General features: G+C 70.0%; 160 protein-coding genes, 3 pseudogenes and 5 CRISPR repeat arrays. Of the genes and pseudogenes, 67 read left to right on the top strand and 96 right to left on the bottom strand.

Translation table 11 applies throughout. The features are described from left to right. The 3 genes and pseudogenes from TR33_RS26765 to TR33_RS22155 all read left to right on the top strand — a co-directional run. Nucleotides 1-565: pseudogene (locus TR33_RS26765) on the top strand (IS5 family transposase); the annotation flags it as partial. 1 nt (nucleotide 566) lies between these two features. Further along, a complete protein-coding gene (locus TR33_RS22150; protein WP_042285229.1) occupies nucleotides 567-1,298 on the top strand; it encodes a hypothetical protein in 732 nt (243 codons plus the stop codon). A 66-nt stretch (nucleotides 1,299-1,364) separates the two neighbouring features. Beyond that, on the top strand, nucleotides 1,365-1,757 hold the full coding sequence (locus TR33_RS22155; protein ID WP_042285231.1) for a hypothetical protein: 393 nt from the start codon (nucleotides 1,365-1,367) through the stop codon (nucleotides 1,755-1,757). A gap of 325 nt (nucleotides 1,758-2,082) precedes the next feature. On the opposite strand, the gene TR33_RS22160 is transcribed toward TR33_RS22155, so the two are convergent. Then, nucleotides 2,083-3,036: a CPBP family intramembrane glutamic endopeptidase gene (locus TR33_RS22160; RefSeq protein WP_042285234.1), complete on the bottom strand. Its 954-nt coding sequence runs from the start codon at nucleotides 3,034-3,036 to the stop codon at nucleotides 2,083-2,085. A 295-nt stretch (nucleotides 3,037-3,331) separates the two neighbouring features. Then, a CRISPR array of direct repeats spans nucleotides 3,332-4,704; the repeat unit is 29 nt; unit sequence GGGTCCATCCCCGCGTGCGCGGGGAGCAG. 295 nt (nucleotides 4,705-4,999) lie between these two features. Next, complete coding sequence (locus TR33_RS22165) at nucleotides 5,000-5,740, bottom strand: alpha/beta fold hydrolase (RefSeq protein WP_042285235.1); 741 nt, start codon at nucleotides 5,738-5,740, stop codon at nucleotides 5,000-5,002. Nucleotides 5,741-5,813: 73 nt separating this feature from the next. On the opposite strand from TR33_RS22165, the gene TR33_RS22170 reads away from it, so the two are divergent. After that, the gene (locus TR33_RS22170) at nucleotides 5,814-6,512 is read left to right on the top strand and encodes a helix-turn-helix transcriptional regulator (protein ID WP_042285239.1); all 699 of its coding nucleotides are present in this window, start codon (nucleotides 5,814-5,816) and stop codon (nucleotides 6,510-6,512) included. A gap of 150 nt (nucleotides 6,513-6,662) precedes the next feature. Here the strand turns inward: TR33_RS22170 and TR33_RS22175 are convergent, their stop codons facing one another. Then, entirely contained in the window at nucleotides 6,663-7,505 is an 843-nt protein-coding gene (locus TR33_RS22175) for an aminoglycoside 3'-phosphotransferase (protein WP_042285241.1), read from the bottom strand. Between the two features lie 237 nt (nucleotides 7,506-7,742). Between TR33_RS22175 and TR33_RS22180 the strand changes: the two genes are divergently transcribed. Next, complete coding sequence (locus TR33_RS22180; protein ID WP_042285243.1) at nucleotides 7,743-8,078, top strand: MazG nucleotide pyrophosphohydrolase domain-containing protein; 336 nt, start codon at nucleotides 7,743-7,745, stop codon at nucleotides 8,076-8,078. Between the two features lie 224 nt (nucleotides 8,079-8,302). After that, complete coding sequence (locus TR33_RS22185; protein ID WP_042285426.1) at nucleotides 8,303-8,671, top strand: ASCH domain-containing protein; 369 nt, start codon at nucleotides 8,303-8,305, stop codon at nucleotides 8,669-8,671. Between the two features lie 225 nt (nucleotides 8,672-8,896). Here TR33_RS22185 and TR33_RS22190 read toward each other — a convergent pair whose 3' ends face one another. Together TR33_RS22190 and TR33_RS22195 are read right to left on the bottom strand one after the other, a co-directional pair. Next, the gene (locus tag TR33_RS22190) at nucleotides 8,897-10,150 is read right to left on the bottom strand and encodes an outer membrane protein assembly factor BamB family protein (protein WP_042285244.1); all 1,254 of its coding nucleotides are present in this window, start codon (nucleotides 10,148-10,150) and stop codon (nucleotides 8,897-8,899) included. A 124-nt stretch (nucleotides 10,151-10,274) separates the two neighbouring features. Then, nucleotides 10,275-11,168, bottom strand: a complete 894-nt coding sequence (locus TR33_RS22195; RefSeq protein ID WP_042285246.1) for a LysR family transcriptional regulator — start codon at nucleotides 11,166-11,168, stop codon at nucleotides 10,275-10,277. A 101-nt stretch (nucleotides 11,169-11,269) separates the two neighbouring features. Between TR33_RS22195 and TR33_RS22200 the strand changes: the two genes are divergently transcribed. Next, entirely contained in the window at nucleotides 11,270-11,764 is a 495-nt protein-coding gene (locus TR33_RS22200; RefSeq protein ID WP_042285247.1) for a PACE efflux transporter, read from the top strand. A gap of 46 nt (nucleotides 11,765-11,810) precedes the next feature. Here TR33_RS22200 and TR33_RS22205 read toward each other — a convergent pair whose 3' ends face one another. The 12 genes from TR33_RS22205 to TR33_RS22260 all read right to left on the bottom strand — a co-directional run bounded on the left by TR33_RS22205 (nucleotide 11,811) and on the right by TR33_RS22260 (nucleotide 26,343). Continuing rightward, nucleotides 11,811-12,485, bottom strand: coding sequence for an AAA family ATPase (locus TR33_RS22205; protein ID WP_042285250.1), 675 nt, complete (start codon nucleotides 12,483-12,485; stop codon nucleotides 11,811-11,813). 532 nt (nucleotides 12,486-13,017) lie between these two features. Continuing rightward, a CRISPR array of direct repeats spans nucleotides 13,018-13,570; the repeat unit is 30 nt; unit sequence GTTGCCATGCCCTGTACGGGCTTTGAGGAC. Between the two features lie 292 nt (nucleotides 13,571-13,862). Beyond that, nucleotides 13,863-15,086 (bottom strand): type III-B CRISPR module RAMP protein Cmr1, encoded by a 1,224-nt coding sequence (gene cmr1, locus TR33_RS22210; RefSeq protein WP_042285251.1) that lies wholly within the window; start codon nucleotides 15,084-15,086, stop codon nucleotides 13,863-13,865. A 13-nt stretch (nucleotides 15,087-15,099) separates the two neighbouring features. Beyond that, nucleotides 15,100-16,824, bottom strand: a complete 1,725-nt coding sequence (locus TR33_RS22215) for a hypothetical protein (protein WP_042285254.1) — start codon at nucleotides 16,822-16,824, stop codon at nucleotides 15,100-15,102. Continuing rightward, nucleotides 16,821-17,828 carry a hypothetical protein gene (locus TR33_RS22220; RefSeq protein ID WP_042285257.1) on the bottom strand — a complete coding sequence of 336 codons (1,008 nt, stop codon included), beginning with the start codon at nucleotides 17,826-17,828 and terminating at the stop codon, nucleotides 16,821-16,823. The genes TR33_RS22215 and TR33_RS22220 overlap by 4 nt, the downstream gene beginning before the upstream one ends. Then, the gene (locus TR33_RS22225; protein WP_234305926.1) at nucleotides 17,825-18,868 is read right to left on the bottom strand and encodes an RAMP superfamily CRISPR-associated protein; all 1,044 of its coding nucleotides are present in this window, start codon (nucleotides 18,866-18,868) and stop codon (nucleotides 17,825-17,827) included. Before TR33_RS22225 ends, TR33_RS22220 begins: the two co-directional genes overlap by 4 nt. After that, entirely contained in the window at nucleotides 18,861-19,322 is a 462-nt protein-coding gene (locus TR33_RS22230) for a type III-B CRISPR module-associated protein Cmr5 (protein ID WP_042285260.1), read from the bottom strand. Before TR33_RS22230 ends, TR33_RS22225 begins: the two co-directional genes overlap by 8 nt. Next, entirely contained in the window at nucleotides 19,315-20,241 is a 927-nt protein-coding gene (gene cmr4 / locus TR33_RS22235) for a type III-B CRISPR module RAMP protein Cmr4 (protein WP_042285431.1), read from the bottom strand. Before cmr4 ends, TR33_RS22230 begins: the two co-directional genes overlap by 8 nt. Beyond that, entirely contained in the window at nucleotides 20,238-21,374 is a 1,137-nt protein-coding gene (locus TR33_RS22240; RefSeq protein ID WP_042285262.1) for a type III-B CRISPR module-associated Cmr3 family protein, read from the bottom strand. Before TR33_RS22240 ends, cmr4 begins: the two co-directional genes overlap by 4 nt. Further along, complete coding sequence (locus TR33_RS22245) at nucleotides 21,371-23,218, bottom strand: Cas10/Cmr2 second palm domain-containing protein (RefSeq protein ID WP_042285263.1); 1,848 nt, start codon at nucleotides 23,216-23,218, stop codon at nucleotides 21,371-21,373. The genes TR33_RS22240 and TR33_RS22245 overlap by 4 nt, the downstream gene beginning before the upstream one ends. Continuing rightward, nucleotides 23,187-24,002, bottom strand: a complete 816-nt coding sequence (gene cas6 / locus TR33_RS26210) for a CRISPR system precrRNA processing endoribonuclease RAMP protein Cas6 (protein WP_234305927.1) — start codon at nucleotides 24,000-24,002, stop codon at nucleotides 23,187-23,189. The genes TR33_RS22245 and cas6 overlap by 32 nt, the downstream gene beginning before the upstream one ends. A gap of 325 nt (nucleotides 24,003-24,327) precedes the next feature. Further along, nucleotides 24,328-25,150: a CRISPR direct-repeat array (repeat unit 29 nt; unit sequence CGGTCCATCCCCACGTGCGTGGGGCTCAG). Nucleotides 25,151-25,340: 190 nt separating this feature from the next. Then, a complete protein-coding gene (locus tag TR33_RS22255; RefSeq protein ID WP_042285265.1) occupies nucleotides 25,341-25,796 on the bottom strand; it encodes a GNAT family N-acetyltransferase in 456 nt (151 codons plus the stop codon). A gap of 100 nt (nucleotides 25,797-25,896) precedes the next feature. After that, on the bottom strand, nucleotides 25,897-26,343 hold the full coding sequence (locus tag TR33_RS22260; protein WP_084570312.1) for an NUDIX hydrolase: 447 nt from the start codon (nucleotides 26,341-26,343) through the stop codon (nucleotides 25,897-25,899). Between the two features lie 197 nt (nucleotides 26,344-26,540). Between TR33_RS22260 and TR33_RS22265 the strand changes: the two genes are divergently transcribed. Further along, a complete protein-coding gene (locus TR33_RS22265; RefSeq protein ID WP_042285267.1) occupies nucleotides 26,541-27,023 on the top strand; it encodes a hypothetical protein in 483 nt (160 codons plus the stop codon). 162 nt (nucleotides 27,024-27,185) lie between these two features. Here TR33_RS22265 and TR33_RS22270 read toward each other — a convergent pair whose 3' ends face one another. After that, nucleotides 27,186-27,800: a GNAT family N-acetyltransferase gene (locus tag TR33_RS22270; protein ID WP_042285269.1), complete on the bottom strand. Its 615-nt coding sequence runs from the start codon at nucleotides 27,798-27,800 to the stop codon at nucleotides 27,186-27,188. A 285-nt stretch (nucleotides 27,801-28,085) separates the two neighbouring features. On the opposite strand from TR33_RS22270, the gene TR33_RS25755 reads away from it, so the two are divergent. Beyond that, nucleotides 28,086-30,428: a tetratricopeptide repeat protein gene (locus TR33_RS25755; protein ID WP_084570313.1), complete on the top strand. Its 2,343-nt coding sequence runs from the start codon at nucleotides 28,086-28,088 to the stop codon at nucleotides 30,426-30,428. Nucleotides 30,429-30,506: 78 nt separating this feature from the next. Here TR33_RS25755 and TR33_RS22280 read toward each other — a convergent pair whose 3' ends face one another. Next, nucleotides 30,507-31,085, bottom strand: coding sequence for a TetR/AcrR family transcriptional regulator (locus TR33_RS22280; protein WP_042285270.1), 579 nt, complete (start codon nucleotides 31,083-31,085; stop codon nucleotides 30,507-30,509). A 210-nt stretch (nucleotides 31,086-31,295) separates the two neighbouring features. Between TR33_RS22280 and TR33_RS22285 the strand changes: the two genes are divergently transcribed. The 7 genes from TR33_RS22285 (at nucleotide 31,296) to TR33_RS22315 (ending at nucleotide 38,994) form a co-directional block, all read left to right on the top strand. Beyond that, complete coding sequence (locus TR33_RS22285) at nucleotides 31,296-32,165, top strand: alpha/beta hydrolase (protein ID WP_042285272.1); 870 nt, start codon at nucleotides 31,296-31,298, stop codon at nucleotides 32,163-32,165. A gap of 78 nt (nucleotides 32,166-32,243) precedes the next feature. Then, nucleotides 32,244-32,580: a CRISPR direct-repeat array (repeat unit 31 nt; unit sequence CCGGTCCATCCCCACGTGCGTGGGGCTCAGG). Nucleotides 32,581-32,848: 268 nt separating this feature from the next. Beyond that, nucleotides 32,849-33,070, top strand: coding sequence for a hypothetical protein (locus tag TR33_RS22290; RefSeq protein WP_014913341.1), 222 nt, complete (start codon nucleotides 32,849-32,851; stop codon nucleotides 33,068-33,070). Between the two features lie 375 nt (nucleotides 33,071-33,445). After that, nucleotides 33,446-33,720: direct repeats of the CRISPR family, unit length 31 nt. A gap of 1,164 nt (nucleotides 33,721-34,884) precedes the next feature. Then, on the top strand, nucleotides 34,885-35,814 hold the full coding sequence (locus tag TR33_RS22295) for a hypothetical protein (RefSeq protein WP_042285274.1): 930 nt from the start codon (nucleotides 34,885-34,887) through the stop codon (nucleotides 35,812-35,814). Continuing rightward, nucleotides 35,811-37,001, top strand: a complete 1,191-nt coding sequence (locus TR33_RS22300) for an FAD-dependent monooxygenase (RefSeq protein ID WP_042285276.1) — start codon at nucleotides 35,811-35,813, stop codon at nucleotides 36,999-37,001. The genes TR33_RS22295 and TR33_RS22300 overlap by 4 nt, the downstream gene beginning before the upstream one ends. Nucleotides 37,002-37,055: 54 nt before the next feature. Further along, the gene (locus TR33_RS22305; protein ID WP_042285279.1) at nucleotides 37,056-37,778 is read left to right on the top strand and encodes a class I SAM-dependent methyltransferase; all 723 of its coding nucleotides are present in this window, start codon (nucleotides 37,056-37,058) and stop codon (nucleotides 37,776-37,778) included. 65 nt (nucleotides 37,779-37,843) lie between these two features. Further along, nucleotides 37,844-38,089 carry an Imm49 family immunity protein gene (locus tag TR33_RS27455; protein WP_042285282.1) on the top strand — a complete coding sequence of 82 codons (246 nt, stop codon included), beginning with the start codon at nucleotides 37,844-37,846 and terminating at the stop codon, nucleotides 38,087-38,089. Between the two features lie 158 nt (nucleotides 38,090-38,247). Then, complete coding sequence (locus tag TR33_RS22315; RefSeq protein ID WP_042285283.1) at nucleotides 38,248-38,994, top strand: phosphotransferase family protein; 747 nt, start codon at nucleotides 38,248-38,250, stop codon at nucleotides 38,992-38,994. A 134-nt stretch (nucleotides 38,995-39,128) separates the two neighbouring features. Here TR33_RS22315 and TR33_RS22320 read toward each other — a convergent pair whose 3' ends face one another. Then, nucleotides 39,129-40,904 carry an SEL1-like repeat protein gene (locus TR33_RS22320; protein ID WP_159068817.1) on the bottom strand — a complete coding sequence of 592 codons (1,776 nt, stop codon included), beginning with the start codon at nucleotides 40,902-40,904 and terminating at the stop codon, nucleotides 39,129-39,131. Nucleotides 40,905-41,760: 856 nt separating this feature from the next. Then, nucleotides 41,761-42,300, bottom strand: coding sequence for a CGNR zinc finger domain-containing protein (locus TR33_RS22335; protein ID WP_234305929.1), 540 nt, complete (start codon nucleotides 42,298-42,300; stop codon nucleotides 41,761-41,763). Nucleotides 42,301-42,438: 138 nt separating this feature from the next. On the opposite strand from TR33_RS22335, the gene TR33_RS22340 reads away from it, so the two are divergent. The 6 genes and pseudogenes from TR33_RS22340 (at nucleotide 42,439) to TR33_RS22365 (ending at nucleotide 48,640) form a co-directional block, all read left to right on the top strand. Beyond that, entirely contained in the window at nucleotides 42,439-43,305 is an 867-nt protein-coding gene (locus TR33_RS22340; protein WP_042285442.1) for an epoxide hydrolase family protein, read from the top strand. A gap of 139 nt (nucleotides 43,306-43,444) precedes the next feature. Continuing rightward, entirely contained in the window at nucleotides 43,445-45,268 is a 1,824-nt protein-coding gene (locus TR33_RS22345) for a hypothetical protein (protein WP_042285291.1), read from the top strand. A 228-nt stretch (nucleotides 45,269-45,496) separates the two neighbouring features. Continuing rightward, complete coding sequence (locus TR33_RS22350; RefSeq protein ID WP_017536048.1) at nucleotides 45,497-45,922, top strand: (R)-mandelonitrile lyase; 426 nt, start codon at nucleotides 45,497-45,499, stop codon at nucleotides 45,920-45,922. A gap of 113 nt (nucleotides 45,923-46,035) precedes the next feature. Beyond that, entirely contained in the window at nucleotides 46,036-46,320 is a 285-nt protein-coding gene (locus tag TR33_RS22355) for a putative quinol monooxygenase (RefSeq protein ID WP_017536047.1), read from the top strand. A 238-nt stretch (nucleotides 46,321-46,558) separates the two neighbouring features. Further along, a pseudogene (locus TR33_RS22360) lies at nucleotides 46,559-47,853 on the top strand (MFS transporter). A 184-nt stretch (nucleotides 47,854-48,037) separates the two neighbouring features. Further along, on the top strand, nucleotides 48,038-48,640 hold the full coding sequence (locus TR33_RS22365; protein ID WP_042285292.1) for a dihydrofolate reductase family protein: 603 nt from the start codon (nucleotides 48,038-48,040) through the stop codon (nucleotides 48,638-48,640). Nucleotides 48,641-48,759: 119 nt separating this feature from the next. On the opposite strand, the gene TR33_RS22370 is transcribed toward TR33_RS22365, so the two are convergent. Together TR33_RS22370 and TR33_RS22375 are read right to left on the bottom strand one after the other, a co-directional pair. Further along, nucleotides 48,760-49,263: a GNAT family N-acetyltransferase gene (locus TR33_RS22370; protein ID WP_042285294.1), complete on the bottom strand. Its 504-nt coding sequence runs from the start codon at nucleotides 49,261-49,263 to the stop codon at nucleotides 48,760-48,762. 128 nt (nucleotides 49,264-49,391) lie between these two features. After that, nucleotides 49,392-49,919 carry a DapH/DapD/GlmU-related protein gene (locus tag TR33_RS22375; RefSeq protein ID WP_042285296.1) on the bottom strand — a complete coding sequence of 176 codons (528 nt, stop codon included), beginning with the start codon at nucleotides 49,917-49,919 and terminating at the stop codon, nucleotides 49,392-49,394. Nucleotides 49,920-50,036: 117 nt separating this feature from the next. On the opposite strand from TR33_RS22375, the gene TR33_RS22380 reads away from it, so the two are divergent. Then, nucleotides 50,037-51,002 carry a LysR family transcriptional regulator gene (locus TR33_RS22380; RefSeq protein ID WP_369386059.1) on the top strand — a complete coding sequence of 322 codons (966 nt, stop codon included), beginning with the start codon at nucleotides 50,037-50,039 and terminating at the stop codon, nucleotides 51,000-51,002. 35 nt (nucleotides 51,003-51,037) lie between these two features. Here the strand turns inward: TR33_RS22380 and TR33_RS22385 are convergent, their stop codons facing one another. After that, nucleotides 51,038-51,553 carry a hypothetical protein gene (locus TR33_RS22385; RefSeq protein WP_199806176.1) on the bottom strand — a complete coding sequence of 172 codons (516 nt, stop codon included), beginning with the start codon at nucleotides 51,551-51,553 and terminating at the stop codon, nucleotides 51,038-51,040. 161 nt (nucleotides 51,554-51,714) lie between these two features. Here TR33_RS22385 and TR33_RS22390 point away from each other — a divergent pair, with 161 nt between their 5' ends. Then, nucleotides 51,715-52,146 carry a VOC family protein gene (locus TR33_RS22390; RefSeq protein ID WP_017536041.1) on the top strand — a complete coding sequence of 144 codons (432 nt, stop codon included), beginning with the start codon at nucleotides 51,715-51,717 and terminating at the stop codon, nucleotides 52,144-52,146. Nucleotides 52,147-52,194: 48 nt separating this feature from the next. Here the strand turns inward: TR33_RS22390 and TR33_RS22395 are convergent, their stop codons facing one another. Next, on the bottom strand, nucleotides 52,195-53,106 hold the full coding sequence (locus tag TR33_RS22395; RefSeq protein ID WP_042285299.1) for a LysR family transcriptional regulator: 912 nt from the start codon (nucleotides 53,104-53,106) through the stop codon (nucleotides 52,195-52,197). 68 nt (nucleotides 53,107-53,174) lie between these two features. Between TR33_RS22395 and TR33_RS22400 the strand changes: the two genes are divergently transcribed. Next, a complete protein-coding gene (locus tag TR33_RS22400; protein WP_017536039.1) occupies nucleotides 53,175-54,092 on the top strand; it encodes an EamA family transporter in 918 nt (305 codons plus the stop codon). 386 nt (nucleotides 54,093-54,478) lie between these two features. Here the strand turns inward: TR33_RS22400 and TR33_RS22405 are convergent, their stop codons facing one another. Beyond that, the gene (locus TR33_RS22405; RefSeq protein WP_017536038.1) at nucleotides 54,479-54,673 is read right to left on the bottom strand and encodes a hypothetical protein; all 195 of its coding nucleotides are present in this window, start codon (nucleotides 54,671-54,673) and stop codon (nucleotides 54,479-54,481) included. Between the two features lie 400 nt (nucleotides 54,674-55,073). Then, a complete protein-coding gene (locus TR33_RS26995) occupies nucleotides 55,074-55,220 on the bottom strand; it encodes a hypothetical protein (RefSeq protein ID WP_199806177.1) in 147 nt (48 codons plus the stop codon). Nucleotides 55,221-55,477: 257 nt separating this feature from the next. Between TR33_RS26995 and TR33_RS22410 the strand changes: the two genes are divergently transcribed. From TR33_RS22410 to TR33_RS22420, 3 genes are read left to right on the top strand one after another with little or no spacing between them, the layout of a single operon-like run. Next, nucleotides 55,478-56,077 carry a copper resistance CopC family protein gene (locus TR33_RS22410; protein ID WP_042285302.1) on the top strand — a complete coding sequence of 200 codons (600 nt, stop codon included), beginning with the start codon at nucleotides 55,478-55,480 and terminating at the stop codon, nucleotides 56,075-56,077. Further along, nucleotides 56,074-56,655 carry a copper chaperone PCu(A)C gene (locus TR33_RS22415; protein ID WP_042285304.1) on the top strand — a complete coding sequence of 194 codons (582 nt, stop codon included), beginning with the start codon at nucleotides 56,074-56,076 and terminating at the stop codon, nucleotides 56,653-56,655. Before TR33_RS22410 ends, TR33_RS22415 begins: the two co-directional genes overlap by 4 nt. Continuing rightward, nucleotides 56,655-57,884, top strand: coding sequence for a Dyp-type peroxidase (locus tag TR33_RS22420; RefSeq protein WP_042285307.1), 1,230 nt, complete (start codon nucleotides 56,655-56,657; stop codon nucleotides 57,882-57,884). The genes TR33_RS22415 and TR33_RS22420 overlap by 1 nt, the downstream gene beginning before the upstream one ends. A 170-nt stretch (nucleotides 57,885-58,054) precedes the next feature. Here the strand turns inward: TR33_RS22420 and TR33_RS22425 are convergent, their stop codons facing one another. Continuing rightward, nucleotides 58,055-58,345 (bottom strand): hypothetical protein, encoded by a 291-nt coding sequence (locus TR33_RS22425; RefSeq protein ID WP_017536032.1) that lies wholly within the window; start codon nucleotides 58,343-58,345, stop codon nucleotides 58,055-58,057. Nucleotides 58,346-58,647: 302 nt separating this feature from the next. On the opposite strand from TR33_RS22425, the gene TR33_RS22430 reads away from it, so the two are divergent. After that, on the top strand, nucleotides 58,648-59,604 hold the full coding sequence (locus TR33_RS22430) for a helix-turn-helix domain-containing protein (RefSeq protein WP_234305931.1): 957 nt from the start codon (nucleotides 58,648-58,650) through the stop codon (nucleotides 59,602-59,604). Nucleotides 59,605-59,629: 25 nt separating this feature from the next. Here TR33_RS22430 and TR33_RS22435 read toward each other — a convergent pair whose 3' ends face one another. Together TR33_RS22435 and TR33_RS27000 are read right to left on the bottom strand one after the other, a co-directional pair. Next, a complete protein-coding gene (locus TR33_RS22435) occupies nucleotides 59,630-60,451 on the bottom strand; it encodes an AfsR/SARP family transcriptional regulator (RefSeq protein ID WP_152472970.1) in 822 nt (273 codons plus the stop codon). 90 nt (nucleotides 60,452-60,541) lie between these two features. After that, the gene (locus TR33_RS27000) at nucleotides 60,542-60,691 is read right to left on the bottom strand and encodes a hypothetical protein (RefSeq protein WP_014911133.1); all 150 of its coding nucleotides are present in this window, start codon (nucleotides 60,689-60,691) and stop codon (nucleotides 60,542-60,544) included. An 878-nt stretch (nucleotides 60,692-61,569) separates the two neighbouring features. Between TR33_RS27000 and TR33_RS22440 the strand changes: the two genes are divergently transcribed. The 9 genes from TR33_RS22440 to TR33_RS22480 are packed head-to-tail and all read left to right on the top strand — an operon-like array spanning nucleotide 61,570 to nucleotide 69,171. Beyond that, on the top strand, nucleotides 61,570-62,829 hold the full coding sequence (locus tag TR33_RS22440; protein ID WP_234305932.1) for an AMP-binding protein: 1,260 nt from the start codon (nucleotides 61,570-61,572) through the stop codon (nucleotides 62,827-62,829). Beyond that, nucleotides 62,826-63,086, top strand: a complete 261-nt coding sequence (locus TR33_RS22445; protein WP_017536028.1) for an acyl carrier protein — start codon at nucleotides 62,826-62,828, stop codon at nucleotides 63,084-63,086. The genes TR33_RS22440 and TR33_RS22445 overlap by 4 nt, the downstream gene beginning before the upstream one ends. A 46-nt stretch (nucleotides 63,087-63,132) precedes the next feature. Next, nucleotides 63,133-63,510, top strand: a complete 378-nt coding sequence (locus tag TR33_RS22450) for an ectoine synthase (protein WP_014911885.1) — start codon at nucleotides 63,133-63,135, stop codon at nucleotides 63,508-63,510. Between the two features lie 15 nt (nucleotides 63,511-63,525). Further along, nucleotides 63,526-64,689, top strand: coding sequence for an acyl-CoA dehydrogenase family protein (locus tag TR33_RS22455; protein ID WP_017536027.1), 1,164 nt, complete (start codon nucleotides 63,526-63,528; stop codon nucleotides 64,687-64,689). A gap of 13 nt (nucleotides 64,690-64,702) precedes the next feature. Then, on the top strand, nucleotides 64,703-65,383 hold the full coding sequence (locus TR33_RS22460) for a transglutaminase-like domain-containing protein (RefSeq protein ID WP_042285310.1): 681 nt from the start codon (nucleotides 64,703-64,705) through the stop codon (nucleotides 65,381-65,383). Nucleotides 65,384-65,394: 11 nt separating this feature from the next. Further along, entirely contained in the window at nucleotides 65,395-66,351 is a 957-nt protein-coding gene (locus TR33_RS22465) for a pseudouridine-5'-phosphate glycosidase (protein WP_234305933.1), read from the top strand. Further along, nucleotides 66,348-67,037 (top strand): HAD family hydrolase, encoded by a 690-nt coding sequence (locus TR33_RS22470; protein ID WP_014909460.1) that lies wholly within the window; start codon nucleotides 66,348-66,350, stop codon nucleotides 67,035-67,037. The genes TR33_RS22465 and TR33_RS22470 overlap by 4 nt, the downstream gene beginning before the upstream one ends. Then, nucleotides 67,034-68,431 (top strand): MFS transporter, encoded by a 1,398-nt coding sequence (locus TR33_RS22475; protein ID WP_014909513.1) that lies wholly within the window; start codon nucleotides 67,034-67,036, stop codon nucleotides 68,429-68,431. The genes TR33_RS22470 and TR33_RS22475 overlap by 4 nt, the downstream gene beginning before the upstream one ends. Continuing rightward, complete coding sequence (locus TR33_RS22480) at nucleotides 68,428-69,171, top strand: aspartate racemase/maleate isomerase family protein (protein WP_014913187.1); 744 nt, start codon at nucleotides 68,428-68,430, stop codon at nucleotides 69,169-69,171. Before TR33_RS22475 ends, TR33_RS22480 begins: the two co-directional genes overlap by 4 nt. Before the next feature lie 148 nt (nucleotides 69,172-69,319). On the opposite strand, the gene TR33_RS22485 is transcribed toward TR33_RS22480, so the two are convergent. Then, the gene (locus TR33_RS22485) at nucleotides 69,320-70,240 is read right to left on the bottom strand and encodes a S1 family peptidase (protein ID WP_042285313.1); all 921 of its coding nucleotides are present in this window, start codon (nucleotides 70,238-70,240) and stop codon (nucleotides 69,320-69,322) included. A gap of 761 nt (nucleotides 70,241-71,001) precedes the next feature. Here TR33_RS22485 and rpmG point away from each other — a divergent pair. From rpmG to TR33_RS22510, 4 genes are all read left to right on the top strand, one after another. Continuing rightward, nucleotides 71,002-71,166 (top strand): 50S ribosomal protein L33, encoded by a 165-nt coding sequence (rpmG, locus tag TR33_RS22495; RefSeq protein WP_014908751.1) that lies wholly within the window; start codon nucleotides 71,002-71,004, stop codon nucleotides 71,164-71,166. 31 nt (nucleotides 71,167-71,197) lie between these two features. After that, complete coding sequence (locus TR33_RS22500; RefSeq protein WP_014908653.1) at nucleotides 71,198-71,443, top strand: type B 50S ribosomal protein L31; 246 nt, start codon at nucleotides 71,198-71,200, stop codon at nucleotides 71,441-71,443. Nucleotides 71,444-71,516: 73 nt separating this feature from the next. Then, nucleotides 71,517-71,687 carry a 50S ribosomal protein L32 gene (gene rpmF / locus TR33_RS22505; RefSeq protein ID WP_017536024.1) on the top strand — a complete coding sequence of 57 codons (171 nt, stop codon included), beginning with the start codon at nucleotides 71,517-71,519 and terminating at the stop codon, nucleotides 71,685-71,687. A gap of 413 nt (nucleotides 71,688-72,100) precedes the next feature. Next, the gene (locus TR33_RS22510) at nucleotides 72,101-72,682 is read left to right on the top strand and encodes a hypothetical protein (RefSeq protein ID WP_017536023.1); all 582 of its coding nucleotides are present in this window, start codon (nucleotides 72,101-72,103) and stop codon (nucleotides 72,680-72,682) included. A gap of 1 nt (nucleotide 72,683) precedes the next feature. Here the strand turns inward: TR33_RS22510 and TR33_RS22515 are convergent, their stop codons facing one another. The 14 genes from TR33_RS22515 to TR33_RS22580 form a co-directional block, all read right to left on the bottom strand. Next, nucleotides 72,684-73,415 carry an ABC transporter permease gene (locus tag TR33_RS22515; RefSeq protein ID WP_017536022.1) on the bottom strand — a complete coding sequence of 244 codons (732 nt, stop codon included), beginning with the start codon at nucleotides 73,413-73,415 and terminating at the stop codon, nucleotides 72,684-72,686. Further along, nucleotides 73,412-74,158, bottom strand: coding sequence for an ABC transporter ATP-binding protein (locus TR33_RS22520; protein ID WP_042285319.1), 747 nt, complete (start codon nucleotides 74,156-74,158; stop codon nucleotides 73,412-73,414). Before TR33_RS22520 ends, TR33_RS22515 begins: the two co-directional genes overlap by 4 nt. 144 nt (nucleotides 74,159-74,302) lie before the next feature. Continuing rightward, nucleotides 74,303-75,109: a siderophore-interacting protein gene (locus TR33_RS22525; protein ID WP_017536020.1), complete on the bottom strand. Its 807-nt coding sequence runs from the start codon at nucleotides 75,107-75,109 to the stop codon at nucleotides 74,303-74,305. Next, the gene (gene entS, locus TR33_RS22530) at nucleotides 75,106-76,503 is read right to left on the bottom strand and encodes an enterobactin transporter EntS (RefSeq protein ID WP_042285320.1); all 1,398 of its coding nucleotides are present in this window, start codon (nucleotides 76,501-76,503) and stop codon (nucleotides 75,106-75,108) included. Before entS ends, TR33_RS22525 begins: the two co-directional genes overlap by 4 nt. 18 nt (nucleotides 76,504-76,521) lie before the next feature. Beyond that, nucleotides 76,522-76,728, bottom strand: coding sequence for an MbtH family protein (locus tag TR33_RS22535; RefSeq protein ID WP_014911161.1), 207 nt, complete (start codon nucleotides 76,726-76,728; stop codon nucleotides 76,522-76,524). A 27-nt stretch (nucleotides 76,729-76,755) separates the two neighbouring features. After that, on the bottom strand, nucleotides 76,756-77,733 hold the full coding sequence (locus TR33_RS22540) for an ABC transporter substrate-binding protein (RefSeq protein ID WP_234305935.1): 978 nt from the start codon (nucleotides 77,731-77,733) through the stop codon (nucleotides 76,756-76,758). Between the two features lie 176 nt (nucleotides 77,734-77,909). Continuing rightward, on the bottom strand, nucleotides 77,910-81,923 hold the full coding sequence (locus tag TR33_RS22545) for a non-ribosomal peptide synthetase (RefSeq protein ID WP_042285323.1): 4,014 nt from the start codon (nucleotides 81,921-81,923) through the stop codon (nucleotides 77,910-77,912). A 59-nt stretch (nucleotides 81,924-81,982) separates the two neighbouring features. Next, nucleotides 81,983-85,309, bottom strand: coding sequence for a non-ribosomal peptide synthetase (locus tag TR33_RS22550; protein ID WP_042285325.1), 3,327 nt, complete (start codon nucleotides 85,307-85,309; stop codon nucleotides 81,983-81,985). Then, nucleotides 85,306-96,219 (bottom strand): non-ribosomal peptide synthetase, encoded by a 10,914-nt coding sequence (locus TR33_RS22555; RefSeq protein WP_042285326.1) that lies wholly within the window; start codon nucleotides 96,217-96,219, stop codon nucleotides 85,306-85,308. The genes TR33_RS22550 and TR33_RS22555 overlap by 4 nt, the downstream gene beginning before the upstream one ends. 67 nt (nucleotides 96,220-96,286) lie before the next feature. Continuing rightward, the gene (locus tag TR33_RS22560) at nucleotides 96,287-97,846 is read right to left on the bottom strand and encodes a SidA/IucD/PvdA family monooxygenase (protein WP_435825284.1); all 1,560 of its coding nucleotides are present in this window, start codon (nucleotides 97,844-97,846) and stop codon (nucleotides 96,287-96,289) included. 23 nt (nucleotides 97,847-97,869) lie between these two features. After that, nucleotides 97,870-98,535: an isochorismatase family protein gene (locus TR33_RS22565; RefSeq protein ID WP_017536014.1), complete on the bottom strand. Its 666-nt coding sequence runs from the start codon at nucleotides 98,533-98,535 to the stop codon at nucleotides 97,870-97,872. Nucleotides 98,536-98,538: 3 nt separating this feature from the next. Continuing rightward, nucleotides 98,539-100,203 carry a (2,3-dihydroxybenzoyl)adenylate synthase gene (locus tag TR33_RS22570; protein WP_042285328.1) on the bottom strand — a complete coding sequence of 555 codons (1,665 nt, stop codon included), beginning with the start codon at nucleotides 100,201-100,203 and terminating at the stop codon, nucleotides 98,539-98,541. A 3-nt stretch (nucleotides 100,204-100,206) separates the two neighbouring features. Beyond that, the gene (locus TR33_RS22575; protein WP_042285330.1) at nucleotides 100,207-101,370 is read right to left on the bottom strand and encodes an isochorismate synthase; all 1,164 of its coding nucleotides are present in this window, start codon (nucleotides 101,368-101,370) and stop codon (nucleotides 100,207-100,209) included. A gap of 70 nt (nucleotides 101,371-101,440) precedes the next feature. Then, nucleotides 101,441-102,208 carry an SDR family oxidoreductase gene (locus TR33_RS22580; protein WP_084570314.1) on the bottom strand — a complete coding sequence of 256 codons (768 nt, stop codon included), beginning with the start codon at nucleotides 102,206-102,208 and terminating at the stop codon, nucleotides 101,441-101,443. A 450-nt stretch (nucleotides 102,209-102,658) separates the two neighbouring features. Here TR33_RS22580 and TR33_RS22585 point away from each other — a divergent pair, with 450 nt between their 5' ends. Beyond that, nucleotides 102,659-103,015, top strand: a complete 357-nt coding sequence (locus TR33_RS22585; protein ID WP_014909596.1) for a DUF3817 domain-containing protein — start codon at nucleotides 102,659-102,661, stop codon at nucleotides 103,013-103,015. Between the two features lie 272 nt (nucleotides 103,016-103,287). Continuing rightward, a complete protein-coding gene (locus TR33_RS22590) occupies nucleotides 103,288-104,091 on the top strand; it encodes a peptidoglycan recognition protein family protein (protein ID WP_014912403.1) in 804 nt (267 codons plus the stop codon). A gap of 88 nt (nucleotides 104,092-104,179) precedes the next feature. On the opposite strand, the gene TR33_RS22595 is transcribed toward TR33_RS22590, so the two are convergent. The 3 genes from TR33_RS22595 to TR33_RS26215 all read right to left on the bottom strand — a co-directional run bounded on the left by TR33_RS22595 (nucleotide 104,180) and on the right by TR33_RS26215 (nucleotide 107,727). Beyond that, nucleotides 104,180-105,469, bottom strand: coding sequence for an MFS transporter (locus TR33_RS22595; RefSeq protein ID WP_042285332.1), 1,290 nt, complete (start codon nucleotides 105,467-105,469; stop codon nucleotides 104,180-104,182). Nucleotides 105,470-105,745: 276 nt separating this feature from the next. Then, complete coding sequence (cyaB, locus tag TR33_RS22600; protein ID WP_234305936.1) at nucleotides 105,746-106,339, bottom strand: class IV adenylate cyclase; 594 nt, start codon at nucleotides 106,337-106,339, stop codon at nucleotides 105,746-105,748. Between the two features lie 8 nt (nucleotides 106,340-106,347). Continuing rightward, entirely contained in the window at nucleotides 106,348-107,727 is a 1,380-nt protein-coding gene (locus TR33_RS26215) for a hypothetical protein (RefSeq protein ID WP_234305937.1), read from the bottom strand. 150 nt (nucleotides 107,728-107,877) lie between these two features. Between TR33_RS26215 and TR33_RS22605 the strand changes: the two genes are divergently transcribed. The 3 genes from TR33_RS22605 (at nucleotide 107,878) to TR33_RS22615 (ending at nucleotide 111,269) form a co-directional block, all read left to right on the top strand. After that, complete coding sequence (locus tag TR33_RS22605) at nucleotides 107,878-109,359, top strand: peptide deformylase (RefSeq protein ID WP_042285334.1); 1,482 nt, start codon at nucleotides 107,878-107,880, stop codon at nucleotides 109,357-109,359. Between the two features lie 195 nt (nucleotides 109,360-109,554). After that, on the top strand, nucleotides 109,555-110,640 hold the full coding sequence (locus tag TR33_RS22610) for an S-(hydroxymethyl)mycothiol dehydrogenase (protein WP_017536007.1): 1,086 nt from the start codon (nucleotides 109,555-109,557) through the stop codon (nucleotides 110,638-110,640). Continuing rightward, nucleotides 110,637-111,269 carry an MBL fold metallo-hydrolase gene (locus TR33_RS22615; RefSeq protein WP_017536006.1) on the top strand — a complete coding sequence of 211 codons (633 nt, stop codon included), beginning with the start codon at nucleotides 110,637-110,639 and terminating at the stop codon, nucleotides 111,267-111,269. Before TR33_RS22610 ends, TR33_RS22615 begins: the two co-directional genes overlap by 4 nt. A 51-nt stretch (nucleotides 111,270-111,320) precedes the next feature. Here the strand turns inward: TR33_RS22615 and TR33_RS22620 are convergent, their stop codons facing one another. From TR33_RS22620 to TR33_RS22635, 4 genes are all read right to left on the bottom strand, one after another. Continuing rightward, nucleotides 111,321-113,816, bottom strand: coding sequence for an SEL1-like repeat protein (locus TR33_RS22620; RefSeq protein WP_042285337.1), 2,496 nt, complete (start codon nucleotides 113,814-113,816; stop codon nucleotides 111,321-111,323). A gap of 113 nt (nucleotides 113,817-113,929) precedes the next feature. Continuing rightward, the gene (locus TR33_RS22625) at nucleotides 113,930-114,409 is read right to left on the bottom strand and encodes a GNAT family N-acetyltransferase (protein WP_042285339.1); all 480 of its coding nucleotides are present in this window, start codon (nucleotides 114,407-114,409) and stop codon (nucleotides 113,930-113,932) included. A gap of 106 nt (nucleotides 114,410-114,515) precedes the next feature. Continuing rightward, a complete protein-coding gene (locus TR33_RS22630; protein WP_042285341.1) occupies nucleotides 114,516-117,086 on the bottom strand; it encodes a M14 family zinc carboxypeptidase in 2,571 nt (856 codons plus the stop codon). Nucleotides 117,087-117,187: 101 nt separating this feature from the next. Next, nucleotides 117,188-117,880 (bottom strand): haloacid dehalogenase-like hydrolase, encoded by a 693-nt coding sequence (locus tag TR33_RS22635; protein WP_042285343.1) that lies wholly within the window; start codon nucleotides 117,878-117,880, stop codon nucleotides 117,188-117,190. A 105-nt stretch (nucleotides 117,881-117,985) separates the two neighbouring features. Here TR33_RS22635 and TR33_RS22640 point away from each other — a divergent pair, with 105 nt between their 5' ends. Continuing rightward, nucleotides 117,986-118,381, top strand: coding sequence for a VOC family protein (locus TR33_RS22640; RefSeq protein ID WP_026125270.1), 396 nt, complete (start codon nucleotides 117,986-117,988; stop codon nucleotides 118,379-118,381). A 59-nt stretch (nucleotides 118,382-118,440) separates the two neighbouring features. On the opposite strand, the gene TR33_RS22645 is transcribed toward TR33_RS22640, so the two are convergent. Next, complete coding sequence (locus TR33_RS22645; protein ID WP_042285346.1) at nucleotides 118,441-119,475, bottom strand: medium chain dehydrogenase/reductase family protein; 1,035 nt, start codon at nucleotides 119,473-119,475, stop codon at nucleotides 118,441-118,443. 88 nt (nucleotides 119,476-119,563) lie between these two features. Next, on the bottom strand, nucleotides 119,564-120,133 hold the full coding sequence (locus TR33_RS22650) for a TetR/AcrR family transcriptional regulator (protein WP_042285350.1): 570 nt from the start codon (nucleotides 120,131-120,133) through the stop codon (nucleotides 119,564-119,566). A 105-nt stretch (nucleotides 120,134-120,238) separates the two neighbouring features. Here TR33_RS22650 and TR33_RS26770 point away from each other — a divergent pair, with 105 nt between their 5' ends. The 6 genes from TR33_RS26770 to TR33_RS22675 all read left to right on the top strand — a co-directional run bounded on the left by TR33_RS26770 (nucleotide 120,239) and on the right by TR33_RS22675 (nucleotide 124,095). Beyond that, on the top strand, nucleotides 120,239-120,409 hold the full coding sequence (locus TR33_RS26770) for a hypothetical protein (protein ID WP_159068818.1): 171 nt from the start codon (nucleotides 120,239-120,241) through the stop codon (nucleotides 120,407-120,409). Between the two features lie 213 nt (nucleotides 120,410-120,622). Beyond that, complete coding sequence (locus TR33_RS27005; RefSeq protein WP_199806179.1) at nucleotides 120,623-120,790, top strand: hypothetical protein; 168 nt, start codon at nucleotides 120,623-120,625, stop codon at nucleotides 120,788-120,790. Nucleotides 120,791-120,888: 98 nt separating this feature from the next. Further along, nucleotides 120,889-121,557 (top strand): DNA alkylation repair protein, encoded by a 669-nt coding sequence (locus TR33_RS22660; protein WP_042285448.1) that lies wholly within the window; start codon nucleotides 120,889-120,891, stop codon nucleotides 121,555-121,557. A 119-nt stretch (nucleotides 121,558-121,676) separates the two neighbouring features. Then, a complete protein-coding gene (locus TR33_RS22665) occupies nucleotides 121,677-122,381 on the top strand; it encodes a helix-turn-helix domain-containing protein (RefSeq protein ID WP_017535996.1) in 705 nt (234 codons plus the stop codon). 99 nt (nucleotides 122,382-122,480) lie between these two features. Next, on the top strand, nucleotides 122,481-123,152 hold the full coding sequence (locus tag TR33_RS22670; protein WP_042285354.1) for a response regulator transcription factor: 672 nt from the start codon (nucleotides 122,481-122,483) through the stop codon (nucleotides 123,150-123,152). 52 nt (nucleotides 123,153-123,204) lie between these two features. Continuing rightward, the gene (locus tag TR33_RS22675; RefSeq protein ID WP_042285356.1) at nucleotides 123,205-124,095 is read left to right on the top strand and encodes a universal stress protein; all 891 of its coding nucleotides are present in this window, start codon (nucleotides 123,205-123,207) and stop codon (nucleotides 124,093-124,095) included. A 15-nt stretch (nucleotides 124,096-124,110) separates the two neighbouring features. On the opposite strand, the gene TR33_RS22680 is transcribed toward TR33_RS22675, so the two are convergent. Further along, nucleotides 124,111-124,893: an HAD family hydrolase gene (locus TR33_RS22680; RefSeq protein WP_042285357.1), complete on the bottom strand. Its 783-nt coding sequence runs from the start codon at nucleotides 124,891-124,893 to the stop codon at nucleotides 124,111-124,113. A 3-nt stretch (nucleotides 124,894-124,896) separates the two neighbouring features. Continuing rightward, nucleotides 124,897-125,907: a zinc-dependent alcohol dehydrogenase family protein gene (locus TR33_RS22685; RefSeq protein ID WP_042285360.1), complete on the bottom strand. Its 1,011-nt coding sequence runs from the start codon at nucleotides 125,905-125,907 to the stop codon at nucleotides 124,897-124,899. A 159-nt stretch (nucleotides 125,908-126,066) separates the two neighbouring features. On the opposite strand from TR33_RS22685, the gene TR33_RS22690 reads away from it, so the two are divergent. From TR33_RS22690 to TR33_RS27560, 3 genes and pseudogenes are all read left to right on the top strand, one after another. Then, the gene (locus TR33_RS22690) at nucleotides 126,067-126,921 is read left to right on the top strand and encodes a universal stress protein (RefSeq protein ID WP_234305938.1); all 855 of its coding nucleotides are present in this window, start codon (nucleotides 126,067-126,069) and stop codon (nucleotides 126,919-126,921) included. 220 nt (nucleotides 126,922-127,141) lie between these two features. Continuing rightward, nucleotides 127,142-129,502, top strand: a pseudogene (locus tag TR33_RS22695) (glycoside hydrolase family 65 protein); the annotation flags it as partial. 105 nt (nucleotides 129,503-129,607) lie between these two features. Further along, complete coding sequence (locus TR33_RS27560; RefSeq protein WP_026125269.1) at nucleotides 129,608-130,615, top strand: MerR family transcriptional regulator; 1,008 nt, start codon at nucleotides 129,608-129,610, stop codon at nucleotides 130,613-130,615. A 53-nt stretch (nucleotides 130,616-130,668) separates the two neighbouring features. On the opposite strand, the gene TR33_RS22700 is transcribed toward TR33_RS27560, so the two are convergent. From TR33_RS22700 to TR33_RS22720, 5 genes are all read right to left on the bottom strand, one after another. Then, nucleotides 130,669-131,526 (bottom strand): Rieske (2Fe-2S) protein, encoded by an 858-nt coding sequence (locus tag TR33_RS22700; RefSeq protein WP_017535989.1) that lies wholly within the window; start codon nucleotides 131,524-131,526, stop codon nucleotides 130,669-130,671. A gap of 101 nt (nucleotides 131,527-131,627) precedes the next feature. Next, a complete protein-coding gene (locus tag TR33_RS22705) occupies nucleotides 131,628-132,371 on the bottom strand; it encodes a YqjF family protein (protein WP_042285363.1) in 744 nt (247 codons plus the stop codon). Nucleotides 132,372-132,577: 206 nt separating this feature from the next. Further along, nucleotides 132,578-133,255, bottom strand: coding sequence for a sulfotransferase family protein (locus TR33_RS22710; RefSeq protein WP_042285366.1), 678 nt, complete (start codon nucleotides 133,253-133,255; stop codon nucleotides 132,578-132,580). A gap of 102 nt (nucleotides 133,256-133,357) precedes the next feature. Beyond that, on the bottom strand, nucleotides 133,358-134,284 hold the full coding sequence (locus TR33_RS22715; RefSeq protein ID WP_041561942.1) for a cation diffusion facilitator family transporter: 927 nt from the start codon (nucleotides 134,282-134,284) through the stop codon (nucleotides 133,358-133,360). Nucleotides 134,285-134,396: 112 nt separating this feature from the next. Further along, nucleotides 134,397-135,923, bottom strand: a complete 1,527-nt coding sequence (locus TR33_RS22720) for an acyl-CoA synthetase (RefSeq protein WP_042285368.1) — start codon at nucleotides 135,921-135,923, stop codon at nucleotides 134,397-134,399. Between the two features lie 236 nt (nucleotides 135,924-136,159). Between TR33_RS22720 and TR33_RS22725 the strand changes: the two genes are divergently transcribed. Next, nucleotides 136,160-136,606, top strand: coding sequence for a carboxymuconolactone decarboxylase family protein (locus tag TR33_RS22725; protein WP_017535984.1), 447 nt, complete (start codon nucleotides 136,160-136,162; stop codon nucleotides 136,604-136,606). A gap of 58 nt (nucleotides 136,607-136,664) precedes the next feature. Here the strand turns inward: TR33_RS22725 and TR33_RS22730 are convergent, their stop codons facing one another. The 16 genes from TR33_RS22730 to TR33_RS22805 form a co-directional block, all read right to left on the bottom strand. Continuing rightward, nucleotides 136,665-137,465: a class I SAM-dependent methyltransferase gene (locus tag TR33_RS22730; RefSeq protein WP_014909436.1), complete on the bottom strand. Its 801-nt coding sequence runs from the start codon at nucleotides 137,463-137,465 to the stop codon at nucleotides 136,665-136,667. Continuing rightward, the gene (locus TR33_RS22735) at nucleotides 137,462-139,081 is read right to left on the bottom strand and encodes a class I adenylate-forming enzyme family protein (RefSeq protein ID WP_042285371.1); all 1,620 of its coding nucleotides are present in this window, start codon (nucleotides 139,079-139,081) and stop codon (nucleotides 137,462-137,464) included. Before TR33_RS22735 ends, TR33_RS22730 begins: the two co-directional genes overlap by 4 nt. Beyond that, nucleotides 139,078-140,724, bottom strand: coding sequence for a CoA transferase (locus TR33_RS22740; protein ID WP_052358234.1), 1,647 nt, complete (start codon nucleotides 140,722-140,724; stop codon nucleotides 139,078-139,080). The genes TR33_RS22735 and TR33_RS22740 overlap by 4 nt, the downstream gene beginning before the upstream one ends. After that, nucleotides 140,721-142,328, bottom strand: a complete 1,608-nt coding sequence (locus TR33_RS22745; protein WP_042285374.1) for a class I adenylate-forming enzyme family protein — start codon at nucleotides 142,326-142,328, stop codon at nucleotides 140,721-140,723. Before TR33_RS22745 ends, TR33_RS22740 begins: the two co-directional genes overlap by 4 nt. Continuing rightward, on the bottom strand, nucleotides 142,325-143,674 hold the full coding sequence (locus TR33_RS22750) for a protoporphyrinogen/coproporphyrinogen oxidase (protein ID WP_042285376.1): 1,350 nt from the start codon (nucleotides 143,672-143,674) through the stop codon (nucleotides 142,325-142,327). The genes TR33_RS22745 and TR33_RS22750 overlap by 4 nt, the downstream gene beginning before the upstream one ends. Further along, on the bottom strand, nucleotides 143,671-144,657 hold the full coding sequence (locus TR33_RS22755; protein WP_017535980.1) for a UbiA family prenyltransferase: 987 nt from the start codon (nucleotides 144,655-144,657) through the stop codon (nucleotides 143,671-143,673). The genes TR33_RS22750 and TR33_RS22755 overlap by 4 nt, the downstream gene beginning before the upstream one ends. Further along, the gene (locus TR33_RS22760) at nucleotides 144,654-145,799 is read right to left on the bottom strand and encodes a DegT/DnrJ/EryC1/StrS family aminotransferase (RefSeq protein WP_017535979.1); all 1,146 of its coding nucleotides are present in this window, start codon (nucleotides 145,797-145,799) and stop codon (nucleotides 144,654-144,656) included. The genes TR33_RS22755 and TR33_RS22760 overlap by 4 nt, the downstream gene beginning before the upstream one ends. After that, nucleotides 145,796-147,001, bottom strand: coding sequence for a DegT/DnrJ/EryC1/StrS family aminotransferase (locus TR33_RS22765; protein WP_042285379.1), 1,206 nt, complete (start codon nucleotides 146,999-147,001; stop codon nucleotides 145,796-145,798). Before TR33_RS22765 ends, TR33_RS22760 begins: the two co-directional genes overlap by 4 nt. A gap of 88 nt (nucleotides 147,002-147,089) precedes the next feature. Further along, the gene (locus TR33_RS22770) at nucleotides 147,090-147,617 is read right to left on the bottom strand and encodes an EF-hand domain-containing protein (RefSeq protein WP_042285381.1); all 528 of its coding nucleotides are present in this window, start codon (nucleotides 147,615-147,617) and stop codon (nucleotides 147,090-147,092) included. Between the two features lie 158 nt (nucleotides 147,618-147,775). After that, nucleotides 147,776-148,246 (bottom strand): DUF6917 domain-containing protein, encoded by a 471-nt coding sequence (locus TR33_RS22775; RefSeq protein WP_014911186.1) that lies wholly within the window; start codon nucleotides 148,244-148,246, stop codon nucleotides 147,776-147,778. Next, nucleotides 148,243-149,172: a Gfo/Idh/MocA family protein gene (locus tag TR33_RS22780; protein WP_042285384.1), complete on the bottom strand. Its 930-nt coding sequence runs from the start codon at nucleotides 149,170-149,172 to the stop codon at nucleotides 148,243-148,245. Before TR33_RS22780 ends, TR33_RS22775 begins: the two co-directional genes overlap by 4 nt. Continuing rightward, nucleotides 149,169-150,308: an Ldh family oxidoreductase gene (locus TR33_RS22785; protein WP_042285387.1), complete on the bottom strand. Its 1,140-nt coding sequence runs from the start codon at nucleotides 150,306-150,308 to the stop codon at nucleotides 149,169-149,171. The genes TR33_RS22780 and TR33_RS22785 overlap by 4 nt, the downstream gene beginning before the upstream one ends. Then, entirely contained in the window at nucleotides 150,305-151,591 is a 1,287-nt protein-coding gene (locus TR33_RS22790; RefSeq protein WP_042285390.1) for a M20/M25/M40 family metallo-hydrolase, read from the bottom strand. Before TR33_RS22790 ends, TR33_RS22785 begins: the two co-directional genes overlap by 4 nt. Then, entirely contained in the window at nucleotides 151,588-152,457 is an 870-nt protein-coding gene (locus tag TR33_RS22795) for a sugar phosphate isomerase/epimerase family protein (protein WP_234305940.1), read from the bottom strand. The genes TR33_RS22790 and TR33_RS22795 overlap by 4 nt, the downstream gene beginning before the upstream one ends. After that, entirely contained in the window at nucleotides 152,450-153,463 is a 1,014-nt protein-coding gene (locus tag TR33_RS22800; protein WP_042285397.1) for a Gfo/Idh/MocA family oxidoreductase, read from the bottom strand. Before TR33_RS22800 ends, TR33_RS22795 begins: the two co-directional genes overlap by 8 nt. 235 nt (nucleotides 153,464-153,698) lie before the next feature. Further along, complete coding sequence (locus TR33_RS22805) at nucleotides 153,699-154,007, bottom strand: hypothetical protein (protein WP_042285400.1); 309 nt, start codon at nucleotides 154,005-154,007, stop codon at nucleotides 153,699-153,701. 371 nt (nucleotides 154,008-154,378) lie between these two features. Here TR33_RS22805 and TR33_RS22810 point away from each other — a divergent pair, with 371 nt between their 5' ends. Then, complete coding sequence (locus TR33_RS22810) at nucleotides 154,379-155,329, top strand: ketopantoate reductase family protein (protein WP_202421724.1); 951 nt, start codon at nucleotides 154,379-154,381, stop codon at nucleotides 155,327-155,329. On the opposite strand, the gene TR33_RS22815 is transcribed toward TR33_RS22810, so the two are convergent. From TR33_RS22815 to TR33_RS22825, 3 genes are read right to left on the bottom strand one after another with little or no spacing between them, the layout of a single operon-like run. Continuing rightward, nucleotides 155,319-156,173 (bottom strand): carbohydrate ABC transporter permease, encoded by an 855-nt coding sequence (locus TR33_RS22815; protein WP_017535971.1) that lies wholly within the window; start codon nucleotides 156,171-156,173, stop codon nucleotides 155,319-155,321. The two genes, TR33_RS22810 and TR33_RS22815, sit on opposite strands and share 11 nt — an antisense overlap. Beyond that, entirely contained in the window at nucleotides 156,170-157,150 is a 981-nt protein-coding gene (locus tag TR33_RS22820) for a carbohydrate ABC transporter permease (RefSeq protein WP_014911754.1), read from the bottom strand. Before TR33_RS22820 ends, TR33_RS22815 begins: the two co-directional genes overlap by 4 nt. Continuing rightward, nucleotides 157,147-158,406, bottom strand: a complete 1,260-nt coding sequence (locus tag TR33_RS22825; RefSeq protein WP_014912097.1) for an ABC transporter substrate-binding protein — start codon at nucleotides 158,404-158,406, stop codon at nucleotides 157,147-157,149. The genes TR33_RS22820 and TR33_RS22825 overlap by 4 nt, the downstream gene beginning before the upstream one ends. Nucleotides 158,407-158,738: 332 nt before the next feature. Between TR33_RS22825 and TR33_RS22830 the strand changes: the two genes are divergently transcribed. Then, entirely contained in the window at nucleotides 158,739-159,290 is a 552-nt protein-coding gene (locus tag TR33_RS22830) for a hypothetical protein (RefSeq protein WP_042285402.1), read from the top strand. Between the two features lie 86 nt (nucleotides 159,291-159,376). On the opposite strand, the gene TR33_RS22835 is transcribed toward TR33_RS22830, so the two are convergent. The 5 genes from TR33_RS22835 to TR33_RS22855 form a co-directional block, all read right to left on the bottom strand. Further along, on the bottom strand, nucleotides 159,377-160,456 hold the full coding sequence (locus tag TR33_RS22835; protein WP_042285404.1) for a TIGR04222 domain-containing membrane protein: 1,080 nt from the start codon (nucleotides 160,454-160,456) through the stop codon (nucleotides 159,377-159,379). A 68-nt stretch (nucleotides 160,457-160,524) separates the two neighbouring features. Continuing rightward, nucleotides 160,525-161,796: an MFS transporter gene (locus TR33_RS22840; protein WP_042285406.1), complete on the bottom strand. Its 1,272-nt coding sequence runs from the start codon at nucleotides 161,794-161,796 to the stop codon at nucleotides 160,525-160,527. 89 nt (nucleotides 161,797-161,885) lie between these two features. Beyond that, nucleotides 161,886-162,569: a GntR family transcriptional regulator gene (locus TR33_RS22845; RefSeq protein ID WP_014908931.1), complete on the bottom strand. Its 684-nt coding sequence runs from the start codon at nucleotides 162,567-162,569 to the stop codon at nucleotides 161,886-161,888. Between the two features lie 326 nt (nucleotides 162,570-162,895). Beyond that, nucleotides 162,896-164,692, bottom strand: a complete 1,797-nt coding sequence (locus TR33_RS22850; RefSeq protein WP_042285408.1) for an ABC transporter ATP-binding protein — start codon at nucleotides 164,690-164,692, stop codon at nucleotides 162,896-162,898. After that, complete coding sequence (locus TR33_RS22855) at nucleotides 164,689-166,443, bottom strand: ABC transporter ATP-binding protein (protein ID WP_042285410.1); 1,755 nt, start codon at nucleotides 166,441-166,443, stop codon at nucleotides 164,689-164,691. The genes TR33_RS22850 and TR33_RS22855 overlap by 4 nt, the downstream gene beginning before the upstream one ends. Before the next feature lie 232 nt (nucleotides 166,444-166,675). Between TR33_RS22855 and TR33_RS22860 the strand changes: the two genes are divergently transcribed. Then, nucleotides 166,676-167,443, top strand: coding sequence for a siderophore-interacting protein (locus tag TR33_RS22860; protein WP_026125264.1), 768 nt, complete (start codon nucleotides 166,676-166,678; stop codon nucleotides 167,441-167,443). A 107-nt stretch (nucleotides 167,444-167,550) separates the two neighbouring features. After that, nucleotides 167,551-168,546: an ABC transporter substrate-binding protein gene (locus TR33_RS22865; protein ID WP_042285412.1), complete on the top strand. Its 996-nt coding sequence runs from the start codon at nucleotides 167,551-167,553 to the stop codon at nucleotides 168,544-168,546. Nucleotides 168,547-168,616: 70 nt separating this feature from the next. Here TR33_RS22865 and TR33_RS22870 read toward each other — a convergent pair whose 3' ends face one another. The 5 genes from TR33_RS22870 to TR33_RS22890 form a co-directional block, all read right to left on the bottom strand. After that, entirely contained in the window at nucleotides 168,617-169,429 is an 813-nt protein-coding gene (locus tag TR33_RS22870; protein WP_014911707.1) for an ABC transporter ATP-binding protein, read from the bottom strand. Further along, nucleotides 169,426-170,484: a FecCD family ABC transporter permease gene (locus TR33_RS22875; protein ID WP_017535960.1), complete on the bottom strand. Its 1,059-nt coding sequence runs from the start codon at nucleotides 170,482-170,484 to the stop codon at nucleotides 169,426-169,428. The genes TR33_RS22870 and TR33_RS22875 overlap by 4 nt, the downstream gene beginning before the upstream one ends. Next, nucleotides 170,481-171,530, bottom strand: a complete 1,050-nt coding sequence (locus tag TR33_RS22880) for a FecCD family ABC transporter permease (protein ID WP_042285414.1) — start codon at nucleotides 171,528-171,530, stop codon at nucleotides 170,481-170,483. The genes TR33_RS22875 and TR33_RS22880 overlap by 4 nt, the downstream gene beginning before the upstream one ends. Further along, nucleotides 171,527-172,552 carry an iron-siderophore ABC transporter substrate-binding protein gene (locus tag TR33_RS22885; protein ID WP_041561940.1) on the bottom strand — a complete coding sequence of 342 codons (1,026 nt, stop codon included), beginning with the start codon at nucleotides 172,550-172,552 and terminating at the stop codon, nucleotides 171,527-171,529. Before TR33_RS22885 ends, TR33_RS22880 begins: the two co-directional genes overlap by 4 nt. Nucleotides 172,553-172,859: 307 nt before the next feature. Next, nucleotides 172,860-173,714 (bottom strand): helix-turn-helix domain-containing protein, encoded by an 855-nt coding sequence (locus TR33_RS22890; protein ID WP_014909377.1) that lies wholly within the window; start codon nucleotides 173,712-173,714, stop codon nucleotides 172,860-172,862. A 47-nt stretch (nucleotides 173,715-173,761) separates the two neighbouring features. On the opposite strand from TR33_RS22890, the gene TR33_RS22895 reads away from it, so the two are divergent. The 4 genes from TR33_RS22895 (at nucleotide 173,762) to TR33_RS22910 (ending at nucleotide 178,191) form a co-directional block, all read left to right on the top strand. Beyond that, nucleotides 173,762-174,892: a FecCD family ABC transporter permease gene (locus tag TR33_RS22895; protein WP_042285417.1), complete on the top strand. Its 1,131-nt coding sequence runs from the start codon at nucleotides 173,762-173,764 to the stop codon at nucleotides 174,890-174,892. After that, nucleotides 174,892-175,674 (top strand): ABC transporter ATP-binding protein, encoded by a 783-nt coding sequence (locus tag TR33_RS22900; RefSeq protein WP_014910666.1) that lies wholly within the window; start codon nucleotides 174,892-174,894, stop codon nucleotides 175,672-175,674. The genes TR33_RS22895 and TR33_RS22900 overlap by 1 nt, the downstream gene beginning before the upstream one ends. After that, a complete protein-coding gene (locus tag TR33_RS22905) occupies nucleotides 175,674-176,699 on the top strand; it encodes an ABC transporter substrate-binding protein (protein ID WP_014913437.1) in 1,026 nt (341 codons plus the stop codon). The genes TR33_RS22900 and TR33_RS22905 overlap by 1 nt, the downstream gene beginning before the upstream one ends. A 172-nt stretch (nucleotides 176,700-176,871) precedes the next feature. After that, entirely contained in the window at nucleotides 176,872-178,191 is a 1,320-nt protein-coding gene (locus tag TR33_RS22910; RefSeq protein ID WP_017535957.1) for a YjiH family protein, read from the top strand. Nucleotides 178,192-178,739: 548 nt separating this feature from the next. Here the strand turns inward: TR33_RS22910 and TR33_RS22915 are convergent. From TR33_RS22915 to TR33_RS22940, 6 genes are all read right to left on the bottom strand, one after another. After that, on the bottom strand, nucleotides 178,740-178,907 hold the full coding sequence (locus tag TR33_RS22915) for a BldC family transcriptional regulator (RefSeq protein WP_014910824.1): 168 nt from the start codon (nucleotides 178,905-178,907) through the stop codon (nucleotides 178,740-178,742). Nucleotides 178,908-178,984: 77 nt separating this feature from the next. Next, nucleotides 178,985-179,506, bottom strand: coding sequence for a helix-turn-helix domain-containing protein (locus tag TR33_RS22920; RefSeq protein WP_026125261.1), 522 nt, complete (start codon nucleotides 179,504-179,506; stop codon nucleotides 178,985-178,987). A 193-nt stretch (nucleotides 179,507-179,699) separates the two neighbouring features. Beyond that, nucleotides 179,700-179,906, bottom strand: a complete 207-nt coding sequence (locus TR33_RS22925; protein WP_017535956.1) for a DUF397 domain-containing protein — start codon at nucleotides 179,904-179,906, stop codon at nucleotides 179,700-179,702. 136 nt (nucleotides 179,907-180,042) lie between these two features. Beyond that, nucleotides 180,043-181,077, bottom strand: a complete 1,035-nt coding sequence (locus tag TR33_RS22930) for a helix-turn-helix domain-containing protein (RefSeq protein ID WP_017535955.1) — start codon at nucleotides 181,075-181,077, stop codon at nucleotides 180,043-180,045. Further along, the gene (locus tag TR33_RS22935) at nucleotides 181,062-181,319 is read right to left on the bottom strand and encodes a hypothetical protein (RefSeq protein WP_026125260.1); all 258 of its coding nucleotides are present in this window, start codon (nucleotides 181,317-181,319) and stop codon (nucleotides 181,062-181,064) included. Before TR33_RS22935 ends, TR33_RS22930 begins: the two co-directional genes overlap by 16 nt. A gap of 377 nt (nucleotides 181,320-181,696) precedes the next feature. Further along, nucleotides 181,697-181,897 carry a hypothetical protein gene (locus tag TR33_RS22940; protein ID WP_234305941.1) on the bottom strand — a complete coding sequence of 67 codons (201 nt, stop codon included), beginning with the start codon at nucleotides 181,895-181,897 and terminating at the stop codon, nucleotides 181,697-181,699. Between the two features lie 677 nt (nucleotides 181,898-182,574). Between TR33_RS22940 and TR33_RS22945 the strand changes: the two genes are divergently transcribed. After that, the coding region (locus TR33_RS22945; protein WP_159068819.1) for a helix-turn-helix domain-containing protein at nucleotides 182,575-182,919 on the top strand (345 nt) is incomplete at its 3' end.

The raw sequence follows: 182,919 nt of genomic DNA on the forward strand, positions 1-182,919 counted from the left end.
CACCGCGCGGTTCTGGACGAGCTGGGCAGAAGGGCCCTGCTGGACTGGTCCCGCGCCACCGTCGACTCCCAGTCGATCCGCGCCAAGAGAGGGGGAGAAGACAGGGCCAAACCCCACCGACCGGGGTAAACCCGGTTCCAAGCTCCATCTGCTGTGCGACAACCAAGGGCTGCCGCTGACCTGCGCGATCTCCGCGGCCAACGTCAACGACGGCGAAGCGCTCAAACCCCTGGTGCGAGGCATCCCCGCGGTGCGCTCACGCCGAGGACCCCGCAGGCGACGCCCCGCCAAGCTGCACGGCGACAAGGCCTACCACTCCCGCGACCGGCGCCGCTGGCTGCGCGAACGCCAGATCGGCGTGCGCATCGCCCGCCCCGGCGTCGAGTCGTCCCAGCGACTGGGCAGGCACCGGTACAAGGTCGAGCGCTCCATCGCCTGGCTGGGCTCTTACCGCAGACTGAACGTGCGCTGGGAACGCAAGGCCTCCAACTTCCTGGCCATGCTCGGCATCGCCTGCATCCTCATCTGCTACAAGCATCTGGCCAAGCACAGCGAGGACTTTTGAGATGAGCTCTAAGCAGTACCAGGACGTCTTCAGTGGCCCCGGGGGAAACGTCACCGAACGCACATGGTCCCTGGGAACCGGCAAGCCCTACGCCATCGATTACATCACTGAGATCACCGGAGGCAACTTCGGCGGAGACGCCACCAACGGGAACAAGGCGTCGCTCCACATAGACAAACAGTCGAAGGATTACAATTTCGAGGAGCATTTCTCCACGGTAGACGGCGGCGGATTTCTGGAATTCATGGCCTTCGGCCTCGGCGCGAACAGGAAGGCTGAGAGCGCTTGGGGCTCAGATCTCGCCTGGTCCTTGGACATCGAGTTCCAAGACGCGCGGACGATCCCCATCAAGGCCGGTGGGTGGTACTCCGGGGTGAACGCGTTCAAGAACGGCCCCTACGCCGAAGGCTTCTCCAAGTACAAGAACGGCGATAAGAACTTCTTCTTCGGCCCCGGAGGATCCCTGAGCCGGATTTACACAGGGATGGTCGTCGCCTACCGACCGACGATCGTGTTCGAGGCCCATCAGTCGTACATCGACACCTACCACGAACAGTGGCAGGCCGAAGGGGGGATCGAGATCGGACCGTTCATCTTCGGTACGGAGACGAGCGGAGAGAGCACCTCAGCCAAGGTGGAGAAGAGCACGAACAAGCTCACCCTCACCTCTACCGCGAGCTGGCCGGTCATCCTGGGCATGGCCTCCTCCTGGACGGTCCCGCCCGGCGAGTGAACGAAGTACACCTTGGGGGCGCCCGCCGTCCATGGGCGCCCCCGTCTCCGGAAAGGAGGAACGGCCATGCCGATCCAGGCAGGCCCGTGGCAGGGCAGGAAGCCTTTCGCGAGGCCCAAGTTCAATGCCACGAAGGCCAACGATCTGTGTGCTCAGCTCCGAGGCCACTACGCGGACTTCTGGCGTACCGGTGGATCCACCACCATCATCAGCGACCGGACCTTCCGCATCGACAGGCAAGGACCGAACTCCAGCCCGCGAGGTATGCGACTGCATATCCAACAGGGTGGTGACAGCCTCGCCGCGATCCTCATCGACGAGAACCTGTCCGGCTATGCCGGCAATAAGGACGCGCAGGCGGCCATCGAGGCTCGCGTGATCGAGGCGTTCGCGGGCAGCGTCGGCAACGGCGCCGGCGGCCAGGCGTACTACTGGCGGGTCAGCGGCCAGTACCCCTAGGCACCGTTCCAGGAAGTCGGGGCGGCGCGGGGTCTGCACTGGCAGGCGTGGCGAAGGCGCCTGACCGTCCTGGGCCCGCCGGTGCGCGGTGGGCCCAGGGCACTCGCAGCGTCGCGCCGCCCCACCCCCACATACGTGGGGCTCCGGGAAAACGACCTGCGGAAACAGAGGCCGTCATCTCCCCCACAACCTTCGGCTGAAAGCGGCCTCCGCTCACCAATCATCCTTACCGCACCCACCCCGGGCCGCCCCGGGAGAGAACACCCCACCGAAGAAGAGATCGCCCTCCCCGGATGAGCGGGTCTTCGAGGAGCGTGGCTCCGTCTCACGCTCCGGCTCCGGAAACGCGCTTGCGCAGAAACAGCGTGACGACGAGCGCGGCCAGGGCCGTGACCGCCAGACCGATCAGGCCGCCGTTGCCACCTGGGTAGAGTCCGGGGTCGTTCGAACCATCCGCGTGCATCAGGGTGATGGGGATGACCATCAAGAAAGCGTTGTTGGCCGCGTGACCGACCACGGCGGGCCACACCGAACGGGAGACCAACCGTAGCCAGCCGAGGACGACCCCCAAAAGAACGACGGAAGCGAGGAAGGTCAGGACGTCCCCGGGACCGAAGCTTCCGGAGAGGCTGTGGATCAGAAGCTGAGGACCATGCCATAGACCATGGACCACCCCGCTCACCAACAGCGCCGGCCACACCCCCAACGGCAACAGCCTTGGGAGAAGATAACCCCGCCAACCGAGCTCCTCGCCGAAACACATCAACAGCGTCGGCACGAACGAGACCATGACCATGCCCAGGACCACGAGATAGGCCTCCAGAGGGAACCCGTCCCGAGGCATGGTCGCCGCGACCTCCGGAGCCAGCGCCGTCAGCTCCTCACGAAGTCCGGAGAAGTCCTCCAGGTCGAGCCGGACGACACCGAACACGACCGCGGCAAACAGGCTCACCGCAGGGAGAAGAACGAACACGGCGAAGGCGAGCAGCGTGTACCCGCCGACCCGGCGGACCGGACGCAACGGGGTCAGGCCCAAGGCCCGCCGCACGTTCCCCGGACGCCACAACAAGAACGTCACCAGCAGCGCCGCGACCGCCGGAGTGAACATGAAGAGCTGGGATGCGAGAGCGAACGCCGGGTCGCTCGGTGAAGCACCGTTCAAGAGCACCGGGGTGAAGACGAGCCAGGCCAGCCCGCAGACGACCAGCACGAAGACCGAGAGCTCACGGAGCGGGGTCCGGCCACGCACGGGACCGGCTTCAACGGAGGGGAAGTTCATGGTTCGACGCTAGAAACCCGGGCCGCCCGCCGGTATGCGGTCGGCCCTCCGGCTCCTCTGAGGCCGCCCTGCTTATGGTCCTGTGGACGGCCCCAGGGCCGTCGGTTGGTCTCGAGATGGGGCGGCCGGCTGATGGCTCCCGTCTGTCAAGGGTCCGCGACGTCCGGAACCACTCGCGCCCCTCCGCCGGATGGCCGTCCCTCGATCGCCGCTGACCCGGTACCGGTCGGGGCGAGGAGATCCCCGCAGGTGCGGGGAGCGGTGCCACCTGGATGCGCCGCCGCAAAGACGATCCCGGCCCATCCCCGCGTGCGCGGGGAGCAGGGAAGGCGTGTGGACATCCTCCAGGTGCGCCAGGGCCCATCCCCGCGTGCGCGGGGAGCAGGAGAAGGTCTACATCGACCCGTCCGCCGCGTCGGGTCCATCCCCGCGTGCGCGGGGAGCAGAGGTCAGCCCGCCGAGGATGACCGAACACAGCGGGTCCATCCCCGCGTGCGCGGGGAGCAGATCGGCCCACGTCTGTACCTGCTCCATGTCACGGGTCCATCCCCGCATGCGCGGGGAGCAGTCCCCTGTTCACCGGAGTCTGCTTCCGGGCGAGGGTCCATCCCCGCGTGCGCGGGGAGCAGCGTTCAGGGGCTTAGGCGGCCAGGTCCCAGTGGGGTCCATCCCCGCGTGCGCGGGGAGCAGCAGGGGCTCGCGTCCGGTTTGGTCGCCCATGGCGGTCCATCCCCGCGTGCGCGGGGAGCAGCCGTTTCCCGAGCGATCATGCGACCGAGCTCAGGGTCCATCCCCGCGTGCGCGGGGAGCAGTCGGCCAGCGTGTACGCGGGCCACAGGATCGCGGGTCCATCCCCGCGTGCGCGGGGAGCAGTCGGCCAGCGTGTACGCGGGCCACAGGATCGCGGGTCCATCCCCGCGTGCGCGGGGAGCAGCGAAACGGACGCCCAGGTCTGATGACCTGGGCGGGTCCATCCCCGCGTGCGCGGGGAGCAGGAGCTTGTCGTTCTGGGCGCGGGTCAGGAGTTGGGTCCATCCCCGCGTGCGCGGGGAGCAGGGTGGTGCGAGTGTGGGGTGCGCCTGCCCGGGGGGTCCATCCCCGCGTGCGCGGGGAGCAGGGTCCCGCTCAGGTGAGCGGAGCGGGGCCCCGGGGTCCATCCCCGCGTGCGCGGGGAGCAGCGAAGGTCGCGGTGTACACGTTGTTCCTTCTCCGGGTCCATCCCCGCGTGCGCGGGGAGCAGCCTCCGCGTAACCGTGTGCAGCCGCCATGACGGGGTCCATCCCCGCGTGCGCGGGGAGCAGCCGTCGTAGTCTTCGGTGCCGTGGGACTCGTCGGGTCCATCCCCGCGTGCGCGGGGAGCAGTCGCGCAGCCTGGAACACAGCTCCTGGGTTGAGGGTCCATCCCCGCGTGCGCGGGGAGCAGTGGGCCGGGGCTCGTCTGACGAGCCCCGGGTGGGGTCCATCCCCGCGTGCGCGGGGAGCAGCACCCGCCCACGGACCTCCCCGTCCGGGACCGGGGTCCATCCCCGCGTGCGCGGGGAGCAGACGCTGCTGGAGCACCTCATCACCGAGGCAGAGGGTCCATCCCCGCGTGCGCGGGGAGCAGCGGCACCGGGTCCGAGCGGTGTTCGGGGCCGCGGGGTCCATCCCCGCGTGCGCGGGGAGCAGTCTTCCTGACCTGCAACGCTATCCCGGCCCACCCCTCATTTCTGCAAGTTGTTGAGAAACAGACAAAACCGACACCCTTCGACCGCCCACTCGAACACCACTCCCCTACCAGCCTAGACACCCCCGAGAAAAGCAGAGAGGTTTCGGCGCCCCCGAACAGGACGGGGTCACCCCCACATGAACAGGAAACAGGCGAGACCCGGACCTTCTGCGGCAGGCCCCATGTGTGGAACTCAGTCGGCGGTGATCGACTCGCGCTCCACACCGACCGTCCCTTCCCTCTCGTATACGTGGTTCATCCGGCCCGTGACGCCTCCGACCGAATGACCTCGGCGAGGTCGCCGGGACGGCTCCACATCGGCCAATGGCCCGTAGGAAGGTCGACGACATCGAGGGTTTCGAGGTTCGCGACTTCGGCGAACATGGGATGCCCTCCTTGTGCCATCTCCAGGACCTGCTCACTCGAGATCGAGCAGCACACGAGGGTCGTCGGGACAGCGCGACGGGTGTCGTTCGTGAGATCGACGGTCTGGCGAAACACGGGGCCGGGCTCGGGGACCGCCCTGGAACGGAAACGCTCGAGAACCTCCGCGCTCAGACCGTCGAGGCTCGCCTGCTCCGCGAGGACGTCGAAGGGCGGCAGTGGAAGCTCCTCCACCCCCTCCGGGAAGTCCGGAGCGAAAGCACTCCCGTCCGCCATCGGGCCGGAGTCGACCCACACCACCCGCCGCACGAGTTCGGGACGCCGGTCGAGGACGAAGCTGACGGGACCGTTCGCCCCACTGTGAGCGACGAGCGTCGCGGGCCGCTCCTCGGAGACATCGAGCCGAGCGAGAAGATCTTCGATCGCTTCGACCTGGTCGTCGAGGGTCCTGGTCGAACGCGCGGGGTCGTCTCCGTCGAGGCCGGGCAGCGTGACCGCGACCGCGCGAGCGTGGTCGGTCTCCAGATGTTCGAGGACCTCGTCCCACGCCCAAGCGCCCAGCCAGTGGCCGGCGATGAGAACGATGGTCGGGCTGTTCGTCGTGGTCGTCATGACACAACTCTCGCAGGCCGACCGGACAAGGGTGTGTCACTATTCATGTCATGAAATCGCCGGGATCCGAACAGTGAAGCGAGCCGAACGGCTCCACGCCCTCTCCGAGACGCTGCGCCGTAGCGGCACACGAGGTGTCTCTGCCGAACGGCTGGCGAGAGAGTTCGAGGTCTCCGTACGCACCATCAAGCGAGACCTCGACGCGCTGAAGAACAGCGGCACGCCGATCTGGTCCCGTCCGGGCCCGGGCGGTGGATACGGATTGACCACGGGCGCGTCCCTGCCACCGATCAGCCTGTCCCCGGCGCAGGCCGTGGCGCTCATGGCCGCCGTGTCGGCCGCACCCGGCGCTCCCTACGCGGACCTGGCGGCGGCCGGTGTCCGGAAGATCATGGACGTCCTCGACCCCCGAACCCGAGCACGTGCCGACGAGCTGGCCCACCGTGTCTGGGTCGACGCGCCTCCCCCGTCCTCGCGCGCCACCAGGTCGGCGTTGGAGGAGGCGATGACCGAACAGCGGGTGATCCGCATTCGCTACACACCGCGGGAGGGCACCACGACCACCCGCGACGTCGAACCCGTACTGTTCGCCTCCACGAACGGCCGGTGGTACCTGATCGGGTGGTGCCGGCTGCGCGACGCGATGCGCTGGTTCACCGTGTCGCGCATCGAACAGGCCACTGTCACCAAGACGGTCTGTAGCGGCCACACCGTCCACGAGGTCGGAGAACCGCCGGCGAACGCCAGACCGGTGCACGGCCGGGGCGAGTGAGGCCCTCGAACACCACTGACCCGGGGCCGATCGGGCCGAGGGTCCCCACGGAGACGGGAAACAGTGCGCGGCGAATCGGATCATCGACTGCTCCGGCGGACGCGGCTCACCAGTAGGGGGAGACCGCATCGAGAGCCTCTGACCGCCGCTCTAGTCGCCGGGTGGACGCGCTTCGGGTACCGGCCAGAAGAAGCTCTCCAGCAGGTCGTGCAACCGCAGCCGCTCGGGGTCGATCCCGTCCCGGCCGTAGGCGTCGAGGAACCTGCGCGCCGAGGCCTCGCCGAACTGGGGGTTCATGTGGCTGCGCAGACTGCGTGTCATGTCAGCGAGGTCGGAGTGCGGATCGGCAAGGCCCGCGCGCCCCACGTCCACGAGCCCCGCCGTGCCGGTCTCGTCTATCAGCACATTGGGAAGACAGAAGTCCCCGTGGGAGATCACGAGTGCCCCGTCGCCGAGTTCACCGGCCAGGGACTCCAGTTCCTCCAGTACGACCGCGGCCGGGGGCACTTCCTTTCCGGCTATGGCCCAGGAACGGTCGACCAGACCGGACGCCACCCGCTCGCGTACCTCCACGAGCACCGACGACAGGGATCGGTCGAAGGGGGTGTCCTCCCAGGATGTGGCGTGCAACTCACGGGCGGCGTGGGCGAGCAGGTCCACGACTCGATCTCGTTCTCCGGCTGGCCACTCGTCCGAGGCGGGGCATCCGGGCAACGCGCGCATCGCGAGCCAGGGCTCGCCCTCATCCACACCCGAGCCCAGGACCTCGGGGACGGGAACGCCCAGGCGCCTCAACCAGGTGAGTCGGGCGGTCTCGGCTTCGAGATCGGAAACGAGGTGGCTCATTCGGTGGTCGACCGCCTTGACGACAGCGACAGGAACTCCCTGCGCGTCGACCATCCGCAGGACCCGCGCGCCCGAGAGCCCCAGGCTGATGCTCTCCTGCCGGACGGCGCCCAAAGCCTGTCCGATGACTTCCCACGCGTCCGTCATAGGGCTCATCGTAAGGACGACCCAGGCACCGCGACATGGATTTCCCCAGCGGTGAGGTCGGCCCGCCCCCGCGTGCGCGGGAGCAACTGTTCTCAGGTGCGCACGGCCGTACGGCGGATGGGCTCACTCCTCCGCGCCGGCCTGGATCGCACCTTGGCCGCGAGCCGACCCGTTCTTCCTCTCTCGCACACGTCTCGGTGTTAGCGTCCGTTCTCATACCCCCGAGAAGGGACCCGCATGGAGCCGCTGCCCGAACACCCGCTCACCCTGGCCCAGGTCCAGGAGTACGTGGCGAAAATGGAGGAGGAACGCGGATTCTCCGACAGCACTCTGGTCGAACAGACCCTGAAACTGGCAGAAGAGACCGGCGAGGTGTGCAAGGCCGTCCGTAAACGCGCCGCACTCGGCATGGACCCCACCAGCGCGGTCGGAAGCCTGGCCGAAGAACTGGCCGACGTGCTGATCTACCTCGCCGCGATCGCGAACCGGGAAAGCATCGACCTGAGCCAGGCACTGCGCGCCAAGGAGGCAGTGAACGAGAACCGCGTCTGGATCTCGACCGGCTCGGGGTGACGGAGAACGCCACCACCCGCCCGGCATGACGAAGGAGCCTCACCTCCGGAGGGGAGGCGGAGCTCCGTACCTCCGCCCTCGGGCGGATAGGTACAGGTCATGCCGCCTTCCTACACAGGAGAGCACCGCCCCCTACATCGACGCTGTTGTGGCTCCTCAGCGAACGGCTCACCGATCCGAAGCGCTTCCTTCGAAGCTTCACCGTCAAAGAACCAGGCCGCCTCATGAACGACCGACCCGCCGACCTCGATCAGCGCCCCCGCGCACACGAGATGAACCTCTACAAGCGCTACTTCGACCTGGTCGCCTCGGGCGAGAAGACGACCAAGATCAGGGTCAACGACGCTTCTCGCCAGCGGTTGAAGGAAGGCGACCTTCTCCGCTTCAAGTGCCGCGACGAGGAAGTGCTCACGCGGATCACCCGAATCGCGCGCTACCGGGACTTCGACGAGATGTTCGACCACGAACCCGTCTCATCGGTCGACCCGACCGCCTCCCGCGAAGACCAACTGCGCAACGTGCGGGAGATCTACCCACCCGAACGCGAAGCCTTGGGCGTCATGGCCATCGGGATCGAACTCGTCGAGACGTAACCACAAACAACGAAATACCCCTGCCCCTGAGAAACCCCAGGGGCAGGACATCATCACGTCAGGCCGAGGTCGAACCCGGCGCGTGCGAGAAGCAGACGCCGTACCTGGCCCACGCGGAGACGTCCGGAGGTCATCCCCCACCTGTATGGGACTCGGTCGCGGTCTCCTTGCGACCCTGGACCTCCTATGGCACTGGCGAGCACAGAGAACAGCGATTCGATCTCCTCAGCTCAGCCCCAGAACCCCTGATCGTCCGTCCCCGTCCACGTAGGGCACCGCGATGGCCCCTGGCGCCAGGATCGCCTCCTGAAACTCCCGGTCGGCCCCACCATCGAGAGCGATATCGACCGTTCCGCCAAAGCCCTCGAAGACACCCAGAAGATCCTCACCGGCCCCGGCATCCACCTGATCGACGAGGAACAACACCCCGTCCGCCACATAGGCGTCGGGGTCCGGACGCAGCGCATTGCCGATCATCTCCGCGCTACCCACCGGTCCCTCCCGCAGACTTCGTTCGACGTTTCCGTCCCTGTCCTGGATGCGGTAGTCCCGTTGCGCGGAGTCCCACACTCCGAAACGCTCTCCTGCGGAGTCGACCCAGCGCAGCCCACCGTCCTCGATCGTTCCGGACCGCCATGTGGAAGCGTCGACCCACTGGGTACTCTCGCCGACCTCGGTACGGGCCGCGACCAGATGCGACGAATACACGGTCAGGCTCCGCTCTATCGAGGCCGCGGGGAAGAGCCCGTACCGTCCTTCGTCACGCCACAGTTCCTCGCCGCTCTCGGCGTCCAGGGCGATGAGTCTTGAGCTGAAGTCCGCGCTCTCGACGTAGAGCTCGTCCTCGCCGCCATGACAGGTCGAGGAGACCACGACGGCCCCCTCGACGATCGCCATATCGCCCACCGAGCCTTGATCCTCACACTCTTCGCCTAGGGAGACGGACCACCGTTCATCGCCCTGTTCGAGGTCTCGCGCGTAGACCGTGTCCCCCTCACGAACGAACCACAGGTCTTCGGTCGAGCTGTTCAGGGCACCGCGGACGGGAGTCGACGAATCGCGAAGGTCGGCCGTGCTCTCCTCGTCCGGTTCGAAGAGTGCCTCGGTAAGAAGCTCGCCGGTGACGGCGTCCAAGAGCAGCATGCGGACCCTGCCCTCCTCGGAGTCCTCCACATGCAGCGAGAGACGATCACCATCGTCGGAGACCCGCCCGACCACCTCACCGCCGGGTTCGTGATGTTCCCAGAGCTCTTCTCCGGTCGTTCCCAACAGGGCGGTAACGCCCTCACCGTCCAGAACCGCTACCCCGACGGGGATCGGCAGAACCGTGATCTCCGTACCCTCGGGCGCCCGCCACTCCCACCCCACTCCGGACACCGCTTCGGGGTACTCAGGGATCTCCAGCTTCCCGGGCTCGCCCTCGGGGTCGGAGAGAGAGCAAGCGGAGATCGACAAGAGCACCACGGCCACCGCGGACATCACACTTCGACGGAGGATATTCATTCGCTTTTCTTCTACCTGGACACCCAAGGTGGAAGCTTCCCATGAAGTCGAAGGCCGTGTGTGCGGGGAACGGCCCGCCCGGGCCGCCCGGCATCCAGGATCACCCCCGGCGCCGGCCCCGACCCATCCGGTCGACCAACTCCCCCGCCGCCTTCCGGAGCGGGCTACCTCGCAACCACACGAGCTGCACCGGCATGGCCAGGCCGTTCTCGAGGTTCTCGAACTCCATCACGCGCACCGCCCCGGCCGCGACCCTTCTCCGCACGAGCGGCAAGGGCAGGTTGGCCCAACCGATCCCGCGCTCCACCAGGCCGAGCGCGGTCTCCGCCGAGTTCACCCGCCAGTAGGCGTCCGAGACGACGAGCCGCCGCTCCGTCAACTGTCGTTCCAGGCTGGACACCACGATCTGGCGGGCTCCGGCGAGATCCTCCAGACGGCGCAGGTCGGCTGGGATCCCGAAGGTCGCCACGGAGGCGGACGCCACCGCCAAGAACGTCTCCTCCGCCACGTTGAGGAACACCTCCTCCCGGTCGTTGCGGGTGCGGGCGAACATCAGCGCCAGGTCCACGGCCCCCGAGTGCAGTTGCTCCCGGACGTCGTCCTGTGGGGCGTCGGCGATCTCGACGGAGAGCAGGGGGTGGCGCGCCGCGATCTCCGCCACCGCGTCCAGCAGGGGCCGGTGGTCGACCCCCGCCGACACCCCGATCGTGAGCGTGCTCTCCAGGTCGTCGGAGAGCTCGACCGCGTGGGCCTGGAGCAGGCGCAACCTGCTCGCGACCAGCCGGGCGTGCGGCACGAGGGCCTGCGCCCGCGCCGTGGGGACGGGTTCACGGCGAGAGCGGTCGAACAACGGGTAGCCGAGTTCGGCCTCGATGTTGGCGATACCCATGCTCACCGCCGAGGGGACCCGATTCAGCGCGCGTGCGGCGGCGGAGAAGGAGCCGTGATCGACCACGGCGAGGAAGAGATCGATGTTGTCGCTGGAGAGACCCAAGTCCTGTCACCAGATCTGAAAGAAGCTGACTTTTTCCATCAGGCTAGCTGACGCTAACGTCGGCCCCTGTCACATCCGCAGGAACCCGAAGAGAGTGCGAAGTGCAAGGTCTGAAGCGCAAGCTGGTGTACGTGGGCGGCTACGAGGTCATCGGCTTCGTCGTGGGCACCGCCGTGATGACGGCCCTGACGGGAAGCGGCCCCGGGACGACGGCCCCGCTCGCGATCATGATCGCCACCGTGGCGGCGCTGTGGAACATGGCCTTCAACTACCTGTTCGAGGCGTGGGAGCGCCGACAGGTCAGTCGCGAGCGCACGGTGAAGCGCAGGGTCCTGCACGCGGTCGCGTTCCAGCTGACGCTGGTGTGCTACCTGATCCCGCTCATCGCCTGGTGGCTGGACATGAGCCTGCTCCAGGCGTTCCTGCTGGACCTGGTGTTCATCGTCTACATCCCGTTCTACACGTTCGGCTACAACTGGGCCTTCGACAAGATCTTCGGGCTACCGTCCTCCGCCATCGCCGATCCCGTTCCGGAGGTCGAGGACGGAGCCGCCGCTTCCGTCGAGGAGCCCGCGACCGCGGCCGAACGTTCCTGAGGCGGGCGGACCCTCCCGCACCGGACAGGGAGCGGTGGGGCTCTCGTTACGGAGAGGGCGACTCCATGACGGTGCGCAGAGGACCACGGGCGTCCGCGTCGGGACCGAAGCGGATCCAGGCCAGCTCCCGTGCCCGACGCCGATCGAGCGCCAGCAGACTGCGCGCTCCCCGCACGAACGCCGCCGGCCCGTGCAGGGCGGCCGCGCGCAGCCGCCGCCAGCGCCGCGAATGCGTCCGGTGGCTGCGCTCGGTCACCCGCCGCCCCCGGGAGTTCTGCCCCCTCCAGGCCTCCTGCGGGGTGGCGTCGATCATCAACACATGAAGCTCGTACCGGCGAAGACGACAGAGCAGGGCCAGCAGCACGCGGACCGAACGCCGGGTCCCGCACTCGTGCACCACAACCGGGCCACCGCGCAACGCCGCGACCACCCGGACCAGGTGCAGCACGTGCACCACCCACCGCCACAGCAGATAGGGGACCCGGGCGAGCATCGATCTCAGCCGATACCGCGACTGGAGAGAATCGATCACCCGCACGCCGTCCGCGGTGAGCACGGTCCGATCCTCGTCACCGCGCAGGCCGAACAGCCGCTTCAGCAGAGTGCTCTTCCCGGCCCCGGGCACCCCGGTGACCAGAACCAGAGACCGCCGAGGGTAGACCGCCCCGCGCGCCATCGCGTCGTTCACCATGGGGACATCCCGGGCCCGCCCCTGGACCATCTTCGGTAGCTCCTCAAAGCCGACCTTCGCGCCGGTGGGGCGCGGTTCTACAACGGCCACGACGTCACCGACGTCCCGGCTCTACCGGACACCGACGGCTCCTGGGTGCACCGCGCGTCGCCGCGCGGCCTGGGCGACGGCCGGTGCCTGAATCACGATCTGAACGGACGCGTCGGGCGTGTGTCGGTGGGTGGTGCGGGCGATGGTGAAGCCCACCGGGAGATCCCAGGTGATCATTTCCTTCTCGTCGGCTCGGGGGTATGGAGCTGCTCGAAAACGCGGTGCCCGGAGCTCTCACTCCACCCGAAGGCGGGATAGTCCGTGCACCATCTTTCACGGACCGTACAACTTGGGCAGGTATAGCCACGGTAAAGCGGCAAGTTCCCGGGACCGCGTGTCGTTGGTCGGGGGCCGTGCGGGGTGGTCTGGCTCTATCGGCCGTGATCTACGGCACGATCGACTTCGACGGGGTCGCCGACATCCTGTGCTCTCACCGGTGTATCGACCGGCTCCACTAGGTGCGTGACACCACGTTTCCATGCCCTGAACGGGCTTTGGGGACGCGGCTCAACGTGCGGGCCACGCGGTATCTGGTGACGTTTCCATGCCCTGTACGGGCTTTGGGGACCGTGTCGAGGGGTGGCAGCGGCACTGGGCCGAGCTGTTTCCATGCCCTGTACGGGCTTTGGGGACATCACCCCCCTCGGCGCCACCATCACCTTCCTGACGTTTCCATGCCCTGTACGGGCTTTGAGGACGTTCACGCCCACGTCTGGATCAACGGCAACCGCAGGTTGCCATGCCCTGTACGGGCTTTGAGGACTCGGGTAGTCGGCGCACAGACGGTCCACGGTCAGTGTTGCCATGCCCTGTACGGGCTTTGAGGACGTCTACACCGAGGACGACAGCGTCTTCATCAGCCAGTTGCCATGCCCTGTACGGGCTTTGAGGACTCCTCCAGTATTTCTCTGGGAGGTGATTTTCAGGGTGTTGCCATGCCCTGTACGGGCTTTGAGGACGCAAGGGCGAGATCGAGAAGGAGCGTCGCCTAGAGGGTTGCCATGCCCTGTACGGGCTTTGAGGACCCGAGGGTAAAGCCGCAGGTCAGTACCCTGGAATGCTGGTGGGTGAGCGTAATTCTTCAGTGATCCTCCAGTTCTGCTCGCCGCGCCGGTACGGCGCTGAAATCCACCTGCTCGGCTCCGGCTTCCCCGATGTCCTCGGAACCGTGGATCCTCGCGTGTGAACGTGTCACCACGGGCGAGCATATCGAGCCACTCTCGCACCAGGGCGTGTGCGTGTCCGGTGTTGACGGTCACCTCCTTGCCACGTTGACGGTTTCGAGTCCTTGGAGCGACGTGGTCGACCGATCGCGTATCAGGACGCCGGCCCTCGGATCGACTCCATCCACGCCCTGGTTCGTTCGTGGACGTCCTCGTCGGTGATGTACACGTTCTTGTTCTCGACTCGCTTGCCGGTCAGCCGGATGCTCAGGTCCTGATCGGCGGGCAGGAATGGGTTGTGGAAGGCGAAGGAGAACAACCCCCAGGTCCCCTCCTCGTCGTTCTCGACGAACCGGAACCACAGCGGTGAGGCACGACGCAGCTCGTCCCTCCCCTCTTTGTAGGCGGTCACCTTGGCTCCGCCCTTGTAGTTCACCGGAAGACCCAACGCTCCGAGTGGGAAGCGGTCCTCGGTACCGTGAATGACCGTTTCGTATTCGGGTGTCTTGATGGGCGGCTTGTAACCGGGGTTCGGTGACCTGTGCGCCACACTGGCACGGAACCTCCGGTACCGTTCCCCGGTCTCGGCGGCCACCGCCTCCCAGCTGTCCTCGGCGAAGTCGGCGAGGGTGGCGCTCGTGTTCCCCACGCCCAGGATCGGCTGCGGAGCGACCCTCGGACCATCGGCGCTCTCCGGGATCGGGACCAGGCCGGTGAGCAGGTCCGCGCAGATCTTCAACGGCCCGTTCACCGGTAGGTGGTCCAGTTCCTGGTAGTGATCGAACTCCGGAGTGTCGGGGACGTGTTCCCGCCAAGGACCTTCCGGCAAGGGACCGCCCTTGTACGTCAGGCGTACGTTGCCGAAGCCCTTGCGGGTGCGAGCACCGAATCCGCCATAGGCGCAGGCCAGCCACAGCGAGGCCAGGACGAGCGAGTCGACCGCCGGGTCTCCGCTGAAACCGACCTTCAACGTGAACCGGTGCCCGGGGCGGGTATGCGGTCGTATGGTGACCCAGCCCGGCCTTCTCTTGGCCGCGTGTCCCTGCCCCAGGAGATAGGCGACCCATTTCCCGGGTTCGTGGTCCTCCGCCGGGACACCCGCGAGGAAGGCGGCGGGTTCTCCCGCCTTGATCATGGCGCGGGCTGTGGGCTGGCCGGTCAGCCGCAACCGTACCGGGGACGCCCCTTCGGTGCTGCCGAACACCTTCTGCTCCGCGCGGGCGAGCGCGGGCACACTGGAGCCGTACACGGTTCCCGCCAAGGCCCGGAACCAGAACCGCATCGCGCCGCGTACGGAGGAGACCCGTAGCCCGACGGTCGGGTCGTCATCGTTGAACAGCGGTGTGGTCACCGTCAGTTGGAAGTCGGTCCAGGCCATGGGCGTTCCCGTCCTACCTTTCGTTACGCCAGCGCCGGTGGGTCAGCGGTGCGGTGATGGGCTGGTCATCCCACAGGATCTGGGAGAACACCCCGGCGGCCAGACACCAGAAGGTGGCGGCGGCCAGGATCGCCCAGGGAGCCCCGGGCTGACGTGGTGGTTCCTGGGGAGGGGTCACAGTGGGCTCGGGCCCGGGGGTATCAGCCGTTTCCGGGGCGGGCGTCCCCGTCTCCTGTTCTTCGCCGCTCCAGGCGATGGTGAGCCGGGGACCTTCTTCGGAGAAGACGGGGGCGATGACGGCCATGCCCAGCAGAGCGATGAGGAAGGCGTGGGCGATCCCGGTGATGGCCACCGATAGGGCACGTAGCCCGAGGAGCGTCAGGGGGCGGAACGCCGCTCTCAAACCCTCGGGAAACTGGCCCGAGTTGTGGTTGCGGACCTCGATGAGGAGGTAGCCGAACGAGGCTCCGCCCAGCAGGGCCAACAACGTGTACAGCCCGAGCCCGGGTCGGATGTTCGTCCACCAGTCGGGGTGCAGGGCCACCAGCACGATCAGCCCCACGGCCGCGGCGGCGGGCAGGCGCAACATGAGCGGCATGGCCCACAGTCGACCGAAACACAGGGTGCCCACCCCGATGAGGACATAGGTGAGTGCTGCGGGCACCAGGCCCACGGTAAGGGACGTCCCCTCGTTCATCAGGGCCCACACGGTGCCGGCGAACGCCCCGGCCGCGCACAAGGCGACCAGCGCGAAGAGCACTACTCGGCTTGTGGGTCGGTGAGCCCGGCGACACCCTAAGGCGATTCCCCAGGCACGGCCGGTGGCGAACCTGGGAAGCAGGTGGTGTTCCACGGCCTCTTCCAGCAGTGCCCGTTCGGCCGGAGGGATGCTCCGGGGTCCTTCCCGGGTGGGACCCTTTTTCTTCGCCGACTCGGATGTGTCCGTGGGAGGCCGGCGCGTGACCAGGATCAGGGGATCGCCGGAGAAACCGTTGGCGAGCATGAGCACCAGCGACCGCACCTCGCTCTCCACGGCCATGGGCGGGGCCTGGTCGAACAGAGGGATGGACTGGTACCCGTTGAGGTGGCCGCGCCAGATCTCCCGAGCCTCTTGTGCTCTGCGGGCGGGTTCCGGCCAGCTGTCATGGCCGAAGAGCCGGTACAGGTCACCGGTGGTCGCGTGCAGATCCGACCAGATCTGGTGCTCGGGGTGGCGAAAGGGTTCGGATAACGCCAGGAACCGGGTCCGGGCCGCCAGGGGTGTGAGGTGGCGGTGTTTGCGCGTGTAGGGAGTGTCCCTGCCGAGGTAGTTCCAGAGCAGGTCGGCGCAGGCGGCGAACACCCGCCATCCCTCCCCGTCCCCCAGTGCGGGGGCGGTGGCCGCCGCGTCGGGCCCGGTGCCCGCCAGCAGTGTGGGCAGCCGGTCCAGAAAGTCACCGGGGCGGTGCAGCAGGACCCGCACCACCTCCGGACGCTCATCCCAGCAGTCTCTGAGGGCGTTGTGGGCCTGGGTCAGGCCGGTGCCGTCGCTGTGAGCGTTGGTGAGCTTCAGTAGGGCCGCGGCCAGGTCGGGATCGGCTAGAGCGGGCTCGTCGTGGGTCTCGGCGAAATCCTCCCTACCCTGGTTGAGGACTGCCCCGAAGCCTTGGGCGAGCCTGCCGGAGAGCCCCTTGAGAAGGGGGGCCGGCTTCTGTTCGCTTTCCCCCTTCGCGGTCTCGATGGTCGCCGCTCCCGTCACGTTTCTTCCACACGGCGATCGCGGTGGAGCTCGCGCAGCGCCTCACCGAAGGGGGTCAACCGCCAGGTACGACCGTTCTCCACCCGGTCGTAGGCGAACCCGCGCAGCGGCGCCCCCTGGGGTGGCTCGCCGACGATGCCACTCCCTTCGAAGGGCTTCAGCTGGTCGTTCACCGGCTTCGGGGGGAGGGAGCGCAGGGGCAGTTCGATGGACCTCAGGCCCGGCGCGAGCTCATGCAGGGCGAACGCACGCACCTTGACCGGTCCGCGCAGTCCACGCAGGGCCTCGCCCAAGCCCAGGAGGAACGGCATCGCGGCTTTGAAGCCGCCCGAGAGGTGAAAGCGGGCTACATCGTTCTCCGGTTCCAGCAACCGGTCCACCCCGCGTCCGATACGGCCCAGGTCGCGCATCGACTCGGTGAACTCCTTCTCACCACCGACGTCCAGGTGTGGCAGGCGGGCGATGACGATGTTCCCACGCTCACGCACGATCTGTTCCTCGGCGGGCTCGTGCAGGTACCGCACTCGGTTCAGGTCGCCTCCGGCCAAGGCCACGGCGTTGAACAGGGACGCTCGCAGCCCTTTGCCGGTGTCGCTGGTGATGAGGATCGCCGTATCCCGGTCGGGGACCGCTACGTGCTTGGAGGGAAGGTTGTGCGCGGCCAGACTGCTGAGTTCGGCGCTGGCTTCGGCAGGCCACCGGGCGGGTTCGATCTGTGCCAGCAGGGCCTCCAGATCGGCTCGGACCGCCCCCGCTCTAGGAGCGGTCACCTCCGCCAACCACGCGGCCTGTGTTTCGCGCTCCAGGTCGGCGGTCTGCTCGCTCTCAGGGTCGTGCAATTTCCTGCGGGCGCCCCACACGCGTTTGGCCAGGAGCTTGTCATATTCCATCAGGCCCTTGCGGTCGCCAGCGCCGCCCCTGAGTCCGGTCAGACTGTGCTGAAGGTTATCGAACAGGCTCACCCCGACGGTGATGAGGTGGACCGTGCGGTGATCCGCGTTCACGATCGTTTCCCCTTTCCGGCTTTCTTGGCGGGCGCGGTTTTGCAGGTGAAGTAGCCGTATCCGGCGGTGGTCCGTCCACCACCGCCGACCTCTCCACCGGCCAGGTCCAGCCACTGTCCTACGGTGTCCAGGTCGGCGGGGTCGGTGCCGAGCAGATCCACGCACAGCCGTCCACTCACCGAGAGGAACGGCACCGGGACTGGGGCGTGGTGCTCGCCGGGGGGACGCGGTTCCTCGGCGGGGGCGGCACCGGGCATGGTGTCGGTGTAGTAGGGCTGCTGGTGGGGGGTGATGGTGTCGCTGTGCACTTTCAGCCCGGTCCGAGTGTCGGGCAGGGCGTCCAGGAAGACCACACCGCCCCGTCCACGCGGACCGGTCGGGGAGGGGGCCTTCTGGGGGCGCGGGTCCCCCAGAAGTTCCCGCACCCGCTCGGGAGCGGCTTTGTCCAGGCGCGCCCCTGTCGCGGCGAGACCCTTGAGGGTGGAGGCGGAGATGACGGGCCATCCGTAGGTGCCATGCAGGGCCATGCCGCTGTCGAGTACCCCGAACTGCAACCCGAGCCCGGTGACCAGCCGCCACTCACAGGTCAGGACCAGGCGGAGCACGCATCCACGAGGTGTGGGGGCCGCGCTGCCGGGGAAACGCCGTTGAACCGACCGTGGAATCGCGTGTGGGGCGCACCAGTGGTCCAGTAGGGCCTTACGGCGCTCCATGACCTGCTGGAGTAGGGCCTTGTCGTGCTGGCCCACCTGGGAGGCCGTCGCCCACTCGTGCAGCGGCCGGTGGGCCTGCCACTTCTTCTTGTGGCCGCCGGTCGCCTCGAAGGAGAGCCGCCGCAGGACCAGGAGGGCGTTGGCGTCGCCGCCCACGGTCTTCTTGCCCCTACGCAGGGTCGTGGTCGCCTGGGTGGCCCCTTTCTCCGGTGTCACCTCTTCGTGGCGCAGGTGCACCACACGGCCCAGCGGACCATGTGCGGGGCCCAGGGTGACGGTCTTCTCGGCGGCGTCCTCGTAACCCGTCCCCCGCTGTCGGTCAGCCATGAGACTCCTCCGCCGGGCTCGAAGCATTACCGGCGTCACCGGTGCCGTCCGCGACCTTCGGCGGTTCGTAGAGGGCGTCGGCCAGTCGGCTGAGCCAGGTCGCCAAGGCGTCGACCTCGGCCGAGGCACGAGCGTACTGGGCCGGGGTGGCCGAGGACAGAGCTTCCAGGAAGCGTTTCGGAGGCAGGACCGTACCGTTGCCGCCCAAGAGGCGGCGATGGCACACGTGCTCGGCGATCCTCATCGCGAGCTGGTGGTAGGCGTACCCGAGCTCCTTGGCCGGGTTCGGGTCGGCCTTGGAGAGCACGAACGCGTACGTGGCGGCCAGTCCCCCGCCTCGCAGCCGGGAGGGCAGCTGCCTCATCCGAGTGCGCAGGTCCTTGCTCACCCGCTCGCCCAGAATCTTCAGGGCCAGGCCGGACAGTTCCTGATCCAGGCGTTGGACGCTACTCACCCGGCACCGCCTTCACCAGGCGGGACCACACCAGCCCCTTGCCCAGGGTCTGGTCCCCACCGATCTGCAGGACCTGCCGGTCCAACATGCCTTCGAGGAGTTCACGGTGCTCCTCTCCGTTGGTGTGGTCGCGCAGGGTCAGCACCGCGGCCAGCACGGTCTCGGCGGGCAGGTACTCACTGGTGAACGGACCGTTCTTGACGGTCTTGGTGTCCGGGTCGAGCTGAACACGAACGGTCTGCTCGGTGCACTCGCGCAGCAGTTGGGCCATCACGTCGGCGCCGACCACGATGAGGTCCTGGCGGAACTTGTCCGCGAACGTCGCCAGGTGGGGCTCGTCACCGATCCCCTCACCGGCGATCAGGTCCGCCCAGGCCGAGGTGGGGTTGGCCGCTCCGTCGGGAGCGCGCCTGGTGGGTACCAGACACGGCCCCAGCACCTGCCCGGAGGTGTCCGCCCAGACGTCGGTGGAGCACACCCCTTCGGCAGGGCTGACCCGGGGGATGTCGGGCAGGGGTCGGCCGGTGCGGGCGTGGGTGTGTTTGCGGGCCAGACGGCTCAACGCTACGGAAGAGGTCGCCCACGCGAACCCACGCTGCAGGGCGGGCACCGGCAGGGCGACCAGTTGTGCGTCACCGACGGTCAGCAGCCCGGCGCTGGGGTTGACTCCAGGGTCCTTCTCACCTCGCACGGCTCGGCCGAACACCTGATCCAGGAAGGTGTCGTCTCCGTCTGCGTACGCACCCCATTCGGAGTCGTAGGCCGCCTGGCGCAGCGCACCCTTGAGGCTCTGGCCCCACACCAGGGGGTAACCGGTGGAGCCCTCGCGCTGGATCGGCAGGTCCACCGACCCTTCGGCCTCGGAGCCCCCCGCGTGCAGGGGGGACTCGGTGTACAGGTAGAGCAGATAACTGGTCACGACCACACTCCGGTCAGGACGACACCGAACCCGGCCGTGTCCCAGCGGGAGCGGGCGGGTGGCCCCAGGGCCAGCCCGTGCTGGGAGTGTGCCCAGGTCGCGGCGTCGTCGGGGTCGAGGAATTGCAACAGGTAAATCGACCCGGGCGGGACCGCCCAGGCCATGGTGCGGGTTCGTTGGAAGTTCTTGTGGTCGCGTACCGGAGACGCGGTGGCCACCGGTAGCGAATCACCGATCACGGCGGACACCAGCCGGGCACCATCGGGCAAGGGCGGCACCCATCCGGTGTGCCACGCCGCGGGTGTGGCGACGTAGAGCAGGACCTTGCCGTCGGGGAAGTCCTCGGGCGGATCCGGCCATCCGACGACCTGGGCCGGGACGATGTCGGCGAGCCGGGACAGCCCGCCGAAACGCACCGGATCCGACACCTCCTCCACCGAGCGGTGCCGCCCGGGGCGGGGGGTGAGGTGGACGGCGAACGCCCAGTCCTCCTCCAACCGCAGGTGGGTGGTCCGGTAGAGCAGGCCGCTCTTGACGGTGCGTGATTCGGGGTCCAGCGCCACGCCGATACGCGACTCGGCCGTCACCGGTTCGGCGACCCGATCCCACTCGTCCTGGGAGGCGACATCGCCCGCCTCGACCAGAGTGCCGTGCAGGTATGACTCCAGGACACCGCCGGGGACGAGGCCACTGAGCGGATCGGCTTCCTCCACCCCCTCGGGCAAGGAGAGCGACACCAGGTCCGGGTGACCGGAGGCCTGGAGGTCGGTCCTGATACGGGCGTCGTCCTCTCCACCGTCCTCATGGACCGCTCCACCGTCATCCGTCCGGGGGTGGCGTAGCCGCCACACGTCCACGGCGTCGGGTTCAGTGACCAGGTCCAGCGGGGCCGGAAAATAAGGGTTCCACTCCATACCGTCCCGGTGGGCGACGAAGGGCCCACGCAGGCTCTCAGGTTCACCGCCCAAGGCAGCGGCCAGGGCCCCGGCCACCGTGGAGGGCCAGGGGCGCACGCTGTGGGCGACCCCTCCGGCCCCGGCGGCGAAGGCGCGCCCGTCACGGACCTGCACCGTGTCGTGCGGGTCCAGTGTCACCCACACCCCTGAGGGACCCGGATTCTCGGTAGTGGTCATGACGCCTCCTGGCGTAGGAACAAGGCGATCCGCACGGCGTCCTCGTCCACCAGCCGCCCTTCGGGGGACAAGTGCTCCAGGTGGGCGGCGGCACGGCGCGCGAACCCCTCCCGGTCCGCTTCCACGGGTCGATTCTCGGCATCCGAGCCCAAGACGGTGTGACGCAGGATCAAGCGGCGGATCTCCGCCCGAGCCACCGCGGGTGGAAGCACGTCCTGGTCTCGGGTGCGCAGTTCCGCATCGCCACCGTCCAGGTGTGGAGCTTCGGCCGCCAGGTCGCCCAGCAACCTGGGGGAAAGCCGGATGCGGGCGTACTTCCCTCCGGGCAGGAACACGCGCAAGGCCTCATCGGGTGCGGGGTCCGCCGACCAGGGCAGGACGCAGTGGGCATGGGCCCCGCTATGGCGGACGAACCCCACCCCCAACGCGTACTTGCCCGGCCGTTCCTTGGCCAGGTCCAACAGATCCCTGGATCTGCCCAGGGCCTGGCCGAGGGAGGAGCCGTGGTGGAAGAACAGCAACCCGGTGCTGGCGGTCGGCAGGGACGGCGGAATGGTCTCCTGGCAGGCGCGTGCCGCCTCCAGTGCCGTCGCGGCCGGCACTAGGGCGAGAAGGTCGTCACCACCCGCGTAGACCACGACCCCACCCGCGGCGTCGATGGCGGCGCGCTGGTCGGCGGCCACCTGGGAGAGCAGCCGGGAGATATCGGAGTGGGACTCCTCATCGACCTCCAGCGGTTCCCGGTCCGGGTGGGTCCGCCGCCCCGACAGGTGACGGCCCATGGAGTCCAGGTCCTGGACCAGCACCGCCAGGTGCGGGGACAGGGGATCCACCTTGTGCCGGGCCATGATCTCCACCAACCGGCTGGCGGCCTCCCAACCCTCGTGGACGGTACGCGCGAATGCCGGATCGGCCCGGTCGCGTTCGAACTCGCGGGCCAGGGCATCCAGGTGCCAGGAGGCGGGAAAGACCCACCGGCTCCCGCGCCCACGCACCCAGTCGGCCTCCTCGGAATCGGCGACCCTCGGCAGACGCTCCAGCGGGAGTTCACTCACCGGATCGTCGCCCAACTCCTCCGCGCACAGCCGCAGATCCCCGACCGCGTCAGCGATGTCCGCGTCCTCCTCCCACAGGCGCAGAACCTCGGCCCGGTAGGGGGCGGAGGCCAAGGCGTTGGTGGAGGCGAAACCGGGCGAGCGACCCGTGCAGGTCTCGCGGTGCCACAGACGCTTGACCCAGTTGGCGACGGCCAGGTTCTCGCCCGCCATGTGCTTCCTGCGCTTTTCGACCGCGTCGGGGGGAGATACGGACCGCCACCGAGGGGAGAGGGTGCACAACTCCTCAGGCTCGTCCCAGGGCTGGGCGAAGTCACGCACCGTCTTGCGCTCGGCCAGCGCCCGCTGAGCCTCGCGCCACTGATCGGGGTAGGGACCGACGGCGGCAGGGACACTCACCCACTGCACCACCGGCCACCCCGGGACGGAGTGCATCGGCTGGCCGAAGACCTCGGCGACCCATCCCTCCCACACCTCTGTCAGGTGCTCTGAGGTGGCGGAGGCCGCGTCGGGCCCCTGCCCGGTGGGGACCAGGGCCACGATCCGATTCGGCATCCCGTCATCGGCACCGCGCACCCTGCCCTCGCTCAGGGAGGGGAAGACGATCCTCGCCTTGTGGGTGTCGTGCAGGTGCCGGACCGCCTTCACCGCGAGGTGGGCGACGATCTGGCTGGCCGAGCGCAGGTCGGCGGTAGTGCGGGACTCGGTGATGAACCGCTGTACGCCTGACAGGGCGACGACGACAAGGTCACGAGGATCACTGGGATCGCGGGGGGCATGTCCGCTCATCCGGCTCCGTTCCGTATTCGGTCGGTGGTGCTGCAGGGGTGTGGGGGCTCGCGTTCTCTTCTCGAGCAGCGTTACCGCCGGGGTCGGCGACGGAATGCTGAAGGCGGACGTGCACGTGACCGAACCCATGGGTGGTCTGGGCACCGACCCCGGCGAAGGAGGCGAAGGACCACAGGACGGCGAAGACGCGCCGTGTGGAGAGGAGAGGGCGGCCGCTCAACCCGAACGTGGCGCTGCCGACGAACCCGACCCGTTGGGCGGCCCCCCGCCCGAAGATCCGGGTTCGGGTGTCATGCCGGGCCAGGTGTGCTGACTCCAAGACCTCGGCGACCGCGGCGGCGGGCAGGGGCAGCGGACTCAGCAGTGCCCAGCGGCGGACCAGCCCGGCCAAGAGGAGTTCGGGGTCGGGCAGAGGGATCTGACGACCGGAGCGCTTCACGTAGGTGGGGGTGCGGAACTCCACGTGGGCCTTGACCGCGGGAGGGCAGGCCGCCAAGCGGGCGTAGGGCTCGGTGCGGTGACCGTCCGGTGAGCAACGGAAGGTGCGCGACCCCAGGCGCAGCGCCAGCCCGTCGAGAAGAGCGAGGTTCGTGAGGGGACGGGAATCGTCCAAAAGGCCCAGGACGAGTCGACGACCACTGAGGGCCGCAGTGAAGGGTTTCGTGGGGGCGCTGTGGTCGGTGGTGGGGGGTTCCAGCAGGTGGCAGGCGAGGGCGTGCAGGTGACGCGGGTCGACCGAAGTGGGGGGTGGGGGTGTGAGGGTGAGTGTCCACTGGGTGGGCACGCGAACTCCGGGGCAGGCGTGGAGGAACATCGGGCACGTTAGTGCGGTGCCGTCTTGCGAGCAACAAGGTAGCAGTGATGGTGGTGGTGCACCCGGGAAACGGAGAGTGTGACCGGTAGCGGCAAATGGGGTGGTTGACGGCCAGGGGTCTGGTATGGGAGACCGAGGTAGCCCCGACTCCAAAAATGTTACAGCCGACCATCACAGCGAGGCGCTCGATCATCGACGCAGCAACGATGGTCACCATTCGCGGCCGATTCGAGAACGACCTGCCCCACACGCATGGGGCTCGGTTGATCGCTTCCCAGACGCCGGAACCGATTTGCGGTCCATCCCCACGTGCGTGGGGCTCAGACCATCGTGGACATGACCCGCCACAAGCAGAACGGTCCATCCCCACGTGCGTGGGGCTCAGGTTCTCGAACCTCAGTCGCGAACGCACCGCGGCGGTCCATCCCCACGTGCGTGGGGCTCAGCGCCCTGATCAGGGCGTGGGGCTTCGTTGTGCCGGTCCATCCCCACGTGCGTGGGGCTCAGTCGTCTCCGGGCGGCGGGGCCTGGTCGGCGGCCGGTCCATCCCCACGTGCGTGGGGCTCAGGACCGGTTCCAGGGGTTCGCTGACAACTGGTGCGGTCCATCCCCACGTGCGTGGGGCTCAGCCTGACTGTGAGAAGATCTCATGGTCAGGGTCCGGTCCATCCCCACGTGCGTGGGGCTCAGGGCCTGGTGGGAGGCGGCCGGCTGGGGGAGACCGGTCCATCCCCACGTGCGTGGGGCTCAGAGCTCGTCGTCGATCCGGCCGTGCGATTCAGCCGGTCCATCCCCACGTGCGTGGGGCTCAGACGCATGCCAGACATGCCAGAATCGTCCCCGGCGGTCCATCCCCACGTGCGTGGGGCTCAGCTGCCCGTAGCTCCGGGCGGCGAACCCGAACCCGGTCCATCCCCACGTGCGTGGGGCTCAGGTGCATCCATGGTCGCCGTATCGACCGACGACCGGTCCATCCCCACGTGCGTGGGGCTCAGCCTGTGCCGGCGCCTGATCAAGAAGGCCAGGGCCGGTCCATCCCCACGTGCGTGGGGCTCAGGTGCCCTGCGGGATGACAAGGGTAATGCGATCCGGTCCATCCCCACGTGCGTGGGGCTCAGGGAAAATGACCTGCACAAACGCAAGCCGTTATCTTCCCGCAACCTCCGGATCGAAGCGACCTCCGCTCCTTACTCATCCCTACCACAGCCACCCCGAACCGGCCCGAGACAGAGCACTCCACCCCCGCCCCTCCCCCACCGGCAGGCACCACCCTCACTCCTCGCCATGGACACGAGGCACAGAAGACGCTCAGGGCCTCCAGAGGTAACGGATGTCGGGCTCTCGTTCCTCGTTCCGCGACCCGTCCATCCGTTCGACAGAGACGAAGCCGTGCCTCTCGTAGAAACGCCGCGCAGGCACGTTGACCTGGAAGGTCCACAAGGCCAGCCCGTCCGGACGTCGCCGTTTGGCCAGGGCGATGAACCGATCGCCGATCCCTCGTCCTCGCCACGCCGGGTCGAGGTAGAGCTGGTCCAACTCCTCACCGTCGAGCGCCAGGAGCCCGACCACCGAGCCTTCGGAAGTGGCCACCCAGGTCTCGTACCGCGGCACGACCACGTGCGAGAACCAGGAACGCACCTCGGCGTCATCGTGCGTTCGACGCACCGAGGGAAGAGCAGTCGCGAAGGAGCGCAGCCACACGTCGGCCACGGCGAGGGCATCGCTTTGTTCCGCCCGACGGAGTAGGACATCACCGGTGTTCACGGCAGGAGCATCACAGACGAGCGGGCGATCCGCATCCGATTTCAGAACCGCCATGATCCGAGGCCCTGCAAGGCGAACCTCGACCGAAACGGCGACGGTTTCAGGCGGCCGACCATCCATGCAGCACGAACCGGTCTCCCGAGACCCACGCCCGGATGCCCTCGGCCGGGTAGGGGATCGTGTTCGACGGCAGTGCGCGCGGGTCGGTCCAGAGGAGCTCACCGGCCTTGTCCGGCTCGGCGACGACCGGCTCCCCGGCCCACTTCTCGGCGAGGAAGAACATACCGACGCGGGCGAGGTCCTCGCGTTGCCGGTGGTGCACGACGGCGACCAGGCCCAGGTCGGCCGGATCGATGTCCACACCGACCTCTTCCCGGGCTTCCCTGGCCGCACCGTGCGGGATCGGCTCGCCCTCGTCGAGGTGGCCGGAGGGCAGGTGCAGCATCCCGTCACAGTAGCCGGTGTTCCGTCGTTCCAGCAGGAGGATCTCGTCTCCCCTCGGCAGGATCACGTGGACGTCGATGATGCTGCGGTAGCGCTCCGGCAAGGGTCCCCCATCAGGTGGTCTCTCGGTGTCGTTGCGACCTTAGGGCTCCGGTGGCGCCGGTGAGCCCGGAAAGCGGAGATCCGATCGCCTCTGGACCTTCACCGAGACTCCGCGTTCGATGAGCCCGCGGTGGCCGAGATCCGCGAGAGACTGTCGAACACCCTGCCGGCGGAACCCTCGACCTCCAAGGAGCAAGCATGACCCGGATCGGGATCACCGGTCACTCCAACCTGACGGCCGACAGCGTCCCCCTCGTACGCCGGGCCCTGGCCGAGGCGCTCGCTCCGTACAAGGACGGGGACCTGGTCGGGGTCTCGTGCCTGGCCCGTGGGGCCGACCAGATCTTCGCCGAGGTCGTCCTGGAAGCCGGTGGGAGACTCGAGGTCGTGCTCCCCTCGGTCGACTACCGCGAGGCGAAGGTCAAGCCGTACAACCTCGAACAGTTCGACGACCTGCTGATGCGCTCCACACTGGTCCGCTACATGCCGCATAGGACCGCCGGCCGCGAAGCCTACGAGGACGCCAACGAAGCCATCCTGGGCGGGATCGACCTCCTGGTCGCCGTCTGGGACGGCCAGCCCTCCGGCGGCAAGGGCGGCACCGGCGACGCCCTCGAGGCCGCACACGACCGGGGCGTTCCGGTCGAGGTCGTATGGCCCGACGGCGCCCACCGAGAATAAGACCGGCTCACCTCCGGGCAACCTGCTTAAAGCGCGGCCCCATCCCCACTTCGAGCCCGGCCCTCTCCCACTGCGGGAGGGGCCTCGTCACGACCGGGATGGGGCTTTTCCGAGCGCACCTCGAAAGCCAGGGGACCTCGCTCACTCCGGTGGGTATGAGACTCAGGGGAGACGACCTGAAAACCGAAACCACTGTTCGCCGGCCGGGTCGAGGAGAAGGCTCATGTACAGCGCTATCTCCCCCTCGGACTCGGTCCCGCTGTACAGGGAGGTGTCGAGGCCGCAGAAGGTGAACCCCATCCGCTGGTAGGCACGGATGGCCGGAGCGTTGACGTTCGTCACTTCCAACCAGACGTGCCCGGCACCGCGTTCCCGAGCCCGATCGATGGCGTGGTCCATCAGTGCGCGTCCGATCCCTCGCCCCTGGTACGCCCCGGCCACCTCGATATCGGCGATGACCAGCCGCCGGTTCCAGGGCTCGTACTCGGTGTCGACGTAGCCGCACACGTCCTCGCCGTCCAGGGCGACGAACCGATGTCCGTTCTCCGACGGCTCATCGTCCTCGGGCTCGTCGTCGGGGAAGACCTTGTGAATCGTCGCGTCCAGCCGAGTGGGTCGAATACCGAACCCGTCCTCGGAGACGACCACTTCGAAGACGGTGTCCGAGGTGAACTCGCCCCTGATGACGGCCGACCTGTCGCTCTCGCTCTCGGCCACGCGATAGGTGATCGCCCCCGCCGTCTCGCGCTGCGCTGATCTGCTGCCGGGTGGCGTCATGCCCTCACCGTAGCGGCCCGGTACACCGCGGCGGCCTCATCCAATGCGCCGACGGAACCGCCGGCCGCCCCTCATACGACCGGTCTACCCAGGTGCCGTCGCCTTCGAAGCACCGGTTCGGGCTCGTATGGCCAGAACCGTTGCGTAGAAGGCAGAATCGACCCATGCGACGAATACGGGAGTGGACGCACAGGGCCTCTTCGGCGATCCCGCCGACCGTACCGGGCCGCTCCCGGCTCGATCTGCTCCCGCCACATCCGCCCACCCCTGGTATCGGCGGCCCCGATGGTCGATAACCGCATGGGGGATGTCTACGGGACCGCGTTCCAGGCCGGCGTCATCCACTCGGTCACCGTGAACGCCCCGCCCACCGCGCCGATACCCGGGTGGGTCGGCATGGCCCTCCCCGTCCACCGATGCGACCCGGGAGAACTGGGCGTCCACAACACCCTGTCCGGGCCTGACGACGCCGGGATTCCTCCCTACGTGGCCCGGGACATGGACGGAGAACTCGACCGATGCCTGGCCTCGGTCGCGGCGGCCGCGCGCGGTGGTCTGGTGCTGGTGACCGGAGCCTCGACCGCGGGAAAGACCCGAGCGTTGACGGCCGCACTGAGCCGTACTCTGCCCGACCGGATGCTGGTGGCCCCGCCCGAGGACGCCGATCTGCGGACTCTTCCCACCTGGCTCGCGGAGCGGGCCGCACAGGCGCCACAGGGGTGGGTGATCTGGTTGGACGACCTCGACCGCCACCTCGGCTCTTCGGGGTTGACCCCGACGCTGGTCGCCGAACTCGGTCAGGCCGGCGCGATCGTGGCCGCCACCATCCGACGGAACCGTCTGGAAGCCCTCCGTCCGAGCACCACCGACCACGCCTCGGCCTCGGAAGGCGCGGGGTACGCGGTGCTCAAGACCCCACCGGTCGTCATCGAACGCCGCTGGAACCCGCAGGAGCGTGAGCGGGCGCGGTCCAGTGGGGACGAACGCCTGGTCGAGGCCGCGGACGACGAGCGGTTCGGGGTGGCCGAGCGGTTGACGGCGGGCCCCTTGCTGGAGTCGGTCTGGCTCGGCGGGCCCGACAGTGGGAACCCTCGTGGTCACGCACTGGTGGCCGCCGCCGTGGGCCTGGCCGCGGCCGGGGTGTCGAGCGCGCTGACCCGGGAACAGATCCAGGCCGCCCACGGCGCCTATCTGCCCGCCCCGCCTCCCCTACCGGAAGAGGACGACCAGGCCTGGGAGTGGGCCACCCGGCAGCGCAGTGGCCTGGCCGGGCTCCTGGTGCCCGTCGACCACGAAGGCCACCGGTGGCGGGCCTTCGACTACCTCACCGCTCAGGAGCCCTTGCCCGACGCCATGTGGCGATCGGCCTTGAAGACGGCCACCGTCCACGAGCGCTACGACGTCGGCGTCACGGCGAGCAGTGCCGACCGGGCCGACGTCGCCGAAGTCGCCTTTCTCCCGTTGGCCGAGAGGGGGCACCCCGGTGCGATGAACAGTCTCGGGATCCTGTTGCACGAGGAGGGTCGGAGCGAGGAGGCCGTGAGTTGGCTGCGCCGGGCCGCCGACCAGGGCGATACGAGTTCGATGTTCAACCTCGGGATCCTGCTGAACGAAGCGGGGCGAACGGAGGAGGCCGCGACCTGGTACCGCCGGGGCGCCGATCACGGCCACATCAACTCGATGTTCAACTTCGGCTCCCTGTTGAACGACGCCGGGCTGAAAGAAGAGGCCGAGGCCTGGTTCCACCGAGCGGCCGAACAAGGCCACACGGACGCGATGTTCAACTTCGCGTTCCTGCTGAACGAGGCGGGTCGGGATGGAGAAATCGAACGCTGGTTCCGCCGGGCCGCCGGCCAGGGCCATTCCAAAGCGATGAACAGCCTCGGGACCCTCCTGACGCAGGCGGGCCGAGCCGAGGAGGCCGAGGCCTGGTACCGCCGTGCCATCGACCGGGGCAACACCGGGACGATGTCCAACCTCGGGAACCTGCTGGCGGAGACGGGCCGAACGGAGGAGGCCGAGAGCTGGTACCGCCGGGGCGCTGAACTGGGACACGTCGAAGCGACGTACAACCTCGGGAGGCTCCTGCACGAGGCCGGCCGTCTGGAGGACGCGGTCACCTGGTACGTGCGGGCCGCCGACCAGGGTCTCCCCGAAGCTATGAACAGCCTCGGGACCCTCCTGACGGAGGCGGGTCTGGCGGAGGAGGCCGAAGCCTGGTACCTACGGGCCGCCGACCAGGGCCACGTCGGCGCGATGCACAGCCTCGGGGTCCTCCTGTCGCGGGCGGATCGTATGGAGGAGGCGGTGACCTGGTATCTACGAGCCGCCGAGCATGATCACGCCGGTTCGATGTACAACCTCGGGAACCTGCTGAAGGAGGCGGGCCTGGCGGAGGAGGCCGAGACCTGGTACCTACGAGCCGCGAGGCTGGGACACACCAACGCGATGGTCAACCTCGCGATCCTGTTGTACGAGGCAGGGCGGGATGGAGAATGCGAGGACTGGTTCCGTCGAGCCGCAGCCCAAGGCCACACCACGGCCATGGCCAACCTCGGGGCGTTCCTGACGGAAGCGGGTCGGACGAAGGAGGCCGAGTTCTGGCTCCACCGGGCCCGGATGGAGTGAACCTCGCCTTCAACGGAGGTCGCGGCCTGGTGGAACGCACGAGGGGCCCATTCCATACGGCCCCTGGGTCACCGTGGTCTACACCGGGCGGCCTTCGCCCTCGAACGCCGCCAACGAGGCGATGAAGCGTTCCGCCGCCGCGTCGACCTCGGCGGTCGGGGTCAGCATCCTTTGCAGAAGGAGTCCTCGCAGACCCGCGGTCGCTATGATGCTCCGCTGCCGGGCTTCGGCCTCCGTGGCCCCATCGCGAAGGGCCGCGGCTTCGAGAAGACGCGCCAGGTCGTCGATGTCGACGACGAGCTCTTGGAACGCGTCGCGTTCATAGACCGCGAGTCCGACCAGGTGGAAGAAGGCGTGGACGCGGTCTTCGTGCGCGGGGTCCGAGTAGAAGTCCCAGATGGCCCTGCACAGGGCGACGAAGCCGAGTTCGTCGCCGGTCGCGGCGATGACGACGTTGTCGCGGCGGCGAGCCTCCAACAGCACGGAGCGCAGCAGCCCCGGCCGCGATCCGAAGTGGTACGTCAGCAACGTGTGGTGCACACCGAGCCGTTCCGCCACTTGGCGCATCGACAGGTTCGGGCCGGGGCCGTTCTCGCCGAACTCATCGAACAGCGCCTCCAGGAGACGCTTCTTCCCTTCCCCCACGGGCGATCTCACGTTGCCTCCGTTGACAGTTTCACCACTGTTGAGTACGTTACCGCACATCCAATTCACCACTGTTGAGGACACCGTCGGGGCGGACCGCCTCAGGGCACGAAACCCCTGGTCGTTCGGTATCGAGATCCACTCCCCGACCCGAAGACGTCCGCTGATCCGGGCACGGCCGTCCCCCTCGTCGAGGGGCCACGTCATGAAGAGAGAAACGCGATGAGCGAGATACTGCACGGCTGCCTGCCGGACACGGAGTACCTGGAGGTGACCGCTCGGTCGGGGCGTCGCTACGGCGTCTGGGTGACCACTCCCCCCGGTTACGCGGACTCCACGGATCCCCTGCCGCTGATCTACGTGCTGGACGGCAACTGGTCCGTCGGACTCACCGCGCCCCTCATCGTCACCCAGGCCGACCCGTACCTGACGATCGCCCCGTACATCCAGGTCAGCGTCGGATACGCCGGTGAGGAGGCCGCGTCCTGGTCGTCGCTCCGCAATCGGGACCTCGTTCCGCCGGGAGAACCCATCGGGGAGGAGACGATGGCGACCCTCACCGCGGCTCGCGAGACGGGGAGGATGACCCAGGAGCAGGTGGACGCCTACCTCGCGGAGCTGGCCGAGACCCGGGCCGACGTCTTCCTCGACTTCCTGACCGACGAACTCCACCCGCACCTGCGGTCGAGGCTGCGGGTCGGCGAGTCCGGGCACGGCCTCTTCGGCTACTCCTACGGGGGACTCTTCGCCCTCTACGCATGGCTGTGTGAGGCGGCGCCCTTCTCGAGCTTCGGCGCGGGCAGCCCCGGCGTCGCAGGCTCGGACAGCCGGATCTTCACCCTCATCGACGCCCTACCGGAACCAGGTGAGGGCTCGGCCGGCTCACGGCTGCACATCACGTTGAACGAGGCCGAACTGCTCGGAGACATTCCGTTCTACCGCGGAATGTCCCGCAACGTTCTTACGGCGGTGGAACGACTGCACGCCAAGGGGTGGTCGGAGCACGTTTCGAAGGCCTTGTTGCGAGAAACGCACGTCACCGGCCTGCAAGCGTCGTTCCTCAGCTACTTGAAGACCTGCCACAGGCGCTGACCGGCAGTGGTCGCGCAGGGGGCTCCGGATCGGCGGGTTCTTGGTCGGCAGATACAGCCGTTGAAGGTGCACGTGGTGGAAGGCCATCCCCACGTGCGTGGGGCTCAGCGGGCAGCGGCCGAGAGGAAGGCGAGCCATTCCGGTCCATCCCCACGTGCGTGGGGCTCAGGGGAGCGTGCCCGCCGAGTAGCGGAAAGCTACCGGTCCATCCCCACGTGCGTGGGGCTCAGGCAAATTCTAGGGCAAGGGGGCTCGAAGCCCCCGGTCCATCCCCACGTGCGTGGGGCTCAGGGCTCGGGGCGTGGGTGCGCCGCGTACCACTCCGGTCCATCCCCACGTGCGTGGGGCTCAGGCCTCCTACTGCGCGTATATGCGCGTCGTGTACGGTCCATCCCCACGTGCGTGGGGCTCAGGGAAAATGACCTGCGGAAACAGAGACCGTTACCTTCCCGCAACTTTCACCGAGAGACGCCCTCTGCTCACTCTCATCCCTACCACAACGACCCCGAACCGCCCCAGGGAGAACATCTCACCGACCGCAGGCCTTCTTTCCGGAAACACCACCGACCGGACCGAGACCTACGGGACGAAATCACCGGTCACAGCATCACCACTCTCCTACCTTCCCCGGTCTAAGAGCGGGGTCGTTTTCTCTGAGTCCGAGAGCCGGTTACCCTCTTTTCATGTGGTCATCCACCGACACCGACGGGAAAATCCGCGAGGGGCTGATCTTCCTGCTCTCGCAGGGGATCATCGACGACTTCCAGGTCCGTGCCGGGGACGACTTCCCGTTCCGGATCCAGGTACCCGCCGGGGTCGTACCCATGAACGAGAAGCAGGTTCGGCACTTCATGCTCGGCGCGGTCGCCGCGCACTTCGGGCCCATTGCCCGCGCCCGTCGCTGAGGCTCGACGGTTCTCCTCCCCCACTCAAGGCGGGCCGGGATCCGACCGGAGCACTCCATACCGCGTTTTCGGATTCGAAGACGGAACACGGAATTCGAGCGTCCACGAAGCGCACGCCTTCACATGGTTTCCAGAATCGCTCCCCTACCCATGAAGCGATCCCCGCGAACCGATTTCCACCCTGGTCATACCCATAGAGGTAGGTGTCCGGAGCTTTATCCATTCAGGTGTGGGGAACGGCCCCTGTTCTCCCCCACTCTCCAACGGGGTGTTCCCGGTCATCGCCCCTCGGTGGCGCGAAGAGCAAGGTTCAGGATGCGCCACCCCACATGCTTGGGGCTCGGGACATGGGCACACCGAGCGCGGTCGCGATCGCCGGCCCATCCCCACATGCGTGGGGCTCGGCGCGTAACACTGCTCGGGAAGCTGTGCGGATGCGGTCCATCCCCACGTGCGTGGGGCTCGGGCGCTCACCATCACCGCCTGGCCCCTGGTCACCGGTCCATCCCCACGTGCGTGGGGCTCGGACGCCGTCGTCGGACAAACGGTCGTCGGTGAGCGGTCCATCCCCACGTGCGTGGGGCTCGGCTCAGAAACCACAGAGGAAGAGGAGGAGACGCCGGTCCATCCCCACGTGCGTGGGGCTCGGGGAAAACGACCTGCGGAAACAGAAGCCGTTATCTCCCCGCAACTTCAGGCTCGAAACGACCCTCTCTCATACCTACCACGCCCGCTCTGGTCCGCTCCGAGAGAGCATCTCACCGACACCGGCGTCCTCTCCTGGAACACCGACGGCCCGGCCCCGCCTGCACCGAGCCCGCGCACGGGGAGCGGCCCGTCCCAAGCCCGACCGTGAGCGTCGGCGAGGGGGCCACCTCCGCATACGGGGTCCGGCCTCTTCGACCGGACGAGGCGCCGGCGTGAACAGCCATTTCCCCGACCTCCCGAAAACCCGACAAAACAGGCACCCCATACCCACCAGACCGCCCCCCGGCGCGAACTCCCCGACTTTCCTCTCTCGGTGAACAAAGCCGCCAGGGTTCCCCACCGAGGTCGATGTCGAGTTACCCGAACACCCCGAGGATGAGAAAAAGAGGGCATCCGCACTGGTGGGGACCGCACGCCACAGAAAAAGCGGAGCTCAGAGCCCCTCCTTCCCATCACCATTCTCCGCCTACCGCCCCCGAGAAAAACACGGACAACGAACACCGCCGACCAGCACCCCGGGCCGATAAAAGCAGAGCTCAGCAGCCTTCTCCACCCCGCCGAAGGCAGAGCCCGCCCCCTTCTCCACCCCGACCCCTGAGCCCCACCCGCTCCTCCTTCGGAGACGCCAAGCCCTACCACACAAAGGATGCACGCCATCCCACTCCCCCTGTGGGGGACACCACATCCTCCCCAGAAGCCCCACCGACAACCGGCCGGGGGCGCCCACCAGAACCGCCGGCGGACCATTCGTCGGCATTATCCAAGGTCAAAGCAGCGGGCCCAGAAAAATCCGATCAGCCGAACCACATTCGGCCCGCAGATCGTGTTTCCGCGATACGCGAGAAGCTTCGTTCCCGATTATGCCTTCCGCGCACAGAACGTCCATTATGAGCTCATGGACGTGAGCCATCCCCCGATATGTACACCGGGCACACCGACGACCGTATGGGTTCCGAGCAGCGACTTCTCCGGGAGCCCGTCGTCGAAGACGCCATGACCTCCTCATAAGAGGTCATGCCATCGATACATGATTCGTCCGGAATACGCCCCACCCGCTGTTCAGCGTGGAGCATCCAGCCCTCACCTGCATTGAAAGGGAGCCTCTCATGCTCTCTCCCACCCCCCTTGCCCCGTACGCGCCGAAGAACGTGCTCCTGCCGCCCATCGGCGAACACACCCTCGTGCGGCCCCACGGCACCGACGGGTTCAGTGCCCAGGACGGGATCGACGAGCTCTGCCGCTCGATCCGGCTGCTCCTCCACGACCTGGAACAGGAGGGCCGGACGCCGATGACCGTCCTGGACATCGCCGTTCGCATGGGGCTCAGCCGCGGAGTGGTGATCCTGGTGGTCGCCGAACTACTACGCCGGAACCTCGTCCGCGTCAGCCGCCAGATCTCCACCCCGTCGGACCCCCGCACCGAGGTGCGCGACGCCTGGAGCGACCTCTCCCACTGCGACCCCGAACTGCGCTCGGCCAAGGTCCTGGTCATGGGCGACCCGGAACTGAGCCGCACGTTCATCGGTTCCTGCTCGGAGGTCGGCCCCATCAGCCACGGTGAGGTCATCTACGTCAGGAACGTGGGGATCCCCAGCAGCTCCCCGGACGCCTACTCCCCGCCGGTCACGACCCGGGTGTCGATGGGCCGGATCCCGCTGAAGGGCATGTCCCTGCACCTGCTCGGCGGGGTCGATGTCGCCGTCGACGTGTTCTCCACCCTGTGGTCCACCCTGGTCCGCGACGCCTGCGCCGCCCTGGTCGTCACCCACGCCGACGACCTCGAAGGGGCCGCGGTCGCCTTGGGGTTCCTGGCGAAGCACCGCGTACCGGCCCTGCTGGTTCTGCACCACGGCCACGAGACCCCCGACCTCGAGGCCGTCAGAACCCGCCTGGGGCTCGCCGAAGAGCGGACGGTCCTATGCGACGTGCGCTCCAGACCCGCCACACGAGCCGCCCTGGGCGACGTGATCGACCAAAGGACGCTCACCGTGTATGACGCTCACCCCATCTACCCCGAAACCGGAGAAACAGCATGAAGGTTCTGATCGTCGGCGCCGGCCTGACCGGGCTCGTACTCGCCCACCGCCTGCTCTCACAGGGAGCGGACGTCACTGTCGCCACGGCTCGAACCTCCGATGAGCTACGTCGAGGCTCCGCTCAGATGACACAACTGACGCTGCCCACCGCGCTGGGCATGGAGCGCACCCTCAAGCTGGACATGTGGGAGCAGGAACCCCACCTGTTCCAGACCGTGTCCATGAACGTGACCCGCGCCGGGCAGAGCTTCGGGTTCACCGGGAACCTCGGCGCCGCCGGAGCCGCGGTCGAGCCCCGGGTGAAGCTCCCCGACCTGCTGGAGTACTTCGAGGACCGGGGCGGCAAGGTCAGCATCCACGGCATCACCGTGAGCGACCTGAGCTACTTCACCCGCATGTTCGACGCCACGATCGTCACCGTCGGCGCCGGCGAACTCGGCCAGCTCTTCCACACCGACCCCTCCCGGCCGTTGGCGGCCGAACAGCAGGTGGTCTCCCAGGTCTACCTCCACCACCTCCCCGTCCCCGAGAGCGGCGCGGACGTCGAGGTGTACTCGATCGAGGGCGCCGAGATCTACGTGGTGCCGATCCTGACCTCCTACGGGATCGCGCACTCGGTGATGGTCGCCGCCCGCCCCGGCCGAGAGAACCCGCTGGACCTGAGCGGTGAACGCGCCCGCGACGTCCACGGGCTGCTCTCCACGCGCCTGCCCCACCTACTGCCCGAACTGGGCGAACGGTTCCGCGACGCCGAGATGGCCGACCCTCGCGACGCCCTGATCACCACGGTCTCCCCCGTCGTGCGCACGCCCGTCGCCCACCTGGGCGGAGGCATCGTCGTCGGAGCCGGCGACACCGTGGTCACCACCGAACCCCGCACCGGGCAGGGCTGGTCGCTGTCCACCAAGCTCGGCTTCGAGACGGCGGACCGCATGGTCGTCCACCACAAGAACGGCGGAGCGTTCGACGAGGCGTTCTTCAGCGGCATGTTCTCCGACCTGTGGGAGAGCCGGATCCGCCCCACGGCGGCCTTCTCTCAGCTCATCAACGCCGTCCACAGCGACAACACGCCTCCGGAGCTCCTCCAGGCGATGGAACAGGCCGCAGCCGACCCGGCCTTCGCCAACACCTGGGTCCGCGGCTTCGACGATCCCGCCGCCCTCGCCCAGATGCTCCCCATGACCTGACACAAGCCATCCCCATCCAGAACAAAGACGACGAATCCGAAGTAAGGCACTCTCATGTCTGAGAACACCATCCCCCACACCGACAAGACGCAGTGGGTGTCCTCCACAGACTCGAAGCTGTACAGCCTCAAGAACATGGGCCGCTACTCACAGCTGATCGGCAACCTCTCCCACCGCAAGGCCTGGCTTCTGGACAACGAGAAGCTCAAGGCCCTCTACAACGAGAACGTGTCGAGCCGGCACCTCGAGGTGGGCCCCGCCAACGCCGAGATGCTGTCGAACACCACTCCCCCCGCCTCCCCCGACGAGTGGCGCGTCCACCTCATGGACATCAACCACAACCCGCTCGTCTTCGCCAAGGAGGTACTGAGCGACCGGGCGATCGTGGAGGCCGTGCAGCACGACGTCCTCGTCGCCCCGTGGCCGAACCTGTCCCGCGCGTTCGACTCCATCGCGATGGGCAACGTCCTGCACTGCCTGCCCGGCAACGGTTTCCCCGGTAAGGACGGTGCCTTCGCGGGCATCGCCGACGCCCTCACCGACGACGGCGTCGCGTGGGGCTACACCGTGCTCGGTCTGGAGGACCCCGACGTCGAGCACAACTTCCTGGCCCGCACCCTGATCCGGGCCTACAACAAGCCCGACCGGAAGTTCTTCCAGAACGCCGGCGACCGTCTCGCCGACCTGGAGCCGCAGCTGAGGCAGCACTTCGACGACGTGACGGTGTGGTCGATGGGCAGCGCCGCGCTGTTCATCGTCAAGAAGCCCAAGCGGTAGAAGGACCGTCCGTTCGTCCCCACGTGGGTGAAAACGAGTGAAAGGGGAGCCCCCGCACCGGTCGAGTGCGGGGGCCTTCGAGTTTCCAGAAAGCGCCCCGTCCTCCCTTCGAACGGGCCCTGGTCGAACATCTGACCCGCCACCGCGAACTGATGGAAGTCGACGAGAACGCCACACCCGCGAGCCTGTTGCCCATCGGGGTGATCGCCTTGGCCGCGCTGGCCGTCCAGACACACGGATGGGAATTGAACATCACCTCGGACTACCTCCCCCAGGTGCTCCTGCACGCCCCGGAGGCCCCAGCCCTCTGACCCTCGCCCAGGCCGCGTGGCCTTGCCAGAGCAGGGCCACGCCGCGCGTTCCCCCCCGGGCCCGGGCCGAACAGCGCCCGGCCAGGCCGACCGAGCTTCCACGTCGCCCCGGGAGAAAACCCCGCGACATCGACGATCTCCCCCGGGATACTGCCTCCATGGATGAGGTCGAAGTCGTCGTCGCCCATTCGGAACGCGCGACCCTGCGCGTCGGCGACGTGTTCCTGAAGGTGGACGCCGATCGGGCGCGCATGGACGCCGAGGTCGAGGTGATGTCCCTGGCGCCGGTCCCGACCCCGGAGATCCTGTGGCGCGAGCCGCCCGCGCTCGCGATCGCCGCGCTTCCAGGAGCGACACTCGGACGCCTGGGCGGGCCCACGACCGGGTCGCCTGCGGCGTGGGCCGCGGCCGGAGCCACCATCCGCGAGCTGCATGAAGCGCCCCTGCCGTCCCGACAGGGCCGGGCAGGCCAGGACATCGTCGCGCTGAAGGCGGAGCTCGACCACGAGTGCGAGCTACTCGTGTCCAACGGGCTCCTGCCCGCCGATCTGGTGAACCGCAACCGCGAGGTCGCCGAGGCCGCGTTCCGGCCCTGGAACCCGGCCTTCACGCACGGCGACCTACAGATCGCGCACATCTTCCTCGAAGACGACGAGGTCACCGGCGTCATCGACTGGTCCGAGGCCGGCCGGGGCGACGCCCTGTACGACCTCGCCACCTTCACCCTCGGACACGAGGACCGCCTCGACGACCTCCTCGCCGGATACGGCACCGATGTCGACCGCGACGTGATCCGCGCGTGGTGGTCGGTACGAAGCCTGCTGGTGACCCGCTGGCTGGCCGAGCACGGCTTCGACCCCTTCGCCCCGGGCTGCGAGGTCGACGTGTTGAAGGCCCGGATGTGAGACCGAGTGGGCTCGATCCATCGGGAGCCCGCGCAGGTGAGCCGTTGGATGAGGGCGTCCCCGACGACCTCACCCCCGTCGGTGCCTGCCTTCGCCCTCCTTCTCCTCCCTTCTCGTTTCCTCCAGCATGGATCTCACTCGCTCGGCGTTCTCGTCGAAGACCCGCCGGCTCCAGACGTCGGCCTCCCTCGTCCCGCCCGTTCCGAGGAAAGCCCGGCCTCGTACATCGCTTCCTCGTTCCCCAGCTCGGCGGCCCGTCGCAGCCAGGCCTCGCCCTCCCTCGTCCGGCCCGTCTCCTTCAACAGGTTCCCGAGGTCGAACATCCCGGCGGGGTCGCCCTGGTCCACGGCCCGCCGGAACCAACCCTCGGCGTCGCCCTTCCTCCCTCTCTTCGAAGCCAGGATCCCGAGGACGACCATCGATCCGGTGTCGCCCCGGTCGGCGGCACGCCGGAACCAGACCTCGGACTCCTCTGCCCGCCCCGTCTCTCCCAAGAGCATCCCGAAGAGGGCCATCGCCCGAGCATCGTCCTGCGCCGCGGCTCGCCGGTACCAGGCTTCGGCCTTCCGCACCCGGCCCTCCCGCTTCAGCGATAGCCCGAGGGCGAGCATCGCGTCGATATGGCCGAGGTCCGCGGCCTTTCGATACCAACTCTTCGCCTTCCGTGCCCGTCCTGTCTCCTTCAGCAGGAACGCGAGGTGGAACATGGAGTCGGTGTCGCCCTGTTCGGCCGGAGATGTCCAGGCCGCTTCGGCGATGTCGTCCAGCCCGGCCCTATAGGCGGTGAGGCCGACCGTGAAGAGGTCCTGTTCGGTGGCCACCTTCAGGGCCGTGCGCCACACTGCCTCGGGCAAGGCGTCCTCGGTGGCGAGGTAGTCGAAGGCCCGCCACCGACCGTGGTGATCCGCGGGCACCAGCAATCCGGCCAGACCACCGCGCGGGCGGGTGACCCACCCCCAGGCCCGGTCGATCTCCTCCGGCAGAGGAGGAGGGTCTGACAGATAGACGGTGTGGAGGTCCTGGATCTGCTCTCGGGTCAGTGAGCCCGTCACACCGGCCTCGGCCAGACCCACGGCGGCGGCCACCAGCGCGTGACCACGGGGGTGGCCGTTGTCGGGGCCGCCGAGCCAGGTCATCTTCAGCAGAGGGGCCACCGCCAATTGTTCGGCCACCCCGAACCGCTCATCGTCGGCGGCCCGGACCAGGCGCTCATCGCCGCCGGCGCGTGCCCGCTCGCGCTCTTGGGGGTTCCATCGGCGTTCGACGACGATCGGTGGGGTCTTGAGCACCGCGTACCCCACACCCTCCGCCGCGGAGGTGTGATCGACGCTGGTCGGGCGCAGGGCCTCCAGCCGGTTCCATCGGATGGTGGCCGCCACCACCGCGCCCACCCGGCCGAGTTCGGCGATCAGGGCCGGGGTCGGACCCGAGGCGCTCAGGTGGCGCTCCAGGTCGTCCAACCACACCACCCACCCCTGAGGGGCGCGCTCGGCCCTTTCCCGCAACCAGGTGGGCAGGGATCGCAGGTCGGCCTCCTCGGGCGGGGCCACCAGCATCCGGTCGGGCATGGTGCGACGCAACGCCTGGGCCAGGGCCCGGGTCTTACCGGCGGCCGAGGGACCGGTCACCAACACCAGCCCGCCACGCGGCGCCTCCGCGACCACGACCAGGCGCCGGTCGAGTTCGCCGTCCACGTCGCGGGCCACGTAGGGCGGGAGACCCTCGCCGCCAGGCCCGGGGAGAGCGTTGTGCGTGCCCAACTCACGGACGTCGGATCGGTGGACGGGCAGCGCCGTGTCCACCCACCCCGGCGCCGAAGCGTCGGGACCGGAGTACACGGTGACCGATCCGTGGATGTCACGGGCCTGGATCGAGACCCCGTGGTTGTCGCGCATGCGGTTGTCGACCATCGCGGTCACCGACCCCGGGGGCGAAGGGGCACGGCGTGGCCGGGCCTTGCCGGGGACACCGGCGGCTCTCCCCTCGAGATCGCCGAAGAGACGGTGAGGGGCCACGCCTGTGTTCGTCGCATGCGACGATTCTGCCTTCCGCGCGAGCGTCGGGGCCATACCGGGCAGGGCGGGAAGGCTCGTGGGCAGGTCGAGGGAGCGGGCCTTCGGTGGCCCGTCTCCGTGTGCGCGGGGCTCTGCCGGAGGCGTCCCCGTTCGGGTTCGTGCTCGTAGAGGGCGGGCCGGACGAGAGGGTGGAGAACGGGCCGGTACGCTGCTGCTGGTCAGGGAAGGCCGCGGATTTCACGGCGATGGATTCCCTGCTCGATTACGCTCTCGCGGCCCGCGCCCGAGATCCCGGCGACTAGTGAGGTGGGCGGCCATGGACAAGCCGCAGGGGAAAGACTCGTTCTCATTGCTGTACAGGGCGGGGTTCCGTATCACTTACGTGCTCCTGCACGTCATGGGACCTGCGTCTCAGACCATCGACACCGACCCGCAGGTCCGCGCGAAGAGGGAATACGACCGTCGACGTGCCCTCCACCGGGAATGGAAGGCCTACCAGCGGTCCAAGTAGCGCGACCACAGGTGAGGGATTCACCGATGTAGGCGATAAAGAGATCGTTTCGAGGTGGCCCGCGGGCCCCGCGATCGCGGGGCCCGGCTCGTATCGAGCGCCATTCCTCCCCCGAACGGTCCACCCCCGCACGTGTGAACCTCAGGAAGACGACCTGCGCGAAAGCAAGCAGCCCTCTTCGCGACCTGAGTCACGAAGCGCGCCCCGCTCACCGAACGCCCCTGCCGCACCCACGCGGATTCACTCGGCCGCCCCGGATCTCCTGCTCCGGCCGGCGTTGAAACGCGCCTTCTTCTGACGGTTCCCGCACGTGTTCATATCGCACCATTTTCGGGTGCGGCTCTGGCTGGCATCGAAGAAGGCGGCCTGGCAGGTCGGTGACGCGCACAGGGCCATCTTTCCATCGCGCTCGCCGGAGATGATGTCGATCGCGTCGGCGGCGATCACACTGAGCGCGTCCTCCACCCGGGAGTCCACTCCCAGCCGCCATCGCCGTTCGCCCTCGGGTGTCAGAACGGCCGCGACCCGACCCTGGACGCTGCGCTCGTTGATGACCTCGACGGCGGCCTCCGGCAGAGCCTCCTGAAGCGCGGTCGCCGTGGCGGCGGCGTGGATCGCCTCTCTCAGTTCCCGCGCGAGCTCGAGCTGTTCGGCGGTGCAGGAGTCCACGGCGAGGCCGCTCACCTCCAGCCAGTCGAGGAGTCTTCGCGGCGTGGGGATGCGCTCTACGGCGTCACCACGGTGCTCCGTCAGCGTCGCCGTGAAGCTGGTCGCCAGCACGCTACCGAGGCGAAAGTCAGGGAATCCGACAGGCATGGAACCACCTTAGCCGGTTGTGCACCGCCACGGAGGCGTGTTAGAACCGGCTTAGCCGGTTCACCAAGACCATGACCGGCTCCACGACGGCCAGGAGGTCTCATGTCCCGTCCGGCCGACGACGTGGAAGTGTTCAAAGCCCACACGTCCGAATCCGATCTCGAAGACCTGCGCGCACGACTCGCCTCGGCACGCTTCCCGGAGGCCGAGACGGTCGCTAACGCGGGCCCCGGTCCTCACCGTTGGGAACAGGGCGTCCCTCTCGCCGATCTCGTCGAACTCGTGGACCACTGGCGCACCGGATACGACTGGCGGACGTTCGAAGAGCACCTCGACCGGATCGGCCAGTTCCGCACGACCATCGACGGTCTGGGGATCCACTTCCTGCACCGCAGGTCCACCCGCGCGGACGCCGCTCCCCTGGTCCTCACACACGGATGGCCGGGCAGCATCGCCGAGTTCATCGACGTGGTGGACGAGCTGACGGAGCCCGAAGATCCGAACGCTCCGGCGTTCCACGTCGTGATCCCCTCACTGCCGGGCTTCGGCTACAGCGACAAGCCGACCACCACCGGATGGGGCACCGAGAAGATCGCGGCCGCGTGGGTCGAACTGATGGGAAGGCTCGGCTACGACGGGTTCCTGGCCCACGGCGGAGACTGGGGAGGGAACATCACCACGATCCTCGGCGGCAGGTTCCCCGAGCACGTTCTCGGCATCCACACGACGTTCGCGCAGGGACCGCCCGGAACCACGATGGACGGGCTGACCACGGTCGAACGCGAATGGGCGGAGGGGACACACCACTTCTGGCGCCACCGCGCGGCGTACGCGAAACAGCAGGCGACCCGACCGCAGACCATCGGCTACTCGCTCGTCGACTCACCGGTCGGACTTCTCGCCTGGATCCTCGACAAGTACGCCGAATGGTCGGACACCGAGGACAGCCCTTTCGAGACGATCTCTTAGTCTCCCTCTTTCCGTCATTCGAAAAACCGGAAAGCACCATACGGGCCTTTACCGATATTCACCCCACCAAAGGATGATCAAGTCGACTCGCAGTAGGGTCGGGGCCGAACATCGTACGAATCGGGCGGGGAGGTCACGCTTGCGCGGCGTGCTGGTCACCATCAGGCGGTTCCGGATCATGCTGTTGGGCTGCGGGGTGGCCCTCTCCACCCTCGGGGCCGTCCTGGCCTGGGACCCCGGAACCACGATGTGGTCCTCTGCCGTGCGCTACGGCTACTGGGGCGCTCTGGCGCTCGTGGTGGTCTGCCTCCTCGGCCATCGGCGAGCGACGAAAAGGGACCTCCGTGCGGTGAGGAGCGCGACACCGGACGAAGCGGCGGACCCGGTCTCGCCCTCCGCCCCTCATGAACGCTGGAATACGGCCCTTCGTTGGTCCCTCGCGCTCTTGGCCGTCGTCGCGGTCGCCGATGGCTTCGACCGTTTCGGCGCTACGACACTGCCTCCCGCCACCGGCCCGGAAGCCTTCCCGGCCCTCCTCGGCTCGTTCGCGACCGCTCTGGCATCGAGCGGCCTGGCCTGGGCTCTTCCGACCCCGACACCGTCACGGGAGCCCCTCATTCGGATCGGCGCCACTCTCGCCGGCGCCATGGCGGCCGCTCTGGTGATCGTGCTCCTGGGGGCGACCATCACCACACTCCACCCTGTCCATCACACGGTGGCGGAGGTGGACGGTGAACCGAGCCCGGCCCCCGAATCGGTGAGCCGAGCGTGGACGTGGACCGCCCCCGACGACGAGACGATCTCCGACGTCTTCGCCACCGAAACCGGTGCTCTCGTCGCCCTGACCAACGGCGTCGTCGCACTGGACACCCGCTCAGGGAAGACGTCGTGGCACTACCTTCGCCCTGGAGGCGAGGTCTCCGCGACCGTCGACGAACAAGGTACGACGGTACTGATCACCTCCTGGGATGGCGCGAAGTTCGTCCGTGAGGCCACGGAGATCGTGCTCGACACCGCCACCGGCGAACCCCTCTCCGACCAGGACCGGAACCCCGGTCTTCCTTCGGCCGGGGCGACCGTGCCCCCAGGTGGGACCCTCACCCATGGCGGAGTGCTACTGCACCCCGGCCTGGACGACGATCTCTTGGACTTCCGAGACCCTTCCGGAAAGGATGTCCTCTGGGAGTACCCGAAGGCCGAATGTGCCTTCTCCCTCGACCACGGAGGCCATGCGAGTACGGGCCAATGGGAAATCGTCGGTGACCGCGTCGTCCTGTCCGTGTTGTGCGGCGCCGGCACGGATGCCCTCGCGGACAGCACGGACGACACGGACATCGATCTCACCGAAACCCTCATCGGGGTCGATGTCGCCACCGGCGAAGAGATCTGGCGTGTCGACGCTCACGGATCACCCGGTTTCGCGGAAGAACGGAGCGACGAGAGGTCCGTGAACGCGCCCCCGCTATCCGTCTCCGGAGACGGCGACGCCGTCAGCATCGACGGTTCTCTCGTCGTGGACCCCGAATCCGGCGAGATCCTGCACCAGGGCACCGTGCCACTGTGGACCGAGGACGGCGGCCCTTACGAGCCGGTCGATTTCACCGCCGACTCCTACATCCTCGAACAGTGCCCCGAGCGCGTCTCCGGCACGCACTCATGTGGACCGGGCGCGACCACCCACTTCGAAGAGAGGACATGGCGGGGAGAGCTGCTGCGCGAGACCACGCGGGCCGAGGAGGGCCCCGCCCCCGTCGTCGCGCTCGACGGCGCCGTGGTGATCGGTTCCACGGCACCCTCCTCCGAGAAGAGCGGGCACGCGGTTCAGGTACTGCCCTGGGGACAGGGACTGCCCGAGGTGATCGAACTCGATGACTTCGGAGGACCGTACGACGGTCTCCTGGTCCCCGGTGCGGTGATCCTCCGATCTCAGTATTCCGACACCACCATCGTCGGTCTCAACTGACCAAGGATCGCGTGGGGGTGGTGGCCGTATCCGTGAGAGTGGCCTTTTCCCACAGCGCCGAATCGGCTTTCCTCGGGGCGGCCGATGTTCCCCGGGGTCCGTCCGGCTCCGGGACAAAAACGCGGCAAAAGGCGACCGACCCGCCGTCGAACAACGGTTCGCCGGCGACGCGGTGACGATCATGGAACCGACCATCACGGAGCCGTATCACCGCGCGGGAGGATCGCCATGGAGCTCATCACCGGGACCGTGACCCTCGAGGGCCCGGCCGAACGTTTCACCGGCGAGGTCCACCTCGACATGATCGAGACCCCCGCCGAGCCGGCGCGTCTGGCGGTGGCGTTGGTGCGCTTCGCTCCCGGCGCCCGCACCAACTGGCATTCCCATGCCCTGGGCCAGGTCCTGCACGTCGTCGACGGTGTCGCTCTGGTCGGCACCCGGGACGGGAGCGTCGTGCGCGCCACGGCCGGTCAGACCATCAAGTGCCCGCCCGGCGAGGAGCACTGGCACGGCGCCACCGACGAGCGGTTCATGTCCCACCTCGCGATGGTGGTCGGTGACGGGCACGGAGACGGCACCACCTGGTCGGAGCCGGTGACCGACCGACAGTACGCCGCGGCCCTGGTCGCCGCCGCCCCGAAGACCAGAGGATGAGCGGACCACGACGGCGATGAGTTTCGTGGCCCCGGCCGGTCTACCTCCTCGGTACACGAGTCGATGGTCCCCCACCTCGACATCGGATGAACGAGCGAAGCACGAGGAGAAGCATGATCATCATCGCCGGGAAACTGTTGGTGGACGCCGCCACGCGTGACGCGTACCTGGCCGGATGCGTGAGCGTCGTGGAACAGGCCCGAACCGCCGAGGGCTGCCTCGACTTCTCCCTCACGGCCGACCTCGTCGAACCGGGCCGGATCAACGTGTACGAGCGTTGGGAGACCGTCGAGGACCTTCTGCGCTTCCGGAGCTCGGGGCCGGAGCCGGAACGAATGCCCCGGATCCTCGACGCCGAGGTGAGCCGCTACCTGATCTCCGGTGTAGAGGCCCCATAGCCGATACGCCTCGCCCTCGAGAACACGGTCGAACGATAACGCTCAAGCCCGTTCCCGCAGGTCGAAACCATCGATTCGGTTCAGAGACGAACACCTTCACTCCGAGCACGGACATACTCGAGTTCGTCTCGTTCGCAGGTGTGGCCCGGGTCCTTCCCACCTTGTCAGCCTGACACCGTGTCCCGGCCCCCCGCTCGGGAACCTCCCGGAGCACCGGTGCGCGAAAGGACGGTGCCCCATGTCCGACCCCACGATCCGAGCCTCGAGAACGCCACTCGGCGGACGGTTCTGGGCGTTCTGGTCGGCGTCATTGGCCTCGAATCTGAGTGACGGCGTGGCGATGATCGCCGTGCCCTGGCTGGCCTCCTCATCGGCACCCGATAACGCCGCCCTGGTGGCCGCCGTGGCCACCGCGGGGCGGCTGCCCTGGCTTCTTCTGGCGCTGCCGGTCGGGGTACTGGTGGATCGGGTCCCCCGTTTCACGTTGATGATCTCCGCCGATTCCCTGCGGGTACTCCTGTGGGCGTCACTGGCGCCGGCGGTGTTCTCCGGCCAGGCGTCGATCCCGCTGCTCGCGGCCTTCGCGTTCTGTTTCGGTGTCCTGGAGGTCTGTTACGACACCGCCGCCGAGACGACGGTGACCTCGCTGGTCCCGGAGGCGAACTGGAACGCGCCAACGGACACCTCCGTTCCGGAGCGATCGTGGCGCAGGAGTTCACCGGACGACCGTTGGGCGGTTTCGTCCTGACGCTGGGCCTGTTCGTACCGTTCCTGTTCAACATCGCCGCTCTGCTGGTATCGGTGGCGGCCCTCGTACGCGTCCGGGCGACCGCACCGGCCGGGGACGGTGGATCCGAGCCCGCCCTCGGCTCTTCGTCGAAAGCGCCACTCGGGCTCCGCGGTGTGGGCGAGGACGTGGTCGAGGGTGTCCGTGCCGTGTGGAATCAGCCTCTGCTGCGCAGCGTGGCGATCATCGCGATCTTCGTCAACACCGCCTACGCGACCCTGCTCTCCACCCAGGTCCTGTTCGTCCGCGACACCCTGGGGTTGGGCTCGGCGGGGTTCGGCCTGCTCATGGCCTTCGCCGCCATCGGTGGGATCGTCGGCGGCCAGATGGTCTCCTGGACGCGTTCCGTCCTGCCGCACGGGACCCTGCCGACGTTCTGCCTGGCCGGAAGCGGCCTGCTGTACCTGCTGGTGTCACTGTTCCCGATCACCCCGGTGGTGGCCGGGGTGTACCTCCTCTCCGGCGGCCTGGTGCTCGGCTACGCGGTCGCGATGACCTCGATCCGGCAGCGCGTCACGCCGAACCATCTGTTGGGCAGGGTGAACGCCGCCATGCGCACCGTCGGCTGGGGCATGAGCACCGTCGGTATGGCGCTCGGTGGGGTCCTGGTCTCGTCACTGACCCCCGTACTGGGGCAGGCCGACGCCCTCCGCGTCCCCTACGTACTGGTGAGCGCCGTGAGTCTGGTGGTGGTGCTGTTCTTCGGTCGCCGGCTCATCGGGCTGGTGCGCGAACACGATGTCTGAGCCGTGGCCGAGAGGGAAAGATCCTGGTCGGAGCGGTGAACAGGCCGGCCGGAGCGCACCACCGGGGCTCTGGTCCCCCTCTTTCGGGCGAGGGTCTGTCGATACCTTTCTCCGAACACCGATGATTCCCCTCCCGACACACCGTCCATATCCACAGAAAAGGACACATCGAAGGGATCGGGTCATGGGACGTCTGGTAGCGGTCGACTTCATGTCATTGGACGGGGTCGTGCAGTCGGTCCTGTCCGCGGACGAGGATCGAGAGGGCGGGTTCGACGAGGGCGGCTGGGTCCCGCCCTACGTCGACGATGCCGTGGGACGGTTCATGAGCGAGACCACGGCCGGCGCCGGAGCTCTTCTCCTCGGCCGCAAGACGTACGAGATCTTCGCGGGCACCTGGCCGTACGGCGACATGGACGACCCCGCGATCGCCGCGATGAACACGATGCCCAAATACGTGGCCTCTCGTACTCTCCGGGAGCTCCGGTGGGCCGGATCCGTCCTCCTCGGCGCCGACCTGGCGACGGAGGTCGATCGGATCAAGACCGAGGTGGAGGGGGAGATCGTGGTGCCGGGCAGCGGCGATCTCCTGCGGACACTCATCGAGCACGACCTGGTCGACGAGTACCGGATCCTGGTCCTTCCGCTCCTCCTCGGCGGCGGCAAGCGGCTCTTCGCCGAGGGCACGGCCCCTCGTCACCTGACCCTGGCCTCCGCACGGGCGACCCCGTCCGGGGTGCTGATCACCACCTACCGCCGCGCGACGGACGACACCGAGGTCTCCTAGACGCGTCGAACCTCCGTTCAGAAGGGGGCGCCTCGCATCAGCCCGAGTCACGGGAAGCGGGAGGCCCCGCCTCTCGCGAGCTGGAGGAACAGACGAGCGGACGGCGCCCTTCGGCCTGTTCAGAGCCCTCCGACGTCGACCGAGCCCGTCTCCTCCCGCACCACCGGCATACCGGTCTGCAACAGACGGGGAGAATATTCGAACCCGTAGCGGCGATAGGCCGGGATCGCCCGGTCACTGGAGTGCACCGTCACCCGATCCACCCCGATCTCGTGGGCGATCCGCAAGAGGGCCTCGATGAGCGATCCACCGTACCCACGGCTCCGTTCCTCCGGCACCACGTAGACGCACTGCACGTCACCGGAGTACCGCTCGACGGCGTACGGAGTGGGCACACGTGGCAAGAGAGCCAGCCACGCCATACCGGTGGGTTTCCCTCCGTGCAGCATGATCACCGGTCGATGCGTCGACTCGTTACGCGAAGCCCAATCCACGAAGTCGCGGACGAACCTCTCCCGTTCGACGGCGGGGGTGCCCCCTTGTTCGAGGACCCACCGCCATCGAAGCTCCGCCAGAGCGGGAAGCTCGTCCTTTTCCGGAGGGCGAATGGTGGGGGCGTCCATGGCTCGATGCTAGAGGTCCACACGCCGATGGACACCCCCTCATGAGGGTTCCCTTGAGCCCCCTGGCCCTCAGGTGATACCGGAGCACCTCGGACACCTTCGCGTACACCCCTCCGAACGGATCCGGGTCAGTCGATCTTCTTGATCACCCGGGCGGGGACCCCGGCGACCATGGTGTGGGGCGGAACGTCATGGGTGACCACCGCGCCCGCGGCGACGACCGCGCCGGTGCCGACGGTCACGCCCTGGGTGATCACGGCGGCCGTCCCGATCCAGACGTGGTCCTCGATGACGATCGGGGCGAAGGAGAGGTGTTCGCGGCGCTCGGCGAGGGGGAGGGGGTGGCCTCCGGTGATGAGGTCGACCTTCGGGGCGATCATGACGCCGTCGCCGATGTCGATACCGCCCTTGTCCATGAACGTGCATCCCTGGTTGACGAAGACGTTCTCGCCGAACGTGGTGTTCAGGCCGTGCTCGGTGTAGAAGGGCGGGTAGATCGTCACCGATTCCGGCAACGGGCCGCCGAACACAACCGAAAGTAGTTCGGCACGGCCTTCACTATCGCTGAACGGCAGCACGTTCAGACGGGAGGTCGCGTCGGTCACCTCCATGATCCGCTCCGCGTGCTCCTCGAAATCGGGGCTTCGGACGTACATGATCTGCTTCGTTCGAGTGGACATGCGCTGATTCCAGCACCCCGACGAGGGGGCGCTCAAACCACTCGGAGACCATCGACGCACAACCGTTCGTTGTGTCCATAGGATGCCGGTGTGATGATCGAAGCGCTGCGCACTTTCGTGGCCGTGGCCGAGACGGGCCATTTCCAGGCGGCCGCGGGCGACCTCGGGATCAGCCAGCAGGCGGTCTCCAAGCGAATCGCCGGCCTGGAGAAGCATCTGGGGGTCTCCCTCCTGGTGCGCGCCCCGCGAGGTTCACGGTTGAGCCTGGACGGACGGTTCTTCCTGCCCCACGCCCGGAAGGTCCTGGCCGCCGTCGAGCAGGCGGAGCAGGCCATGCGTCCGGGCCACCGTCCGTTGCGCGTGGACGTCCTCAACCAGCGCATCGCGCCGGCCCAGGCCGTCTACGGGTTCTACCGCGCCCGTCCCGGGACGGCCCTGGACACGGTCACCCTCGACGACAGAAACGCCGATCAGGCCGTCCAGGAGGTGCTGAACGGAACCGTCGACGCCTCCTTCCGCGCCCTGCCCGCCGATCGGATACCGGCCGGGCTCGACGCCGAACGGCTCTTGGACGCGCCGTTGGAGCTGCTGGTCGGCCCCGGCCATCCGCTGGCGGACGCACCCCGGGTCAGGCCCGCGGATCTGGCCGGGCACCGCATCTGGATCCCGGGGATCCGGCCGGGCACGGAGTGGGAGGCGTTCTATCGGGCGCTGTCCGAGACGTTCGGGCTGAGCATCGACGCGCTCGGCCCCCACTTCGGTGATGAGGCGCTGATGGACTCGCTGGCGGCGTCCTCCGCACTGGCCACCCTCATCACCGCAGGCGACCGTTACCTGTGGCCCCAGAGCCACGACCTGCGCCGTATCCCGCTGCGCGATCCGACCCCGGTCTACCCGCATCTGTTGTTGTCCCGAGCCGGAGATCGGCACCCCGTGCTGTCCGCGCTGCGCGACCATCTGCGTGCCTCCCGGCCGCGCCCGGAGGGCCGGCCGTGGGTCCCCTCCTGGGCCGATCGCCGGCTCAACGCTCCGGATCGACGGGCACGCCCCGGCGGGTGAGGGCGGCGAGCGCGTCGCCCCCACGTGCGCGGGGGTCAGCCGGTCTCCTCGGTTCTCTTGCCGCGACCCGCGTCCGAACGTAGTCCCAGAGCGCTCTGCAGGAGGAGCCCGGCGGAAACGTCGTCGGAACCCACCTGTCGATACTTCGATTCCACCAGCTTCGAACGGAGATCGACGACCGATTCACCGAGTACGACGAAGCGGAGCACCGTTTCGATCATGAGGCTGTCGTGATCGTCGTCCGTACCCCCGTACCACTCGGGATCGCGTTCGGCCACGGCGTGGACGATTCGGTGTCCGCCGCCCTCCACCGGGGCGAAGGTGGCGGCGAAGACTCCCATACCGGTCCAGCTTCGGTGCAGGAAGACGGTCTCGTCCTCCGTGAAGACGTTCCACTTCTCGTCCATGTTCGCCGACCTGTATCCGAGGCGGATGCTCTCCCAGTCGTCCTCCGACCAGAGGCGCTCGGGCACGCGCGGCAGTGTTCGAGGCACGGAGATCGGGTGGAGGTCGAAGAACATGGACCGGGTCACGCGTTCGGGTTCGGGCATGCGGGCAGCCTAGTCACGGGGTCGGACATCCCCGCGGTGGGAGGTGAACGGAGCTCGGCCGCGCCACTTCGTGTGTTCCTTCACCGTTCTGTCAGGGCACTCGTGTAACACGGGCACCACGAACGCTCTCGACGCACGGGGGCACCGAGGACGGAGGCGACATGAAACAGCGGGTCCACTTCATCACCCTGGCCACCGACGACCTCGACGCCGCCAGGGCGTTCTATCGGGACGGGCTCGGTTGGGAACCGCTCATGGACGTCCCCGGAGAGATCCTCTTCTTCCAGATCGCCCCGGGCCAGATGCTGGGGCTGTTCGACACCGAGAAGTTCTCCCAGGACCTGGGCGGCACCATCGAGGTCGGTGGGGTCTCCGGGCTGACCCTCGCGCACAACGTCGACAGTCCCTCGGAGGTGGAGCGCACCGTCGGGGAGATGGCCGAGGCCGGCGCCCGGATCCTCAAGGCTCCGCGGCAGGGTGATTTCGGCGGGGTCTTCCACGGTCTGGTTCAAGACCCCAACGGCGTCATCTGGGAGATCGCCCACAACCCCGGATGGCGGGTGGAGGACGACGGCACGGTCGTCTTCGGCTGAGCGTTCACACCTGGAACCCGGCGGTGGCCGCGCACCCGATCCGTCCTCTCAGGGACGCTCCTTCGTCTCGTCGCCGCCCTCCCGGTAGAGGGCGGCGGCCAGCGCGATCACCGTGTGGGTGGCGGGATGCGGGTCGTGGGGGCGCCAGATGAGGTGCACGGACACCGGGTCGGCGTCGCGCACCGGACGGTAGGTGACGCCGGGGCGCCGGTACTGGGAGACGGTCGCCTCGGGCGTGATGCCGACGAAGCGTCCCGTGGCGATGTCGGCGAGCCAGTCGTCGATGTCGTGGGTGTACTCCACGGCGGGCCGCTCGTGTTCGGGCCACAGGTCCGGCGCGGTCGTGCCGGTGCGGCGGTAGATGAGCAGGGTGCGCGCGGGAATCTCACCGAGACGGACGTGACGCCTGCGGGCCCAGGGGTCGTCTGAGGCGACGGCGACGTAGCGGCGTTCATGCCCGATCAACGCGTGCGACCAGGGAGCGAGCTCCTTGGGCGAGCGGACCACGGCGATGTCGCACAGTCCTTCGGCGAGCCCTCCCGTGGGGGAATCGTGGCGGATGAGACGCAGCTCGGTCTCGGGGTGCTCGGCGTGCCACCGTCGCTGGAACTCGGTGGTCCGGCGCCCGAAGGCCGACCAGGCGTGGCCGATGTGCAGACGGACGTGGCCGCTGGTCGCCTCCCGGACCAGCTCGTCGGCCCCGGACAACAGGATCCGCGCCCGGTTCAGGACCCGCACGCCCGCCGTGGTGGGGGCGACGCTGCGGCTGGTGCGGTGCAGCAGCCGCACGCCGAGGAGCCGTTCGAGCGCGGAGAGGGTGCGGGAGACGGCCGCCTGTGAGGTGCCGAGCCGGTGGGCGGCCTCGGTGAAGCTCCCGGTGTCGACGATGGCGACCAGGTAGCGCAGCTGCTTGAGCTCCAGGGCCTTCACGGTCGGTGAGTCGTCGCGGATCTCATCCATACGCCCATCGTATGGATCCCCCATCGAATGCATTTTGCGAATCCCGAGGTCGGCCCCATCGTGAGGGCATGCCCGACTCCTCCACCGGCCCGGCCCCCGCCGTCGACGCCTTCGAACCACAGACCTCCACCCCCGCCTCCTCGGCGCGCGACCGCCGGATCGGGGTGGCGATGATGTTGGGCAGTGGCCTGTCCAACCAGACCGGGGCGTCGATCGCCGCCCTGGCGTTCCCGGTCCTGGGCCCGGCCGGGGTGGTGGCGGTGCGCCAGTGGGTGGCCGCCATCGTCCTGGGCGCGGTGGGACGGCCCCGGTTCCGGAGCTTCACCGCGGCGCAGTGGCGGTCGGTGCTGGGGCTGGCGGTGGTGTTCGCGGGGATCAACCTGTCCCTGTACGCGGCGGTCGACCGGCTCGGACTCGGCCTTGCGGTCACGTTGGAGTTCCTGGGTCCGCTGGTGGTGGCACTGGCCGGATCCCGACGTCGCGTCGACTGGCTGTGCGCGGCGGCGGCCGCCGGGGCCGTGGCGGTCCTGATGCGCCCCACGCCCTCGACCGACTACGTGGGCATCGGTCTGGCCCTGCTCGCGGCGGTGTTCTGGGGCAGCTACATCCTGCTCAACCGGTCGGTCGGAAAGCGCCTGCCCGGTGTCCAGGGCTCGGCCGCCGCGGCGATGGTCTCCGGCGCGCTCTACCTTCCGGTGGGGCTGTGGGTGTTCTGGCACCACTCCCCCACCGTCCTCGCGGTGGCGTGCGCGATGGTGGCGGGGGTGCTGTGCTCGGTGCTGCCGTTCCTGTCCGACCTGCTGGTGCTGCGCCGGGTGCCCGCGCACTTCTTCGGGGTGTTCATGAGCGTGAATCCGGTGTTCGCGGCGCTGATCGGCATGGTGGTGCTGGGCCAGCACCTCGACGCCTGGGCGTGGGGGGCGATCGCGGTGATCGTCACGGCCAATACCGTCGCCGCCTCCTCCGGCGGACGGGGTCGGGGCTGAGGGACACCGGTCGGTTCAGGGGCCTTCCGAAGACGGACCCCATGCCTCGGTCACGGTGAGTGCTCCGGCCACCGCCGCCAGGACCGCCTGCCGGCCGTTACGCACCGAACCCCTCATACCGCCCTCACCGTGATCACGCGCCATCACTCGTCCTCGGGGTCCCGTGCATCGGAACGCTCGTTCTTGGATCGGATCGTCAGCCAGACGAACGAGATCACACCCACGACGGACCAGGAGGATAATAAGAATTTGAAATAGGATCCGTCATTACCGAAGAGCAGCACATCCACCAGGAGACCTATTCCATAGAGGATGATTCCGACAATACTTGAAGCGAGCGCGGACCGCAGCATGAGACCCCTGTAAAGAACACACCGAAAAGAAGACTACGGAGCGATATCTCGGTCATCTTCGGTGTCGGGTTCGAGAAAGAACGAAATCCCATGGCAGACCATGGCGATCACCCATACCACTGCGGCGTACTTCGTGAAGATGGAGACCTCGCCTTCGCTCCAGGCCTCGAACTTCGCTATACACCACAGAAACCCCAGGACGGCGGCCTGAAGACAGGCGATCAGCATCCATCTCTTCTTGTCCCTCATCACGGGGCCGCCATCGGAAGGGAGGCGAAGACGCTCCCGCCGTTCGACCGTGGATCCGGCGAGGGCCCGACCGCGCTCCGGGGGCCGACGCGATCCGGGAACGCGACGGCCGAAGCCGCCGTCGCGCTGTTCGAGAAACGACGCATGAGGATGCCGTTCGCCATGAGGGGGATGTGAGTATTCGTGGGAAGAAACTCCCCACGAATAAAAACGGACATCAGCGACAGTCGACCCCCTGTGCAAGTCCCACGGAAGCGTCACCCTGGACACGAGCCCGGTGAACATCCTTCCCGAGCCGCTCGAACCCACCGGGTGGGCGCTCTCGATACCGCACCGGGCGGGCCACGCACCTCTGTGGAGGGCCCGCCGGTCTCACGACTCAGGGCGGTTCCTCGGTCTCCGCGACCCAGGCGGTCTCCGAGATCACCGCGTAGTGGTTCGTCATGGGGAGCTCCTCGCCCTCCGCCTCTCCCGACTCCGTCTCGACCGTGACCACCAGGGGCGTACCGGTGTCGGGGGCGAACATGATCCGACGCTCCAGCGTCCCGGCCTCGTCTCCGGGTCGACCGGTGCCTCGGTGTACAGGGGCTGGAGGGCGCAGAAGAGGGTCGTCTCCGATGTTCCGTCGTCGTAGCACTCCCTGAAGAAGCGGGTGAAGACGGCCCCTTCGACCGGGGCCTCGGGACCCGCTCCGGGAAATCCTCGAATACCGCGGGAACCGGGGACGGGTGGTGGACGACTCTCCTTGTGCCGACCGAGTTGTCGCCCCGACGAGGAGGATTCATGCGGGTCCCCGCGACCGTGCTCTGCGCCGCCGTCACCGCCCTGTTGCTCTCACCGGCGCCGGCGCTGGCCCATGACGCTCTGATCGCCTCGTCCCCGGAGGACGAGCAGACGCTCGACTCCGCTCCGGAGGAGGTCCGGCTCACCTTCAGCGGCCGTCCGATGGACGTCTCCACCGCCGTGCTGGTCCTGGACTCCGAGTCCGAGGCCGTGGCCACGACGGAGCCGCTCGTCGAGGAGCACGACGTCAGTGTCGAACTTCCCCCCGAGATGGCCGATGGAGGGTACGCGGTCCGCTGGCGTGTGGTCTCCAGCGACGGACACCCGATCAGCGGCTCCTTCACCTTCCAGGTGGGTGAGGGCGGGCCTCCGCCTCCCGATCTGGAGGCCGCTCCGCCCATGAGCCCCGAGGAGGAGGACGACACCGACGCCGCCGCGGCCCCCGCCACCGCCGGGCTCCCCCGCGAGGCCGTCCTGTCCCTGGTCGGAGCCCTGATCGGGCTCCTCTTCTACACCGCCTACCTGCGCTTTCGCAACGCCGCCGGTCGTGTCCCTCGACCGGCCGGCCAGATCGCCCCGAACGAAACGGAGACCCGATGACCATGACCGCCCTCACCACGCGTTCCCTCCTGGCGCCGACCGCCCTGAGCGCGGCCCTGCTCCTGGGCGCCTGCGCCTCTCCCGCCCCGACCGAAGAGGAGGCCGCCGTTCAGGAGGGTTCCGCCCTCCAGGCCGAATCGGTCTCGATCACCGACCCGTGGATCAAGGCGGCCTCCGCCGACGACGGCATGACCGCGGCCTTCGGTGTCCTGTCCAACGAGGGCGAGGAGGACGCCGTCATCGTCGCCGCCACCGCCGAGGAGATCTCCGACATGGTCGAACTCCACGAGGTCGTCGACGGGGACGACGGCAACACGCTCATGCGGGAGAAGGACGGCGGTTTCTCCGTGTCCGCCGGATCCGAGCACGAACTCTCCCCCGGCGCCGACCACATCATGATCATGGACCTGACCCGGGACCTGGAGCCCGGGGCCGAGGTCGCCGTCACGCTCGAATTCGAGGACGGTTCCACTCAGGAGTTCACCGCCCCGGTCAAGGACTTCGAGGGCGCCAATGAGAACTACGACGGCGACCACGAGGGGCACGGGCACTCCGACGAGGACCACGGGGGTCACTGATGGAACGTCCGGCCGAGAACGGCCCCCGGCCCTCGCGCAGAAGGGTCCTGCTGGGCGGCGCGGCCGCCGCCGGGGTGGGCGCGATGACCCTCGGCGGTGGTGACGCCCTGATCCGCTCGCTGCGCGCGCCGGCGGAGACGGTCGCGAACGCGGAGCGGGTGCACGGCGGACGCACGTACCCCTTCCACGGCGCCCACCAGGCGGGGGTGGCGACCCCGCCCCAGGCCCACGCCCGATTCATCGGGGTCGATCTGAAGAAGGACGTGGACGCCGACGGGGTGCGGCGCCTGCTCACCCTGCTCTCCGATGACGCCTCCCGGCTCACCCGGGGCGAGTCCGCGTTGGCCGACACCGAACCCGAACTGGCGACGGCCCCGTCCGGGCTGACCGTGACCTTCGGTTTCGGGCCGGGGCTGGTGGAACGCGTCGACCCGAAGGCGGTCCCGGACTGGCTCGGCCCGTTGCCGGAGTTCGAGACCGACCGTCTGGAGGAACGCTGGTCCCATGGCGACCTCCTCCTCCAGGTGTGCTCCGACGACCCGTTGACGCTCTCGCACGCCGTGCGCATGCTTTTGAAGGACACCCGTGCCTTCGGTGAGGTCCGGTGGTCTCAAGAGGGCTTTCGCCGCGCGTACGGAGCCGAGCCCGACGGGACCACCATGCGCAACCTCTTCGGCCAGGTCGACGGCACGGTCAACCCCGGGCCGGAGGACGAGGATTTCGCCCCCCTCGTCTGGTGCGGAGCCGAGTCCCCCGGATGGCTGCGAGGTGGGACCGCCCTGGTCCTGCGGCGGATCTCCATGGACCTGGACGAGTGGGACCGGCTCGACCGGCCCGGCCGGGAGGACTCGGTGGGGCGTCGGCTGGACGATGGCGCGCCCCTCACCGGAGGGGGCGAGCACGACGAACCCGATCTGGAGGCGACGACGCCGCTCGGGTTCCCGGTGATCGCCGAGTACGCGCACATCCGCCGCGCCCGCTCGGAGGATCCGGACGAACGGATCCTTCGCCGGGCCTACAACTACGAATCGGCCACCGGAGAGGACGCCGGACTGCTGTTCGCCTGCTACCAGCGGGATCCGGACCGCCAGTTCGTCCCGATCCAACGCCGCCTGGACGAGCTCGACCTGCTCAACGAGTGGATCACCCACATCGGTTCGGCGGTCTTCGCCCTTCCGCCGGGTTGCTCCGAGGGCGGTTTCGTCGGACAGACCCTGTTCGAGGGCTGAGGGCGCGTCTCGCGGGGCCGGGTCTCCTCCCGGCCCCGCCGCTCCCCCGGCGCGGGTGGAACGGGGTGGATCCGTCGAGATCTTCACCGCGGGCCGTTCTCGTCTCGGGGGACGGTGTTCTCCGAGGATGGAATTCCAGAGCTAATAAAAGCTCCCCTGAAAAAATCGGCTCAGGCCTTCCCGGGGTCGATGTCTCGAATGGAACCGACTTCCAGAACGGACCACGTACGCCACGAAGGGTCACGGCTCGTCACTCTTCTCCACAGCCGCAGGACGGTCACCTCCGCGCTCCCCCTGATGTCCTCGTGGAGGAAGAAAACGAGTTCCGCCCGCCCCGCACACGTTTCGACATAAAGGTGTTCCAGCATGTCCTCGGGGTCGGAGCGTGCGTAGACCTCCTCCTTGATCTCCCCACAGGGAAACGGACCGCGAACGGACAACCTCAAGCGTACGATTCTCATGCTATTCTCCGCCCGTTCGCCAGGACATCGTTAACCCGACGGAAAGATACGAGCAAGCGATTTCTGTCCTGAAGAGGCCACGAACCACTCTTGCGAGCACCCCCCGAAGACTCCACAATTGGCACGCAAGTTTCACAGAGATCGTGTCGCCGTACCCATAAGTCGACAGGCTCGCCGTACCACGCGGCGCGGTGGGTCGATGCGGAAGAGGCGACCGGAGGAGAGTCGTGTTCGGATCGATCGGAATCGGTCAAGACGCGGTGAGCGTTTATCGAGCGATGTTCGCCGAGCCCCATGCCGGTGTGAGCGACCTCGGACGCATCCTGGACTGGCCGACGGAACGGGTACGGTCGGCGCTCGACGAACTGGCCCGACTGTCGTTGATCCGACGTTCGTGGGAGCAGTCCGAGAAGCTGGTCCTGGTGAGACCCGAGTTCGGCCTCCAGACGCTGCTGTGGCAGCAGGAGGCCGAGTTGTTGGAACGGCAGCGAGAGCTGGCCACCGCGCGCACGGCCATCACCCAACTGATCTCCGAGTTCGAGGAGAGCCCCGGCACCCGCGCGGTGATGGACATCGAACAGCTCCACGGCATCGACGCCATCCGCCTGCGGATCGAGGAGCTCGTGCACGACTGTCGTCACTCGCTCTGGACCTTCGCGGACGGAGGCGCCCAGACCCAGGACAACCTCGAGGCGAGCCTCCCGCTGGACCGGCTGTTGCTCGAACGAGGCGTCGAACTGCGGGACGTCTACCTCGACAGCGTGATGAACGACCCCAAGACGGTCCAGTACATCTCCCGGCTGACCGAGCTCGGAGCCCGGATCCGTACCGTGCCGACCCTGCCGACCAGGATGGTCCTCTTCGACCGCGCCATCGCGCTGATCCCCACCGATCCCGACGACACCTCCGCGAGCGCCCTGGTCCTGCGCGGTTCCGGCGCCGTCACCGCCCTGATGGCCCTGTACGAGTACGTGTGGGAGGAGGCCCGACCCCTGGGCTCCTCGGTCACTCCACGTGACCCTCATGGCCTCAGCACGCAGGAGCAGGCGGTGGTGAACCTGCTGGCGGAGGGCAACACCGACGAGACCATCGCCCGCAAACTCGGGGTGTCCGTGCGCACCGCGCGTCGGATCACCGCGGACCTCAGCCGCCGTCTGGGCGCTCGAAGCCGCTTCCAGGCCGGCGTCCTCGCGACCGCGCTGGGGTGGATCGACACACGTTCCCTCGGCGGGGTCACGGAAGGGCGGAAGGTGCGATGAACGCCGACCGGCCCGGCCGTGGAGGTCATCCCGTCGCCAGGGGAACGGAACCCTCCGGTCGACCTCGCGGCCGCCGTCGAGGCTCGGGGGGCGCCGGGCTCGCGCCGAGCACCTCCTGATGAAGGGTCTGTAGTTCAAGCGAAGGCTCCAGGCCGAGTTCCTCCGAGAGGGCCAGTCGCAGCCGCCGGTAGGCCGTCGACGCCTCGTCCCGACGCCCGGCCCGATGCAACGCGTGGATGAGCCGGCCATGGAACCACTCGTTCAGCGGATACTCCATCGCCAGAGAGCGCAGCTCTCCGATCGACTCCCGTTCACGCCCCAGGAGGAGCTCGGCGCGGATGCGCAGTTCCTGCGCGTGCAGCCGTTGTTCCTCCAGACGGACGGCGTGGGGTTCGATCAGCGGTCCGCGGGAGACGTGGGCCAGGCAGGGGCCGGACCACAGATCCAGCGCCTCACCGAGGCGCTTCGAGGCCGCGTCGGTGTGCCCCTCCTCGAGGAGGCGTCTCCCCTCGCCGAGCAGCCGTTGGAAGACCAGCGCGTCCACCTGTTCGGGAGAGACCCGCAGCAGATATCCGGAGGAGCGGGTGAGCAGGTACTCGGGTTCCTCCGTGGCCGTGTCCACCTCTTCGATGGCCTTGCGCAGCTGACACACGTAGGTCTGCACGGTCGTCACCGCGCTCTTCGGCGGGTGATCCCCCCAGAGCTCCCTGACCAGGACACTCATGGGTAAGGGATGGTTGGCTCTCAGAAGCAACAGGGCCAGGACCTGGAGGACCTTCGGAGCCTTGGGGGTGCACTCCCGATCGTCCTTCAGAATCTCCAACGCGCCCAGAATCGTAAAGTTCACCGACTCTTCTCTCTTTCGGACGAACGCTCCGGGAAAAAGGGGACGGGAGCCCCATAGGGACGCCCTCCCCTCTCCATCGACCCTTTCAGGTCACTGCCAACCGGCGCCGCACTCCTCGCAGGAATAACCCTCTCCGGCCAGGACCCCGGTGGAATTCCGCTCGACGATCGGTCCACCGTCCACGAGAACACAGGCGGCGGTGATACCGACGACACAGAAGAAGTTCGTGATCTTGCCCATGAAGGTCTCTTCCCTTTTTCGTGAGCCGAGGAGTCCACGGCATCGAAGATGATTCTGCGACTTCTGGGGTTCATCGCGCGGCTTCGGATCCGGTGAGGGCGCTCTCCGAACCGCCGATCTGATTTCCATCATCGACGTTCACGAGTCGACTGTCAGCACGATCGACTGGCCTACTCCTGCAATGGCACCAAGCTGCCATGTGAGGACCATGCCCCACCTGCCCGAAGGCCCGAGGACACGAGAGGACCCGCCTCGGAGGAGGCCGCCCGGCTCCAGGGGACACCCGGGCGAACACCTTCGGGACACCGGAGACGGGGAGGGACACCATCCACGTCCTCCCAGTTCAGAAGGGTCTTGTCCCCCTGAGGATCCACTTTCTCCCCTCTCTCACCATCCGTCTCCTCGGTGATGGAGAGCCCCTCCGGCGCCCCCGGGGACGGCGGCGCCCGGCCCCATGCGGGCACGCGCCGACCCCGCCCGCGCCGCGCTCGAGAATCACTGGAGCCCTCGTCCAGAATCGGTCGAAGAACGACCTTGGAAAACGAGAATCCCCTTGTCCGAGGTTCGCACCTCCCCTTTTTCCCGTTCCACACCGAGGGAATTTTCAGAAACGGTATTGCCAAGCCGTGACGACGTTACCTATGTTCTGCTCTGGCAGTCGAACGTTCTTCGGCATCTCCGCTCCGCCCAGGGGGAGACATCTCTCCCGTATCGGCCTGGAAAACCTCCCGTTCGACGTATGAGCCCATGCAGGAACATCCACCGTTCTCATGACCGAGGAGGCGATGACCATGGCCACTCCCACCCTTTGGGAATCGATTCGAGAACATGCCCGCCGACGACCGGAGGCAGTGGCGCTGAGGTTCGCCGAAGGAGAGATGACCTACCGGCGACTGGTCACGGCGGTGAACACCGCCGCCCCCGAGGTCCCTCCCCACGGCGTCCAGGTCGTACGGGCCGGCCGTGACGGACGGGCCGTGATCGAGACCCTCATCGCTCAGAGGTTCCGCCGTCCCGCCCTCCTCGTTCCGCACGACGCGGGCGCCGAATACGTCTCCCGGATCGACCGGGACCTGGCCGCCTTCGCCGACGCCCCCGGCGCGTGGCGGAACGTGTACGGCCTGTGGACCACCACCTCCGGTTCGACCGGCAGCCCCAAGATCGTCGCCCACGATCCCGAGGGCGTCGACCGCTTCGTCCGTTGGGCCCGCGATCACTTCGACCTGGGACCCGACACGGTCTCCCTGAGCCTCTCCCCGATCAACTTCGACATCGCCACCCTGGACGTGTGGGCGGTCCTGGCCGCCGGCGGCCAGGTCGTCTTCGCCCCTCAGGAGGACCTCACCAACGGTCCGGCTCTGGCCGCGATGGCCCGCACGTACGACGTCGACCTCCTTCAGGCCGTACCGGTCGTCCTCACCCTCATCGCCCGTGCGGGCGACCCCGTGCCCCGAGTCCGCCACGTGATCTCCACCGGCGACTTCTATCCCCTGGAGACGCTGCCCGCCCTGGACGCGACCTTTCCCCGTGCCGCGCTGTGGAGCGTCTACGGCAGCACCGAGATCAACGACGGTTTCCTCCTCGACCTGCGTCGGGCCACGCCCGGAGAACTGGGCCGCCCCATCGACGGGGTCCGCCACCGCGTCGACGGTTCCGATGGCGGCGAACTGCTCGTGTCCACCCCCTTCCAGGCGTTGGGATACGTCAACGCTCCGAACGACGTGTGGCGGACCTTCGAAGGTCGACGCGAGTTCCGTACGGGCGACCTGGTCACCGTCGACGCCGACGGCACTCTGCGCCTGACCGGACGGAGCGACCGTCAGGTCAAGGTCCGCGGTGTCCGCCTGTCCCTCGACGCGATCGAGACGGTGCTGCGTCGACAGGACGGCGTGGTCGACGCCGTGGTGACGGCCCACGCCAAGGGGTCCGGCGACCGGGAGCTCATCGCGGCCGTGCTCGTCGACCCGGGCGCCTCCGTGTCCAACCTCGCCCTGCGTTCGGCCGTCTCCTCGGCCCTGACCCCCACGGCCGTACCCGGACGGACCTTCCTGACCACGGAACCCTTTCCGGTGACCGGGACGGGAAAGACCGACCGGAACGGCACCATCAACAGATTCCTCGAAAGGCGAACGCCATGACCGACGATATCCGAGACCGTATTCGGGAACGCATCGTGACCGTCCACGCGCCGGACCTGGCCGGGGAGAACATCCCTCGCGACTACGACCTTCTCACCAGCGGCGTCATCGACAGCCTCTCCCTTCTGGCACTCGTGGAGTGGATCCAGTCCTCCTTCGACGTGCCCGTCACCGACGTGGAGATCTCCCCCTCGAATTTCCGCACCATCGACGCGATCGCGGATTTCATCGAAACCAATACCGGACAGCGGATCTGACCCGTCCCGAGAATTCATTTCAACAGATCGAGAAAGAGAAGAAGACATGTTCAAGCGTTCCAGAGAGAAGACCGAGACCATCGACTGGGGCAACGGCACCAGCGAACGGCTGTTGGTGGAGGAGGACGGCCTGGGGTTCACCGTCGCCCACACCGTGGTGCGCGCGGGGACCGTCTCCCGACTCCGATACGCGAACCACCTGGAAGCGTGTTACTGCATCGGGGGGAGCGGGTTCGTCGAGAGCAAGGACGGCGGTACCCGCATCGACCTCTCCCCCGGCGTCCTCTACGCCCTGGATCAGCACGACCCGCACCTGCTGATCGCCGGCGCCCACGAGGATCTGGAGCTCGTCAGCGTGTTCAACCCGCCGCTCCGCGGCGACGAGCGGCACGACCTCACGTCACCCGACTTCTCCTCCTACTGACCGGACGTGCCCGACATGGTGATCACCACAGCGGCACCGCCGCGAGACGAGGGCATCGCTCTCACCCGCCTACGCGAGCGCATCGAACGGGTCGCCCCCACCATCAACCGAGGTCATCTCGAACGGGACCGGCGGGCGGTCTTCTCCCGAGAGGTCTGGGAGGAGCTTGCGGGCACGGGCCTGTTCGGTTCCTTCCTCCCCGAGGAGGTCGGAGGTCAGGCCTGTTCCCTGACCGACCTCATGCACGTGGTCGAGCACCTCGGCTACACGGTCCGTGACGCGGGGCTGAACTTCAGCGCAGCCACGCACCTGGCCAGTACCGGGTTCGCGCTCAACGGGTTCGCGAGCCCCGAACTCCGCCGTCGCCACCTGCCGACGATCGCCACCGGAGCGGCCATCGGCTGCCACGCCATCACCGAGCCCGAAGCGGGGTCGGACGTGCTGGCCATGGCGACCACCGGCCGGACGGACGGCGACCACATCGAACTGAACGGGCTGAAGACCTACGTCACCAACGGCCCGGTCGCGGACCTGGCGGTCGTCTACGTTCGCACCTCCGACACCCCCGGCCCGCTCGGTCTGAGCGCGGTACTCGTCCCCCGAGGCACGCCCGGCGCGGACTTCGGTCCGGCGTTGGACAAGTCGACCCTGCGCACCTCCCCCTTCGGGCGGCTGCGTCTGACGGAATGCCGTGTCCCCCGGGCCAACGTCATCGGCGCGGCGGGGACCGGATTCCTGATCCTCGACCGAGTGATGACCTGGGAGATCCTGATCGCCTTCGTCATCAACGTGGGCGAGATGCGCCATCGTCTGGACCGGGTCGTGAAGCGGGTGGAGACCCGGCGCCAGTTCGGCCGACCGCTCGCCGAGTTCCAGAGCGTGCGCGACACCGTCGTGGAGATGCACATGGCGACCCAGAACGCCCGGCGGGCCCTGCACGCCGCCGGGGAGGCGGTCGCCGCCGGGCACAGGGCCACCGCGGAGACGGCGATGGCCAAGATCCTCACGAGCGAGGCCAATATCCGTACCGCTCAGGCCGCCGTCGAGCTGTTCGGCGGCGAGGGCGTGCTCACCGACACCGGCATGGAGATCGGGGTCCGTGACGCCCTCGGCGGACCCATCTATTCCGGATCCAACGCCGTGCAACGGCAGAAGATCGCCAAGGCTCTGGGCCTGTGACCGAAGGACAGACGTGACCGAGACCCGAACACCGACGGAACCGACCTACTTCCTCGACCACCAGAGCCCCGAAGTGCGGGAGTTCGTCGACCGGGCCCTCCCGGATCGGAACGCCTCGCCCCGTGAGATGGCCGTACGGCTGCACGACGCCGTACGCGACGGTATCCGCTACGAGGTCTACGACGCCGATCTCACCCGTGAGGGCGTCCGCGCCTCCGGCGTCCTCAAGCGCGGGCAGGGGTTCTGCGTCCACAAGTCCATCGTCTACGCCGCGGCCGCCCGCTCGGTGGGCATCCCCACCCGGCTGATCTACGGGGACGTGCGCAACCACCTGGCCTCCGAGCGTCTCCTCGAGCTCATGGGCGGCGACCTCTTCACCTTCCACGCCCTGGTGTCGGTGCGGATCGACGGCGCCTGGATCCGCGCGACCCCCGTCTTCAACACCCTGCTGTGCCGTCTCTACGGGATCCGGCCGTTGGAGTTCGACGGTCGCGACGACAGCTACTACCACCCCTTCGACGAACAGGGGCGTCGCCACATGGAGTTCGTCCGGTGGCGCGGCGAGTACGACGACTTCCCCTACGACACCGTGGTCGGCGGTATCGCCGCCAACCATCCGAAACTCGTCGGCCCGGAACTGGTGACCGCCCAAGGGTCGCTGGCCGATGACGCCCGCCGTGAGCGTGGAGAGTGAGAGGAGTGGACATGAACAGTCCCGACCGGTCGGCCGTCATCGTCTCCGACGAGGTCCGTGCCGCCGTGGAGAGCCGCGAGGCCGTCGTCGCCATGGAGACCTCCGTGGTCGCCGGAGGCACCTACCCGAACAACCTGGAGACCGCGCTGGCGGTCGACCGATGCGCTCGGGAGGAGGGGGCGGTCCCCGCCCGGGTCGCGGTGATCGACGGCGCCCTGCGTGTCGGGGTCTCGGACGAGGAACTGGAACGGCTGGCCAAGGCCTCCGACGACCAGAAGATCAGTACCCGGGACCTGGCGATGGCCCTGCACGGCGGACGCACCGGCGGAACCACGGTCTCCTCCGCTCTCATCGGCACGGTCGCCACGGGGATCAGGGTGTTCGCGGTCGCGGGCATCGGGGGCGTGCACCGAGGGGCCGAGGTCTCCTTCGACGTCTCCACGGACCTCACCGAGTTCACCCGTTCGCCCGTGGCGGTGGTCTGCGCCGGTGCCAAGTCCATGCTCGACCCCGCCCTGACCCTGGAGTACCTGGAGACCGTGGGCGTGCCCGTCATCGGATACCGGTCCGACGACTTCCCCGGCTACTACACGCGCAGCACGGGACGGCCCGTCCCCCATCGCCTCGACGATCTGGCGGAACTGGCGGGGGTCGCGCACCGGCACTGGGAGGCGGTATCCCCCTCCTCCGTGGTGGTCACCCACCCCATCGAGGAGGAATGGAGCATCGACGCCGACCTGCTCGACACGCTGGTGGAGGAGGCGCTGCGGGAGGCGCACGAGGCCGGGGCGACCGGGGCCGCGCTCACCCCGTTCGTTCTGTCGGCCATCGCCAAGGCCACGGACGGGCGCAGCGCGCGGGTCAACCGCGCGGTCCTGGAGTCCACGACCCGGCTGGCCGCCCGGCTCGCGGTCGCGGAGACCGCTGTCCGCGCCGAGGTGTCCACGAAGGCGACGGTGGGGTCGTGAAGCGCGCACGCGGTGTCCTCTTCGACCTGGACGGCACGCTGGTGGACTCGCCCTCGGTGATCATGGCCGCCTTCCACGACGCCTGCGCCCCTTACGGCGCGGTACCGCTGCCGGCCGACGCCCGAGGCCTCATCGGCAAGCCCCTCGACACGATCCTGCCCCTCCTCATCCCCCGAGGCGACGAGACGGTGTGGGAGGCGGCCAAGGCGCTCTTCCGCGAGTCCTTCGCCCGCCGCAGCCGGGCCGCCGCCTCGACCCTGGTCTTCCCCGGCGTCCGGGAGCTGTTGACGGACCTGTCCGAGGAGGGCGCCCGGATCGCGGTGGTCACCAGCAAGATCACGCGCAGCGCCCACGAACTCCTGGAGTCCACGGGGCTGGACCGCCACCCCGACCTGGTCATCGGACACGACCTGGCCGCCCGGGGAAAACCCGCCCCCGACCCGGCCCTCCTGGCCGCGGACTCCCTCGGACTCCGCCCCGAGGAGTGCGTGGTCGTGGGCGACTCCCCCGACGACGTCACCATGGCCGTCGACGCCGGCATGACGGCGATCGGGGTCGACTGGGGTGTCGCCGACGCCGAGGCCCTGTTCTCGGCGGGCGCCCTCCTCGTCGCCGGCTCCGTCCTCGAACTCGCCGGTCATCTGCACGATCCGGCCCTGCAAACCGCCACGAAAGCGACTCGATGAACACGGTCCTCAGATCCACGGCAAGTCCCCAGGCGATCGGTGCCCTCACCGTTCTCTGTCTGGCGCAGTTCCTCATCGCGCTGGACTACTCCATCATCTACGTCGCCATGCCCAGCGTCGGGCACGACCTCGGTCTCTCCTCCTCCGTCCTCCAATGGATCGTCAGCGCCTACGCCCTCCTGTTCGCCGGCCTCCTGCTGGTGGGAGGGCGCGTCTGCGACCGTGTCGGCGCCAAGCGGGTCTTCCTCGTCTCGGTCATCGCCTTCGGCGCGGCCAGCGCCCTGGGAGGCTTCGCCCAAGAGGGTATGGCGCTCCTGATCAGCCGAGGCGCGCAGGGGCTGTCGGCGGCCTTCCTCCAGCCGGCGACCATCGGCCTCATCAGCGCGACCTTCGCGGCCGGTCCGGCCCGCTCACGCGCCCTGTCCATCTGGGGCGCCATCGGCGCCTCCGGTCTCGCCGTGGGCGCCATCCTCGGTGGCGTCCTCACCGAGTTCTCCTGGCGATGGACCTTCCTCATCAACATCCCGCTGACCCTGCTGGCCGCCCTGGGCGGTCTGCTGTGGCTGACCGCCGCGTCCCGGCAGGACCGGGCGGGACGCGTGCCCCTGCCCGCCGCGATGATGGGCACCGGCGCGCTCCTCGCCCTGGTCATCGGTCTGACCCTGGTGGCGGATCCGGGTACCCCGGGCATGTACGCCGGAGTCGCCTGCCTGGTCGCCGTGGTCCTGGGCCTGGCCTTCCTCACCAACGAGGCGTGGTCCGACAACGTGATGGTGGACCGGTCCCTGCGGCGCACCCGCTCCCTCGGAGCCGGCGTGGTGGCCACCTACCTGTACATGGCCAGCGTGGGTTCGGAGTTCTACCTGGTCACACTCCTGCTCCAGAAACTGGAGGGCTTCACACCGCTCCAGGCGGGACTGGGCTTCCTCCCCCTGGCCGTCATGGTGACCTTCGGGAACATGGCCGCGGGCCGCGCGGTGGAACGCATCGGCGCTGGAACGACCATGACCGTGGGCTTCCTGATCAGCGTCGTCGGCCTGGCGTTGCTCGCCGCCATGCTCGGGTCGGGCACCTACACCACCCACCTGCTGCCCGGCCTGCTGCTGAGCGGCTTCGGACACGGGGTCATCTACACCTCCATGTTCGTCATCGGCACCAGGGACGTACCGGACCGGCACCAGGGCACGGCCGGAGCGCTCATGACCACCTCCCAGTACCTGTCGGCCGCGGTCACGGTGGCTCTGCTGACCATCATCCTGGGCACCGACCCGACGGGCGTGGAGTTCCGCTGGGCGTTCGGGCTCACGGCCGCCTTCGCCGCCGCGGGCATGCTCATCTCCCCGCTGATCCTGCGCCGTCCGGAGAAGAGGCCCGTGGAGGAGGTCCGGGTATGAGGACGAGACTCGGCCTCCTGGTCATCCACAACGACCCCGTCCCCGAGATGGAGATCTGGCGTTCGGTCGGGCCCGACACGAGCGTGCACACCGCGCGCTTTTGGACCCCGCGTCCCTTCGGAACCGAATTCACCGGCCTGGACGTGGAGGAGCTCCTCTCCGGCACCGGCATGGACGTCGCCGTACGCCAACTGGGCGACCTCGACGTCCACGCGCTGGGCTACTGCTTCGCCAGCAGCAGCGTGTTCGGCGGGACGGCGTTCGACACCGCCTTCGGCGCACACGTCGAGCGGCTGTCCGGTGGTGTTCCGACCGTCACCGCCGGCCAGGCGATCCGGGAGGAACTGGCCCGGAACCGGGCCGACGGGATCGCCGTGGTGGCCCCGCCCTGGTTCAGCGACGGCACGTTGGAGGCCATCCGCTCCTACCTGCCGGTGCGGGTACGCCAGATCATCCGATACGAGCTGCCCGCGGAGTGGGACGGCATCGAACGCCCCGACCTCTTCGACCGGGGGGCACGCTTCGCCGTGGACCAGGACGAACTCGAACGCCAGATCCTCCAGAGGCTGGAACCGGGCATCGACACCCTGCTCGTTCCCGGTGGTGGTTTCGCCAGCCTCACCGCCGCCGAACGGTTGCGCCGGTCACGGAGACTGAACGTCATCTCCTCGAACTCGGCCCTCCTGCGCGCCATGGAGAGACGCGCCGCCTCCGTCGCCCGGGCGGCCCCGGTCCCCTGATGGACCGAGGCCCGTGGAGGTTCGAAAGGTTCGGGGCGGCGGGCCCGCTGTGACCGGGCACGAGGACGGCCCCCGGTGGCGCAGGGATGCGTCACCGGGGGCCGTCCGTTCGGGGTTCACGCCGCCGGCCGTACCGGCGCCCCGGAGATCAACCCCGCTCGAAGTCGGAGGGCCGGTGGTCGTCGGCGCCGCGGACGTGACCGACCCCCTTCGCCGGCACCGGCTCGAGGGTCTTCGCCGAGGTCTCGTCCGCGATGGTGGAGGTGATCCAGTCCGCGTGCGCCACGGGGTCGGTGAAGACCATCGGCCCCACGCAGAGCGGACTCTCGTCGAAGTCGCCGTCACGGCTGACCACGCCGACCAGCTCCCGATCGCCCTCCTCACCACGGATCAGAGGACCGCCGGAGTCGGTGATGCAGGCCTGGGCCTCGTCGGTCGGGTGCTCCGAACACAGATCGCTCTCGGGATCCATCTCCGCGCACCGTTCCGGGTCGACGACCTCGGTGTCCAACTGCTGGAGCATGTCCGGCTTGTCCTTCTCACCGAACTCGTCGACCATCCCCCAACCGAGGACGCGCACCGCCGAGTCGGGGACGGACGACACCTCGCCGAGGTCGATCGGGGTCTGCTCGACCGGGGAGTCCAGCCTCACCAGCGCGAGATCGTTCCACAGCAGATACTCCGAGAGCTCGTAGTCGGGATCGTCGCTCACGTCCTCCACCTCGTAGTCGGGATGCTCGACCACCTCCACGACCTCGCGCTCGCTTCCCCCCTGGGTGTGGTCGGTGCTGCCCACGCGCACGGTGATCTCCTCGGGGAAGGTGCAATGCCCCGCGGTGAGCACCCACTCCTCGTCGACCAGAGCGCCCCCGCACATGTGAGCGCCCTTGTCGTCGAACAGGGCCGCCATGAACTCGTACTCCTCGGTGGCGTCGACACCACCGATGATCGCGCTCGCCGGGGCCGCCGCCACGATCGCCCCCAAGAGGGCGCCCGCCCCCACCACCGCCGCGAAGGCCGGTCCACGACTCCGGGACGACCCGGCCCTCTTCCCGCCGCCTTCGAACATGCGCTCCTCTTCCCTGGTGGAATGTTCCTTCTTTCTCCTACGCCTTCGAAACTAGGGATCGGAGCGGCACGGGGCATCGGCCGCGAGGACCAGACGACCCTCGACCAATGGAACTCCCCCTGGGAAATTCGGGAGATCGAAAGAGGGGGTGGAGGACGTACTTATGGTGGATGCGCCCGACATCGTTCCAGGTGGGAAGGGGCGATGGGGTTCGCCCCGTGGGGCGGGATGTTCAGTGAGGCGAGGGGCGAACATCGTTTCCCCGACCACCCCAATGGGGACCCTCTCGATATGAGGAGGCCTGGAATTCTCCATAAGAGAATGAACCGGTTCGATTACTCATCTTCTCCGAGAGCGCGGAGCCGCGTTCAGAGACTCACCCCCTCAGAAGGTCGGGACGCCGGCCTGGGAGTGAGCCTGGGCCTCCGATCGATCGCAGCCGTTCACGCCCCCGAAACGAGACCCTGATCGGGATCCTCCGACCAACAGGAGGCACTCCTTCTCCAGTGGCGCCCACCGAATCGCCTCACCGAGCCGACCGGTTCCCGGGACTCCGCCGATGGGGCGTCCTCGGGCGGCTCCGCCGAGGACCTTGGGCGGTGAACCGGTCGGACCCCACCAGGGGTCGGTCTTGATCGGCACGCACTCGCGGCGTGAGGCACTGAACACGGCTCCGTGCTCGACGTTCTCCGAGCCATGAACATAGCGCGAACGAAAACGGTTATCATTTTCTGGCAAGCTCCACCACGAGGAGGGACCCCATGGCTCGTAACGACGTTCGCCCCATCATCAAACTCCGCTCCACTGCGGGCACCGGAACCACCTACGTGACCAGGAAGAACCGTCGCAACACCCCCGATCGCCTGGTCCTGCGCAAGTACGACCCCAAGATCCGCCGCCACGTCGAGTTCCGCGAGGAACGCTGAGCGAACGCGCCCACACCCCACGGAGAACACCATGCAGAAGAACATCCACCCCAGGTACGAGCACGTCGTCTTCCGTGACAAGGCGGCCGACTTCGCCTTTCTCACCCGCTCCACCCGAAGCAGCGACAAGACCATCGAGTGGGAGGACGGCCGCACCTACCCGGTGATCGACGTCGAGATCTCCAGCGCGAGCCACCCCTTCTACACGGGCACCTCCCGTGTGGTGGACACCGCCGGCCGGGTGGAGCGCTTCCAGCGCCGATACCGACGCGGATGACCACGGCGCCCGACCCCGCCGACACCGGAGAAGGCGTCCACGAGACCACCCCGAATCGAAAGGAATCACCGGTATGGCAGTACCCAAACGCAAGATGTCCCGATCCAACACGCGTACGCGCCGTTCCCAGTGGAAGGCCACGACACCGGAACTGATCACCGTCCACATCCGAGGTCGTGAGTACCGCGTCCCCCGCAACCTCGTGCGCGCCTACCGGCGTGGTCTTCTCCCCCCGCCGGACTAGGCACCGTTCTTCGGGCCTTCCTCCCGTACCGTCACCCGTCCCCTCAACGGTCGCGCGGACGCCGGTGAGAGGAACGATCCACACGGCACCGCCCGAATCATCAGCGGGTGCGGGGTCCTGGTCGGTGTTCGACCGACACCGACCAGGACCGCGGCCGACCGGCGGCGTCCGCGGAGTTCCGATCGGGCCACCGACGATCGGTTCGGTACGAACTCCTCTGGTTCTCGCTCCGAAGATTCAGCAGGCCTCGGCCGGCATGCTCCTTCCCCGGAAGACCCGGGGAGACCTCAGGCAAAAACATCTGAAATGCCGAAGAGAAGGGTATCCTCCTTTTCCCGACACGAGCGAACACGGCGCTCCGGACTTTCCGGTCACCTCTTCGAAGAACCGACCAGGGATCGTAGGGTACTGCCATGCTCATCAAGAGACTACAGGCCGTGGCACTTTTTCTCGGCCCGGTCACCTTCGCCGCCTCCCCGTTCTTCTGGAACGATGGACACTACGGAGTGACCGGAGGAATGCTGATCGCGCTGTCCATGGTGCCCTGGGTCTACGGGTTTCTCGGGGAATACGATCGACTTCGTGTTCATATCCCCAATATTTCGGGAATCTGGCTGATCGTTCTTCTCGCAGGAATGTTCGGAACCATCTCCTTCGGCCTCCAGGGGTTCTTCGAGGAGGCCCTGGGGGTGGTGAATCGAATAGCATTGTCCAGCTTCTCCGAATACCCCCCTCAGAGCCTCCTCGTGCTCTGGCTTCCCGGGCCGGTCTTCCCTCTCGCCCTGTTCGTTTTCGGTCTGATGATCGGATGGACCCGGACCTCGCCCCGCTGGGCGGCCGTCTTCATCTGCGTCGCGGCCATCGCCTTCCCCGCGGGCAGGGTCCTACGCGTGGATTGGATCGCCTACCTCGCCGACCTGCTTCTGGTCCTGCCGTTCTCCTACCTCGCCTGGCAGGCCTGGCGTAGCGCGGGAACCCGCTCCGAGAACCTCTAGGTCACGGGGTGCGGCGGCGGAGGGTGAGGGAGGCGAGAAGGACGGCGCCCACGGTGAAGGCGGCGACGATCAGCAGGGGGCGGTACACCTCCCAGGCCTCGTCGCCCGCGGCGACGGCGTTGACCGCGTCGATGGCGTGGCTCAGGGGCAGCCAGTCCGAGATCGCGTAGAGCACGTCGGGCATCCGGTCGCGGGGCATGAAGAGGCCGCCGAGGATGATCTGCGGGAACACCAGCACCGGCATGAACTGCACCGCCTGGAACTCGGTGCGCGCGAACGCGCTGGCCAGCAGCCCGAGCGCGGTGCCCAGCAGGGCGTCGACGACCGCGACCACGCCCAGCTGCCAGAGCGGGCCCTGGACGTCGAGGCCGCACACGTACACGGCGAAGAGCACGGTGACGAAGGCCTGGACGACGGCGGCGAGACCGAAGGCGAACGCGTAGCCGAAGATCAGGTCGAATCTACCGATCGGGGTGGACAGCAGGCGTTCGAGGGTTCCGGAGCGGCGTTCGCGCAGGGTGGTGACGCTGGTGATCAGGAACATCACCACGAACGGGAAGAGGGCGAGGATCGCCGGGCCGATGCCATCGAACACGTCGGTGTCGGTGAAGAGCCAGGCGAAGAGGCCGACGAGCAGGCTCGGCGCAACGAGCAGCAGGACGATCGACCTGGGGTCGTGGCCGAGTTGGCGCAGGACGCGGCCGCTGGTGGCGAAGGTGCGGGTGACGTTCATCCGGCCTTCCTCTCGATCAGGGTCAGGAAGGCGCGGTCGGGGTCGGCGGCGCCGGTCTCGGAGAGCAGCCGCGCGGGTGTGGTGTCGGCGATGACGCGGCCGTCGCGCATCAGGAGCAACCGGTCGCAGCGCAGGGCCTCGTCCATGACGTGGCTGGAGACGATGAGGGTCGCCCCTTCGGCGACCAGGGTGTGGAAGACCTCCCACAGTTCCTCGCGCAGCAGGGGGTCGAGGCCGACGGTGGGTTCGTCGAGGACGATGAGTTCGGGGCGGCCGAGGATGGCGACGGCGAGCGAGACCCTGCTGGCCTGGCCCCCGCTGAGCGTGTCGACCCGGCGTCCGGCCTGGTCGCGTAGGTTCACCTGGTCGAGGACGCGTTCGATGTCGTGTCGGGAGGCGCCGATCAGGCGGGCGAAGTAGCGCAGGTTCTGTTCGACGGTGAGGTCGGTGTAGACCGACGCGGCCTGGGTGTCGTAGGCGACACGGCGGCGCAGTGTCGCGCTTCCGGCCTCCCGGTCGAGCACGGTGACGGTGCCCGAACGGATCCGTTGGGTCCCGACGATGGCGCGCATCAGGGTGGTCTTACCGCAGCCGGAGGGCCCCATCAGGCCGGTGATCCCGCCTCGGGCGATCTCCAGGTCGATACCGTCGAAGACCGTGGTGCCGCCGCGTCGTACCCGCAGGTCGCGGACGGTGACGGCGGGTGCGGGCGGATCTTGGGCGTGGTGGGCACCTTGGTTCATGGCGCAGCATCATCGGTGGCGGATCCGGCCCGGTCAAGGCGCCACTCGCGGGGTTCACGGTTCGCTTACCGGTCGCGCGGACGACGGCGGGCCCCGCGATCGGACTTCGATCGCGGGGCCCGTTCTCCGGGAGGATCGAGGAGACTAGTCCTCGTCCTCCTCGTGGTGGTCGAGGTTGCTGGTGCCGCGGCGCCAGTAGCCGTCGACCTCGCAGGTCTCGTTGCGCACGAAGCCGCGCTCCTTGAGCAGGCGACGGATGGGCTTGAGGGTGCCGGCCTCCCCCGCCGCGTACACGAAGCCGTCGCCTTCGGGAAGCTCCAGGGAACGGAAGGCCTCCAACAGCAGGTCGGTGGAGCCGGGCGCGGCCCCGTTCCGGTGCAGCCAGGTGATCCGGGCGTTCTTCGGGGCCTTGAGCTCCTGTTCCTCGGCGGCGTCGGCGACCTCGAAGAACGCGTGGACCTCGGCGTCCTCGGGAAGCTCCTCGATGTAGCGGGCGGCGGCCGGCAGGGCGGTCTCGTCGACCAGGAGCACGTGGTGGTCGAACTCGCCGGTGATCCAGGCGGTGCCGCGCGGGCCGAGCACCCCGAGCCGCTGTCCGGGTTCTGCGTCGATCGCCCAGCGGCCGGCGGGCCCGTGGTCGTGGGCGACGAAGTCGATGCTCAACCGCCCGGCGTCGGTGTCCAGGGCGCGGACGGTGTAGTCGCGAAAGACCACGCCCTCGGCGCGGAAGTTGAGGCAGCGGTCGTCCTCGACGATGGGCAGGACGTGGTCGCCGTCCTCGTTGGGGAACCAGAGCTTGACGTGGTCGGCGAAGTGGTCGCTGCGCAGGCCTTCCAGGTCGGGGCCCTCCAGATGGACGCGGATCATCCTCGGGGTGACGCGCTCGACCTCGGCGACCTCCAGGACCCGTCGCTTGAGCGGGTACATCTCGAGGAGGCGTTCGTGGGTCACTTCTTCTCCTTGTCGGTTCGGGTCGTACGGTCCGCGTCGGCGACGGGCGGGCCGTCGGACGCGAGGGTCTCGGGGTCCCGGAGGACCCGTGCGGTGCGCAGGCCGGCGAAGGCGACGGCCAGGGCACCGACGCTCACGATGGTGAGGGCGCCGCCGGCCATGAGGGCTCCGGCCGCGCCGATGAGGGGGGCCAGACCGCCGAGGGTGAGGGCGCCGGCCGAGCCGCCCACGGTGGACTGGGCGGTCCACACCGCGTTGACGCGGCCGCGGAGCCGGTCGGGGGTGTGCGACTGGAGGAGGGCGTAGCGCAGGATCTCCTCCACGACCTGGCCGAAGCCGAGGAAGGCCAGGAACACGAAGGCGAACGGCGCCCAGGTGCTCGCGCCCAGTCCGAGGACGGCCAGGCCGCACAGGGCGACGGCGGTGAGCAGAAGCGCTCCGGTCCGGTGGGCGCGTCCGGCCCAGCCGCTGGTGAGCGAGCCGAGGAGCGCGCCGACGGCGGGGGCGGTGTAGAGCAGTCCGACCAGGCCGGGGCCGCCGCCGAGGACCTTGTCGGTGAACTCGTTGATGAGCACCTGGGGCGCGGCGAAGAGCATCTGGACCAGGCCCAGCAGCAGGAGCGGTCCGACGACGCGGTGGCCGACGGCGAAGCGTCCGCCTTCGCGCAGGGCGGTGGCGATCGACTGCCGTCGGCCGTCCTCGGGGACGTCGAGTCGGGGCAGACGCCACACCAGGAGGGTGGTGAACAAGGAGAGCAGGGCGGTGATGACGAAGTTGGTTCCCATCCCCCACAGTGCGATGATGCCGCCGCCCAGGGCGGGGGCCAGTACGGAGCCGAGTTCGCCGTTGAGGGCGAGCAGGGCGCCGGCGGCGGGGAGTTTGTCGCGGGGGACGAAGCCGGGGGCGGCGGCCTGGAGGGCGACGGCGCTGAAGGAGCCGAAGAAGCCGTTGAAGGCGGCGGCCGCGTAGATCACCCACAGCCAGGGTTCGCCGGGGGTGAGGGTGTTGACGGCCAGCGCTCCGGAACCGATGACGGCGGAGGCGCGGCCGATGACGATGAGGCGGCGGCGGTCACCCCGGTCGGCGAGCATGCCGGCGACGATGGTGCCGGTGAGGACGCTGACGGCGGAGGTGGTGTGCACGGTCGCCACGGCGAGGGAGGACCCGGTGAGCTGGTAGACCTGCATCGGCAGCGCCACGGCGGCGAAGCCCAGCCCGAAGATGGACACGAGTCGGGCGACGAAGACGATCCTGAACTCGCGGCTCGTGCGCAGGGGGCCGATGTCGACCATCAGCGTGGAGAGTTTCACGGGGTCCTTCACGAAGACTGGTACGGGCGCGTGGGTGTCGGGCCCGGGGGCACGGTCGGTGGAGCCGAACGAGAGGGGCTCCACCGAGCCGTTCCGGTGGGGTCAGGCGAGGGACTCGCGCAGGCCGCGCGGGCGCAGGTCGGTCCAGTGGGTGTTGACGTAGTCCAGAGCCTCGTCCCGGGAGGAGGGCCCGTGGACGGGGGTCCAGCCGTCGGGGACGTGGGCGAAGACGGGCCAGAGCGAGTGCTGCTCCTCCTCGTTGACCAGGACGAGGAAGGTGCCCTCGGCGTCGTCGAAGGGGTTGGTCATGGTGACTCCTTCCGTCGGGTGCGGGTCCTACAGGTCCTGGAGGACTTCCTCCAGCTGGTCCAGGACGTCGTTGGCCTGGCCCCAGGTGCGCGAGAAGCTGTAGCGCAGGGGGTGGACGCGGTCGTTCTCCGCGGCGGGCAGGCTCGCCCAGAGGTTCTGGTCGAGGAGGTCGGCGGTGAAGGCGTCCGGTTCGAGGGAGACGTCGGTCTCGTAGAGGACGACGTCGGCGTCGTCGAGTTTGTCGATGTTCTCGTACGACTGGAAGGTGGCGAAGTCGCCGCCGGCCTCCTCGATGACGGAGGTGGTCTCGGCGCCGAGTTCGTCGAGGATGTAGGCGCCCCAGGCGTTGGTGTTGACGACGGCGAACTGGTCGTCGACGCCGAAGACCACGGCGAAGGTGTGGTCCTGGAGCTGTTCGGCGTAGGTGACGCGGAGCTCGGTGACGCGTTCCTCGTAGCGTTCGCGTTCGGCCTCGGCGCGTTCGGCGTCGCCGACGACCTCGGCGAGGTCGAGACTCATGTCGCGCAGTTCGGGCCCGGCGCCGTCGAAGTCGAACAGGACGGTGGGCGCGATCCGCGACAGGTTCTCGAAGTGCTCCTCGTAGTCGTCGTGGCTGACCTCGCGGACGCCGCCGATGATGAGGTCGGGTTCGGCGGCGGCGACGGCCTCGATGTTGATCTCCAGGCTGGACTCCTGGACCACGTCGGCCCCTTGGAGGATCTCCAGTTCCTCGGGGGTGTAGAGGCCGGGGTTGGGGTCGATGACGCCGACGGGGTCGATGCCGGCCTCGACGAGGATCTCGTTGCCGAATTCGAGGGCGACGATCCTCTGGGGGTCGGTGGGGATCTCGACGGGTCCGTAGTCGGTCTCGACGGTGGTGGTCTCGGTGGAGGCGTCGGCGGCGTCGGAGGGGTCGTCGGCGCCGCAGGAGGTGAGGGCGAGGGTCAGGGCCAGGGCGCCGGCGGCCATGCCGGTGCTTCGGGGGCGGGCGGTCGACACTGTCACGGGTTCGCTTTCGGGGTCGTCGGGGAGGGGTGCGTGGGGTGGGGTGGGCCGCCCGGGGCAGGGGGCGGTGTGGGACGGGGGAGGCCGATGGCCCGCCGAATCCCCCCGGCTTCCATTAGGTAAGCCTAACCTTAGCATCTGAAGATCGGTGGGGCGCCCCCGTCCCGAGGAGAGGGTCAGCCGTGCTCTCCTCGCAGCGCGCGGTCCAGGACCGGACCGATGACGGCCAGCGCCGCGGGGCCGGTGAGGTCGTCGTGGTGGTGGTCGACCGGGGTGTCGATCACCCGCCCGTCGACGTACTCCTTCCACAGTTCGGCGGTGATCCCCGAGCCCGGGTCCCGTCGCGCGACGGCGGAGAAGAAGTGCAGGTCACCGCGGAAGACGCGGTAGTCGGCCCGGTACATGACCTCGTTGGTGTACACGCGGGCGCGCACCACGCGTTCGATGGTCTCGGCGTCGAAGTCCGACCACACCCCGTCGCCGTCACGCAGGAACTCCACGACGTCCGCGCGCCGGTAGGGAGGGGTGAGCCACGAGGGGAGGTCGCGTCGGGAGCCGGAGAGCAGGAAGTCGAGCGCCTCCTGTTCGGCCTCGTCGTCGGTCATGGCCCCGCCCGCCCGGCGGACCGGTTCGGAGTCGGTGGGGTAGGTGTCGAGCATCCCCAGGAAGTCGACCCGCTCCCCCTCGGACTGGAGGAGGGTGGCCAGGCCGTGCGCGATCTGACCGCCGAAGGACCAGCCCACCAGGTGGTAGGGGCCGCTCGGCTGGACGGTGCGGATCAGCCGCGCGTACCGCTCCACCAGCGCGTCCATGGTGGGCGGAAGATCGTCCTCGCGCAGGCCGGGGAACTGCACGCCGACCAGGGGGCGTTCCCTGTCGACGTAGGGGGCCAGTCCCGCGTAGGACCAGCTCAGTCCGGCCGCCGGGTGGAGGCAGAACAGGGGCCGGCGGCGTCCGCCCTCGCGCAGGCGCAGGATCGGCGCGAGTAGGTCCTCACGACGCGGGGACTCCAGGTAGTCGCGCAGGCGGGCCACCGTGGGCGCCGCGATGAGGTCGCCCGCGCGCAGCCGCTGCCCGGTGCGCTTGCGGACCCTCCCCACCAGGCGCATCGCCAGGAGGGAGTGGCCGCCCAGGTCGAAGAAGTCGTCGTCGAGGGTGACGGGGTTGTCCGCCCCCTCCGGCAGGCCGAGGACGGCGGCGAAGTCGTCGGCCAGGGCGCGGTCGACGTCGTCCCGGGGCGGACGTCCCGCCGCCCCCTGGTGGGCGGGCGCGGGCAGGGCGGCGTGGTCGAGTTTGCCGTTGACGGTCAGGGGCAGCCGGTCCAGGGTGACCAGGACGGCGGGGACCATGGCGTCGGGCAGGGAGTCGCGCAGCTCCCGGCGCAGGGCGTCGGTGTCGATCCCCTTCCCGATTCCGGGGACCAGGTAGCCGATCAGCCGCTTGAGGCCGGGGGTGTCCTCCCGCACGGTCACGGCCGCCTGAACGACGTCGGGGTGCTCCTCCAAAGCGGAGACGACCTCGCCGGGTTCGATGCGCACCCCGCGGATCTTCACCTGGTCGTCGATCCGGCCCAGGTAGTCGATGAGCCCGTCCTCGTCCCACCGCACCAGGTCGCCGGTGCGGTACATCCGGGCCCCGGGCGCTCCGTAGGGGTCGGCGACGAACCGCTCGGCGGTCAGGTCGGGGCGCGCGGTGTAGCCGCGGGCCAGGCCGACCCCGGTCACGTACAGCTCTCCGGGGACGCCCGGGGCGACCGGCCGCAGAGAGGTGTCGAGGACGCGCACGTCGGTGTTGGCGATGGGGCGTCCCACCGTGGGGGTCGCGCTGTCGCCGGTGCCGCCGCCGAGGGTGTTGATCGTGTACTCGGTGGGCCCGTACAGGTTGTATCCGAGCACGCCGTCGGTGTCGCGGAGCCGATCCCAGACGGTGGGGGTGACCGCCTCGCCGCCCAACAGGACGAGTGGCGGGCGGTGCCGTTCCTCCCGCCCGGTCGTGTCGCCGAGCAGACCGTCGTCGAGGAGCTGACCGCAGTAGGAGGGGGTCACGTTGACGACGTCGATGTCGTGCTCGGCGCAGTAGGAGACCAGGGCGGCGGAGTCGCGACGCAGTTCCTCGTCCATCAGGTGCACCTCGTGGCCGTCGATCAGCCACAGGAGCTCCTCCCAGGACATGTCGAAGGAGAACGAGACGGTGTGCGCGACCCGCATGACGCGGCCGCCCTGTTCGGCCACCACCGGGTCGAAGATCTCGGCGCGGTGGTTGACCAGCATGTTCACCAGCCCCTGGTAGGGGGTCTCCACCCCCTTGGGGCGGCCGGTGGAGCCGGAGGTGAAGATGACGTAGGCCAGGTGGTCGGGCCGGTGCTCGACGGGCGGGCGGGGCACCGTGAGGTCCACCCACCTCAGATCCGCGCGGGTGGCCGGGTCGTCCAGGTACAACCGTCGGCCGTCGCCCTCGGCCTCGTCGGGCAGGTGTTCGGCGGCGCGGGCGGTGGTGACGGTGACCAGGGGCGCGGAGTCGGCGATCATGTGGCCGAGCCGCGCGGCCGGGTGCTCCAGGTCCAGGGGGACGTAGGCGGCGCCGAGCTTGAGGACGGCGAACAGCGTCACCACCCAGTCGGCGGAGCGGTGCAGGGCGATCGCGACCCGTGCCTCGGGCCCCACGCCCAGGTCGGCGAGCAGGCGGGCCAGGCGTTCGGCACGCTCGTCCAGTTCCGCGAAGGTGAGGCGCTCCTCCCTGGTCACCAGGGCGACGCGTTCGGGTGCGCGGGCCGCGGAGGCCTCGAAGAGCGCGGCCGGGGTGGTGTCGGGCAGGGCGAGCCGTCGCCCTTCGCCCAGGGCGAGGCAGGCCTCTCGGGTCCGGGTGTCGAGCGGGTCGAGGGCGGAGACCGGGGCGTCGGGGCGGTCGGCGATCCCTTCGAGCAGCCGCGTCACCCGGTCGTACAGTTCGCGGGCGGTCTCGGCGGAGACCACGTCGGTGCGGTGGGCGAGGCTGAGCCGGAGCTCGTCGCCGGGCTGGACGACGAAGGTCAGCGGATAGTGGGTGGCGTCGTTGCCGGTGACCGACTCCAGTCCGGTGCGTTCGCGCACGTCCCGGTAGCGTTCGTCGTCGCGCGGGATGTTGCGCTGGACGTAGAGGGTGTCGAAGAGACGCCGGCCGCCGACGGCGCCCTGGATGTCGGCCAGCCCCACGTGGTGGTGGGCCAGCAGGTCGGCCTGTTCCCCCTGGATCCGGACCAACAGGTCGCGGACGGTCTCGGCGGGTCGGACCCGGACCCGGACCGGCACGGTGTTGAAGAAGACGCCGACGATGGAGTCGACCCCGTCGATCTCGGGCGGGCGTCCCGAGACGGTGCTGCCGAAGACGATGTCGTCGCCGCCGGTGTGGGAGCGCAGGGCCAGCCCCCAGGCCGTGAGGAAGAGGGTGTTGGGGGTGACGCCGAGTTCCCGGGCCAGAGTGGTGAGCCGGTCGGCCAGGGCGGGATCGACGATCCCGTCGACGGTGCGCGGCATGATCGTGGTGTCGCCGCCCTCCCCCGCCGAGATCAGGGTGCCCTCGTCCACTCCGTCGAGGGCGGAGCGCCAGGCCTCCACCGAGCTCCGGCGGTCCTGACGGGAGAGCCACACCAGGTAGTCGCGGTAGGGGCGGGGGTCGGGCAGACCGCTGTCGTCCCCGCCGCGCAGGTACAGGTCCATCAGCTCGGCGTTGTAGAGCTCGCCCGACCAGCCGTCCATGACGATGTGGTGGAAGGTCAGCAGGAGGACGTCCCGCCCCTCGGGCAGGTGGACCAGCACGTGCCGGATCAGAGGCGGGCGTGCCAGGTCGAAGCGGCGTTCGCGCTGGGCGACCCGTAGGTGGTCCAGACGGCGGCGCGCCTCGACCACGGGCAGGTCGGACAGATCGGTCTCGTTCCAGGCCGCCGGGACCCGCTCGGGGACGAACTGGACCGGACGTTCGACCCCCTCGTGCATGAACCCGGCGCGCAGGGCCGGGTGGCGTCGCAGGAGGGCGTCGGCGGCGGCCCGCAGGGCGGTGGCGTCGACACGGCGGGTGAACTCGAAGACGTTCTGGACGGTGTAGACGTCCAGGTCCACCTCGTCCTTGACGGAGTGGAACAGCAGCCCCTCCTGGAGGGTGGCCAGCGGGAGCACGTCCTGGATCCGCCCCGGACCCTCGGCGCCGGTGTTCATGGGGTTCTCCTCGGTCGATGACGGTGGTGGATGGTGGGCCGGGCGCCCCTGGGGCGGGGTCATCCCTGCTCCCAGAGCCGCTGGAGGTCGTCCATCTCCCCGGCGTCCAGGAGCCCGGCGAACTCGTCGCCGGGTTCGGGGCCCGGTTCGGGCTCGGCCGGTTCGGAGACGGTGCCGGCGGCGTGCGCGGCGAGCCGTTCGGCGGTGCGATGGATGAACACGTCGCGGACGGTGAACTCCAGACCGCTTGCCCTGGCCCGGCCGACGAGCCGGATGGAGGTGACGCTGTCGCCGCCCAGGGCGAAGAAGTCGGCGTCGGCTCCGACGCTCTCGGGTTCCCTTCCCAGCAGGTCGGCGATGGCCGCGCACAGGAGACGTTCGGCGTCGGTGGCCGCGCCTCTGCCCCCGACCGGGAGGGGTTCGGGTTCGGAGAGGGCCCCGCGGTCGACCTTGCCGTTGACGCTCAACGGCATCCGGTCCAGGACGGTGAGGGTGGCGGGCACGGCGGCCGGCGGGAGCGCCGAGGCGAGTCGGCCCCTCAGGTCGTCGGTGTCCGGGCGCGTTCCCGGGACCGGGACCAGGTAGCCGGCGAGCGTCGCCGCGCCGGCGGCGTCGGTACGGACGGTGACGGCGGCCTCGGCCACCCCGGTCAGGGCCCGCAGTACCGCCTCGGTCTCGGCCGGTTCGATCCGTACCCCGTTGATCTTGACCTGGTCGTCCGAGCGGCCGAGGTGGACGAGGGAGCCGTCGTCCAGCCGTCGCACCAGGTCGCCGGTGCGATAGAGCCGGGAGCCGGGCGGGCCGTAGGGGTCGGCGACGAAGCGGGAGGCGGTCAGGTCGGGACGTCCGACGTAGCCGCGCGCCACCTGGACGCCGCCGAGGTAGAGCTCCCCCGGCGCTTCGGGGGGCACCGGGCGCAGGGAGTCGTCCAGGACGTGCGCGGTGGTGTTCCAGACCGGCCGGCCGATGGGCACCGTCCCCGACGGGTCGCCGAGGTCGAGGTCCGGCGCGCCCGGACCGGTGGCGCCGTGGGCGGTGACGTCGATGGCGGCCTCGGTCGGGCCGTAGAGGTTCTCCAGGCGCACGGAGGGCAGGGCCGCGCCGAGGTCCCGCGCCAGATCCAGGGTGAGGGCCTCCCCACTGGCGATGAGCAGCCGTAGATCGGGCAGACCGGTCGGCGCGGTGGCGAGTTCGTCGACGAACAGGCGCAGCACGGCCGGTACGAAGTGGCAGACCGTCACCCGTTCGCGGGCGAACAGGTCGATCAGTCGGGCGGGGTCGCGGTGGTCGTCGGGGCGGGCGACGACGATCGACGCCCCGGTGCTCAGCGGCCACAGGAACTCCCAGACCGACACGTCGAAGCCGACCGGGGTCTTGTGGGCGATCCGGTCCTCGGGGGTGAGCCGGTAGGCGCCCTGGGTCCACTCGATCCGGTTGGCGATGGCCCGGTGCGAGACCCCGACCCCCTTGGGGCGGCCGGTGGAACCGGAGGTGAACAGGACGTAGGCCAGGTGTTCGGGGTGGGGGGCGGCCCAGGGCAGAGGGTCGAGCGCGGCCGCGCGGGCCCGGGTGTCGGAGTCGTCCAGTTCGATCCGGACCACGGTGTCGGGCAGGTCGGCGAGCGCCCCACGCCGTTCGGAGGTGGTCAGGACCAGGGTCGCCCCGGCGCGCTCGGCCATGTCGGCCAGGCGGGCGGGCGGATGGTCCAGGTCCAGCGGCAGATAGGTGCCGCCGCAGCGCAGCGCCGCCACGATGGCGACGATCAGGTCGGCGCCTCGGGGCAGCGCGACGGCGACCACCGTCTCGGCGCCGGCGCCGTGTTCGGTGAGCAGTCGGGCCAGTCGTGCCGCCTCGGTGTGCAGTTCTCGGTAGGTGAGCGAGCGTTCGGCGGAGACGACCGCCGTCCGGTCGGGGTGGGCGCGTTCGGCCTCGGCGAGCGGGGCGAGGGCGTCGGTGTGCTCGGTGGTGTGCCGGGAGGTGTCGGGGCCGGGGAACGCGGCCCGCGCGCTCGGGGCGATCAGGTCGAGGGCGCGTACGGGGCGGTCCGGGTCGGCGAGGACCTGATCGAGCAGGTGGAGGACGAGGTCGAGGAGTCCGCGGGCGATCGTGGTCGGTACCGCCTCGTCCCGGTGGTCCAGGTACAGGAGGGCGTCGTCTCCCCCCTCCTCTCCCGGCGTCACCGTGAGCGTGACCGGATAGTGGGTGGCGTCGCGGACCCGGATCCGTCCGGCGCGCACACCCGCGTGGTCGCGTCCGGTGACGGCCTCGTCCAATGGGTAGTTCTCGACGACCAGGAGGGTGTCGAAGAGGGTGCCGTGTCCGGTGGCGCGCTGGATCTCGGCCAGGCCGGTCCACTGGTGGTCGAGCAGGTCGGCCCGGTCGAGGTGGACCCGGGTGAGCAGGTCGGAGAGCGACTCGGCCGGGTCGAGGGCGATCCGGACCGGGAGGGTGTTGGTGAACAGGCCGACGGTGTCCTGGGCTCCGGGGAGTTCGGAGCCGCGGCCGGAGACCGGTTGGCCGAAGACGACGTCGTGACGGCCGGTGTGGGTGGACAGGGCCAGCGCCCACACCGTCTGGAGGACGGTGTTGACGGTGACGCCCTTCTCGGCGGCCAGGGAGCGCAGCCTCCGATCGAGGTCCGCCCCCAACGGTGCCCGGATCCGGGTCGGGCGCGGGGGGACGGCGGCAGATCCCGGTTCCTCGGCCGGGTGGCCGTGGGCGGGGGCGATCAGGGTGGGTTCGGACAGCCCCTCCAGGGCGGTGGACCAGGCCCGACGTCCGGCCTCGTGGTCGCGTGAGCCGATCCAGGCCAGATGGTCCCGGTAACGGGGTGCTGATGGAAGAGCGTTACCGTCGCCGTCGGCCGCGTACAGTCCGAGCAGGTCGCGGGCCAGGATCGGCAACGACCAGCCGTCGAGCAGGACGTGGTGGGCGGTGATCACCAGCACGAGGCGTCCCGGGCCGGTGGTGAGGGCGTGGAAGCGCACCAGTGGCGGGGCGGCCAGGTCGAAACCGCGCCCGAACTCCTCCTCCGCCACCCCGTCCTCGGCCCGTGCGGGGTCCTCCTCCGTGCTCAGGTCGGTGTGCGTCCAGTCGAGTTCGGTGACGGCCGGGACGAACTGGACCGGCCGGTCGAGTTCCTCGTACAGGAACCCGGCCCGCAGGTTGGGGTGACGGGTCAGGAGCGCGGACGCCGCCGTGCGCAGCCGTTCCGGGTCGACCCGGCCCAGGAGTTCCATCCTGAGCTGGATCCCGTAGGCGTCCCCCGCTCCCCCGCTCAGGGCGTGGTGGAACAGCAGCCCCTCTTGGAGGGGGCCGAGCGGCAGGACGTCGGCGATCGCCCCCGGGGAGGGCGTGGTGGTGTCGGGGTCGGTGGGGCGGGTCATCGCCGCTTCCTCCACATCGATTCGATCTGGTCGAGCTGTCCGGGGGCGAGGGAGATCAGCGGTTCCTCGGCCGTCTCGGAGAGGGGCGTGGGCGCCTCGGGGGCCGCGGGCTCGGCGACGGCGGCCAGATCGGCGACCACCGGGTTACGGAAGACCTGCCGCCCGGTGACCACCCAGCCGGCCCGGCGGGCGCCGCCGACCAGGCGCAGGGTGAGGACGCTGTCGCCGCCCAGGGCGAAGAAGTCCTCGTCGGCGCCGACCTTGTCCAGCCCCAGGACCTCGGCGTAGACCTCGCAGAGCGCGCGTTCGGCTTCGGTGGCGGGGTCGCGTCCGGTGTCGCGGACCGTGGCGGTCTCGACGGTGGCCGGGTCGGGCAGGGCGTTGCGGTCGATCTTGCCGTTGGCGGTGAGCGGCAGGGCGTCCATGATCACGAAGGAGCTCGGCACCATGTAGCCGGGCAGACGGGTCGAGAGCTCGGCCCGCAGCGAGGAGACGTCCGCCTCTCCGCCGGCGGTCAGGTGGGCGACCAGGCGTGAGTGACCGTCGGCGTCCTCGCGGGCGGTGACCACGGCCTGGCCGACCCCGTCGACGGCGGCGAGCGCGGTCTCGATCTCGCCGAGCTCGATCCGGAAACCGCGTACCTTCACCTGGAAGTCGGCCCGGCCCAGGAAGTCCAGGGTTCCGTCGTGGTTCCATCGGGCCAGGTCTCCGGTGCGGTACATCCGCGCTCCGGGTTCGGCGGCGAACGGATCGGCCACGAACCGCTCCGCCGTCAGGTCGAAGCGGCCGAGGTAGCCCAGGCCCACACCGGCGCCGGCGATGTACAGGTCGCCGGGGACCCCGGGCGGGACCGGGCCGAGGTCGGCGTCGAGCACGTACACCCGGGTGTTGGCCATCGGACGGCCGATGGTGACCGGACGGTCCGCGTGGACCGGGGCGGCGGTGGACCAGATGGTGGTCTCGGTGGGCCCGTAGACGTTGACGACCTCCCGGGCCGCCTCGGTCAGGGTGTCGGCGAGCGCCGGCGGCAGGGCCTCGCCACCGACCAGGACCCGCAGGCCGGTCAGGGCTTCGGGGTCGGTCTCCGTCAGCATCCGCCACAGGGTGGGGGTGGCCTGCATGACGTCGATCCGGCCGTTCCGGAGGAGTTCGGCCAGGGCCGCCCCGTCGCGGACGGTGTCCCGGTCGGCCAGGACCACCGTGGCCCCGGACAGCAGCGGCAGGTACAGCTCCAGGGCGGAGATGTCGAAACCGACCGTGGTCACCGCGAGCCAACGGTCTCCCGACGCGAGGGGCACCCGGTGGGCCATGTCGGTGAGGAAGTTGGCCAGGTTGCGGTGGTCGATCAGCACCCCCTTGGGCCGTCCGGTCGACCCCGACGTGTACAGCACGTAGGCCGGGGCCGCCGGGTGGACGGCCGTCCCGGTGTCGTCCGCGCCGTCGTGGGGTACGGCCGCCGTCTCGGCCGGGACGGCGTCCAGGTCCAGGACCGGGGTGGTGACACCGGCGGGGGCCTCCACTCCCCCACCGGTGAGCAGAAGGACCGCTCCGGAGTCGTCCAGCATGTAGACGATCCGGTCGGCCGGGAACCCCGGATCCAACGGCAGGTACACACCGCCCACCCGCTGCACCGCGAGCAGGGCCGCGACCAGATCCACCGACCTCGGCAACGCCACCGCCACCACCCGCCCGGCGCGCACCCCACGGGCGCGCAACAGAGCGGCGATCCGATCGACCCGCGCGTGAAGGTCCGCGTAGGTGTGGGCGCCCTCGCCGTCCTCGACCGCCACCGCGTCGGGCTCGTCGGCGGCCCGATCGGCCACCGCGTCGCAGGGGCGCGGCGCGGTGATCGCGGTCGAGGTCCGGTTGAAGCCGTCCAACACCCGGGCGCGCTCCTCGGCGCCGAGCACGTCGAAGGCCCCCAGAGCTCGGTGCGGATCGGCCGCGACCTGCTCCAACAGGGCGACGAGTCGGGCCGCCAACCGATCGGCCGTGGCCGTCTCGAACAGGTCGGCGGAGTGGTTGAGCGCCACCCGCGTCCCACGCCTCGGATCCTCGATGTAGGCGAACTCCAGGTCGAAGCGGGCGGTGTCCAGCGGCGTCTCGACCAGGTGGGTGGTCGAACCGAACAGGGCGTCGACGCCCTCGGGCCTGCGCTGGTAGGACACCATCGTCTGGAACAGCGGGTGCCTGCTGACCGAGCGTTCCGGACGCAGCGCCTCGACCACCGTGTCGAAGGGGGCGTCGGCGTGGGCGAAGCCGGCCAGGTCCACCTCGCGCGTCCGGGCGAGGAGTTCGGCGAAGGTGGGCCGGCCGGACAGGTCCAGCCGCAGCACCAGGGTGTCGAGGAAGAAGCCGACCACGTCCTGGAGCCCCTCGTCCGCGCGATCGGCGACCGGGCTGCCCAACGGGATGTCCTCCCCCGCGCCCATCCGGTGCAGCAGGGTGGCCACGGCCGCCTGGACGACCATGAAGACCGTGACGCCGTGCTCGGTGGCGAGCGCGCGCAGGGACTCGTGCAGTTCGGGGGCGACCTCCACCTGAGAGAGTCCGCCGCTGTGCGAGGGGGTCGCCGGCCGGGGCCGATCGGTGGGCAGGGCGAGTTCGTCCGGGATCCCCTCCAGGTGCCGCCGCCAGTGGTCGAGGGCGCGGGAGAGCCGGCTGTCGGGGTCGGCGGCGTCGCCCAGGCGTTCGGCCCGGGCCGCCGCGTAGTCGGTGTAACGGAAGGGGAGGGGTGCCTGATCGGGCGCGACCCCTCGTGCCCTGGCCCGGTAGGCCAGGTCCAGGTCGGACAGCAGCGGACCGAAGGACCATTCGTCGGCGGCGATGTGGTGCAGGACGAGCAGCAGGACGCAGCCCTCTCCCACCCCGGGGCCGGTGAGCAGCCGGACCCGCAGAGGGGGGCGTGCGGCCAGGTCGAAGGGGAGGGCGGTGATCCGGGCCAGTTCCTCCTCGAAGGGACGGTCGACGTGCTCGGCGGCCACGTCGACGGCGTCGGCGGGCAGGAGGCGCGGCACGGGCGTGCCGGGGTCGTCCGGATCGACGTCGATCACCGTGCGCAGGACCTCGTGGCGCTCGGCCAGGTCGACGACGGCCGCGCGCAGCGCGTCGAGGTCCGGCCGATCGTGGACGCGCACCGCCAGGGGCACGTTATAGGCGCCGCCGGACTCGTGGACGCGGTCGATGAGCCAGAGCCGGTGTTGGGCGTGGGACAGGCGTCGGGGCTCGCCCTCCGGAAGTCGGACGATCGGGGCCCCGGCCCCGGAGGCCGTGTCGGTGACCCTTCGGGCCAGGGCCGCGGCGGTGGGCGCCTCGAACAGATCGCGCACCCCGACGTCGGCGCCGAGCAGCGAGCGGACGCGGGCGACCACCCGGGCGGCCAGGAGGGAGTGCCCGCCCAGGGCGAAGAAGTCCTCGTCGGGACCGACCCGGTCGCGGCCGAGCACCTCGGCGAGGACCCCGCAGAGGATCTCCTCGGCGGCTCCGGCCGGGGCGCGTCCGTGCCCGAAGACGTGGCCGGAGGCGGCGGGGTCGGGCAGGGCCTTGCGATCGACCTTGCCGTTGGCGGTGAGCGGGAGGGAGGAGAGGACGGCGATCGCGCCGGGCACCATGTAGTCGGGCAGGCGTTCGGCGAGGTGGGCGCGCAGGGCCACCGTGTCGAGGCTCGGGTCGGTGGGCCCGGCCGGGCCCGTGGGGACGACGTGGGCGACCAGGTGGGAGGAGCCGGAGGCGTCCTCGTGTGCGGTGACCACCGCTCGGGCGACGTCGGGTGACGCCTCCAGGGCGTTCTCGATCTCTCCGGGCTCGATCCGGAAACCGCGTACCTTCACCTGGAAGTCGGCCCGGCCCAGGAAGTCCAACGTGCCGTCCGTACGCCACCGGGCCAGGTCGCCGGTGCGGTACATCCGCGACCCGGGCCCGCCCGAGAAGGGATCGGCCACGAACCGCTCCGCCGTCAGGCCGAAGCGTCCGAGGTAGCCCAGGCCCACACCGGAGCCGGCGATGTACAGGTCGCCGACCACGCCCACGGGGGCGGGGCGCAGCGCGGCGTCGAGCACGTACACCCGGGTGTTGGCCATGGGTCGGCCGATGGTGACGGGGCCGTCGGTGTCCAAAGGTGTGGTGGTGGACCAGATGGTGGTCTCGGTGGGCCCGTAGACGTTGTGGGCTTCGATCGAGAGTTCGGCGAGCCGGGCGGCCAGGGGTTCGGGGACCGCCTCGCCGCCGACCAGGACCCGCAGCCCGGCGAGAGCGGACGGGTCGTGCTCGATCAGGGAGCGCCACAGCGACGGGGTGGCCTGCATGATCGTGGATCCCGAGCGGGTGATCAGTTCGGCGAGCGGCCGGGGGTCGCGGACGGTGTCCCGGTCGGCCAGGACCACCGTGGCCCCGGACAGCAGCGGCAGGTACAGCTCCAGGGCGGAGATGTCGAAGCCGACCGTGGTCACCGCGAGCCAACGGTCGCCGGCCTCCAAGGGGAGGCGCCGTCCCATGTCGGTGAGGAAGTTGGCCAGGTTGCGATGGTCGATCAGCACCCCCTTGGGCCGTCCGGTCGACCCCGACGTGTACAGCACGTAGGCGGGCGCGTCGGGGCGCGGAGTCTCGGCAGGGACGTAGGCGCCCTCGAACGTCCCGCCCTGGGAGGCGATCTCGTCCAGGTCCAGGACCGGGGTGGTGACACCGGCGGGGGCCTCCACTCCCCCACCGGTGAGCAACAGCACCGCCTCGGAGTCGTCCAGCATGTAGACGATCCGGTCGGCCGGGAACCCCGGATCCAACGGCAGGTAGACGGCGCCCACCCGCTGCACCGCGAGCAGGGCGGCCACCAGATCCACCGACCTCGGCAACGCCACCGCCACCACCTGTCCGGCGCGCACACCGCGGGCGTACAACAGAGCGGCGAGGTCGGAGGTCCAGGAGTCGAGTTCGGCGTAGTCGTGCTCGCCCTCGGCGTCGATCACGGCGATCGCGTCGGGGGTCCAGCCCGCCTGGTCGGCCACCGCGTCGCAGGGGCGCGGCGCGGTGATCGCGGTCGAGGTCCGGTTGAAGCCGTCCAACACCCGGGCGCGTTCGGCCGAGGTGAGGGTGTCGACCTCGGCGACACCGAGGCCGGGCCGCTCGACGATCCGGCCGAGGACGGTGCGCAGCCGTTCCAGGAGCGCGCCGGCCCGGCGGGCGTCCACGGCGTCGGGGCGGTGGCACAGCCTGAGGTCGAGGGTGCGGCCGGGCAGGACGTTGATCGAGATCGGATAGTGGGTGGCGTCCTCGACGCGGACGTCGGTGAGGCGGACGCCCGCGTAGTCGCGGTCGGCCAGCGCGTCGCGATCGGGGAAGTTCTCGAAGACCAGGAGCGTGTCGAAGAGCGTCCGATGACCGGACAGCTCCTGGGTCCGGGTCAGGCCGGTGTGGTGGTGTTCGGCCAGGGCCGCCTGCCGGCTCTGGAGTCCGGTGAGCAGGTCGGTCAGGGACAGGTCGGCGCGCGGGTGTACCCGGACGGGGATCGTGTTGATGAACAGGCCCAGGGCGTTCTCGGCTCCGGGCAGGTCGGTCGGGCGACCGGAGACGGTGGTGCCGAAGACGACGTCGTCGCGGCCGGTCTCCGAGCCCAGGACCAGCGCCCAGGCGGCCTGGACGACGGTGTTGGCGGTGACGCCCAGCGCGCGGGTCAGGCCGGTGAGCCGTTCGGTCTCGGCCGGGGTGAGCGAGGCGTACAGGATCCGCTGTTCCTCACCGCCGTGGGCCGAGGCGTCGGGGGCGACGAGGGTGGGTCCGTCCAGGTCGGCGAGCTCCTCGGCCCAGGCGCGGTCGGCGGCCTCGTAGTCGCGTTCGGCCAGGTGGGCGAGGTGGTCGCGGAAGCCGACGCGGGGTGCCGGGGTCTCCGGGTCGGCGTAGTGGGCGAACAGCTCCCGCAGGAACAGCGGGGTCGACCAGCCGTCGAGGAGGGTGTGGTGGTCGGTGACCACCAGGTGGTGCCGGTCGGAGCCCGCCTTGACCAGGGTGAAGCGCATCAGCGGCGGCCGGGACGGATCGAAGGGGGTGGCGATCTCCTCGGAGCGCAGCCGTTCCAGCGCGTTCTCGGGGTCGGTGGCCTCGGTCAGGTCGACCTCCCGCCAGAGGGGGTCGAGTTCGGCCGGGACGAACTGGACGAGTTCGCCGTCCTGGAGGTGGAAGCCGGCGCGCAGGTTCGGGTGCCGTTCCATGAGCAGGGCGGCGGCGCGGCGCAGGCGTCCGGGGTCCAGGTCGCCGTCGATCCGGGTGGTGGACTGCGCCGTGTAGGCGTCGTGTCCCGGACCGTGGAGGCTGTGGAAAACCAGACCGGCCTGGAGTTCGGTGGCGGGCCACAGGTCGGACAGCCGTGCCCGGGGATCGCCGTGGGTGTCGACCCAGGCGCGTTCGACCTGTTCGATGCGGGTCCGGTCGATCGATAGGAGCGGCACGTCGGAGGGGGTGAGCGTGTGCGGCCCGGGGTCGGCTGCGGCCTCGGCGAGGGCGGTCAGGGCGGCGGTGAGGTCGTCGGCGAGGCCGCGTACGTCCTCGAAGGTGTGGACGCCGGGCGCCCAGCGCAGGGTCAGGTGCAGGCGGGCGCCCTCGGGACCCTCCTGGGCGACGGCGCCGATCTCCAGGCCGTGGGTGAGCGGACGGTCGGGGTCCTCGCCGAGCATGACCCGGGTGGAGACGGGAGCGGACTCCCAGGGCTGTGCGGCGGGGGCACCGAAGCGGCCCAGGTAGTTGAAGAGGACGTCGGGTCGGGCCCGGTCGGCCAGGCGGGGCGCGGTCTCGGGGTTCAGGTGCCGCAGCAGGCCGTGGCCGAGGCCGTGCCCCGGGGTGGCGCGCAGGGTCTCCTTGACCCTCTTGAGGGTGCCGGCCGGATCGCCGTCGGGGGTCAGGGCCACCGGGTGGGAGGTGGTGAGCCAGCCGACGGTGCGGGACAGGTCGGTGGGCGCGGTGAGCAGGTCGCGCCGTCCATGCCCTTCCAGTTCGACCAGCAGTCGGCGGCCGACCGCGAGGGTCAGACCGGCGAGCAGGACCTCTTCGGGCCCGACCCGATAGACCGGGCCGATGCCGGTGAGCACCCGATGGGTGAGGTCGGGGTCGAGTTCCACGTCGAGGGAGCGCCGGGTGGCGACCCGGTCGACGTCGGGGTCCAGGTCGCGGGCGCCCAGGCGGCGGTGCCGGGCGGGGTCGGTCTGGTCGAGCCAGTGGTCGAGTTCGGCGAGCCGTTCGGGCCGGCGGGCCTCCTCGTGGAGCAGTCGGGTCCAACGGCGCAGCGAGGTGCCCGCCCCGGCGAGCCGGACGGGACGGCCGGCGCTGAGAGCGGCGACGGCCTCGGCCAGGTCGGGGCCGATCACCCGCCAGGACACCCCGTCGACGGCCAGGTGGTGGACCTGGACGAGCAGTCGTCCCATCCGGTCGGGTCCGGCGTCGAACCAGACGGCGGTCAACGGGTGCCCCTCGGAGAGGTCGATCCGGGTGTGGGCCTCGGCGGCCTGGGTGACGATCTCCTCGGTCACCTGGTCCTCGGACCGGTCGGCGACGTCCACCCGGGTGAGCGGACGGTGCTCGCGGGTGTCCTTGGCGGGCAGGACCTCCATCGCCTCGTCGCGGACCCTCAGGCGCAGGGCGCCGTGATGGGCGATGACGGCGCGCAAGGCCTCGGCGAGGATCTCCTCGGTCAGCCCGGCCGGGGTCCACAGCACCTGGGACTGGGTGAAGCGGGTGCCGGGGCCGCCCTGGGCGAGATGTTCGATGGTCACGGCGGTGGGCTCCACCGGACCGACCGGGTCGTCGGCGATCCGAGGCGCGAGGGGCGAGGTCGTGGCGCGGGCGGCCAGGCCCGCGGCGGTCGGCGCCTCGAACACGTCGCGCACGGTCAGGCCCAGTCCGGCCGCGCGGGCGCGGTTGACGACCTGGATGGCGAGGATGCTGTCGCCGCCCAGGCGGAAGAAGTCGTCGTGGGGGCCGGTGTCGGTGCCCAGGGTCTCGCGCAGCACGCCGAGCAGGGTGTGTTCGGCGGGGGTGGCGGGTTCGGCGGGGTCGCCGGTCGGGGCGGAGGGTTCGGGCAGGGCGGTGCGGTCGACCTTGCCACTGGAGTTGAGGGGCAGCCGGTCCAGGACCATCGCCCGGGAGGGGACCATGTGGTCGGGCAGGCGTTCGGCCAGGTGGGCGAGTAGTTCCTCTTCGAGGTCGCGGCCGGTTCGCTCCCCCTCGGTCGCCACCACGTAGGCGATCAGACGCGCGGTGCCGTTCGCGCTCTCGCGGACCACCGTGGCGCACTGCGCGACCCGGGGGTGGGCGGCGGCGACCGCGTCCACCTCGGCGGGTTCGACCCGGTATCCGCGCACCTGGACCTGGCCGTCGACCCGCCCCAGGTAGGCGACGGTGCCGTCCTCGCGGACGAGGGCGCGGTCGCCGGTGCGGTACATGCGGGTGCCGGGAGGGCCGTAGGGGTCGGCGAGGAAGCGTTCGGCGGTCAGGTCGGGACGGCCGACGTAGCCGCGGGCGAGCAGCTCGCCCGCCAGGTACAGGTCTCCGGGGACCCCGCGCGGTACGGGCCGCAGGGCCGCGTCCAGCAGGTGGGCGCGTACCCCGGCGACCGGTCGGCCGATCGCGGTGTCGGGGGTGTCGGCGACGTCGCAGACCAGGGCGTCGACGGTGTTCTCGGTGGGGCCGTAGAAGTTGAGGGCCCGCGTACCGGGCAGGGCGCGCAGCCGGTCCCACAGTCCCTGCGGGCAGGCCTCGCCGCCGAAGGTGAGCAGGGCGGGGGCCCGGTGGAGTTCGCCGGAGTCCAGCAGCCCCCGCAGGTAGCTCGGGGTCAGGTCCAGGTGCTCGATCCGGTGTTCGTCGACGTAGGCGCCGAGCCGGGCGTGGTCCAGAAGGACCTCGGTGTCGATCAGGTGGAGTTCGTGGCCGTGGACCAGGCCGAGGAGGCTGTCCCAGGAGGCGTCGAAGGTGAAGGAGCCGGTGTGGCCGACCCTCGCGCCCTCGGGCAGATGACGGTACAGGTGGTCCCGCTGGGTATCGGCCAGGGCTGACAGGGAGCGGTGTTCGACCACCACGCCCTTGGGCAGCCCGGTGGAGCCCGAGGTGTGGATGACGTAGGCGGCCGATCGGGGGTCGGGCGCCGGAAGCCGGCCGGTGCGCTGTTCGGCGAGCGCCTCGCGGACCTCGTCGGTGTCGAGTTCGAGGAGCCGCGCCTCGGCGTCCTCGGGGAGCCGGTGCGAGGTGGTGGAGTCCGCCAGGACCAGGGCGGGCCGGGCACTGTCCAGTACCCGGGCGATCCGGTCGACGGGGTGGTCGGGGTCCACGGGTGCGTAGGCGGCTCCGGCGCGCAGAACCGCGAAGAGGGCGATCACCAGGTCGACGGAGCGGGGCAGCGCCAGGGCGACGGTGTCGCCGGGGCCGATCCCGGAGTCGCGCAGCAGGTGGGCCAGGCGGTCGATCCGGTCGACGAGGTCGGCCCGGGTGAGTCGGAGATCCCCATGGACCAGGGCGGTGGCGTCGGGGGCGAGGTCGGCGGAGCGGAACAGGGTCTCGGTGACCGGGGCCCGCTCGCCCGGGGCCGGCGGCGTGGCCGGAAGGAGGTCGGTCGGGGCGACGGTGTCCAGCGCGGCCAGGAGGGTGGCGCCGTTCGCGCCGGCGAACCCCGCGAGGAAGTCGGCGAACCCGGCCAGGAGGGCGCGGGCCCCGGCCTCGTCGTAGCGGGCGTCGTTGGCGTTGGCCTCCAGGACCAGACCGCCCGCGGCCGGACGGTAGACGGACACGGCGATGTCGTCGACCGGCCCCTCGGACAGGTTGGTGGTGGCGGCGGCCGCCCCGTCGAAGGTGAGCGTGTAGTCGAAGAGCTTGACGTTGATCTCGGGTCCGTACAGGCCGAAGCGGTCGCCGACGGCGGCCAGGTCGCGGCGGAGCCGTTCGGACCGGTAGCGCCCGTGGGCGCGCAGGTCGCGCTGGGCGGCGGCGGTGCGCTCGACGACCTCGGCGACGGTGAGCGTCGAGTCCACGCGCAGGCGCAGCGGCAGCACGTTGACGACCATGGCGGGGGTGCGCAGCCCCACCGTTCCCACCCGACCCATCGTCGGGGAGCCGAGCAGTAGGTCGTCGGCCCCGGTGAGACGATGGGTGTAGGCGGCGAAGGCCCCCACGAGGGCGTCGGCCCAGGTCGCGCCGTGGGCGGCGGACAGCGAGTCCAGCGCCTCGGCGACGTCGGCTCCCACGGAGAGGCGCGCCCTCAGGAACGAGGCGTGCGGCGCGGGCGGAGCCGAGGACCACAGGGCCGGTTCGGGCCGGTCGGCCATCAGATCGACCCAGTGGGCCCGGTCCCGCTCGTGACGCTCGGAGGCCTCGTACCGCTCCTCGTCGGCCACGAGGTCGGCGAGCCTTCCGAAACGGGAGGCCGGGACCTCCTCCCCCCGCCCCAGCCGGGTGTAGAGGTCGGCGACGCGTCGGGCCATCATCGTGATGGCGTAGGCGTCCACCGCCAGGTGGTGGTAGCGCTGGACCCAGAACCAGCGCGCGTCCCCCACTCGCAGCAGCGCGAACCGGTGGAGCGGCCCGACCTCGGGGTCGACCGGCCGTTCCCGGTCGGCGCGCATCCACTCCAGGGCCCGCTCGCGCGCCGCCTCCTCCCCGTCGTCCTCGCGCAGGTCGAGGACGGCCGGGTCACGAGGGGGCCCGGACCCGATCACCTGCGCGGGCCGGTCCCCATCGACCACCACCCGCGCGCGCAGGGCGTCGCTCTCCTCGACCAGCGTCCGCAGCGCCTCGACGAAGCGGTCCACGTCCAGGTCGGTGGGGATGTCGGTGTACTGGCCGACGTTGAACACCGGGCTGTCCGGTGCCGTCCGCTGTGCGTACCAGACACCGGCCTGGGCGCCGGTCAGGCCCACGGGGGCATCGTGAAGGTCGGCCATGGGTCGGGCTCCTCGGAAGGGTACGGGGGTCGGGGCCGGTGGGGCGGGGTGAGAGGGGGCGGCCGGGTCAGCCGTTGAGCAGGTCGACCCAGGCGTGGACGGTGGGGTTCTCCGACAGGTCCGCGAAGTCGACCTCGGCCCCGTCCACGCGCCACCGCTCCATCAGGCTCATCACGCGGACCGAGTCCATGCCCCGGTCGAACAGGTTCTCGGCCGGGTCGACGCTCTCGACGGGCTCGGCGAGGGCACGGGCGGCGTCGGCGCGGACCCGTTCGACGGTGAATACGGGATCGGTGTCGTGGGACATGGGTCGTGCCCTCTCTTCGGTGGGGGCTCCGGCGCGCGCGGCGACGGAGTCGATGATCTCCGCGACCCGGGTCGCGATGTTGGACAGCAGCGACGCCGACACCCCGTGGGTGTGCTCGGTGCCGCCCTGGAGGTAGAGGCCGCAGGTGAGGGTGTCGTCGGTGGCCACGCGGTAGTCGCGTTCCACCACGGGCAGCCCCTCGGGGTCGGTGAGCACGGAGTCGACCAGGTCGCCCAGCAGCGGTCGCGGGTCGGCCGGGTGGTAGCCGGTGGCGAAGACGACGTAGTGGGCCGGGACCGGGGTCTGCTTACCGGTGACCAGGTCCTCGACGACCACCGCGACGCCCCGCGGGCTCTCGGTCAGTCCGGCGACGCGCGAGGTGTTGTGCAGGTGCAGGCGCTCTTCTCCGTGCACCTTCTCCTCGTAGTGACGGCGGTAGAGCTCGCCGATCAGGTCCGGGTCGACCACCGAGTAGTTGGTGTTGCCGTGATAGCCGGTGAGGCGACGTTTGACGTCGGCGGGGGCGGCGTGGAAGGCGTCCACGGCCTCGGGGTCGAAGATCCGGTTGGCGAAGGGGCTGTCGTCGGAGGGGCTGTAGCCGTAGCGGGACAGGACCGCGTGGATCCGCGCCTCGGGGAACCGCCGGTGGAGGTGGTCGGTGACCTCGGCGGCGCTCTGACCGGCCCCCACGACCACGAAGGACCGCGGGTCGGCCTGCGGCCCCAGCGCCTCCAACCGGGTGAGCAGGTACTCGTTGTGCCACACGCGGGCGGACTCCTCCACCCCCTCGGGCATACGCGGACGCAGACCGGGACCGAAGACGACGTTGCGGGCGCGCAGCACGGTGGTGGCGCCGTCCTGATCGCGGGCGACCACGTCCAGGTGGGTGACGCGCTCACCCGAGTACACGGGGCGGACCTCGGTGACCTCGTGGCCGTAACGGACCTGGTCGGCGACACGGTCGGCGCACCAGGACAGGTAGTCGTGGAACTCCCGCCGCAGGGGGAAGAGCGTCTTGTGGTTGATGAAGTCGTGCAGCCGGCCCGCCTGGTGCAGGAACGACAGGAAGCCGAAGTCGCTGGCGGGGTTGCGGGTGGTGACCAGGTCCTTGAGGAAGGACACCTGCATGGTGGCGCCGTCGATGAGCATGCCGCGATGCCAGCCGAAGGACTCCTGGCGTTCCAGGAACACCCCGCTCAGGGCGGGCTCGACGCCCTGATCACGGCGTTCGGCCAAGGCGATGGCCAGGCCCAGGTTGGAGGGGCCGAAACCCACCCCGACCAGGTCGTGGACGGTGGTCGGGTCTGCGTCGGGTGCCACGGTGGTCCCTTCGTGGAGGTCGGTCACGGGCGGGCTCCGGTCGAGTCCGCGCCCTGGTCCAGGAAGTCCAGGGCGTCCCGGGTGGACAGCACGGTCGCGCAGCGTCCGGCGGCGTAGCTCAGGGCGGAGCGGTGGTGGTCGGCGCTGAAGTCGGCCAGGGCGTCGGCGATCAGGAACGGGCGGATGTCGCGCATGAACGCGTCGGCGGCTGTGAGCTGGCAGCCGATGTGGGCGTAGACGCCGGTCACCACGATCTGGTCGCGTCCCTGGGCGGCCATGCGTTCGGCCAGGTCGGTCTGGGCGAAGGCGCTGTAACGCCATTTGGTGAGCAGGAGGTCCTCACCGTCGGGGGCCAGTTCGGGGACGATGTCGGTGTGCTCGGCGACGGCCTTCATGCCCGCGCCCCAGAAGTCGCGTTCCAGACCCCGCTGTTCGGAGGTCATGTCGCCGGGCTTGGCCGTGTAGACGACCGGGACCCCGGCGGCCCGGCAGGCCGAACGCAGGGCCGCGATATTGGCCACGGCCCCGGCGATGGGCTGGCTGCCCTCGGCGTAGGGGCGGACGAAGTAGCGCTGCATGTCGTGGACGAGCAGGAGCGCGCGTTCCGGTTCCAGGGGCCAGTGCGCCCGGTTCTCGGGCAGCTCCTCGGAGGTGGGCAGTGGGTAGGGGGCGATCGTGGGCAGGGACATCGATCAGTGGTCCGTTCCGGAGGTGGTGCCTGCCGCGCGCAGGTCGCGCTTGGAGGTCTTGCCGACGGCCGTGGCCGGGAAGGCGTCCACGAAGCTGACGCGGTCGGGGATCTTGTAGGCGGCCAGGCCCCGCTCGCGCAGGAAGGCGAGCAGTTCGCTCCGTGTGGGCGCCTCGCCCCGGGCGATGACGTAGGCGTGGGTGCGTTCGCCCAGGTAGGGGTCGGGGAGGGCGACGAGGGAGGCGTCGTGGACCGCCGGGTGGGCCAGGAGGTGGTTCTCGATCTCCTCGGCGCCGATCTTCTCCCCGCCCCGGTTGATCTGGTCCTTGGCGCGTCCGGCGACGACGAGGGCGCCGGAGGGGTGGCGGCGCACGATGTCGCCGGTGCGGTAGAAGCCGTCGTCGGTGAAGGCGACGGCGTTGTGCTCGGGCGCCCGGTAGTAGCCCCGGATCGTGTAGGGCCCCCGGGTCAGCAGATGGCCGGGTTCGCCGTCGGGGACCGGGTGGTCCCGGTCGTCGACGATGAGGATCTCGTCGTGGTCGCTGATCGGGCGGCCCTGGGTACCGGTGACGACCTCGTCCGGGTCGCCGTCCCTGGTGTAGTTGACCAGCCCCTCGGCCATCCCGAAGACCTGTTGGAGGGCGCAGCCCAGCACCGGGGCGACCCGGCGGGCCGCCTCCGGTGGGAAGGTGGCGCCGCCGACCTGGAGGACGCGCAGGTCGGACAGGTCGCGTTCGCCCTGGGAGCCGTGTTCGACCGCGTCCATCCACAGCATGGCCACGGGCGGGACGACCGCCGTGTGCGTGACGTGCTCGCGTTCGATCAGGGGCAGACAGGTCGCCGGGGAGGGGTCGGGCGCGGTGACCACGGTGCCGCCCGCGTGCAGCACGCCGAGGAACCCGGGTGAGCTCATCGGGAAGTTGTGGACGACCGGCAACGCGGTCAGGTAGACGGTGTCGGTGTCCAGGCCGCAGATGTCGGCGCTGGCCCGCACCGAGTACAGATAGTCGTCGTGGGTCCGGGGGATGAGCTTGGGCAGCCCGGTGGTACCGCCGGAGAGCTGGAAGAAGGCGACCGATCCGGGGTCGGGTTCGGCGAGGATCGCGGTGTCGGGTTCGGCGCGCAGCGCCTCCAGGGAGGTGAACCCCTCCTCGTCACCGGCCTCGCCCGCCACGACGACGTGTTCCAGCGAGGGGACCTCCGCGCGGACCCGCGCCGCCATGGGTCGGCAGTCGAAGGCGCCCTGGAGGTCGGTGGTGATCAGGGCGACGGCCTCGGCGGTGCCCGCCAGGTGCAGCAGTTCGCTGCGGCGATGGGCGGGCAGCGCGTAGACGGGCAGCGCGCCCAGCCTGAACAGCGCGAACACCACCTCGAACAGGGACGCGACGTTGGGCAGGTGCACCACGACCCGCTCCCCCGCGCGCACGCCCAGGCGGGACAGACCGGCGGCCAGGGCGTCGGCGCGCCGGTCCAGTTCGGCGTAGGTCCAGCGCAGGTCGCCGTCCACGACGGCGGTCCGCTCACCGAAACGGGCGGCGCGGTCCCTCAGGAAGGCGGGGAAGGTCTCGCCGGTCCAGAGACCGGCGGCCCGATAGGCGTCGGCGTACTCGCGGGGCCAGGGGGTCCAGTCGGCGGGGTCGACGGCGCGGGGGCCGGGGCGGTCGTTCATGGTTCAGGCGGCTCCGTCCACACCGAGGGCCAACAGGAGGGTGCGCAGCTTGGCCGAGGTCTCGGCCAGCTCCGCGTCGGGATCGGACTCGGGCATGACGCCGCCGCCCGCGTACAGATCGAGGGTGTCGCCCTCCACGTCGGCGCAGCGGATGGTGACCACCCACTCGCCGTCGCCGGAGGCATCGGTGTGGCCGACCGCGCCGGTGTAGAAACCGCGGTCGAAGGGCTCCAGGTCGACGATGGTGTCGAACGCCCGGCCCCGAGGGGTCCCGCACACCGCGGGGGTGGGGTGCAGGGCCATCGCCGGCACGTGAGCGGGCAGATCGGGGTCGATGGCCTCGCCGGTCACCCGGGTGGACAGATGCCACATGGTGGCGGTCTTGATCAGCTCGGGCTCGTCGGGGACCGCGAGCTTACGGCAGTAGGGGCGCAGGCCCTCGGCGACCGCCTCCACCACCACGGCGTGCTCGTGCCGATCCTTGGTCGAGGTGAGCAGGTCGACCGCGCGCTTCTGGTCCTTGGTCGGATCGGCGCTGCGCGGCGCGGACCCGGCCAGCGGGTTGGACAGGACCCGTCGTCCGCGTTTGGAGACCAGGAGCTCGGGGCTGGCCCCGATCAGGGTCCGGGGGCCGGGGCCGCGTGCGGGCAGGTCGGTGGCGAACACGAAGGCGGAAGGGTCGCGCCACAACAGGTTGGCCAGAACGGTGGCGACGTCGACCTCTCGATCGCCGTGGACGCGCAGGGTGCGGGCGAGAACCACCTTGCCCAGGTCGGCGTCCTCGGCCATGAGCTTGACGGCGCGTTCGACCGCGGCCACGTGCGCCTCCGGTTCCGGGACCGGGGTGATCCGCCACTCCCCGGACAGAGGGCTCCAGCGCCGCTCGGCCGGGGCGGTGTTCGCGGCCGGCGGCGACCAACGCACGGTCTCGGGGACCACCAGATGGGCGGGGCGGGCGACGTCGAAGGGGATGGCGCCCACGGCGACGGCGCCCTCGCCCGCCTCGGCCAGGACCGAGGTCAGGTCCTCGGCCCGGTCCAGGGTGGTCAGGGTCCCCGTTCCGTGCAGGGCGTGGGAGCCGGTGGAGAAGAACGCGTCCCCCGGCCGGTAGGCCGTCAGGAGCTCGCCCGCCGAGGCCGCGGGGGCGGCGGTGCGCTGTTCGGGCATGGGTGTGGCCTTTCTCGTGATCAGGCGCGCGGAACGGCCGGGGTGGGGCCGTGCGAGGGAGGGGCGGGGTTCAGCGGAGCGTGGCGCCGCCGTCCACGTAGAGCTCGTGCATGGTGATGTGGCGCGCGGCGTCGGAGAGCAGGAAGCGCACCGCCTCGGCCACGTCCTCGGGGCTGCCGATCCGGCCCAGGGGGATGCCGACCTTGAACCGTCCGAGGTCGCCGTGGACCAGGGCGTCGGGGTCGGGGGTCATGGCCCGGAGCATGGGGGTATCGGTCGATCCGGGCGAGACGACGTTGCAGCGCACGCCCAGCGGTGCCAGTTCCAGGCCGAGGGATTTGGTCAGGGCCACGGCGGCGGCCTTGGAGGCGGCGTAGGCGGCCATGCCGGAGCGGGGGATCCCGGCCGCGTTGGAGGCGACGGTGACCAGGGCGCCGTGTCCGCGCGGCCCCATGCGTCGGGCGACGGCCCGGCCGACGGCGAAGACCCCGGTGGCGTTGACCGCCATGACGCGGTGCCAGTCGCGTTCGTCGCAGTCGGCGACGGGGCCGGTGACCAGGGTTCCGGCGGCGTTGACGGCGAGGGTCACCGGGCCGAGGTCGGCCTCGATCTCATCGAAGAGTCCCTCGACGCGGGTCGTGTCGGTGACGTCGGCGATGAACGCACCCGCCCGGTGTCCCCGTTCCCGCAGGAGGCACAGGGTCCGGTCGAGCCCGTCGGCGTCGACGTCGACGGCCGCGACCCGGGCCCCGTGCCCGGCCAGGTCGAGGGCCACGGCCCGGCCCACACCACCGGCCGCTCCGGTGACCATGGCGACGGCACCGTCGATCCCGTTCACGTTCGTTGTCCCCTTCCGGACCCGCTGACCTGCAAGAAGTTAGGTAAAGCTAGCCTCAATTAGGTAATCCTTACCTAAGAAGTTCGCGGCAAGTCTCGGCCGGAAGCCGGCGCCGTGTCAACCGGAGAGCGAGTGAGACCTGGGTCACTCGATTTCACCCACACCCCCGGGGAGCGACCCGACCGAAAGCCGCGAAACGACCGCGTTCGCGCAGGTCGAAGCGGGCACGCGAGGAGCCTAGGAGACCCCACCGGAACAGGCCTCCGCCACCGAGGCGCACTTTCCAAACCCACCAAAGGTGAGGCGGTTGTCACGTCCGGTCACCTTCACGCCCGGAACGTCGATCGCGCCCACCCCGAAAAGGGACGACCGAAAGGGTGACCTAACCTGTTGGAGCCCCGAGAGGATCTTTCGAGGGCACCCCTTGCAGCGACGACCCGAGGAACCGCGTTGAGCCTGAACTCCCTGACCGCCCCGGCCTTCCGTGTGGTGGCCGTCTTCGAGGCCTTCACCTGGGCCGGACTCCTGGTCGGCATGTACTTCAAGTACCTCGGCAACGGCAGCGAACTGGGCGTGCAGATCTTCGGCCCGCTGCACGGCGGCGCGTTCATGGTCTACGTCGCGGTCACCCTGTTCGCCGCCGTCCGCCTGCGCTGGGGCGTGTGGCCGACCCTGGTCGCCCTGGCCGCGTCGATCCCGCCCCTGGGCACCCTTCCGGCCGACTGGTGGCTGCACCGGACCGGCCGACTCGCCCCCGGAGCGAACACGAAGAACGACCGGGACCGCAGCCCCGAACCGGTGTCCTGAGTACCTTCGGAAACCCTCTTTCGAACGGGTCGCACTCCTTTGTGCGACCCGTTTCCTTATGCCCGAGAACCCATCCGCCACATGAATCCCAAGGGCAACGAAAAGGGCGGAGAGTACCTGACTCGAGGGCGCCCTGAAAGGGGGGTAAATCGTTTTCGTCCTGACCGGTAACGAACAAAGAAAACTTTCGCTCGACCCTTTGCGTACGCGGACCGAGCCATGTTCAGTGGGGAACCGTAAACCGCCCGAACAACCCGAAAGGGACACCCCACATGGAGCAGAACCAGGGCCCCGACCGTCGCACCCTCCTGAGAGGAGCGGCCGTCGCCTCCGGCGCGGCCGTGATCGGCGCCTCCGCCGCCTCCCCCGCCGGCGCCTCCCCCACGACCTCGGCCGCCGAACCCCCGATGTCCTTCCGCGCCGACTGGAACGCCCGGCCCCCGTCGAGCCCCGTCCAGATCCTTCAGACCCCGCCGACCCACGTCGTGGTCCACCACACCGCGACCGCCAACAGCACCGACCACTCGCTCGACCACGCGCTGGCGCTGTCACGCTCCATCCAGAACTTCCACATGGACACCAACGGGTGGATCGACGTCGGCCAGCAGTTCACCATCAGCCGGGGCGGTCACCTCGTCGAGGGCCGCGACCGCGCCGTTCCCGCCGTACGCGAGGGTGTCCACTGCGTCGGCACGCACGTGGCGAACAACAACAACACGTGCGTGGGCATCGAGAACGAGGGCACCTATATGGAGGAGGGGCCCACCCAGGAGTTGGTCGACCGCCTGGTCGAGACCCTCGCCTGGCTGTGCGGCTCCTACGGACTCGACCCCCAGACCGCCATCCTGGGGCACCGCGACTTCAACGCCACCGCCTGCCCGGGCGACGTGCTGTACGCGATGCTGCCGGATCTGCGTAACGCGGTGAGCTCCCTGATGCTCGCCCAGGGGATGGAGATCGGCACGCGCACGGTGTCGGCCGAGGACCGGCCCACCTACCCCGAGGTCCCCGAGAACGAGCCCGAGGGCGAGTTCCTGCACGGCCCGGCGCGCGGCCCCGACGATTTCAGCCGCTGACCCGTTGAGGACGGTTCCCCGCTCATCGTCCTCCTACCGGTGACCATCGAGGCGGTGTCCCTTTCACCGAAAGGGACACCGCCTCCCCCTACGGAGTTCGCTCCGAAGGTGGCGGCCCGACCTCGTCACCCGCCTCGGGCACCGCCAGACGCATCGCGCACAACGACACGAAGAGCACCGCCGCCACCGCGAACCCGACCCGCAGATCGCCGGTGGACTCGCCCAGGACACCCGCCGTCAGACCGCCCAGCGCGGTACCGCCCATCATGATCAACCGATTGCCCGCCGAGACCCGGGACAGGTGACCGTCCGGTGTGCGGCGTTGCAGGGCGGTGATCGTCATGACCCCGAAGACCGCGGCGGCGGCCGCGCCCACCACCAGACCGGCGGAGATCGCCCAGACCCGGGTGGTCAGGGCCAGGACGACGCTGTCCACCGCCATGAGCAGGCACGAGAGCGTGAGGAGCCGCAACTCCCCCATCCTCGCGGCGAGCCGGCCCGCGTACGAGGCCCCGACGATACCGCCGACGCCCAACGAGGCCATGAGGAGACCGAACCCCCAGGTGTCCAGCCCCACCGGTCCGGGGGCGACCAGATACAGGGCCAGGACGGAGAAGGTGAGGCTCCCGGCGAAGTTCGCCCCCGCGCCCCAGAGGGCGAGGACGGCGATACGGCGCTCGCGGAACAGCAGGGCCGGGCCCCGCAGGATCTCACCCCACAGCGAGACACGCCGCTCCGCCGCCTCCGAGGGGGCCGGTCCCGGTTCGTAGCGCACACGCCAGAGCAGGATCGCCGACAACGCGTGGCAGACGGTCGATACCAGCAACGGCGCGGCCTTGGAGAACGCGAACAGGGTTCCGCCCGCCGCAGGCCCCACCAGATCGTCTCCCGCCATCGAGGCGGCGTGCCGACGGCCGTGCGCCCGGGAGAGCTCTCGCCGAGGCACCAGCCCGGGGACCATGGCCGGGGTGGAGGTGTCGAAGAAGGCCTCGCCGACCCCGAGGAGGAAGGCCGCGGCGAACAGCGCTCCCACGGTGAGGTGGTCGGTGAGCAGGAGAAGGCCGACACCTCCCAGGAGGACCGTTCGTGTCAGGGCCGCGCCCAGAGCGAGCACGCGCCGGTTCAGACGATCTCCGAGCGCTCCGGCGGGCAGCCCCACCAGGAGCCAGGCCAGGGTGCCGGTGACCGCGACCCCCGAGACCAGGATCGGGGACCGGGTCAGCTCGACCGCCACCAGCGGGAGCGCCACCCGGACCAGCCCGTCCGCCAGGTTCGCGCTCGCCGAGGCACCCCACAGCAGGGAGAAGTCACGGCCCAGAGGGGCGGCCCGCCGCCCGGAGTCGGACGGGGGCGAGGAAGTGGAGGACACCGCGCTCATATTCACATCGGGGAAGGGGGACCGGGTCGCCATCGGTACCGGGACCGGGCGAACCCCGATCCACCGTAGTGGCCTTCCCCGTCCCTTTCCAGGGAAAGGGACGACCGTGACCGGCCAGAGGAGAGCGCCCACGAGGAAGTGGGAACCCTTCACCACCACAAGGACATTCTCACCACGGTGGACATGAAAGACATAGCGGAGAATTCACGGAATACCGTTATCGAAACCGGATGAGCGCTCTCTCGACAACAGCCCGGAGCCTTTTCGGGAAATCCCTCACCCCGAGGCGTCGAGAGGAACGGAGGCCCCGCCCCCCATCACCAGATCCCGGTAGGGCGAGGTCACCACGGGGAGGGTGTCCACCCCCAAGAGTCGCTCGGCCTCCTCCAACCGTCGCACGGCCTCCTGGGAGGGACCCTCGGAGAGGATCTCGGTCTCGATGAACGAGCCCGCGCCCACGACCGTGTCCACCACCACCGACAACCCCGGTCGGCCGGAATCGCGATAGCAGACGCGCCTCTTCTCCACCCTGGCCAGACGGACCATGCCCAGCGCCTCCAGAAGATCATGGGCGCGCGCGGCCTGGTCGGCGTCCGCCAGCGCCACGTCGGTCTCCTTCTTGGCGATGACCCCCGCCGCGCTGCGGGTAGTGGCGTCGGAGGCGGGCTTGTAGGTGATCTCGCACCCGCCCTCCCGCTCACGGACCCGCAGGCACTCGACCGTCTCCATGAAATCGACGTCGGGCCTGCTGTAGTAGGTGTCGACCTCCACGATCGACCCCGCGGCGACGAGACCCGCCGTTTCGAGCCGCCGCTCCAAGGCCGCGCGATCCTCCAGCGCACGCTTGCGTTCGACCTCGATCGGTGCCATCGAGACGTTCATCCCCCTTCGTGGGCGAGAGCCGCGTACACGCGGGCAAGATTGTGGTTGCTGAATGATTCTCTAGTGCAGGCCAGGGCTTCGGAGAGCGCCAGAGAATCCGAAACCGGAATGTTACGAAATAGAACAAGCTGCTTAGCGTCCCACAGGGGATTAGAAAGCTTTCTTGTCAAGTACCGATTATAGTAATGGCGCTGCCTGACCACTATATCTTCACCCCCAGAAGGAATAAGAATAGTCGGACGAGTAGAAGACGATCGAGTCGAATGGACCGCAAACTCAGTGAGCAACTCGTCGACCGTCAGATAGGCATAAGTTTCACGCCCCTCTCGAGCACTCCACTCCTCCCACACTCGAGAGCATTCATCGTCCCCCTCCTCCACAGCGGCAAGGAAGGAGTTCAGCGCCAGGTCCGTACATGTATCAAAAACATCGCCATCGACAGTCCGATATTCGGAATTTGACTCACTGAGAGCATCCATCATGCCCTGAAACTTCTTGGGCAACCATTCTGTACTGGCGAGGACATAGTGCACCAACTTGTGTCCGGCACGCATGTCCAACCACTTCATCGATAGTTCACCATCCAGCACTGGAGTGAAGCCCAGAGCCCCAGAGCGCCAAACGTGGTCACGGAAAGTGATGTAATGACGCTGTATCTCGCGGAATAAACCGACAGGAGCACTGATCACAGCACATGTCCCCACCTGCAAGTCCGCCATGTCCACCTGACACGAGTTCTGGCGAACCATCACCTGGTCATGAATATTGTGGTAAGGATGCCTCCCACGCTCCAGATAGTTCGGAGTGAACATTCGAATGAATCGCAACCAAGAGGGCGCATCGTAAGTGTGCATAACTCGATCATGCAAATTTCTGCCCTGTACGGAGTACACATCCCTATAGACGAAGTATCCGTAGGGGACGATCACTGGTCCGAGCACGCGTATAAGTGATTGAAGCCCACTGTAACCACCACCGTAAGAGTAGATCTCATGCACTAGGGCCGAAGCACTGACCACGTCGGCCCGACGCGGCAGAAGCTTGTTCAGATCTTGAGCAAAACCATGAGCGAGTTCGCAGTTACCGACCTCGTTGAACTCGGACATGGCCCGGGACAAGGAACTCGATGCGACTCCGGGAACCTCGACCAGAGTCAGATCCACTGGAGCGATTCCGCGATGTTCTTCGCTCAGGCTGGAGGCCAGAAACTTCACCGCGGCCCCTCCGCCAGGACCTATCTCCACCACATGGGGGCGCCGAGCACGAGTCTGCTCCAGCGCCCTCAGCACAAAGAAACCTTTTTCTTCACCATGGGTGTTCGCTGCGATATCGAGATACTCAGGACAGGACTTGTGTTCGATAGCGAACGAGGACAATGAGCGCCTCCTGTTCAAGGCACCACCCTCTCTGCCGGTGGTGGCACTGCTCCCAGGAGAACCGATGACGTCCAGATGAAGCCATGATGAGACAGGTTCAGTCACGATTCACTCACACGATCACGCTTCATGTGGGCGATAATCAGCCGTATGGCTCCCTCTCCCCCTACCGACTTCCGGACAGCACTCACTCGCTGGCGCAAGCTGCGCCGCCTGACGAAGAAAGCCCTCGCGGAGGCGATGGGCTTCGATCCTTCCTACATCAGCCACGTGGAATCCGGACGTTACCCGGCCAGTGAAGAGTTCGCACGGCTGGCCGAACAGAAGCTGACCAGCTCTGGGGAGCTCTGGCGATCCTGGCAGAAAACATCCGAAACACGACCCGCTCCCGCCGGAAACGGGGAGTTGTTCGTCGACCTTGACCATGCCGAACTGCGCTACCACGAAGGCACTTACATCGCGTCCATGCGACGCCGTGTGGTCAACGGTGGCAACGAACCCGTCACTCGCTACCTGATACGTATCAGCGTCGACCGCCACCCAGGCCGGCCGGAACTGTCGAACGAGCTCTATCGCAAGCATCTGCTCACGTGGGAACGTTTGGAGCTGACCGCCACCTGTGATGGTGAGCCCATGACATGGGTGGCCAAGCACGACCGGGACTCCTTCAAGGAGATCTGGCTGAGCTTCGAGAACGAAGACTCGATGTTCCCCCTCTACCCGGGGCAGTCCGTCTTGCTCGAATACTCCTATGTCGTGGGGTCGGACCAGTGGGGGCAGTGGTTCCAACGCGCCATTCGACTACCGACTCGTGCTGTGAGTGTGGAGCTTCTCTTCCCCACCTCTCTGGAACCCGGGGTCTGGGGCACCGAGACCTCGACCACGACCGCGACCGTACCGCTGCGCTCAGCCGTACAGCGTCGAGAAGAAGAAGATCAGGTCTCCTTCACCTGGCACACGAACGACCCTCCGATCGGCGCCCGATACAGGTTGGAGTGGCGTTGGAGGAACAGTCCCGAGCGTGATACCGAAACAAGCCCGACGCTTCATACTGCTGGGGATCGGATGCGCGCCGCGGGGATCACACAAGAGGGGGAGGAGATCCTCGAACGGACCGCGAAGCCTTTCCAGCTACCTGAACAAGCGAAGCAGGCCGAAGATGTCGTTGATCAATTGCACCGAGCCATCCAGCGCGTACGCGACCACCACCATTTCGGGAAAGGCATGGGGCTGGCCGCACCTCAGATCGGTATCGACCAGGCCGCGGCCATAGTGATCCCTCCTGACCCTGACGCCGCTGTAGTGCTCTTGCTCAACCCTGTGATCATCAGTGAATCCGATGAGACCGACACCCAATACGAGGGATGCCTGAGCTTCTTCGATGTGCGTGGGCTCGTCCCTCGCTCACGCCGTATCGAGGTCGAACACACACAAGCAGACGGATCTACGAAGATCACGGTTTTCACGGATGCCTTGGCCCGTCTGGTCGCGCACGAGGTGGACCACCTACACGGTTTGACGTATAAGAACCGAATGACCGAAGGGGTCTCTCCCATCCCCGTAGAAGAGTATCGCGGGACCGGAAAATCTTGGAGTTACAGCTCTGACCCGGCACAGAGCAAGAGTAAATAGAGAACGTATAAAGACACATAGCATGATCTTCACAAAACCATCAGGTGTCCACAGGACCCCTTGTCGAAAACCGAACGCTCGACGATGAGTAGAACCTCCGCGGGCAGGCTCGGGGCGAGAGTTCGGGGTACGGAGGGGGCGGGTGGGGCATGTTCCTCCTCGAACGGCGTCCACGATCGTCAGGGAGGACTTCGCATGTCCCAACAGGTCCAGGGTGTGATCTCACGCGCCAAGGGCGCGCCGGTCGAACTCACCACCATCGTCGTCCCCGACCCCGGCCCGGGCGAGGCGGTGGTCCGGGTCCTGGCGTGCGGGGTCTGCCACACCGACCTGCACTATCGCGAGGGCGGCATCAACGACGAGTACCCGTTCCTGCTCGGCCACGAGGCGGCGGGCATCGTCGAATCCGTGGGCCCGAACGTCACCGAGATCGTCCCCGGCGACCACGTCGTCCTCAACTGGCGGGCGGTGTGCGGCCACTGTCGGGCCTGTAGGCGCGGCCGCCCCCAGTACTGTTTCGACACCCACAACGCCGAACAGAGCATGACCCTGGAGGACGGCACCGAACTGACCCCGGCCCTGGGCATCGGCGCCTTCGCCGAGAAGACCCTCGTGGCCGCCGGACAGTGCACCAAGGTCGACCCGACCGCCTCGCCCGCGGCGGCGGGCCTGCTCGGCTGCGGGATCATGGCCGGGATCGGCGCCGCCATCAACACCGGAGGGGTCACCCGCGGCGACTCGGTGGCCGTCATCGGCTGTGGCGGCGTGGGCAACGCGGCGGTGGCCGGGGCCCGCCTGGCCGGGGCGAACCGGATCATCGCCGTGGACCTGGAGGAGCGCAAGCTGGAGTGGGCGCGCGGCTTCGGCGCCACCCACACCGTCGACGCCCGCGTCTCCGACCCGGTCGAGGCGATCCGCGATCTGACCGACGGCTTCGGCGCGGACGTGGTCATCGACGCCGTCGGCCTACCGAAGACCTATGAGCAGGCGTTCTACGCCCGCGACCTGGCGGGCACCGTGGTGCTGGTGGGGGTGCCCACCCCGGAGATGCGGCTGGAGCTGCCCCTGCTGGACGTGTTCGGCCGGGGCGGCGCCCTGAAATCCTCTTGGTACGGCGACTGTCTGCCCTCACGCGACTTCCCGATGCTCATCGACCTGTACACCCAGGGCCGGCTGGACCTGGACGGGTTCGTCACCGAGACGATCGGGATCGGCGACGTCGAGGAGGCCTTCGGCCGGATGGAACGAGGCGAGGTTCTGCGATCGGTGGTGCTGCTGTGAGTAACGCGCGTGTGGAACACCTGACCACCTCCGGGGTCTTCTCCCTGGACGGAGGTTCCTGGAAGGTGGACAACAACGTCTGGCTGGTGGGCGACGACGAGGAGGTCGTCGTCATCGACGCCCCTCATGAGGCGCAGGCGATCATCGACGCGGTGAACGGTCGACGGGTCGTGGCGATCGTGTGCACCCACGGGCACAACGACCACGTCAACGCGGCCTTGGAGGTGTCCGACGCGGTCCACGGTCCGGTCCTGCTCCACCCCGACGACCGGGTGCTGTGGAACATGACCAACCCCGAGCGGGTGCCCGACGGCGCGCTGGCCGACGGGCAGGTCATCACGGTGGCCGGGATCGAGCTGCGGGTGATCCACACCCCGGGCCACGCGCCCGGGGCGGTGTGCCTGTACTCGCCCGAACTCGGCGCCCTGTTCAGCGGGGACACCCTGTTCCAGGGCGGTCCGGGGGCGACCGGAAGGTCCTACTCGGACTTCCCGACCATCATCGCCTCCATCAGGGACCGGTTGCTCACCCTTCCCGGGGACACCGTGGTGCGCACCGGGCACGGAGATCCCACCACGATCGGCGCCGAGGCGCCCCATCTCCAGGAGTGGATCGACCGGGGCCACTGAGGTCGGTCGTGGAGGTGCCCCGCGTCGAGGTCGGCGCGGGGCACCTTCGTGTCAGCGATCGTCATCGTCGTCGTAGGACGAAGAGCCTCCGTAGGAGGACGAGGAGGACGAAGAGCCTCCGTAGGAGGAAGAACCGTACGAGGAGGAGTCGTCATCGTCGTCGGAGGACGAGGAGTAGGAGGAGTAGGACGAACTGTACGAGGAGGAACCGGAGGAGGAACCGGAGGAGGAACCACCGGAGGACGATGAGGATCCGTACGAGGACGCCCTGTGTCGGCCGGGCTGATCATCGGAGTACGAGGAACTCTTCGGGGTCCAGGAGGTCCGCTCCGGCGGGAACCCGCTTTCACGGCTCGTGGTCTCGGACGACCGTTCCTCCGAGGCCGTCCTCGTCGTGCCGGCGGCCTCGTTCCCCTTCCCTTCGTCCTTGGATTCGTCCTTCTGCTGCTCACGGAGGAGACGCTCGGCCATCGCCCCCACACCGGCGATCGCCGCGCTCGTGGTGGAGATACGCCCGACGGCCTGTTTCCAGGCATAGGCGCGCCGACGTTGGTTCAGCGCCCTGTAGACGGAGGGCACGCGCCCGGCCGAGGCCAGGGAGCCCCGTGCCGTCGCCTCCTGGTGCTGGGTGAGCGCGTCCCGCCATCGGCCTCCGGCCTCCAGGGAGCGCCCCAGCAGATACTTGGCGTGCACGTTCTCCCCGGCGGCGGCCTTCCGGCCCCACAGGCTCTCCCTGAAGGCGGGGCGTCCCCGTGTCCGGTCGGCCCTGTAGTGGGGCAGGTCCTCGACGGTCCGGGAGACCCTCTCCGGGTCGACCTCCTTCTCCGGAACCGCCACCTCGTCGAACAGACGCCGGAGCCGGGCCTCACCGATCCCCCAGGTCTCCAGGCAGGCGTGCAGGAACATCGCCGCCTCATCGCCGTCGTCGGCCGCCACGGAGAGCCAGAACAGCGCGCCGTCCTCGTCCCCCGCCCGGTAGCGCAGGAGCCCGGCGAGGTGGGCCCCTCCCCTCTCACCACCGTCGTAGGCCCTACGGAGCCAGCGGCCGGCCTCGTCCGCCCCGGACGGGTCCTCCCCCGTCAACGCGGACAGGGCCAGCACCGATCCCAGGCGTTCCATGGCGCGGGGGTCCTCGTCCTCGACCGCGCGCCGGAGGAAGGGCAGGGCCCCCGAGCGGTCCTCGGCCCGCAGAAGGAGGAGCGCCGTACCCAGGTTGGCCCCCGGGTGCTCCGGGAAACGTTCGAGGAAGCGTGTCCAGGCGTGACCGGCGATGGTGAATCGGTCGGTCTCGTAGGCGGCGAAGCCGAAGGTCGGCAGGTACTCCACCGGGATCCGATGCGAGATCAGGTTCCACACCGCGTCGGGGACCTCGGACCCTTCCTCCTCTTGGAGCGCGTGGGAGACCAGGTGGTGGAAGGGCTCATAGGTCTCCTTCCCCACCGGGGACAGACAGCCGCTGGCCCCGCGTGCCGGGTCGGTGGCCCAACGGAGCGCCTCGTCGAAGGTCGACGCCCCCGGGTCGTGGTGGACGCTCGGTCCGAGGTAGTGCCGATGCAGATCCTCCAGCAGCCCCCGAGGCAGAGGGGCACGGTAACCGAGCCTGCGCGCGTCCACCGCCGCCGAGATGATCGCCCCCGCTCGGGGGTTGTGCCCGTGGACCGCGGAACGCCAGCGTCGCAGGGTCGTGTGGGAGTCCGCGATGTCCGCGGCGAATCCGCCCTTGTTCCGGTCGGCCAGAGCCTGGGAGATCCGCCAATCGTCCTCGAGTTCGAGCGCCGTCCTCAGTTCCGTCTCCTTCAGGCGGCGCTCGACGAAGAAGTGCTCCGCCCGATCCTCCAGGATCCTGCTGACGGTGGGCTCCGACTGTTTCGGCAGGTCGCCCCGTACTCGGGAGTCCAGGGTCCCGATGAGACAGACGTCCGTGCGGTCGGGTGGGCACAGTCGGTCCAGGACGCCCTCGTTCAGGGTCCCGGCGGCGAGGTACCGGTCGATCCCGTCGAGCCACACCACCGCGTTCCTCGGGGTGGTGGGAAGGTCCGCTATGGCCGTCAAAGACCGTTCGTCGCTGGGGACGATCAACCGGCGGCCGGGGACGGTCCGCCGGATCGCCTCATAGGCCGACCTCGTCTTCCCCGACACGGACTCGCCTTCGAGGACGACCAGTCCGCCCGCCAGGATCGCGCGGTCGAGCGCGTCGTCGAAGGCACGCGGAACGTAGACGGGGATCGGCGCGTCCTCTCCGTCCTCGGACCGTTTCGCCTTGCGCACCCCGAGTTCCCGGCCGTCCGTCCAGTCGCGGACACGGTCGCGTTCGGGGGCCCGTTCGGATTTGCGTTCGGCCTCGATCGCCTTGCGCCGGCGTTCCACCCACCCTTGGAACAGGCCGCTCAGGGGTTGGGTCAGCAGGGCGACGAGGAACGCCGCCCCGGCGATCACGTAGGGCCAGATCCCCGAGGGGTCCGGGATGAGGGAGATCCCCGACATGAGGGTTCCGAGGATCACGATGCCCAGGACGATGCCGGTGAAGTGCCGACGTCTTCTCGTCATGTGGATGTGGCTCCTTTCGGGGGAGGAGGAGGGGCCACGATCGTTCCGCGATCCCCCTTCCCCACCCGGCCGGAGTCATACCTCCCGAGCGTCCCGGGCTGTCGCGGGGTCGCTCAGGCCTCGGCCGCCTCCTGGTCCAGGAACAGTTCGGCGATGATCTCGCCGTCGTCCACACGGCCCGTCGTGCGAAAGCCCAGCCCCAGGTAGAAGCCCTCGGGGGAGCCCTCGCCGGGGACCCAGGAGACCGTGATCCGCTTGTCGCCCCGACGGCGGGCCTCGGCCAGGACCGTCTCGACGGCGAAGCGGCCGTACCCCTTGCCCTGCTCCCCCTCGGCGACGTTGAGGCGCCAGATCGCGCAGCGGAAGTCGACGTCCTTCTCATCGGGGTCGAAGGAGGCCATCACGAAGCCGACCGGTCGGTCGCCGTCCATGATCAGGCGGGGCCAGGCGGTGTTCCGGGAGGCGTAGGCCTCGGCGAGCGAGCGGTCGACGGGGGCGACGAAGGTGTTCTGGTCCTCGCGGACCTTCACCTTGAGGGCGGCGTCGATGTTGTCGGGGGAGATCTCCACGGCGTGGAGAGAGGGATGGTTCATCCGGCAGAGCCTAGACCGCCGTCTTCGGCGATGGCCAGGGGTTTTTCGGGCGCCCGCGTGTGACCGCCCCGAAGGGTCCGGGGCGGTCACACGCGGAGACGACGGGTCAGGCGTTCCCGCCGGAGATCGCGCTCCAGTGGACGGCCTGGGCCACCTGGCCGAACGACCCCTTGGGGTGGTTGCGGAAGAGCGGTTCGGTGCCGAAGAGCACCACCGCGGCTCCGCGTTCGGAGACCCCGCCGACCACGGAGGGCCGTCCGGCGGCCTCGTCCCGGCCGCCGGCGCCATCGGCGTCGGGGCGCCAGTGCCCGGCCACCAGCGGATCCCCGTCGGCGTAGGTCTGTTCCACGGTCACCTCCGGTCCCAGGTCGGTGAACCAGCCGGGCGAGTACACGAACCCGTACCCGCCGGGCCCGGCGAGCGCGCCGTCACCGTCCTCGACCCGGACCACGCCGTTGGCGTCGGACCGCCTCTCGCGGCGGGTGGCGTCCAACAGACCGGCCTGGGCGTTGAACCGGGCCCCGGCCGATCCGCGCGCCACGACCCCGCCCCGTTCGAGGAAGGCGTCCAGGTCCGCACGCGCCCGTTCTCCCAGGTCGTCGTAGACCAGGCCGCTGGACACGTACAGTACGTCGATCCCGGACCAGTCGAAGCCGTCGTCGAGTACCGCGGTGGAGACCGTCTCCACGTCGAATCCGAGTTCGCCCAGGGTGAGGACCTCGTCCGCGGCGGCGGCCGCGGCCAGCCGGACCCCGCCCACGACCGGGCCCTCGGCCTCGCGGTCGACGGTGGTGAAGACCGCTCCGCGCCGGTCGGCCGCCTCGGCGACCGCGTCGGCGTGGTCGGCGGAGATCAGCACCGAGCCCCGGTCCGCCCACGCGGGTTCGGCCCCGGCCTCGATGAGGTCGTGGAGCGCCGCCACGTCGGCGGCGTCGTCCAGGCGCAGGACCCAGTCCCCCTCCCCCCCGACCGCACCGGTGGGGGCGGCGATGTCGACCGGCGCTCCGTCCGGGGGCGTGGACTCGGTGGCCGTCACCGTGGCGCCCCACAGGCGTCCGTGGCTCCACCCGGAGATGTCGTACATGGCCTCGACGTCGTCGCTGATGTCCCGTCCGTCCTCCAACAGGACGTTGGCCATACCGCGTTTGGACTGATGCATGTCGACCAGGTAGGAGCCCGCGGGGTAGGAGGTGCCGTCGAGTTCGAAGGCCTCCTCCGCTCTGTTCACCCGCACGTCGTGGGCGACCAGCGTGTCCACCAGGCGCGCGGCGGCCGGGGCCGACCTCTGTTCCTCTCCGGCGGGGATCACGTAGGCGCGGGGGAAGTCGGTCGTGTACACGTCCTCGGGACCGAAGCCGGGCACCCACCCCTCCGGGGGCACGACCTGTTCCTCACCGGCCGATCCGCGCCGGAACACCTCGATCTGGTCGCCGATGAGCTTCTCCCGATGCTCCGAGGCGAACTCCAGGGTGGCCTCGATGGTGGCGGCGGAGATGTCGGTGTTGATGGCGGTGCGGCGGTGCAGCTCCTCCACGGGCAGGTCGTAGTCGGCCCGGTTCACCCGCAGCGGGAACTCGACGGTGGCCGAGGCGACCGCGCCCTGGTAGGGGGCGTACATCGGGGTGAAGATCGGCGGCCAGTCGTCCCAGCCGTCCTGCCAGTCGCGGAAGGGGATCTGCGGGGGCAGTACCCCGTCGTCCTCGGCCGTGTACCCCAGGTCGAGGACGGCCTGTTCCATCGCGAGACCGTTGGCGTAGGTGTTGGCGATGAACAGGTCGTACTCGTAGTTCTGGCCGTGCGGGGGCGTGGTCGGCTCGATCAGGGTGCCGTTGACGTAGCCGTGCTGGTCGACCATGACCAGCGGCTGGGTGTCGATCATGACCTGACGGATCGCCGCCGTCTCCGGCTGGGAGACCGTGACGAAGTCGCGGTTGAGGTCGAACCCGGCGCTGTTGACCCGGGTGCCCGCCACCCGCCCGTCGGGGTTGGCGGTCACGGTGAAGTACAGCCGCGAGGAGCCCAGCAGTTCCTCGGTCCACTCGTCCTCGGCGGTCGCCAGCTCCTCGATGATCCGCAGCGAGGCGTCGGTGCCCTCCCACTCGTCGCCGTGGATGTTGGCGTTGACGTGCACGGGGGTCTTGTAGCGCTCGGGCAGCGTGCTGTCCCGCGCGGCCCGTTCGGGGTCCTCCTCGATGAGCTCGCGCATGCGCCTCTGGTGTCCGGCCTCGGCGCGCGTCTCCGGCTCGGTGAGGGTGACCAGGTAGAGGTCGCGTCCCTCGACGGACTCGCCGACGATCTCCACACTGACCCGGTCGGAGGTCTCCTGAAGATCGTTGAGGGCGGGCGCGATGTCGTGGTAGGCGGTCAGACCCAGCCTGATCGAACGGTCGTCGGGGTTCTCGGGGGGAACCGGCAGCTCGGTCCGGCGCGGGTAGGCGGCGGACGGATCGACGCCCGTCGCGGAGGCCGCGGCCGTGGCGGCCGTCATGGACAGGGCCTCGGGTCCGGCCGCCGTCTCGTTGCGTTCGGGGCCGTTGGCCTCCTCCCTCGGCTCGGCGAGGGCGGGCGAGGGCAGGGCCGTCGCCCCGGCCATGACCAGCGCCGTGAGGGTTCCGACCAGGGCGATGGAGCGGCGGGCGCGACCGGCGGCCGGCCCGGAGGCGGGGGATGGTGGCACGGGGGTCTCCTCCTGTGGTCTCCGTCGTTCCTACCCTCCCGGGCCGATTCGGACAAGACGGCCGCGCGACACACCCTTCTTCCGTCGCTCGAAGGGCCCGCTCAGACGGGGTCGCCTCGGCCCCGCGACGGTTCCCCGCGAGCGGGCCAACGGACCGACAGCACCCGTTCGGGGCCCACGAGCCGTGCCCGCGCCTTCCTCTCGACGCTCTCGGAAAGACCGACCAGGACGGCGGTACGGGCCAGGTCCAGCATGGGAACGTCGGAGAGACCGTCCCCGTAGGCCGTCACGACGTCCTCGGCGAGTCCGGCCTCGACGAGCATCTCGACCTTGCCCCGCCCACGGCAGTGCCGCAGGGCGACCCACCCTCCGGCTCGGCGCCGAAGGGTGGAGCCGACCACGCGGATCCGGGGGTCGATCTCCCGGCAGAGGGGGACGGCCAGACGTTCGGCGCAGCCGGTCACGACCACGACCTCCTCGCCCGCGTCCAGATGCGCGGCCACGGCCCGCCCCGCGTCCGGTCTGATCCGCTCCCCCACTCGAAGGGCGGCCACGTGCTCTCGGACGAGTCGATCCAGGCCGGAGTCGGCCACACCGACCGTCCCCGTCCACAGCAGGATCGAGCCGGCGTGGACCCGCCACGAACTCCTGGAGAGCAGGACGAGGAGCGCCGGCACGGTCAGGACGGCGCCGATCATGCGCAGAGGCGAGCGCTTGAGCAGGGAGAACGTGAATCTCGTGAACGAGTCGTGGTCGATCAGGGTGTCGTCGAGGTCGAACAGCGCTCGGTTCACGTAGGATCCCTTCGGTCCCCGAGAGCGTAGTCGGCGTCTTCCGGGGGAGGGTCGAACGGGGCGCCGAGTGTGCCGTCGGGCCCGAGAGAGTGCAGGATGTCGGACATGGATGTTCTCAGTAGCCGTGTCCTGATACACCCGCGCGATCCGGTGCGCAGCCGTTCCTTCTACCGTGACGTCCTCGGGCTCGCCGTCCACCGTGAGTTCGGTCCGCCGGACGCCCCCGGCACCGTGTTCTTCCTCGGCAACGGGCTTTTGGAGGTCTCCGGCCACTCCGAGGAGCCCTCCGGGACGCCCTCGACCGCCCTGTGGTTGCAGGTGCGCGACGCCCGCGCCGAATACGCCCGTGTCACCGCGCTGGGCGGACGCGGTATCCGGCCGCCGCAGAAGGAGTTCTGGGGCCTGGTGGAGGCCTGGATCGCCGATCCGGACGGGGTGCGCATCGTACTGGTGGAGGTCCCCGCCGACCATCCGCTGCGCAAGGACCAGCGCGAGTTCTGACCGTCGCCCGGGTGCGGTTCACGACCGCACCCGTGCCGCCCCCCACGGCCTCGTGACACTCACCCTTCGGGTACGAGCACGACCTTGCCGACGACGGTCCCCGACTCGGCCAGGGCCATCGCCGCCCCGGCCTCGCCCAGGGGCATCCGGGCCGCGATCGTGGGGCGGATGTCCCCGTGGCCCAGCAGATCGAACACCTCGCCCAGGTCGCGGGCGAGTTCGCGCCGGTGACGTTCCCGGTTCCGGTGCCCCTTCCAGAGGTTGAAGAAGTACGCGCGCCGCCCGTCGGGCAGGGCGTTCCACCAGCCCAGTCGGGCGAACAGGAGCAGCACGGGGAGCATCGGGTTCCCCGGAACGTCGCGCGTGGCCGCCGTGCCGTAGGAGACCAGGGCGCCCCCGCGCACCACGTGGGAGAAGGTGTCGACGATGCCCGGCCCGCCCACGTGATCGAAGGCCGCCCGCACCCCGTTCGGGGCCGCCGCGCGGATCGCGGCGCGTAGATCGGGGGAACGGCGGTCGACGGGGATCGCGCCCATCTCACGGACGGCCTCCAGGTGGCGGGCCGACGCGGTGCCGACGACCTCGGCCCCGGCCCGTCGTGCCATCTGGACGAGCAGGGTACCGACGCCGCCGTTGGCGCCCAGTACCAGGACCGTGTCCCCCGCGCCGACCGGGCCCGCACCGCGCAGCATGCGCAGGGCGGTGACCCCGTTGACCACGACGGCCTCCGCCTCGGCCGGATCGAGCCCGGCGGGCACCGGGACCAGGTCGGCCGCCGGCAGGACGACCCGCTCGGCCCAGGCCCCGATCTTGGTGATCGCGGCCACGCGCCGTCCCACCAGCGCCGAGTCCGTGTCGGGGCCGACCTCCTCCACCGTTCCCACCAGGTCGTATCCCGGTACGAAGGGGAAGGGCGGCTGGTCGAAGTACTTGCCACGACGCATCTGCTGTTCGGAGAAGGAGACGCCCGTGGCCTCGGTCCGGACCAGGACCTCCCCCGGGCCGGGCGGGCCGATGGGGCGGCGACGGGTCAGCAGGCCCTCCGGTTCCACCTCGTCGGGCAGGACGATCTCCAGGGTGTGCCGCTCGGTCATGTCGAGACTCCTATGTTTGTGAGTGGTCACTTACAAAAATGGGCCGAGAAAAGCGCCGCGAACGGCGCGGGTCGAACTCCGGGGCCGACTACCCCCGAGGGGCGTGGGTCATCCCCTTGGTGAGCGTGCGCGTCCAGGGGGCGTCGACCTCCTCCAGGTCCAACGCGGTGACCAGGTGGCAGAGCAGCCCCATCGCCATGAAGCGCTGGACCTGGTCGCGATCGCCCCCCGAGAGCGCGTGGGCGAGGGTGACCACGTCGGCGTAGCCGCGCCGCAGGGCCTCGCGGATCTCGGGGACGGCGGAGGCGCTCTGGGCGTGGACCTGGATCATGAGCAGGTCGCGGTCGGCGATGAGTTCGGCGTAGGCGTCGCCCATCGCCTCCAGCACCTGGGGCGCCGGGGCCCCGTCCGCACCGAGCGCACCCTCGCGAAGGGCCTCCTCCACGCGTTCGAAGCACCGCTCCAGGGTCGCCGTGAACAGGCCCAGCTTGGTACCGAACAGGCGCAGGACGTAGGCCTGCGAGATGCCCGCCGCCTCGGCGACCTCCGTCACGGGGGTCGCGTGGTAGCCGGAACGGGCGAAGACGTGCAGCGCCTCGTTCAGGATGACGGCGCGACGGGCTTCGGCGGTGGACCGCGTGCTCTCTTCCCTGCTCATGTTTGTGAGTACACACTCACAAACCGGAGAAGTCAAGCCGAGCACCCCTCCCGCCCCGGCCCACGCCCCCGTTTCGATCGATGTCCTCGCAGGTAGGAAGCGTGTATGACGAACGCTTCGAAGAGGGTCTCCCCGCTCCACGTCTGGGCCGGGATCTGGATACTCTCCGTTCTCCTTTGGAGCGCCCTTCTCGCGGTCGAGTGGTACGCGAGCGACGCCTCGGGCTGTCCCCTGACCGGCGACTCCTCCGTCCAGGGCACCGGCACCTGGAACTAGGTCGTGCTTTTGTGGATCATTCCGCGCTCGCGTGGCCGGGCTTCCTCTCGCGGCGCCGACATCGCTCGGACAGCCAAACCCGGGCTGCCCCTCGCTCGTCGTCTGGCGAGAGATCGCCCGGCGGCCGCTCGCCACGGATCGGCTCCGCCGATGCCCGGCGAAAGCATCCACAAAAACACTCCCGGGAGCCCACCCGGCCGCACCTGCGTCTGGGTGATCGAATCCCGGGGCGAGACCTACACCATCACCGAGAACCCGCCCGCCTCCCGCTGGGGCATGGTCGCCCTCTTCCTGCTCTGGGGCGGCAGCCTGGCCACCCTCGCCCGGAACGGCCGGGGAGAGCCGAACGGATCGACGCCGGACCCCTCCCCCGACCGCTGAGGGCCGAGGGTCGTCACGGCCCCGGACGGTGACGTGAATCGTCGGAGGTCACGCGTACAGTGGGCGGCCGGATCGGTGGACGAGGCACGGGGGCGGAGATGGCCGAGACGGTCGAGGGGCTCAGGGCCGAACTGGCCGCGCTGGAGGACCCGAAGACGCGTCGGGTGAACGAGAGGCGCGGCGACGACCACGGGGTGAAGCTGTCCCGGCTGCGGGAGATCGCCGAAAGGGTCGGGAAACGGCAGGACCTGGCGCGCGAACTCTGGGCCGGCGGCGATACGGCGGCGCGGCTCCTGTCGCTCCTGATCTGTCGCCCCCGGGGGTTCGAGGCCGCGGAACTGGACGCCATGCTGCGCGAGGCGCGGGCACCCAAGGCGCACGCCTGGCTCGTCGGCTACGTGGTCGCGAAGGGACCGCACGCCGAGGAGCTGCGCCGGGCCTGGCTCGCCGACCCTGACCCGGTGGTGGCGAGCGCCGGATGGGCGTTGACCGCCGAACGGGTGGACCGTTCGCCCGAGGGCCTCGACCTTCCGGGGCTGTTGGACGTGATCGAGGCGCGGATGAAGGACGCTCCGGACCGTCTCCAGTGGGAGATGAACCACTGCCTGGCCCGGATCGGGATCCACCACCCCGAACACCGCGCCCGGGCGATGGAGATCGGCGAGCGGCTGGAGGTGCTCAAGGACTATCCGACACCCCCGAACTGCACCTCCCCGTTCGCGCCGATCTGGATCTCCGAGATCGTCCGCCGCCGCGAGAAGGCCTGAACTCCGGGACCTTCGGTCCTGTACCCGGGACCGAAGGTCCGATCCTCGGTCATGGGGAGCGGCAAGGGTGAGGGTTGGAGGGATTCCGTGAGCACTCGCCGTCACCGAGGAGCCGCTCGATGGGACATCAAGGAGCCGCGATCCCCGATGGGGGCGACCTCGGGCACCGGGCCGCCGCTCGTCGAAGGGAACTCGGCCTGACGAGGGAGCAGGTCGCGGAGCGGGCCGACATGGACCCCGGCTACGTGGCCTACCTGGAGGAGCACACCCCCAGGATGACCAGACCGGCGCTGTACCGTCTGGCCGAGGCGCTGAACACCACCCAGGACCATCTGCTGGGGACGGACACCGATCTGCCTCCGGGCGCGATGGCCACGGAGGTCCCCCTCCCCCGAACGACGGTGCTCTCGTCCCGCAGGTGCCTGGAACTGATCGAACCGGGTGGTGTGGGACGGGTCGGCCTGGTGACCGGGGAGTCCGCGCCCGTCATCCTTCCGGTGAACTACCTCTTCCACGAGGGGGCCATCGTGTTCCGGACCAAGGATGACGGCGTGATCGGCGAGCGGCTCCCCCAGGACATCGCCTTCGAGGTCGACCGGGTCGATGACGCGATGAGCCAGGGGTGGAGCGTCCTGGTCCGGGGCAGGGCCGAGGCCGTCACCGACCGGGCCCTGGAGGAGGAGCTCCGCGCCCATGCCCCGGTCCGACCCTGGGCCGGAGGGGAACGCGACCTCTTCGTCCGTGTCGTTCCCGAGGAGATCGGCGGCCGTGAGGTGAGCGGCCGTGTACCCCACGCGCGCGAGGTCGGTCCGCCCGAACGGTGACGGATACCGACGGCGCCCTGCCGGGTATGAACACCGTGCGACGTTCCGGGGGCGGAGGTCGTCGCGGAGCGCTCTCGTCCTGGGAGGGGATGACGGCCGATGTCGAAGGAGAACGGGGCGACCCGTGTCTTCCTGCTCGACGACCACGACGTGGTGCGACAGGGGATCATGGCCCTGCTCCAGGACGAGGAGGACATCGAGGTGGTCGGCGAGGCGGCCACCGCGTCCGAGGCCCTCGGCCGTATACCGGCCGCACGCCCCGACGTGGCGGTGCTCGACGTCCGCCTCCCCGATGGTAACGGGGTGGAGGTCTGTAGGGAGTTACAGAGCCGCCCCGACGCACCCGTCTGTCTGATGTTGACGTCCTACTCCGACGACGAGGCCCTCTACGCCTCCGTCATGGCGGGCGCGGCGGGCTACGTGCTCAAACAGATCCACGGCTCCGACCTGGTCGGCGCGATCCGCACGGTGGCGTCCGGGGAGTCGTTACTGGATCCGCACAGCACCGCGCGCATCCTGCGGCGGCTGCGCGAGGGTTCCGAGACCGAGGACCCGCTGCCGGGGTTCTCCGACAAGGAGCGGCTCGTCTTCGAGCTGATCGGAGAGGGGCTGACCAACCGGCAGATCGGCGAGCGGATCTTCCTCGCGGAGAAGACGGTGAAGAACCACGTCTCCAGCGTGTTGTCCAAGCTGGGTATGCGGCGCCGCTCCCAGGCGGCGGCGCACGCCGCCCGGCTCAGAGCCCGTTCCGAACGGGGAGGGACCGACTGAGGCGGCCTCTCGAAGGAGGGACGACGGACACGCTCCCGGGGAGGGGGAGACCATGATCGGAAACACCCGCGGACCCGTCGTGGCCGCGGTCGACGGATCACCCGCGAGCGATCGGGCCCTCGATTGGGCCGTCGACGAGGCACGGCGCCGAGGCCTCGACCTGCGCCTCGTCCACGCCTCGGGCCCACCGACCCACCGGCCGGCCCCGGACGGGGTCGGGCCCCGCGTCGTGGAGGAGGCCCGTCGTCGGGCGTCGGAGCGCGCCCCGGATCTCCCGGTGGAGGCGGTGAGCCTCACCGGGGACCGCGAACCGGTCCTCTCTCGGGAGAGCCGTTCGGCCCGCGCGCTGGTCCTGGGGGCACGTCGCATGTCGGCGACGGGCGAGATGGCGCCGGGGGCCACCACCCTGGCGTTGACGGCCTCCTCGTCCTGCCCCGTCGTGGTGGTCCCCGAGACCGGGCCGGCCCCTCGCACCGGCCGCGTCATGGTCGGGGTCGACGGGTCGGAGAGCGCCCGGAGCGCCGCCGAGTGGGCGTTCGCCGAGGCCGAGGCCCGGGGAGCCGATCTGCTCGTGGTGTCGGCGAGCGGAGGGGTCCCACGAGAGGACCTCGGTACGCCGGAGGGGGACGTCCCCGTCTCCGAGGGGTTCGAGCTTCCCGGCGACGACGCTCTGGTGGCGGCCTCGGTGGCCGAATCGCACCGCCTGCTGTCGGAGTCGATCGCGGGTGAACGCGAGCTCCGGCCGGACGTACGGGTCGAGGAGATCGTCGAGGTGGGGGACGCGGCCGGGGTGCTGCGCTCCCTGGCCGAAGGGTGCGATCTGACGGTGGTGGGCTCCCGCGGCAGAGGAGGCCTGGTCGGTACCCTGCTGGGCTCGGTGAGCCGAAGCGTCCTGTCCCACTCCCCTCGTCCGGTCGCGGTGGTACGCGCCGAGCGACGTTGAGGCGCGGGGCCCACGTCAGGGGACCGCACCCGCCGCCCCCGGCCAGGGGAGGAGTTCTGACAGGTCGGACACCACGACGTGGGCCCCGCGTTCGCGCATCCGCGCGCCGGTACCGACGCGGTCCATCCCGATCACCAGACCGAAGCCTCCGCGTCCTCCCGCCTCCACCCCGACCAGGGCGTCCTCGACCACGGCGGTCTCGGTCGGGTTCGTGTCCAGGCGCCGGGCCGCCTCCAGGAACAGCGCCGGGTCGGGTTTCCCGGGGAGTCCGAGACGGGCCGCGTCCCGACCGTCCACCCGGACGTCGAAGAGGTCGTCCACACCGGCGGCGCGCAGCACCATGGCGCAGTGCCGGCTCGCCGAGACCACGGCCACCGGCGCCCCGGCCGAACGCAGCGCGCGCACGAACGACACGGTTCCGGGGAAGGCCCGCACCCCGTCTCGGCGCACGAGGTCCAGGAAGCGGCGGTCCTTGCGGTCGGCGATCCACGCCACCGTCATCGCCTCCGGATCTCCCGGCACCGGCCCCTCCGGCAGGCGGATCCCTCGTGAGGCGAGGAACGCGTGCACGCCGTCCTCACGCGGCCGTCCGTCCACATGGCGCAGGTAGTCCTCACGCGGGTCGAAGGGGCGGAAACGGGCGCCCTCGGTGCGGGAGAGCCGGCGCGAAAGGTCGTCGAACGCGTACTTCCAGGCGGCCGCGTGCACGGAGGCCGTGTCGGTGACGACCCCGTCGGTGTCGAGGATCGCCGCCCGTACCCGGTCGCGGGCCGCTCCCCCGGTCGTCTCGGACACCATCGGTCAGGGGAGCAGGACGGCCGCGCCCCGTACCCTGTCGGCCACCAGGCCGGCCAGAGCGCGATCCGCGGCATCGAACGGATACGGGGTCACCGTCACGGTCAACGGGTGTTCGGCGGCGAAGTCGAGGAACGCGCGCGCGTCCTTTCGGGTATTGGCCGTCACGCTGCGCAGAGAACGTTCCTGGAAGAGGTCCCTCCGGTAGTCCAGGGAGGGGATGTCGGTCAGGTGGATGCCCGCCACAGCGAGCGTCCCGCCGCGGTCCAGGGCCCTGAGAGCCGTGGGGACCAGATCCCCGACGGGCGCGAAGAGGATGGCGGAGGAGAGCGGCTCGGGCGGTGGATCGTAGGCCCCGGTCGCCGAGTGGCAGCCCAGTTCCAGGGCCGGTTCCCGCGCCTCTCGGGAGCGCGTCATCACGTGGACGGTCGCGCCTCGGGCGAGTGCGACCTGGGCGGTCAGGTGGGCCGAGGCGCCGAACCCGTAGAGGCCGAGCACGCCCCGCTCCGGTGGCTCGGCGCGTTGGAGGGCCCGGTATCCGATGACGCCGGCGCACAGCAGCGGCGCCGTCGTCGTCACCGGCAGGGTCTCGGGGAGCGGGTGCACGTAGCGTTCGTCGGCGGTCAGCCGGCGGGCGAACCCGCCGTCGCGGTCCCAGCCGGTGTAGGTGGAGTACGGGCACAGGTTCTCGTCGCCGCGCCGACAGTAGGCGCAGACCCCGCAGGTGGAGACGAGCCAGGCCACGCCCACCCGGTCCCCCGGCGCGTACAGCTCCGCGTCCGGGCCTTGGGAGACGACCCGGCCCACCACCTCGTGGCCGGGCACGGTGCCCGGACGGCGGGGCGCCAGGGCCCCCTCGGCCAGGTGCAGGTCGGTGCGGCACACCGCGCAGGCCAGGACCTCGATCTCCACTTCGTGTCCCCGCGGCCGGGGAACCGGCCGGACCACCCGCTCCAGGGGGCCGGCCTCGATCGGCCCGGGGCGGGTGACCGCCCAGGCGTCCATCGTCGGTTCCATACACCGATCCCACCACCTCGGACGTCCGCCTCCCAGGGACCCACCGTCCCGGCCGGTCGGGGCCTTGTCCCCGCCCGCCCCGGACATTGGGCCGTGGCGGCCTCGCCTCCCTCGGGACGACACTCGAAGGTGAAGGGAGCGCGGATCGAGGGGGTCCTCATGAGCGAACACATCCTCGTCGGGACCGACGGGTCGAAGGTGGCCTTGTCCGCGGCCGAGTGGGCCGCTCTGGAGGCGGAGGATCGCGGTGTCGGGGTCACCGTCGTCGGCGTCTACGACGCGAACGCGTTCCACCGCCGGCTGGTGCGTCCCAAGGACCTCGCCGAACGCGAGGCGGAGCGGGCCGTGACCACCACGATCGCGCGCATGGCGGAGGTCGCGCCGGTGGTCGACGCCGTCGGAGAGGTGGTCGAGGGGCCCTCGCCCGCGCGGGAGCTGATACTCCGCTCCGAGTCCGCGACGTTGGTCGTGATCGGTTCGTACGGTACCGGTCTCCTCCACGGGACCCGGTTGGGCACCGTGGCCGATCAGGTGGCGGCCCACTCCCGGGTCCCGGTGGTCGTGGTGCCGCACGTGCCGACGGAGACGGACGCGCGCGACGTCGTGGTGGGCGTGGACGGCTCGCCCGGGGCCGAGGTCTCGGTGGAGGCGGCCCTGGAGTTCACCGCGGCGAGCGGCGGTCGTGTCCACGCCCTCTGGGCCTGGTCCGCTCCGGAGGCGATGGTGCCGATCGGCTCCCCGGAGGAGGAGCAGCTGCGAAGGTGGCGACGGGCGGATCTGGACAAGGCGCTGAGGCCGGTACTGAAGCGGCACCCGAACGCCGACATCGTCCACGAGGTCGTCCGCGATCCGCCGGCGCGCGCCCTGCTCACGGGGGTGCCCCGTGTCCGTCTGATCGTGGTCGGGGCACGAGGCGCGCAGGGGTTCTCCCCCTTGCCCTTGGGCGGGGTGGCCCGCGGGGTCCTGTACCACTCCGACATCCCCGTCATGGTGGTCCACCACCCCGACGTCTGAGGGACACGGCGTCCCGGTTCCCTCAGGCGGTGTCGTCGGGGAGCGGCACACTCCACCCGAGGACCGTCCCGGACCGCGCGCCCGGACCGAAGGTCCCCGCCTGAGGGCCCGGGGGCCCGGTACGGAACGGACCCGTCCCGGGCAGGCCCGGAGGAGGACGGAAGGGTCTGGTGGAGGCTTCCATGGGAGACGGAGCTCCGGTGCTCGGAGAGGCGATCGTATGAATCGCCGGACGCTGGTGTACGAGGCGACGGACCCGACCCCCATCGGCGTTCGCGAGACCCTGTGCACCCTGGGAAACGGCTACTTCGCCACCCGCGGCGCCCCTCCCGAGGCCCGTGCCGACGGGGTCCACTATCCGGGGACCTACGTCGCCGGCTGCTATGACCGCCTCGCCTCCCTGGTGGAGGGACACCGGGTGGAGAACGAGGACCTGGTCAACGTCCCCGACTGGACGCCCTTGACCTTCCGCCACGAGGACGGGCACTGGTTCGAGGCCCCCGCCCCCGATCCACCCGAGCGCGTGGAGCTGGACATGGGCGACGGCGTGCTGACCCGGACCTTCCACGTGGTGGACGAGGGCAGGAGGACCCGGGTGACCCAACGTCGCCTGGTGTCGATGGACGACCCCCATCTGGCCGTCCTGGAGACCGCCCTGACCCCCGAGAACTGGAGCGGGACCGTGATCGTCCGCTCGGCGCTGGACGGCGGGGTCGCCAACGCCGGTGTGCCCCGCTACCGCGATCTGAACGGACGTCACCTGCGCCCGGCCGGGGTCGGCGCCGACACCTCCGGTGTCACCTGGCTGCGCTCTCGTACCCTCACCTCGGGCGTCGAGATCGTCCTGGCCTCCCGGACCCGGGTCGCCTCGGGCCCCGGGCCCTCGTCGGTCAGGTCCCCCATGAGGGAGGACCACGTGGCCACCGACCTCACCCTGGAGCTGGGGCGCGGTGAGCGGAGCGTCGTGGAGAAGACCGTGGCCCTGTACACCTCACGCGACCGGGCCATCGGCGACGCCCTCGGGGCCGCCCGCGACGCCCTGGACGCCTGCGGTGGTCTCGACGGACTCCTGTCCCGGCATACCCGGGCCTGGCGTCGTCTGTGGGACGCCTGCGCCGTGAGGGTGGCGTACGAGGAGGAGCAGCGCCTCCTCGACCTGTGCCTCTTCCATCTCCTACAGACGTTGTCCCCGCACACCGCCGACCTCGACGTGGGGGTGCCCGCCCGGGGACTGCACGGTGAGGCCTACCGAGGTCACGTGTTCTGGGACGAGTTGTTCGTCCTGCCGTTCCTCGACGCCCGTCTGCCCGAGGTCTCCCGCGGCCTCCTGCGCTACCGGTGGCGGCGGCTGCCCCGGGCCCGTTCGGCCGCTCGCGCCGCCGGGCTCCGAGGCGCGCTCTTCCCCTGGCAGAGCGCGAGCGACGGCCGTGAGGAGTCCCAGAGCACACACCTGAACCCTCGATCCGGGGAGTGGCTCCCCGACCACTCCCACCTCCAACGTCACGTGGGTCTGGCGATCGCCCACAACGTCTGGCGGCACTATCGGACCACCCGGGACCTCGCGTTCCTGTGCGATTTCGGGGCCGAGCTCCTCCTGGAGATCGCCCGGGCCTTCTCCGACATGGCCGTGCACGACCGGGCCTCGGACCGCTACGGGATCCACGGCGTCATGGGGCCCGACGAGTACCACGACGCCTACCCGGGAGAGGACTCCCCCGGGCTGGACGACAACGCCTACACCAACGTCATGACCGCGTGGGTGCTCGCGCGCGCCCTGGACGTCCTGCGCGCGCTGCCCGGACCACGGCGTAGAGGGCTCCAGGAGGCCATCGGACTGGGCTCGGACGAGATCGAACGGTTCGAGACCGTCTCCCGTAAGCTGCGCGTCCCCTTCCACGAGGGGGTGATCTCCCAGTTCTCCGGCTACGAGAGACTCGCGGAACTCGACTGGGAGACCCGCCGCGGGGCCCGCCGTCTGGACCGGATCCTCCAGGCCGAGGGCGACAGCGTCAACCGGTACAAGGCCGCCAAGCAGGCCGACGTCCTCATGCTGTTCTTCCTCCTCTCGCCCGAAGAGGTCGCCGACGTCCTCCGACGGCTCGGCCTCACCGTCGATCCCGATCTCGTCCCCCGCACCGTGGAGTACTATCTGGCGCGCACCGCGCACGGGTCCACCCTCAGCGCGGTGGTGCACGCCCGGGTCCTGGCGCGGATCGACCGCAAGGCGTCGTGGGAGTTCTTCCGCGAGGCCCTGAAGGCGGACGCCGAGGACGTCCAGGGCGGTACCACCGCCGAGGGGATCCACCTGGGCGCCATGGCGGGCGCCCTCGACCTCCTCACCCGGTGCTACGGCGGCCTGTCCACCTACGACGACGTCCTGAGCCTGGACCCGGTGGTACCGGAGGAGCAGAGCGCCTTCTCCTACGACCTGCGTCTTCCCGGCCACTGGAAGGTGTGCGTGGAGGTGACGCACGACCACGTGCGCGTCACCCTGCCGCACGCGGAGGGGGCCGCGCTCCGGGTCCGGATCCAGGGGAGCGAGATCGAGGTCCCCCCGGGTTCGTCCCGTACCCTGCCGCTCCACGCCCCCCTCCCGACCGGACCTGAGCGGGTCTCGAAGACGGGGACAGCGGGAAGGCCACGGAGGGCTTGCGTCTCAAGTGGCTTGAGGCGCCACAGTGTCCCCATGGATCACCACGAGCCCTACCCCATCGGAGACGCCGCGCGCCGCAGCGGACTGAGCGTCAGCGCCGTCCGCTTCTACGCCGACGCCGGAATCGTCGAGCCCACGTGTCTGTCCGAGGCCGGCCACCGCCTGTACGACATCGACGCCATCGCCCGCCTGGAACTGGTCCGCACCCTGCGCGAACTGGACACCGACCTGGGCGAGATCCGCCGCCTGCTGGAAGGCGGTACGACCCTGCACGACCTGCTCACCACCCACCTGGAGGTCGTGGAACGCCGGGAGCGCACCCTTCGGGCCCGGAGGGCGGTGCTGCGGACCCTGATCAGGCAGGGTGCCACGGCCGAGCGGGTCGCCCTGATGCACCGACTCGTGTCGATGACCGACGAGGAACGCGAACGGGTCGTCGACGAGTTCTGGAACGACGTCGGCGCGGATCTCGACGTTCCCGACGGCTTCGTCGACCGGCTGCGCGAGATGCGCCCGGTCCTTCCCGCCGACCCCACCGCCGCCCAGCTGGAGGCGTGGATCGAACTGGCCGACCTGGTGCGGGACCCGGCCTTTCGCGACGCGGTCCGCGTATACCTGCGCGACACCTACTCGACGGATCCGGGTCGGAGCATCGCGAGCGCGCCGTTCCAGGAGTTCATCTACGGGAGCGGCACCGCGCTCATCAAGGAGCTCCTGGCCGTGCACCGCGCCGGTGAGTCTCCGCGGTCCCCTCGCGCGCAGGAGGTCGTGGTCCGCTTCATGGAGGCGGCCGTGGGCCTGTCCGACACCCCGCTCACCGACGAACTCCGCGACCGGATGTCCGAGGGCTACCGGGTGATCCCCGAACTCGAACGCGAGATGGCCGAGGAGGACGCCGCCTCCGAGGACCCCGTCCACGACGACACCCACGGCCGGTACCTGTCCCTGGTCGCGATCATCAACGGGACCGGGCCGGAGGAGGACACGATGCCCTACGAGTGGATCTCCGAGGCCATGCGTGCCCCGTCCGACCACGAGTGAAGGACGCGATCGGCCGGCCCGGGACGCGCCCCGGGCCGGCCGCCGATACCGGGTCAGCCTCCCGGGCGGAGCAGACGCACCATCAACCGTCCGTCCACGACGGAGGTCTCGAACGTCTCCAGGGCGGCGGTCGCCGGGCCGTGGACGACGGTCCCGCCGTCCACGCGGAACTCGCTCCCGTGCCAAGGGCAGCGCACGCATCCGTCCACCAGCTCCCCCTCGGCCAGGGGGGCGCCCATGTGCGGGCAGGCGCCCAACCCCGCGAACACCGAACCGCCCGTACGCGTCACCACGACGGGCACCCCTTCGATGTCGCCCTGACCGAGCCCCTCCTCGGGGAAGTCCTCCAGAGCACCGAGGTCGTGCCACCCGTCGGGCGTCAGGTCGATCAGCGCGTCGGCGCTGTTGGCCCCGCCCGCCCGGTAGTAGGCGATGTGACCGCCGAGCGCGCCGCCCAGACCGACCGCGCCCAGCCCCGCCAATGCGAAGGCCCTCCCCCAGCCATGACGTCCCGTTCGCCTGGCCGCGCAGGAGGCGCCGAACAACACGGTGCCCACCCCGTTGATCGACGCGTGCACCACCCCGACCCGCTGCTGTCGTTCGTGCTGACGGGACCAGTCCGCCAGTCCGCTGACCGCCGTGGGCAGGACACCGAGCAGTCCGAGGTCGACCAGCGCCGCGGCGCTGCGCCGATGGTCTCCGGGCAGGGTGTCGAGCACGACCGCGCCGACCCACGAGCCCAGGGGCAGGTGCACCATGATCGGGTGCAACGGATGCCCCGTCCAGACCCCGTACAGGAAGTCCCGCACCGGGCCCTCGGGGAGCCGTTCGGCGATCGCCTTCAGTCGGGAGACCGCCGGGTCGAGCCTTTCATCGTCTTCGATCGCGCGGATCCGTTCACCGAGTCTCATGTCTGCTCGGCTACCCCCGAACCGCGCGCGGCAGTCGTCCCGACGGCGCTCGCGCCGGGAACCTGGCCCGTCCTTGACCGGCCCATCACCGTCCCGTTCCGCTACGCGGGCGGAAGCGTCGGTGTCACCTCCGCCACCACGCCGGGCGACCACAGCGCCGAGATCGGAGCCCCAGACTGCGCTACGACCCCGGCCCTGGTCAGGAGGTCGCCCTCATAGGAGACGTCCGTCGCGCGGTGGAGCCCCCAGGGCTCGTGGGAGACGCGGATCCACCGGGTGGCCCCCGCCCATGGGGTGTGCAGTCCCCAGCGCGCGGTGAGGAAGTGCTCCAGCGGGGTCGGATCGGCCCGAGGCTCCTCCACCCGCAGACTCCAGCGCCCCCACGCCCCCCGTTGAGACCGACGACGCACGACGGTCCCCGCGCACCGCCCGAAGCCGCGTTGTCGCAGGGCGATGTCGGACCACATATAGGGCAACCCCGGCACGGCTCTGGTGGCCAGTACGGCGGGGAGGGAGTCGGCGTCCATGCTCAGGAACACCACGCCGCGACGTCCCCGCCCGTCGACGGAGTACAGGCGCACGTTCACCTCGTCGAACGCGCCGATCGGGCTCGGCCCCAGGACTCGGGTGAAGGGGATGGGGAAGGCCACGAGCCCCACGTAGGTCGTGCCGTCGAACAGGTCGGGGCGAGTCCCCGCGGGGAACAGGTGCGCCACCCGCTCGGGCTCGACCGGCCAGTGCAGGAACACCACCTCCGACCATCCTTGCCGCACCAGAGCGGGGCCGGGAAGCGGAGGCGCGATCACGGGAGGCGCCCGCGACCCGCGTTCCTCTTCTCCGTCCACGTCGGCCTCCCTTCCGACGGAGAACGGGCCCCCTCCTTCGGGCTCCGTCCAGGATCGTCCCTCTTCATCACGACTTCCCGTGGGCCCGGCCCACATGCGCCCACCCGCCGACGAAGGCCCCGCAGGACAGGCGTCCAGTGCAGGACCGGAGGCGCGTCCGGCGGGAGGACTGTGGGTACACGGTCCTGGGGGTCCTCGTCGGGCGGCTACGGTCGGCCGATGGAGGCGTCGCGCCGCCACTCCTCCTGCTTGGCGAGCATCGCCTCGGTGTCGTTGAGGCGGGGGAAGGGCTCGTCCGGGACGTCCACGCCCAGGAACGCGCACAGGGGCTCCCACCCCTGCCCCACCCGGTACACCAGCAGCCGGTCGGCGGGGACCTCGGCCCTCACCCGGGCCGTGTGCCGTTCGAAGGCCGCTACCGCGGTCGCCTCGTCCGGCACCTCGCCGGGGCCCACCCCGAAGTGCGCGTTCCACATGCGGTCCAGCAGGGGCAGGATCGTGGTCAGTTCCTCGGGTAGTACCCGGTCCTCGGGGGCGCGCACGCTCTCCCGGATCGCCTCGAAGATGGTCGCGTGCATGCTCGCGTACCACCGGTACGGATCACGGACGGTGAGCAGGATCCTCGCGTCGGGGAAGGCGTCGGCCAGCTCCCGCCAGAAGAACGACAGGGGCCAGTCCACCCCCGAGCGCCATCCCTCCATCAGACGGCCCCAGTCCACCTCGCCGGCGGGCGTACTCGCGATCGCGGCCCACCGGTCGGCGAGGGAGGAGGATTCGAGCACCTCGGACATGTGGTGGCAGGGGCCGAGGCCGAGCCGTTCCAGCGCCGCCTTCATCGACGTCGTCCCCGTACGCGGGAAACCCGCCCCGATCACGTCCACCATCGTCCTCCTTCATGTTCTCGGGGCCCGCACGCGGACGCGCGCCCCGCGCACCCTCCGTTGTAACACGGTCACGATGGGCGTTCGGGGCGAATCGTGAACGACTCAGTTCGCGGGCCGGGGGCGGAGCAGGTCGGGCTCGATGTAGATGACCTCGGCGATGGGCACCGCCGCGCGGATACGTCGTTCCGCCTCGTCGATGGCGGCGGTGACCCGGCGGGCGTCGTCCTCGGCGTCCACGGCCACCTTGACCGCGACCAGCAGCTCGTCGGGGCCCAGGTGCATCGTGCGCATGTGGATGATCGCGTCGATGTCCGCGCAGTCCAGGATGGCCGCGCGGATGAGACGGATGTTCTCCTCGGTGGCCGACTCCCCGATGAGCAGGCTCTTCATCTCCACGGCCAGGACCACCGCGAACACCACGAGCAGCAGGCCGATGGCCCCAGAGCCCAGGCCGTCCCAGACGCCGTTTCCGGTGATCAGGGTCATGCTCACGCCGATCAGGGCGAAGGCCAGGCCGATGAGGGCGCCGGTGTCCTCCAACAGGATCACCGGCAGTTCCGGGGCCTTGCTCCGACGGATGAACCCGAACCAGCCCACGCGGGAGCGCGCCGTCCTGGACTGGCGCAGCGCGGTGCGCAGCGCCGTCGCCTCCATGACGACGGCCACCAGCAGCACCGCGACGGGGACCCACTGCCAGGAGGTGATCGGGTGGGGGTCGCGGATCTTCTCCCACGCCTCGTACAGGGCGAACAGTCCACCGAGGGTGAACAGCACGATCGCCACCAGGAAGGCGTAGAAGTAGCGTTCGTGGCCGTAGCCGAAGGGGTGCTCCGGGGTGGCCGTGCGTCGCGACCGGCGCCCACCGAACAGGAGCAGGAGCTGGTTGCCGGAGTCGGCCACCGAGTGCACCGCCTCGGCGAGCATGGCCGACGAGGCGGTCAGGAGGTAGGCGACGAACTTGGTCACGGCGATCCCGAGGTTGGCCGCCAACGCCATGACCACGGCCTTCGTACTGTCCTCGCTGCTCATCGCCCCAGGTTGCGGGGCGCCCCGCGCCCGCGCAAGCACCCCGCCACCGTGTCGGGGTGCTATCGACGGCGGGACGGCCGGCGCCCTCGCGGGAGGGCGCCGGCGGAGCGGCTCAGGCGTCCCGTTCGCGGAGTTCGCGCTTGAGGATCTTGCCCGAGGCGTTGCGGGGCAGCTCCGTCACCAGGCGCACCTCCTTGGGCACCTTGAACGGGGCCAGACGCTCCTTGACGTGCGCGACCAGCCGGTCGGGGAGCGTGTCGGCGTCGGCCTCGGCGGTGGGGATCACGAACGCCGTCACCGCCTCGATCCACTTGGCGTCGGGCATCCCGACCACGGCGGCCTCGGCCACGTCGGGGTGGGCGAAGAGCACGTCCTCGATCTCGCGGGAGGCCACCAGCACGCCGCCGGTGTTGATGGCGTCCTTGATCCGGTCGACCACCTCGATGTAGCCCTCGGCGTCGGCGCGCACCAGGTCACCGGAGTGGAACCAGCCGTCCCTGAAGGCCTCGGCGGTCTCCTCGGGCTTGTCCCAGTAGCCCTCGCACAGCTGCGGGGAGCGGTAGACCACCTCGCCCGACTCACCGGGGGCGACCTCGCGTCCCTGGTCGTCCACCACGCGCATCTCCACGAACAGGACGGAGCGTCCGGCCGAGGAGGGGCGGTCGGCGTGCTCCTCGGGGCGCAGCACGGTGGCCAGCGGTCCGATCTCGCTTTGGCCGAAGCAGTTGTAGAACCCCAGTTCGGGCAGGGCGGTCCGGAGGCGCTCCAGGACCGGGCCGGGCATGATCGAGGCCCCGTAGTAGGCCTTGCGCAGGCTGGTCAGGTCGCGGTCGTCGAACTCGGGTCGGCCGGCCATGGCGACCCACAGGGTGGGGGCGGCGAAGAACGCCCCGTGCCGGTCGGCCTCGATCCGGCGCAGTACGTCGGCGGGGTCGGGGGTCTCCACCAGGGTGTTGGTGGCGCCCACCGCCAGCCACGGCATGAGGAAGACGTGCATCTGGGCCGAGTGGTAGAGCGGCATCGCGTGGAGCGGGTGGTCGTCGGCCTTCAGGTCCAGGGCGGCCAGGCACGACAGGTACTCGTGGACCAGGGCGCGGTGCGTCATCATGGCGCCCTTGGGCCGGGAGGTGGTCCCAGAGGTGTAGAGCAACTGGACCAGGTCGGTGTCGGCGACCTCCACGTCCAGTTCGGGGACGGGCCCCTCCAGCGCCTGGGCCAGGAGCGACCCGGGGCCCTCGCGCAGTTCCAGCACCTGCTCCACGCCGGTGCGCGAGCGCAGGGCGTCGACCGCCGACCTCAGGGCGGGGTCGACCAGCGCCATGGTGCTTCCGGACTGTTCGAGCAGGTAGGCCAGTTCCTCGCCTTGGAGGGCGAAGTTGACGGGCACGTGCACCAGTCCGGCGCGGGCGCAGGCCAGGTAGCCGATGAGGTAGGCGTCGGAGTTGCGGCCGTAGGCGGCGATCCGGTCGCCCTTGGTCGCGCCCAGGGAGAGCAGGCGTGCGGCGGCCCGGGTGACCGCGTCGTCCAGTTCGGCGTAGGTCCAGGAGCGCCCCTCGAAGATCAGCGCGGTGCGCTCCGGGGTGCGCGTCGCGCTGCGGTGCAGGACGCCGTCGACGGTGCTGGACGTGATGGGACTCAAAGGTCGCTCCCCCTACTCGCCGGTACGCCCCGACCACGGGGCGTCGAACACGCCCATCCTGCTGTGACCGCCCTCCACTGACAAGGCATTCGGCCTATATAAGGCGATCCAGGCGCAAAAGCAGGAAAACCGAAAACTCAACGTTATGGTCGACTCACCCCTGGTAGCTTTCGTGCTCTCGGAGGCCGTCACACCGTCGGCGGACCCTCAAGGACGAGTCGAGAGAGGACCGACCCATGGGCAGCGCTCGCGCACAGGTGGGAGAACACCTTCCCGAGGCCTACGCCGAACTGGCCGACCTGAGCGGGATCCTGGACGGGGTCCTCGACGCGAGGACCCACCTGCTGGTCAAGCTCCGCGCCTCGGTCCTGAACGGCTGTGCCTTCTGCCTCGACATGCACTCGCACGAGGCCCTCGCCGCCGGGGTCGACACGCGACGGCTCGCCCTCGTGGCGACCTGGCGCGAGGCCGGCGACCACTTCACCGAGGCCGAGCGCGCCGTCCTGGAGCTGGTGGACACCGTGACCGCGATCGGTGAACGCGGGGTCCCCGACCACGTCTACGCCGCGGTGGCCGCCCACTTCCCCGACCGGGAGGTGGTCGCCCTCATCACCGCCATCGGGCTGATCAACCTCTACAACCGGCTCGGGATCGCCACCGGCATGACCCCGCCCCTGCGCTGAACGGCGACGGCCGCGCCCCGAGCGGACCCCGGGGCGCGACCACGATCCCTCACGGCCCTCACTCGGGTCGACGGCCCTGGATCGAGTAGATCAGGCAGGAGCAGGACCGGAACGAGGGGTCGGCGAGCAGCTCGCGCACCCGCGCCAGGCCCTCGTCCGTCATCCCCTCACGCAGGAACGCCTCCCGCAGGTGGCGCGTGTGGTGGGAGATCAGGTGGACGCCCGGAGACTCCGAACTCCACCGCTCCACGTGCGGTCGCGGGTCGATGTCCACCAGACCGGCCCGGCGCATCGCCTCGGGCGCACGACTCCCCCAGGCCGGATCCGCGCCGGCCCGTTCCATCATCCTGATCTTGGCGTCCAGGAACCCCTCGTACACCTCGCGGGCCTCGGCGTCCGGCATGAGCAGGGACGGCCCGTAGGTGATGTCGAACTCGTCCAACTGGAGCACCCCGCCCGGTTTGAGGGCGCGCACCAGACGCTCCAGCACCCGCTCGCGCTCGGGCAGGTGCAGCAGGACCAGCCGGGAGTGGATCAGGTCGAAGGAGGCCTCCGGCAGCGGGTCGCGGGTGACGTCGTGCCGGATCACCTCCAGCCCTTCGACGGGGTCGATCCGCTCGGGCTTGATGTCGGTGGCGAGCACCCGCCCGCCGGGCGCCACCCGCCGTGCCAGCCAGTGGGCCACGGAGCCGCCCCCGGCCCCCACCTCCAGGCAGTTCCACCCCGGGCCGACGCCGGTCTCCTCCAGCCTGCGGGTGGTCAGCGGGTCGTAGGCCGCGGCCAGGAAGCTGTGCTGGTCGTGGGCGTGCTCGCTGTGGTTGTCGAAGAGGTAGCCGGGTTCGGTGGCGGTGTCGGTCATCGTGGATCTCCTGACAGGACGGTCGTTCGGGCTCGGACCGCTTCGGTCGCCATCCGGGTCAGGGTGCCGGCGCACACCTTCCCGGTCGGGCCGAGCGGCAGGGAGGGGAGGAACAGGACGTGTTCGGGCAGGGCCCGGGTGTCCATGCCGTGCCGATCGCGCAGGTGGGCGAGCAGTTCCTCCCCCGAGGGGGTGGTCCTCCCCGGCGTGGGCCGGACACAGGCGCACATGCGTTCTCCCAGGTCGGGGTCGGGCACCGGGACGCAGTGCACCTCGTCCACGCCCGGATGCGCGGACAGGGCGTGTTCGACCCGTGCGGGGTAGAGGGTGACCCCGCCCCGGATCACCGTCCGACGCAGCCGGTCGATCACCCACAGGACGCCGTCGCCGCCCAGGCGTCCGAGGTCTCCGGTGCGCACCCAGCCGCCCGCCGGTCGGCGTTCCCGGTCCAGTTCGGGCGCGGCCACGTGACACAGCGGCGTCATCGGGCCCAGTGCCCAGATCTCGCCGGTCTCGCCCGGGGGCAGGGGCCGCCCCTCGGGGTCGCGCACGCTGATCTCGGCCACCGCCGGGTCGGGGCGGCCGGCGCGGCCGGGCCCCCACTCCCCGGTGTCCCGCGCGGTGTGGCAGTTGACCCCGTCGGTGGAGCCGTAGACGTTGACGACCGGCCGCCGGAAACGACGGACGCACAGGTCGTACACCTCACGGTGCAGCGGCGCCCCGCTGGCGACGACGGTCGTCAGCGACGAGGTGTCGACCTCGCGCTCGTGCAACGCCATCCGCCGCAACATGGTGGGCACCCCCACCAGCAGGGTGGGCCGATGCCGTTCGATCGCCTCCAGCGCCTCGCCCGGGTCGAAGCGGCGCGTGGTCACCAGGGTGGCCCCGTGCCGGATCAGGGCGACGATGCCCAGGGATCCGAAGGAGGAGGCCGAGGAGACCAGGAGCAGCACGCGCGGGGGTCCCCCGCCCTCGTGCAGGGCGCCCACGTAGTTGCCCCGACCGCCGGCCATCGCGTTGTGGGAGTAGGCGACCATGGTCGGCTCCCCCTCCGACCCCGAGGAGAGGAGGACACGCGCCGGCGACTCCGGGTCGGGTCGACGCCGCTCGGGTACGTACGGCCTCGGCCGCCGGGCGCCCGGGCCGTCGATCGCCAGGACCGGGGCGGGCGCCCCCGACCTTTCGATCCTCTCGGCTCGAGAGGCGTCGGTGACCAGGAGCCCGGCGCGCGCCCGCTCCATCAGGCCGAGCACGTCGGCGTCGGAGCGGCCGGGCGGGACGGGCAGCGCGACGGCGCCCAGGGCGGCGATGGCCAGGTCGAGGGCGACGGTGTCCCGCCCGTCGGGGAGCAGGACCGCGACCACGTCGCGTTCGCGCACACCGTGTCCGGCCAGGAGCGCGGCGGTCCGGCGCGCCCGCTCGTCCAGGGCGGCGTAGTCGAGGGTGCCCTGGTCGTCGACGACCGCTTCCCGCGAGGGATGGGAGCGGACCCTCTCCTGGAAGAGCGTGTACAGGTCCTGGTCGGGGCACCATCCCCGCTCCACCCACCGGGCGCGCAGGGCGGCCGGTACACGGTCGGTCAGGACGAGCCCCGCCGCGGAGGTCCAGGTGGTCATCGTCGCCCCACCTCCACCGGGGTGGACGTCCAGGGCGATCGGGGGTGGGGCACCCCGTCGATCGTCGTGAAGGAGTCCGGGAAGAGGTCGACCACGCAGCGCGGATCCTCGACCGGGGCGAGCACGGAGGGCTCCTCGCGGCCGGTGGCGCGGCCGACCTCGCGCAGGAGCCGGGCCGCGTCGACCAGACCGGTCCGGGCGCCGACCCCGGTGCCCAGACGGGAGCGCAGCGCCAGGGCCGCCGTCACCGCCTCGGCCGCGATGATCCCGCCGAGGACGTCGGTGAGGGTGAGTAGGGACGGGGCGGGTCGCCCGCCCTCCGCGAGCAGGTGGGCGATCCCTCCATGGGCCTGGACGGGGAAGTCGGTGGCCGGCACCGGGTCCTCGGGACCCTCGTCCACCCACCCGTCGACGTGCACGTGCACCAGGCCGGGGGCCCTCTCGGCCAGATCCTCCATGCCCAGACCGAAACGTTCGGCGCGCCCCGGAGGCCAGTTGTAGAGCAGGACGTCGGCCTCGGCCACCAGCGCGGTCGCGCTCTCTCGCCCCTCCCACGAGGCCAGGTCGATCTCCACCGCGTCCTTGCCCCGGTTCAGGGCGGTGAAGCGGGCCGAGACACCGCCGGCCAGGGGCGGTACACCGCGCATGGGGTCCCCGCCGGGCGGCTCCATCCGCACCACGTCGGCCCCCAGGAACGACAGCAGCAGCCCGGCGAGCGGCCCCTGGATCCGGTTGGTGGCCTCCACGACCCGCAGCCCGGCCAGGGGCGCCCCCTCTCGAGGGGCCCATCGCGGTCGGAGGTCGGCGGGGCCGCCGACCCCGCGCAGCCGCCACGGCGAGACCGGCCGGGCGTCGGGGACCGACTCCGGCGGGCGCAGCGCCACGACCCCCACCCCGGTGTCCAGACCCACCGCGCGCGTGCGGTCGAACCGTGTCGAGGCGAGGATCCCGGAGAGTTCGTCCGGCAGCGGGCACACCGCCGTGGCGAAACGCCGCTGGAAGAGCGGCCACCCCGAGGCGATCGCGGCCGTGGGCGCCCCCAGGCGGGTCCAGAACCGCAGCCACGCCTCGGGGTCCAGGGTCTCGATCTCGAAGACGACCCCGTCGAGGGAGCGGAAGGGCGGACGGGACCCGTCGACGACCGTCGACGGGCCTCCCTCCGAGGCGGCGGCCTCGGCGATGTAGGGCGCGGCCGCCGATAGCGCGGCGCCGGCCACCGAGACCGTCGACCGTGTCCCCGCCGGACCCGCCGACACCGCGGCCATCACCGCCTGGGAGGCCAGCACCCCCGCGCACACCGACGCGTAGTCGATCGGGAGCGGACGCGCCCCGCCCAGGGAACGGCCGTGCAGGTGGGCCAGGCCGCACAGGGCCTGGACGTCCTGTTCGTCCTCCGGCGCCACCGTGCTCCCCGGCGGGGCCCACGTCAGGTCGCAGCCGCCCTCGACGGGTCCCCCCTCGGGTGTGGCGAGCAGTTCGATCCGACCGGCCGGCGCCGCGGCGGGGGGAGGACCCTCGCCGCGGACGACGTCGCATCCGGCCGCCCGCAGCCGGTCGAGGGCGACCCGCACCGGTGTCGTGTCGCCGATCGCGCGTACGACGACCCCCGCCAAGGGGGCCCTCGGGGTTCCGTCCGTGATCACGTCCACCGCCCCGTGCCCCGGGTCCCGGGGTGCAGGTCCAGCAGGTCGCGCAGTTCCCCGCGGCGGACCTTGCCGGTGCCCGTACGCGGCAGCTCGTCCCAGGTGAGCACCACGGGGTCGGCCATCGCGGGCAGGTCGGCGACCGCGGCCCGCCACCCCTGGTGGTCCAACTCCCCGGACCCGGTCGCCACGACCGGCACCGGGTCCCCGTCGGGGACACCGAGCACGACGCACTCCAGGACCTCGGGCAGCCGCTCGTCGACGATGTCCTCGATCTCCAGACAGCCGCCCTCGGCGAGGGCGTCCACCTCCCGGTCCACCAGACGGACCGAGCCGGTACGCCCGATGAAGCCGATGTCGCCGGTGCTCCACCACTGGCCCACCAACTTGGAGCGCCACCGGCCCTCCTCCCCCACGTATCCCAGGCACAGGGCGTCGGTGCGGCAGAACAGGAGCCCCGGCGTCCCCGTGGGCACGGGCCGCAGGGTCTCGGGGTCCACCGCGCGCAGCCGGGTCCGGCCGGGGATCGGTCGACCCAGGTCACGGGTGGTGGGCATGGTCCCCTGGTCACGTTCCAGGGAGCGTCGGGTGAAGAAGCGGAAGGTCAGCGGCCCGGTCTCGCTCTGTCCCCAGCCCTGCATCCACACCGGTCGCCGGTGCGCGGTGGCGTTCAGGAAGGAGCGGACCGTGGACGGGTGCATCGCGTCGAAGGTGCTGACGAACAGCCGCACCCGGTCGAAGGGGGTGTCCTCCCCTTCGGTGTGCCGCTGCCATCGGCCCAGTGTGGAGGGCTGGGCCTCCAGGATCGTGGGCCGGTGGGCCTCCAGGGCGGGCCCGGCCTCCGCCCAGTCCGGGGAGGTGATCACCGACATCGTCTTCGGGGCCAGACGCAGGACGCTCGCCGTCCAGGCCAGGGCGCGGCCGTGCGCGTAGGAGTAGGAGGAGACGACCGTGTCGTCCGGTCGGCTGCCCAGGACCGGCCACCGGTGGGCCTCGAAACCGGCCAGACGGCGCATGATGGTGCGGGTGGAGTGCACGACCAGCTTCGGCGTCCCGGTGGTCCCGGAGGTGTGCATGATCGCCAGAGGCGCGTCCAGATGGGGACGGCAGGGCGGCGGCACCTCGGCCCCGGCGAGGTCGTCCATGGTCAGGGCGCCCTCGGCCCGACCGTCGACCACCAGGGTCCGACGGGCGTGGACCCGGGGGTCGCAGGCCTCCTCGGCGGCCGCGCCCAACAGCGCGGTGTCGGTGACCAGCAGCGCCGGTTCCAGCCGTTTGAGGAGCTCCTCCAGGACCCTGGGCTCCAGGTGGGCGGACAGGGAGGCCGGGACGGCGCCCAGACGCGCCGCCGCGCAGGACAGCAGGACGTAGTCCCAGTGGTTGCGCTTGGCGATCGCGACCCGGTCGCCCGGCCCCACGCCGGCCCGGGCCATCCGGCCCGAGAGCCCGCGGACCAGGGCGGCCGCCTCCGGGATCTCCAGTTCCCACCCCGCCTCGGGGGCGACGTCCAAAGGCCTGCTCAGGTGGACGACGGTACTGGTACCGCGTGCGGCCATGTCGTCGAAGAGGGTCCCCAGGTCCAGGGGACGACTCAGTGGCTTCATGTCTCCTCGATGCGGATCGGTTCACGGGCGGCGGCCAGGAAGGCCGTGACCCGTTCGGTGGCCGTGGTCGCCGACGCCACCGCGCCTTCGCTGCACGGGCGCAGCGAGATCCAGTCACCGGCGTAGTCGACGGCGGCGGGCGGGCGGGCGACGAAGGCGGAGCGCGCCGCCAACGCCTTCGGGCCGGGCAGGGGCAGTCCGTGTCGGAAGCGGTGCGCGACCGCTCCACGGACGTGCCCGCCCAGGCCGGGCAGGAGACGTTCGGCGCTCTCGGTCAGCCGGCGCGCCACCTCGTGGTCGGGGGCCTCGGCCAGCTCCCGGGCCCCTCGGGGAGAGGCGACCAGGGAGAGCAGCCCACGCCCTCGGGGCGCCCGGCCGGGATGTTTGTCGTGGTCGACGGTGACCACGCTCAGCAGGGGGTCGTCGGAGACCAGGACGGCGAACCCGTGCCCCCTGCCGCGCGGGGCCATCGGCGTGTCCAGGAACAGGGACAGTCGGAGCATCGGCGCGTACTCGCAGGCCTCCAGGTAGGCCCGTTCCACACCCGCGGCCCCGGGGTACAGCTCCATCGCGACGGGGGCCGGCACCGCCAGGACCACCGCACGGGCGGTGAGGTCGCCCCGGGGCGACTCCAGACGCACGCCGTCCTCCTCCTCGACCACCCGGGTCACCGGATGGTCGGTGCGCACGTCGAGCCGGTCGGCCAGGGCACGGGGCAGGGTGTCCATCCCGTCCCGATAGGTGCGCCAGTGGGCGGTGCTGCCCGAGGCGACCAGATGGGCCGCGAAGGGGGCGGCCTCCGCCCGCTCCAGCGGCCACCCGAAGAAGCCCGAGGCCAGCGGCCCCAGAAGGCGTTCGCGTACCTGGGGGTGCGCCGACTCCAGCAGGTCGGCGACGCTCACGTCCGTCAGATCGCCCCGCTCCGGATGTTCGGGGTCCAGGTCGGCGCCGCCCAGCCGGCCCAGCAGTCGCGCCAGGTCCAGCCGGGCCGCCGGAGCGAGCCCCATACCGGTGAGCAGGCCCAGAGGGCGCCCCGCGTTCCGACGCGCGCGCCCCGCCCACCACACCGACAGAGCGCCGCGCACCCGGGGGATCGCCGAGGGGTCGGCGTCCAGTCCGAGCTCTCGGATCAGCCGCCAGGTCGCCGGGTAGGCGTTCGCGGACGGGATCATCTCCGCCCCGGTGTCCACCAGGTGGCCGTCGACGCGCAGCGTGCGCATCCGCCCGCCCACGGCCTCGGCCGCCTCCAGGACCCGCACCGAACGTCCGGCGGCGGTCAGGGCGTGCGCCGTCGCCAGTCCGGCCGGGCCCGCCCCCACCACCGCCACGTCGATCGGTCCGGTCACGCCGCGCTCCCCCAGAGCAGGGCGGCGACCAGGTTGGCGCCGATCAACAGGACCACCGTGACGCGGTGGGTGTGGATCGCCAGACGACGCGCACGCAGGATGTCGCCGCGCACGAAACCGATGAAGAGCTGGGCCAGGCGCATGAGCGCCACCGGCAGGAGCGCCACGGGGAACCACCACGGCGAGATCCCGGCCAGATAGGAGCCGGTGACCAGCAGGGTCTCCGCGGCGGTGAGCACGATGATGAAGCCGGCGTTGGTCCTCGGGGAGACCTTGGCCGCGACGGTGATCCGCCCCGCGGCCCGATCGCCGTCGGCGTCGTTGGTGTTGGAGTAGAGCCCGAACAGCATCGGACCACCGCCGAACACCAGCGCCTGGACGATGACGAACCCGTCGATCCCGCCGGTGAGCAGACCATAGGGCACCAGGACCCAGCCCACGCCGAGACCGACGAGGAAGAGCTCCTGGAAACCCCGGTAGCTGATCTTCAGCCCCCAGGAGTACTGGACGGAGGCGACCAGGCACAGGGCCGCGCCCACGATCGCCCACATCGGACGGTGCGGGGCCAGCGCGATGACCAGGGTCCACAGGGCGACGCTCGCCACGGTCGCCGCCCGACCGAAGGACAGCGCCTGGGGTTCGGTCAGGGTCCCGGCCACGAGCGGTTTGCGGGCCAGCCGTCGACGGGCCGCGTCCGAACCGTAGTTGGCGGCGTCGCTGCCGTCCCGGTAACCGGTGACGTCGTCGAAGGCGACCATGGCGGCCACCACGGCGATCTCCGCCACCAGGATCAGCAGGAGCAGGCCGAGGGTGTCCGCGCGCCAGCCCAACAGGGGCAGCGTCATGACGAACACCAGCGGCAGGCCGATGTAGTAGTCGACGATGTCGAGCTTGGCCAGGCGGGCGTAGGCCGCCAGGGTGGCGCGCCGTGTACGGGGGCCCGGCGCGGGCGCCGCGACGGGCGCGGTCATCTGATCGGTCATCGGGTCCTCCGGAGCGCGAACGCGCGTACGTCGTCGACCACCCGTTCCACCTGAGCGTCGGTCAGGTGCGGATACAGGGGCAGGGAGATGTTGAGGCGAGCCGCCTCCCGCGCCCGGGGCCAGTGGCCGTCGGGGCGGGCGTGCGGCGCGAAGGCCGGCTGCTCGGGCAGGATCCGCGGGTAGTACACGTGAGCGTCGATCCCCGTCTTCGCCAGGTGCGCGCGCAGGCCGTCGCGGTCCTCGCACAGCAGCGTGTAGACGTAGGGGAAGCGGCCGTCGCCGCCGACCGGAGGCGCCGTGATCCCGGCCTCGACCAGGCCGGACAGGCGCTCGGAGTAGTACGAGCAGATCTCGGTACGGCGGGCCGTCCGCGCGGCCAGACCCTCCATCCGGTGGAGCTGGAAGGCGGCCATCACCTCGTCGAAACGGCTGTTGTGGCCGATGTGGTGGTGCAGGAACCGGTTGCGCCCGTCCTGGCCGTGGTTGCGCAGCATGCGCACCCTCTCGCCCAGCGCCGTGTCGTCGGTGAGCACCACGCCGCCCTCGCCGGGCATGCCGAAGATCTTGACCTGCACGAAGGAGTGGACCCCGGCGTCTCCCCACAGACCGGCCGGGCGACCTTCCAGGGACCCGCCCTGGGCCAGCGCGGAGTCCTCGATCAGCCGCAGACCCCGCTCGTCGGCCAGGTCCCGCAGGCGCGGCATGTCCGCCATCACCGAGAACATGTGCGCCGGCATCAGGGCCCGCGTCCGGTCGGTGATCAGCGCCTCGGCGTGGCCGGGGTCCATCGTCAGCGTCACGGGGTCGATGTCGGCGAAGACCGGTCGGGCCCCGCTCGACAGGACGGTGCTCGCCAGGGGCGCGCAACCGAAGGCGGGCACGATCACCTCGTCGCCGGGCCCGATGCCCATGGCGGCCAGGATCAGGGTGAGCGCGGAGGTTCCGCTGGAGCAGGCCACGGCCTCGGCGGCGTTGGTCTCGGCGCGCAGGGCCTCTTCGAAGCGGGCGGTGCGGCGGCCGAGGATGAACCTCTGCTCGGGACAGGTGCCGACCTCGTACAGCAGGTCCAGGAGGACGTCCCTGTCGGCCTCGAACAGATCGGGCGCGAAGAACGGGACGGCGTGCTCGACGGTCACGGTCATCGGATCCCCCCGGTGAGGAAGCGTTCGATCTCGTCGCAGACGCGATCGACCTGGGCGTCGGTGAGGTCGGCGTGCAGGGGCAGCGCGAGCGCCGAACGGCAGACCTCCTCCGCGCGGGGGAGGTCGCCGGGCCGGTGACCCAGGTGGGAGAAGCAGGGCTGAAGGTGCAGGGGACGCGGGTAGTAGACCTCGGTCCCGATCCCGGCGGCGGCCAGGTGCGCGGCGAGGGCGTCGCGGCCGTCGACCTCGATGAGGTGGACGTAGATCACCCGTTCCTGGCGCGGGACCCGCGGGGCGTCCCCGGGGACGGCGCGGACACCGGGAAGGCCGCGCAGACGCTCGTCGTAACGTCGCGACAGTTCGGCGCGGCGTTCGATGTCGGCGTCCAGGTGGGCGAGCTTGGCGAGCAGGACGGCGGCCTGGAGGTCGTCCATCTTGCTGTTGCAGCCGGTGACCACCGTCGGGTTGGAGATGCCGGGGAAGTCGGCCAGGGTGCGGCCCGACCTGCCGTGGTGGCGGATCATCCGCGCGGTCTCGGCGATGGCGTCGTCGTCGGTGAGCAGCGCTCCGGCGTCACCGACGGCGCCCAGGGTCTTGGCGGGGAAGAAGGAGAGCACACCGCCCGCTCCGAGCAGGCCCGCGTGCCTGCCGTCCGATCGCATGCCGATCGCCTCGGCGCTGTCCTCCAGGACCGTGAGCCCGTGGGCGCGGGCGACCTCCCCCACGCCCTCCATGTCGGCGAGACGGTCGAAGAGGTGGACGGGCATGACCGCGCGGGTGCGTTCGGTGATCGCCCGCTCCACCGAACGCGGGTCGATGCCGTGACCGTGCGGCTCGATGTCGGCGAAGACCGGGACCCCGCCGGCGTGTACGACGGCGGTCGCGGTGGCCACGAAGGTGTAGGCGGGGACGATCACCTCGTCGCCGGGGCGCAGACCGGCGGCGCGGAGCAGGAGAACGAGCGCGTCGGTTCCGGAATTGACGCCGACCACGTGCCGGGCGCCGGTCCAACGTTCGAGTTCGCGTTCGAATTCTTCGACCATGGAGCCATGAGAGAACTTACCGTCGTCCAGGACGCGGCCACAGTTCTCTCTGATCTCCGGCCACAGTCTTCGAAAAGTCTCCGACTGATCGAAGAAAGGTATTTCGGAATTATTTTCGCTCTGCTTTTCTCGAGCAGAGGAGGAGAGTACTGGATTCACGTGTTCCGTTTCCCGAGGAAAAGGGGGCGGGGCCCGGCCGCGGGGGGGGGAGCCGCGGCCGGGCCGGAAGGGGGACGTCGAGAAGTCGTCAGGCGCCCAGGAGGGGGATGTCGTTCTTGCCGAGGTGGTAGTCGCGCACGGCGGCGACCAGCTCGGCGGTGGACAGGTCGCCACTGCCGTCGACGTCGATCTGCCTGAAGGCGTCGTCGGCCTGCGCGCCGCTGAGACCGATGGCGGCGAACCACTTCTCCATCTCGGACGGGCTGACCTCGCCGTCACCGTCGGTGTCGAGCACGTCGACGATGGCCTGGATGGTCGGCTCGACGACCCGCTTGAAGCCGGCGTCGCCCTTGCTGACGACCTCCTGCTCGGCGACCTCGACGAACTTGTCCTGGCTCATCCGGTCGGTGCCGGCGGCCTCCGCGAGGAGGTCGAACATGGCCAGGTAGCTGTCGCGCAGGGCGTCGCCCTTGGGCGTGCCCGCGGCACCCAGACGCTCCAGGATGCCCTCGGCCTCGGCCACGAAGTCCGAGCGCTCGATGATGCCGTTGCCGTCGTGGTCCCACAGACGGAAACGCTCTTCGAGACGGTTCTCGGCCTTGGTAGCGGTCGTCATATGTTTCTCCCTCGGATCACCGTATGGAAAAAGCGAATTCAATAAATAGAATGAGCCGCTCGGGTGATCGGTCGATCTCCCTCAACCCACGAAAAGATTACAGCCTCAAGACACCCGCTAAAACCAGAACAGAGAAAACGGAGAGATGAATGCGACTTTTATATCGGACATTCTTCGACATTTTCTTCGACCCTCGCGAAAGGGTCGTCCCCGGGCGTGTCCGCACTCCCCTGTTCGAAGACCAGACCCTCCTCGGGAGCCAGCCCCAGAGAGGCTCCGGTGGGGATGGGGGCGGCGTGGATCAACACGTTGTAGTGGTTGGGCGTGTGGCAGGCGTCGAAGCCCAGGACCACGCCCACCAGGCGCCCCCCGATCCACACCCGATCGCCCCGGTCCACGACCCCCGCCGAGGTGATCTCGGCGAAGCCGAGGAAGCCCACCCGGTCGATCCGGGCGCCCTCCTCGGTCTCGGTGTGATCGGTGGCGACCAACTCGTGGACCTCGCCCGCGCGCACGCACCGGCTCGCGAACGGCTCCAACCGCATCCCGCGCTCGGTCCTGCGGTGCACCAGCACCTTGACCAGGCTCCCGGTGACGTTCCGCTTGGGCCCGTCCTCACACGGGTTCACGAACCCACCCTCTCCCCCTCGTTCTCCCGCGCCTCGCGGTAGACGTCCTCGACCAGGCGCAGCGCCGACGTCCCCGCGCCGTCCTGCGCGCCCTCGCGCACCCGACGTTCGAAGTCGGCCACGATGCCCTCGTACTCGTGCCACAGCGACTCCTTGAACGCCGGGCGGCCGGCCAACATGTCGGCGCTCAGGACCCGACCGTCGACCGTGCGCACCTCGACGTCCTTGCGTTCCCCCGGGTGGGACCAATCGAGCAGGACCCTGGCCCGGGCCCCCGTGGCGACCAGGCCGATGTCCGCTCGACGGTCCACACCCGAGGAGTCGTAGTCCACCCTCGCTGTGTCCACCTCGACCCGCCCCACCAGCGCCTCCACCAGATCGAAGGCGTTGGGTCCGTTGTCGGCCACGCATCCGCCGCCGCACCGGGCCGGGTCCAGGTACCAGGTGTCGTCCCCCGTGTGCTCCTCGATCCGTTCCAGGTAGCGCACGGTCACCTCCGCCGGAACACTCCCCTCCAACCGTTCCCGCAGGGCCAGGAACTCGGAGTTGTACCTGCGGTGGAAGGCGGTGAACAGCGCCGCCCCGCGCTCCCGGGCCAGAGCGGCCAGGGGCTCTCCCTCGGCCGGGGTCAGGGCCAGGGGCTTCTCCACGCAGACCGCGACCCCCCGTTCGAGGGCGTCCGCGCAGATCCGGGCGTGGGCGTCGTTGGGCGCGGTGACCACGACCGCGTCCAGCTCCACCTCGTCCAACATCGTGGTGTGGTCGGTGTGGCCCACCGCCCCCTCGGGCGGGTCGGCGACCTTGGCGGGGTCCAGGTCGCACACCGCCACCGTCCGCCAGGCCGGGGAGGCCTCCAACGCCGCCAGGTAGAAGCGGGAGATGAAGCCCAGCCCCACGACCCCCACGCGCAACGGTCCCTCGGTCATCGTGCCCCTCCTCGTACCTCGGGCGCCCGGACCCCGGCCCGTTCTCCCTGCTCCACCAGAACCGCGTACAGGGCGGCGGGCAGCGGCACTCCGTGCTCGGCCCGCTCACGGGCGTAGTGGTGTTCGTGCCATCCGGGGTAGCGCACCGGCAGATCCGGGTCGGTGGGCGGGCAGTCCAGCAGCGCGCCGAACAGGCCCTCGGCGTCGGCCTCCGCCCCCTGCCTCAGGGCATCGGGGGCGATGGCCAGCAACAGCAGACCGATGTCGTCGTCGCGCCCGCTCGGACCGCCGTCCCCCTCCAACGCGTCCTCGTGCGGACCGCGCCCCGAACCCGAGACCAGAGCCGAGAGCACCTCGACCACCAGCCCCAGCCCGAAGCCCTTGAACCGGCCCACATGACCGCCCAGCCACATCAGATGCGCGTCCCCGGCGTCGAAGGCGGCCGGATCGGTGACCGGAGCACCCCGGTCGTCGCACAGCAACCCCTCCGGCAGCACGCGCCCCTCCCGGGCCGCCTGCCGGACCCTCCCGGTCGGGGCCGCGGTGGTGCTCATGTCCAACAGGAAGGGCGGATGCCCTCCCGCCGGGGCCGAGACGGCCAGCGGGTTGGTCCCCAACATCGCCACCGCGCCGCCCGGCGGGCGGGCGATCCGCTGCCCGCCGCAGTTGCTGGAGACCACGCCGATCATGCCCCGCTCGGCCGCGCGCAGCGCGTGGAACCCGGCGCAGCCCAGGTGGGTGGCGTCACGGACCGACACCATCCCCACCCCGTGCCGTTCGGCCCGCTCCACGGCCAGATCCATCGCCCAGGAGGCCGACCACAATCCCAGGGAGCGCCGCGCGTCGACCAGCAGGGCGGCGCCCAGATCGGTCACGATCGACGGCTCGGCCCGGGGGTCGGCCCGGCCCTCGTCGAGCAGGGGCAGGTACAGGCCCGCCAGGTTGGCCACGCCGTGCGAGTCCATCCCGGTCAGGTCGCCGTGGCACAGGGCGCGCGCCGACTCGACGGCACGGTCCCGGGGCATTCCGCGGTGGACGAACATCTCCGTGACGAAGAGGTTCAGTTCGTCGGGGTCGACCAGGACGGTCGACCCCGACGGGGCGGTTCTCGGTGACTCCGAGGAGAGGGTGGTCACGATCCTCCGTTCGTCTCTTGGGTGAAGGCGGTCAGTAGACGGGCCACCGTCTCGGCGAACCCGTCGAGGTCGGACAGGCGGGCGGACTCGTCGTCGCCGTGCGCCCCGTCGGCGGCCAGGTCGCCGGGGCCCAGGACGACCGAGCACGTGTCGGGGATCCCCGACGCCCAGATGGCGTCGCAGGTGAAGGCCGGCTCGTCCGCGGGCCACTCGGGCACCCCGGCCCGCCGCAGCAGGTCGTGGCCCCGGGCATCGCGATCGTCCAGCACCGGCAGTCCGCGCTTGGGCCAGTCCAGTCGGGTGATCCGGCGTGCGTCCCGCGCGGTACGGGCGAACAGGGTCGTGTCGGAGAACTCGGCGACGAACTCCGTCAACGCGGTCTCGAAGGCCTCGGCCACCGCCGCCTCCAGGACACGGCCGGTCTCCGCGTCGCCGTAGGAGAGGTTGAACAGCAGATCTCCGCCGCCGTAGACCCGGTTGTGCAGGGTGCCGGTCCACAGGCCGGCCACGCACACCGCTCCGCTTCCGGCGTAGGAGTCCAGGAGCCGACCCATCCGTTGGGCCAGGAACCCCGACAGGACGGAGGCGTTGTGGCCGGTGTGGGGACGGTCGTCGATCGCGTCGTCGCCGCGCACCGACACCCGGGCGGTCATCGACGCCGTGCTCCGGGGCGAGAAGCGTCCGGAGGTGGGTTCGCAGAACACGTTGAGACGCCCCACGTACCCGCGCTCCACCAGGGGCCGGGTGCCCAGGACGCCCATGGCGCCGCCCTCCTCGCCCGCCACGGCCTGGACGATCACCGCGCTGTCGCGACCGACCCGCTCGGACCGCTCCAGGGCGGCGCGCACCCCGGCCAGCAGGGCCACCGCGGGCCCCTTGGCGTCGATGGCGCCGCGTCCGCGAAAGACCTTCCCGTCGAAGGAGACCGGAGGGTTCCCGGCCACGGTGTCCAGGTGCACGTTGAACATCACGGTGCGCTCGCGCGGCAGCTCGTCCGGCCCCAGACGCAGGACCAGGCTCGGCTGTTCCGCCAGGAACCGGGGGTCTGCCGCCGCCGCGCGCACCGTCTCGGGGACCCCGGGACGGTCCAGGTCGGCCGGGTCGGCCGGGGCGTGGCGCACCACCCGGAAGCCGAGCTCCCCGGCGGCCTTCGCGTACTCCCGTTGGGCCTCCCACAGCCGGGGCGCGGGCCCGTCCGTGCCGACCTCCAGGGGGCCGGCGGTGGGGATCTCCATCGACCGGAGCAGCAGGGCCTGGTCGGAGGGGTTCAGGGCGGCCCTCATCGAAGCGCCCCCTCGTTCCGGACCCGACGGACGAGCGCCTCCGTGGCCCGCCCGTACTCGACGAACGCGGCCCGGTCCCCCCGGCCCGGGTCGGTCCCGGACGCCCGCAGGTGGGGGCGCAGGTGCAGGTGGGGTTCGATGGACAGCGCCCCCCGATAGCCGTGGTCCTCCAGGATCCGCAGACACTCCTCGACGCCGGCCTCGCCCTCGCCCGGCGACACGTAGGCCGTCTCGCCCCCGGGTACGGCGACCGCGTCCTTGACGTGGACGTGGGCCACGTACTCCACCAAGGGCGCGAGCAGCGCCGGAGCGTCGTAGCCGTGGGCGATCCCGTTACCGGTGTCGAACAGCAGCCGCAGCGCCGGACTGTCGGCCTCGGCCACCAACGCCAGCGCCCGGTCGGCGTCGTCCCCGGCCCAACCGGCGCAGTTCTCGTGGACCAACAGCAGACCGGCGTCCTCGGCCCTGCGCGCCAGTTCGCGCACCCGGGCCCGCGCGATCCGTCCCCACTCCGGCTCGGTCGTCCCCCCGGAGGGGAAGGACATGATCCGCACCATGCGCGTCCCCAGACGGGCGCACCGTCGGGCCAGAACGTCGAGTTCGGCCAGATCGACGGCGAAGTCCCCGGTCACCGGGCGGGACCAGTCACCGATCTTGGCGGCCACGGCGACCACCTCGACCCCGGCCTCCCCGATCCGGTCCGCCGCCCGCGCGAACTCCTCCTCCCCCAGCTCGGCGACGGGCACCCCGTCCAGGGTGCGCAGCTCCAGAAGGTTCCAGCCCAGCTCGCGCACCGCGTCGAGTTGGCCCGCCAGGTCGGGGGCGGCCTCGTCGCCGATCCCGGCCAGAGGTGAGGACTCAGGCACCGACGGCACTGTCGACCTCCCTCGCCACGGTCGTGGGCGCGCACAGACGCTTGGCCTCGGCCAGCAGACGGACCGCCTCGATCTGCGCGGGAAGGTCGCCGCCACCGCCCCAAGGGCGGGAGTAGCGGCCGTAACAGGAGCGCAGGAGCGCGGTCAGGGCGTCGTCGGGAAAGACCGAACGGGCGGGCTCGCGCCCCGCGACGGTCACCGAGAGCTGCGCGGTGTGGTCCGCCTCGCTGCACGGGTAGTGGCCGGTCAGGACGGCCGTGTCGAACTCCAGCACGATCCGGCGTTCCCGGGTCGGACAGGTCAGGTCGGACTCGATCCGGGTGAGGGTTCCGCTCCGGTGCGCCAGCTCCACCCGGGCCCCGCCCAGACCGGGCATCCGCAGCCCCTCGACGGTCATGTCCGACAGATCGGCCGAGACCACGTCGGCGTCGCCCGCCAGGGAGACGGCCGCGGCCAGGGCGTGCGGGACCTCGACGTCGAAGGCCGTGGGGTGGGAGGTGGACTCCAGGCTCCGGGTGAACCGGGGCTTGTTCTGGACCACCGTGATGGCGCGCAGCCCGCCGAAGACCCCGGAACGTCGGACCGCGACCAGCCGCCGGGTCAGGGAGCTGGCCGACCACGGCGTCGCCACGTTCAGGTCCAGCCCCCGGGAGCGGCGCAGACGCGCTATGCCGGCGAGCTCCACCAGGTCCAGGGCCAGGGGCTTCTCCACGATGATCCGGCGGTAGCCCAGATCGGCCAGGTGTCCCAGCATCTCCACGCGCAGCCGCGGCGGGGTGCACAGGTGGACGACGGTCCGCTCCGGCGGGCACAGCCGCGCCGCCTCCTCCGGAGAGTCGACCACGTGTATCCCGTCGGCCCTCTCGTGCAGCGGATCGTAGCCCAGGATCGGCCCCGGGGCGAAGAGGTCGGGTGCCGCCGCCCGCGCCTTGGCGAGCGACGGCGCGTGCAGCCCTTGTCCGGATCTGCCCAAGCCGACGATGAGGGTGTGCAGCATGAAGGGCCGACACCTTTCCGGTTCTCTGGTACCCGTACCGCTCGGCGTTCCTGTCGGACACGCGGAGCCATGAACGGGCACTCATCCTCTTGCGACCACGGAACGGAGTCAAAGAATAGAACCGGTTCTCACACCCCAAAACCCGACGGAGGGCATTCCTCAATCAGGAAGAAAGAGGCAAGAAAGGGAGAGATCAACGATTAGCGGAGTTCATCCCTTTTGCACTCCGGAGGGGTCAGGCCACCGAGAAGCTGAAGAGACCGCTGGGCGGAGCGTACCATCCGCGGTCGGGGGCGACCGGGACGCCGGGGGCGAAGCAGGTGGTGCCCGGGTGGATGCGCACCTCCGTGTCGGTCATGTTGAACAGCACGTGCGCGGTCGCGGGGAGCCGGTGGCAGCTTCCCGAGGCCGGATCGGTGTAGCGCTCCAGGTCTTCGAGCTCGGTCTTGAAGACCACGACCTCGCCGGTCGCCGCGTGCGCCGGGGAGGCCCCCAAAAGCACACCGCCGAGGACAAGGGCGGCCACGGTGGACAACGCCTTCATTCCACCATCCTTTCTCATCTCATGTACGTTTCATGAAAACAACCCTCTTTTTAACCGATAACACGGAGGGTTTCGGAAGGATCCTCTCCGAACCCGAGGGGGAGCGCAACCCCGATATCCCGGAAAACCTTTTCGGACCTCGATTTCCGGACCCATAAAACCGCAGGAACATAACACCAATAATCCGACATCTCATTCTTCGGCCACCGAACACACGCGACCGCTAAGGGCGAGTCGTCCCCACCCGCCCCATCCGCTCCCCGACCCGATCACACCCCGACGACCGGCCCCCGAACACCACCGGGCCTTGCCGACCTCCCTACCGGAGCCGTACGTTTTGCGGTGATCACGAACCATCGGGTGGGAGCAGCATGAGAATCCTTGTCGTGGGAGCCGGAGCGGTCGGCGGATACTTCGGCGCCCGACTCGTCCAGGCCGGACGTGACGTCGACTTCCTGGTCCGCCCCCCACGCGCCGAACTCCTGCGCGAACGAGGCCTGAACCTGCGCACCGTCGACGGCGCGACCGAACGGATCCCCGTACGCCCCGTCACCGCCGACCTCCTGCGCCCCGAATACGACCTCGTCGTCCTCGCCGTGAAGTCCTACGGACTGGAGGGCGCCGTCGCCGACCTGACCCCCGCCATGGGCCCGAACACCGTGGTCGTCCCCTTCCTCAACGGCATGCGCCACCTGGACGTACTCGTCGACCGCTTCGGCCTCGACCGCGTCTACGGCGGCGTGAGCATGGTGATGACCCGCCTCGGCGACTCCGGAGAGATCATCGAGGTCGGCAAGATGGGCGAACTCGTCTACGGACCCTTGAGCCGCACCCCGGTCCTCGCACCCGAACAAGTGCACAAGGCCCTGCACGGCGCCGCCTTCACCGCCCGCACCGCCGAGGACATCCGCCAGGAGATGTGGGACAAGTGGGTCTTCCTCGCGAGCCTGGGAGCCGCCACCTGCCTGATGCGCGCCCCCATCGGCCGCGTCAACCGGGCCCCCGGCGGCTCCGAGTTCAGCGCGGCGATGTTCGCCGAGGCCATGGCCGTGGCCACCGCCGCCGGATACCCCCCGGGCGAACGCATCCGCGCCCTCGCCGACCGGATCATCGGCGACACCGAACGCGAGACCTCCACCTCCATGTACTGGGACCTGACCCACGACAACCCGGTGGAGGGCGACCACATCGTCGGCGACCTGGTCGCCCGAGGCCGGGAACTCGGAGTGCCCACACCCCTGCTCTCCCTGGCCCACACCCACCTGAGCGTCTACACGGCCGGCCGCGAGAACCCGCCCGCGACCGCCCCCGTCACCCCTTGAGCGCGCCCGCCATCAACCCCCTCATGAAGAACCGCCCCAACACCAGATAGACGACCAACGTCGGCAACGACGCCAACACCGCCGCCGCCATCTGCTGGTTGTAGGGCACCACCATCGACCCGGCCACGTTGTTCAACTGCACCGTCACCGGCCAACTGTTCGGCCCGGTCAGGAACACCGCGAACAGGAAATCGTTCCAGGCCGAGGTGAACTGCCAGATCAACGTGACCGCGAACGCCGGCGCCGACACCGGCAACACCACCGAGGCGTAGGTGCGCAGCATGCCCGCGCCGTCCACCCGGGCCGCCTCCACCAACGCCGGCGGAATACTCGCGTAGTAGTTCCGGAAGATCAACGTGCAGATCGGGATCCCGTACACGGTGTGCGCCAGGATCAACGGGAACAACCCGCCCATCAGGTTCGCGCCCACCAACATCTGCTGGAGCGGGATCATCACCGCCTGGTAGGGGATGAACATCCCGAACAGGAACAGCGTGAACACCGTGTCCGCGCCCGGAAAGCGCCAACGCGCCATCACGTACCCGTTCATCGACCCCAACACCGCGGAGAGCACCGCGCTGGGCACCGCCACCATCACACTGTTGCGCAACCCCGGGGCCAGGGCCTGCCAGGCGGCCGCCCACCCCTCCACGCTCCAGGTCTGCGGCGGCAGCCAGGCCCGGGCCGCGGTGGCCTCGTCGAAGGGCTTGAAGCCCGTCACCAACAGCACGTACATCGGCAGCATGAACAACACCGCCAGGGCGAACAACAGGACGAACCGGACCATACGCCCGCTCCGCGCCCGGCCCGTCCTCTCGCCGACCGCGGTCGCTCGCGTGCTCATCGGCCCTCGCTCCGTTCCTTGCGCACACTCCACACCAGATAGGGGACGACGAACAACGCCACCGCGATCAACAGATAGGAGGCGATCGTGGCGCCCTTGGCCGGATCACGGACCTCGAAGACCATCGCCCACATGTACACGGCGGGCACGTCCGCCACGATCTGCTGCCCCGCGATCGCGATGATCAGATCGAACACCTTCAGCGACATGTGCCCCAGAATGATCACCGAGCTCAACAACACCGGCCTCAACTGCGGCATCACCACATGCCGGTACACGCCCCACTCCGAACAACCGTCCACCCGGGCCGCCTCGCGCAACTCCTCCGGAACCCCGCGAAAGCCCGCCAGGAACAGCGCCATGACGTACCCGGCCAACTGCCAGATCGCGGGCAGGGCCATCGCCGCCATCCCCAGATCCGGAGCGGTCCACCAATCGTTGACCAGGAAGTCCAGGTTCAGATGGACGAACAGGGCGTTGAGCCCGGTCGCCCGCTCCGCCGGGGCGGGGTTCATCAACCACCGCCACACCACACCGGTCGCGATGAAGGAGACCGCCATCGGCGCCAGGAACAGGGTGCGGAAGACCGCCTCTCCCCGTATCCCCTTGTCCAACAACAGCCCCAGGAACCACCCCAGCAGCAGCGCTCCACCGACGAAGACCACCGTGAACACGACCGCGTTGCCCACCGCCGCCGGCCAACGGGCCTCCTGCCACAAGGACACGAAGTTCGTCAGACCGACGAACTCCCCCTCCTGCACCGGCCGATGCCGGTCGCTCAACGCCAGCCGGGTGTTCCAGCCGATCATGCCGTAGACGAACACCCCGATGAGCAGGATCGACGGGGAGACCAACAGGAGCCCGGGCAGCCACGAGCGGGAACGGACCAGCGCACGGCGCCACGGTGACATCTGGGCGGGGGCGCGGCCCGGACCGGACCCGACCGCGCCGCCCGCCCTTTTCTCGGAGACGCTCATTCGGACCGCGCGGCCTCGTGCAACGCGTCGTTGAACGCCTCCAGGTCACCGTCGCCCAGATACAGCCCGACGGCGGTGTCGACGTCGTTCTTCCACCGGTTGCCCACGGTCACCCCGTGCCAGAACGACCCCGCCAGCTCGGGACCCGCCTGCCACTCGGCCAGGGCCGACTCCAGATAGGGACTGTCGGCGTAGTGGGCCGGATCGGCGTCCTCACGCGCGGGGATGGACCCCTTGAGCGGGTTGAAGACGTCCTGCCCCTCACGACCGGCGACCAGTTCGAGCCAGCTCAGCGCCGCCTCCTCGTTGGGCGCCCCCACCGGCAGGGTGAAACTGTCCGACAACCACATGTAGGTGCCGTCGGTCCCGGGCGAGGCCACCCAGTCGTAATCCTCTCCGGGGAGCGCTCCCACTTCGTCGAAGTACCCGGCCGCCCAGTCGCCCATGATGTTGAAGGCCGCCTCGCCGTCGGCGACCCGACGCGACGCCTCCTGCCAGTCCTCGGCCGCGGACTCCTCCTGGGTGTGGTCCAGGATCACCTCGAAGGTCTCCAGCGCCTCGGCCACCTCCGGGGTGCCCCAATCGGCCCCCGGCTCCCACAGACCGTTGTAGGCGTCGGGACCCAGGGAACCCAACAGCACCGACTCCAACAGGTGCGAGACGGTCCACTGCGCGCCCACCGCCATGGGGATGGCGTCGGTCTCCTCCGCGACCGCCTCCAGGGCCTCCACCAACTCGTCGAGGGTCTCGGGCGGGGCCTCCACCCCGGCCTCCTCCAACAGCGAGGGGTTGAACCACAGCACGTTGGAACGGTGGATGTTGACCGGGACCGAGTAGACCTCGCCCTCGTAGGAGATCTGCTCGATCAACTGGTCCGGCAGGGCCTCGCGCAACCCCTGCTCGTCGTAGAAGTCGTCCAGCGGTTGGAGGTAGCCCGCCTCGATGTAGTCCTGGAGTTCGGCCCCGGCGTGCCCCTGGAAGGAGTCGGGCGGATCCTGACTCTGCAACCGCCCCTCCAGGACGGCCTGGGCGTTGGTCCCCGACCCTCCGGCCACGGCCGCGTTGACGAACTCGACCCCGGGGTTGTCCTCCTCGAAGCGCTCGATGAGCGCCTCCAGCCCGGCCTCCTCACCGCCACCGGTCCACCAGGAGAAGACCTCGACCTGGTCGGCTCCCCCACCTCCGCCTCCGCACCCGGAGGCCAGGAGCACCAGCCCCAACGTCCCCGCCGCGACCGACCGCCGCCGTACACGCATGCGCGTCCCTTCTCGGATGGCCGCCCCTTCCGAGACGGCACATCACCTCGCGTGTCCCAGATCACCCATTCGACTGCCGTGCCATCCTTCGCTCACACGTGTCCCCCGTCAAGGGGGGATGTCCGTTGTTTCCGGACGGGATTCCCGTGGCCCATGGGCGTTCCGGGTCCGGAGAGACGCCGCCCCTCCGCGCGGCACATGACACGCCGGAGCCGCCCCTCGAGGAGGATCGGCACCCAGGCCCACCCTGACCTGTGTTCTCCGGTTCTCCGAGACCCCGACGGCGCGCGGGACCGCCCATGGACGGGCACGGGGCTTGGCACAATCACGGCATGTCCATCCTCCAACGCTCCACCGACCGAAGGTCGATCTCCCGACCGTCGGCGGCCTCGCCCCTGGTCGCCCTGCCCTTGGCCTGCCTCCTGCTGTCCGCGTGCGCCCCCGAAGGCGGCGCCGTGGGGGCCATCGCCACCGGGCACTTCTCGGCGCGCCACCACTTCCCCGTGATCATGGTCTCCTGGTGCGGCGACAGCCCTCCGGCCCGGATCGATCTGTCCTCCGAGGAGCACGAGTGGCGGTTGACCGCCACCAGGGAGTTCTCCGAGCAGCCGTTGGAGGTGAACCTGGCCGCGCCCGGCGAGGACTGGACCATCACGGACGGTTCGGGGGCGCCCGCCTATCGGATCGCGCCGGGCTCCCCCGATCTGGAGTACCTGTTGGGCGTGACCTCGGAGGCCGGGGTGGAGGGCGAGAACGAGAACGACATCGCCTCGTTGCGCTTCGACACCGAGACCCTGGCCGGCGACGACGGGGTGTACGTGGGAACCCATCAGGACGATCAGGGTTCCCTCGTCGATCGGGCCGCCTTCCCTCCGGAGTGTTGATCCGGAGGAAGAAGAGCCACCACCTTTACGTGGTAGATCCACATAAGGGCGACATGTCCGATCAGTGACTCTTCGGTCATGCTCTTTCAACCGTGATCGACCGGTGGACGGTGGCGGGCGTACGACCATCCGCTCATCTCGGCTTCCCCCTGCCACATCCGAGGCGACCACTCCCGAGGAGCCCGCTCCACTCCCCCACCGTCCACCACCACCCACAAAGGCGATCTCGGATCAGGCTGAAAGGCGTTGACGAAGTCCCAGAGCAGAGCCGGGGAGCGTACCTCGTCATGCTCGATCAGGGGGCCGCGCGCGTCGGCCGGCGGCATGTGCCCGGTCCGCCGGTACTCCTCCGAGGACAGACGCAGGCCCAACCTGCCGAAGGCCGCGACCCTGCGCAGCACCGTCTCCCGGTGGAGGCGGAGATCCTCCCCCTCCACCGGCCTCCTGAGATGATCTCGAATCCGTCTCAGAAGCCGCTCCCCCTCCGGGGTCCTGGGGCCGATCTCCTGTTCCCACCTTCGCGAGAGCGCCACGCAGGCCCAGGTCGCCACCACCATGGGCGGCGCGAGAAGGAGAAGGAGAGGGGGTTCACCGTAGAGCACCACCAGGAACAGGCACATACACGCCACCACGGCGGGCAACGAGAACCCCGCCCCTGTGATCCGGCTCAAGAGATCGGCCCGTCGCCAGAGGCGGTGGATCCCCTCGGCATCGGTGCACAGTCCACGCTCGCGCAACCTCTCCAACGCCCCACGCACCTCGGAGTGAGAGACCACCTTCCCCAGAAGTTCGCTCGGGGAGCGTCTCCCGTCCACGAGCTCGCGTATCAGGGAACGACGGACGGGTTCCAGAGCGTCGAGATCGACGTCGCGGCGGGCCCGGTCCGTCGGTTCCGCCCACGCACCCGAAGAGCTGCTCCCATGGTAGAGAAGACCGCCCAGATGCAGATCGAGGGCGCACACCTGGAGCAGCCGCGCGGGTCCCCCGGCCAAGAGGGCCAGTTCCTCCACCGACGGAGGAACCGGCTCGGTGAACGCGGCGTCCACCCTTCCGACCGAACCGTCCCGGGCCCGTTCCAGTCTTCGCACCGCGTGGGCCCCGGCCGCGAACAGGGCCGCGTACACCACCGACACCACCACGACCAGGGAGACCATCACCTGGGCCACGAGACCACCCTCTCACTCCGCTGGAACGGCGTGTACCCGAAGGCACCGAAGGTATGCGCCGGTGGCCCTCAACCGGACCTTCGCGCCGAACCCTTCGAAAGGGTCTTCGGGCACAGGGCCACCACCACGACGCAGACGAGGGCGAGCAGCGCACCGGCCCCGAACATGACCTGGTGGTCGAACCAGGGAGTGAGGGCCTCCAACACCGCCGGAACGAAGAAGCCCAGGTAGCTGATCGAGTAGAAGACGGCGGTCAGCCCCGCCAGACCGTCGGGGCCGGCCACCCGTTGGACCTCCCGGAGCCCGGTGACCAACAACGTCCCGTACCCGGCGCCCAACACGGCGGCGGCCACCATCGCGGCCGGGACGCTCGACGTGGCCGTCGCCCAGGCCGCCAGGGCCATACCGACGGCGGTGACGGCCAGGGCGACGATCACCGGACGCACGGAGTCCGTGACGGCCAGACGCCCGATCAGCCGCTGCGCGACCACGCCGCAGGCCAGGGCGATCAGACACATCAGTCCGGAGAAACCGATCTCCTGACCGGGCACCCGATCGGCCAACAGGTTGGGCAGGACGGCGTAGGCGCTGGCGGAGGCACCGAAGACCCAGGGGGCCATCGGCACGACCACCTGGAGGAAGCGGCGGTGCAGCGCGCTCGGGACCTTCAGGTCGTCCACCAGACGTCGCGCCCCTCCCCCGCGCTCCAGGGTCTCGGGGGCGCCGAACATCGCCACCGCGAGCAGAAGGGTGATCACGACGTTGACCGTGTAGGGCAGGATCGCCGCCATCGGGGCGAACTGGGCCAGCGAGGCCGCCACCACCGCCCCCAGCAGGAACCCCAGGGTCAGGGCCAGCGAGGCCCGGGAGGCGCCGGCGCCCGCCGAGGCCTTCGGGTCGAACGGCGCCTGGGACAGCTCCTTGACCCAGCTGGTGCCCACCGCCATCACCAGGCCGAGCGCCAGCCCCGACAGGACGCGCCCGGCGAACAACAGGGCCGCGGTCTCGGAGCCCAGGGCCAGCAGGACGCTTCCGGCCACGCACAGGAACGGCGCCGGGAACATGAGGGGACGGCGTCCGTAGCGGTCCGACAGCGGACCGCCGACGAGCAGTGCGGGCACGATGCCCAGCACGTAGGCGCCGAGCAGGAGGTTGACGACCTGGGCGCTCATGCCGCTCTCCAGGCGGTACATGACGAGCAGGGGCGTGAACTCGTTCCCGCCCCAGGCGACGGCGAAGAGCATGCCGCACACCGCGAGCCATCCGGGGAGGGATCTTCGGCGGTGTCCGGACTCCGGGGTCCCCCCTCTTCGAGGACCGCGCGCCACGAGGGTGGCCATGGATATCGCTTCCTTCTCTGCGTGACGTACGAAAAAAAGAGGGGGGTACGGGGGGTGTGTCCTTATGAGGGCGGTCGTGCCGCCCGGGGTCACACGTTGGAGCCGTGGATGTCGTCGAGGTGTTCGACGGTGGCTCGTGCGAAGCCCTCGGCGTCGCCCTCGGCGATGAGCCGGGCGAGTTCGGTGTGCTGGGCCAGGACCCGCTCGGCCCGGGTGGCGTCGTCGCTGATCGACTGGGTGGTCATACGGCGGTGACGGTCCTGGAGCAGGCGGTGGAACCCCTGGAGGATCGAGTTCCCGCCGGCGGCGACCACCTCGCGGTGGAACTCGACGTCGGCCCGGCTGAAGGCGGCCAGGTCGTTCTCCTCCCAGGCCCGACGCTGTTCGTCGATCACCTCGCGCAGACGCCGGACCAGCCGTTCCGATCCGCCCGCGGAGGCGCACACGGTCTCGACCGCCGTCGTCTCGATCATCCGACGCGCTTCGAGCACCTCGCGCGACTCGTGCGGCGGCACCGGCCGGACCAGGGCTCCGCGCTTGGGGTACAGGCGCATCCATCCTTCGGCCTGGAGCTGGAGGAAGGCCTCGCGCACGGGGGTGCGGCTCATCCCCAGCTCGGTGGCGATCCGCCCTTCGCTGAGCATGGTCCCGCCCTCGTACTCGCCGTCGAGGATGCGGTCCCGCACCACCGTGTAGGCCCGACCCGCCGAGGACTCCGGTGTCGTGGCGGCCGCGACCTCGACGCCCGGGCCGTCCGTACCGATGCCGTTCATCGTGCCTCCAAGCTTGGATACAACATAGATACTAGTTGTACATCAGGCCGGTCCGGACGAGAGACGGAGCACATCGGGCCCCTTGGGGGTGGCACGGAGCGGCCCGGCCGTCCGAGGGGACGACCGGGCCGGCGAGGGAGTGTTTTTGTGGATGCTTTCGCTCGGCATCGGCGGAGCCGATCCGTGGCGAGCGGCCGCCGGGCGATCTCTCGCCAGACGACGAGCGAAGGTCAGCCCGGGTTTGGCTGTCCGAGCGATGTCGACGCCGCGAGAGGAAGCCCGGCCACGCGAGCGCGGAATGATCCACAAAAGCACGACCTAGAGTGTCAGCGCCGCCAGCTCCGCCACAGGCGGGCGTAACGACCGTCGAGGGCGACCAGTTCGTCGTGGGGCCCCTCCTCCACGACGCGCCCCTGGTCCATGACCACGATCCGGTCGGCGGTACGGGCCTGGGTCAGGCGATGGGCGACCACCAGGGTGGTGCGCCCCTTGGTGGCGGCCGACGCGGCCTCCTCCAACAGCCGGGCGCCCGAGCTCCCGGCCTCGGCCGTGGCCTCGTCGAGCACCGCCAGGTCGGGGTCGGCCAGCGCCAGTCGGGCCAGCGCCAGATGCTGGGCCTGTTCGGCGGTGAGTTCGTGCCCGCCCTCGCCCACGACGGTGTCGAGCCCCTCGGGCAGGGCCCGGACCAGGTCGAGGGCGCCGACGGTCTCCAGCGCGTCCTCCACCTCGCCCCGGTCGGCGTCGGAGCGGGCCAGACGCAGGTCCTCCAGGAGGGTGCCCGAGAAGACGTGCGTCTCCTGGCTGACCAGGAAGACGTGTTCGCGCACCCGCCGTTCCCCGAGTTCGTCCAAGGGGATCCCGCCCAGGTAGACCGTGCCGGAGGTCGGGGTGATCAGGCCCGCGACCACGGCGGCCAGCGTGGTCTTGCCCGCCCCGCTGGCCCCGACCAGCGCCACCCGTTCGCCCGGGGCGACCTCCAGGGAGACCCCGTCCAGGGCCTTGGGCGCTTCGGGCGCGTAGGCGTGGGCGACCTCCTCCACCCGCAGGGAGGATCCGGCCGGCCCCTCCTGCGCCCCGGGGTCCTCCGCCGCCGGCAGGTCGACCACCCCGGCGAGCCGGGCCAGGCTCGCCCCGGCCTGCTGAACGTCGTTGAAGTTCATGACCAGGAAGCCGATCGGCCCGAAGAGCCGGTGGAAGTACAGGGCCGCGGCGGTGACCATGCCCACGGTGACCAGGTCGTCGCGCACCAGCCAGAAGCCCACCACCAGGACCGCGCCCAGGCCGACCAGTTCGGAACCGTTCATCCTGGCGCCGAGCCTGGTGAACAGGCGGAACACGTCCAGGGTCAGGTTCATGGCGGTCAGGGAGCGTTCGGCGATGCGCTCCTCGTGCACGTCCTCCAACCGGTAGGCGCGCACGGTGTCGCGGCCTCGGAGGGCGCCCATCAGGGCGTGGGAACGCTCGCCCATGGCGACGCGTTCGCGTGCGTAGTAGGGGGCCGAACGCGGCATGTACCAGCGCACGGCCCAGGTGTAGAAGGGCAGGGCGGCCAGACCGGCCAGCCCCAGGCGCCAGTCGAGGGCGGTCATGCCCACCGTGGTGAGCACGACGGTGGCCAGTGCCGTGACGACCTCGGGGCCGTTGCGGGCGATGGCGGTGGTGACCACGGCGACGTCGTCGCCCACGCGGGAGAGCAGGTCGCCGATGCGCACCCGTTCCAGCCGGGCGGCGGGCATGTGCAGGATCCGCTCCATGACCCGTTCGCGCAGCCGGGCCAGGACGGTCTCGCCCACTCGGCTGACCTGCCAGGCCCCCAGGCCGACGAGGATCCCGCCGACGAGGGCGGCCCCGGCGATGAGCAGGGCGGAGCGGAGGATGGCCTCCGGTCCGGCGCCCGAGGAGATGTCGTCGACCATCGTGCCCAGCGCCCAGGGCGCCACGAGACCGGCGGCGCTGCCGGCCAGGACCGTGAGGAGGGCCAGGGCGGTGCTCCCGGGGATGGAGCGCAGACCTTCGCCGAGCACCCCCCAGGTGCGTCGGGCCCCGGCGGTGGGCAGCAGGTCGGGACCGGCGGGTGCCCCTTCCGCGCGGCTGTCGGCGGGCCGGGTGGTGTCGGTGCTCAACGTAGAACCGCCTCGCGATAGTGGGGGTCGTCCTCGACCAGCCGGGTGTGGGTCCCCTCGGCGTGGATCCGGCCTTCGCGCAGGACCAGGACCCGGTCGGCCCTGGCCAGCAGGGCCGGGCTGCTCGCGATGACGAGCGTGGCCCCACCTCGGGCCGCCCTCAGGGTGGCCACGCCCTGGGCGATGGCCTCCTCGGTGACGGCGTCGACGGCGGTGGTGGGGTCGTGCAGGACCAGGACCGGTGGGTCGGCGGCCAGCGCCCGGGCCAGGGCGACCCGTTGACGTTGGCCTCCGGAGAGGTCGGTGGCGCGGTCGCGCACGGGCCGGTCGAGGCCGTCGGGGTGGCCGTCGACCAGTTCGGTGGCGGCCGCCGCCTCCAGGGCGGTCATCAGGCGGGTCTCGTCGTGGTCGGGGCCGGTGACCAGGTTGGAGCGCAGGGTGCCCTCGAACAGGGAGACGCCGTGCTCCTCCACCAGGACGGTACGGCGCAGGGAGGCCAGATCGAGCTCCTCGATGGGGATCCCTCCGACCGTGGTGGCCCCTCGGGCTTCGTTCGCCCGCCCGGAGAGCAGGTCGACCAGGGCCTCGGCGTCGCGCGGGTCGGTGGTGAGCACCCCGACGAGTTCGCCGCGGCGCAGTGTCAGGTCGACGTCGTCCAGGGTGCGGTGGCCGGCCCCGCGCAACACGAGGATCGGTTCGTCCGACGGGTCCTCATCTCCCGTGAGCGGGGTGGGGAGCACCCGGTCGCCGGGGGTGACGGCGTCGGGGGCGCCGAGCAGTCGGACCATGCGTCGGGCGGAGGCCTTGGCGATGGCGAACAGCTGGCCGACCAGCCCCAGCCCCTTGATGGGTTCGGCGAGGAACTGGGCCAGGCCCACCACGATGACGAGCTCGCCGACGGTGAGGCGTCCCTGGAGCGCCATCCAGCCGGCGGCCCCGGCCACGCAGGCCAGGAAGACGGCTCCGGCGGCGGTGACCAGACCGGTGTAGACGCCGTTGCTGGCGGCGGCTCCGACGGAGGCCGTCAGGGCGCGGTCGCTGACCTCGCGGTAGCGCAGGGCGGCGTCGCGTCGCGCGCCGATGCCCATGAGGACGCGCAGCCCACCGACCAGGTCGGTGGCCACGGCGGTGGCGCGGGCCGCGGTGGCCTGCTTGTCCTCGGTGCGCCGGGTGATCCGGGCGGCGGGAAAGCGCAGGGCCAGGAGCATCAGGGGCAGTCCCACGAGCACCCCGAGCCCCAGGGGCACGTCGATGCTCAGCAGGACGACGGTGGTGGCGACGATCGCGGTGACCTGGCCGATGCCGATCGCCCAGGCCCGCGCGTAGGAGGCGGCCTGGTCGGCGTCGGAGGTGGCCACGGCCAGGATCTCCCCGGAGCGCAGGCCGCTGCGTTCACCGTGCGGGTGCAGGACCCGGTGGGCCGATTCCAGTCGCAGCAGGTGGGCCTCGCGTTCGGCGACGCCGAGGGTGAGACGGGCGCCGGTGCGATAGGCCAGCGCCAGGACGGTGAAGAGAAGGGCCAGCCCTCCCACGCACCACGCCAGGGCGACGACGTCGCCGGTGGCCACGGCCAGGTCGATGGTGAGCCCGATCGCGACCGGGACGAGCACCTCGCAGAGTTGGTGGAGGGAGAGGAAGAAGGCCCCGAGGGCGATGGGGCCGCGGTGGCGACGCAGAGTGCGCGAGCGCAGGGCCGCCGCGTCGGTCGGGGGTGGTTCGTCGGGGGCGGTCCGACCCTCGGCTGCGGTCATGTGGTCGCTCGTCCTCCGTCGCTGTCCTGGACTTTCACCTGTGGGAGGGCCTGTTCCGGAGCGGGCCCCGCGCAAGGGTATCCGGGGGGATCGCACACTCTCGCGCTGGGATGACCGTCTCATCCGGGGATGCCCTGTTCCCCTTCGGCATGATATTGGTTAGCCTAACCTCACTATCCACCGTCGGTCGAAGGGTCTCGCGTTGCGCATCCAGTTCCCGAGTCACCGTCAGATGCTCCGTGCCCGGGTCGTGCGTACCGAGCGGACCACCGCCAACTTCATCACCGTGACCGTCGGCGGCCCCGACCTGGCCCGTTTCGAGTTCCTCGGACTGGACCAGTGCGTGCGGGTCTTCCTCGCCCGCCCCGGACAGGACCGGCTCACCATGCCCGAGTCCGCCGACGAGCGCTGGTACCCCGAGTACCGCGAGATGCCGGACGAGGTCCGCCCCTACGTGCGCAACTACACGATGCGCCGTTTCGACCCCGACGCCCTGGAACTGGACATCGAGTTCGTCGCCCACGGCGACGAGAGCCCCGCCTCCGGCTGGGCGCTCTCCGCTCGGCCCGGGGACGAGGTCGGACTGTTCCCCGAGGGGATCTACTACCTGCCCCCGGCCGACACCGACTGGCAGCTCCTGGTCGGCGACGAGAGCGCGGTCCCCGCCCTGCTCTCCATCGTCGAGGGCGCGTCCGAGGACCTGCGCGCGCAGGTCTACCTGGAGGTCCCCTCCCAGCAGGACGTGCGCACCGTGAACGCCCCTCCGGGGGTGCGGGTGCACTGGCTGCCGCGTCAGGACCCGCACGCGACCCCGGGGCGTCTGGCCCTGGAGACCGTGCGTTCGGCGACGCTCCCCAAGGGCCGCCCCTACTGCTGGGTGGCCGGGGAGAACGGTCTGCCCACCGGGCTGCGACGGGCCCTGGTCCGTGAACACGGCGTGCCCAAGTCCGACATCACCTTCCTGGGCTACTGGCGCCAAGGTGTGGCCGCGATCGCCTGAATCCGGCCGCGATCCCCCACGCCGGGTCCTTCGGGCCCGGCCGCCCCCTGTTCTCCGTTCCCATGACCGCGTCCACTCCGGGCGCGCCGTCCCTTCACCGAGGTCCCATGAACACCGGCCCTTCCCGCCGTCTCGGCCTGCTCACCGTCGGCGCCCTGTCCACCGTCCTGCTCTCCGCCTGTGGTGGCGGCACCTCCGATTCCGAGGACTCCGGTGCGAGCGCCGAGGGCTTCCCCGTCACCGTCGAGACCCTGTTCGGCGACGTGACCGTCGAGGATCGTCCCGAGAACGTCGTCGCCCTGGGCTGGTCGGACGCCGAGACCGCTCTGGCCCTGGGGGTGCAGCCGGTGGGCGTGGCCGACTGGCAGGGCTACGGTGCCCCCTACGTCGGCCCGTGGGCGGCCGACCTGCTCGACTCCGAACCGGTCGAGCTGGGCACGATGGAGCCGAACCTGGAGGCGATCGCCTCCCTGGACCCGGACGTGGTCCTGGACACCCGCTCCGACAACTCCGCGGAGCGCAACGATCTACTCGAGCCGGTCGGCCCGGTGGTCGGACCTCCGCCCGAGGTCGAGGTCACCTACGGCACCACCTGGCGGCAGCAGACCCGCCAGGTCGCGGCGGCCCTGGGCGAGGAGGCTCGCGGCGAGGAGCTCGTCACCGAGCTGGAGGAGCGGTTCGAGAGCCTGCGGGAGGAGAACCCGGAGTTCGCCGACACGACCATCGCGGTGGGCGCCTACTTCGACGGCCAGTACGGGGCCTACGTCCCCGGTGACACCCGGGTGGACGTGCTCACCGAGCTCGGTTTCGAGTACGACCCCGACCTGGTGGAGAAGGCCGACGGCGCCTTCTACCTCGACCTGAGCCCCGAGCTCGTGGAGACGCTGGACGCCGACCTGACGGTGATCTTCCCGATCGGGGACACCGCCGACCTCCTGCACGAGGACCCGGTGCTACAGAACATCCCCTCCGCCGAGGACGGTCGTCTGCTCATCCTGGACGACCCGGAGACGGTCAACGCGTTCTCCAGCGGTTCCACTCTGGGCATCCACCACGCCCTGGACGAGATCATCCCCCTCATCGAGGGGACCCTGGAGGGCTGAGGCCCCGGCGACTCCGAAAGGGGGCGCTCCGCCGTACGGCGGGGCGTCCCCTTTCTCTCGCGTCGGGTCCTCAGACGCTCTCGACGGAGGCGTGGTACCGGCCGATCGGCAGCATCATGGGCCGCCCCGAGGTGGGGTCGGTGATGATCCGGCTGCGCAGACCGAACACGGCCTCGACCGTCTCCGGGGTGAGCACCCGTTCCGGCTCCCCCTCGGCGTACAGACGCCCGTCGGCGAGGGCGACGAGGTGGTCGGCGTAGCGGGCGGCCAGGTTCAGGTCGTGCAGGACCAGCACGATGGTGGTGCCCAGCGTGCGGTTGAGGTCGGTGAGCAGGTCCAGGACCTCCACCTGGTGGCTGACGTCGAGGAACGTGGTGGGTTCGTCGAGCAGGAGCAGGTCGGTGCGCTGGGCCAGGGCCATCGCGATCCACACCCGTTGACGCTGCCCGCCGGAGAGCTCGTCGACGGCCCGGTCCACGAGATCGGCCGTCCCGGTGGAGTCGAGGGCGGCGGCGACCGCCTCGTCGTCCTCCCGGCTCCAGCGGGACAGGACCCGCTGGTGGGGGTGGCGTCCGCGGCCGACCAGGTCGCCGACGGTGATGCCCTCGGGGGCGATCGGCGACTGCGGGAGCAGGCCGAGCGTGCGGGCGAGCTCCTTGGAGGGCATCCGGTGGACCTCGCGGCCGTCCAGGAGCACCCGACCCTCCTTGGGCGACAGGAGCCGGGACATCGAACGCAGCAGGGTGGACTTGCCGCAGGCGTTGGCGCCCACGATCGCGGTGATCCGCCCCGGCGGGACGCCCAGGTCCAGGGAGTCGATGACGGTCCGGTCCCGGTATCCGAGGGTGAGGTCCTCGACGAGCAGTGTGCGGTCCGTGGTCACAGGGAGCCTCCCGCGCGGTGGGTGCGAACGATGAGATACACGAGGTAGGGGGCGCCGAGCACGCCGGTGACCACGCCGACCGGGTAGCGGGTGCCCAGGAGGAACTGGCCGACCAGGTCGGCGACGAGCACCAGGAGCGCGCCGACCAGGGCCGAGGGGAGCAGGAGGGAGCCGTCCGGCCCCACCAGCCGGGCCGCGATCGGCCCGCACAGGAAGGCCACGAAGGCGATCGGTCCGGCCGCGGCGGTGGCGAAGGCGATGAGCGCGACCGCCGCGGTGACCGCGATCAGCCGGGTGAGGTTCGCGCGCACGCCCAGGGCCGAGGCGGTGTCGTCCCCCAGCTGGAACAGCGAGAGGTCGTTCGCCCGGGACAGCAGTACGGGGGCGATGAGGGCCAGGGCGATCACGACGGGGACGACCCTGTTCCAGTCGGTGCCGTTGAGGCTGCCGGTCAGCCACCGCAGCGCCTCCTGGAGGTCCCATTCGGGGGCGCGGTCGAGGACGTAGGAGGTGACGCTGTCCAACATCGCCGCGACCCCGATGCCGATGAGGATGAGCCGGGTCCCGGCCACGCCTCCCTTGTAAGCGAGCGCGTACACGAGGGTGGAGATCGCCAGACCGGAGACGATCGCCACCACCGAGACCGTGGGGCCGCTCAGCCCCAGGACGACGATCGCGAAGGTCGCCGCGGCGCTCGCCCCCGAGCTGATCCCGATGATGTCCGGGCTGGCCAGGGGGTTGCGCAGCATGGTCTGGAAGGTGGATCCGGCGAGCCCGAAGCACAGTCCGGCCGCGACCGCGAGGGCGGCGCGCGGCAGGCGCAGCCGGCCCACGGTGAAGGAGGCGCCCGGCACGTCGTGACCCAGGACGACCCGCAGCACGTCCCCGGGCGGGTAGAAGGTCCGGCCCACCATCAGGGTGAGGGCGAACACGACGACGATGAGGACGGCCAGGGCCACGATGACGGTGCGTCTACGCCGTGTCCGGCGGACGCGCCCCCGGGTCACGGCCCGGAGTGTGGCCGTGGACGGGGCGGTGGACAGGGACGGGTTCACAGCGAGCGGACCTTCTGACGGCGGACGATGTGGATGAAGAAGGGGGCGCCGATGAGGGCGGTCACGATCCCGACGTCGATCTGGGCCGGGCGGGCCACGATCCGGCCGACCACGTCCGCCGCGGTGAGCAGGGCGGCCCCGCCCAGGGCGGAGAAGGGGATCAGCCATCGGTGACCGGGGCCGGTCAGAAGCCGGCACACGTGCGGTACGACCAACCCGACGAAGGCGATCGGCCCGGTGACGGCGGTGGCGGCGCCGCACAGGGTCACCGCGCCCAGCGAGGCCCCGCCTCGGGCCAGGGCCACCCTCTCCCCCAGGCCGGCGGCCAGGTCGTCGCCCAGGGCCAGCATGTCGAGTCCGCGCGCGCACGCCAGGCACAGCGCGAAGCCCGCGAGCAAAAAGGGCAGGACCTGCGTCAGCGAGTCGTAGGTCGCGCCGCCCACCCCGCCGATCTGCCAGGAGCGGACCCCGCCGGCGATGTCGTTGCGCGGCAGGACGATGGCGCTGATGAACGAGGCCAGGGCGGCCGAGACGGCCGTGCCCGCCAGCGCGAGTTTGAGCGGGGTGGCGCCGCCCCGGCCCAGGGAACCGACGACGTAGACGAAGACGGCGGTGATCCCGCCTCCGACGACGGCCGCCCAGACGAAGTGGGTGGCCGAGGCCAGGCCGAAGGAGGCCATCCCCACGACCACGGCGAGCGAGGCTCCCATGTTCACGCCGAGGATGCCGGGGTCGGCGATGGGGTTGCGGGTGACGCCCTGCATGACCGCCCCGGCCACGCCCAAGGCCGCGCCGGCCAGGACCGCGAGCAGGGTGCGGGGGACGCGTTTGGCCACGGCCGCCTCGTCGAACCCCTCCACCGAGCCGCCCAGCGCCGCCACGATGGCGTCCCAGCCGACGTCGCGCGTGCCGACGGCCACGGAGACGCACATCAGGCCGAGGACCACCAGGACCAGCGCCGCGAGCCCCAGAACGCGCAGGCGTCGTGGACGTCGCACGGCGCCGATCCCGGCGGGTTCGGCGGGACGGGTGTCCGTCGTGGTCACCGGTCCCCTTCCGCGGCCTCGGCCAGGAGCGACAGGTAGTCGTCCAGGACCCAGGAGATCGACAGGGGTGTGGGGTTGGCGGCGGTGCCCAGCGGGGCGTCGCCCGGCAGGCTCACCACGGCCCCCTTCTCCACGGCGGGCATCTGGGACAGGAGCGGGTCGCCCTCCAAGGCCTCGACGGTCTCCTCTCCGCCGTAGGTGACGATGATGTCGACGTCGTCGAAGACGTCGGCCTGCTCGGCGGCGCGGGTGAGCGCGAAGAGGTCGGTCTCGGCCGAGACCTCGGCGACGCTCGCGGGGGTGCTCATCCCCAGGTCCTCGAAGAACAGGGCCCGGGTGTCGTGCGTGGTGTAGAAGCCGACCTCGCTGAGGTCGGTGGTGTCCACGTGGGTCAGGAACATGGTGGAGCGGCCCTCGATCTCCGGGTGGTCGGCGACCGCCTCCTCGATCTCGCCCTCCAGTTCGGTGACGAGCTCCCGCCCCTCCTCCTCCAGGCCCAGGGCCCGGCTGTTGATCTCGATCATCTCCCGCCACGGGGTGCCCCAGGCGGTCTCGGGGTAGGCGACGACGGGGGCGATCTCGCTCAGGGTGTCGTAGTCCTCCTGGGTGAGGCCGGAGTAGGCGGCCAGGATGACGTCGGGGGCGGTGTCGGCGACCGCCTCGAAGTCGATGCCGTCGGTCTCGTCGAACAGCACCGGGGTCTCGGCGTCCAGTTCCTCCAGTCGTTCGTCGACCCAGGGGAGGACGCCGTCGCCATCGTCGTCGCCGAAGTCGGCGGAGGCCATGCCCACGGGGACGACCCCCAGGGCGAGGGGGACCTCGTGGTTGGCCCAGTTGACGGTGGCCACCCGTTCGGGGCGGTTCTCGATGGTGGTGGTGCCCAGGGCGTGCTCGATGGTGATGGGTTCCCAGTCCCCGGAGGTCTCGGAGGCCTCTTCGGTCCCGCCCGGGGAGCAGGCCACGAGTCCGGCGGTCATCAGTACGGCGGTGAGGGGGACGACCGACCTCGTCACTCGGCGCATGTCTTCCTTTCGTTCGTGGGGCGTCGGCCCCGTCCGGCGCGTTCCCGTCCCGCCCGGCCGCGCTCGGGCACCCGGGGCGAGGAAATGAACACCGTGGGTGACCACATGAGAGCGGAGCGGGACCCTTCGACGACGACACAGGGGGATGGCACGACGCCGGACCGGGCCGCACATCGAAGTAAGGATTGCCTAACCAAACCTAGAGCGCCGCACTCGACCGTGCAATCACTCAGATGTGACACCGTTATTCGCGAAACGGACATTCAGCGCACGAATGTTCCCTCACCAGACCCCTGGGACACCGGCGTCAGCCCGCGCGAAAACGCCCCGGACTCATCCCCGTCACCCGCCGGAAGGCCGTACTGAACGAACTGGCCGAGCGATAACCGACCCGCTCGGCGACCTCGTCGATACCGTCGCCCCGCGCGAGCATCGTGATCGCGTGCTGCACCCGCGCGGCCGCCGTCCAACGGCTGAAACCGAGCCCGGTCGCCTCGTGGAAGGCGCGTGTGATGGTCCTCGCGCTCACCCCGAGCCGCGCCGCCCACACGGCCAGGGTGGTGGTGTCGGCCGGGTCCTCGCGCAACGTCTCGACGATGGGCCGCAGCAGGGGCGACTCGGGGTAGTCCAGCAGGAGTTCGCCCTGGGCCGGGGCGAGGAGGTCGAGCACCATCGCCTCGGTCCTGGCGCGCGATTCGGCGGAGAGCTCCCCCTCCTCCAGCCTTCCGAGCAGAAGCCTCAACAGGGGCGTGATCTCGACGGAGACCGGACGCTCGGACAGCGGGGCGACCTCGCGGACGCTGAACTGGACCGCGTGGTGCCAGGTGCCCGCGGGCGTCCACCCCGAATGCGGCACCCCGGCAGGGATCCACAGACCGATCGACGGGGTGATGGACCACACGCGGGAGCCGACCGTCGCCGAGGAGGCGCCCCGCAGATTCCAGAGCAGCTCGTGCGTGGGGTGGGAGTGCTCCTCCCAATAGGTGTCGCGGCCGATCACCTCGTCGCTGCCCAGGACGACGAAGGGCACGTCGATCTCACCGGCGGCGTAGGACGGCAGCCGCCGGCTGTCGACCCCCTCCCGACGAGGCCCTTCGAGCTCTGAGACACGCACGTCGTCCAGGTTACGCACCGCCCGAGGGCCCGCGCGCTCCCCCACCATGTCTAGAATGAAAACCGTTTTCATTCCTAAATCGGAAGGGAGGTCGGATGCGGAACACCACCGCTCCCCCCGACCCCGAAGCCCCCCTCCAGAGCCCGCCCGCCCCCGCGCCGGCCCCCGAACACCGACCGCGCCGCCTGGCCACCCCCGCCGGAACCGCCGTCGCGGCGACGTTCCTGGCCCTGTTCCTCCTCCTGTCCGCGGTCCTGGCGATCGGCCTCGGATCGGCCGTGATCCCGCCCCTGGAGACCCTCCGCCACCTCTGGGTGGCGTTGACCGGCGGCGTCATCTCGGCCGACGAGGTCACCCGTCACCAGGTCGTCTGGGAGATCCGCGCCCCGAGGGTCCTCCTGGCCGCCGTGGTCGGCGCGGGCCTGGGCGCGGTGGGCGTCGCCGTCCAGGCGATGGTCCGCAACCCCCTGGCCGACCCCTACATCCTCGGCGTCTCCTCCGGGGCCTCGGTGGGCGCGGTCCTGGTCGGCGTGGTCGGTGGTCTGGCCGCCCTGGGCGTCTACGCCGTCTCCGTCGGGGCCTTCCTCGGCGCCCTGGCCGCCACCCTGCTCGTCTACGCCATCGCCCACGATCGTCGAGGGGTCACCCCCCTGCGTCTGGTCCTGACCGGGGTCGCCCTGTCCTTCGGCTTCCAGGCGATCATGAGCGTGATCGTCTACCTGGCCCCCGGCAACGAGGCCACCGGCACCGTCCTGTACTGGACCATGGGCGGCTTCGGCGGCGCCACCTGGGGCACCCTGCCCCCGGCCGCCGCCACGATCCTGATCGGCGTCCTCCTCCTGCGCCGTATGTCCCGCCCTCTGGACGTCATGGCCCTGGGCGACGAGGCCGCCGCCGGGCTGGGCGTGGACGCCCCGCGCCTGCGCCGACGCCTGTTCCTGCTCACCGCCGTCATGACCGGCGCGATGGTCGCGGTCAGCGGGGCGATCGGATTCGTCGGCCTGGTCGTCCCCCACATCGTCCGCATCCTCGTGGGCGCCGACCATCGCCGCGTCCTGGCCGTCGCCCCCTTGGCCGGGGCCGTCCTCATGGTCTGGGTCGACCTGGTGGCCCGGGTCGTCGCCGCCCCGCGCGAACTGCCCCTGGGCGTGATCACCGCCCTGGTCGGCGTTCCGGTCTTCATCACCCTGATGCGCCGGCGCGGCTACCTGTTCGGAGGTCGCTGATGGAACTGCGTCTGGACGGCCTCTCCGTCGACCTGGACGGGCGGCGGATCGTACGGCGGCTCACCCTCGACGTGCCCGACGGCCGGGTGGTCGGCCTCGTCGGCCCCAACGGATCGGGGAAGTCGACCGCCCTGCGCTGCGTCTACCGGGCCCTGTCCCCCGATGAGGGACAGGTGCTGGTCGACGGGGACGACCTCGCCGCGATGAGCATGCGCGACTCGGCACGACGGATCGCCGCGCTCACCCAGGAGGGCGGCGTCGACCTCGACTTCACCGTCGAGGAGCTGGTCGCCCTGGGGCGCACCCCGCACCTGCCCGGCGGCCGGCGGCTCGACGCCCGCGAACGCGAGCTGTGCCGGTGGGCGATGGCCCGGATGGGCGTGTCCCACCTGGCCGGGCGCGGGGTGCTCGAACTCTCCGGCGGCGAACGTCAACGCGTCCTCGTGGCCCGCGCCCTGGTCCAGGAACCCCGGGTGCTGGTCCTGGACGAGCCCACCAACCACCTCGACGTGCACCACCGCCTCGAACTGCTCGCCCTGGTCCGCGAGTCGGGCGTGACCGCGCTCGTGGTCCTGCACGACCTCAACCTGGCCGCCGCGGCCTGCGACGTCATCGGCGTGCTCTCCGAGGGCGCGCTCGTGGCCGTCGGAACGCCCGAGGAGGTCCTGACCGAGGAGCTCCTCCACACGGTCTTCGGGGTCGAGGCCACCGTCGTCGCCCACCCCCGGACCGGCCGTACCCAGCTGCTCTACCACCTGCCCACCGCACGAAAGGAAGCCTGATGTCCCTCCCCTCCCCCACCACCAGAATCCCCCGCCCCGCCGTCCCCTTCGCCTGCGCGGCGCTCGCGCTCACCGTCCTGTCCACCGCCTGCGGGGCCCGCATCGAGGAGGACGGGACGGCCGCCTCCACCACCACCGTCCTTCGTTGTGGAGAGGAGGTGGAGTACACCATGCCCCGGCGGGCGGTCGCCTACGAGGGCGGCAGCGCCGACAAACTGTTCGCCCTCGGCCTGGCCGACCACGTGCACGGTTACGTGATGCCCCCGGCCAACCCTCCGGTGGAGGAGTCGCCCTGGGCCGAGGACTACGCCCGGGTGGAGTTCCTCGGCGACGACCTGCTCAACCGGGAGCTGGTCGTGGAGGCCGAGGCCGACCTGGTGGTGGCCGGCTGGCGGTCCGGTTTCAGCGACGAGCGCGGGATCACCCCGCGGATCCTGGACGGGCTCGGCATCCAGAGCTTCATGCACACCGAGTCCTGTTACAACTATCCGGGCTTCCCCGAACGGGAGACGCCCTTCGAGGGGCTCTACACCGACCTGGAACGACTCGGCGCGATCTTCGGGGTGCCCGAACGCGCCGAGGAGCTGGTCGAGGGGTACCGCGAACGGGTGGACCGGGTGGTCGAACGGGCCCCGGAGGGCGACCCCGTGTCGGTCTTCCTCTACGACTCCGGCACCGACCAGGCGTTCACCGCCGGATCCCAGGTGCCACCACAGGACATCATCTCCCACGCCGGGGGCGAGAACGTCTTCGGTGACCTGGACGAACGCTGGACCCGGGTCGGCTGGGAGGCCGTGGTCGACGCCGACCCCGAGGTGATCATCGTGCTGGACTACGGCGAGCAGTCGGCCGAGGACAAGATCGACTTCCTCACCTCCTTCCCCGCGCTGGCCGAGGTACCGGCGGTGGTGGAGGAGAACTTCTTCGTCCTGGACTACAACGAGGGCATCTCCGGGCCGCGGAACATCGACGGGCTGGAGAGGTTCGCCGACTACCTGCGCGCACTGGAGGAGGACCCGGCCTGACCCGAGGGGCGGGCGACCACCCCTCCCACCACCCTCCGCGTCCGGAGCGACACGTTCCGAAGGGAAACGTCCGAGATATCAGACCCTTCCCTCTCGCACCCCCTGGGTGACCTGGGTCACCTCCTGGTTCACTGCCGGGACCGTGCGTTTCGGAACGACGAGAGGAGCGCGGGTGAGCGAGGGAACCACCGTCGAGAGGACGCCCGGGGTCTGGCGTCTGGTGGTCTACAGCGGCATCGGGATCTTCATGTTCTTCGTGCCCTTGACCATCGGCGACCGTAACGCCATCCCCCTGGACCATCTGGTCGGCCTCGTCCAGAAAGGCCTCGGTCCGACCCTGCCCTACGTCATCTGGCTGATCATCGCGGCGGGCACGGTGGTCCCCTTCGCCACCGGCGCGTGGCGGCGCGACCGGGTCCGGACGGTGTTCGCCCTCCTGAACGTCGTCGGCCTGGTCGCCGCCACCATGGTGGTCCTGGAGGTCGGCCCGGCCTGGTTCCTGCAGGAGGACCTGGCCCCGTTCCTGTTCGACTCCGTCGCCGTCAACGTCGGCCTGCTCGTCCCCGTCGGGGCGGTCTTCCTCGCCCTCCTGGTCGGCTACGGCCTGCTGGAGTTCGTCGGCGTGCTCATGCAACGCGTCATGCGACCCCTGTGGCGTGTCCCCGGACGGTCCGCCGTCGACGCCGCCGCCTCGTTCGTCGGAAGCTACTCGCTCGGACTGCTGATCACCGACCGCGTGTACCGCTCCGGCCGGTACACCGGTCGGGAGGCGGCCATCATCGCCGTCGGCTTCTCCACCGTCTCGGTGACGTTCATGGTGGTCATCGCCAACACCCTCGACCTGATGGGGATGTGGACGACCTACTTCCTGCTGTCGCTGTTCGTCACCTACGCGGTCACGGCGATCCTCGTCCGCGTCCCGCCGCTGAGCCGGATCCCCGACACCCCGTTCCCCGGGGCGACGGCCCATCCCGAGGAGAGGATCGACGAACGACGCCTCCAGGCCGCCTGGGCGGAGGCCCGCAGGGCGCTGCGCGCGGCGCCTCCCCTGGCCCGGGGCGTGCGGACCAACCTCGTCGAGGGCGTGCGGATGTCGATGTCCATCCTGCCGTCGATCATGTCGGTCGGAACATTCGGCCTGATCCTGGCCCGGTACACCCCCGTCTTCGACCTGATGGGCTACCTCCTCCTGCCCTTCACCTGGCTGGTCCGTCTCCCCGAACCGGCCGAGACCGCCAAGGCCCTCTCCGCCGGTATCGCCGAGGTGTTCCTGCCCGCGACCATGACCGCGGGCGCGGAGGACGCGGTCCTGCGCCTGGTCGTGGGGGTGGTGTCGGTGTCGGCCATCGTCTTCTTCTCCGCTCTGGTCCCCTGCGTCCTGGCCACGAGCATCCCGTTGACGGTGTGGAACCTGGTGGTGATCTGGTTCCAGCGGGTGGCCCTGAGCGTCCTCATCACCACCCCTCTGGCCTACCTGCTGGTCGGCTCCTGAGGCTCGGCACGCGGTAGCGGGTGGGGCTTCACCGGGGAAGAGGGGCGTGCTCCGGCCGGAACCGGTCTCTTTTCGAAGAGGCCCCTCCCCTATGCGCCGGGGGTTCGTGGAAGAGGGTTCGTCCGGGGCGTTCCGGTGGTGGGGTGGTCGTTGGTCGGGGGCCGCACCCGAAGTGCGCTTCGGGTGCGGCCCCCTGCGGAGGGTCCCGATCGGAGCCGCCGGGTCTCCAGTCCCGCGGCTCCGATATCCAGCCGGCCCTCACGATCTATGGCTGCTCCGACCCGTCGAGTGCGGAGCGGTCTTCTTCGCATCGTTGCGCGAAGGTTCGTGGAGGGGCCGGAGGTGGTGGTGACACCCCCGGCCCGCTCCCCCACGACCCCACCCGGATCCAGGTCCGGGCGAGGCCTTCGCCACCCGAAGGCGGCGGGGCTTGGAAGGTATGGCGGTACGGGACCTTGACGGAGTTCGCGGAGGGGTGGTCCGTGTCGTCCGAGGTCGACCGCGCCGCCGCGCCGGCTTTCACACCGCTGTCGCGGTCCGTCGGCGGGTCATCGTCCGGGTTCGGTGAGCAGGCGTTGAACGTCGGACTTGAAGTAGCGACGGTGTCCGCCCAGGGTGCGAACCCAGCGCAGTCTGCCTTCCTGGGCCCACAGACGGACGGTCTTGGGATCCACCCGGAAGGCCTGCGCGACCTCCTGTGGGGTGAGCAGGTCCATGGGGTCGACATCCGGCTGCGTCATGTTCTTCTCTCAAAAGGGGGTCGTTATCAGGGGTCGTGGAAAAACGTGGTCGTTCAACGTGTCCGTGTCCGGGCGGCGTGCAGCGCGGCCAAGACCTGCACCAGGCGCCCCTCGGCGTCGTCCAACAGCGCGCTACGTCGGGCCGGGCTGTTACCCGCCCACTGCGCACGGGTGAGATAGCGGGCGGCGTCCTCCGCGGCGCTGGCCCCGGCCAACAAGGTGGGGCCGCAGGCCGGGCGGGCGGCCTGGTCCCACGCCGGACGGGTCCCCTCGACCTGCCGACGCCGGGTCTGAAGCGGCAGTTGGGCCTGGTCCCACAGCAGGTAGGCCTGCTCCCGACCCTCTTGATCGGCTTCGTACGAGTCGAGAAGCCTGGTCAGGAGCTCGTGGGAGGGGCGGATGCGTCCGGTCTCGATCCGCGAGACCGTCGACTGATCCACCCCCGAGAGTCGGTAGCCGCTCAACCCGGCCCTCTTGCGCAGCCGTTTCAGGTGGACGCCCAATGCTTTCTTGGACTCGGTGCACAGGGAGTCCGCGTCCTGATCCACCTGGGTCTCCTTGCTCTTCGCCGACATGGGCCGGTCATCGTTCATACGGTGTTCGGGCTGTTCGGGGCCGGGTGGACAAGAGGTGCGAGAGCTTCTCTGTGCTTCCGAGCAGGGGTGGGCCCCAGGAGGGCGCCGGTGAGGGCGCGCCTCCTGGGACACCGGACGGGCCACGCGTTGCTGCTGCCAGGCCGCAAGTGCCCCGTCGTCTTGGTGGGAGTTGCTAGGCCAGGGTGCGCACCAGCGCGTCCCAAGCGCTGCCCGGCAGGGTCAGTCGGACCTGGTCGGGGTTCTGGGTGTCGCCCATCAACACGTTCCCGTCGTCGATGAGCTTGGCGGCGGCGCAGTTGGAAGCGCCCTGAGAGGCTTCGGCCTTGTGCCACACCCCGGCGGTCAGGGACCTACGGCCCTGGGTCTCGACGATCTTCATGAAATATCCTCGATCTGCTTTGGTTTTCGCTTGAAACCCCGGGAAGCGGCGGCAACCGCCCCCGGGAACGAGCCCACGCGGGCTCTACGGTGCCCTCACTCGTACGGTGAGGGCACCGAGTCTTTTCACGACCCGATCAGCCGGTCTCGACGCAGCCGTCAGGCCGGGCGAGGGTGGTCAGGGCGGCGATCGGCGGCTCTCCCCGGCCCGGGTCATCCGGCGGCGAGGCCCGCCACCGCCACCCTGCGGTCTCGAAGACCTTCCGCAGCCCCTCCGGCTCGCGTGCCACCAACCGGGTATCCGCCCCCTGTTCCACGGCTTGGCCGGTATAGACATCGGCGGCGCCGTTCATCCCGGACAGATGGGTGATCCCCCAGCCGCTGCCCGGAGCCAGCCGGGAGGCCAACGCCTCCACCAACCCGGCCAGTTCTTCGTCTTCGAGGTGGTCCAGGGTCAGGGTGGAGAGCACCCCCACCGGCACCGACAGATCCAGATGCTCACCCAACGCGGCGGTCAGGCCCCCCGGGTAACGCAGGTCCAGGTCCAAGACCCGCACGTTGTACCCCCGAACCTGAGCCGGATGCTCCCACCACGCCCGAGCGGCGGCCAAGGCGGCGAGATCGTGGTCGACATAGACCGTCCGAGCCTGAGGTCCCCACAACACCCGACCCCGCTCGTGCGGGGCGCGGCGCATCGTCGGTAGCCCGCAGCCCAGATCCACGACTTGGGGGAAGGAGCGGCAGACCGCGTCGACCACACCTTCGCGGGCTTTGCGGTGCACCAACATCTGCCCCGCCAGACCGGGTGAGGCCTCGGCCATCTTGACGGCGACATGGCGGTCCTGGCTCCAGGAGTCCTTGCCGTAGTCCAGGTAATCGAACGTCCGGGCCGCGTTGGTCAACGCCCATTCCTCACGATCCAACAAAGTTCCACTGCGGGCCGCGCCCCAGGTCATCGTCATCGCTACCCCCGCGCTCGCGTCGTGGTTCGGGTAAGGGGCGGTGCCTGTGGCCCTGGCGCGTCGGACCTGGTCGACGATGCCCTGGAGGTAGTAGTAACGACGGCCCACATGCAGAGCCGGGATCACGCCTTCGCGGGCCCAGCGGGCTGCGGTCGCATACGACACCCCCCACTCCGAGGCGGCCTGGCCAGGGGTCAAGAGGTCGTCCATGTCCGACCCCCTTGCGCCAGGTATCGGCGTATGGCCACGCCGAGTTCTTGGGTGCCGGCGTCCTGCTCGGCCCGCTCGGCTTCGCGCAGTTGCCGTTCCACGCGGGAGCGTTCGTCCAAAATCCCGTCGACCAACAGCCGAGCCAGACTCAACCGGTGATCGACCCGAGCCAACCGCTGCTGGACACTCAACCGACCCAACAACCGCAACGCGCTCAACTCCGCGGCCGCGTTCTGCTCCACCGAACGCGAAGCAGGAGCCGGCGAGGTGGACGGGGGACGCGGGGTGCGCCGGGGAAGAGGGACCGGAGGCTTCGGCGGAGCGGGCCGCTCAGGATCGCCGGAGGTCGGAAGGAACCCGGCCCAATGAGCGAACCGGCGCCGAAGACCGAACCAGCTCTTCCGCACCTTTGGGATGACCGGGCTAGTAGCGGCGGCGGTGGTGTCGGTGGTTTTGGGTGGGGTGAGGGTTTCCGTCCGGGCTGTCGGGGCATACGTGCCCCTCCGAGACGGCTGGGCGTGCGTGCCCCGCTGCGCCGGTGGGGTGAACGTGGTGGGTGGGAGGGTGCGTCGGACCTGTGTCGGGATCATGCTCATGGCGTTCTGCTCCTTGCTTCTGGTCAGGGAAGTTCGATCCGGGCCTTGACCGTCACCGGTAGGCCTGCGCATCCGTCCCAGTCCCAATAGAAGGAGAGTGAAGCCACCCGCCCCAGACCACCGCCGTGGCTCTTCTGCTCCGGGAACGAGAACTTCTTACGGCCCGGGGTGGGTCCGGCGTCGGTGACCATGATCGACAACAGATACCGCGAACGTTCCAACATCAGCGTGAGCGTCTGATCAGGAGCACCCGAGTGAGAATGACGATGGGCGTTGTCCATCAACTCCCACGCGATCAACGACGCCCGGTTCGCGATCTCAGCAGCCGCCATCGGGTTGGCGATCCCCCGAGCAGCATGCCGACGCACCCAACGCTGCGCGGCAGCACGAGCCGCGACCGTGTGCCGAACCCGCAGGCCCAGCCTGTCGGGATCGGGGTAGTGGAGCACTTGGTAGGCAAAGGACAAAGGCCTGTCGTGGCGCGGCCTCAGAGCAGTACACTTCATGGCATCTCACCTCGGGCATATCGGGGTGGGTCACAACCCCGGGCGGCCGCCTTCGACTTCGGCCCCCGGGGTTCTTGTTGTTCAGAGTTCGATTCGCGCCTTCTGTTCGAAACGAACCAATATCGTCCTCCCTCACCAAGGGTGAGAGCCAAGGAGGTCACCCCGTGATCTATCGCGCTCACGAGAACCTTTGCCCCAGAAACCCTCAAATCCCTCAGCAAGGGAGCATCTGACCTGAAACCTCCCCTTGGTTTCTCTTGAACCAAAGGGGGTGCCGCAGGCACCTGATGATGACTATGCCAAGCCGCAGGTCAGAGGGCTAGTGATACAACCAATCAGGGATTCAATGTTGCATAGGGGTTGTAAAAAGTAACCATCCGTAGTTAGCTAGTTCCATGGGAGACAAGGTGCTACCCGAATGGCGTGGGTTTGGTGAACTACTTCGGCGACACCGCAAGAGAGCTGGTTTTTCACTTGCCGAGGTCGGCAAAGGACTGTCCCTGAGCGGGGGGATGGTCGGCCACCTAGAGAGGGCGACAAGGGCCCCAATCAAGGCTCATGTTCGCAAACTGGACGAGATGTTCGCTACCGATGGCGAGCTGTTACAACAATGGCTGGATGTCGTTGAGGGGAAAGATGTCCTGCCATGGTTCAAGGATGCGCTGGAATCCGAACTCCGCTCCAGGAAGATCTGCGAGTACCACCCCATCCTGATCCCAGGGCTACTCCAGACCCCCGAG

The sequence above is a fragment of the Nocardiopsis alba genome, from assembly GCF_000710955.1.
GTDB lineage: Bacteria > Actinomycetota > Actinomycetes > Streptosporangiales > Streptosporangiaceae > Nocardiopsis > Nocardiopsis alba.

Coding starts and splice junctions, on each gene's coding strand:
- TR33_RS22150 (WP_042285229.1), top strand. CDS start 567: ATGAGCTCTAAGCAGTACCAGGACGTCTTCAGTGGCCCCGGGGGAAAC.
- TR33_RS22155 (WP_042285231.1), top strand. CDS start 1,365: ATGCCGATCCAGGCAGGCCCGTGGCAGGGCAGGAAGCCTTTCGCGAGG.
- TR33_RS22160 (WP_042285234.1), bottom strand. CDS start 3,036: ATGAACTTCCCCTCCGTTGAAGCCGGTCCCGTGCGTGGCCGGACCCCG.
- TR33_RS22165 (WP_042285235.1), bottom strand. CDS start 5,740: ATGACGACCACGACGAACAGCCCGACCATCGTTCTCATCGCCGGCCAC.
- TR33_RS22175 (WP_042285241.1), bottom strand. CDS start 7,505: ATGACGGACGCGTGGGAAGTCATCGGACAGGCTTTGGGCGCCGTCCGG.
- TR33_RS22180 (WP_042285243.1), top strand. CDS start 7,743: ATGGAGCCGCTGCCCGAACACCCGCTCACCCTGGCCCAGGTCCAGGAG.
- TR33_RS22185 (WP_042285426.1), top strand. CDS start 8,303: ATGAACGACCGACCCGCCGACCTCGATCAGCGCCCCCGCGCACACGAG.
- TR33_RS22190 (WP_042285244.1), bottom strand. CDS start 10,150: ATGTCCGCGGTGGCCGTGGTGCTCTTGTCGATCTCCGCTTGCTCTCTC.
- TR33_RS22205 (WP_042285250.1), bottom strand. CDS start 12,485: ATGGTCCAGGGGCGGGCCCGGGATGTCCCCATGGTGAACGACGCGATG.
- cmr1 (WP_042285251.1), bottom strand. CDS start 15,086: ATGGCCTGGACCGACTTCCAACTGACGGTGACCACACCGCTGTTCAAC.
- TR33_RS22225 (WP_234305926.1), bottom strand. CDS start 18,868: ATGGCTGACCGACAGCGGGGGACGGGTTACGAGGACGCCGCCGAGAAG.
- TR33_RS22240 (WP_042285262.1), bottom strand. CDS start 21,374: ATGACCACTACCGAGAATCCGGGTCCCTCAGGGGTGTGGGTGACACTG.
- TR33_RS22245 (WP_042285263.1), bottom strand. CDS start 23,218: ATGAGCGGACATGCCCCCCGCGATCCCAGTGATCCTCGTGACCTTGTC.
- TR33_RS22265 (WP_042285267.1), top strand. CDS start 26,541: ATGACCCGGATCGGGATCACCGGTCACTCCAACCTGACGGCCGACAGC.
- TR33_RS22270 (WP_042285269.1), bottom strand. CDS start 27,800: ATGACGCCACCCGGCAGCAGATCAGCGCAGCGCGAGACGGCGGGGGCG.
- TR33_RS25755 (WP_084570313.1), top strand. CDS start 28,086: ATGGTCGATAACCGCATGGGGGATGTCTACGGGACCGCGTTCCAGGCC.
- TR33_RS22285 (WP_042285272.1), top strand. CDS start 31,296: ATGAGCGAGATACTGCACGGCTGCCTGCCGGACACGGAGTACCTGGAG.
- TR33_RS22290 (WP_014913341.1), top strand. CDS start 32,849: ATGTGGTCATCCACCGACACCGACGGGAAAATCCGCGAGGGGCTGATC.
- TR33_RS22295 (WP_042285274.1), top strand. CDS start 34,885: ATGCTCTCTCCCACCCCCCTTGCCCCGTACGCGCCGAAGAACGTGCTC.
- TR33_RS22300 (WP_042285276.1), top strand. CDS start 35,811: ATGAAGGTTCTGATCGTCGGCGCCGGCCTGACCGGGCTCGTACTCGCC.
- TR33_RS22305 (WP_042285279.1), top strand. CDS start 37,056: ATGTCTGAGAACACCATCCCCCACACCGACAAGACGCAGTGGGTGTCC.
- TR33_RS22315 (WP_042285283.1), top strand. CDS start 38,248: ATGGATGAGGTCGAAGTCGTCGTCGCCCATTCGGAACGCGCGACCCTG.
- TR33_RS22320 (WP_159068817.1), bottom strand. CDS start 40,904: ATGGTCGACAACCGCATGCGCGACAACCACGGGGTCTCGATCCAGGCC.
- TR33_RS22340 (WP_042285442.1), top strand. CDS start 42,439: ATGTCCCGTCCGGCCGACGACGTGGAAGTGTTCAAAGCCCACACGTCC.
- TR33_RS22350 (WP_017536048.1), top strand. CDS start 45,497: ATGGAGCTCATCACCGGGACCGTGACCCTCGAGGGCCCGGCCGAACGT.
- TR33_RS22355 (WP_017536047.1), top strand. CDS start 46,036: ATGATCATCATCGCCGGGAAACTGTTGGTGGACGCCGCCACGCGTGAC.
- TR33_RS22365 (WP_042285292.1), top strand. CDS start 48,038: ATGGGACGTCTGGTAGCGGTCGACTTCATGTCATTGGACGGGGTCGTG.
- TR33_RS22370 (WP_042285294.1), bottom strand. CDS start 49,263: ATGGACGCCCCCACCATTCGCCCTCCGGAAAAGGACGAGCTTCCCGCT.
- TR33_RS22375 (WP_042285296.1), bottom strand. CDS start 49,919: ATGTACGTCCGAAGCCCCGATTTCGAGGAGCACGCGGAGCGGATCATG.
- TR33_RS22380 (WP_369386059.1), top strand. CDS start 50,037: ATGATCGAAGCGCTGCGCACTTTCGTGGCCGTGGCCGAGACGGGCCAT.
- TR33_RS22385 (WP_199806176.1), bottom strand. CDS start 51,553: ATGCCCGAACCCGAACGCGTGACCCGGTCCATGTTCTTCGACCTCCAC.
- TR33_RS22390 (WP_017536041.1), top strand. CDS start 51,715: ATGAAACAGCGGGTCCACTTCATCACCCTGGCCACCGACGACCTCGAC.
- TR33_RS22395 (WP_042285299.1), bottom strand. CDS start 53,106: ATGGATGAGATCCGCGACGACTCACCGACCGTGAAGGCCCTGGAGCTC.
- TR33_RS22400 (WP_017536039.1), top strand. CDS start 53,175: ATGCCCGACTCCTCCACCGGCCCGGCCCCCGCCGTCGACGCCTTCGAA.
- TR33_RS22405 (WP_017536038.1), bottom strand. CDS start 54,673: ATGCTGATCGCCTGTCTTCAGGCCGCCGTCCTGGGGTTTCTGTGGTGT.
- TR33_RS26995 (WP_199806177.1), bottom strand. CDS start 55,220: ATGTTCGCCCCCGACACCGGTACGCCCCTGGTGGTCACGGTCGAGACG.
- TR33_RS22410 (WP_042285302.1), top strand. CDS start 55,478: ATGCGGGTCCCCGCGACCGTGCTCTGCGCCGCCGTCACCGCCCTGTTG.
- TR33_RS22415 (WP_042285304.1), top strand. CDS start 56,074: ATGACCATGACCGCCCTCACCACGCGTTCCCTCCTGGCGCCGACCGCC.
- TR33_RS22420 (WP_042285307.1), top strand. CDS start 56,655: ATGGAACGTCCGGCCGAGAACGGCCCCCGGCCCTCGCGCAGAAGGGTC.
- TR33_RS22425 (WP_017536032.1), bottom strand. CDS start 58,345: ATGAGAATCGTACGCTTGAGGTTGTCCGTTCGCGGTCCGTTTCCCTGT.
- TR33_RS27000 (WP_014911133.1), bottom strand. CDS start 60,691: ATGGGCAAGATCACGAACTTCTTCTGTGTCGTCGGTATCACCGCCGCC.
- TR33_RS22440 (WP_234305932.1), top strand. CDS start 61,570: ATGACCTACCGGCGACTGGTCACGGCGGTGAACACCGCCGCCCCCGAG.
- TR33_RS22445 (WP_017536028.1), top strand. CDS start 62,826: ATGACCGACGATATCCGAGACCGTATTCGGGAACGCATCGTGACCGTC.
- TR33_RS22450 (WP_014911885.1), top strand. CDS start 63,133: ATGTTCAAGCGTTCCAGAGAGAAGACCGAGACCATCGACTGGGGCAAC.
- TR33_RS22455 (WP_017536027.1), top strand. CDS start 63,526: ATGGTGATCACCACAGCGGCACCGCCGCGAGACGAGGGCATCGCTCTC.
- TR33_RS22465 (WP_234305933.1), top strand. CDS start 65,395: ATGAACAGTCCCGACCGGTCGGCCGTCATCGTCTCCGACGAGGTCCGT.
- TR33_RS22475 (WP_014909513.1), top strand. CDS start 67,034: ATGAACACGGTCCTCAGATCCACGGCAAGTCCCCAGGCGATCGGTGCC.
- TR33_RS22480 (WP_014913187.1), top strand. CDS start 68,428: ATGAGGACGAGACTCGGCCTCCTGGTCATCCACAACGACCCCGTCCCC.
- TR33_RS22485 (WP_042285313.1), bottom strand. CDS start 70,240: ATGTTCGAAGGCGGCGGGAAGAGGGCCGGGTCGTCCCGGAGTCGTGGA.
- rpmG (WP_014908751.1), top strand. CDS start 71,002: ATGGCTCGTAACGACGTTCGCCCCATCATCAAACTCCGCTCCACTGCG.
- TR33_RS22500 (WP_014908653.1), top strand. CDS start 71,198: ATGCAGAAGAACATCCACCCCAGGTACGAGCACGTCGTCTTCCGTGAC.
- rpmF (WP_017536024.1), top strand. CDS start 71,517: ATGGCAGTACCCAAACGCAAGATGTCCCGATCCAACACGCGTACGCGC.
- TR33_RS22510 (WP_017536023.1), top strand. CDS start 72,101: ATGCTCATCAAGAGACTACAGGCCGTGGCACTTTTTCTCGGCCCGGTC.
- TR33_RS22515 (WP_017536022.1), bottom strand. CDS start 73,415: ATGAACGTCACCCGCACCTTCGCCACCAGCGGCCGCGTCCTGCGCCAA.
- TR33_RS22520 (WP_042285319.1), bottom strand. CDS start 74,158: ATGAACCAAGGTGCCCACCACGCCCAAGATCCGCCCGCACCCGCCGTC.
- TR33_RS22535 (WP_014911161.1), bottom strand. CDS start 76,728: ATGACCAACCCCTTCGACGACGCCGAGGGCACCTTCCTCGTCCTGGTC.
- TR33_RS22545 (WP_042285323.1), bottom strand. CDS start 81,923: ATGAACACCGGCGCCGAGGGTCCGGGGCGGATCCAGGACGTGCTCCCG.
- TR33_RS22550 (WP_042285325.1), bottom strand. CDS start 85,309: ATGACCCGCCCCACCGACCCCGACACCACCACGCCCTCCCCGGGGGCG.
- TR33_RS22555 (WP_042285326.1), bottom strand. CDS start 96,219: ATGGCCGACCTTCACGATGCCCCCGTGGGCCTGACCGGCGCCCAGGCC.
- TR33_RS22565 (WP_017536014.1), bottom strand. CDS start 98,535: ATGTCCCTGCCCACGATCGCCCCCTACCCACTGCCCACCTCCGAGGAG.
- TR33_RS22570 (WP_042285328.1), bottom strand. CDS start 100,203: ATGAACGACCGCCCCGGCCCCCGCGCCGTCGACCCCGCCGACTGGACC.
- TR33_RS22575 (WP_042285330.1), bottom strand. CDS start 101,370: ATGCCCGAACAGCGCACCGCCGCCCCCGCGGCCTCGGCGGGCGAGCTC.
- TR33_RS22590 (WP_014912403.1), top strand. CDS start 103,288: ATGGAGCAGAACCAGGGCCCCGACCGTCGCACCCTCCTGAGAGGAGCG.
- TR33_RS22595 (WP_042285332.1), bottom strand. CDS start 105,469: ATGAGCGCGGTGTCCTCCACTTCCTCGCCCCCGTCCGACTCCGGGCGG.
- cyaB (WP_234305936.1), bottom strand. CDS start 106,339: ATGGCACCGATCGAGGTCGAACGCAAGCGTGCGCTGGAGGATCGCGCG.
- TR33_RS22605 (WP_042285334.1), top strand. CDS start 107,878: ATGGCTCCCTCTCCCCCTACCGACTTCCGGACAGCACTCACTCGCTGG.
- TR33_RS22610 (WP_017536007.1), top strand. CDS start 109,555: ATGTCCCAACAGGTCCAGGGTGTGATCTCACGCGCCAAGGGCGCGCCG.
- TR33_RS22620 (WP_042285337.1), bottom strand. CDS start 113,816: ATGACGAGAAGACGTCGGCACTTCACCGGCATCGTCCTGGGCATCGTG.
- TR33_RS22625 (WP_042285339.1), bottom strand. CDS start 114,409: ATGAACCATCCCTCTCTCCACGCCGTGGAGATCTCCCCCGACAACATC.
- TR33_RS22640 (WP_026125270.1), top strand. CDS start 117,986: ATGGATGTTCTCAGTAGCCGTGTCCTGATACACCCGCGCGATCCGGTG.
- TR33_RS22645 (WP_042285346.1), bottom strand. CDS start 119,475: ATGACCGAGCGGCACACCCTGGAGATCGTCCTGCCCGACGAGGTGGAA.
- TR33_RS22650 (WP_042285350.1), bottom strand. CDS start 120,133: ATGAGCAGGGAAGAGAGCACGCGGTCCACCGCCGAAGCCCGTCGCGCC.
- TR33_RS26770 (WP_159068818.1), top strand. CDS start 120,239: ATGACGAACGCTTCGAAGAGGGTCTCCCCGCTCCACGTCTGGGCCGGG.
- TR33_RS22660 (WP_042285448.1), top strand. CDS start 120,889: ATGGCCGAGACGGTCGAGGGGCTCAGGGCCGAACTGGCCGCGCTGGAG.
- TR33_RS22665 (WP_017535996.1), top strand. CDS start 121,677: ATGGGACATCAAGGAGCCGCGATCCCCGATGGGGGCGACCTCGGGCAC.
- TR33_RS22670 (WP_042285354.1), top strand. CDS start 122,481: ATGTCGAAGGAGAACGGGGCGACCCGTGTCTTCCTGCTCGACGACCAC.
- TR33_RS22675 (WP_042285356.1), top strand. CDS start 123,205: ATGATCGGAAACACCCGCGGACCCGTCGTGGCCGCGGTCGACGGATCA.
- TR33_RS22680 (WP_042285357.1), bottom strand. CDS start 124,893: ATGGTGTCCGAGACGACCGGGGGAGCGGCCCGCGACCGGGTACGGGCG.
- TR33_RS22685 (WP_042285360.1), bottom strand. CDS start 125,907: ATGGAACCGACGATGGACGCCTGGGCGGTCACCCGCCCCGGGCCGATC.
- TR33_RS22690 (WP_234305938.1), top strand. CDS start 126,067: ATGAGCGAACACATCCTCGTCGGGACCGACGGGTCGAAGGTGGCCTTG.
- TR33_RS27560 (WP_026125269.1), top strand. CDS start 129,608: ATGGATCACCACGAGCCCTACCCCATCGGAGACGCCGCGCGCCGCAGC.
- TR33_RS22700 (WP_017535989.1), bottom strand. CDS start 131,526: ATGAGACTCGGTGAACGGATCCGCGCGATCGAAGACGATGAAAGGCTC.
- TR33_RS22710 (WP_042285366.1), bottom strand. CDS start 133,255: ATGGTGGACGTGATCGGGGCGGGTTTCCCGCGTACGGGGACGACGTCG.
- TR33_RS22715 (WP_041561942.1), bottom strand. CDS start 134,284: ATGAGCAGCGAGGACAGTACGAAGGCCGTGGTCATGGCGTTGGCGGCC.
- TR33_RS22725 (WP_017535984.1), top strand. CDS start 136,160: ATGGGCAGCGCTCGCGCACAGGTGGGAGAACACCTTCCCGAGGCCTAC.
- TR33_RS22730 (WP_014909436.1), bottom strand. CDS start 137,465: ATGACCGACACCGCCACCGAACCCGGCTACCTCTTCGACAACCACAGC.
- TR33_RS22735 (WP_042285371.1), bottom strand. CDS start 139,081: ATGACCACCTGGACCTCCGCGGCGGGGCTCGTCCTGACCGACCGTGTA.
- TR33_RS22745 (WP_042285374.1), bottom strand. CDS start 142,328: ATGAAGCCACTGAGTCGTCCCCTGGACCTGGGGACCCTCTTCGACGAC.
- TR33_RS22755 (WP_017535980.1), bottom strand. CDS start 144,657: ATGACCGATCAGATGACCGCGCCCGTCGCGGCGCCCGCGCCGGGCCCC.
- TR33_RS22760 (WP_017535979.1), bottom strand. CDS start 145,799: ATGACCGTGACCGTCGAGCACGCCGTCCCGTTCTTCGCGCCCGATCTG.
- TR33_RS22770 (WP_042285381.1), bottom strand. CDS start 147,617: ATGACGACCGCTACCAAGGCCGAGAACCGTCTCGAAGAGCGTTTCCGT.
- TR33_RS22780 (WP_042285384.1), bottom strand. CDS start 149,172: ATGACCGAGGGACCGTTGCGCGTGGGGGTCGTGGGGCTGGGCTTCATC.
- TR33_RS22790 (WP_042285390.1), bottom strand. CDS start 151,591: ATGAGGGCCGCCCTGAACCCCTCCGACCAGGCCCTGCTGCTCCGGTCG.
- TR33_RS22800 (WP_042285397.1), bottom strand. CDS start 153,463: ATGCTGCACACCCTCATCGTCGGCTTGGGCAGATCCGGACAAGGGCTG.
- TR33_RS22805 (WP_042285400.1), bottom strand. CDS start 154,007: ATGAAGGCGTTGTCCACCGTGGCCGCCCTTGTCCTCGGCGGTGTGCTT.
- TR33_RS22810 (WP_202421724.1), top strand. CDS start 154,379: ATGAGAATCCTTGTCGTGGGAGCCGGAGCGGTCGGCGGATACTTCGGC.
- TR33_RS22815 (WP_017535971.1), bottom strand. CDS start 156,173: ATGAGCACGCGAGCGACCGCGGTCGGCGAGAGGACGGGCCGGGCGCGG.
- TR33_RS22820 (WP_014911754.1), bottom strand. CDS start 157,150: ATGAGCGTCTCCGAGAAAAGGGCGGGCGGCGCGGTCGGGTCCGGTCCG.
- TR33_RS22825 (WP_014912097.1), bottom strand. CDS start 158,406: ATGCGTGTACGGCGGCGGTCGGTCGCGGCGGGGACGTTGGGGCTGGTG.
- TR33_RS22830 (WP_042285402.1), top strand. CDS start 158,739: ATGTCCATCCTCCAACGCTCCACCGACCGAAGGTCGATCTCCCGACCG.
- TR33_RS22840 (WP_042285406.1), bottom strand. CDS start 161,796: ATGGCCACCCTCGTGGCGCGCGGTCCTCGAAGAGGGGGGACCCCGGAG.
- TR33_RS22845 (WP_014908931.1), bottom strand. CDS start 162,569: ATGAACGGCATCGGTACGGACGGCCCGGGCGTCGAGGTCGCGGCCGCC.
- TR33_RS22855 (WP_042285410.1), bottom strand. CDS start 166,443: ATGACCGCAGCCGAGGGTCGGACCGCCCCCGACGAACCACCCCCGACC.
- TR33_RS22860 (WP_026125264.1), top strand. CDS start 166,676: ATGCTCCGTGCCCGGGTCGTGCGTACCGAGCGGACCACCGCCAACTTC.
- TR33_RS22865 (WP_042285412.1), top strand. CDS start 167,551: ATGAACACCGGCCCTTCCCGCCGTCTCGGCCTGCTCACCGTCGGCGCC.
- TR33_RS22885 (WP_041561940.1), bottom strand. CDS start 172,552: ATGCGCCGAGTGACGAGGTCGGTCGTCCCCCTCACCGCCGTACTGATG.
- TR33_RS22890 (WP_014909377.1), bottom strand. CDS start 173,714: ATGGTGGGGGAGCGCGCGGGCCCTCGGGCGGTGCGTAACCTGGACGAC.
- TR33_RS22895 (WP_042285417.1), top strand. CDS start 173,762: ATGCGGAACACCACCGCTCCCCCCGACCCCGAAGCCCCCCTCCAGAGC.
- TR33_RS22900 (WP_014910666.1), top strand. CDS start 174,892: ATGGAACTGCGTCTGGACGGCCTCTCCGTCGACCTGGACGGGCGGCGG.
- TR33_RS22905 (WP_014913437.1), top strand. CDS start 175,674: ATGTCCCTCCCCTCCCCCACCACCAGAATCCCCCGCCCCGCCGTCCCC.
- TR33_RS22915 (WP_014910824.1), bottom strand. CDS start 178,907: ATGGACCTGCTCACCCCACAGGAGGTCGCGCAGGCCTTCCGGGTGGAT.
- TR33_RS22920 (WP_026125261.1), bottom strand. CDS start 179,506: ATGTCGGCGAAGAGCAAGGAGACCCAGGTGGATCAGGACGCGGACTCC.
- TR33_RS22925 (WP_017535956.1), bottom strand. CDS start 179,906: ATGAAGATCGTCGAGACCCAGGGCCGTAGGTCCCTGACCGCCGGGGTG.
- TR33_RS22930 (WP_017535955.1), bottom strand. CDS start 181,077: ATGGACGACCTCTTGACCCCTGGCCAGGCCGCCTCGGAGTGGGGGGTG.
- TR33_RS22940 (WP_234305941.1), bottom strand. CDS start 181,897: ATGTTGGAACGTTCGCGGTATCTGTTGTCGATCATGGTCACCGACGCC.